Raw genomic sequence first — 222,646 nt, forward strand, 5'->3', positions numbered from 1 at the left:
AGACTCCCTGGGCGGTGCAGTGGGCGGCTGGCTGTATCACCAACTTGACAGCTCCCACACGGTGCTCATCGCCACAGGGCTCACCCTGGCCAACGCAGTGCTCGTACCGACCTTCTACGGCCGTCTGCGCAGATTCGCCGAGGCCGATCCGGAAAGGCAGAGTGCGCATGCGGCTTCCTGACGCCACCCCACAGCGCCACGTATCCGAGGCCTTCTTCACCGAGCGCGGCCGGTTCCTCCTCTCGTGGGACACCGGCCCAGTCCTGGGGTCTGTCCAGGACGACGGTGCCCTGCACATCGGCGTACCCGTTGAAGCGGCGGGCGCCCCGACCGATGCACGCGTCACTCTCGACGGTGACGCCGTCCTGTTCGTCGAATCACGTGAAGTGTTCGTCGCCTTGCACATGAACGACACAGGTGTCGTCGTTGTGGAGACCGGCCTGAGCGGGGTAAGCGAGCGGTGGCACGCCTCGTTGCCGCCAGCGGAGCACGGCCACTGGACCCTGACGGATGTGGTGCATGGCTGGGACGAAGCAGGAGCCCACTGTCTGGTGCTCACGGTCGAGGACGCCGCGGGATCCGTCGAGTTCCACCAGATCGGTGTCGGCAAACGGGTGCAGACCCACCGGCCCGTTGCATCCGGACAGTTGGTCTACTGGGACCTCCGGTACGACGCGGCCGTCGTCCGCGAGGACCGTGGGCCCTGGGATCCCATGCTGCACCTGGAACGTCCGCTGTCGCAGGCCGCCCCGCAGTCGGTCGCTGCCCGGTGGGCGGACGGCTGGGAGGGGCGCAGCCTGCTCGTCGAGACGCCTCCGGGTGCCGAAAGCCGCCTCGCGGTATGGGACCTCACCGGTTCCTCTCCGGTCCCGGTCACCTGCCTGGCCGGACATGTCGATGATGCACGCCTCGTGCGTGACGGCAGCGGACATGTCCTCGTGGTCGCCACCGTCGAGGGCTCGGACACCTTGCACGTGTGGGACCCGAAGAACGACGAGAACACACCGCTTCCCCTGAACGGCACCGGCCGGATACGCATCCGGGCCACCGGGCCGCGCGGGATCGGGATGTACCAGGTCTCAACGCTGGAAGGCTCCTCCTGGATCTGGCTGGACCACGACGGAGGCCTGCACCAGTCCAGGGGCGAAGTGCCCCCCTACGCTGGACAGGCGACGCTGTCCCACGTCTGGTACGGCCGGACACCAGTGCTCTTGTACCTACCGGAGCAGCCTCCGGTGGCAGCTGTGGTCTCGCTCCACGGCGGACCCGAGTCCCTGGAACGCGACGAACTCCGTTGGGACGGTCTGTATCGCGAACTCCTCGACGCCGGTGTGGCTGTCATGGGGCTCAACTACTGCGGCTCCACCGGCTACGGTCCGGCCCACACACAGCGAGCGTGGAAGACCTGGACCACCGCGTTCCGGGAGGACGTGGAGTCATGCATCGCGGCCGCCGCGGAATGGGGAGTCCTCCCGGCTGGCATGGCTCTTCTCGGCGGAAGTTTCGGCGGCGCGCTCGCCCTGCTGGGCTGTGTCCTCCGAAACGACCTCGCCGGCGCGGTTGCCAGTGCCCCGCTCATCGACGTCCGACGCCATGCAGAGCAGGCGGCAGCGGCAGACCCCTCCTACCAGGACTGGTTCGGAACCCGGTTCGAACTCGCCGCGTCGGCGGCACCGGCAGAACGGGTCTTCGATCCTCAGCACCTGTCCACCACGGCTCCCGGGCAGCGTGTCTTCCTCATCCACGGCAGCGAAGACGAGGTGACGCAATGGCAGCACAGCAAGCTCGTGGCCGATGAGGCAACCCGCCTAGAGCTGCCCTGGATGCTGATCACCGAAGCAGGAACAGGTCACGTTCCCACCGACCTCAACGAGGCCGAGAACCGATACCGGAACATCCACTCGGCACTCCTGGAGGTTCTCGGGATTGCTCCAGGTACCAAGACGACATCGTGAGGAGCACGTGTTGATGAGCGCAGCAGCGAAACTGCTGACGGGGGTTCTCATAGCCGCGGGCATGTCAGCCACGACCGGCATGGCGCCTGTCGGGGCTGACGTATCGGAGAACTGCCAGCAGAGCGGCTACTGCCTGTTCGCCGGGACAGCCTTCACAGGCGACAAAGCCGTGCTGCCGAATGTCACCGGCTGCCGCGCCGTGAGTAGTCTGGGTATCTCCGCCGCCCGCTCGGCATCCCGGGGTTTCGGAGACGGCAAGACTCTGGTGTTGTACTCGGACACCCAGTGCTCGCATCGGATCACGGACGTCATGCAGGACCGGGCCAGCCTGGACCCCGCAGCGCTCAGCTATGCCCTGGTGAACCTACCTGGCTGAGCTGCGCACGGCAGACCCGGCCACCGCCGGCGAGGGCTTCGCCGTCGCCGGCTTCCACCAACCAAGGCAGCCAGCAAGTCACCTGGCCATGCGGTGAGAAAAGCATCAAGTGACTCAGGCGCGCGCGGGAAGATCCAGTCCGCCAGCGGCCTCGCCAGCGTCATTGTCGGGCCTGCGCGGTTGATCTCCCAGATTTCTTCCAACTCGTAATGGATCATTCCGAGATGCAGAAACAGCCCCCTCTCGTAGACGTGGAGGGGCTGCTTCCGGGGGTACGATCCATGCGCGTCCTGCTGCCATTTCGCCCTAGCGGATCGGCATCCCCGACAGCGTGCGCGCGATCACCAGGCGCTGGATCTCGCTGGTGCCTTCGAAGATCGTGTAGATCGCGCTGTCCCGGTGCATGCGCTCCACCGGGTACTCGCGGGTGAAGCCGTTGCCGCCGAGGATCTGGACCGCCTGGGCGGTGACCTTCTTGGCGACCTCGCTGGCGAAGAGCTTGGACATCGACCCCTCGGCGGCCGTGAACGGCTTGCCGCTCACCGCCATCCAGGAGGCGCGCCAGACCAGCAGCCGGGCGGCGTCGATCTGGGTGCGCATGTCGGCGAGCTGGAAGGCGACGCCCTGGTTGTCGATGATCGGGCGGCCGAACTGCTCGCGGCTCTTGGCGTAGTCGAGTGCGTAGTCGTAGGCGGCCCGGGCCGTGCCGACCGCCATGGCGCCGACGGCGGGGCGGGAGGCCTCGAAGGTGGCCATGGCGGCGTTCTTCACCCGCTCGCCGCCCCCTGCCCTGGCCCGCTCATGGGCGCGGGCCAGACGCTCGTCGAGCTTCTCCTTGCCCCCGAGCAGGCAGTGACCGGGGACCCGGACGTCGTCGAGGACGACCTCGGCGGTGTGGGAGGCGCGGATGCCGTGCTTCTTGAACTTCTGGCCCTGGGCAAGACCGGGGGTGTCCGGGGGGACGATGAAGGAGGCGTGGCCCTTGCTGCCGAGCTCCGGGTCGACCACGGCGACGACGACGTGGACGTTGGCGATGCCGCCGTTCGTCGCCCAGGTCTTGGTGCCGTTGAGGACCCACTCGTCCTTGGCCTCGTCGTAGACGGCGCGCGTGCGCATCGAGCCGACGTCGGATCCCGCGTCGGGCTCGGACGAGCAGAAGGCGGCGACCTTGACGTCGTCGACGTCGCCGTACATCTGCGGGATCCAGGTGCCGATCTGCTCCTCGGTGCCGTTGGCGAGCACGCCGACCGCGGCGAGTCCGGTGCCGACGATGGACAGGGCGATGCCCGCGTCTCCCCAGAAGAGCTCCTCCATCGCCACCGGAACGCCGAGACCGGTGGGGTCGAAGTACTGCTGGGCGTAGAAGTCCAGGGAGTAGATCCCCACCTTGGCGGCCTCCTGGATGACCGGCCAGGGGGTCTCCTCGCGCTCGTCCCACTCCGCGGCGGCCGGGCGGATCACGTCCCTGGCGAAGCCGTGCAGCCAGTCACGGACCTGCTTCTGGTCGTCGTTGAGATCGAGCGCGAACTCGGTCATGTCCCCTCCTGATGTACACCCATCCGCATGTTACTAGCGGTAACCACAGTCTGTTACTGCCAAGTAAGCGCTGTCAACCGCAACCAGCGGGTTCGGCGCCGATCCCCTGCGGAGTGTTACGTTGCGCAGGCCTCAAGGAACACGTACGGGCGGGGAGAACGCTATGGACACCACCACTCAGCAGACCGATCAGCAGCGGTCGGCGGACCAGCGGCGGCGCGAGCTGCTCGAAGCCGCGGACCGTGTGGTGCTCCGGGACGGGCCGAAGGCCTCGATGAACGCCATCGCGGCGGAGGCCGGGATCACCAAGCCGATCCTCTACCGGCACTTCGGCGACAAGGGCGGGCTCTACCGCGCCCTTGCCAAGCGCCACACCGACGCTCTGCTGGACGCCCTGCGCGCCGCGGTGGACGCCCCCGCGGACCGGCGCGGACGCGTGGAGAACACCATCGACACGTATCTCGCGGCGATCGAGGCCAGACCGCAGGTCTACCGCTTCCTCATGCACCCGGCCGACGACATCAGCGTGGCCGAGCACACCGAGCGCGGCTTCGACGTCGGCCGCCACTCGGCGCCGCTGCTGCGCCGTCTCGGCGAGGAGCTGGCCAAGGTCATCGAGGACCGCGTGGATCTCGGCCCCGGCGGCGGTGAGCTGGCCAGGGTGTGGGGGCACGGGATCGTCGGCATGATGCACGCCGCCGGCGACTGGTGGCTCGGCGAGCGCCCCTGCTCCCGCGCCCAGTTGGTGACGAGCCTGGTCGACCTCCTGTGGGGGCGGCTCGCCGAGGTGGAGGACCGCGACGGCGGTCCGGGGTTCTAGAACCCCCGTGGAAGCTGTGACGGGCCGTCCCGTCACAGCCCCTCCCGAGGCTCCTACAGCGCCTCGGGAAGCGTGCGGCCGCGCGCCCACGGCGCCCGCCGCACCGCCCTCAGGGCGCGCCTGCGGCGCAGGCCGGCCACATGGTCGAGATAGATCCCGCCCTCCAGGTGGTCGCACTCGTGCTGCAGACAGCGGGCGAAGAAGCCAGTGCCGTCCACCCGCACGGGCCGGCCGTCCAGCGTGACGCCCTCGACGACGGCATGGTCGAAGCGGGGCGTGCCCGCCTCGACACCGGGCAGCGAGAGACAGCCCTCCGGTCCGCGCACCGTGACCCCGTCGGCCGTGACGAGCCGGGGGTTGACGATGTGCCCGAGATGGCGGACGTCCTCGTCGTCGGGGCAGTCGTAGACGAAGACCCGCAGCGGGACGCCGATCTGGTTCGCCGCGAGGCCGACGCCCTGGGCCGCGTACATGGTGGCGAACAAGTCCTCGACGAGCGCCGCGAGGGACGGGCCGAAATCCGTCACGGGCTCGCACGGAGCGTGCAGCACCGGATCTCCGAGCAGGCTCATGGCGCGTACGAGTCCGGAACTGCCGGGGATCGAACGGTTTCGCATGGCGGCAAGCCTACGTTCCGCCCGTCTCCGCGATGACCTCCGGCTTTCGCCGTGGAGCCGGGGTACGGGGCGTTGGCCGAAGGTCGATAGGCTGAACCCCGACCGACGCAAGGAGGATCAAGGACGATGGCAGGACACCCTGGCAACGCAGAGCCGCTGACGCCGCGGGCCAAGCTGGCCGTGCAGGCGGGCAAGGCCGCAGCGGCGGTGTCGCGCGCGGCGGGACGTGGCAGCGGATCGGTGATCGGCGGCCGGGTGGCGCTCAAACTCGACCCGGATCTGCTGAGCCGCCTGGCCCAGCACCTCGATGTCGTCCTGGTCTCGGCGACCAACGGCAAGACCACCACCACCCGGCTGATCGCCGAGGCTCTGCGGGCCAGCGGCCCGGTCGTCTCGAACGCACTGGGCGCGAACATGCCCGCGGGCATCACCTCGGCGCTCGCCGGCGGCTCCGACGCCCGCTACGGCGTGATCGAGGTCGACGAGAAGTACCTCGCCGGTGTCGCCCGCGACACCACCCCCAAGGCCATCGCCCTGCTCAACCTCTCCCGCGACCAGCTGGACCGCGCGGCCGAGACCCGGATGCTGGCCGAGAAGTGGCGTGAGGGCCTGTCCGGCACCAAAGCCGTGGTCATCGCCAACGCCGACGACCCACTGATCGTGTGGGCCGCGTCCTCGTCCCAGACCGTGGTGTGGGTGGCCGCCGGGCAGGAGTGGAAGGACGACGCCTGGTCCTGCCCCTCCTGCGGCGGTGTGCTGCAGCGCCCGGGAGACGACTGGTTCTGCGGTGAGTGCGGCTTCCGCCGCCCCGCCGTGAGCTGGGCGCTGAACGGCGACTACGTCCTCGATCCGCACGGTTCGGCGTGGCCGATCCATCTGCAGCTCCCCGGCCGCGCCAACAAGGCGAACGCCGCGACCTCCGCCGCCGTCGCCGCCGTCTTCGGAGTGCCGCCGCAGGTCGCCCTGGAGCGGATGTACCAGGTGCAGGCGGTCGCTGGACGCTACGACGTCGTCTCCTTCCTCGGCCGTGACGTGCGGCTGCTGCTGGCGAAGAACCCGGCGGGCTGGCTCGAGACCTTCTCGCTGATCGACCCGCCGCCGACGCCGGTGATCCTCTCCGTCAACGCCCGGGGCGCCGACGGCACCGACACCTCCTGGCTGTGGGACGTCGACTACACCCGGCTCGCCGGGCACCCGATCTTCGTGATCGGCGACCGCAGGCTGGACCTGGCCGTGCGGCTCGAGGTCGCGGGCCTCGACTTCCGGGTCTGCGACACCCTCGACGCGGCCGTGCAGGCCGCTCCGCCCGGACGGATCGAGCTCATCGCCAACTACACCGCCTTCCAGGACGTACGCCGCCGCGTCGGCAACTGATCGCAGAGGATTCGAGCATGAGCGACAGCAGTCTGCGTCTCGTCTGGGTCTACCCGGACCTGCTCAGCACGTACGGGGACCAGGGCAACGCCCTGGTCGTGGAGCGCCGCGCCCGGCAGCGCGGACTCGGCGTCACCCGCGTCGACGTCCGCAGCGACCAGCCGGTGCCGACCTCCGGCGACATCTACCTCATCGGCGGCGGCGAGGACCGGCCGCAGCGCCTCGCGGCCGAGCGGCTGCGCCGTGACGGCGGCCTCAGCCGTGCCGCCTCCAACGGCGCGATCATCTTCTCGGTCTGCGCCGGGTACCAGATCCTCGGCCACGAGTTCGTCAACGACCTCGGCCGGCCGGAGCCCGGGCTCGGGCTGCTCGACGTCGTCTCCACCCGCGGCGAGGGCGAGCGGTGCGTCGGCGATGTGCTGGCCGACATCGACCCGCGCCTCGGCCTGCCCCAGCTGACGGGCTTCGAGAACCACCAGGGCATCACCCATCTCGGCCCAGCGGCCCGCCCGTTCGCCCGCACCGTGCTCGGCAAGGGCAACGGCACCGGCGACGGCACCGAGGGGGCGTACAACGACACCGTGTTCGGCACGTACATGCACGGTCCGGTGATGGCCCGCAATCCGCAGATCGCGGATCTGCTGCTGAAGCTGGCCCTGGACGTGAACGCGCTTCCGCCCACCGACGACCGCTGGTACGAGGCGCTGCGGGGCGAGCGCATCATGGCCGCCACACAGCCCGCCTGAGCGGTGTCCACTGCGAACGGCCCGGCGCTCATCCGCCGGGCCTTTCGCACATCTGCGCCGGTGTCCACTGGGCGGACGTCCGGTTCGGCTCAGGGCCCCTCACGCCGGTAGGGTGGCGGGAATCCCACCGGACAACGTGGTCCGGGAGTCAGCCCACGTTGCAAAGGTATTCGGGCTCATGCGCATTGGTGTCCTCACCTCCGGAGGCGACTGCCCCGGTCTGAACGCGGTCATCCGTTCCGTCGTGCACCGCGCTGTCGTCGACCACGGCGACGAGGTCATCGGCTTCCACGACGGCTGGAAGGGCCTTCTGGAAGCCGACTACCGCAAGCTCGACCTGGACGCGGTCGCCGGCATCCTGGCGCGCGGCGGCACGATCCTCGGCTCCTCGCGCGTGCAGCCCGCGCATCTGGTCGACGGCGTCGAGCGCGCCAAGGGGCATGTCGCCGAGCTCGGCCTCGACGCGATCATCCCGATCGGCGGCGAGGGCACGCTCAAGGCCGCCAATCTCCTTTCCGAGGCCGGTCTGCCGATCGTCGGCGTGCCGAAGACCATCGACAACGACATCGCGTCGACCGATGTGACGTTCGGCTTCGACACCGCGGTCGGTGTCGCGACCGACGCCCTGGACCGGCTGAAGACCACCGCCGAGTCGCACCAGCGCGTCCTGATCGTCGAGGTCATGGGCCGGCACACCGGCTGGATCGCGCTGCACTCCGGTATGGCTGCGGGCGCGCACGCCATCGTGGTGCCCGAGCGGCCCTTCGACATCGACGAGCTGACGAAGCGGGTGGGCGCGCGCTTCGAGGCGGGCAAGCGGTTCGCGATCGTCGTGGTCGCCGAAGGCGCCAAGCCGCGCGAGGGAAGTATGGACTTCGACGAGGGCGGCAAGGACGTCTACGGCCACGAGCGTTTCGCCGGAGTCGCCCGGCAGCTCTCCGTCGAGCTCGAGGACCGGCTCGGCAAGGAGGCCCGGCCGGTGATCCTCGGGCATGTGCAGCGCGGTGGCACGCCGACCGCGTACGACCGTGTCCTCGCGACCCGCTTCGGCTGGCACGCGGTGGAGGCCGCGCACCGCGGCGAGTTCGGGATGATGACGGCGCTGCGCGGGACGGACATCACGATGGTGCCGCTGGCGCAGGCCGTCGAGACGCTCAAGACGGTCCCGGACGAGCGCTACGCCGAGGCCGAGTGCGTGCTGTGACCGGCGCGCGGGTCCGCTGATCGCTCGTACGTCCGCGAATCCGCCCTCCTACGTCCGTGAATCCGCCCCCGGCCGCAGCTGCGCCCGGGGGCGGTTCTAGTCTGGTGCGGACATCAAGCGCGAATCGGGACGCTCCAGGAGTACACAGATGGACCACAGCGGGCACGGCGGCGGCCATGGCGAGCACGGTATGCCGATGGACCTGCCCCCGTTCACGCTGGGGCGCGGGCTGGAGCTGTCCCCGGATTCGTTCTTCCTGGCCGGCTGTCTCCTCGCCCTCGGGCTGTACGGCTGGGGCGTCGTCCGGCTCCGTCGCCGCGGTGACGCCTGGTCCGCGGGCCGCACGGTCTCCTTCGCGGTGGGTGTGCTGAGCATCGCCCTGGTGATGTGCACCAAGCTGAACGACTACGGCATGGTCATGTTCAGCGTGCACATGGTGCAGCACATGGTGATCAGCATGCTCTCGCCGATCTTGCTGCTGCTGGGCGCCCCGGTGACTCTCGCCCTGCGTGCGCTGCCGGTGGCCGGGCGGGGCGCCAAGGGACCGCGCGAACTGCTGCTGGCGCTGCTGCACAGCCGGTACATGCGGATCGTCACGCATCCCGCGTTCACGATCCCGATGTTCATCGCGAGCCTGTACGGGCTCTACTTCACCTCGCTGTTCGACTTCCTGATGGGGTCCAGGCCAGGGCACATCGCGATGATGGTGCACTTCCTCGCCGTCGGACTGATCTTCTTCTGGCCGATCATGGGCGTCGACCCGGGTCCGCACCGCCCCGGCTATGTGATGCGGATGCTGGAGCTCTTCGCGGGCATGCCGTTCCACGCGTTCTTCGGTATCGCCCTGATGATGGCGAGCGAGCCGATGGTGCGGACGTACGCCGATCCTCCGGCGTCCCTCGGGATCACCGCCCTGTCCGACCAGACCGCGGCCGGCGGCATCGCCTGGGCCTTCAGCGAGATCCCTTCGGTGCTGGTGCTGATCGCGCTGGTCTACCAGTGGTACCGCTCCGAGCAGCGTCAGGCGGTGCGCGAGGACCGGGCTGCGGACCGGGACGGCGACAAGGAGCTGGAGGCGTACAACGCCTACCTGGCCTCTCTGCAGGCCCGGGGGCGCTGAGCTCCGCGGTCCTGACGCGGATCCCGTGCCGGAGAGTGGCGCGGGGCCCGTCCCCGGGCGCACGATGGCTGCACGGCCATGGCCAGGGCCCCAGCCACGGCGCCGGCCGGAGGAGGACGCGTATGTCCGGATCCGCGAAGACGATGGGTGTGCTGACCGTCGCGAGCCTGGTGGTCATCACGGCCTACACGGTCGCCCTCGGCAGCAACGGCTGGCTGTGGTTCGCCTGGATCGTGCTCGGCCTGGTGACCATCGGGATGGTGGCCTCCAAGCCCACCTGAGGGCTGTCCCCCACCGCCCGCTCGTCGTCCTGCCCGGCGTCGTGCGCCGTGCGTCGTCAGCCGCGTGTGTCGCGTGTGTCGCGCACCAGACTCCTGCGCAGCCGGGACGGGCGGGTCGGGGCCGCGCCGCCGGGAAGGCCGAGTTCGGTCAGCCGGCCCTGGGGGAAGTAGCGGACCGCGGTGTCGCGAGGGGCGCCGGCGGCCAGCAGCGCGGCGGTCTCGTCCCGCAGCAGGGGGTGGATCCCGGGTTGCATGCAGTAGCCCACCGCACGGACCAGTGGCTCCAGGGAGCCGGGGGCGGCGCCGGGCACGGCGGGGGCGGCGGCGGACTCCAGGTCGGGCACGAGATGGTCCACGACGACCAGCGGCATCCGGTTGCTGTTCTCGTACGGCGTGAGCCGCTCCAGGACCGTCGAGGTGCCGACGCGTGCGATGGGAATGCCGTAGTACACGGAGGCCGTGAACATCGCGGTGGAGAAGCAGCCGACGACGAGCTCGGGACGACAGCGTTCGTAGAAGGTCTCGGCGAGCAGCGGACCGTTCAGAACGGTCACCTTCACCCCGGCCGCCACGGCCGCCTCGTCGAGCGCCCGCGAGTAGCGGGCCGGTGCGGTCGGGTGGGGTTTGAAGATCACCGACCGGTGTCCGGCCTCCGCGGCACCGCGCAGCATCCGGACGTGCAGATCCTCTTCCTCGTCCGGGGTGAGGATGCCGAGTGCGGCCAGGTACTGACCGAGCATCAGGGCGGTGGGGGCGGCCTCGACCGCCTTCGTCACCTCGCGGTCCCCTGCGGCGGACGCCGCGATCTCGTCGAGTACGGCCCGGAAGGCATCGTCCGGTACGAGCTCGGTCGGGACGCCGTACTCGGACAGCAGCAGCGGGCGCAGTCCGGGGACGAGATCGAGGTGCAGCAGACGCCGGACGCGGCAGGCGATGGACTGCGGAAGCTCGGCGCGGGTCGGGCCGTAGCTCATCAGCCCGTCGGCATACACCTCCAGCGGGCTTCCGGCGAAGATCGCGGCGAGCGCCCTCGCGGGGTTGACCTGGATGGATTCGACGATCACCTCGACCGGTCCGCTGCCGAGCCCCCATGCGGTGCGCAGCGCCCGCTGCCACAACGGGGTCTCCTCGGGGCGCGGCCCCCAGGTGCCGGGGTGGTTGGGACGGATGGTGTCGTTCCAGTCGATCACCGTGTCGAACCGGGCGGCGATCCGTTCGTAGCCCGTCATCGTGTCGAGCCGCACGGCGGTCTCGGGGATCTCGGCGTTGTTCGAGACCAGGAGGATCCGCCGGACGTCCGCGTGCGCGCCGAACTGTCCGGCGTCGAGTGCCGCGGCCAGGGTGGCCGCGCCGTAGAGCGTCGACACCTGGAAGATCTGTGTGTGGCCCTGCGTGCCCATGGGTCAGGCGGTCCTTCCCGTGTCGCGCAGACGCCGCAGCAGCGTGCTCCGCTTGGTGTCCATCGTCGCCAGGGTCTCGTCCAGGACCTGCCGGGGCATCCGCCGCAGCGCGTCGGTCACGTCGTGCCGCAGACGCCTGGCCACGGCCGGCTCGTACTGGTCCGACTTGGCCATATGGAAGGCGATCATGGCGCAGTAGGTCCGCACCGCCTTCGGGATGAAGCGATCGGCCTCGGCGTCCCGGGACACCTCCTCGAGCAGGAGGTCGTAGGAGGGGATGAAGTCCAGCTGGCGGTTGTCCGAGATCTGGGTGAGCGAGGTGGTGACACCGCGCCGGTAGAAAACGCCGTGCAGATCCAGCGCCGCATAGGACTTCGCGGTGAGATGCAGCCGCCAGATCCACAACCGGTCCTCGGCGGTGCGGAGTTTCGTCTCGAACCGCGACCGGCCGTTCTCGAAAAGATGTCCGCTGTAGATTCCGAACGGGACGAACGGATAATCCACCATCGTGACCATGCCGGCGGGTGCGATTCCGTCCCGGGGGTCCATCACCACGTTGTGCTGTTTGGCGGGGGCGTAGCGGATCTGGCGTGTTCTACCGGTCGCCAGTACGTGGTCGGTGCGGGCGAAGTCGCAGCCAAGCGTCTTGATCGCGGACACCATCGCGCGCAGATGGCCGGGGGCGTACCAGTCGTCCCCGTCGAGGAAGGTGACGTAGTCGCCGGTGGCCGCGTCCAGGCCGGTGTTGCGGGCCTGGGCCACACCCAGATTGGTCTCGTGGCGGATCACCCTGGCGTGGGGAATCCGTCCGCTCCAGTGATCGAGCACGTCCGGGGTGGCGTCCGTGGAGCAGTCGTCGACGAGCAGGAATTCGAAGTCCGGGTCCGCGTTGCGCGCGAGGCTGCGCATGGTGTCGGGAGCATAGGGCCCGACATTGTGGAGCGGCACGACGACGGACAATTTCGGCACACGGTTTCCAAACACTCGAGCGCAGGCTTCGCTGCACCGTATCCACCCCGATATCCGGTCAGATGATGCGGATTTGCACTCCAGGTGAACTCTTGGGGCCCTGGGGAGAAACCCGTGCGGGATTCCCCGGTGCTTCCTGGCTTTCCTGGCGCTGCCTGGCGCTTCCCGGCTTTTCTGGTGGACTGAAAGCCCGCGTTCTCCGGCGCATCACACCAAGGGCTGTCCCGTAATCAGGCCTCGAGCGCCTTGTTGCGCAGCACGGAGGACAGGAAGGAGGCGGCGATCAGCACCACACCGATGAGTCCGGTGATGATCTCGCTGATCTGGTGCTCGATGGTGACGAGCAGGATGACGGCGAGCGCGCCGATGGCGTAGTGCGCGCCGTGCTCCAGGTAGACGTAGTCGTCCAGGGTGCCCTGGCGGACCAGGTAGACCGTGAGGGACCGGACGTACATGGCGCCGATACCGAGGCCGAGGGCCATCCAGAAGATCTGGTTGGTGATCGCGAAGGCACCGATGACGCCGTCGAAGGAGAACGACGCGTCGAGCACCTCCAGGTAGAGGAACAGGAAGAAGGCGGCCTTGCCCGCCAGGCCGACGGCCGAGATCTGCTTGCCCTCGGCCTTGGCCTTCTCCTCCTCCTCGTGCTCGCGCTCCTCCTCTTCCTCGAGCTTGTCCTCGAAGTAGCCGGAGAGGCCGCCGACGATCAGATAGGTGATCAGTCCGGCGACGCCGGCGAGCAGCACGGTGGCGGACTTGTCCGCGTAGCCGGAGCTGGTGTGGGCGTGGGTCGCGAAGGTCATCGCGGTGACCAGCAGGGCGATCAGGGCGATGCAGACCGACAGCATGTCGACCTTGCCGAGCTTGGCGAGCGGGCGCTCCAGCCAGGCGAGCCACTTGATGTCCCGCTCCTCGAAGATGAAGTCGAGGAAGATCATCAGCAGGAACATGCCACCGAAGGCGGCGATCGCCGGGTGGGCGTCGGTGACCAGCGCCTCGTACTGCTCGGGGTTGTCCATCGCCAGATTGACGGCCTCGATGGGCCCGACCTTGGCGCTGATGGCGACGATGGCGACGGGGAAGACCAGCCGCATGCCGAAGACGGCGATGAGGATGCCGACGGTGAGGAAGATCTTCTGCCAGAAGGCGTTCATCTTCTTCAGGATTCCGGCATTGACGACCGCGTTGTCGAAGGACAGCGAGATCTCGAGGATCGACAGGATCAGGACGACCCCGAACGCCTCCCACCCCCACTGCCAGGCGGCGAATGCGAGGCCGAGCGCCGTAATGGCGAACGACCAGCCGAATGTCCTCAGAATCATCGTTGTCCCATGCAGTCGGAGAAGGTTTCGCGAGGGCTGATGGCTCCCGGTGCAGCCCGTGTCACTGAACACCGGCGCCCGAGAGTGCTTGTGGGCATGTGGGGGCCACCTCGAACCAGACGGTCTTTCCCGTGGCGGTGGGGGTGCTGCCCCAGTCGGCCGCCAGGGCCGCGACCAGCACCAGACCGCGGCCGCTCTCGGTGTACGTCCCGATGCCACGCGGGGCCGGGAACCGGCGATCCGTGTCGGTCACTTCCACCCGCAGCCGTGCCCTGTCCCAGCTCACGACGACGGTGTACGGGCCGGTGGCGTGCTCCAGTGCGTTGGCGATCACCTCGCCGGACAGCAGTGCTACGTCGTCCAGCGTCTCGTCCGGCAGTGGAAGACCCCAGTCGCAGATCATCGACAGCACCAACCGGCGCGCTGCGGGAACGGACTGTTCCCCCGCGGTGAGTGTGAATACGCGGTGCAGCGGTTCTCTGTGGGCGTCCATCTTGATCATTCCTTGACGGGTGCGGTCCCGGTGCGGACCGGGATGCAACGCCTGGCGCGGTCGGCGCGGGCGTGTGGGTAGTGGCGTGTGGCAGAGGGGCCGGCAGGGGGTTCTCGGTACGGGCAGGGACGGTTGTCGTTCGCGCGAGGCGGTGGGGCCTGCGCCGGGTCGGGGTGCCGGCCCTGCCGGCGACGTGTGGCCGGTCCGGCTCGGAAGTACCGGGCCGGCCACCTCTCCTGTGCCCGGCTCAGGACTTCTCGGCCATGGCCGTCAGCGCGGTCTGCGCACCCGGATTCAGCGGTACGGGGGACACGGCCTGTGCCTGGGCGAGTGCGATCTCCGCCGCGGCCGCGTTCACCTTCTCCAAGTCGCTCTTGTTCTCGTGGACGAGTCTGACGATCTCGGCGGCGAGCTCCGGGTCGAAGCCCTTCTTCACCAGCAGCACGTTGGGTACCGCGATCGTGGGCACGTCCTTGGACTGGTGGTACACGGACTTGGGGATGGAGCCCTTCTGGTAGACGTCGCCGTACTTCTCGTTGAGAGCGGGCAGTTGCGGTGTCACGTCCAGGAAGCGGACCTCTTTCTTGAGGCTGGTGGTGAGGTCCGTGATGCCGCCGCTCGGCAGCCCGCCGGACCAGAACAGCGCGTCGATCGTCCCGTCCTTCATGGCGTCCACGGTCTCCGGAAGGCCCAGACGGTCGGCGGAGACGTCCTTGGCAGGGTCCAGACCCGCGGCCTTCAGCAGCCGGTTGGCAATCACTTCCGTGCCGGAACCGGGGGCCCCGGTGGAGACCCGCTTGCCCTTCATGTCCTCCAGGGAGTCGATGCCTGCGTCGGACCGGACCAGCACCTGGGTGTAGTTCGGGTACAGCCGGGTCAGTGCCTCGACGTCCTGGGGGGAGGAGAACGACTCCTTGCCCTCCACTGCGTCGCCGGCGGTGTCCAGCAGGGAGAAGGCAACGTCGTAGGTGCCGGCCCCGAGGCCCTGGATGTTCTGCACGGACGCGCCGGTGGTGGTGGCGGTGGCCCGGTAGCCGTCGAGGTTGCCGGAGATCAACTCCGCGATGCGGCCGCCGAGCTGGTAGTAGACGCCGGTGGTGGGCCCGGTCGCGATGGTGAGCCGGCCTCCCTTTCCACCGTCGGCGGCCGACTTGTCGGTCTGCTTGCCGCCGCCGCAGGCGGTGACGAGGAGACCCAGGGTGAGAACGGAGGTGATCAGGGACAGGGCACGCATCCGGTGCTTCATGAGGAAAGCTCTCCTTCCGTGACGGTTCCCGCTTCGCGGTTCACACGGGCAGTGGGAACCAAGAGGGCGGGCTGCCTGCGGCGCACCAGATGTACGCCGAGGGCGAGTGCGAGGGTTGCGAAACCCGCGGCGATCGCTACGGGTTCGAGGTACAGGAGGCACAGGGCGGCAGCGGCGCACAGTGCCCGCTCGCCCCGGCCCGCCGGACCGAGCAGTCGGCCACCGGTCGCCGCGGCCAGTGCAGCCACGGCGACAGCGGCGACCGCGGTGGTCCACAGGACGCTCCACAGGCCGCCCGTGCCGAGCAGATGAGCGCCGTTGTCGGTGAGCACGAAGGTGAAGGGCACCAGAAACGCGGGAAGCGAGTACTTCCAGGTGGCCACCATTGTGCGCATCGGGTTACCCCCGGTGATGGCAGCCGAGGCAGCCGCCGCCATGGCCGTCGGCGGGCTCACCTCGGAGAGCACGGCGTAGTAGAAGATGAACATGTACGCCTCGTGGGTGGCGACTCCCAGCGACAGCAGGGCGGGGGCGATGATCACCGCGGCGATGATGAACGAGGCGGTGACCGGGACCGCGAGTCCGAGGACGGACACCGCCACCGCGGCGAAGACCACGGTCAGGACCAGCTTCACCGTCGCGTTGTCACCGAAGACTTCGGCCGCGTCGACGATGACCGAAGCCAGGTTCAGGCCGAGGCCGGTCTGGGTGACGACGGCGACGATCATGCCGGCAGCGGCGCAGGTGGCGACGACGGGGAGGACGCACTTGGTGCCCTCCGCGAGGGCCGAGTACAGCCTTCGCGGGGTCATCCTGTGCCGCGGGTCGAGGAAGGACAGCAGGAACTGAAGGACCGTCGCGTAGACCACGGCCTTGAACGGGGGCAGCCCCATCGCCATGAAGCCGACGATCATGAAGAGGGAGAGGAAGTGGTAGCCGAACCGGCCGAGCAGCCGTAGTGCCGATGTGGGCTCGTCGTCCATCACTGGCTGCGTGTGGTGCTTACGGGCGTCGATCTCCACCGCGAGGAGGATGCCCAGGTAGTACAGGAGCGTGGGCACCAACGCGTACAGCAGGACGGTGAGGTAACTCGCCCTCAGGTACTCGGCGATGATGAACGCTGCGGCGCCCAGCGTCGGCGGGGAGAGGATCGCGCCGATCCCGGCGGCCGCGAGCACTCCGCCACCCTGCTCCTTGCCGTAGCCGGCTCGGCGGAGCACGGGCCAGGCGACCGAGCCCAGGCTGACGGCGGTCGCGGTGCCGGAACCGGAGACCGTACCGAGCAGGAAGCCCGCGGCGGTCACCGTACGCCCGGGCGCGCTGCGGGAGCCGCGGAAGGCCGCGAACGACAGGTCGATGAAGAACTTGCCCGCGCCGGAGATGTCGAGGACGGCGCCGAAGATGGTGAACAGGACGATGTAGGTGGCGGCCACGTTCAGCGGCACCCCGTAGACGCCGTCGGTACCCATGAAGAAGTGGGCCGCGATCGCATCGATGTCAAAGCCGCCGTGCGCCAGCGACCAGTCGTACGGCAGGAGTCCGCCGTAATACGCATACGCCAGGAAGCTCGCGCAGAAGGCCGGCAGGACCCAGCCGGTCGTGCGCCGGCACGCCTCCAGGACCAGCACGATCATGGCGATGCCCACAGCCGTGTCCAGCGAGGTCGGCAGCTGCCGCCGCTCGATGAACGCGTCGAACCCCACCAGCGGATACAGGCATACGGCGAGCGCCGCCGCGGCGAGCAGCCAGTCGAACCACGCTGGGTTGTCGTGGCGGACGGCCGTCACGTCCGGCGCCCCGCCGGTTGCCGCGGTGCGGCGACCCCGCCGCCAGGGCATCAGCAACGCCGGTACCCGCACTGTTCCGCGGTGGGTGAGGAAGATCAGCGGCAGCGTCCCCGCGAGGAAGAGCGTCAGGTAGTACTGGGTGCCCTTGGCCACCGGGAAGAAGATCGCATACAGCGCGAAAAGGGACAGGGTGGCACACACCGCGGACACGGCCGCGGAAACACCCGGGGACAGTTTGCGGGCCGGCCGCTCCTGCTCGAACTCGGCCACCAGCTCCTCGGCTGACAGCTGCCTCGGCTCGGACGGCACTGTTGCCATGCTCATCGCGGCATCTCCTGGGACTGGGAGTTCCTGTTGCCCCAGACCGTGGCACCCGGTTACCTCTACGCAACACAGAACGCACGAGGACTTAACGTAGGTTTAGGGTTCAGTGACGGCGGTCACTCCTACGCTCATCGCAACGGCTGTGACCTGCGTGCTCCCTCGGCATCCCCGCCGCCGGGCCCGGGTTCGCCGGATTCCACCAACCGGGAGGCCGCGTGCGGATACTTCTCGTCGAGGACGACAACCGCGTCGCCGACGCCCTCACCGGCGCCCTCCGGCGGCACGGATACGAGGTGCGGCGTGCCGCCAACGCGGCCGACGCCCTGGCGGCACCCGCCGTCGATCTCGTGCTGCTCGATCTGGGCCTGCCCGACCGGGACGGCATCGACGTGTGCCGGGAACTGCGTGCCCGCGACGGGGTCCCGGTGATCGCGGTCACCGCGAGGGGAGCCGAGCCAGACCGGGTGCGAGGTTTGCGCAGCGGCGCCGACGACTACGTGGTGAAACCGTTCGGCATCGCAGAGCTGCTGGCCCGTATCGAGGCGGTGCTCCGGCGCAGCATGAGCCAGCGCGCCCATGAGGACCGGCTCGTCGACGTCGGCAGCCTGCAGGTCGATCTCGGGCGGCGTACGGTCACCGTGGATGGGCGGAGCATCTCCCTGACCCGCAAGGAGTTCGAGATTCTCGCCCTGCTGGCTCGCGCGAGCGGCGCCGCGGTCCCCCGCGATCGGATCGTGGTGGAGGTGTGGCAGACGACGTACGACGGGGCGTCACGCACGCTCGATGTCCATGTGGCCACCTTGCGCAACAAGCTGGGGCGGGCAGGGAGCCTGGTGCAGACCGTGCGCGGGTTCGGGTATCGGCTCCGCGCCGCTCCGGCGGCGGATGGTCCGGGGGTGGCCGATGGTCCTGGGCCGGTAGGCGGTGGGGCGGAGGCCGGCGGTCCGACGGCCATCGGCGGGTGAGGATGCCGAATGCGCCGCCGACTTCTCGTCATCGTCTTCACGCTGGTGGCAGGTCTGATCGTCGCGCTCAGCCTGCCCCTGGTGCGAGCCACCGCTGAGCGAACCGTCCAGAGCTCGTTCATCGGCCGGGTCGAGGACGGCGCGTGGTTCGCGGACATGGCAGCCACCGCCCTGGAGTCGGGGCGGACCGGCCGGCTGAAGGCTGCCGCCGACCGCTACGCGAACCTCTACGACTCGCGCGTCGTGGTGGTCGACGCCGAAAGCGAGACCGTGGTCGCCTCGCATCCCGTAGACCTGGCGGAACAGCAGGTGCGGTCGGCGCTGCTGCTTGCCCTGGCCGACCGGCCTCCCGAGCCGCCCAGGGTCTGGTGGCCGTGGGACGACCGGCCGTTCGTGCTGGCCGAGCCGGTCCGGCGCGACGGCCGCGTCCTGGGAGCCGTGCTGATCGTTTCCCCCACCGACGGGGCGCGTTCCCAGGTGGCCGACCATCTGACGCTGGTGGTACTGGGCAGCCTCGCGGCACTCGTCCTGGTGGTGATCGCGGTCGCGGCGCCGGTGGTCCGCTGGGTGCTCCGCCCTGTCCACGACCTGGATCGCGCCACCCATGAAGTCGCCCTCGGGCGCCTGAAGACCCGTGTGTCGGAGCGAGTGGGTGCCCCCGAACTGCGTCGCCTCGCCAACAGCTTCAACGTGATGGCGGACAGCATGAACGCATCCCAGGAGCAACAGCGGGCGTTCGTGGCACAGGCGTCCCACCAACTCCGCAATCCACTGACCGCGCTCCGGCTACGGGTGGAGAACCTCGAGGAGTTCGTGAACGACCCGCACGGTCTGAACGAGCTGCACTGCGCTGTTGAGGAGGCCGACCGGTTCGGCGAGATGCTGGACGGGCTGCTGCGGCTGGCCAGGGCGGAGGCGTCCGAGGCGGAACGCGCCCCGGTCGACGTCTCTGCGGTGGTGAGGCACCGGGTCGGCGCCTGGCGGACGGCCTTCGCCAGCTCGGGCGTTCCGCTCACCACGCAGATCCCCGACGGGGTGAGGGCCCTGTCCCTGCCCGACTGCCTCGACAACGCGCTCGACACCCTGCTCGACAACGCGCTCAAGTTCGGCGGCGGCGCACCGGTGGACGTGTCGGTTCACCGCACCCCTGCCGACAACGGCACCGACCCGGACCGGAAGGCCGTCGACGAGGGCGGGAACACAGCCCTTGCGGGGCACGCGTCCGACCCTGCCGGGGAAGCAGTGGACATGGTCGACGTGAGGGTGCGGGATGCCGGCCCGGGCCTGACCGAGGAGGAACTGTCCCAGGCGGGAGGGCGATTGTGGCGCAGTGCCCGCCATCAGAACATCCACGGCACGGGGCTCGGCCTCGCACTCACCCGCATGCTGGTGGAGGCGGGTGGCGGCGAGCTGCTCCTGGCAGCAGCGCAACCACACGGACTCTCCGCCACCGTACGGCTACCCGCCGCTCCGGCAGTCCCCCGCGACCCTGTGTGAGGGGAGGCCGCGACGGGTCCTGTAAGCGCGTCAGGGATGTGACTCGCGATACCACCGGGCGGCGCCGGGGTGCAGCTCCAGCGGGTGCGTGGCGATCGCCGTACGCCGGTCGAGGCGGCGGGCCTCCGGGTGGGCACGGATGAGGCGGGACTGCCCCTCGAAGAGCAGCCGGGTCAGCCAGTACGCCTCCGATTCCGGCATGTCCCGCCGTACCACCAGGAAGTTCGGCACACTCACCGTGATGACCGCGCTCTGCGCCCCGTATACGACGGCCGGCACGGTCGTCTCCGTGTACAGCTCGCCGTACGACCGGGTGAGGGACCCGACGACGTCACCGAGGTCGACGAGGCGGATGGTGGTGCTGCGCCGCAGTTCGGTGATCGCTCCGGTCGGCAGACCGCCGCTCCAGAAGAAGGCGTCGATACGCCCCGCGGCCAGAGCGGCGGCCGATTCACGCACGTCCAGTCGCAGTGAGGTCACGTCGTCGACAGGGGAGAGCCCTGCGACCTTCAAAATGCGTTCGGCGATCAGTGCGGTGCCGGAGCCTTCGGCACCCACGGAGACCCGCAGCCCGCGCAGCGCCTTCGCGCTGCGGACCGGGCTGTCCGCGCGGACCACCAGCTGGACGTAGTTGTCGTAGAGCGAGGCCAGCGCCACCACGGGCAGCTTCCGGGAGAAGGGCCGTCGCCCGGCGACGGCGTCCGCGGCGGAGTCGGCGAGGGTGAAGCCGATCTGCGCCTCGCCGGCATCCACCCGGCGCAGATTGTCCACACTGCCCCCGGTATGCAGGACCCGCGCCGAGGCGCCCGGCAGCCGGCTCCCGATCAGCTCTGCGTAGCCGGCCCCGTAGTCCGCGTACACACCGCCGGCGTTGCCGGTGGCGACCTTGATCTCCTCCGACGGGCGGGGTGGCGCGTCAGACCCGCCGCATCCCGCGAGCAGCAGTGCCGCGGCGAGAGCGGTGGCAAGCACGCGTGCCAGCCGCATGGGACCTCCCTCGTCCTGCGGAGCCGTGCACGGGAGTCCGGCCGGGTCGTGGGGCCCATCCGGCGATCCGCCCTCATCAGCCTAACCGCCCGGCCACCAGCGCCGCTGCGTATGGATCACCGCGATGCCGTACGGCAATGGTCCGGCTGCTTCCACACGAGCAGATCCGCCCAGGCGCAGGCGTTACACCACTGATAACTCTCGCAGCCGAACTTCACGGCTCGTAGAACGGATCAACCTGACCGCAGCAGCGCCACCCATGGGGCAGGCGGATGCTCCTGACAGCCGGGAGCGGCGTGGAGAGCGGCGCACGTGGCCGCGTGCCCGGCAAGATCCGGCAGACACCCCCTACGGCATGGGGGTCGGGCGTCCCCGGTGCGAGCGGCGGTGCAGCAGGCCGATGGCCACCAGAGCGGCCAGAGCCGTCGCGCCGACGGCGCCGCCCAGCCGCAGGCCAGGGGGCCGGAAGGCGCAGCTGATCGATGTCGCCTTGCCGTCGAGCGGTACGGCCAGCAGTCCCCCGTACTGCCGGGCGGGTCCGGGGGCGGCGTCGCCCGCGGCGCAGGTCCAGCCGGAGATCCGCGGGACGGCGATGACGGCGGTTCCGGTGCTGCCCGGCGGCAGTTCGGCGGAGAGGGAGTGTCCGGTGACGTGTACGGCGGTGGCCCCGGTCTCCGTCAGGTGCCGCACGGCCGCGTCCAGCCGCTCCCGTACCAGGCATCCGACCGGCTGCGACGGCAGCACCGGTGCTCCCTTCCCGGGGCGGAGCTCGATCCGCAGCGCTCCGTCCGCCGCGACGGTGCCGAGTGACTGCAAGGGAGCGCGCACGGACGGCGGTTTGCCGGAGAACTCCACGGGCTTGTGGTCGCCGAGCGCCGCCGTGCCCCGGTACTCGGGTGCCCAGAGGTAGGCCTGCGAGCCCGCGGGGCAGGTGGTGCTCAACGTGACCACGGCCGGGCTCCGGTCGGTGTCGCTCGTCCGGACGGTCCGGCGCAGGTCACGTGGCACGTCGTAGACAGCGGCGCCGAGCAGCGCTTCCTGGTTGGCGAAGGCGGAGGCCCCGAAGCGGCCGCCGCCGTCGGGGAGCCGGAGCCCGGGTCGTACGGTCACCAGCGGAGGCACGGCGCTCTCGGTGGAGGTGACGGTGGCGGTGGCGGTGGCGGTGGCGGTGGGGAGGTCGTCGACCCGCACGGGCCCCGTGGGCGCCGAGCGCACCCGTGCGCCGACGGAAAAGATCGCGTCGGTCACCGGGTTGTCCAGGCCGACCGGGTGCCGCCCCTTCGCGAAGTAGCCGAAGCCCAGGGACGACAGAGTGCGGGAGTAGATGTCGGCGGTCAGGCTGCTGTAGTAGTCGGCGCCCTGCCCGCCCACCAGCAGGACGTCGTTGCCGCCCGGGACTTCGCCGGGTTCGGTGCGGTGCCGGGGCCAGGCGCTTCTGCGCCCGGTCTCGCGCGCGACGTCCTCGTGCCAGGGCCCGATCCGGGGGGCCCACGAGACCTCCCGCAACTGCTGCTTCTCGATGCGGGCGCCCGTGACGGCGGCTTCGCCCGCGTGGGCCGCCGCGAAGAGCACCACGGCGACGACCGGCAGCACCCGGACCCCGGCGGCGTACCGCCCGGCGAGCAGGACGGCTGCGGCGGCCCCCATGGCGAGCAATGCCGCGGCGGCGAGGGCGGGGTAGGTCCACCGGTCGATGTCCGCACTCCCCCGGGTCGCGTAGACCATCAGCGCCAGCAGGGCGCCGGAGGCCGGCAGCGCGGGCAGCCGCGGCAGCCCCTGGGCGGTGGACAGCCAGGCCGCGATCAGCAGCAGACCGCAGAGCACGAAGGTCTGCCGGTAGGGGATGCCGTTGGGCGAGGCTCCGGCGTGCCAGAGCAGATGGGTGGGCTCCCATTGGAGGGACAGCGCCACAAGGCAGATCGCGGCCGCCCAGACCAGGCGGACCCGTGGCGCGACCGCACGGTTGAACGGCAGTGTCAGGGCCAGGGCCAGCGCCGGGGTGCCGATGTAGAGGGCGGGCGTCGCCACGCTCGCCGTGGCCGGGAGGAAGCGGGCGAGCGCCTCCGTCCACGCGGCGGCCTCGAAGGTCACCTCGGGAGTCGGATCGGCCACCTGTGTGGCCCGGTAGACGACCATGACCACGGGTGCGGCGAGGCCGGCGCCGACGGCCACGGTCCGGGCGGCGCGCAGCAGTCCGGCCCGACGCGTCCGGGCGGTGCCGTCGGCCGTGAGGAGCCGGACGGCCAGCACGATCGCCGCCCCGGCGGTGGCCATGTAGGCGGTGTAGAAATTGGCGAGCCAGGCCAGGGCGACGACCAGGGGGCCCAGTACCGGACGCCGCCCGCAGCGCGCCCATTCGCCTGCCAGGCACAGCAGCGGGAAGGCCACCAGTCCGTCCAGCCACATCGGCACGGTGGCGCCGTAGTTGAGGGTCCAGCCGGACAGCGCGTACGCGGCGCCGAGCACGGCGGCGACGGGCCACGGCCCGTTGCGGAGCTTCGGCAGCAGTACGGCCATCACGCCGCCGGCGGTGGCGACCTTGGCCACGGTGATGACGTACAGGGCCAGTTCGATGCGGTCGGCCGGGAACAGTACGACCATCAGCGCGAACGGGCTGCTCAGGTAGGTGCCGAAGTCGCCGAGGAAGTTGGAGCCGAAGCCCGAGCTCCAGTTGAGGAACATATCGCCGTCGGCCTCGCCGAGCAGCAGTTTCCGCCAGTAGGCGTGATACGGCAGGTACTGCTGGCCGAGGTCCACGGTGTTGCGGGTCGTGGGCCCGAAGGGATGGCTTCCCGCCATCAGTCCGCCGAGGCAGAAGACCAGCGCGGACAGCAGCGCGCCGCCGGCCCCGGCCCGCAGGCTCACACTTTGCCGGGCGCGTCGCATCAGCGGTACCGGCTCCGCGCCGAGCCGCTCCGTCCATCGCCGTGCAACGCGGAGCGGGGCCCGCTCGGTGCCGTCCGCCGTGTCCCGCTGCTCGTGCGGGCTCCCCGCGCGTGCACCCCGGGCAGGCACGGCATCGGTTGCAGGCGGCACTCGTCCTCCGGGTGGTGCGGTGTGGGCTACGGGGACACCCGGTGTCAGGGCGCCGGGTGTCGGGCCATTACGCCCGAGCAGGACGACCCGTATCCGATCGACGGAGGGATCCGGGACATCCCTCAGGTGAATTCCGGGTGTGTGGCGGACTCCCGCTTCCGATCCGGCCTGATCCAAATGAAGGGCCCACGCGCTCGTCGGGTGTAGCCTGTGGCCCGAGCGCATGATCGGCGGAAGTCCGCCCGCACACACGGCGGTTACCGGCACGAGTGATCACGTTCGAAGTACCGTTCGGGGCCCGAGGCCGACGACCGCGTCAACGACGGGGACGCCGGCCTCCCGAGCCCCGAGCACCGGGGGCTCGACGATGTCGCCGGCCCCGGGGCCGGAACACGAGTGACCAGCCCGGCCGCAGCGGCACCTCCTCGTTCCGGGTCTGCAAGCTCGCGGCCCCCAACCGCACCGTGATCGACGGCAGTCACCGAAAGCTCCCGCGCACCACCGGACCCACGACACCGGCATGTCCACGGCGCCGGTCCCGCGGGCCTCTCCGTCCTTGTCCCGACACCACGAAGGGGCTGAAACCCCGTGCCATCGAGCAACCACAACCGTCCACCAGGACTTCGCAGAGCCGCCGGACCCGGACTTCCCACCGCCTTACCAGGCCGGTCCCGGACCGCGGCCCACCTCATCGCCGCCTGCACCACCGCTCTGCTCGCAAGTCTGCTCCCCGGCACCGCACTGGCCGCCGGTGTCACACCGGCGCAGGCACTCGGGAAGCCTTCCGGCCCGCAGGCGCCCGACCGGGTTCCCGCGCCCGACCGGGTTCCCACGCAGGACCGGGCGAAGGTCCTCGGGCCTGGCTACCAGTCCTCGAAGGACCGTGCGTGGACCACGTCCGGCGACGCCGACGGCTTCCACCTCATGGTCGCCGAGGCCAAGGACGGCTATGCCTGGAAGACGGCGGCCACCCTGTCCGAGCCCGGCTTCGAGACGGACGCATGGATCGGCAACGCGTGCGTGACCCGCTCCGGGAAGAGGGCGGCGGTGGCGTACGCGCCCCGTACCTTCACCAACAAGCCCGAGTTGATGGTCCGGGGCGCGTTCGCCGCGGTCGTCGACCTGACCACGGGCAAGGTCACCAAGCTCGCGAACACCGCGTCGCTGGCCTACTTCTCGCCCGGCTGCGGCGCGGGTGAGCGCGCGGTCTTCACCCAGCTCACCCATGACGGGGACAAGCCGACCGGGACCCGTCTGATCAGCGTCGACGCCGCCAGCGGCAAGAGCGCTGCGCCGCTGCGGCTGAACGGTCAGATCACCTCCGCGGTCCCCACCGACCAGGGCATCGTCGCCGCACACGGCGCCCGTCTCGTCCGCATCGGCCCCGACGGCGCCGAGCGGGAGATCGCCCGTACCCGTACGGTTCCGTTCCAGCTGCGTCCCGACCGGTCCGGCGGCGTCACCTTCATCGAACGGCTTCCGGCGGCGGCCAAGGGAAGCCGGAACGCCGGCGTCGAGGAGAGCCTGGCCCGCCGGGTCGGCGCCGGGCAGATCCGCGAGGGCAAGGCGACCCCGAAGACACTGGCGCGGGGTCCGCTCACCGGCTGGGACCTGTCCGCCGCCGCCGACGGCACCGTCTACGTCACCGGCAAGGCCGACACTCAGGGCACCCTGCCGGACGGCGTGCGCAATCCCGGCACCCTGGGCAAGGACGACCGCATCTCGACCTCGGGCGACGCCGCCGTGGCCACCTTGCCGGCGCCCCGGGCGGAGACCGTGTCGCGTACCCGGACCGCGGTCGACGAGGACCGGTCCGTGCGGACCCGGCTGCATCTGCTGGACACGGGCGCGCAGGTCACCCTCGAGGCCGAGCCGGGCGCCGTACCCCTGGCGCAGCGGCAGATCGGGGCCGGCGGCGCGACCTCACCCGCCCTGCCGGCTCCCCCGGGCGGTGCGACGGCGAAGACGGCAGCGGCCGCGTCTCCCACCAACCCGGTGGAGTCCGAGCGGACCTGCGCCGTGCCCCGGGGCGACCCGCGCAAGCAGGCGCTGCAGCCGACTCCACGACAGGTGGAATGGGCCGTGGACCAGGCCGTGATCGACGGCCTGTACAAGTGGGTGAGCCGCCCCGCCGACTGGAACAACACCGGCATGTCCGCGTACACCCCGCAGACCCTCTTCCCGCTGCCCGTACTGGAGGGCGACCCCAACCATGTGGTCGACCGCGCCGACGAGTGGCACATCCCTGCCCAGATCCTGCTCGGTGTGACCGCGCAGGAATCCAACATGTGGCAGGCGACCCGAACGGTGGTCCCGGGAGTCACAGGCAACCCGCTCATCGGCAACTACTACGGGATCGCCTACTCCGCGGGCGGCACCCAGGCCGACCCGTGGGCCGTCAACTGGGCGAAGGCCGACTGCGGTTACGGCATCACCCAGGCCACCGACGGAATGCGGCTGTCCGACACGCAACTGTCGGTCGCACAGAAGGAGGCCGCAGCCCTCGACTACACGGCGAACATCGCCTACGGGGCGAGCATCCTCTCGTCGAAGTGGAACGAGACCCGCAAGGCGGGGATGACGGTCAACGGCGGCAAGCCGAAGTACATCGAGAACTGGTTCTTCGCACTGTGGGCCTACAACTCCGGCTTCCACCCGCAGTCCGCGGCCGGCAGCAACGGCGGCAAGTGGGGTGTGGGCTGGACCAACAACCCCGCCAACCCCTTGTGGAAGGAGAACCGGCTTCCCTTCCTGGAGAGTTCCAGCGGCGGTGACGACTACTCCCACGCGGCGCACCCGCAGGACTGGCCGTACCAGGAGAAGGTGATCGGCTGGGCCGCCCGCCCCATCTCGGCGATGTTCAAGCCGGGTGACATGCAGGCCGGCTACCGGGCGGCGTGGTGGAACAACTCGGCCGTCCGCACCAGGGCCAAGCCACCGAACATGATCTTCTGCACGGCGTCGAACGACTGCGACGACGACAAGATCAATGACGGTTCGTCCAACCAGACCGGCAAGGGGCCGTGTCTGCTGCCCGGCGATCCCGAGGAGACCAACCCGCTCTATCTGAAGTGCTGGTGGCACGAGTCGGTGCGGTGGAAGGACTGCGAGGCGGCCGCCGAGTGCGGCAACGCGGTGCACCGCTTCAACAACGCCGACTACCCCGAGCAGCCCAACGAGAACTCCTCCTACCCGCCCCGTTGCACCTCGGGCCTGCCGTCCGGCTCCCTGATCGTGGACGACGTCCCGAACGGTGTCACTCCCACCGGGCAGCAGGGCCATACCTGCGGACCGGTCTCGTCCGCGGGGACGTTCACGTTCAACTTCGCCGCCTCCAACGGCACCTATCCGGGCAAGATCGATCTGCACCAGATCGGCGCCGGGTACGGGGACCACTTCTGGTTCACCCACACCCGCAAGGCATCCGACCCGGACGGCTCCCGGCTGCTGACCACGGGCACATGGGCTCTGGGCCGCTCCCTGAACCAGTGGGTCCGCATCATGGTCCACGTCCCGGACCACGGCGCCCACACCCAGCAGGCGAAGTACGAGATCGACACCGGCACCGGTTCGTTCACCCGCAGCCGGACCCTGGGCCAGAAACGCAAGGCCAACACCTGGGTCTCGCTCGGCGTCCACAAGGTCACCGGCACCCCGCGGGTGAGGCTGGCCAGCACCACCCTGGACGGCACCGGCGACGATGACGTGGCCTGGGACGCCGTGGCCTTCCAGCCGCTGCCGGCCAAGCCCCGGCATATCGTCGCCGTGCTCGGCGACTCCTTCACCTCCGGTGAAGGCGCGGGCTCCTACGCCCCCGAGACCGACAAGGACCACGGCACCTCCCAGTGGAACGCCTGCCGGCGCAGTGCCAACGCCTGGGCGCGCAAGCTGGTGCTTCCCGGTACCACCGAATCACTCGGCGGTATCGCCGACACCTGGGGAACCGCCGCCGAGCTGGGATTCGTCGCCTGCTCGGGTGCGATGACGAAGAACGTCGCCCTCGTGCCGAGCGGAAACGCTCCGCAGAGCCACGGGGAGGGCCAGTTCGGGGAGGTCCGCCAGGTCGACTCCGGTGTTCTGACCGGCGACACAACGCTGGTCATGCTGACCCTCGGCGGCAACGACGAGGCCGGCTTCGCCACGGCCATGCAGGAATGCGGCGGGCTGGGCGACTGCTCATCCGACTCCGGTTTCCTGCCGAAGTACAAGGCCGTTGTGGACCGGATGGTCCCGGACCTGAAGACCGTCCTCGAGGACGTCGCCGCCAGGGCGCCCAACGCGCAGATCGTGCTGATGGGCTACCCGGAGCTGCTCAGCCGCACGGTGAAGTGCTCGGGCTCGCTCTACTACGACATGTCCGAGGTCAAGGCGCTCGCGGAGCTCGTCAACTACGCCGACGCCCGGCAGAAGGCGATGGTGGACGCGCTCCGTACGGGAGCGTCGAAGATCAAGGCCGAGTACGCCGACCCGGTGAGCGCGTTCGCCGGGCACAGCGGGTGCGACTCCCCCGAGTGGATCAACAAGTTCGTCCTCGGCCCCAACGGCGACGGCGACTTCCACCTGGGCGACCCCGCCGCCGTCCCGTCGGCCTGCCTGTGGGGGGCGCTGGGTGGCAAGTGTCTCAGCCGTGAGTCCTTCCACCCCAAGGACGCAGGCACCACCGGATACGCTGAGGTGATGCGGCAACGCCTGAACGCCATCGGCTACAACGGGGCGCCCTGACGTGCCACGGGACACCGATGGACGCACCCGCCTGCTCGCGGGCGGGTGCGTCTGGGCCTTCATCGGCGCCCTCGCCCTGTGCGCGGTCGCTCTCCTGCTCGTGTCCGCCATGGTGACGGGGTTCTTCGACCGGCCCGACGAGCCACCGAAGAAGGACTTCGGCGCGGCGCGCAGGGCCGAGGTGACGAGGATTCGCCTCGAAGAGCTCGCCCGTGACGGCACGCTGACCTCCCAGGAGCTCACCGAGGCCGCCGGGCTCGGCCGGTGGCACCAGGACAGCGACGCCGCCGCTCTCCGGATCACGGTCACCTACCCGCCCGACGCGGACCTGCCGGGCGGCTGCTACCGGTTCGTCGTGCAGCGCCCGCTGAACCAGAACACCCGTGTGGCTCTTCCGAAGGCGGGCGAGGGGTGCACGGGGGCGGGCACGGGGTGAGCCGAAAGGGATGACAGAGCACAGCACCTGACGATAGGTCAGCTACTACAGACACGGACAACTGAAGCGTTGTCACAGGTGGCGTCTAGCGTTGGGAAAATGACGCAGTCCTCACAGACGTACGCCTATCTCCGCCCCTCCGCGGTGCACAGCACCGCGGAGGGCGGCACACTCAGTCTTCAGACCTCCGGCGGCGCCACACCGGCGGGGCAGCAAGCCCATCCACGATTCTTCCAAGGCTTCCTGACTCATCCTCAGGTCGCCGCAGCCGGCCTGCTGAGCGTCGCGGACGTCGCCGCCGCCCGCTACTACCAGCTGCCGCGTCCCCTATCGCTCGACCCCGTGGTCACCGGGAACGGGGACCGGTTGCGGTTCGAATCGTTCTCCGGCTGCTGCGGGGTGTACGCGCGGCTCGACATGCTGTCCGATGCCCTCGACGGCAACGACGTCGGACACGGCACGACCAACGTCGATGTGAACATCCCGCTCCGGGAAGCGCTGACCCGCGTGGGCCCGGCCGATCCGCTGCTTCTGGAGGTCGGACCCGACGAACTGGCCGTCACCACCTTCGACGGGCCGCTGATCGAGAAGAAGGTGCCACTGCCCGATCGCTGGCTGCGCGGCTTCGCCGAAACGCAGGTCATCGCCCCGGGGTTCGACCTGCGCGCCGAGCTCTCCGCGACCGAGGCCGTGCGCTTCCTCAGGTCGCTGCCGCGTCCCGGAGCCGTTCGCGGCGCGTCGCGGGGAGCGCGCTGGGTCGTCCCGGCGGGCCGCTCACTGCGCGCCACCGCCCGGCCGGTCCCCGGAGCGGTTTGCCTGCCCGGTCCGGAACGGCTCGCCGCACTGGCCCGCGTGCTGCGTCATGCGACAGGCCTGCGGATCCACGGGCCGACCGTCACGACGGGCAGCAGCCCCGTGGCGAGCGCGTGGGAGGTGCGGCTCCCCGGCATGCGCCTCACACTCACACTGTCCCCGGACACGTCGCGGGGCTTCTCCGGTGAGGGCGGCGTCCTGGACGCCCTGGCGGAGCAGGAGTCGACCGAGGACGCCGAGTTGGTGTCGGTGCTGCTCGCCTGGGATCCCGCCGTCGACATCACCGACCTGGCCGCCCAGTCCGGGCTCACCCCGCAGCGTGTACGGGCCGCGCTCACCCGCCTCGGCACGGCCGGGCGCATCGGCTACGACGTGGCGGAGGCGGCGTACTTCCACCGGGAGCTGCCCTACGACCCCGGGCGGGCCGAGCGCCACAACCCCCGGCTGCGGGCCGCCCAGGCCCTGGTCGAGGCGGGCGCGGTGCGCCTCGACGGTGAACTGGCCACGGTGACCGTCGACGACCACGTCCACCGGGTCAGGTCCGCCGAAGGGCGTCTGACCTGTACCTGCCGCTGGTGGGCCGAATACCGCGGCGGCCGCGGACCGTGCAAGCACGCCCTCGCCGTCCGCATCGTCCGCCGGGCGGCGCCCACCAGCCCGGCCACCGCCCGGAACACGACCGTCACTTCCACCGGAGCAGACCGATGAGCGAGACCATCACGTACGACATCGCCGACGGGGCCACCGAGGGCATGCGCGAGCTGTTGCACGCCGTGCGCGAGGGCCGCCACAAGGCCGTCCCCGAGCTGCTCGGCAGGCTCACCGACGCCGAGCGGCGCACGTGCCTGCCGGTGCTCACGTCGTGGCGCACGACCACGCGGAACAACCACGACCTCGGACACTGGGACATACGCGCGGCGCTGCTACTCGCCGGGGTGGGGTGCTGCACCGGCGCTGCGGCCGCGGCACAGTGGCTCGCCAACGGCGAGCTGCGGTGGGCCGTCTCCGATCCCTCTCAGGTCCTCGAAGCGCTGGGTGACCGTGCCCCCGAATGGCTGGGCCAGGTGGCGCACCGGCTCGCGGTGCGCCGCACCTTCGCGGCGGAGGAGTACTCGCTGATCGCACAGCTGGTGCACGCCGCGGGCTGCGAGCCTCCCACGACGGACGGCTTCGTCATCGGCTGGGAGGGCAGCATCCAGGTCCGTGGCATGACGGTCAAGGACAGACTGCGCGACGACCCGTTCCTGGCGGTGATGGTCCCCCGGCTCTTCGAGGTGCCGGAGGCCGGCTCGGACTTTCAGTACAGCCGGGCGGACGATCCCGGATGGGCCGACGCGCTCGCCGGGCTCGCCGATGAGGGACGGCTCAGCCGCGAGCTGCTGATCGACGGCTGTCTTTCGCGGCTGCTGCGCGAAGGCCGGCTCGGCCGGGTGAAGGGCCTCCTCGCCGTGCTGACTGCCCTGGACCTGACCGAGGACGAGCGGGCGGCGCACACGCTCACCTGGGTGCGGATGCTGCCCGACGCCCACGCGCTTACGGCAGCGCGTGCCCAGGAGGTGCTGGCCGGGCTCGACGAGGCGGGCCACCTGGAGAGCGAGCACCTGGTGGAGGCATCACAGGCCGCCCTGTTCCGGCCCGAGAAGAAGATCGTGCGAGCCCAGCTGAGCATGCTCGACAAGGCGATGAAGCGCGAGCGGTCACGCACGGACGAGCTGCTTCCCGTGGCCGCCGAAGTCTTCGGCCACGAGGAGCACACCCTCCAGGAGCGGGCTCTCGCCCTGGTCGTCCGCCACCGCAGGCACGCGAACGCCGCCGTCCTGGCCGAGATCGCGGCGAGCGCCACGCAGCTCAGCCCGGACCTGCGCAAGCGAGCGGCTGAGGCATTCGGCGACGCCATCGCCGGCGAGAACGCCGACGCTCCGGCCGCCGACACTCCCGCCGACGAGGCTGACGCGTTGCCGCCCGTGCCGAGCGCCGAGCGCATCGAGGCGGCACCGCCCACCGCTGCCGAACTCGCCGAGGAGACCGGCGCGCTGCTGCGCAGAGACGGGACCCCGGCTCAGTGGGAACGCGTACTGAACGGTCTCGTGGTGCACGCCCACGCCGATACGGCAGGCCTGCGCGCTGCCCTGGAACCGATCGTCGCCCAGCGGACCCTGGACTGGCAGGTCGACTACCTGAAACAGGGGCTCGCGATCGTCGTCATGTCCATCATGGGCCTGCCCTTGGGGAACCTGGGCGTCGCCCGCGATACGTTCGGGCCCCAGTGTCCGGACCTGGCCCTGCGGTCCGTCCCCCTCGTCCGCGCAGCCGAAATCGGAGCGCGGCTGGGCGCTGACCCGATGCCGTTCCTGCTGGCCACACCCACCTGGTCGACGGGGATCATCGAAGCGTCGGAGCTGGTCGCGCGGCTCGCCGCATACGAGCGCTGCGGCGTCGTCCCCGGCCAGGCCGACCTCGAACAGTCCCTGCTACGACTCGGCGGGGAGGTGCCGCCCGAGGCACGGGCCGCCGCCACAAAGCTCATGTCCCCGGCGGGGCGGCGGCTCGCCGCCCGGCTCGCCTCGGAGGGACTGCCCGATCCCGCCGCCTCCCGCGTCACCGAGCCACTGAGTTGGAGGACCCCGCGCCCCGGAGTGCAGGTCCTCACCGAGGCCGTTCCCGGACACGAAGACCTTCCCGAGCCGTTCCGCTCTCTGTTCGCTGCCCACGACCCCGTGGGGAACCCGTGCAGGTGCAGGGGCGGCTGGGAGTGTTCCCCGCACACGTTGGCCGTCCTGCCCCAGAACCGGGAAGTCGTCGCGACGCGGATGCTGGTGCACTTCGGGCGCCTGGCCGAGTACGACGAGGTCGGCTATGGCGCGCCCGTGCTGCCCGCACTCGCCGAGTCGGGCGGACCGGCCGGGCCTGCGACCCATCTCCTCCTGGCATACGGTCTCGGGGCACGGGGCGTGGAGGAGCAGCTGTTCGCCGTGGACGGGATGCTCGTCCTGGCCGCTCGCGGACAGCTCGACGCGGCTCGGCTCGGCCAGGACATCGCCGAGCTGACGCACCTGCGCCTGCTCAAGCTCCAGCGCGTCGTGGTGGCCCTGCGGGAAGCGGTGCGCAGCGGCGCGTACGCCACGGTGTGGGCGGTGCTCTCGGCCGCCCTCCCCCTGCTGCTGACGGACGAAGCGCCGCACGGCCTCTCCGGTGTGCTCACGATCGCGGCCGACTGCGCGGAGCGGTCCGGAGCCCGTGGCGCGATACCGGAGATCAACGAGCTGGCAGCACGCTCTGGCTCGTCACAGCTGGTCAAGCAGGCGCGGCGCATCAGGAACGCGACCGGGATGCCGGTCGCACCGTAGAGCCGTCGAGCAAGGGACCCCGGTGGTGGTGAGCTCGGGGGCGGGGCGCTGTCAGCCAACCGGGCCGCAAGGCCGCCCGGAGGCAAGCCCGTCGTCGGTGCTCACCACGTCCGGCTCGGGCCGGAGGTCGGCGAGCACCGCCGGGCGCCGGCCGCGATGTTCCGTTCGGATGTGGTTACGGACGGCGACGCACGCACATAGACTGATCAGCTCCGAAACACCGGCTGACCTTGAAGAACGCGACTCCGGAGCCGGACCGGCAACAGTTGGGAGCGCCCGTGTTCTACTACGTGCTCAAATACGTCGTCCTGGGCCCGCTGCTGCGGTTACTGTTCCGGCCCAGGATCGAGGGACTCGAGCACATTCCCGACGACGGAGCCGCGATCGTCGCGGGCAACCATCTGTCGTTCTCCGATCACTTCCTGATGCCGGCCATCATCAGACGCCGCATCACCTTCCTCGCCAAGGCGGAGTACTTCACCGGCCCTGGCGTCAAGGGCAGGCTGACCGCGGCGTTCTTCCGCAGCGCCGGGCAGATCCCGGTGGACCGCTCGGGCAAGGACGCCGGGCAGGCGGCGATCCGCGAAGGGCTCGGGGTGCTGGGGCGCGGGGAGTTGCTGGGCATCTATCCCGAAGGCACCCGCTCGCACGACGGGAGGCTGTACAAGGGCAAGGTCGGTGTCGCGGTCATGGCCCTCAAGGCGGGGGTACCGGTGGTGCCGTGCGCGATGGTCGGCACGTTCGAGATCCAGCCGCCGGGGCAGACGCTTCCGAAGATCAAGCGGGTGACCATCCGCTTCGGGAAGCCGCTCGACTTCTCGCGCTACGCGGGCATGGAGAGCGAGAAGGCGGTGCTGCGCGCCGTGACCGACGAGATCATGTACGAGATCCTCGCTCTGTCCGGGCAGGAGTACGTGGACGAGTACGCGGCTGTCGTGAAGGCGCAGCAGGCCGCCGCGCAGCAGCAGGGCAGACGGTTTCCCCGGTTGCGGCGCTGAGCCGGCGCTCATGCGCAGCGGCTGCAGGAAGGCGCCCCGGCCGCGGTTCAGCCGCGCAGAGCGGCGTCGAGCACACGACGCAGAGCGAGCGCGTCCGGGGCAACGGCGGTGACCAGGACGGCAGGTCCCACGAGCGGGGTGAGCACCGCGGTCTCCCCGAGTTGCCGGGGCGCTGCGGGACGCTTCTCGAACTCCGGGTCCACGAGGACGAGTTGGCCGATGGCGCGGTGTCCGTTCAGCACGGCCCCGCCGTCCCAGCCGTCAGGCGCCCCAGGTCCGTAGGACAGTTCCTGGTCGAGCAGAACCCGGCCGGCACGGTGGACCGTGAGCCGGGTGGTGAGACTTCCGGTGTCCTCTCCGTGCCGCCCGAGGATCTGCTCCTCCCGTAGCAGCAGCCGTGCGGTCGCGGCGAGCCGGACCCGTGTGTGCGTCCGCAGTTCGCCGCCCCGGGCGCTGATGAGCGGCTCGGGCAGCCAGCGCAGCTCCGCCTCCTCCCCCACGGTCAGTGTGATGTCGTAGTGCGCGGGTGCCGGCGCGGGTCCGGGCAGGGCCACGGTCGCGGCGGCGGAGCCGACGTGCACCCGGGCACCCTCGCGGACGTCCGCCTCGATGGCCAGCCGGTCGCCGCCGAGCGGGGCGCTCATGGCGCCCACGACGGTGACCCCCGTGTACGGGCCGTCGGCCCGCGTCCGGCGCAGGGCGAGCGGCCCTGCGCTTTCCAGGACGGGCAGTCCGCCGTCGCGGGTCGCGACGATACGCGCGGTGGCCTGGACGCTCACGCGGCGGCGGTCCAGGCGGAGAGCTGCGCGCGCACCCAGTCGGCGACCGGGCCGACGCCGTCCTTGCCGGTGAGGGAGGTGAAGGCGACGGGGAGTTCGCCCCGCTGCTCCTTGGCGTCGCGGGCCATGCGCTCGAGGTCGGAGCCGACGTAGGGGGCGAGGTCGGTCTTGTTCACGACCAGGAGGTCCGCGGTGGTGACACCGGGGCCGCCCTTGCGGGGGATGTCGTCGCCGCCCGCGACGTCGATGACGAAGATCTGTGCGTCGACGAGGCCCTTGGAGAAGGTGGCGGTGAGGTTGTCGCCGCCTGACTCGACGAGGATCAGGTCCAGGGGGCCGACCGTTTCCTCCAGGTCCTCCACCGCTTCGAGATTGGCGGAGATGTCGTCGCGGATCGCGGTGTGCGGGCAGGCCCCCGTCTCGACGGCCTGGATGCGCTCGGGCGGCAGCACCGCGTTGCGTCGCAGGAATTCCGCGTCCTCCCGGGTGTAGATGTCGTTGGTGACGACCGCGAGGGAGAGCTGGTCGCGCAGGACGCGGCAGAGGGCGGCGACGGTCGCGGTCTTTCCGGATCCGACGGGCCCGCCGAGACCGATGCGCAGGGCGCGCCGGGTGCCGTCGGGACGCAACGCGTCGGCGCTCATGGCGCCGTGGCCGTCGTGGTCATGGGTGAGGTGCATGGGGCGGCTCCTGTGGCGGTTACGAGGCGAAGAGGCGCACGGGCCAGTTCGCGTGCTGCTCGGCGGTGATGTCGAGCAGGGGGGCCGATGCGGCGGGCAGGGCGTCGATCCCCTGCCGGGCGGCGGCCACCGCGCGATCGGCGACCTGGTCCATGGCGGGGGCGAGTCGGGCGAGGACGGCGGTGGCCTCGAAGGGGTCCATGCCGAGCAGGCGTACGGCGGCGGTGACGGGTCCACCGACCGATTCGTACACGGCGCAGTACGCGGCGTCGCGGGGGGTCAGCCCGGCCGCCCTGGCGGTGATCCCGAGGACCACCGGCTGGTGCGCGCCCTTGGGCAGTGCGGCGGCCAGGGCGTCGAGTTCGGGCGAGGGCCAGACGGCACGGGCGGCCCGCATCAGCTGACGGCCGAGCTTGCGGGCGGTGGTGCGCAGTGCGGGCGAGGGGGTGCGGGCATCGGCTGCCTCGTCAAGGGCGAGAGGATCGAGGCCGTGTGCCGCGGCCGCGGCGAGGGCGGCAGCGGTCAGCCCCGCGGTGTGCAGTCTCCCCCGGCAGAATGCGGCGAGTCCCGCCGCGTCCCTGATCCGGCCCGCTTTCACGGCCGCTTCCGCCCCACCGGAGTGCGCGTGCCCTCCGGCGGGAAAGCGGCCGTCGGCGAGCACGAGCAGTGCGGCACGGGCGGACCCGGACGGCACCGTGTCTGCGTCCGGGCCCCCGGCACGGGCGTCCGGGTGCCCGGTACGGTCCGGCGTCTCGACGGCGTCCATGTCAGAAGAGGAAGTACCGCTGGGCCATGGGCAGTTCCTCCGCCGGTGCCGGTTCGACGGCTTCGCCGTCGATCGTGACCGTGAAGGTGTCGGCGTCGACCTCGACATGCGGCAGGGCGTCGTTCTCCCGCATGTCCGCCTTGGTCACCCGGCGGGTGCTGCGGATCGGGGTGAAGCGCTTGCCGAGGCCGAGGCGTTCCGGCAGGTCGTCCTCGATCGCCTGAACACTGGTGAAGTTGACGGAGTTGGCGGCCGGGGCGCGGCCGACGGCGCCGAACATGGGCCGGGGCAGTACCGGCTGGGGCGTGGGGATGGAGGCGTTGGCGTCGCCCATCTGCGCGTAGGCGATCTGGCCGCCCTTGATCACCAGTTGGGGTTTGACGCCGAAGAAGGCGGGCTCCCACAGCACCAGATCGGCGAGCTTTCCCGTCTCGACGGAGCCGATCTCGTGGTCCATGCCCTGGGCCACGGCCGGGTTGATGGTGTATTTGGCGACATAGCGACGGGCCCGCAGATTGTCGGCCCGGCCGTCTCCGGGCAGCGCACCCCGGCGCACCTTCATCACATGCGCGGTCTGCCAGGTCCGCAGGATCACCTCGCCGATGCGGCCCATGGCCTGCGAGTCCGAGGAGATGACGGAGATCGCACCGAGATCGTGGAGCACGTCCTCGGCCGCGATGGTGGAGGGTCGGATCCTCGATTCGGCGAAGGCGAGGTCCTCGGGAACGGCCGGGTTGAGGTGGTGGCAGACCATCAGCATGTCGAGGTGTTCCTCGACGGTGTTGACGGTGTGCGGCCGGGTCGGGTTGGTGGAGCTCGGCAGCACGTGCGGCTGTGAGACGACGGTGATGATGTCCGGGGCGTGGCCGCCTCCGGCGCCCTCGGTGTGGTACGCGTGGATGGTGCGGCCGGCGATGGCCGCCAGGGTGTCCCCCACGAACCCGGCCTCGTTCAGGGTGTCCGTGTGGACGGCGAGCTGAGCGCCGGTCCGGTCGCAGACGGTGAGACAGGCGTCGATGGCGGCGGGCGTCGCCCCCCAGTCCTCATGGATCTTGAAGCCGATCGCACCGCCGCGCAGCTGGGCGTACATCGCCTCGTGCGAGACGGTGTTGCCCTTGCCGAGCAGTCCGATGTTGACGGGGCTGTGCTCGAGAGCCTCGAACATCCGGGCGAGGTGCCAGGAACCGGGTGTGATCGTGGTGGCCTTGGTGCCCTCGGCGGGGCCCGTTCCGCCGCCCACGAGCGTGGTGATGCCGCAGGACAGCGCCTGGTCGACGAGGGTCGGCGAGATGAAGTGCACATGGGCGTCGATCGCCCCGGCCGTGACGATCTTCCCGTTGCCCGCGACGATCTCGGTCTCGGGCCCGATGACGAGGTCCGGGTGGACTGCGTCCATCGTGTCCGGGTTGCCCGCCTTGCCGATGCCGGTGATACGGCCGTCGCGGATGCCGATGTCGGCCTTGACGATCCCCCAGTGGTCGATGATCACGGCCCCGGTGATGACGGTGTCCGGGGCGCCATCGGCCCGTGTCGCGCGGGACTGGCCCATCGACTCGCGGATGACCTTGCCGCCGCCGAAGACGGCTTCGTCACCGGCCCGGCCGGGTCCGCCCGAGCGGTCCTCCTCGATCTCCACGAGCAGCGCGGTGTCGGCGAGCCTGATGCGGTCCCCGGTGGTCGGCCCGAAGAGGTCCGCGTAACGGGCGCGGGTGAGCTCAGGCATCGAGGGCACCTCCGGTCTCCGACCGCAGCCCCGGCACCACGCGCAGGCCGGCCAGCGGTACGAGCTCGACCTCGGCGGGGATGCCGGGCTCGAAGCGCACGGCGGTGCCCGCCGCGATGTGGAGCCGGCGCCCCCGGGCCGCGGCCCGGTCGAAGCGCAGGCCGGGATTGGCTTCGGCGAAGTGGTAGTGGGAGCCGACCTGGACGGGCCGGTCGGCGGTGTTGAGCACGGTCAGACGCGTGACCTCACGGCCCTCGTTCAGGACGACCGGCTCGTCGGCGTGGAGGATCTCCCCGGGGATCATCGGCGGCCCTCCCGTCAGACGATCGGGTCGTGGACGGTGACGAGCTTGGTGCCGTCGGGGAAGGTCGCTTCCACCTGGACGTCGTGGATCATCTCGGGGATACCCGGCATGACGTCGTCCCGGGTGAGCACCTTGCGCCCGGAGGCCATCAGTTCGGCGACCGTACGTCCGTCCCGCGCTCCCTCCAGGAGGTGCGAGGTGATCAGGGCCACCGCTTCCGGGTGGTTGAGCTTCACCCCGCGGGCCCGGCGCTTGTCGGCCACGTCCGCGGCGACATGGATGAGCAGGCGCTCCTGTTCATGCGGCGTCAGTTGCACGCTTCCACCTCACAACTCGTTCCGGCCGGGGCTCGTTCGGTCGACGCGACCGCGGCCCCCACATCAACAGCCATCGACCGTGACGGGGTGCCGCATGACCGGGGATTTGAACGTTAGGGCGGAAGTTTTTCCGGCGCGTTAACTGGTCTTTGGCAGTTGCATGGACATCAGCCCGCGCAGCCCGTCGCCCAGGACTTCGGCGTCCGCGTCCCCGAACAGGGCCTGCTGGGTGGGGAATCCCCGGGCGGTCGCCATCAGGGTGCGGGCGACGTCCTCGGAGGGCACGTCGGCGTGCAGGCTGCCACGGTTGCCGAGAAGCCCGATCAGGCGCCGGTACCGGGCCCCCGGTGCTCCGCGGCGATACCGAACCTGCGCCGCTCGCCCGGAGCGGACGGGGAGGGTGCGTGCAGCGTGGACACCGAGGCGATCACCGACTCGTCACCGGCACGCTCCGCGTCTTCGACCCCTTCGAGTCGCTCGAGTCGTTCCAGGTCAGCGGCGGAGACCAGGGCGACGAGCGGCTTGCCGTGACGGGTCACGACCACACGCTCACCGCCGTACACGACGCGGTTGATCAACTCGGCGAGCTCTGCCCGCGCTTGCGTCACCGGAATCTCGTAGGCCATGCCCCCCAGTTTACGGGTCGGCCATTGCGTCCAGGTGACCCATGGGGGACTGAGAAATCGCAGGTCAGGAGCGGTATGACCCGGCTCGTCTGCTGTGGCGGCGACCGAGGCCGACCGGCCATGACCACACCCCGGCCGCGGGAGCTCCGACGTGAGAATCGCGAGGCCCACTCTCACGCCGAGAGCGAACTGCCATCCGACTTGTTGCTTCCCCCTTCGTCCATGGGCCATGCTCGCCATCACGACAGTCTGTACGTCCTGTACATTTTTCACCCATGAATGCAGCGCCGCATTCCGACGAAGGGGTACGCCTTGGACCGCCCTTACGCCCGTTACGTCCTGCCGGAGTTCAGCGAACGGACCACCAACGGCGTCCGCACCCTCGACCCCTACGCGAAGCTCCTCGGCGAACGGATCGTCTTCCTCGGCACGGCCGTCGACGACACATCGGCGGGTGATGTCGTCGCCCAACTCCTCTACCTCGAATACGCCGCACCCGAGCAGGACATCCACCTCTACATCAACTCCCCCGGCGGTCCCGTCAGTGCGATGACCTCCGTCTACGACACCATGCAGGTGGTCGGGTGCGACGTGGCCACGACCTGTCTCGGACAAGCGGCTTCGACCGCTGCCGTACTGCTGGCCGCCGGTACGCCCGGCAAGCGCATGGCGCTGCCCGGCGCCAGGATCGTCGTCCGGCAGCCCGCGCTGGACGAGCCCGTTCAGGGGCAGCCGTCCGACCTGGACGTCCACGCACGGGAACTGCTGAGGCTGCACGAGCAGATGGGGGCCATGCTCGTACGGCATACCGGGCAGAGCGACGAGCGCGTACGCACCGTGCTGGACCGCGACACGGTCTTCGACGCCGCCGGGGCGAAGGACTTCGGCCTGGTCGATCACATCATCACAAACCGCAAGGCGTCCGCGGCTTCGCCCGGAACGCGGTGAGCGGGCGGTGCTGCCGCCCGAGCTTCCTCCGCTGCCCGCCCTGACCCGCGCCGAAGGCGAGTTCATCGACCGCTATCTCGAAGTCGTCGACCAGCTGGGAAGGATCAACCCGGCCCGTGGCACCCATACCTACGGAGCGCTGCGCGCCGCACAGGCGCTGGCAGCGCAGGCCGTCGCCCTGCGGGACGCGCTCGCGCTGATGCACGCGCGCGGGGAAAGGGAATTGCACGCTGCCACGCTGGCCCGCGCCTTGCGCGTACTGGACGGCGAGCGGCGGACCGCGCGGATCACCGTCCCGCCGGAGTCCCCCCGTTGAGCCCGCGGCCGGGCCGTGGCCGTGCACCGGGACGCGGCCACGGCCCGGCCATCGCCGAAGGACGGCGTCCACCGCGCCGACGGCGGGACACACGCGTACGACTGGGTGTCGGCCAGGTGGCGTAGCCGGGGCCGGCGCACGGGGTCTGAGCAAGTTGCGTTCCCTCGTCGGCCATCTGGCCGAACGATCCGTTCCGCCGCAGGTACGACGCTCGTTACGCGGCCACTCCGACTGGGCCGAACGGGATCGTCCACCTGAATGGGCCAGCGGTGAGGAGCCTCACAAATCGTCGTTTCGACTCGGAATTCCGGCAGTTCGTGCGTCAAGATCCCTGGGACGACAAGCCCCCGCCACCACGGCGGGGCGGTCCGGGCGGACGCCGAGTCCTGCCGCCGCGCCGGATGTCTGGTCGACATGAGTGCTTCGGCAGGAGTGGAGGACCCAGCAGTACGGTCCGCGCCCAGTGGCCGGACCTTGGGGTGAAGCCGCTTCGTGCGGCCGGGCACCTTCGCCAGCCCGAACCCGACAGGTCATCCTTCTCAGGCGGCTGACGAAGGGTTGCGCATGACTGCGCAGACACACTGCCCGTCCCTGCTCTCCCGGACGGGTGCCGTCTCGGCGCTCACACTCGCCACCATGGGCGGCTCACTGCTCGTTCCAGGCGGCACCCCCGAGGCCCACGCCGCCTCCGTGTACGCGGCCAAGGCTCTCAAAGTCGCCGAGTCCAAGAAGGGTGCGCCCTACCGGTACGGCGCCACGGGCCCCAACCGGTTCGACTGTTCGGGTCTGGTCCTCTACTCGTTCCAGAAGGCGGGCAAGAGCCTGCCGCGCACCGCACAGGCGCAGTACAACCGCACACGCCATGTCCCGGCGTCCAGCCGCCAGCAAGGTGACCTGGTGTTCTTCCACTCCGGCGGGCAGGTCTACCACGTCGGCATCTATGCGGGCCGGGGACGGATCTGGCACTCGCCCAAGAGCGGCTCCGTGGTGAAGCTGAGCAAGATCTGGTCCAAGAGCGTCCGGTACGGGCGCGTGCGGTGACCTTCCGGGACATCCGGTAGGAGCGGTGTGCGGCCCCGTGGGAGCCTCCGGATACGCGCGCGGACACGGCGCATTGCGTCGCCGGTCCGGGCATCCACGGGGCACGGCCGGCGCCTCGTCCGACCGGCCCGTGCACATGACAGGATCCGCAGGATGTGCGTTACTCGTACCAAATGGGCGATGACGACACCCGCGCCTCGCGGGACGAAACGGAGCTGGAGCAGGCGGACCGCAATTTCGCCGAGCTTCTGCAGGAGCTTCGTGTCATCCAGACCGGCGTCCAGATCCTGTTCGCCTTCCTGCTGACCTTGGCCTTCACCGCCCGCTTCCCGTCCCTCGACTCCTTCCAGCGCGGTACGTACGTGACGACGCTGATGCTGGCCGTGCTGGCAGCGGCGCTGTTCACCGCACCCGCCGCGGTGCACCGGGGCCTCTTCCGCAAGGGCGCCAAGAAGGAGATCGTCTCCGTCTCCTCCCGCCTGGCCGGGATCGGTATGGCCGTGCTCGCCCTGGCGCTGACCTCGGCGGTACTGCTGGTCGTCGATGTCGTGCACGGCACGCCCGAGGGGATCGTCGCCGCCGCGGCGACCCTGTTCGTGTGCACGCTGCTGTGGGGCGCTCTGCCCTTGGCGCTTGCACTCAGGCTGGGCCGGCGGGAGCGCCCGGACGGCCAACGGCAACGGCCCGACCGCTGACGTCCGTACGGCACCGGCGTTCATGTCCGTATCGGTGACACCGGCCCTCAGTCCGGGTCCCCGAGTGGAGCGGGTGCCCAGGGCAGGGCGATCCAGACGGTCTTGCCGCCCTCCGGAGTGGGGGCCACCGACAGCTGCCCGCCGTGCTCGGCGGTGAGGGTGCGGATGATCACCATTCCGCGGCCGTTGTCCTGCTGGACCGCCGCGGGCAGCCGCTGCGGCCAGCGCGGATGGCTGTCGGTGACGCCGATGCGCAGCTGCTCGTCCCGCTCCAGCCGCAGGCCGACGGTGAACGTCGGCGACTGCCCGAAGGTGTGCTGGACGGCGTTGGTGGCCAGCTCGGAGACGATCAGGCGTACCGTGTCCGCCATCTGGTCCTCCCCCGGAAGACCCCATTCGGTGAGGACGCCGGAGACGTATCTCCTGGCCGTGGAGACCGAGGCGGGATCGCTCGGCAGAGTGACGGATGCTTCTTGGTGGTCTGCCATGGCGAGCTGTCCCTTTCCCACGGGGGCCGCAGGACGACACGGGACGGCACGGAGCGGACGGTGTGCCGGCGCGTGGCCTCGTTTGCGCTGAACGCCAGAGTGCCACCGTCTGTGCCGCCTCCGGCGGCGATCCGCCCGGATGTGCAGACAACTGTCGCCCGAAGCAGTGAACTCTGCTACGCGAGACCGTATTTGGCCGCGCACCGGGGCAACCGCTGTCTACGGCCCGGCTCTCAAGCGCGGCGGCCGGGCGGTGGTTCGGCGCCCCGGCCCGGCCATCGGCTCGAACGGCGCCACCGGGGCGGCCCGTTGGCCGACCGCCGGGGCCCCCGCGGGCCGTCCGGCGTCCGTACGGGCTCAGCGGGACGGCGCGTTGCGCAGGATGACGCCGACCGCCTCCTCGATCCGGCGGTCCGTGAGATCGGCCCGCGCGGTGAGTCTGATCCGCGAGATGCCGTCGGGCACGGACGGCGGCCGGAAGCAGCCGACGGCCAGACCCCCGGCCCGGCAGTCCGCGGCCCAGCGCACGGCCGCATCCGGCGACGGCGCCTGGACGGAAACGACCGCGGCGTCCGGGCGGGCGGCCGTCAGCCCGGCGTCCGTGAGGCGCGCGTGCAGCGTCGTCGCCACCTCCCGGGCGCGCTCGGCCAGCCCCGGTTCGCGCTGCAGCAGCCGCAGACCCGCCAGCGCAGCGCCCGCCGCGGCCGGCGCGAGCCCGGTGTCGAAGATGAACGTCCGTGCGGCATTGACCAGATGGCTGATGACCCGTGCGGGACCGAGCACCGCTCCGCCCTGGCTGCCGAGGGACTTGGAGAGGGTCATGGTGGCGACGACATCGGCGGAGCCCGCGAGTCCCGCCGCGTGCAGGGCACCCCGGCCGCCGTCTCCCAGCACCCCGAGGCCATGCGCGTCGTCGACCACCAGCGCGGCTCCGTGCGCACGGCAGGCGCCCGCGAGCGCGGCGAGCGGGGCCGCGTCCCCGTCCACCGAGAAGACCGAGTCGGTGACGACGAGGGCATGCCGGCCGGGGTGCGCCTCGAGGGTCTTGCCCACGGACTCCGGGTCGGCGTGCGGGACCACGGCCGTCTCGGCACGGGAGAGGCGGCAGCCGTCGACGATGGAGGCGTGGTTGCCCGCGTCCGAGACGATGAGGGAGCCGTGCGCGCTCAGCGCGGTGAGGGCCGCGAGGTTCGCCGTGTACCCGGAGGAGAACACCAGCGCGGCCTCGAAGCCGCAGAACCGGGCCAGCTCCTGCTCGAGTTCGGTGTGCAGTGCCGTGCTGCCCGTGACCAGGCGGGATCCGGTGGCGCCGGCGCCCCAGAGACGGGCGGCGTCCGCCGCGGCGCCGGTGATCTCGGGCCTGCGGGTGAGTCCGAGGTAGTCGTTGCTCGCGAGGTCGAGCAGCGTGTCGTCGGCGGGCCGGGGACGCAGCGTACGGACGAGACCGGCGTCCGCGCGCAGGCGCGCCGCCTCGTCGGTCCACTCGAACGGATCCTGGGGCAGGGCCTGAGGCATGACGGTCCGGTCCTTTTGTAGGCAGCGCACAGACCCTAGCCGGGTGAGGCAAAGGTCAGGGTGTGGCCATACACACACCCCATTCCGCGTGTGTTGTCGAGTTCCTCCTTGGCCGACGGGTGTCCGGTAGGCGAGGATCTCCGCCATGGACCTCCTGAACACGCTGGTGGACAAGGGCCTGCGGCGTGAGCTGCCGACCCGCGAAGAAGCGCTCGCCGTTCTGGCGACTTCCGACGACGAACTGCTCGACGTGGTGGCCGCGGCCGGAAAGGTGCGCCGTCAGTGGTTCGGGCGGCGGGTGAAGCTGAACTACCTGGTCAACCTGAAGTCGGGGCTGTGTCCCGAGGACTGCTCCTACTGCTCGCAGCGCCTCGGGTCCAAGGCCGAGATCCTCAAGTACACCTGGCTGAAGCCCGACGAGGCGTCGAAGGCCGCGGCCGCCGGTGTCGCGGGCGGCGCGAAGCGGGTGTGCCTGGTGGCGAGCGGCCGGGGGCCGACCGACCGGGACGTCGACCGTGTCTCGCAGACCATCGAGGCCATCAAGGAGGAGAACGAGGACGTCGAGGTGTGCGCCTGCCTCGGTCTGCTCTCCGAGGGTCAGGCCGAGCGGCTGCGGGCGGCGGGTGCGGATGCGTACAACCACAACCTCAACACCTCCGAGGGCACGTACGGGGACATCACGACCACCCACACGTACGCGGACCGCGTCGACACGGTCCAGAAGGCGCACGCAGCCGGTCTCTCGGCCTGTTCCGGGCTCATCGCCGGTATGGGCGAGAGCGACGAGGACCTCGTCGACGTCGTGTTCGCGCTGCGCGAGCTGGACCCGGACTCGGTGCCGGTGAACTTCCTGATCCCGTTCGAGGGCACTCCGCTCGCCAAGGAGTGGAATCTGACGCCCCAGCGGGCGCTGCGCATCCTCGCCATGGTGCGGTTCGTCTGCCCGGACGTGGAGGTACGGCTCGCGGGTGGCCGTGAGGTGCATCTGCGCACCCTCCAACCGCTGGCGTTGCACCTCGCCAACTCCATCTTCCTCGGCGACTACCTGACCAGCGAGGGCCAGGCCGGCAAGGCCGACCTGGAGATGATCGCGGACGCGGGCTTCGAGGTGGAGGGCACGGACACCACCACGCTGCCCGAGCACCGGGCGGACGCGGTCGCCGCGGCAGGCGGCGGCTGCGGTTCCCACGGCGGCGGCTGCGAGCCGTGCGGTGGCGGCGAGTCCGCCGCCGCGCCCGAGGTCTCCTCCGCCCGTACGGATCTGGTGGCGGTGCGGCGCCGCGGCGCCGGGACGGACCTCGCGCCGAATGCGTGACGAGAAGGTCCGCGAGCTCGTCGCGCTGGACCGGGCGCACGTCTGGCACCCGTACGGCCCGATGCCGGGCCGTACGGACCCGCTGGTCGTGGAATCCGCGTCCGGGATCCGGCTCCGGCTCGCCGAACCGGCCCACGGCCGCGAGGAATTGGTCGACGGTATGTCGTCCTGGTGGTCGGCGATCCACGGCTACAACCACCCCGTGCTCAACGAGGCGGCGCACGGGCAGCTGGAGCGGATGAGCCATGTGATGTTCGGCGGGCTGACGCATGAGCCCGCCGTCCGGCTCGCCACCCGGCTGGTCGAGATCACTCCCGAGCCGCTGCGGCATGTCTTCCTGTGCGACTCCGGCTCGGTCTCGGTCGAGGTCGCGGTGAAGATGTGCCTGCAGTACTGGCGTTCGGTGGGGCGGCCGGAGAAGCAGCGGATGCTGACCTGGCGGGGCGGGTACCACGGGGACACCTGGCAGCCGATGGCGGTGTGCGACCCGGACGGCGGGATGCACCAGCTCTGGACCGGTGTGCTGCCCCGTCAGGTGTTCGCGGACGCCCCGCCGGCCGGCTACGAGGAGGCCTACGCGGACCATCTGCGCGAGCTCGTCGGGCGTCATGCCCACGAGCTCGCGGCGGTGATCGTCGAGCCGGTGGTCCAGGGCGCGGGCGGGATGCGCTTCCACTCCCCCGAGTATCTCCGGGTCCTCCGGGAAGCCTGCGACGCCCATGACGTGCTGCTCGTGTTCGACGAGATCGCCACCGGCTTCGGCCGCACGGGCACGCTCTTCGCGTCGGAGCACGCAGCGGTCTCTCCCGATGTCATGTGCCTCGGCAAGGCGCTGACCGGGGGCTATCTGTCGATGGCGGCGACACTGTGCACTCCCCGGGTGGCCGACGGGATCTCCCGGGGAGAGGTCCCGGTCCTGGCGCACGGCCCGACGTTCATGGGCAACCCGCTGGCGTCGGCGGTCGCCTGCGCGTCGATCGACCTGCTGCTCGGACAGGACTGGGCCCAGGAGGTCAAGCGTCTCGAAACGGGGCTGCGCGAAGGGCTCGCCGATGCGCGGTCGCTCCCGGGCGTGCGGGACGTACGGGTGCTCGGGGCCATCGGCGTCGTGCAGCTCGACCATCCCGTCGACATGGCGGCTGCGACGGAGGCGGCGGTCCGCGAGGGGGTGTGGATCCGCCCGTTCCGCGATCTGCTGTACACGATGCCGCCGTTCGTGACCGGCGACGAGGATCTGGCGCTCATCGCACGGGCGGTGTGCGCAGCGGCGGCCGCGGGCTGAGACCGGGGGCCGGTGGCCCGTGCCGGGGTCCGGAATGCGGCACGACTGCGGGACGAGAAGGAGCGAGGAGCAGTATGGGTGTCATCGTCGTCAGCGGCACCGGGACCGAGATCGGGAAGACCGTGGTCACGGCCGCCGTGGCCGCCGTGGCCGCGGCCCAGGGCCGGAAGGTGGCCGTCCTCAAGCCCGCTCAGACCGGGCTCGCGCCGGGTGAGCCCGGAGACGCCCATGTCGCGGCCACGCTCGCGGGCCCTGGAGTGACCGCGGTGGAACTCGCCCGGTTCCCCGAGCCGTTGGCTCCGAACACCTCGGCGCGGCGGGCGGGCCTGACGCCCGTGGGACCCCGGGAGGTCGCGGAGGCCGCGGAGAAGCTGGCCACCGAGCACGATCTGGTGCTCGTCGAGGGTGCCGGCGGCCTCCTCGTGCGCTTCGACGACGAGGGCGGAACGCTCGCCGACGCCGCCCGGCTGCTGCGTGCGCCGGTGCTCGTGGTCGCGACCGCCGGGCTCGGGACGCTCAACGCGACCGCGCTGACCACCGAAGCGCTCCGGTCCCGAACGCTCGAACCGCTGGGCGTCGTCGTGGGCAGCTGGCCCGCCGTGCCTGATCTCGCCATGCGCTGCAATGCCGACGACTTCCCCGTGTCGGCGGGTGTTCCGCTGATCGGGGCGGTGCCCGAGGGTTCGGGCGGGCTGGTACCCGAGGCGTTCCGCAGGGCGGCGCCGTCCTGGCTCGCCCCCGTGCTCGGCGGGTTGTGGAACGCGGATGACTTCGCCGCGTCCGCGGCGTCCGCCGGCTGACGCCATGGGCGGCACCGTGCGCGCACAGGTCAACGAGATCGTCTTCGACTGCGCGGAGCCCGCGGCGCTGGCCCGGTTCTGGGCGGCGCTGCTCGGCGGAGAGGCCGTGGAGCGGGAGCCCGGCTGGGCCTAGGGAGCTTCTGACGGATCTCCGCGGCGTCGCGACGCCCGGCCCGCCCCCACGGCCTTACGGCGTGGGAGGTACCCCCACTCGCCGCACCGGCCGAAAGCCCAAGTACGTCCAGTACGAGGGCTTCCAACCGGCACCCCGAGAGCACGCACCGGACGCCGCTCCTTCCTCCACGGAGATCCATCAGAAACCCCCTATGTCGATCCGCCCGGGTTCGTCCGTGTGGCGTTCCAGCGTGTGCCGGAGGGCAAGTCGCTCAAGAACCGGCTGCATCTGGATCTGGACGCGGGCGACATCGTGGCCGCGTCCGCCCATGCGGTACGGCTCGGGGCCACGCGCGTCGGCGGAATCGTCACCGATGAGCAGGGCCGCTTCCAGGTGCTGAGAGACCCCGAGGGCAACGAATTCTGCTTTGTGAGTGACGGACCCGGCTGATCCGGGCCGTACGGGGGGAGAATCACCGTACCGGTCGTCGGAGGAGGCCACGATGCCGTTGTGCGCGCCGAAAGTCCCCCGGGATGCCGTCCATCACCCCGTGTTCGCCCGCTTCTACACGAGGATCAGCGTCGCCGCCGACGCGAGAGCCGGCATCGCGGCCTACCGCAGGGAGCTGCTGGCGGGCCTCTCCGGCCGGATCATCGAGATCGGCGCGGGCAACGGGTTGAACTTCCCCCACTACCCGGCTGCGGTCTCCGAGGTCGTGGCGATCGAACCGGAGCGTGTCCTGCGGCAGTCGGCGGTGACCGCGGCGCTCCACGCCGATGTGCCCGTGGACGTGGTGCCGGCTGCCGCCGAGGCTCTGCCGGTGAAGAGCGAGGCGTTCGACGGGGCGGTGGTCTCGCTCGTGCTGTGCTCGGTGCGTGATGTGCCGAGGGCGCTCTCCGAGATCCGGCGGGTGCTGCGTCCGGGCGGCGAACTGCGCTTCTTCGAGCACGGCCGGGCGCCCGGCCGGGCCATGGCGGGGGCGCAGCGTGCGCTCGACCGCACGGTGTGGCCGCTGCTGTTCGGCGGCTGCCACACCGCCCGGGAACCGATCGCCGGGATGGAGCGCGCGGGCTTCGAGATCGGCGCCTACCGGACGCTGCGCATCCCGGAGAAGGGGCTCCTGCTGCCGTCGTCGTTCACCGTGCTGGGGGTGGCGCGCAGGCCGTTCGCTGCCGACGGGCCCGAGGACGAACTGCCCTGACGCGAGCGGCCCTGAGACGGACCGCTCGCCACCGGCGTGGAACGAACCAGTGGCTCAGTGGCTCCATTGCCGTAGTTCGGCGGCGATCGCACGGACGTCCGCCTTGCCCTGCTTGACCAGCCGTGCCAGGTCCCTGACCTGCTCGGGCGACGTGACCACCTTCAGTCCGCAGGCGACGAGGTAGCCGTACGCGACGGCGGAGGCGAACATCGCGTTGGAGTGTTCCAGCGCGGGCACATGGAGCAGTAACTGGAGCAGGGACGCGGCGCGCATCTGCGGATCGCTGTAGACGGGGATGCCGAATATCTCCGCTTCATGGCGGCTGACGGCCGCGACGAGCGCACCCCAGTCGGTGACCTGCGGGTCCCCCGGGGTCTTGTGCTCGGCGACCATAAGGAGCCAGGCGAGGTCGATCGACAGAGTCAACGCCGGTCCTTGCCCGGCTGCGGCGCCCCCGGTGCGTCCGGCTGTCCGGACGCGCCGAACTCCTCCGCGAACACCGACTCGTACTGCTTCATGAAGTCCGCCGCGGCCTCGACGAACGTGCGCCCCACCTCGCCCGCGTCCTGCTGGACGAGCTCCTCGATGTACCGGTTCACGCTCACCCCCCGCTGCTGGGCCCGTCGGCGTGCGGCCTCTGCGGTGCTCTCGTCCACACGTACGTTCAGCTGAGTCTTCGCCACGCACTCACGCTAGCGCGGCGGCGCTAGCACCGACAAGGGCGGGAAGGGCGCTTACGCTCGGGGTACGCAGTACGACGGACCATGCCGGAGCACGCACGTCGCAGGCGCCCACGACCGGGAGGCGGCCTTGTCCACACCTGCCACCGCACCCACCCACGAACAGGCCGACGACACGCCCCTCGCCGCGCGGGCCCGCGGCCTCACCAAGACCTACGGCTCGGGGGAAACGGCCGTGCGTGCCCTCGACGCGGTGGACGTGGACATCGCCCGGGGGCGCTTCACGGCCGTGATGGGCCCCTCGGGGTCGGGCAAGTCGACCCTGATGCACTGCCTCGCCGGACTCGACTCCGTCTCCGGCGGTCAGGTCTGGCTCGGCGACACCGAGATCACCGGGCTGAGGGAGCGGGAGCTGACCCGGCTGCGCCGTGACCGGGTCGGCTTCGTCTTCCAGGCCTTCAATCTGCTGCCGACGCTCACCGCCGCCGAGAACATCACTCTCCCGATGGACATCGCGGGGCGGGCCCCCGACCGTGAGTGGGTGGATCGCGTGATCGACACCCTCCGGCTGCGCGACCGCCTGGAGCACCGCCCCGCCCAGCTCTCGGGCGGGCAGCAGCAGCGCGTTGCCTGCGCCAGGGCGCTGGCCTCCCGGCCGGAGCTCATCTTCGCCGACGAGCCGACCGGCAATCTGGACTCGCGCTCCGGCGCCGAGGTGCTCGGCTTCCTCCGGGACGCCGTCGACCGCCTGGACCAGACGGTGGTGATGGTGACGCACGATCCCGGCGCCGCCGCCCACTCCGACCTGGTGCTCTTCCTCGCCGACGGCCGGATCGTGGATGTGATGGACGAGCCGACCGCGCCGCGGGTGCTGGAGCGGCTCAAGCGTTTCGACACCCGGTCGGGGGACTGAGGCCTCCATGCTGAAGGCGACCCTGCGGAGTTTCCTCGCCCACAAGGGCCGGCTGCTGCTGTCGGCGCTCGCGGTCGTCCTGTCCGTCGCGTTCGTCTGCGGCTCGCTGATCTTCTCGGACACGGTGGCCCGCACCTTCGACCGCCTCTTCGCCTCGACGTCCGCGGATGTGACGGTCTCTCCGAAGACGGGCCTCGACGAGTACGTGCCGTCCGGGGTGGTCCGCACCCTCCCCGCGTCACTCGCCGGACGGATCCGCGCGGTCGACGGGGTGGCCGCCACCCATGTCGACGCGTCCGTCCAGAACCTCACGGTCGTCGACGAGCACAACGAACCCGTCGGTCCGACCACCGGCGCCCCCACCATCGCCGCCAACTGGTACGCGACCGAGCGCAGTCCGGTGCGGATCGGCAGCGGGCACCCGCCCCGCGGCCCCGGCGAGGCACTCATCGACCGGGACACCGCCGACAAGAAGGGCGTCCGCGTCGGGGACAGGCTCACCGTCCTGGCCCAGCCCGGCTCGTTCCCCGTCCGGGTCGTCGGCATCGCCACCTTCACGACCACCAATCCGGGCGCGGCGCTGCTCTTCCTGGACACCCCGACCGCGCAGCGGAAGCTGCTCGGCAGAGCGGACGCCGCCACGTCGGTCTCGGTGGACGCCGCCCCCGGTGTGCGCGACCCCGTGCTCAAACAGCGGATCGCGGCTGCGCTGGGCGGCGCCTACGAGGTGCGGACCTCCGACGAGCAGGCCAGGACCGCCGCCGAGCAACTCGGCGGCTTCCTCGATGTGGTCAAGTACGTGATGCTGGGTTTCGCCGGTGTGGCTGTGCTGGTGGGAATCTTCCTGATCGTCAACACCTTCTCGATGCTGATCGCCCAGCGCACGCGTGAGCTGGGGCTGCTGCGGGCTCTTGGCGCCGACCGGCGGCAGGTGCGGCGATCGGTGCTCACCGAGGCCCTGCTGCTGGGCGTGACAGGGGCGACCATCGGGCTGGCCGCCGGGATCGGCCTGGCGGCGGGGCTGATCGAGCTGATGGGCCTGTTCGGGATGAACCTGCGCGCGGCGGAGATGGCGATCGGGCCGGCGACGCCGGTCGCCGCGTACGTCGTCGGGCTCGGTGTCACCTTCGTCGCCGCGTATCTTCCCGCCCGCCGCGCGGCCCGGGTCTCCCCCATGGCGGCGCTCGTGGACGCCGAAGTCGCGGGGGTGGGCCGCCCGCTGAGGATCAGGGCGATCGCGGGCGCCGTGGTGGGCGCGGGGGGCCTCGCCGCACTCGCCGGATGCGCGGCGAGCGACCGTACGGCGACGGCCGCGCCACTGCTCGGCGCCGGCATCGTGCTGACGCTCGTCGCGGCGGTGGTGGCCGGACCGCTGCTGGTGCGCCCGGTGATCCGGGTACTGGGCGGGGCGTTCCCCCGGCTGTTCGGCCCCGTGGGCCGGATGAGCCAGCGCAACGCACTGCGCAATCCGAGGCGTACGGGTGCGACGGCGGCCGCGCTGATGATCGGTCTGACCCTGGTGACCGGCCTCTCGGTGGCGAGCGCTTCGATGACCCGGTCCTTCGACCGGCAGATCGACCGCACCCTCGGCGCCGACTTCGTCGTGCAGAACACCAACTTCCAGCCCTTCCCCGAGGAGGTCACGGAGAAGGTGCGGGACGTCGAGGGAGCGGGCACGCTGGTGCGTCAGCGTTTCGCACCGCTCGCCCTGACCCTCCCGGACGGCGAACGGGTCGAGTCGACCGCCGCGGGGTACGACCCGGGGCTCGACGAGGCCGCACACGTCACGTACACGAGCGGGGACACCCGCACCGCGCTCGCGGCGGGCGCCATCGCCATGGACCGGGATTTCGCGGCGGAGCACGGGGTGCGGGCCGGGACGGTGCTGCCGGTGGAGTTCCCCGGAGGGCGGCACGCGCGGCTGAGGGTGGGAGCGCTGACCGACATGGACCAGCCGACGGGCCCCGGGATGACCGGCGGACTGTTCATGGGACTGGCCACGCTGGACCGCCATGTGCCCGGGGCCCAGGAGAGCGCCGTGTACGTCAACGCCGCTCCGGGCACCGATCCCGGCGCGCTGCGCACCGGGCTGGAGCGGGCGCTGGAACCGTATCCGCAGGTGCAGGTGCGGGACCAAGCCGACTACAAGGAACTGGTGCGCACCCAGATCGCCGTGCTGCTGTATCTGGTCTACGCACTGCTGGGACTGGCGATCGTGATCGCGGTGCTGGGCGTCGTGAACACCCTGGCGCTTTCGGTGGTCGAACGGACGCGGGAGATCGGACTGCTGCGGGCGATCGGGCTGTCCCGGGTCCAGCTGCGCCGCATGATCCGGCTGGAGTCCGTGGTGATCGCGGTGTTCGGTGCGGTGCTCGGGCTCGCACTGGGCATGGTGTGGGGCGTCGCGGCGCAGCAGGTGCTGGCGCTCGAGGGCATGACGGCGTTCGCGGTGCCCTGGGGAACGGTGGTCGCGGTCGTCGTCGGATCCGTGGTCGTGGGTCTGGCGGCGGCGGTGTTCCCGGCACTGCGGGCGTCGCGGCTGAACGTGCTGGCCGCGATCGCGCACGAGTGACCGCCGTCCGCGGGGCTGGGTGAGCGGTTCACGGCCGGCCGTACGGCCGCCGATCCCCCGCATGACCACGCCTTTTGCCGATCCTTTACCATGGGTGCAACATCAGCCTCGAACGAAAGGTGTGAGCGTCCGCCCATGGGCGAGCCTCCCAGTAGCAGACACCGAGCGATCCTCCCCCCTCTGGCCGATCATGGGACGGAGGTGAACCGATGACGGAAGTGCTCCTGCTCTTTGTGGCGGTGCTGCTCTGCCTCGCGTGCGGGGCGTTCGTCGCGGCGGAGTTCTCGCTCACGACGGTCGAGCGCGCCGATCTCGAGCGGGCCGTGGAGCGCGGCGAGCGCGGAGCCGCGAGCGCCCTCAAGGCCGTCCGCGGACTGACCTTCCAGCTGTCCGGGGCCCAGCTCGGCATCACGGTGACCAATCTGATCGTCGGCATGCTCGCCGAGCCCTCCATCGCCAAGCTGATCCGGGGGCCTCTGGAGGCCGTGGGTGTCTCCGCGTCCGTCGCCTCGTCGCTCGCCCTGGTCATCGGCATGGGTCTGTCGACGATCGTGCTGATGGTCGTCGGTGAGCTCGTTCCCAAGAACTGGGCGATCTCGTCGCCGCTCGCGGTCGCCAAGGTCGTCGCCACGCCCCAACGGGTGTTCTCGGCGGCTTTCCGCCCGCTGATCGGCCATCTGAACACCATGGCGAACCGTACGGTGCGGCGGTTCGGGTTCGAGCCGACGGAGGAACTCGCCTCGGCACGCACCCCCGAGGAGCTCGTCGCCCTGGCCCGCCACTCCGCCAAGGAGGGGGCCCTCGAACCGGACACCGCCGAGCTCTTCGTACGCACCCTCAACCTCGCCGAGCTGACGGCGGAGAACGTGATGACGCCGCGGGTCCAGGTCACCGCCCTCGAGGTGCAGGCGACCGCGGAGGATGTCGCCAACGCCACGCGCGCGACCGGGCTGTCTCGCTTCCCCGTCTACCGGGACAGTCTCGACACCGTCATCGGCATCGCCCACATCAAGGACGTCCTCGCCCTGCCGGCGGACCAGCGGCCCCGCCACCCGGTGGCCGCACTGGTGCGCGAGCCGCTGCTGGTGCCCGAGACCCTGACCGTGGACCGGCTCCTCGACCGGCTGTCGGGCAAGCGGACGATGGCCGTGGTCATCGACGAGTACGGCGGTACGGCCGGCGTCGTCACCCTGGAGGACATCGTCGAGGAGGTCGTCGGCGAGGTGCGCGACGAACACGATCCGCACGAGACCCCCGACCTGGCACGGGCGGGTGAGGACGCGGACGGCCGGGCCCTGTGGTCGGCCGACGGCGCCGCTCGCACGGATCAGCTCAGGACGATCGGGCTGCGGGTGCCGGACGGTCCGTACGAGACCCTGGCCGGTCTGATCGCCAGCGTGCTCGGCCGCATACCGGCCGTCGGCGACGACGTCGAGCTCTCGGGCTGGCGGCTGGACGTGGTGGACGCGTCCGGACGGCGGGCGGCGCGCGTACTGCTGCATGCGCCCCTGCCCTCGGCCGGCGACGACGAACCCGGGAGGCGCGCGCGATGATCGCGATTCAGCTCTTCGTCGCCTTCCTGACCCTGGTCGTCAACGCGTTCTTCGTCGGCGCCGAGTTCGCTCTGGTCTCGGTGCGGCGCAGTCAGATCGAGCCGAAGGCGGAGGCCGGCGACCGGCGGGCCCGCAGCGTCATCTGGGGCCTGGAGCATGTCTCGGCCCTGCTGGCCGCGGCGCAGCTCGGCATCACCCTGTGCACGCTGGTGCTCGGTGTGGTCGCCGAGCCGGCGATCGCGCATCTGCTGGAGCCGCTGTTCGACGCCGTCGGGGTGCCGCACGGACTGGTCCATCCCGTCTCGTTCGTGATCGCACTGGCAGTGGCCACGTATCTGCACATGCTGCTGGGCGAGATGGTGCCCAAGAACATCGCGCTCGCGGAACCGACCCGTACGGCGCTGGCACTCGGTCCGCCGCTGGTCGCCCTCGCCCGGGCGCTGCGGCCGGTGATCTTCGCGATCAACGCCTTCGCCAACGCTCTGCTGAAGCTGATGCGGGTGGAGGTCAGGGGCGAGGTGTCCGCGACCTTCTCGGACGACGAACTGGCACGGATGGTGCGCGACTCCGGGGACGCGGGGCTGCTGGACGACCGTGCCGCCGAGCGGCTGCACGACGCCCTGGAGCTGGGCCGCCGACCGGTCGGGGAGGTCGTGATGCCGGTGGAGCGGGTGGTGTACGCACAGGTCGGGACCACACCCGAGGACCTGGAGCGGCTGTCCGCGGAGTCGGGCTTCTCCCGCTTCCCCGTACTGGACGGCACGCACCAGATCCTCGGCTATCTGCATGTGAAGGACGCCCTGGACGAGGCTCCGCGCGACATGCCGTTCCCGGTCACGGCGATGCGGCCGATCGCCCGGGTGCGTGCCGCGACCCCGCTGGACGACGTGCTGACGGCGATGCGCCGCAGCCGCACCCACCTCGCGGCGGTGCTCGACGAGGAGGGCGGGCTGACCGGGCTGGTCACGATGGAGGACGTCCTGCGGGAACTGGTGGGTACTCCCGGTCAGGGCCGCTGAGCCGAGGGGGCGCGGTCCGTCGTCTCGGTGATGCCGGGGCCGCGCCCGCCCACCTTCGAGGTGCCTATCGCCGTGAGTACGGAGAGCAGGGTGGCGAGGCCCGCCGTCGCGAGCGCGGCGGGCCAGTCGACGTCGAACAGGCTCGTCGCCCCCGCGAGGAGCACGGCGGCGAGGGACTGGGCGAAGGTGCGGACGGCGCGTTCGGCGGTGGCGGTCCAGAAGGCCGCACTCAACAGGTTGGTCATGTACGGGACACTATCGAGCAGGCCGCGGCGCCCCGGCGCCCGCCCCGGGCACCACGGTGAAGACGGGCTTCGGGCACCACCGCGAAGACGGTCAGGAACCCGGACCCCGCCCCGGCAGCCGCGACATACCGCACGGTATGATCGGCCCGCCATGGACATGAACGCCACATACACCAGCTTTGTCGCGGTCGGGGACTCCTTCACCGAGGGCATGTCCGACCTCCAGCCCGACGGTTCGTACCGGGGCTGGGCCGATCTCCTCGCCGCGCGGCTCGCGGCCCGCACACCCGGATTCCGCTACGCGAACCTCGCCGTGCGCGGCAAGCTCATCGGACAGATCGCCGAGGAGCAGGTGGAGCCGGCGGCCGCGATGAACGCTGATGTGGTCACACTCGTCGGCGGACTCAACGACACCCTCCGCCCGAAGTGCGACATGGGCCGGGTGCGCGGGCTGCTCGAGGAGGCGGTGGAGCGGCTGGCGCCCTCGTGCCGGCAGCTGGTCCTGATGCGCAGCCCCGGCCGCAACGGGCCGGTCCTGGAGCGCTTCCGGTCGCGCATGGAAGAACTCTTCGCCCATGTCGACCTGCTCGCTGAGCGCCATGGCGCGCTGGTCGTGGACCTCTACGGCGCTCCGGTCCTCTCGGACCCGCGGCTGTGGGACGTGGACCGGCTGCATCTCACCGCGGAAGGCCACCGACGGGTCGCGGAAGCGGTGTGGCAGACACTGGGGCTGGCCGCGGAGGACGACTGGCGCGCACCCCTGCCCGCGGCGATACGCCCCGGCTGGGCCGCCCGCCGCACGGCCGACGTGCGCTTCGCCCGGGAGCATCTGGCGCCCTGGATAGGCCGGCGGCTCACGGGACGCTCGTCGGGTGACGGCCTGCCGCCCAAGCGGCCCGAGCTGCTGCCGTACGACCTCGCAGGCACGGACCCTGCTGGCACGGATCCCGCAGGCACGGACCTCGCTTCCACAGACGGAGACACCGTGCTCTCGTAGCAGCCATAAATCAGGGCGGGGCGCCGGCCTGCGCAAACCCCCGTGCTCGGCCTGACAGTCCGGTACGGCAGGCCCTCTGTGCCCACGCCGGTGCGCATCACCTGTCTGGTGCCAACTCTCGTTCGGCGACCGTCCGGAAGCTGTGCGGTGCGCGGCCGGTGAGGCGCTGGACGGTGTCGGTCGTACGATCCTCGCCTCCCTCGGCGATGGCGCGGTCCATGCCGGCCAGCATCGCGGCGAACTCCGGCGGTATCTCCGCGGCGAGGCGGTCCCGCATCTGTTCGTATGTCAGGTGGTGGTGGACCACGGGGCGGCCGCTGACCTGGGTGAGGATTCCGGCGATGTCGTCGTGGCTGAGGGCTTCCGGGCCGGTCAGGACCAGGCCGGCGTTGGGTGCCTCGCCGTCGGTCAGAGCACGGGCGGCGACGGCGGCGATGTCGTCGGCGTCGACGAACCCGACCCGTCCGTCGCCGGCCGCGGTCCGGATGACGCCGTGCGTGCGGATGCTGTCGGCGTGGGCATGCGTGCCGGTGAAGTTCTGCATGAACCAGGACGGCCGCAGCACCGCCCACTGGTCGAACAGACCGGGCAGGGCCTGGTGCACGATCCCGACGGCCGGGCCGCCCTCGGGGATCGCCGAGGAGCTGAGGAGTACCGCGCGTTGTATGCCGGCAGCGCGGGCCTGGTGGAGGAAGGGCAGCATGACCGCGGCCGGTTCCGGGTCGCCCGGGGGCGGGACGAGGTAGACGCGGTCGGCTCCGCTGAGGGCGTCGGCGAAGGTGGTGGGGTCGAACCAGTCGAAGCGGACCGGCTCCGCGCCCGGGAGCGGGGTGCCGCGGCGGCCGCCGGCTTTGACACGGTGACCGGCCGCGACCAACTGCGCGGTGGTGCGGCTTCCGGTCGTGCCGGTGGCGCCGATGACCAGGATGGCGCCGGTGATGGTCATCGGGTGCTCACCTGGGTGAAGTCCATGCCGGGTTCCTGGACGGCAAGGGGGTTCCAGTAGTCGCGGTAGGAGGTGAAGCGCCCGTCCTGGACGGTCACGACCGCGATGTAGGTCATGTCGAAGGGGCTTGCTGTCTTGACCAGGAGACCCACACCGCGCATCTCGGCCACGACGGTTGCGGGATCGGCGGTCTGATGGATCTTCAGGTCCGGGAAGTCGTGCAGGTCGATGTGGTCGGGATAGTCGCGCATGTAGCCGCCGATGGCATCCCGGCCCTCCAGCCTCCCGGGCCACCCCGGGGGAGCGAAGGGGAACTCCATGACTCCATCCTCCGCCCACAGGCCTACCCAGGCGGGAATGTCCTTGTCCAGCAGGAGGCGCAGGCTGTGGAGGTACAGATCCGCAGCTGAGGTGTTTTCGGGCATGAGGGTCTCCGTCCCATACGATACGGACCAGCGGTCCGCTTCGACTTCGACGAAGATACGGACCGCCGGTCCGGATCGCAAACGGAGGTAACCCCATGCCCGAGCGAAAGCCACGCAAGGACGCGGCCCGTAACCGGGCAGCCGCCCTTGCGGCCGCCGACACCCTCTTCGCTCAGTGCCGCAGCCCCGAGGACGTGACCATGGCCGACATCGCGGCCGCGGCCGGCGTCGGCAAGGGAACGCTCTTCCGGGCCTTCGGGGACCGCACCGGGCTGATCCGCGCGCTGTACGAAGCACGGCTCGAACCAGTCAGGAGCGCCGTCGAAGGCGGCGCGCCACCGCTTGGGCCCGCCACCCCGCCGCTTCAGCGCGTACCCGCCCTGCTCGACGCCGTCCTGTGCTTCAAGCTCGACAACCGCCACCTCGCCCTGGCCCTGGAGGGCACCGGCGCGGACAGCCCCTATCGGACCGATCACTACGAGCGATGGCACACCCTGCTCCGCGACCTGCTGGAGCAGATCCCCGGCCCGGCCGACAGCGACTTCGCCGCGCATGCACTGCTCGCCGCCACGCGGGCCGATCTCGTCGAGTATCTGGCCGGCGAGAAGGGCATGCCCCGCCGCGAGTTGCGCAGACAGCTGGCGGGCTTCACCGCCACGGTTCTCGGCAGTCCCGTACGGGGACCGGCGACCGAGGACTGACCACGGGACGAGCGAGACGAAGGAACCGGCTCATCCCGAACGGGCCAAGTGCGGTGGTGTGCACGGCGGTTGCCGTGCTGATTCCGCGCTTCGCGTTGCGGGAGGCCACGGTGGTGCCGCGGCTACGGCGGGACGGCGGGACGGTATCCCCACCGAGGGGACCGCCGCCGACCGGCACACCTGGCACGGTGGGTGGCGTCACTCCGACTTCGATGTGGAGGGCGCCTGTTCAGTCGAGGACCGCGGTCGCTTCGATCTCGACCAGGTGCTCGGGTACGTCCAGGGCCGCGACGCCCAGGAGGGTGGCCGGCGGTGCGGCGGTGGTCCCCAGCCTGGTGGCGGCCCGGGTCAGGCCTTCCATGAGCAGGGGCATCTTCTCGGTGGTCCAGTCGACGACGTGCACGTTCAGTTTCGCCACGTCGTCGAAGGAGGCGCCGACCCCGGCCAGGGCGGTGGCGACGTTGAGGTAGCACTGTTCGACCTGAGCGGCGAGGTCACCTTCACCGACGGTGGCGCCTTCGGCGTCCCAGGCGACCTGCCCGGCGATGAAGACCAGCCGCGAACCGGTCGCGACCGAGACCTGCCGGTAGGCGTCGATCTCGGGCAATCCGCGGGGGTTCACCAGGGTGATGGCCATGCCGTCCGTCTCCTCTTCTGATGAGAGGCCATGGGCTCGCTTTCATCGGCGAAAGAAGCCGTGGTCTCTTCTGGTTACTTGGAAACCGTAGGAGACTGGGCGCTGACGTGGAAGAACGCACTTTTCAGTGACTGGGGTACCTCATGGTGACCAAGCAGTTCAGCGCCTCGGACAAGGACGCCGACCTCACACGCGCGGACTCGCTGGCGCGGGAGATCTTCTCGGACGTCGCCAACAAATGGGCGCTGCTGATCATCGAAGCCCTTGGTGAACGCACACTGCGTTTCAGCGAGGTCCGCAACGGCATCGAGGGCATCAGCCACAAGATGCTCACCCAGAACCTGCGCATGCTGGAACGCAACGGACTGGTCGAGCGGAACGTGCACCCCACGGTGCCGCCGCGGGTCGAGTACACCCTGACCGAACCGGGCCGGGCGCTGCGCGTGACGATCGCCGGACTGTGTGACTGGACCCACCAGTTCCTCGGCCAGATCGAGGCTTCACGCCGCCGCTTCGACACGGGCCGATGAAGCCACGGGCATGAAGAGGTGAAGACCTGCGTACCCGTGGTGCGGTGCCGCCCGCCCGGTACAACGGGGCGGCCAGCCCAACCGCCTCCCTGGGCGGCCGGGCCGGGCGGCCAGGCCCGCGAACCCGGAGCGTCCGTGATCAAAGCGCGGGCGGCCGCGTAAGGCTCAGGCCGTACGGTCCAGTGACGCCTCCAGGTCGAGTTCGCCGTCGCGGGTCTGGGCGCCGGCTGCCACGGCAGCTCGTATGCGCTCGACCACGGCGTCCGGTGCCGGGTAGACCCCGCTCAGGGCCTTGCTCTCCTCGCCGAGACCCTCCAGCAGGCTCCCGCCGGCGGTCGCGGCACCGACCGCCGTCTTCGCCGCGGTGATCTGTTCCGGGCGCAGAGACGCGATGCGCCGGGCGAGGGTGTCGACGAAGTCGTCGAGTTCCCCGGCCGGGAAAGCGCGGTTGATCCAGCCGTAGCGCTCGGCCGTCTCGGCGTCGAAGAGGTTGCCTCCGAGGATCACCTCCAGCGCCCGGGCGCGGCCCACGAGCGGGGGCAGCAGCTGGGTGCCGCCGCCTCCGGGGATGATGCCCATCCGGGTCTCGGGCTGAGCGAGCCAGGTCCGCCCCCTGGCGGCGAAACGCATGTCGAGCGCCATCGCCAGTTCGTTGCCGCCGCCCCGAAGACGCCCGGCGAGCTTGGCGATCGTCACCTGCGGCAGCGCGCGCAGGCGCAGCATCAGCTTCTGCATCGGGTTGATCAGAGACTCGTCGCCGCCGGTCCCCGCGTCCGGGTTGGCCAGCTCCGCGAAGGTCTCCGGCTTGAGCATGAAGCCCAGGTCGACGTGGGCGACGAAGAAGTCCGGGTCGGCGCTCTGCACCACGATCACCCGCACCCGCTCGTCCTCGCGGACGGCTCCCACGAAGTCGTGCAGTTCGTTGATGAGCGTCGTGTCGAGCATGTTGACCGGCGGGTTGTCGAGCGTCACGTAAGCCACGCCGGCGTCGATCGCCACCCGCAGTCCCGTGTAACCGTCGTACGGCATCTCGTCCTTCTCTCCATGGAATCTCTGGCCACAGGCCCGTACATCGGTCACGCTAAAAGCTGACGTTGACGTCAGAGGCAAGGAGAAAGTGATGCGCATCGGTGAACTCGCCGCCAGCACGGGTGTGAGCGTGCGAGCGCTGCGCTACTACGAGGAACAGCACCTGCTCGCCTCCGAACGCAGTCCCAGCGGCCAGCGGCACTACGCGGACGATGCGGTCGACCGCGTCCTGCTGATCCAGCAGCTGTACGCGGCAGGGCTGCCGAGCCGCTCGATCGTGGAACTGCTGCCGTGCGTCGTGACCGGCGAGGTGACGCCGGAACTGCTCATGCGACTCTCGGCGGAGCGGGATCGTATCGACGCCCAGATCGGCACCCTGGTGGGCACCCGGGACAGGCTGGACACCGTCATCGCCGCAGCCACCACCACTTTCCGGACGGGCCGCCCTTGCCCCTGACGAGCGCCCGGTCACGCTCCGCCGGGATGCCGGGCGTCTCCGGGTGAGTGCCTCCCAGGCAGGGCAACATGTCCCCTCATCCCGGCCGGCCGTTCGGGCCCGCCTCGAGGTTTGTGCGAAGCATGGCCAGGGTTGAGGCGATGCGGGCCAGGTCGTCGGGGGGAACCGCCGCGGTCAGCGAGATGAGCTCGCTTTCGACAACGGGGCGGGAAGCGGACAACCGCTTCTCACCCTCGGACGTGAGGCGAAGGACGGACGAGCGGCGGTCCTGGGGATGCGCGATCCGCAGGCACCAACCCGCAGCCACCAGCCGGTCGACCGCCTTGCTGACGGCCCCGACGGTGATCGCCAGTTCACCGACGATGTCGAGCACCCGGCACCCCGGCACCCGGTCGATGATCTCCAAAAACTCGAACTGCCCCAGCCCCAGCCCTTGTTCGGCGCGCAACCGGGCGCTCACCGCGTTGTAGAGCCGCGTCTCGACGCGGACCAGATCGGAGAAGATCGGGGTGATGTGGCTCACATTAGCTCCAGTAGATTCCCAGGAATCATCTTCCCTGGAATCCGGTTGGGGTCAGGCAGATGGATTCCCAGGAATCCATTTTCGCACCCCGACCCATGGAGGCCCCACATGTCCCGACAGCAGCGCGACGCCCTGGACGCCCTACTCCGCTCCGCCCCTCGCAGCAAGATACGACCCACTCCCGAGGAGCAGCGCAGCGGCTTCGCCGCGGCCGTCACCCGCCCCGCGCCGGAGGGCGTGGTCACCCGCAGGACCGTCCTGGGCGGGCGGCCGACACTGGAGCTGGACCCAACCGAAGCCTCCGGCCGCAGCCGACTGCTCTACATGCACGGCGGCGGCTACGTCATCGGCTCACCGGACACCCACGCAGGGCTGGTCGGCGAACTGGCCCGCCGCGCCCGGCTGCGCGCGACATCAGTGGATTACCGACTGGCCCCCGAACACCCTTTCCCCGCAGCTGTCGACGACGGGCTCGCGGCCTACCGCGAGCTGCTGGCATCGGGCACCGACCCACGGGACCTCGTCATCGCCGGTGACTCCGCAGGTGGCGCATTGAGCATCGCCACGCTGCTCGCCGCCCGGGAAGCCGGACTGCCGCAACCAGCCGCCGTGGTCGTCTTCTCCCCCTGGGCCGACCTCACCCTCGCTGGAGGAAGCATCCGTTCCAAGGCGAGCGCCGACCCCATTTTCACAGAGGCCGACCTGCGCGCCTACGCCGATCTCTACGTCGGCGCAGGCGACAGGGCGCACCCCCTGGCCAGTCCGTTGTTCGCCGACCTCACCGGACTGCCCCCACTCCTCGTGCAGGTCGGGGCGAACGAGGTGCTCCTCGACGACGCGGTCCGGCTGGCCGGCCGCGCGGGCGCCCGACGGCGTCGAGGTCACGCTCGAAGTCGGCCCCGGCCTCCCCCACGTCTTCCAACACCACTACGGCCGCCTCGACGAGGCGGACGCCGCACTCGACCGCGCCGCCCGCTTCCTCACCGCTCACCTGAGCGCCGGGCACCCGGGCGCCGACCATCTCGAACCGGTCCACTGACACCGACCCCGACGGCACCACATGATGTCGGCGACGGCCGCAGGAGCATCGTCGCCGACATCACGGGTTCAGCTTCAGTAAGTTCAACGTCTCCGTACGTGCGCATGTCCCACACCCGGCTCGCCGACCGGGTTGTGAGTGAGAGCCTGCTCTGAGGTGTAGTCAAACCTCCGACTTATTTCGGGAGTTCATTGTCGTCCGGTGTCCGATCGCCGTTCATACGGCGTTCGACTGGTGCTTCGAGACTCACTCGTCGCCCCCCGCACCAGTCGAACGAGAGGCTGCCCAGTGAAGGACAAGAGCTTCGAGGACCCCGGGAACTCGGCTATATCGCGGCGTCGTCTGGTCAAGTTCGCCGGTGTCGGGGCGACGTTGGCAGCCGCGACCCCGCTGGTCGGGGTCGGCACGGCAGCGGCTCACAGCGAGGACGGTGCCGGGCAGGGGAAGCCCCGTGAGGCCCACAGGCGTACGTGGCGGGCCGGTGATCACCATGTGCACTCGGAGTACAGCGGTGACTTCGACACGTCGACGAACCCGCCGACGTTCCACAAGGGTGCCGACGCCGTGTACCCCATCGTCACCAACGCGATCATGGGCAAGCACTTCGGTCTCAGCTGGATGATGTGCACCGACCATGGCGGTCCGACGCACTCGAAGGTGAACCTCGAACTGGCCTATCCGGAGCTCCTGCGTTCACGTGTGCTCGTACCGGAGGTCCTCCAGTTCTGGGGCATGGAGTTCGATGCCCCCGCACTGGACCACCACACGCTGATGATTCCCCATCACAGCGACGAGGCGCAGCAGCTCTACGAGCTGGAGAGCCGCTTCGCGAAGAACGACGCCTTCCCCGCCGATCCCGGCCGCGACACCGAGGCCAAGATGGTCGAGTTCCTCAAGGCCGCGAAGGACATGAGACGCAAGCCGCTGGTGATCGCCCACCACACCTCCCGGTCGGCGACCGGTCTCGGCGTCTGGGGACAGGACACACCCCGGGAGTTCCGCAACGGCAACAACGCCGCCCCGGACATCTACGTGGGCTTCGAGGGCGCTCCGGGCCACCAGGCCGGCCCGCTCATCGGAAAGGCGCGCGGAGGTTACAACAGGTACCCGACCCACGGCGGCTTCGACCAGATGACCGCTCGCGTCGGCGGGCTCTGGGACGCGCTGCTCGGCGAAGGTCGGCGCTGGTGGATCACCGCGACCTCGGACTCGCATGTGCACTGGACGCGCGGTGGCTCCGACTTCTGGCCCGGTGAGTACAGCAAGACCCATGTGCTGGCCAGGCAGGACTACGCCGACATCATGGACGGGCTCCGCAACGGGCGCGTCTGGGTCGGCACCGGGGACCTCATCACCGGTCTCGACCTCACGGCGAGCAACCGTGGCCGCAACGCCGAGATGGGCCAGACGCTCACCGTAAGCCGCCGGCACCGCACCGACGTCGAGATCGAGATCAGGTTCCGGCCGCTGGAAGGCACGAACGGCAATGGTGACCGCCCCCAGGTCCGCCGCGTCGACCTGATCGTGGGCCAGGTCACCGGTCCGAGCACCAACCTCGACACCGACACCAACCCGACCACCAAGGTGGTGGCGCGGTTCGGCCCCGGCGACTGGCGCAGGCAGGGCGGCGAGTACGTCATCCGGCACACTCTGCGCGGTGTGGAGAGCGACCTCTACGCGCGGGTGCGCGGCACGAGCACCGATGAGATGGAGCCGCTCGCCGACGGGCTGGAGAGCCCTTGGGACGATCTGTGGTTCTACTCGAACCCGGTCTTCGTCGAAATACGCTGAACACTCCGCCGGAAATCCGGTGACACACCGGGCCTCTCCCAGACACGTCCGCGGACAGGCCCGTCGCGGCAAGTCCTTGCCGATGCACCGGTGTATGGGCGGAGGACGATATGCCGAGTGCCTGAGTGAGGGTGGAGATGACGAATCCGAACACCGTCGTGACGTGGGTGGACGCACGCGAGAGGCTGCCTTGGAGCGGTGCACCGGTGGCCGCGGCGATCACGGGCCGGTACCCGGCTGACGGCGCCGATGGGTCCGATGGGCCTGATGGCGCGTTGGGCGAGGAGTTCTGGCTGGTGAGGCCGATGTACTTCACAACTCTGCACTGGAGCGAGGACGGGGCGGAACACCGGGACTGCTTCGTCGACTCCGATGGAGTCGTGCGTCTGCCCTACGGATGTGCCAGCGAGGAAACGGTGACTCACTGGGCCGAGCTGCCCACCCTGCCGGGCGCGACCACGCACGTCGTGCTTGGGGAAGACGTGCCGTCAGCCCTCCAGAACGCATGGGGCGCTCGCCCCGGCAGCTGACCGACAGACCCACGCCGGCGGACGACTCGGCCGGATCGGTCGGCAGGCCGGCCTGCCGACCGATCCGAGGGCTTTCCCACCCACCGTCATGCTCCCTGGGCGGTGAGTCGGCCGATGGCCCGGATGACCTGCCGTCGGGTGGCCAGCCGACGGGCGAGGAAGGCCATCACCCGGTTCATCCGTCCGGAGATGACGCTGGGCGGCGGGTTCCTGCGGTCCAGGGCGGCCAGCGCGGTGTGGACGACGTCGACGGGCGAGGCGAGCCGGGTCCCCCCGGCGGCCTGCATGGTTCCCACGACCTCGAAGAACTCGGTCCGGGTGGCACCCGGGGAGAGGGCCAGCACGCGCAGACCGGTGCCGCGCGACTCCTCCCACAGCGCCTCGGTGAGGCTCAGCACGAACGCCTTGGTCGCCCCGTAGAGAGCCATGCGCGGGTTGGGCTGGTAAGCGGCCATGCTCGCCACATTGACCAGCACCCCGCGCCCCGATGTCCGCAGCTGCTCGATGAAGGCGCGGCTGATGTCGGCCACCGCGGTCACGTCGACGGCGATCTCCCGGCGCAGCCGTCCCGGGTCCGTCTGGTGGAAGGGGCCGAAGCTCGCGAACCCAGCGTTGTTGATCACGCTGGTGACCTCCAGGCCGAGCTGCTCCACCAGTGCGGCCAGCGTCTGCCCGGGGTTGTCCGTGGCCAGGTCCATCTCCACCACGTGGACCTGGATCGGATGCTGTGCGCGTAGTTCCGCGGCCAGTTCTTCCAGGCGTTCCCTGCGGCGTGCGACGAGCACGAGGTCGGAGCCGCGGCCTGCGAGCTGGCGGGCGAACTCGGCGCCGAGTCCGGCGCTGGCGCCGGTGATCAGTGTGGTCTGTCCGTGGTAATTGACCGCTTCCATGGCCACCCTTCTTTCAGTTGCTGCCTACCTGGCAGTTAATGCCAATTAGGCGGTCGCTGTCCAGAGGGGTAGCCTGACGTCCATGACGACCTTGTGGGACCGTTCACGGCAAGTCGCCGTCGAGGCGATCCTGGATACGGCGGTTCGCCTGTTCACCGAGCAGGGCTACGAGCAGACGACCATCGCGCAGATCGCGCGGGAGGCGGAGATCTCGCAACGCTCGCTGTTCCGCTACTTCGGCACCAAGGAGGACCTGGTCTGCGGAGACCAGGAGGCACTGGGCGAACTGCTGAGGAGAACCGTCGAGCAGCAGCCGGCCGAGCTCTCCCCTTGGGACGCCCTACGCGCCGGATTCGAGGTCATCCTGACCGCCAACCACACACCGGAGCGGGTGCTGGAGCTGTCCCGCCTCATCTTCGACACCCCCTCGCTGCACGCCCGCTACATCGAGAAGCGACTGCGCTGGCAGTCCGAACTCGTCCCGGTCATCCAGGCGAGGCTGGGCTCCGGCCCGGCCTCCGACCCGCGGGCCAAAGCGATCGTCGCGACGGTCTTCGCCTGCGTCGACACGGCAACCGAACTCTGGGCCGAACACGACGGACGACTTGACCTGGCCGACCTCTACGACCAGTGCCTCGCAGCGGTGAGGGGCGACGGCTGAGGCACGCACTCCCCCCGAGGCCGAGTCGGGTCAGTTCATCGGCCCGGCCGGAGGCGACCAGACCTCCGGCACCCCCGAGCCCACCAGGATCCCCAGGGGACCAACGATCTTGATGAGGAAAGGAAGCCGTGGGCAGCCGGCGAACGGCTCACCGGTCGTGGCGGCCAGTCCGACCATCAGAAACCTAGCGCGCACACCCGCCGAGCTAAGGGCTGACTCTGTCGGGGATCTTGGTCTCGTCCGCTCAGTCTCTGGCGGACCGCCAAGACCTCGGCCGGGGGATCCCGTGCTGGTCCAGGAAGTTCTGGAAGGCGGTCGGCGGCCGGGACGAAGGTGCTTGTCCGGTCGGCGGCCGTCGGCTGAGGCGTTCGATGTTTGCGGCGATGGCTGTGAACACGTGCTGTAGGTGGGCTTTCTGCTGTCCCCGGTAGCGGCAGCGGCGCATGCCGTGTCCGTGAACGAGCTCGTTGATGGTGCCTTCCACTCCAGAGCGGACCGCGTAGCGGGCCTGCCATTCGGGTGTCTGTTGTTCGGCGCGGACTCGGAGTTGCAGGTCACGGAGTTCTCGCGGGGGAAAGCCCACGGTTCGGGCGCTGTCGGTGGTGGTCGTGCAGCGGGTGCGGACCGGGCAGGGGCGGCACTGGCTCTTGGTGAACCGTGCCACGATCAGAGGTGCCGCGGTGGGTGAGGAGGTCGGATAGGGGCCGTGCCATCCGGCGCTGGTCTCGCCCTGCGGGCAGGTGACCTGCTGGCGGTCGAAGTCAATGTGGAAGTCGTCGCGGCCGAAGCCGTCGTTCTTGCGGTGCTGGCGGGTGGAGTTGACCGGCAGTGGCCCGGTGACCGTGACCTCGTGTTCGCGGGCTGCCTGCTCCAGATGGACCAGGGAGGTGTAGCCGCCGTCGACCAGGTGCTCGGCGGGCAGCAGCCCGCGGCGCTTGAGCCGGGTATGGATGCCGGGCAGAGCCTTCGCGTCGTAGCCGGTGGCGTCGGTGGTGGCCACATCTGTGATCACGTTGACGCCGTCAGGATCACAGGTCTCGGTGAGATGTGCGACGAACCCCTTCCAACGGGTGACATGTCCGCGGCGCGCGTAGCGGGCCGTCGGGTCGTAGGGCGAGACGACGGTGACGGCCGAGGGCGGCAGCCCGCCGTCCTCGGCGGTGCGCCAGCGCAGGCGGCCGGTCCCGTCGCGGTAGTAGTTCTGCACCATGATCTGCCGCAGGGCCTGGACCTGGGGACCGGACAGACGATCCGCCCCATGCTCCCCGACGTGCTCCAGCAGCCGGACGGCGTCGCCGCCGGTGGCAAGGATCCTGGTCTTGGGGCGGGTGGGGTTCTTGCCGAGACGGACCGGACGGCCGTAGCGGCGCCCCCACTCCTCGTCGACCAGGCCTGCCAGCAGGTGCGGAGCTGTGCCGGCCAGCTCTTCCAGCGCGGCGCGGACGGACTCGGTGACCAGCTCCAGCCGGGTCAGGTCGCGCACCGCGGCCAGGACGTGGGTGGAGTCCGTGCGCTGGGTGGTGCGCTCGCGGACGAGACCGGCCTCCTTCAGGCGCGCGAGCGCGAGGTCGAGGAGACGGTCGGCTCGGCCGCCCTCGGTGAGACGCTCGCGGAAGTCGGCCAGCACGCTGTGGTGAAAGCCTGGATCGTCCAGTTCCATGGCCAGCGCGTACTTGAAATCGATGCGGCAGCGAACCGCCTCGGCCGCCTGCCGGTCGGACAGACGAGCAGGAACTGCAGCACACAGACGGTGGCCAGCTGGGCAGGCGAGAGCCCGGGGCGGCCGTCGCGCGGGTAGCCAGTCGGCGAAGTCTTCGTCACGCCACAGCCCGCCCAGGTGGTCTCTCACCCACATCGCCGTTGTACCGCCCGGGTTGCTCGCTCGCGCCATCTGTACGGTCAGAGAAGGGACTTGCTCACCAGAGCGGGCATGGAGCGACAACGGGCACCTCGACAACTGCATCGGTCCTTGAACAGAGCCGAGCATGCCCGTTGATCATGCTGCCCCGCCGGGGATCCTCAAGATCCCCGACAGAGTCAGCCCTTAGGCTCGCCGAATGAACCGCCCGGACCCGGATGAGCAGTCCCAGCAGGGGTTCTCGCTGCTCCTTGACGACCAGATGCGCTTCGCGCTCTACGCCGCTTCGCGGGCAGTCACCGGGCTCTACCGGCCGATGCTCGACAGGCTGGGTCTGACGTACCCGCAGTACCTGGCCATGCTGGCGCTCTGGGAGCGAGGCGAGTCCTCGGTCAAAGAGCTCGGTGCGGCGCTCCACTTGGACTACGGCACTCTGACGCCACTGCTCAAGCGGCTGGAGGCGAACGGCTTGCTGTGCGTCGCGAGCGCCGCCCCGACAACGAGCGCGCGGTCCCGATCACCCTCACCGAGGAGGGCGCCGCGCTGTGGGAGCGAGCCCGCGCCATCCCCGCAGCGATCGGTGACGCCATGGGGCTCGGTCCCGAGGAGTTCGAACACACCCGCGCCACCCTGCGCCGACTGACCGGCAACGTCGCCGCCCGCACTCTCCGTACGTGAAGACACAGGAGGCGGTGGGCCGCCCACTCCGGTAACCACCTCCCCGGCCCTGCCCTGCTCCCCACACCGGATACCGGACTTCGAGCAGCACGCGCCCCGGCGGCCGGAGCCGTAGCCCAGCTGGAAGGCTACATAAGCCAGTTGGGTCCGGTTGGCAGACCCGGTCTTGCCGTGCAACCGACGGACGTAGGTGTCGACCGTGTGAGGACCGAGGCCCATCCGGCGGGCTCGCCAACCTCGCCTACGCCCTTGAGCTGGCCGAGCGGCTCAACGGCGCCGGCGTCTCGGTCTTCGCGGCAGACCCCGGCGGCGCCGCGACCGACATGACCAACGGCACTATGACCGATCCGAGCATCGTCTCCCCGGGACTGAGACTGCTCTGGCCACTGGTCCGGCGTAAGTTCGAACGCTCGACGTCAGGTCCGGCCTCCCTGGCGGCCAAGCCCTCGATCTTCGCCGCGACCGACCGCTCGATGGCCGACCGGACCGGCGTCGTCATCGGACCCCAGGTGCATCCCGTGGCTCCGTTCCGTGCGGCAGGGCTGGGGTATCGGGGTGCTGGTCACTGACCGGGCGGCGCCGTACCCGGGCGGGTAAGCAGCTGCCGCAGGTCTACGCCGAAGAGTCCGGTGCCCGCAACTGGCCGGAATCCGTGCGCATTGAAGAACGCGAACCGTCCACCCGAGTTTTCGCGGTGATCGGGCCAGAGCACCAAGAAACGACGCCCGGCGCCGTGCTCATCCTGCGCGAAGTGGCGCAGGAGATCGCCTGCGATGCCCCGCCTGCGCATGTCCGGGTCGGTGAGGACGTAGTTGACCTGCGCCCACGGGGTCGGGAAGCCGGACACCTCGGTGTCGGTCTCGTAGCGCACTGTGCCCTCAAGCCATCCCACGACACGTCCCTTGGCCAGTGCCACGTACTGTGTGAACACCTGCAGGCCATTCTGCTGAAGTTCCTTGGCCAGCTGGGTCCAATTCTCGGCGAGCAGGAGTTCGTAAAGCTCCGCATGATGTGCGTCCGCCAGGCGGACCACCTTGATCGACATGGCGGCAGGGTAGGACGTTCTCACCCGCGACACGCGCTCACAGCGTCGCCTTCGTGCTCGTGGTGACGAGAATCGACTGTTCCCTGAGCGCCCGACGACCGTCTGGACTTGGCGACCGCCCGATCACCTCAGGGGTACACCGAGGCGGCGCGGCATAGCATGGCAAACCCGAATGAAAGGGTAACTGTCGTGCCCTGAGCGATCTGGAAACGGCACCATCAGCTTCGGCCTGGTCGCCACCCCCGTTTCAGGTCGTCCCCGTCGCCGAATCTCAGGACACCACGCTGAACGGCGGCCACGACAAGGACCGGCTACGCAATGGCAGGAGGACGAGATGACCGCCTCGTACGAAACCATCCTCACCAGGCTGGACGGCGACGTCCTGTCCGCCACGTTCAACGCGCCGCCGATGAACCTCATCGGACCCGACGTCGTGCGGGACCTGGTCGCACTGCTTGAGGACGTGTCACACCCGACCGCCCCACGCGTGGTGGTCTTCGACAGCGCGGACGCCGACTTCTTCTTCCCGCACGTCGACATGACGAAGGTCCCCGAGTACACCGCTGAGGCCGCGAAGGCCGGAGGCCCAGGCGATGCCTCCCTGGGAATGCTTTTCCGTAAGCTGAGCCAGCTCCCGGCTGTCACCATCGCCAAACTGCGCGGCCGCGCCCGGGGAGCGGGCAGCGAGTTCCTCCTCGCCTGCGACATGCGCTTCGCCTCCCGGGAAAAGGCCATCCTGGGCCAGCCCGAAGTCGGAATCGGAACACCCCCCGGCGCGGGCGCGATCCAGCACCTCACCCGACTCCTCGGCCGTGGCCGTGCACTCGAAGCCGTGCTGACGTCATCCGACTTCGACGCCGAACTCGCCGAACGCTACGGATGGGTCAACCGTGCGGTTCCTGAAGCCGAACTGGACGCATTCGTCGCAGGTATCGCCGCGCGCATCAGCGGCTTCCCCCGCGATGCGCTGATCGCATCCAAGTCGGCCATCAACGCCATCAGCTTGCCGACTCCCGCCGAAGTACGCGCAGACGCCGCGCTGTTCCAGCAACTCGTCCGAGGCGATGGAGTACGGCAACGCACGGCGCAGCTGTTCAAGCAGGGCTTCCAGACTCGTGGTGCCACCGAACTCAATCTCGGAGACGCCCTCGGGGGCCTTGAGGCCGCCGACGGGTGACGAGAACACGGCGACCACTGCCGGGGCGCAGGAGTCCTGGAGGCCCTCACCCGGGGCACGCGCTCACGGCGTCACCCTGCCGCTCGCGGCCGGTCTGCTCGACGTACCGGCCGGTCCCGCTGCTGCTCGGGACTGGTCACGGCGCCGTGATCAACCGTGGGCAGGGTGACGGTACGGAAGGTCGTCACTGCGACACCCCCTCGGCAACCAGGCGCAGCAGCGCGGCGTACTCGCCGCGGGTCCACCCAGGGCGCACGGCGGCGCGGCGGCGAGCAGTGCCCGCTCCGCGTCGCAGGCGGTCCCTGTGGGCCCCGTGCATCCGCTCGGCGAAGGCGAAGGGCCTGAGCGAGCCGGGTGGCCTCCAGCATCACGGCGTGGGGCCGGCAGTCGGAGAGCTGGGTGAGAAGGGTGCGCGTGTCCGCGCTGAGTACGGGCGGACTGGCCGCAGCGTGCGTTGTACGGTCCTGCGTGGGCATGGACTCCTTGATCGGAAGGAATTCGGATCAGGGCCGCGGCCGGTGCGTGCATCCGGTCAGGGGCCGCCGCCGTCTCGCGGATTTCTTGCGGAACGCATGTGTGCCGACGGGCTAAGCGGGCCAAGCGCCTCTGACCTGGACTTTCATCGACTGCGTGGACGTTCGCGGACCGCCGTGGACGGCAGGTAAACTTCCTCCACGTGACTGCCAAGCCCCGCATCCCCAATGTCCTGGCCGGCCGCTACGCCTCCGCGGAGCTTGCCGTCCTGTGGTCCCCCGAGCACAAGGTGAAGCTGGAGCGCCGGCTCTGGCTGGCCGTCCTGCGGGCCCAGAAGGATCTCGGGATCGAGGTGCCCGACGCCGCCCTGGCGGATTACGAGCGTGTGCTCGACCAGGTCGACCTCGCCTCGATCGCCGAGCGCGAGAAGGTGACCCGGCACGATGTGAAGGCTCGTATCGAGGAGTTCAACGCCCTCGCCGGCCACGAGCACGTACACAAGGGCATGACCTCCCGCGATCTGACCGAGAACGTGGAGCAGCTGCAGATCCGCCTCTCGCTGGAGCTTGTGCGGGACCGCACGGTCGCGGTGCTCGCCCGCCTCGGCAAGCTGTCGGGCGAGTACGCGGAGCTGGTGATGGCGGGCCGCTCGCACAATGTCGCGGCGCAGGCCACGACGCTCGGCAAGCGGTTCGCCACGGCCGCCGACGAGCTGCTCGTCGGCTACGCGCGGCTGGAGGAGCTGCTCGGCCGCTATCCGCTGCGCGGTATCAAGGGCCCCGTCGGCACCGCCCAGGACATGCTCGATCTGCTCGGCGGGGACGCCGCCAAGCTCTCCGAGCTGGAGCAGCGCATCGCGGCGCACCTGGGCTTCGCGCACGCCTTCACCTCGGTCGGCCAGGTGTACCCCCGCTCCCTGGACTACGACGTCGTCACGTCGCTGGTGCAGCTCGCCGCCGCACCGTCCTCCCTGGCGAAGACGATCCGGCTGATGGCCGGGCACGAGCTGGTCACCGAGGGCTTCAAGCCCGGCCAGGTCGGCTCGTCCGCGATGCCGCACAAGATGAACACCCGTTCCTGCGAGCGCGTCAACGGGCTGATGGTCATCCTGCGTGGGTACGCGTCGATGACCGGCGAGCTGGCGGGCGACCAGTGGAACGAGGGCGACGTCTCGTGCTCGGTGGTGCGCCGGGTCGCGCTTCCGGACGCATTCTTCGCTTTCGACGGTCTGCTGGAGACCTTCCTGACGGTGCTGGACGAGTTCGGGGCGTTCCCCGCGGTCGTCGCGCGTGAGCTCGACCGCTATCTCCCCTTCCTGGCCACGACCAAGGTGCTCATGGGCGCGGTGCGCGCGGGAGTCGGCCGGGAGGTCGCGCACGAGGCCATCAAGGAGCACGCCGTCTCCTCGGCGCTCGCGATGCGCGAGCAGGGTGCCGAGCGCAACGAGCTCCTGGACAAGCTCGCCGCCGACGAGCGCATCCCGCTGGACCGCTCGCAGCTCGACGCCCTCATGGCGGACAAGCTGTCCTTCACGGGCGCGGCGGCCGACCAGGTCGCCACGGTCGTCTCGCGTATCGAGGAGATCGTCAAGCAGCACCCCGAGGCCGCCGGATACGCCCCGGGGTCGATCCTCTGAGCCGGACCGACCGGATGACCCAGATGCCCCGGACGGCCCGGATCACCCGTGCCGAGCTGGAGGCCGCCCGCGATCGCATCGTCCCCGATGTGATCGCGGACGGCCTGGGCGTGCTCTTCTGCGGCATCAACCCCGGGCTGATGACGGCCGCGACGGGACATCACTTCGCCCGCCCGGGAAACCGCTTCTGGCCGGTGCTGCATCGGTCGGGTTTCACCCCGCGCCGGTTGCGGCCGGACGAACAGGGCGAACTGCCGGCGTACGGACTCGGCATCACCAATGTGGCCGCCCGGGCCACCGCTCGTGCCGACGAGCTGAGCGCCGACGAGTTCCGCGAGGGAGGCCGCATCCTCGCCGAGAAGGTGGAGCGGTACCGGCCCCGGTGGCTCGCGGTCGCCGGAGTCACGGCGTACCGCACGGCGTTCGGCGACCGCGGTGCCGAAATCGGCTCTCAGGAACGGACGATCGGCTATACGCGGATCTGGGTGCTGCCCAATCCCAGCGGCTTGAACGCCCATTGGACGCCGCTGACCATGGCACAGGAGTACGGCAGGCTGCGGGTGGCGGCCTTCGGTCCGGACGACGAGCCGGGGACCGGTGCCGCCCTCCCCTGACGAGGCACCACGCCCGGCCGGGAGGGGCCACGCCCCACCGCCCCGATCCTGATAGTGATCCTGCGGTGCACACCGCCCGGGCCACGGAGTCGCCACGGCCGTACCGGCCGGTGCCCGGCCACCGCGGCGGATCAGTGTGCGGCGCCGGATGCGCCGCGGTCGCGGGACCGCCCCTGCACCACGGCTCCCTGCGCCTTCTCGTCGGCATCCGCCAGCCAGAAGTACACCGGCGGCAGCACCAGCTCGATCACCGTCAGCACCACCTGGAATCCGTGCGGCATGCCGTGTACGGCGAGTGAAAGCAGCCGGCCGACCGCACCGAGCAGGAACACTCCGGCGAGCACCCGCACCGGCGTGGCGGGGATCGGAGACAGCCGCGCCACCCAGAGCCAGGCGACGCCGTACCCGCTGAAGATCGCGCCGAGGAAACGGCCCAGACTGTCGATGGTCGGACCGGCCGAGCCCTCGCCCGGGACGGCGGCGTTGCCGAGCACCACATGGGCGAGTCCGATCACCACGCAGGCGTACCCCATGGCGAGTGCGAGACCCCGAAGTGCCCTGCTTCTGGTCGTCATTGCTGTCATCTCCCTCTTAGTAGACACGCGTATACCAGGGTAGGACCCACTAGTAGACGCGTGTCAAGTAATATGCGTCCCGTGCCTCCCCGTCAGCGGCTGAGTCCTGCCGAACGCCGCAGCCGGCTCCTCGCCGTCGCCGCGCAGCTCTTCGCCGCGCATCCGTACGACGACGTACTGATGGAGGACGTCGCCGAACGGGCCGGGGTCTCCCGCGCGCTGCTCTACCGGCACTTCCCGAGCAAGCGCGACCTCTTCGCCGCCCTCTACAGCCAGGTGGCCGAGCAGCTGCTCGCCAAGACCCGGCTCGACCCCGCCGACACCCTGGTCGACCAGCTCATCGAGGGTCTGGACGCCCATATCGACTACTTCGCGGAGAACCGCAACACCGTTCTCGCGGCGAACCGCGTGCTGGCCGGCGACCGCCTGATCCAGACGATCATCGCCGACGAACTCGACGCCCTGCGCGAGGGCCTGCTCGCCGCGCTCCCGCTCGCCGACGACGGTGCCCGCCGGGAAGCCGTCTCCGGGGTGCTGAAGAGCTGGCTGGTGTTCGTCCAGGTGCTCTGCGTGGACTGGCTCACCCAGCAGACCTGCAGCCGCACGGAACTGCGCGATGTGTGCATCGGCGCCGTACTGGGCGCGATCCGGCCCCTCCTCGACGAGGATCCCGCCCCGGACTGGCCGCGCTGACGGCAGCACGGCGGCAGACCGGACCGTAGCGACAGACGGCAGGGTGGCGACAGACGGCGCCATGGCAGGTGAAACCCGCAAGAGAATGCCGGGGCGCACGGTCCAGGCGAAGCCCTACGGCGGATCGGTCGCCGTGACGACGGCCAGAAGCTGGTACGGCAACTCCGTGTCCCACTTCGAGACGCCGAGCGCCACCCACAGACCGTCGACACGCCACACATGCACATCGGGCACGGAGTTGCAGAGCACGTGCCAGGGCTCGGGTATCGCCTCATCGCCCTCGAGGGACCGGATGAGGACCGACTGCAGACTGAACACCTGCGGCGCGCCCCAGCGTTCACCGAGCAGTAGCGCCAGGGCCTCGCGCTCTGCCTCGAACTCCTCACCGACGGCCTCCATCCGCCATCGGTCGTCCCAGAATTCCTCGCTCGTGCTCAGCTCGGCCATGTGGAAGCCGGGGCCGCTGTCGCCCAGGTCCGACCGGCCGGGCTCCGCGGGGAAGGGGCGGGAGCGCAGCAGGTCGATGGCCGCCAGATGCCGAGCGAGGGTCATGCGTTCCAGTAAACCCGCCCCCACTGACATATGGCATGCCGTCAGTCAGGGGCCCGGCACCCCCTTCCACCGTCCGCCGGGTGAGGCCGCCACCCCACCAGCCCGATGGGCCGCCACGACCCTCGCCCCCGTGCCACGGCATTGAGTACGATCCGCCAGACACCCTCACGACCAGGAAGGACACACCGTGGCGCGGCTGACCGGCGGAGACCCGTCGCTGCTGCGGCGCATCAACTCCGCGGTGGTACTCCATGTACTGAGGGGCGCCGGGTCCCCGACGCTCACCGATCTGACTCGTCTCACAGGCCTCTCGCGCCCCACTGTCGAGGGCGTACTCGAAGGGCTGATCGTGGACGGGCTCGTCACCGAGGCCGAGCCCGAGGAAGGGGGCGTCCGCCGGCAGGGCCGACCGGCGCGGCGGTTCCGGTTCCGGTCGGAGGCCGGGCATCTCCTGGGGGTGGAGATCGGTCCGCACCGGGTGGCCGCCCTGCTGTGCGGGCTCGACGGCCGGATCAGGGGCTCCGGTTCGCGGGAGGTGGCGGAGACCGCCTCGGCCGATGAGCGCATCGAGCGGGTGCGCACGGTGGTCGCCGACGTACTGCGCCGCTCCGGTGTCGCCCGCGGCTCACTGCGCGCCGTGGGGGTCGGGACGCCGGGAATCGTGGAGGCCGGCGGTACCGTGCGGCTGTGCACGGCGCTTCCGGGCTGGACGGGGCTCGCCCTCGGCGAGCGGCTGCGCCGTTCGTTCCGCTGCCCGGTACTGGTGGAGAACGACGCCAACTGCGCCGCGGTCGCCGAGCACTGGAAGGGCGCCGCAACGGACTCCGACGACCTTGTGTTCGTACTCGCGGGGCTGAGTCCCGGCGCGGGATCCCTCATCGGCGGACGGCTCCACCGGGGCTACGGCGGCGCCGCCGGGGAGATCGGCGCGCTGCATCTGCTGGGGCGCGAGGCCACACCGGAGGCGCTGCTGTCGACGACGGGCGAACCGCTGCATCCGCTGGACGAGCAGGCCGTCGCGGAGGTCTTCGCCCGGGCCCGTCAGGGCGACGAGCGGGCACGCGCGGCAGTGGACCGGTTCATCCAGCGGCTGGTGCACGACGTCGCGGCGCTGGTGCTGGCGCTGGACCCGGAGCTGGTCGTCGTCGGGGGCTGGGCGGCCGGACTCGACGGCGTACTCGGTCCGTTGCGCGACGAGCTGTCGCGCTACTGCCTGCGCCCGCCGCGTGTCGAGCTGTCCGTGCTCGGCGAGGCCGCGGTCGCGACGGGGGCGCTGCGGCTGGCCCTGGACCGAATCGAGGAGCAGTTGTTCGCCGTGGAGGGCACGGTGACGGCACGCCGCTGAGCGCGGCTCCCCCAGGTCCCGTCCGGGCGGTCCTCGAGGACCACCCGCGGCGTCAGGCGCCTGAGGTCTCCCCAAGCCCGAGGGGAAGCATCGCAAGGCGGTGGGGTACCCCAGTTCCTCCATCCGCCGGGCGGTCTCGCCGCATCCGGCCGGATCCGGTTCACAGCCGGGACTCGAACACGATGGTGCAGTAGGGCGGTTCGTGACTTTCGCAACGTCATCACCCTTGTGGGTGACAAGAATTCCCCTTTTCTCGCACTCATATCCATTCATTCGCACCTACATGCGTTTTATCCCGGTAATACATGAGCAAGGCACTTCATCCGCATGCCACACTTCCCCACCGGAACTTCACTCTTTGGGCGTTCGCCCCCCGTGAGCACCAACGAGGGTCTATGCGCAAGCACATCGGAGGAACCATGACGACGTCGCCGTCCCCCAATGACGCCACGATCAAGGCCGCGAAGATCGGCGGGGCCGCCGTACTCGTCGCCGCGATCATCGGTGGCGGCTTCATGCTGTTCAAGGACGACGGAGGGACCAAGACCGTCAGCGACACCAAGGCCGACCGCGCGTGCGGCACCACCGTCGGCGGCCAGGGCGACTCCCACGACACCACCATCGTGTGCGAAGGGTCCCCCAAGGAGCCGGACCACGAGGCCTCCGGCTCCAAGGCACCGGAGGGGGAGGGCCCTTGGCCGTACCTCGTCTACAAGACGGTCGTGGGCAACAACGACGAAGGACTGTTCGTCCGCAGTTGCCCGGAGGAGAGCGGCTGCCACCGGACCGGCCACGTCTTCAAGAGCACGGTCCTGTATGCGGTCTGCCAGAAGAAGAACGTCGGCTACAAGGCCGGCTGGCCGGAGGCGGACGACACCTGGCTCAAGATCAAGTGGCCGACGGACAAGGAGTGGAAGGAAGGCGACCCGAGGCTGTCGAGCTCCACGTCCGACACGGAGAGCGGCTGGGTCCTCTCCTACTTCACCACTCCCAGGGAGCACAACGGCGACATCCCCGAGTGCCGGGCCTGAGCTAATCGCCGAAGGTCAGCCGGCAGGTGTCCGCGCGGTACGTCGCGACGGAAACCGCCGCGGTGCGCTCGGCGCTGAAGTAGCGCGTGGTGACGACCAGAACGGGCGCACCCGGCAGCCGGTCCAGCTCCTTGGCGTCGTCGGCACGGGCCGAGCCCAGCTCCACGGCACGGTCCTGGCCGTCCAGAGCCAGGGACTGGAGCGCGCCCAGCACGTCCCTGGCCCGGGTGGCGCCCGCGGACGCGTCGGCCGTGAGGGCGTGCCCGGCAGCTGGTCCGGGGCCGAAGCCGCTGGGAATGTAGATCAGTTCGGCGCCGACCGGCTGACCGTGCCGGAACAGCATCCGACGCACGGTGTGGACGTCCTCCTGGCCCTCGGTGCCGAGCGCGAAGGCCACCATGGCAGGGGGCCGTGCCAAGGCGCAGCCGAGTGGCTCCCACGCGTCCCCCGGCGCACCGGGCCAGCCCTGAGGGGACGTCGAGACGTCGACGCCCATGCGAGGCGGTGCCACGGTGGTACCCACGCCGCGGCGGCGCTGCAACCGCCCCTCCAGCTCCAGCTGTTCGAGCGCCTGGCGCAGGGTGGCACGGGCAACACCGAAGCGGGCGGCCAGCTCACGCTCGTTGGGAAGGATCTCGCCGACCGTGAACTCGGAGTCGAGTGCCTCGCCGATCACGGTCTTGAGGTGCCAGTACTTCGGCTCCGGCACCGCGTCCAACTGCGTGGTCCCCACCATGCCCTCCGCGCTTGCCCGTACCGGTGGTTTTCCGTGCCCTTGTTTATTAAAGGTTCCTGCACTATCTCTGCGACCATAGGGCGGCCCCCTCGGTTGGTCAAGACCAATCCTCGCGGCCGCACCGCCCCGTGTCACCGTGCGTCGAGAAGCGTTTACAGGACGTTGGTGTGAGCGGGAAGCGCAAACGGCCCCATGCCCCGCACAGTGGCCGGAACCGGTCGCAGGGGGTGCCCTAGGCGCGCAGGGCGGTGAGCTTGTCGGGATTGCGCACCAGATAGATGCACTGGATCCGCTCGTCCCTGACCTCGATCTGGAGGACGGTGTCGGGCTGCCCGCCGGAGAGCACCAGCAGCCCGGGGGCGCCGTTGACCTCCGTGAGGCGGAAGTCGGCTCGTACCGGCGGTTCCTTTGCCACGGCGAAGAGGAAGCGGCCCACCTTGTCCGCCGTCTCGATGACACGCCGCGGCGCCTTCGACTTTCCACCGCTGTCACTGACGAGCCGGACGTCGGGCGCGAGCAGGGAGAGCAGGGCGTCGAGGTCGCCTCCGCCCGCCGCGGCCAGGAACCGCTCGGTGAGATCGCGGCGTTGGTCCGCGTCGACGTCGTAGCGCGGCCTGCGCTCCTCGACATGGCGCCGGGCCCTTCCGGCGAGCTGCCGCACGGCCGCCTCACTGCGTCCGAGGGTCACCGCGATCTCGGTGTACGGGAATCCGAACGCCTCGCGCAGCACGAACACCGCGCGCTCCAGCGGAGAGAGCGATTCGAGGACGATCAGCACGGCGAACGACACGGACTCCTCGAGTACGGCGCGCTCGGCGGTGTCGGGTGCGCTTTGGCCGAATTCGGTCGCGATGGGCTCGGGCAGCCAGGGTCCGACGTACGTCTCGCGCCGGGACTGCGCTTGCCGCAGCCGGTCGATGGCCAGCCGGGTGGTGATCCTGACGAGATATCCGCGGGGCTCCCGGACGTCCGCGCGCTCCTCGGCGGACCAGCGCAGCCAGGCCTCCTGCACCACGTCCTCGGCATCGGCGAACCGGCCCAGCATCCGGTAGGCCACACCGGTCAGCACCGGGCGGTGTGTTTCGAAGACGTCGGTCGCGGTGTCGGCTGCCACTGCTCCATACCAGCCGAGACCGGCGGCGATGTCCAGGCGGTTCCGGTGCGGCGCCGAGCACACACCCACTGCCCGGCCGCGCGGAACGTACGCCGTGACCGCGCGGTGGTGAGCCGGGCGCATGGCACACCCCCTTGTACTGGGAGCTACTGAGCGGTAATTGTTTGCTGACAAGCCGTCTCAGCAGACGCGGCCGACAAGCACAGGGAGCAGCGGCATGGCCTCGAAGGTCTCGTTCAGCGTGGAATCGGCCGGCGTGCGTCACACGCTGGCCGTGACGTACGAGCGAAGGGGCTCGGGCGAACCGCTGCTGCTGCTCCACGGCATCGGGCACCACTGGCAGGCCTGGGAGCCGGTCATCCCGCTGCTGGCCCCGGAGCGCGATGTCGTCGCCGTCGACCTGCCGGGCTTCGGCGACTCCCCCGCGCTGCCCGACGGCATGTCGTACGACCTGTCCACCGTGGTGCCCGCGCTCGGGGCGCTCTGCGAAGCGCTCGGGATCGACCGGCCGCATGTCGCGGGCAACTCGCTCGGCGGCCTGCTCGCCCTGGGACTGGGCCGCGAGAAGCTCGTGCGGTCCGTGACCGCGCTCTCCCCCGCGGGCTTCTGGACGGAGGGTGAACGCCGGTACGCCTTCGGTGCGTTGCTCGCCATGCGGCGCGGCGCCCGGGTGCTGCCCCGGCCGGTGCTCGACGGGCTGTCGCGCAGTGCCGCCGGGCGTGCGGCGCTGACCGGCACCATCTACGCGCGCCCGGGCCGCCGTTCGCCCGAGGCCGTGGTCGCCGAGACCCTCGCGCTGCGCGGGGCCACCGGGTTCCACGAGACACTGGGCGCTGGTCGCGGGGTCCTGTTCACCGACGACGTGCCCGAGATTCCGGTCACCGTGGCCTGGGGCACGCGTGACCGTCTGCTGCTGCGCCGCCAGGGTGTCCGGGCCAAGCACGCCATCCCGGGCGCCCGGCTGGTGCGTCTGCCCGGCTGCGGCCATGTGCCGATGAACGACGATCCCGCGCTCGTCGCCCGGGTGATCCTCGACGGCAGCCGCTGAGCCGGCCGTCCCACCCGGGACGCACGACGCACCGCCCTGCGACACTCCGGACGTACTTCCCCAATGGGGGGGACCTGGACCGGCGGTTGTTCACGTGAGGTTCGTGTGCCGGCTGTCGCGAGGCACTAGACATGAGCACGGCAACCTCCCCCGTCCACGATTCACGACCTGGAGGCAGTGCGATGTCCTACAACCGTCGTGCGGTGCTTCGCGGTTCGCTCGCCGCGTCGGCCGCGCTCACCCTGGGGGCTGCGGCCCCCGCCCAGGCCCTGCGCGGCAGACCGAACGCCGTCTGGGGCATCCAGACGGGAGATGTCACCGCGTCGTCGGGGCTGGTGTGGGCGCGGTCGGACCGGCCCGCCCGGATGCTCGTCGAGACATCGGCGACCGAGTCCTTCCGGCACACGCACCGTTGGTTCGGACCGCTGCTCGGGCCGGGAACGGACTTCACCGGCACGACCGCGCTGCGCGGTCTCCCCGCGGGCGAACAGATCCACTACCGGGTCACGTTGACCGATCCCGACGACCCGCGCCGCTCCGGGGAGCCGCTGTACGGGACGTTCCGCACCGCTCCGGCACGACGGGGCTCGGGTGTGCGCTTCCTGTGGTCGGGAGACATCGCCGGGCAGGGCTGGGGCATCAACCCCGACATCGGCGGCTTCCGCGCGTACGAGGAGATGCGCCGCCTCGACCCGGACTTCTTCCTCTGCAGCGGTGACACCATTTACGCGGACGGACCGCTGAGCCCGTCCGTGACGCTCCCCGACGGACGGGTGTGGCGCAATCTCATGACCGAGGAGAAGTCCAGGGTCGCCCAGACGCTCGACGAGTACCGCGGGAACTTCCGCTACAACCTGCTGGACGAGAACGTCCGGCGGTTCAACGCGCAGGTCCCGACGGTGGTCCAGTGGGACGACCACGAGGTGCGCAACAACTGGTACCCGGGCCAGATCCTGGACGACCCGCGCTACACGGAGAAGGACGTCGACGTACTGGCCGCCCGGGCACTGCAGGCGTTCGGCGAGTACTTCCCGGTCTCGACGCTGCACAGGAGCGGGGACGAGGGCCGGATACACCGGGTCGTGCGCCGGGGCCCCCTGCTCGACGTGTTCGTGCTCGACATGCGCTCGTACCGGAACGCGAACTCCCCCGGCCGGCAGGCCGACGACACCACCGGCATCCTGGGGGCCGACCAGCTCGCGTGGCTCAAGCGGGAACTGTCGCGATCGCGTGCGGTGTGGAAGGTCATCGCCTCGGACATGCCGCTCGGGCTCGTCGTCGCGGACGGTGCCGCCAACTTCGAGGCGGTCGCCCAGGGCGATCCGGGTGCTCCCCTCGGGCGTGAGCTGCAGATCGCCGACCTGCTGCGGTTCATCAAGCACCGGAGGATCACTGGCACGCTGTGGCTGACCGCGGACGTCCACTACACGTCCGCGCACCACTACGCGCCGGAGCGGGCGGCGTTCAAGGACTTCGCCCCCTTCTGGGAGTTCGTTTCCGGGCCGCTGGCCGCCGGCGGCTTCCCGGCGAACGCGCTGGACGGCACCTTCGGTCCGGAGCGGGTCTTCGTACGGGCCCCGAAGCGGGGCAATGTGTCGCCGATGGAATCGCCGCAGTACTTCGGCGAGGTGGACATCGACGGCGGCAGCGGTGAGCTGACGGTGCGTCTGCGAGCGGAGGGCGGAACCGTGCTCTTCAGCAAGGTGCTTCAGCCGGGTCGGGTCGGTCAGTAGCGACGACACCCGAGCCTCCCTGTTGTCTCGACGGCATCAACTTGCCATACTGGAAAGTAGATGCCGTCGAGACAACGGGGGAAACATGTCCGAACACATCGATGCCGCCGAGGCGTTGGGCCGATCCGCACGCATGGAGAGGGCCTCGAGGGGACGAAGCACGTGGTACTCGCTCTATCTCCTGCTGTTCGCCGCCACCCAACTGGCGCTGATACCCGTCGTGTTGCTGCTGCACGGGACACCGGCCACGCCGGTCTCGATAGGCCTCTACGCCGTGGTGCTGTCCGGGCTGACCGTCTACGCGGGACGGCAACGGGCGATGCGGCGCGGCTTCGGCGTCCGGCACACCGCCACCATGGCGACGTGGGGGGTCCTCTACGGCCTCGCGATCGGGCTCGGCTCCACGTTCTTCCGTGACAACGCGCTGTTCGCGACCCTCGCGGCGGCGGTGTGCACGGTGCCACTGGCGGTGACCGCCCATCTGGAGCGGCGGCCGGACGCATGACCGACACAACGCCGGGCATTCATCCCCGTCACGCGCTGGAACCCCTGCTGACCTCTCCGGTGCGTCTCTCGGTCGTCGCCGCCCTGGCCCCTCTGGACAAAGCGGAGTTCGCCTTCGTCCGCGATCTGGTCGAGGTCACCGACTCCGCACTGTCGAAGCAGGTGGCAGCGCTCGAGGAAGCGGGCCTGGTCGCGGTGAGCAAGGGCAGGGTGGGACGCAGGGCCCGTACCTGGCTGGTGCTGACGGACCACGGAAGAGCCGTCTACCGGCGCCACCTCGAGGCACTGCGAGCGATCGCCGGGGGCTGAGAAGAGTCCCGCGTCCAGGCGCTGTCCCGCGTACGCACCGCGTCGTGCCGTGTCGTGTTGCGTTGTGTCGTAGTCTTGCCGAACTCCCGGGCGGGGGCGGCTCCTCCGGCGGCGGTTCAGACGGGACGACCGCGGGACGCGATACGTCAGCTCCGCGCACACGCCGGAGCAGAAGCGAGCCAAAACAACCGAAGACAAGACAAAAACAGGCTTAACCAGGCAGTCACAAAGCGTTCGCGATCAGGCAACAAGGCTCCGTCACAGTGAGGGCATGACTGATGTGACGTCCGCGAAGCGTACCCATCGCCGCCACCACTGGCGGCGGGATCTCGTCGAACTGGCCGCCCTGTTCACCGCCGTGGCGGTTGCCGACGCCGTGGCGAACACCGTCGCCCATGGCCCCGACGGCCCGTATCTGCTCGTGGTGTCGGCCATCGCCCTCGTCGCCACGGCCACGTTCCACACATGGTGGGCACGCCGCCACGGCCATGCACCTCCCGCCACCGATACCGGCGGTCCCGGAGCGACGGCTTCCGGGACCGTACGCACCGACCCGGCCGCCGGAACCGCAGCCGCCGGTGAGCCGGGACGTCCGCATGAGACGGCACTGTGGCGCATGCGCACGACGGTGAAGGACCAGCCCGGCAGTCTCGCCGCCCTGTGCACGGCGCTCGCCCGCCACCGCGTGGACATCCTGACCTTGCAGACCCATCCGCTGACCGAAGGAACGGTCGACGAGTTCCTGCTGCGCGCCCCCGCGGCACTCCCGGCACAGCAGATCACCCGCGAGGTGTCGGCCGCGGGCGGCAGCGGGACCTGGATCGAGCGCGCGGACGCCCACGACCTGGTGGACACACCGACCCGGCTGCTGGGCCTCGCCACCCGCACCGCCCTCGATGCCGCCGAACTCCCGCTCGCCCTGCGCCAGCTGCTCGGCCGGTGCACCATCCGCTCGCTGCCCGCGCTCACCCTCGGCGGCCGGCCCGCGGGCGAGCCCGCCCCCGTCGAAGGGGTGCTCGACGAGACCATGATGCGGCTGCGCGACCCGAACGGCGGGACGATCACGGTGGAACGGCCGTATCTGCCGTTCACTCCCACCGAGTTCGCCCGTGCCCGGGCGCTCGTCGAACTCGACGCCCGGCTCGGCCCGCGCGTCCCCCGCAGCCAGGACGTGCTGACACTGCCCGAGGGGGGCGAGATCACGGTGCGCAGAGCCGACCGGGACGACGTCCCGGCCGCCCGGGCGATGCACGACCGCTGCTCCGCACGGACCCTGAGCCTGCGCTACCACGGCCCGGTCGGCGACGCCGACCGCTATCTCAACCATCTGCTCAGCCCGCGCTACGGCCGTACCCTGGCCGTCGAGAGCGCGTCCGGCCGGCTCGTCGCCCTCGGCCATCTGCTCTGGGACGGCGACGAGACCGAGGTGGCCCTCCTCGTCGAGGACGACTGGCAGCGCCGCGGCATCGGCTCCGAACTGCTGGGCCGCCTGGTCACGATGGCCGTCGAGGCGGGATGCGAGAGCGTGTACGCCGTGACCCAGGCGTCCAACACCGGCATGGTCGCGGCCATGCGCGGTCTCGGCCTCCCGCTCGACTACCAGATCGAGGAGGGCACCCTGGTGATCACTGCCCGGCTGAGCGCGCCCCCGGCACCGTCCCGGCCTCCGTACGAGGCGCAGGAAGACCCGCCGCGTGATCTGTCTCTGCGTCCGCACGGCCGGACCGAGCGGAGGTAGAGCTCAGCGCCTCGCACAGGTCCGCCCAGAGGTCCTCGACGTCCTCGAGGCCGACCGACATACGCAGCAGCCGGTCGCTGACCCCGGCGGCACGCCGGTCTCCCTCGGCCACGATGCGGTGGCTGATGGAGGCCGGGTGCTGGATCAGGGTGTCGACGCTGCCGAGGCTCACCGCGGGCGTGATCAGCCGGACGCCGGCGATCACCTCGCGCGGGTCGCCGTACACCTCGAAGGCGACCATCGCGCCACCCACCCGGGGATAGTGGACCCGGGCGACCCGCGGATCGGCGGCGAGTCGCCTGGCCAGGTCGGCCGCGGTCACCGAGGCCGCCCGCACCCGTACCGGCAGCGTGGACAGGCCCCGCAGCAGCAGATAGCCGGCCATCGGATGCAGCACCCCGCCGGTGGCGAACCGCACCTGGCGCAAGGCGGCGGCGAACTCCTCGTCGCAGGCGACGACTCCGCCCATCACATCGCCGTGCCCGCCCAGGTACTTGGTCGCACTGTGCAGCACGAGCCGCGCGCCCTGCCCCACGGGACGCTGCAGCACCGGGGTGGCGAAGGTGTTGTCGACCAGCAGCGGCACCGAACCGCAGGCGTGGGCGAGACCCCTGATGTCGGTCTCGGTGAGGGTCGGGTTCGCCGGGGTCTCGACCATGACCAGTCCGGTGTCCGGCCGGATCGCGGCGGCGGCACCGGCGGGATCGGTCCAGGTCACCTCGGTGCCCAGCAGTCCGCCGTCCAGCAGATGGTCGCTGCAGCCGTACAGCGGCCGGACCGCGACCACATGGCGCAGCCCCATCGAGGCCCTGACCAGCAGTACGGCGGTCAGAGCCGCCATTCCGCTGGCGAAGGCCACCGCGTCGGCCGCTCCCTCGAGCCGGGCGAGCGCGGTCTCGAAACGGGCAGTGGTGGGGTTGTCGAGCCGGGCGTAGACGGGCGGCCCGTCCAGCCGGGCGCCGGTAGACGCGAAAGCGTCGATCCGTGCGGCTTCCTCCGCAACATCGTGCGAGGGGTAGGTGGTGGACAGATCGATCGGTGCGGCGTGCAGGCCCAGCGACACGAGGTCTTCGCGGCCGGCGTGCACGGCTTCGGTGGCGAGCGCCCGGGTGGGGACGGGGACGTTCGAGGAGGCGGGGTCCATGGCCGCACTGTGAACAACTACCGGCCGGTAGGGTCATAGCTCCGTGTTACGTTCGGGCCATGGCCGAATCCGTCGCCCTCGACCCGGTGGATCTCCACATACTGCGTGTTCTGCAGAACGACGCCCGGACCACCTACCGGGAGGTGGCCGCGGAGGTGGGCGTCGCACCGTCGACCTGCCTGGACCGGGTCGCCCGGCTGCGCCGCAGCGGCGTGATCCTCGGCCATCAGCTCCGTATCGATCCGGCCAAACTCGGGCGGGGGCTTGAAGCCCTGCTGTCCGTTCAGGTACGTCCGCACCGACGTGAGCTGATCGGTCCCTTCGTCGACCGCATCCGGGCGCTGCCCGAGTCACGTGCGCTCTTCCACCTGACCGGTCCCGACGACTATCTGGTGCACGTCGCCGTCGCCGACACCGCCGATCTCCAGAGGCTGGTGCTCGACGAGTTCACCTCGCGGCCGGAGGTCGCCCGCGTGGAGACACGGCTGATCTTCCAGCAGTGGGACTGCGGGCCGCTCCTTCCGCCCGCTCCGGAGGCCTGAGAGCAGACGTTTGTCGGCCACCGGCATCGGACGGTGGTGACGCCGGCCCCTGCTTCGCATCAGGATGCCCCTATGCCAGAGACACCGAGCAGCGTACTGCCCCGCCGGATCGCAGACGCCTACGTCGACGCCCTCATCGAGCTGGACCCGATCACCGGAACCTACCTGGGAGTCCCGGAGAGCGCCGGACGCCTCCCCGACTTCTCCCCGGCCGGCCGGGAGGCCGTGGCCGCACTCGCCCGTACGACGCTGGCCCGGCTCGGTGCGGCGGAGGATGTGCCCGGCGCCGATGCGGACGCGGAGCGGCGCTGCGCCCGTCTGCTGAGGGAGCGGCTCACGGCCGAACTGGCGGTGCACGATGCCTGCGAGGGGCTGCGCGAGGTCAGCAACCTTCACTCCCCCGCACACGCGGTGCGCATGGTCTTCACCGTGATGGCGACCGAGTCGAAGGCCGACTGGGCCATGGTCGCCGAACGGCTGCGGGCCGTACCGGACGCGCTCGGGGGATACCGGGCCTCCCTCACCCTGGGCCTCGAGCGCGGGCTGCCCGCCGGGCCGCGGGCCACCGCGGCCTTCATCGGACAGCTCGCGGAGTGGTCGGGGGCGGCGGACCGGGGCGGCCGAAGCTGGTTCCAGGAGTTCGTCGCGGCGGGCCCGGCCGAACTGAGCGCCGAGCTCGACAGTGCGGCCGAGACGGCCACGGCGGCGTTCCTCGGGCTCCACGACTGGATGCGCGATGTCTACGCCCCCGCGATCGCCGGTGCTTCCGACACGGTGGGCCGTGAGCGATACGCCCGCTGGACCCGCTACTTCCTGGGCACCGACCTCGATCTCGACGAAGCCTACGCATACGGCTGGTCCGAATACCACCGGCTGCTCGACGAGATGAAGGCCGAGGCCGACAAGATCCTCCCGGGCGCGGGCCCCTGGGAGGCCCTCGCCCACCTCGATGAGCACGGCAGCCACATCGAGGGGGTCGAAGAGGTCCGGGTCTGGCTGCAGCAGCTGATGGACGAGGCGATCGAGGCCCTCGACGGCACGCACTTCGAGCTGGCCGAGCGGGTACGGACAGTGGAATCGCACATCGCTCCCGCGGGCAGCGCGGCGGCCCCGTACTACACCGGGCCTTCCGAGGACTTCTCACGACCGGGCCGGACCTGGCTGCCGACCATGGGCGAGACGCGTTTTCCCGTGTACGACCTGGTGTCGACCTGGTATCACGAGGGCGTACCCGGCCACCATCTGCAGATCGCGCAGTGGGCGCACGTCGCCGACCGGCTCTCCCGCTACCAGGCCACCGTGGGCTCGGTCAGCGCCAACTGCGAGGGCTGGGCGCTGTACGCGGAGCGTCTGATGGACGAACTCGGCTTCCTGCCCGACGCGGAGCGCCGCCTCGGGTATCTGGACGCGCAGATGATGCGGGCCTGCCGGGTGATCGTCGACATCGGCATGCATCTGGAGCTCACGATCCCGGCGGACTCACCCTTCCATCCGGGCGAGCGCTGGACCCCTGCGCTGGCCCAGGAGTTCTTCGGACGTCACAGCGGGCGGCCGGCGGAGTTCGTGGAGAGCGAACTGACCCGCTATCTCTCCCTGCCGGCCCAGGCCATCGGCTACAAGATCGGTGAGCGCGCCTGGCTCCAGGGCCGTGAGAAGGCCCGCGCCGCCCATGCCGCGCGCGGTGACGACTTCGACGCCAAGGCCTGGCACATGGCCGCCCTGTCCCAGGGCCCACTGGGCCTCGACGACCTGGTCGAAGAGCTGTCCGGGCTCTGACACCGCTGTCCGGATTCCGACACCGGGGGCGCGCCGCGGCATGACGGAAGCCCCGCCGCACGCAGGCAGCGCGGCGGGGCCGCGTCCGCGTCGCTACGTCCCGGACGGGGGGTCCGCTCACGGCTTCGCCGGCGCACCACCCGTGGGGACTCAGCAGCCGCAGGCCTCGGCCTGCGCCGGTGCGGTCAGCGTGTCCGGGGCGCGGCGGGCCGGCCCCGACCCGGACTCGTAGCCGAGGCCCTCCCGTACCCAGTACTCGAAGCCACCGAGCATCTCCTTGACCTGGTAGCGGAGTTCGGCGAGTGCGAGAGCGGCGCGGGAGGCGCCGTTGCAGCCCGGGCCCCAGCAATAGGTCACGACGGGCACGGCCCTGTCGAGCAGCTGCTCGGCACGCTCGGTGATGAGCGCGGTCGGAAGGTGCACGGCGCCGGGCACATGGCCCTGGTTCCAGGCCTCCGCCGAGCGGGAGTCGAGCAGGACGAATCCGGGGTCCGCGTCGGCCGCCAGCGCGGCGGCCACGTCGGAGACATCGGTGTGGAAGGCCAGACCGGCGCGGAAGTGGGCGGCGGCCGCGGTCGGGGAGGCCGGAGGGACGCGCAGGACGGGGTTCGCCGTCGGCAGGATCATCGTCATGGCCAGGAATCTATGGCCCCTCCCTGCCACGATGAAGGGGGATTCCCCGGCACTCGCCTTGATCGGACGGGGAATCCCCTGCAATCTCTCACCCATGACGGGATATTCACCGGACACCACCGACTGGCGCATTCTGCGTGCCCTCCAGAGCCGGGGCAGGGCCAGTTTCGCCGAGCTGGCCAGGGCGGTGTCGATGTCACCGAGCGCCGTCACGGAGCGGGTCCGCAGGCTGGAGGAGGCCGGAGTGATCTCCGGGTACACGGCCGTGGTGAACCACGAGAGTGTGGGGCTGCCGATCCTGGCCTTCGTGCGCCTGCGCTACCCGAACGGGAACTACAAGCCGTTCCACGATCTGCTGGCGGCGACGCCGGAGGTCCTGGAGGCCCACCATGTGACCGGGGACGACTGCTTCGTGCTCAAGGTCGCCGCCCGGTCGATGCGGCATCTGGAGGAGATCACCGGGAAGATCGGCACGCTCGGATCGGTGACGACGAACGTCGTCTACTCCTCGCCCCTGCCGCGGCGGCCCGTCAGCCCCTCAGCGGAGCCGTCCGCAGCCGAACCCCGGAGCCGTGCCGTTCCTTGACGACCTCGAGCCGGATGGGGACGCGGCGGCGCAGATCGGCGACATGGCTGACGATCCCGACGCTGCGGTCGCGTTCGCGCAGCGAGTCGAGGACGTCGAGGACCTCGTCGAGCGTCTGGTCGTCGAGACTGCCGAAGCCCTCGTCGATGAAGAGGGTGTCCAGGCGCACTCCGCCGGCCTCGTCGGTCACCACATCGGCGAGTCCGAGGGCGAGGGCGAGTGAGGCGAAGAACGTCTCACCACCGGAGAGCGTGGCGGTGTCCCGCTCCCGGCCGGTCCACGCGTCGACCACGTGGAGGCCCAGACCGGCGCGTTTGCCTCCGGTACGGGCGTCGGAATGGACCAGGGTGTAGCGGCCGGAGGACATCCGCTGCAGCCGGGCGCTGGCCGCCGCCGCGACCTGTTCGAGACGCGCGGCGAGCACGTACGACTCCAGCCGCATCCTTCGCTCGTTGTCGGCGGAGGTGCCCGCGGCGAGCCCTGCGAGGCGGGCGATGCGGTCGTACTCGTCGCGCAGCGGTCCCAGGCGGCGCACCTCGGCGGCGGCCTGGCGGGACAGCCGGACGAGCTCGGTGCAGCGTTCACCGGCGGCGGCGAGCACCGAAGCGGCGGCACGCAGGGCGCGTTCGGCGGCGGCGTGGGCCGTCTGGGCCGCGTCCGGGTCCGCGGGCGGGTGTTCCGCGGCAGCCCGGGTTTCCGCTTCGGCGAGCCGGTCGGCGACCGCGGCCGCCTCGCGCTGCCAGGCGTCGAGCCGGTGCTGGAGCTCGCGGTATCCGTCGTCGCTCAGCAGCGCGGCGGCGGCTTCGGCCGGTGTGCGGTACCCGGCCCGGAACGCGGCGTCCGCAAGCCGGTCGTCGGCTTCCTTCAGCCGCTGGGCCGTGTCCTCGGCGGTCCGTACGGCCTCGGCCGCGGCGGCGATCAGTGTGATGCGCCGTTCGAGCAGCGCCGCCTGTTCGGCGACACTCCCCGCCCCGCCGGTGGCACGGGCCACCTCGGCGTCCAGCACGGTCTGTTCGCGGTCGAGCGCCTCGCGCCGGGATGTGCGGGAATCGGCGCGGCGCTCCGCATCGCGGCGTGCGCCGAGCCGGTCCGTATGCTCCCGTTCGGCCCGGTCCAGTGCCTCCCGTGCGTCGTGCATCCCGGCAGCGAGCAGATGCGCTTCGCGGTGATCATGCTCGAGCTGTGCGACGGCGGCTGCGAGTTCATGGACGCCGGGGTCCGGTGCGGCCGGGTCGTCCACCACGTCGCCCGCGGCCCCGGCCGGCCCCCGCCCGGAGACGTCCGGCCCGGCGACCGGGCCCGGACGTCCGGTCGCGTCGTCCTTCCCCGGTGTCCCGGGCGGCGGCAGCAGCTCACGGGCCGCCCGGCGCGCGGCCGCCAGCGACTCCCTGGCGACGGCGAGTTCGCGTTCCGTGTCGGCGCGCTTCGCGTCGGCGCTGCTGTAGGTGTCGTACGCGGCTTCCTCGCGCGCGCGGTCCACGGCCTCGCCGGTGGTGTCGGCCGGTGCCGGGTGGTCCGGCGAGCCGCAGACCGTGCAGGGGGCACCCGGGACGAGCCCGGACGCCAGTTCCGCCGCGATGCCGCGCAGCCGTCGTTCCTTGAGGTCCAGCCAGGACTCCCGCGCGCCGTTCGCCCGATCCCGGACGCTACGCAGGGCGTCCTCGAGCCCGGCGGCCCGCTCGGTGAGGCGGTCACGTTCGCGGGCCGCTGCCACACGGCGGCGTGCCGGGTGGAGCCGGCCCGCGAGGTGTTCGGCGCGGGTCGCCGCGTCCTGTGCGGCGTCGATGCGGTCCCGCAGGTCGCGGTGCAGGGCGTCCCAGCCGTCCAGCCAGGTGTTCGCGTCCTGGAGGAGCTCCTCGTCCGCGCGGGCCTGCCGGTCGAGTCCGGCGCGTTCACGACCGAGTTCGGCACTGCGGAGTTCGGCGCGGCGCGCCGCGTCGAGACCGCCGAGCTCCTGCCGCAGCTCCCGCTCGCGCGCGGCGAGCTGCTCGCCACCCGCCTGGGCGAGCGGGCCGGGCAGGGAGCCCTTCAACCGCTCCCAGGCCTGGTGCGCCGCCCGGTGTTCCCGCTCCGCCTCGTCGCGCAACCGCAGTGCGGGTGCGACGCGTTCGGCCTTGCGAGCTCCCTCGAGGAGGGCCTCGACCCGGTCCCGTTCGGGCCTGTCGGCCTCCAGGTCGGCGAGGCGCCGTCGCGCCTGCGCGTACCGGTCCTGCAGCCGTGCGAGCTCACGCGCCTCGTCCAGGGCGCGTCGTGCCGCGCTCTGGCGGCCCTCCGCCGCGGACAGCGCGCACTCGGCGATGACGAGGGACTCGCGTGCACCGGACCGGGCCACGGCCGCCCACTCGAGTACGGAGACGGCGAGTCCGGGGTCTCCGGGACGGCCGTCGGGTGCGGGCCACTCGCGGCCCGTGGCGCCGGCTGCCTGCGCCATCCGGTGGGCGATGGCCAGCAGCCGTTCGTCGCCCTCGCGTACCTGCTGCTCCGCGCCGCGCCGCAGTTCCGCGAGCCGCTCTTCGACGGCGGCGAAGCGCCGGGTGTCGAAGAGGCGTCCGAGCAGTCTTCCGCGCGCCTCCGCGTCGGCCCGCAGGAACCGTGCGAAGTCGCCCTGCGGCAGCAGCACCACCTGGCAGAACTGTTCCCGGCTCATTCCGACGAGCTGGGTGATCTCCTCGCCGATCTCCTGGTGGGAACGGCTGAGCGCCTTCCACTCACCGCGCTCGTGGTCGTACTCCCGCAACCAGCTCTGCGCCTTCTCGGTGGTGAGACCGGTGCCCTTCTTCTTGGGCCGGGACTGCGCGGGGCGCCGGGTGACCTCCAGCCGCCGTCCGGCCACGGTGAGTTCGAGGCACACCTCGGTGTACGTCCCGGCCGGGGCGTGATCGCTGCGCAGTGACGCGCCGGGGCTCTGCCGGGCGCCGGGCACGGCTCCGTAGAGCGCGTAGCAGACGGCGTCGAGTATGGAGGTCTTGCCCGCGCCGGTGGGCCCGTGCAGCAGGAACAGCCCTCCGGCGCAGAGCGTGTCGAAGTCGATGTCCTGGCGGGTGGCGAAGGGTCCGAAGGCGGTGACGGCCAGCCGGTGAAGCCTCACGGGCTCACCTCGCGCTCCGCGGCCCGCACGCGTACGTCCTCGAAGGCTCCGCGCAGGACGGCGCGTTCCCGTTCGTCGGGCCCCGCTCCGCCCCGTACATGGGCCACGAAGTCCTCCGCGATCTGCTGGTCGTCGCGGTCGCGCAGCCGCTGGGCGTAGCTGCCGGGCGTGCCGTCGCCGGTGCGTTCGGGGGCGAACACCAGGCTGAGTGTGTGCGGGAAGCGCTCGACGAGCCGTGCCATGGGGTCGACGGGCCGTGCGGAGTCGGTGAGGGTCGCCTCGACCCAGGACTGCTCGTGACGGGCCAGCGCGGGATCTTCCAGGAGCTGTTCGAGCGGTCCGCGGATCCGTGCAAGCGGGCGCGGTACGGGACAGCCGATCCGCTCCGCGGTGATCTCCCCTGCCGGTCCGAGGTCGACGAGCCACATCGTCTTGCGGTGGTCGCTCTCGGAGAAGGAGTAGGCGAGCGGCGAACCGGAGTACCGCACGCGCTCGTTGATGGTCTGACAGCCGTGCAGATGGCCGAGGGCCACGTAGTCGACACCCTCGAAGACTCCGGCGGGGACGGCGGCCACCCCGCCGACCGTGATGTCCCGCTCGCTGTCGCTCGGCAGTCCGCCGGCCACGAAGGCGTGCGCGAGCACCACGGAGCGGGTGCCGGGGGCGCGCTGCGCGAGGTCCGCGCGCACCTGCCGCATCGCGGCGGCGAGCACGGCCTCGTGTCCGGCAACCGGCGCGCGCAGTTCGTCGCGCACCAGGGCGGGCTCCAGATAGGGCAGACCGTAGAAGGCGACGTCGCCGTGGGCGTCGGCGAGCAGGGCGGGGGTGCCGCAGTCGGCGGGGGTGGTGCGCAGATGGATTCCGGCGCGTTCCATCAGCCTCGCGCCGACGCCGAGCCGCCGTGCCGAGTCATGGTTGCCGGAGATCATGAGGGTCGGCACACCGGCGTCCGCCAGCCGGTGCAGCACGCCGTCGAAGAGTTCCACGGCGGCCAGCGGCGGCACCGCCCGGTCGTACACGTCCCCTGCCACCAGGACCACGTCGACGTCCTGCTCGCGGACCGTCCCGATCAGGTGGTCGAGGAAGGCGGCCTGTGCGTCGAGCAGGCCCACACGGTGGAAAGACCGTCCCAGATGCCAGTCCGATGTGTGCAGAATCCTCAACAGACGGCTCCGACCTGCATGTTTCCCCTCTGTCCCCGTTGCTACACGCCCGGCGCCGGCGTCCGGCCGGTAACGGGATCCCACGATCAGCACCGACCACGCTAGCGCTGTTCGGCACCCGGGCCCGCACGGACCTCGGATTTCACCGGGTGGCGCGGACCGCGCGGAGGAGCCGTGGACGCATGGTGGACGCCCCTGTCCGACGCCCTTGTGCCGGGGGCCCGGTCACAGAAGATCCGCGGTCACAGAAGATCCCGCGGTCAGAGAAAAGACGACGAAGCCGGAACCGACGGGGTCGGTTCCGGCTTCGGTTTGCGCTACGGCTGCGGCAGGGAATTCATGGGCGCGGGTCCCAGTGGCGCATCACACCGGTGAATTCCGTGCGTGACTTACGGCTTTCCACCGATCTCACAGGCCTGGCAGGGCGGCCGGCCGCAGATGCACTGCATGATGGCGTTCAATACTCCGCCATCATGGTAAAGACATTCGTCCCTGCAGGTATGGCGTGGAATGAACCCGGCGGCGATCTCTCCGGGCCATGGCTCATGGCCGTCCCGGCAGCGGGCGAACCGCTCGGGGTCCTCGGCGTGCAGCTCGTGCATGTTCGAGCGTGCCTCGTCCTCGAGCTCCCGGACCCGCTGGACCAGTGCCTTGAGCTCGGTCGCGATGTTCGAGTACCGATCGGCCCCGGTCCGTACATGGGCGGCGCGCAGCGCCATGGCGGCGTTGCCGAGGAACCTGCCAGCGTCCTGCAGGTCGGTCACGTGGTGCATCTGAATGCCGTTCACGCCCCGGACCCACACTGCGTCCGTGCTCACTGATCCACCTTCCCGGCGTTCACCTTGATTGTGCTGCGGAGCCCTCTTCAGGCCCCGCAAATGCGCGGCGCCGGTGACGCACATTTGTGAAATCAATACAAATACGGACGCTAAGGCCATTTACTTCATTAGTCCAGGAAATTCTTGGTGAATCACCTCACAGCCTGACAGGGCGCGCTCAATTGCCCTGATTCCACCGCCCGTTGCTCCGGCACGTGCCCCGGCGTCGGCCGGCCCGCCCGAAACCCGGACACCCGCCGCCCGGTCGTCCTCGGCGACCGGGCGGCGGGTGGGCCGGTTGTCCGGCGGTACGCGTACGCCCCGCTACCCGGCCACCGTGTAGGAGCGGGCCCCGGTCCCGGCGAGACCGCCGCCGTCGACGATCAGATACTCGGGCCGGATGGGACGCCTGTCGAACCAGGACTCGAGGATCTCCCGGGCGCCGGCCGCGTAGCGCGCCTGTGCGGAGAGCGACGATCCCGACACATGAGGTGTCATCGCCTCGTGCGGCATCGTGCGCCAGGGATGGTCGGGCGGCGGGGGCTGCGGATACCAGACGTCCCCGGCGTAGCCCGCCAGCTGGCCGCTTCTGAGGGCCCGCACCACGGCGTCCCGGTTCACGATGAGGGCACGTGCGGTGTTCACGATGTACGAGCCGCGTTTCATCACCCCTATGAGCTCTTCGTCGAAGAGGTTCTTCGTCTGCGGGTGCAGCGGTGCGTGGATCGAGAGCACGTCGACCGCGGCGGCCAGCGACCGGGCATCGGGGTGGTAGGTCACCCCGAGCTCCTCCTCGACCTCCTTGGGCAGCCGGTGCGGGTCGCTGTAGTGCAGGGTGACGTCGAAGGGCTTCAGACGGCGCAGCACCGCCTGACCGATGCGGCCGGAGCCGAGGACGCCGACGTGCATCCCCTCCAGGTCGTAGGAGCGGGAGACGGCGTCGGCGATGTTCCAGCCGTGCTTGGTGGTGACCCACTCGTGGTCCGGCACGAAGTCGCGCACGAGGATGAGGATCTGCATGACGGCGTGCTCCGACACGCTGATGCTGTTGCTGAAGGTCACCTCGGCCACCGTCACGCCGTGGGCGATGGCGCTCGGCAGGTCGACGTGGTCCGAGCCGATTCCCGCGGTGATCGCCAGTTTCAGCTGGGGAGCGCGCTCGAACCGCTCGGCGGTCAGATAGGCGGGCCAGAACGGCTGCGAGATCACCACGTCGGTGTCGGGAAGTTCGCGGTCCAGCGTGGAGTCCGGTCCCTCCTTGTCACTGGTGACCACATAGGTATGCCCCCGGTCCTCGAGGAACCGGCGGAGTCCCAGCTCTCCCGAGACACAGCCGAGGAGCTGCCCCGGGGTGAAGTCGACGGCCTCCGGCGTGGGTGTGGTCTGACCCCCCGGATAGCTGCTGATGGTGGGAATGTCATCACGGGCGTAGGTCGGCGGATAGCCGCCACCGGGGTCCGGATAGAGCACCGAGAGAATCTTCGCCATGGCGATCCTCCAACGATGGGTCAAGCGTCTTGTGGAGGTGCAGTCCCCAAGAATATCGGGAGTGACACACACAGTATAGATGCCTAGACCAATCGCACTTGACAGGACAATCTTCGAGACGTCTCCTGGAAATGAGGAAAAGTGATCCGACCTACACTCATCGTGACGCGTCGGCATCGTTTTGGTTGACCAGCGTGCGCCGGCACCCCGGAGGCGAATGATGGCAACCTATGAATATCTTTGCAGCCGTTGTGGGCCCTTCGACGTCAAGCTGGCGATCGGCACGGCGCCCACCGCATACGGTTGCCCTGAATGCGCCGGCACCGCGAGACGTGTCTACTCCCCGCCGGGCTTCACCAGGACCCCGCACGAGATCGCCATGCTGCACGCCCGTGAGGAGCAGTCCCGTGAGGCCCCCGCGGTGGTTTCCGAAGTACCACCGCGCGCCGGAGCCGTGTCCAGGCCCCCGCATCCCGCACTCTCGCGCCTGCCGCGCTCCTGAGGGCGGTGGTCGACAGGGCGATAAGTCTGGGACGGGCAACGGCGCCGGAGAGCCCGCGTCGCGCCCGCTGCGGTGGACGGAACAGCACAGGCCCGGCCGTCCGGCCGTAATTACACGACTCACCGGAAATCCGGGCACGACGGGATTCCGCCCCGCGCGGACTGAGGAGGTGCGTCCCCGTGGGAAACGTGGGACTGCTCTTCGTCGGTGCAGTGCTCTTCTTGAACGGGCTGCTGCTTCTCGGGAAGGTCGATGCCCGGGCAGCCGCGATATTCAACCTGTTCGTCGGTGCGCTTCAGGTGCTGACGCCGACCTATCTCATCTTCACGGCCGATGGCGACCCCAACAAGATTCTTGCCGCTTCCGGCATCTATCTGTTCGGCTTCACCTACCTCTATGTGGGTATCGGTCTGCTCGCCGATCTCGACTCGACCGGCGTTGGCTATTATTCGCTCTTTGTGGCGATAGCGGCCCTGGGATATTCGTTCGTCAATTTCCATCTCTTCAAGGACTACCCCTTCGGAGTCATCTGGCTCTACTGGGCGTACTTGTGGTTCCTGTTCTTCCTGCTGCTAGGCCTCAAGATGGCGAGCCTGACGATCTACGTGGGCTGGGTCACCGCGATCGAGGGCTGGGTGACCGGCGTGATTCCCGCGGGACTGCTGCTCTCCGGCTACTGGAAGCACACCACGGAGATCGCCATAGCGCTGGCCGTCTTCGCCGTGGTCTTCGTCGTGCTGTGGCCACTCACGCGAGCGTCGCGGCAGGCAGTGCAACCCGCCCCTTCGGCCGAGAGCACGGCCACGTCATCCTGACCGGCAGCAACGGTAGTAACCGGCAGAAACGAGATCTGTCATGCCCGAAATACTCTTCCACGTAGATCACAGCAAATCGATGCGCGATCAGGATGTACCCGGACACAACAGGTGGCACCCGGACGTCCCCACCGTGGCCATGGTGCGGCCCGGGGCGGAGTTTCGGATGGAGTGCCGTGACTGGACTGACTGCCAGGTCGGCAACAACGACTCCGCCAACGACGTGCGCGACATCGACCTGACCATCCCCCACATGCTCAGCGGCCCGGTAGGCGTGGAAGGCGCCGAACCCGGCGATCTCCTCGTCGTCGACATCCTGGACCTCGGTCCCGTTCCCCAGCAGAGCGGGGACGCGGCAGGCCAGGGCTGGGGCTATACCGGCATCTTCGCCAAGGCCAACGGCGGCGGCTTCCTGACCGACTACTTCCCGGACGCCTACAAGGCGATATGGGACTTCCACGGCCAGCAGGCGGTCTCCCGCCACCTTCCCGGCATCCGCTTCACCGGCATCACCCACCCGGGACTGTTCGGCACCGCTCCGTCCGCCGAGCTGCTCGCCCGGTGGAACGCCCGTGAGAAGGCGCTGATCGACACCGACCCGAACCGGGTCCCGCCGCTCGCGGTACCGCCCGACGCGACCAACGCCCTGGCCGGCACGGCCACGGGCGATGTGGCCCAGCGTATAGCCGCGGAGGGGGCGCGTACGGTTCCCGCCCGTGAGAACGGAGGCAACCACGACATCAAGAACTTCACCCGCGGATCGAGGGTCTACTATCCCGTACACGTCAAGGACGCCAAGCTCTCCGGCGGCGACCTGCACTTCAGCCAGGGCGACGGAGAGATCACCTTCTGCGGCGCGATCGAGATGGGCGGATTCATCGACTTCCACGTCGACCTGATCAAGGGCGGCATGGAGAAGTACGGGATCAGCACCAACCCCGTGTTCATCCCGGGCAATGTCGAGCCGAGGTACACGGAGTTCATGACCTTCATCGGCATCTCCGTGGACCACGACACCGACACGAACTTCTACCTGGACGCGACGCTGGCATACCGCCGTGCCTGCCTCAACGCCGTCGAGTACTTCAAGAAGTTCGGTTACAGCGGAGAGCAGGCGTATCTGCTGCTCGGCTCCTCGCCCATCGAGGGACGTATCAGCGGCATCGTCGACATCCCCAACGCATGCTGCTCGCTGTACGTGCCCACGGCCATGTTCGACTTCGACGTCCGACCCACTGCCGAAGGGCCCATGAAGGCCGAGCGCGGCAAGTGCGCGGTGTCCACCGCCTGACGGTCCCCACCGCGTCCCGGTCCGTCGGACGGGCCCCGCAGGCTGCGGTCCGTGCGGCGGGCTCACCGGGCCCCGGTACCGGTGCGGCCGGTACCGGGGCCGCTTCATGCCTCCGCGTAGGTCTCCCCGCCAAGGACCAGCCCGGCCGTCCCCGCCGTCGTGTCCGCGACCCACGCCCGGAAGGTGTCGACGTCGGCGTCAGGCACTCCGACCTCGATCGTCACCAGTTCGCCGTAACGCACGTCCCGCACCGGGCGACCGGTCGCCCGCAGGTCGTTCTCCAGCCTGCCCGCACGCTGGTGGTCGACCGTGACGGTGACCAGTCTGAAACGCCGCCGGGTGAGGGTGCCGATGGCGTCGAGCGCCTCTCCGACCGCGCCGCCGTAGGCGCGGATGAGCCCGCCCGCACCGAGTTTCACCCCGCCGTAGTACCGCGTGACGACGGCGACGGCGTAGCGCACCTCGCGGCGCATCAGCATCTGGAGCATCGGCACCCCTGCCGTCCCGCCGGGCTCGCCGTCGTCGCTCGCCTTCTGGACGCCGGCTTCGGCGCCGATGACGTAGGCGAAGCAGTTGTGGGTCGCGGTCGGGTGCTCCTTGCGCACACGTGCGATGAAGTCCTGGGCCTCCTGCTCGGTCGCGGCGGGCGCGAGGGCGCAGATGAAACGGGATCGGTTGATCTCGGTCTCGTGCACGCCCTCTCGGGCGACGGTCCGGTACTGCTCCTGCATCAGGCCAGCCTATGCGCCGCCGGGGGATGATCCGCGCGAGCCGTCGGTTGAGCGGGTCAGCCAGCAGTGCGCTGACCGATGCCTGGACGAGTGGAAGGTCACCCGCCTCGCCGACGGCCTCGCGTACGTGATCCAGGAGCGCACACACCACAGCGTGTGTGCCTGTTGCCGCCGCAAAGGGCTCCGGTGTCAATCTCACGCTTCCGTAAGGCGGACCGCCGCCGCGCGGCGTCACGCGCCCTCGTGTGAATTCCCGCAGACCGTTCGATGAAGTTCCCTCGGTCCCGTTCGGTAAGTTGTCTAGCCAAGTTAGCGTCCGTGCCCATGAGATATCTCCGCAGAGCAGCGGGTCTAGGCCTTGCGTTGCTCTACTTCATCCTGTGTTTTGGTGCACAGCCTGCTGCGGCACATGTGTCACCGCAGCACGCCGAACTCGTCATCGAGACCAAGGACGACGTCACCAGTGGGCGGCTGATAGTCCATCGTGACGTGGTGTCACCTCAGAAGGCCGGTGCCTGGGCATCACAACTGCTGAGCGCGGGCTGCCCCGCCACCGGGGCCGGCGTCGCCGGGGACGCCGGCGGCGCCCCCGGCGGTGTCGTGATCGAGCTCGCATGGGGCTGCCACGTCGACAAGCTCGACCTGAGCACAATGCTGCAGCAGAACGAGCTGACCCAGGTTGTCGTTGAGTTCGACGGCACAACGGTCAATGCCAACGGGCAGACCCCAGTTGTCGACGCAGCCGGTGCCCACGCTCTTCCCACCTTCCCCTGGGCAGTGGTCGCGCTCGGCATCGTGCCGGCCGCCGCGCTGCTCATCGCGACATGGCAGCTCCGTACCGGGCGGCTCCAGCTCGCCCGGCTGGCCGCCAGGGTGCGTGCCGGCCGCGGGCGGCTCAAGCTGGCCATCGCCGGCGCAATAACGTTGTCATTCCTGGCTCCTCAGACGGCCGCCGCGGCACCGCTCGCCGAGCCGTCGAACACGGTCACCGTCACGGGCACGGTCTTCAAGGACCGCAACGGCAACGGACGGCGCGACCCGGGCGAGGGTCCGATGCGGGGGGTCGACGTCACGGACGGCGCAGCGTGGACGACGACCGGCCGCGACGGTTCGTACACTCTGCAGATCGACCCGAACCGCCGGGAGACCGACCTGGTCAGTGTCGTCTCGCCGAACGGCTACACCCCCGCGCTACGCGCGGACTTCGTTCCGCAGTACTTCCACAAGGTGTCCGAGGGGGGTCCGAGCACAGGCATCGACTTCGCCCTCGTGCCAAACCGCAACGCGGCGAACCCCACCGAAAAGTGGATCATGGATTCCGACGGCGAAGTGTCCAACACCTCGGACGACGCCGCGCTCAAGACTCCTCCGGAGTGGACCGCCAACGTCGCGGCGATGTCCCAGGTGGACGGCGCGTCCATGGCGATAGCGACCGGCGACCTGACGGTCACCGACTACGCCCCGGAACCCCGCCGACAGGGCGGCTTCGACTTCCTGCGCAAGGGCCTGACCGACGGCAAGCTGGGCATGCCCTTCTATCCCGTGATGGGCAACCACGACTTCGGCGGCGCCGCCGGCTCCCAGGGCTATGCGGGCAGTATGGAGTACTACCGCCGAAACATGGGCCCGGAGTGGTACAGCTTCGACCGCAACGGCCGTCACATCGTCGTCCTTGAGGACAACTACGACTCCAGCGGCCTGAAGCCGCAGCTGGAGTGGCTGCGCGAGGACCTCAAGCGTCACGCAGTGGGCAAGCAGGTACTCGTCTTCGCGCACCGTTCTCTGTTCACCCGATGGGGACCGGGGGCCGGCATGCAGCCGACCATCGACGAACTCTCCAAGTACGACGTGCGCATGTTCGCCGCCGGCCACAACCAGCAGGCCGAGTACCGGCGTGGTGCCTTCGACCGCTCGGTGGAGATGAACAACCAGGGCAAGTACGGCATCGACGGCTCCCACCCGGACTTCAAGGTCCTCGACTTCACGGGTATCTACGACGAGCCGGATACGAGGCGCAACGAGGACACCGGCTACGTCATGGGCACCCACCGCCAGTTCGACGTCCATGACGCCGTCGCCCTGGTCAGCCCCGCCAAGGGGAGTGCGCACGGCAGCAGCGCGCGGATACCGATCGAGCTGTACGCCGAGGACGCCGGGCGTACTCCGGCGAGCGCCTCGCTGATCATCCGCGACTCCCGCGGCCACGTCGCATGGAGTGAGAGGCGGATGAAGTTCGGTACCGGAGTCCGCAAGAGCGGTATCAAGAACTGCTATACCCCTCCCGGCGGCTCCCCGGAGCCCTGCCCGAAGACCCGGACCTCCTGGACGCGGGTCAGCGACCGCCTCCCCCACCTCCCACCGGGCACCTACACGGCCAGGATGACCGCCGTCGATACCCGCGGCGACGCCTGGCCCGCCATCACCAACGCCTTCACGGTGGTGCCCAAACGCGATCTGGCCACCCCCAGGACCGGCCAGGACTGGCTGCGCCAGGGCGGTGACGAGGCAGGTCGCTCCGCCGGCCGCGACAACCCGGGAACCACGCTCGACCTGCAGTGGGCCGCCAACACGGGCGAGCAGTTCAACCTCAACGGCTCGGTCGTGGCGGACGGCAAGGTGATCGTCTCCTCCAGGGCCTTCGACTCGCCGAACCACTTGATGCTCGCCTACGACATCAAGTCCGGCCGTGAGATCTGGCGTACCTATCTGGACGGTGACGCCGAGTCCGCGCCGAGCTACCACGACGGCAAGGTGTATCTGACCACCGCCGTGGGCCGGATCTACGCTCTCGACACCGAGGACGGCCATGTCGTCTGGCAGACGATCGAGAACGAGGAGAAGCACGGCGACACCGTGCGCCGGTACGGCCGGGCCGGCGGTCCGGTCAGTGTCTTCGACCTGAAGGGTGCTCACCGCGCGGTCGCCGTCTACCAGAACTGGAACAAGATCCAGTGCCGCGACGCCACCAGCGGAGCCCTGCTCGGCGGCTTCAACGGCGCCACGAACTGGGGCCAGTTCCACAGCACGGCTGTCCGCCAGCCCGGTTCCGACATCGCCTACCTGCACACGGACTCCAGCAGCACGGTGGTCGCCATGAATCTCGCGACCTGCAGTCAGGTGTGGGTGAAGGGCACCGACGGAGGCATCGACAGCCACTCGTCCCCGGTCATCACCGATCCGGCCGGGGGGACCCCGCAGCTGGTGACGGCGACCCAGAGCGGCGTACGCGGACACGACCTCAAGACCGGTGATGTGCTGTGGGAGTCGGCGGCGAACGACCCCTGGACCTGCGAGTCCGGGAAGCCTCCGCTGACGAGTGCGGCCGTCTGGGGCAGCATCGCGTATGTCGCGGGCCGCGACGGTGTCATCCGCGCCTACGACACCAGCGCGGCCGACCCGTCCAAGCCGCTCTGGGAGACCAGGATGGGCTACCTCCCAGGCAGGAGCCCCATGGACATCAAATGGAAGGTCGACCAGAAATGCACCGAGGGCCCCGGATCGCCCGCGATGCATGCCCTGGTCACCAAGGATCTGGTGTATGCGGGCACCCGGGACGGCCGCCTGGTCGTCCTGGAACGGGCCACCGGCCGGCGTCTGACCGAGTACAACCTCGGCGCCGGCGTGACCTCGGCGCTCTCCGTCAGCGGTGACTGGGTCTTCGCCCTCACCGACGACGGAACGCTCCACGCACTGGCCGCCCGCCACCTGCGCGGCAAGGAGCACTGATTCAACCGTCCGCGAGTTGCCTCCCCTGCCAGGGGGAGGCAACTCGCGGCGCTCACCCCCGACGGGACCATCACTGTGCATACCCTCCGCACCTCCCGCTGCCACGCCGCCCGTCTCCTGCTGATCAGCCTGGCCGCCTCACTGGCACTGCTCGGCGCCGCGGGCACGGCCGCGGCACACCCCTTCGGCACACCACCGGTCGCCCAGGTCAAGGCCGATGGCCGCACCGTCGCGATCACCTGGTCCGCACAGCGCGACGACCTCGACGTCCTGCACCAGGCGGCCAGAGGAGACGACGCGGCCTACCTCGGCTCGCACATCACCGTGCGCCAGGACACGCGCGAGTGCCGGCTGGGCACAGTGGACACCCGGCAGCTCGCAAGCAAGGGCGCGGTGATCCACTACAGCTGCCCCGAACCCGTGGACTCGGTCGCCCTGACCATCACCGCACTGACCGACGTCAACCAGGCCTATCGCACCGTCTCCGTAACGGACGAGGGCGGTGGCCTGCATACGGCGAGCGAACCCACCACCACGCTCACCCTCGGCAGACCCGGCGGCCCCGCCACCAGCACAGCCACGAGGCCGGGCACCATATGGACCACGGACCTTGCGGCACTGCTGGACCATGGAGCCGTACTGCCACTGACCCTTCTCGTCTCCGCAGCGGTAGGCGCCTTCCACGCCTGCGCCCCCGGCCACGGCAAGTCACTCGCCGCCGGTTACCTCGTAGGCGGCCAGGGCAAGGCACGGGACGCGGTATGGCTCGGCGCCATCGTTGCCGTCATGCACACAGCGTCAGTCGCCGTACTCGCCGTAGGCTGGTGGCTGGCCGCCCGGCACGCACCGGACATCGCAGCGGTCACGAACTGGCTCCAGCTGATCGCAGCGCTGGTCGTCGTCGCCGTGGGCATCGGCCTGCTCCGGCGCCACCTCACAAACCGGAGGCATGGGCACAGCCATGGCCACCACCACGGGCATGACCACGATCACCATCACGACCACAGCCACCACATCCCGACATCCACATCCCTGCTCACCTGGCACGGCATCCTGCTGCTCGGCACATCCGGAGGACTGCTCCCCTCCCCGTCGGCATTCCTCGTTCTCCTCGGCGGACTGCTGACGGGCCGGGTCGGCGTCGCGATCGCGATGGTCGCGGCGTTCGGCGCGGGCATGGCACTGACCCTGACCGGCGTCGGCCTCGCGGTGCTGCGCGGTCGCGACGCACTACTCGCCCAGGCGACGACCTCGCCCGCCCTGCGTATCTGGAGCGCCCGCATCCCGGTCATCGCCGCCTGCGCCGTCGTCATCGGAGGCACCGTGGCATCAGCCTTCGCCACCGGCCGCGTCCTCACACCATGATCCACGGTTAGGGGAAAGTCCCGGCCCACCACCGCCTTGCCCCGCATCCGATTCGGGGCATTGGCGGTGGTCACGGGCGGCGCGGATCCGGTCCAAGGTCCCGATCGTGCCGAGCGGTCCCGGAGGGGGGAAGGTCCTCGGCGGCCACCCGCCGCCAGTACTGCTGAGTGCCGACGGCACCTCCCAACTGCCGGACCAGGCCACCGACCCGCCGCCCGGCCGACACACCATCGGAAGGAGGGGATGATCGGCCTGAGGAACCACCGGGAATGGCACGCAGCCGATGCTCGTTCCCTCCTACGGCGAGCATCCGACCATGGGAGGCACAGCGTGCACAGCGAGACAGACACCGTCGGCAAGATCCTCAACGATCTCGGGGACACATGGGCGATCGTCGGCCTCTCGTCCAACGAGCAGCGCGCCGCCTATGGGGTTGCGAAGGTCCTGCAGCGCCATGGCAAGCGGATCGTCCCCGTGCACCCCAAGGCCGAGACGGTGCACGGGGAACCGGGTTATGAGTCCCTCGATGCCATTCCCTTCGACGTTGACGTTGTGGACGTTTTCCTGAACAGCGAGCTTGCCGGCGCGGTCGCCGATGAAGCCGTAGCCAAGGGTGCCAGGGCGGTCTGGTTCCAGCTCGGCGTGATCGACGAGGAGGCATACGAGCGGACCCGCGCTGCGGGCCTTGAGATGGTCATGGACCGCTGCCCTGCCATCGAGATCCCGCGGCTCGCCTGACGACACCCGCTCTCACGTTTCCGGCTCCATACAGAAGCTCCATACAGAACGGAATCACGCCCGAGAGAACTGTCCCCCTGGTGGCAATGCCATGGCGGTCCAACGCGAGCAGGTCGACGGGCTACCCTCCGCTACGGGCATCCGCACGAGTGGTGCGCCTGCCGTGCCGGGCCGTTCACCCGTACTCCACGGCCGCGTCCAGGAGCCAGTCCGTCAGGTAGCCCGCGAAGGAGGAGCGCACCAGCACCCAGAAACCGGCCTTGGGCTCGTCGCGCGCCACCAGGACGACCTGGGTGCGGGCCAGCGTCGTTTGGGCGCAACGGCCGGGGCCGAAGGCGCGCGGGTGCAAATCCAACGGGCAGCCGTGGGACAGCAGGGCGCGGGCGCTCGGTCCGGAGACCAGGACGGTGGTGCGCTGGGCGGAGACGTCGGTGACGGAGACGGGGTCGTCCCCGGCCGCCGAGCGGATCCGGCTCTCCAGGTCCAGCTGGGCGCCGGACCGGCCCACCACCAGCCATTCGTCGGGGCCGAGCCACACCGCGGTCAGATCCCCTGCGCGCACGACGGTGTTGGGTTCCAGGGGCAGTTGAAATCCCAGGGCCAGTCCGACCGCTTCCGCCGCCGGGCTCTTGGCGTCGAGGCGGACGTTCACCTGGGCAAGGAAGGGGACTTCGGCCAGGCGGACCGCGCCCCCGGAGGAGCGCGTCGCGGAGGCCAGGCGCTCGGCGGCATGCGCCAGGGGGCTGCGCTGTCGTGCGATCAGGGCTGTGTCAACCATCGCGACGGGCTCCCTCGGGGTCGTAGAGGACGGGGCTTGCGACGGTCACCGGGAGCAACCGACCGCCGACTGGTGCGTAGAGGCGGTCGCCGATGCGGTCCCGGCCGCCCTTGATCAGGGCGAGTGCGAAGGTCCGGCCGAGCGCCGCGCTGCGGTAGCTGGAGGTGACGTGGCCGAGCATCGGAACGGGCGGGGCGGGCAATTCGCTGTCGGCGACCAGGTGGGTGCCCTCGGGGAGGAAGGCGGCCGGGTCCTCGGGGAGGAGGCCGACGAGGTGCTTGCGGTCGGGGCGGACGGTGTCGGCGCGGGCGTAGGAGCGCTTGCCGATGAAGTCGGGCTTCTTCTTCGACACCGCCCAGCTCATGCCGAGGTCGTGCGGGGTCACCGTGCCGTCGGTGTCCTGGCCGATGATCGGGTAGCCCTTCTCGGCACGCAGGACGTGCATGGTCTCGGTGCCGTACGGGGTGATGCCGAGTGGGCCTCCGGCCTCGTACAGCGCCTCCCACAGGGCGAGGGCGTCCCACGGCGACACGTTGATCTCGTAGGCGAGTTCGCCGGAGAAGCTGATCCGGCACACGCGCGCCTCGATACCGGCGACGGCCGTCTCGCGCCAGGCCATGAACGGGAAGTCGTCGTTGGCCACGGACAGTTGGGGTGCAATCGAGCCGAGGACCTCCCGGGAACGCGGGCCGACCAGGGCCACGGTGGCCCACTGCTCGGTGACCGAGGTGCAGTGGACCTGGAGTTCGGGCCACTCGGTCTGCAGCCACTCCTCCATCCAGTCCAGGACCGTTGCCGCGTTGCCGGTCGTTGTGGTGACCAGGAAGCGGTCCTGCGCGAGCCGGATGACCGTGCCGTCGTCGAAGACCATGCCGTCCAGGCGGCACATGACGCCGTAGCGGATCATGCCGACCTTCAGGGTGCTCATCATGTTGGTGTAGAGCCGGTCGAGGAAGAGCGCGGCATCCGGGCCCTGCACATCGATCTTGCCGAGGGTGGAGGCGTCCATGAAGGCCACACCCTCGCGGGCGGCGGCGCACTCGCGCAGTACGGCCGCCTCCATGTCCTCGCCGTTCTGCGGGTAGTACCAGGGCCGCTTCCACTGGCCGACGTTCTCGAACAGGGCACCGTGCCCGGCATGCCAGGCATGCAGGGCGGTCACGCGGACAGGATCGTGCAGCGATCCGCGGTCCCGGCCAGCGAGCGCCGCGAACGAGACCGGCATGTACGGCGGCCGGAACGTGGTCGTACCCAGCGCCGAGATGTCCACGCCGAGCAGCTCGGCGACCACGCCACTGGCCAGGACGCCGGAGGTCTTGCCCTGGTCGTTGGCGGTGCCGGCCGTCGTGTAGCGCTTGGTGTGCTCGACCGAGCGCATGCCGGCGCCGGTGGCACGGGCCAGATCGTCGACCGTCACGTCTCGCTGGAGGTCGACGAAACGGGGTGCGCCCAGGGCACCGGGGACGGCGTACACCTGCATGGGCGGCGTCTGAGGCCGCGCGGCCACGTCCGGGAGGCGGGGCGCCACGGGGGTGTAGCCCTCGGCCTCGATCGCACGGGCGCCCGCTGCCGCGCCCTGTGCCAGCACCGCGGCGAGGTCCAGGGTGCCGTTCGCGCCGCCCGCGACCTCGACCGCCTGGCGGCAGGTGTCGGGGACGAACGAGCCGAGCGCCTCGTCGTACCGCAGCTTGCCGCCCGCCTGGCTGAACAGGTGGGCGACGGGGTTCCAGCCGGCGGACACCAGCAGCAGGTCGGCGGCGAACTCCCGCCGCCCCCCGGACTCTCCGCACGGGGCGACGCTGACGACTGTCAGACGCGTGTCGCCCTCCGTGCCGGTGACGGCATGCCCGGTCAGCACCTCGATCCCGGCCCGCCGGGCGCGGTCCGCCCACTCCCCCGCGTCGGCGCGGGTGTCGACGATCGCCGTGATGTCCACGCCCGCCGCCGCGAGATCCAGGGCTGCCGGGTAGGCACTGTCGTTGGTGGTGAAGACGACGGCGTGACGCCCGGGCAGGACACCATGGCGGTTGACGTAAGAGCGGGCTGAGGCGGCCAGCATCACACCGGGGCGGTCGTTGTCCGCAAAGGCGAGCGAGCGCTCGTGGGCACCGGTGGCGAGGACGACACGGCGGGCGCGGATGCGCCAGACGCGCTCGCGGGAGACGTTCTCCGGTGCGTCGGCGCCCAGGTGGTTCGTGCGGCGTTCGACGGCGAGGAGGTGGTTGTCGTCGTAGTACCCGAAGACGGTGGTGCGGTGCAGGACGCGGACGTCGGGGGCGGCGTCGAGCTGCTCGCCGGTCGCCTCCACCCAGTCGAGGTGTTCGCCGGTGCCGAGCAGGCTGCCGCCCGGCTCCGACTGGTCGTCGGCGAGGATGACGCGAGCGCCGCTCTTCGCCACCGCGGCCGCAGCGGCGAGGCCGGCCGGCCCGGCGCCGACCACGAGCAGGTCGCAGTGGGCATGTACGGCGTCGTAGCGGGCTGGGTCCGGTTCGGTGGCGAGGCGTCCCTGGCCGGGGAGGCTGCTTGCGACAAGGCCGTCGTAGAGCTCGACGGTCGTGGCGGGGAGCATGGGCTCGGGGAAGGGGGCCTCGATCTGGACGACCGCGTTGGGTTCCTCCACGCCCGCCGAGAAGATGCCTCTCGGGCGGCCGAGCCTGATGCTCGTCGCTGCCGCGATGACACCGTTGGCAAGGAGCGCCGAGGCGAGGGTGTCGCCTCGGTAGCCCTGGTAGTCGGTGCCGTCGAAAGCGAAGGTCAGGGGGGTGTCGCGGTGGATTCGACCGCCAGTGGGAAGCCGGAAGGGCTGGCTGTCCTGGACCTCTGCTGAGGGCTTCGCCCCCAGACCCCCGTCGCCCTGAACGGGCTCGTCCTCAAACGCCCCCGGAGGGGGGACCCCCAGACGGGCTGATGATGCCGGACGTGGCGCAGAAGTGGCCGGATAGGCTGAAACAGTCGGCCTTGGCTCAAGAATTGCCGGACGTGACTCCCCCGCCTTGTAAGCGGCGATGATCTCGTTCGTCGCCGTGTCGCGCACCGCGTTGAACCACCTGCGGCAGCCCGCCGCATGGCTCCACCGCTCGGCGAACGGGCCCTTGGGGTTGTCGCGGAAGAACAGGTACCGCGCCCACTCCTCGTCGGTGAGGGCGGCCGGGTCCTCGGGGTAGGGCACATGCGCCTGGCCGCCGTAGTGGAACTCGGCCTCGTCGCGGGGCCCGCACCACGGGCAGGGGATGAGCAACATGGTTCGGCTCCCTAGTGGGCCACCGCGGCCGCGCCGTGCTCGTCGACGAGCGCGCCGGTGGTGAAACGGTCGAGCGAAAAGGGGGCGTTCAGGGGGTGAGGGGTGTCGTGCGCGATGGTGTGGGCGTAGACCCAGCCGACGCCCGGGGTGGCCTTGAAACCACCCGTGCCCCACCCGCAGTTGAGGTAGAGGTTGTCGACCGGGCTGAGGCCGATGATCGGCGAGGCGTCCGGGCTGACGTCGACGATGCCGCCCCAGGTGCGCAGCACGTGGGCGCGGGCGAAGACCGGGAAGAGTTCCAGGGCGGCGGACATCTGCTCTTCGATGATGTGGAACGCACCGCGCTGGGTGTAGGAGTTGTACGCGTCGATGCCGGCGCCCATCACCAGCTCGCCCTTGTGCGCCTGGCTGACGTACACGTGGACCGCGTTGGACATGACGACCGTCGGGTGCACGGGTTCGAGGAGCTCGGAGACCAGCGCTTGCAAGGGGTGGCTCTGGAGCGGGAGTTCGATGCCGGCCATGGCGGCGAGCACCGAGGTGTGGCCTGCCGAGCACAGAGCCACCTTGCCCGCGGCGATCGGGCCCAGCGAGGTCTGGATTCCTACGACCCGGCCGCCGACGATGTCGAGCCCGGTGACCTCGCAGTTCTGGATGATGTCGATCCCGGCGGCATCGGCGGACCGGGCCAGGCCCCAGGCGACGTGGTCGTGCTTGGCGATGCCGGCCCGCGGCTGGTAGGTGGCGCCCAGGACCGGATAGCGCACGTCCGGCGAGATGTTGACGATCGGGCAGACTTCCTTGACCCGCTCGGCGTCGAGCCATTCGGCGTCCACGCCGTTGAGGCGGTTCGCCTCGACCCGGCGCACGCTGTCGCGGACGTCCTGGAGACTGTGGGCCAGGTTGAGCACGCCGCGCTGGGAGAAGAGGATGGGGTAGTCGAGTTCCTCAGCCAGTCCCTCCCACAGCTTGAGCGCGTGCTCATAGATGCCGGCGCTCTCGTCCCACAGGTAGTTGGAGCGGATGATGGTGGTGTTGCGGGCCATGTTGCCGCCCGCCAGCCAGCCCTTCTCCAGCACGGCGACGTTGGTGATGCCGTGGTTCTTCGCCAGGTAGTGGGCGGTGGCCAGGCCGTGTCCGCCGCCGCCCACGACGATCACGTCGTACGAGGGCTTCGGCTCGGGCGTGCGCCACAGCCAGTCGGGGTGTTCGGGGAGCTCGGCGCCGGGGGTGCGGGGGCTCATCGGGCGTCTCCGTTTGCGGACAAGTGGGCGTAGAGCGGGTGCTTGGCCGCCAGCGCCTCCGTGCGGGCGCGCAGGGAGGCGATGTCGGGCTCGGGCCGGAGGGCCAGCGCGATCACATCGGCGACCTCCGTGAAGTCCTCCTCGGTGAAGCCGCGGGTGGCCAGTGCCGGGGTGCCGATGCGCAGGCCGGAGGTGACCATGGGCGGGCGCGGGTCGAAGGGGACCGCGTTGCGGTTGACGGTGATGCCGATCTCGTGGAGCAGGTCCTCGGCCTGCCGGCCGTCCAGCTCCGAGTCGCGCAGGTCGACCAGGACGAGATGGACGTCCGTACCGCCGGTCAGGACCTTCACCCCGGCTGCCGCCGCGTCCGACCGGGTGAGGCGTTCGGCCAGGATGCGGGCGCCGGCCAGCGTACGGGCCTGGCGCTCGGCGAACTCGGGTGACGCGGCCACCTTGAACGACACCGCCTTCGCGGCGATCACGTGCTCCAGGGGGCCGCCCTGCATACCGGGGAACACCGCCGAGTTGATCTTCTTGGCGAGATCGGCCTCGTTGGTGAGAATGACTCCGCCGCGCGGGCCGCCGAGCGTCTTGTGGGTCGTCGTGGTGGTGACATGGGCGTGCGGTACGGGGTTGGGGTGCAGTCCGGCGGCGACCAGGCCCGCGAAATGCGCCATGTCGACCATCAGCAGGGCGCCCACGTCGTCGGCGATACGGCGGAAGGCCGCGAAGTCCAGCTGCCTGGGGTAAGCCGACCAGCCCGCGATGATCATCTTGGGGCGGTGTTCCTTGGCGAGCCGTTCGACCTCGTCCATGTCGACGAGGTTGTCGGTCTCGGCGACGTGGTACGGCACGACGTTCAGCATCTTGCCGCTGTAGTTGATGCGCATGCCGTGGGTGAGGTGCCCGCCGTGCGCGAGGTCGAGGCCGAGGATGGTGTCGCCGGGCTGGAGGAGGGCGAAGAAGACGGCGGTGTTGGCCTGGGCGCCGGAGTGCGGCTGGACGTTGGCGAAGTCCGCGCCGAAGAGGGACTTGATCCGCTCGATGGCGAGCCGCTCGGTGACGTCGACGTGCTCGCAGCCGCCGTAGTAGCGGCGGCCGGGGTAACCCTCGGCGTACTTGTTGGTCGCGACGGACCCCTGGGCCTCCATCACGGCGGTGGGCGCGAAGTTCTCGGAGGCGATCATCTCGAGGGTGGACTGCTGGCGGTGCAGCTCTGCGCGGAGGGCGGCGTGGACCTCGGGGTCCAGCTCCGCCAGGGGGGTGTTCAGCGCGTTCATACGGCGTTCGCGTTCCTCTCGGCGGCCTCGATGACATTCGCGAGCAGCATCGCCCGCGTCATGGGTCCTACGCCCCCGGGCATCGGGGCGAGCCAACCGGCGACCGTGGCGGCCTCCGGGTGGACATCGCCGACCAGCCCGTGGTCGGTGCGGGTGATTCCGACGTCCAGGACCGCCGCACCGGGGCGCAGCATGTCCTTGGTGATCAACCCGGGCGAGCCGGCGGCCGCGACGACGACGTCCGCCTCGCGGACGTGCCAGGCCAGGCCCTTGGTGCCGGTGTGGCACAGGGTCACGGTGGCGTTCTCGGACCTGCGGGTGAGCAGCAGTCCGATGGGCCTCCCGACCGTGATGCCCCGGCCGATCACGCACACCCGCGCTCCGGCGAGCGGCACCTCGTGGCGGCGGAGCAGTGCGACGATGCCGCGCGGGGTGCACGGCAGCGGGGCCTCGACGCCGAGGACGAGCCGGCCGAGGTTGACAGGGTGCAGGCCGTCGGCGTCCTTTGCGGGGTCCATGCGCTCCAGTACGGCGTTGGCGTCCAGATGGCCCGGGAGCGGCAGTTGGACGATGTAGCCGGTGCAGGCCGGGTCGGCGTTGAGCTCGTCGATGACGTCTTCGACCTGCTGCTGGGTGGCGTCGGCGGGCAGTTCGCGGCGCAGCGAGGCGATGCCCACCTGCGCGCAGTCGCGGTGTTTGCCGGCGACGTAGGCCCGGCTGCCGGGGTCGTCGCCGACGAGGACGGTGCCGAGGCCCGGCGGGAGACCGCTGGTCGCGGTCAACTTGGCCACGCGCTCCGCGAGTTCACGGCGGATCTCGGCGGCGGTCACCTTGCCGTCGAGCAGCTGTGCGGTCACCGGAGGTGCTCCTTCCGTCGAAGCCGAGGTCGGTGACTAGCCACGGAGACGGGACATGGTCGGGTCGAACAGCGGCTCCTCGGCGACGACCGCCTCGATACGCTGGTCGAAGTAGCCGATGTGCAGGGCGGTGCCGGGGGTCGCGAGTTCCACCGGGAGCCAGGCGTAGGCGATGCCCTTGCCGATCGTGTAGCCGTACGCGGCGCTCGTGACGTAGCCGACGGCACGGTCGCCGTCGTAGACCGGCTCCTTGCCCATGACGACCGATTGCGGGTCGTCGATCGTGAGGCAGGTCAGCTTCCGCCGCACGTCGGCCTTACGGCGCTCCAGCGCCGCCTTGCCGATGAAGTCGCCCTTGTCGAGCTTGACGGCGAAGCCGACTCCGGCCTCGTAGGGATCGTGCTCGTAGGTCATGTCGGTACCGAAGGAGCGGTAGCCCTTCTCCAGGCGGAGGCTGTTGAAGGCGCCACGGCCGGCGATGATGCCCCCCAGTGGCTTGGCCGCCTGCCACAGGGTGTCCCACAGCTTCTGGCCGAGGTCGGCGGTGGTGTACAGCTCCCAGCCGAGTTCACCGACGTACGACAGGCGCATCGCGGTGACGGGGACGGAGCCGATGTGGGCGCGCTTGGCGCGGAAGTACTTCAGGCCGTCGTTGGAGAAGTCCTCGTCTGTCAGCGGCTGCAGGACCTTGCGGGCCAACGGGCCCCACAGGCCGATGCAGCAAGTGCCGGGGGTGATGTCGCGTGCCTGGACCGAGCCGTCGGCGGGCAGATGGCGGGTAAACCAGTCGAGGTCCAGGTTGCCGTTGGCGCCGACCTGGAAGCGGTCTCGGGCGAGGCGGGCGACGGTGATGTCGCTGCGGATGCCGCCGTCATGGTCGAGCAGCAGGGTGTACGTGACCGAGCCGACGGACTTGGCGACCTTGCCGGTGACCAGGCGCTCCAGGAAGTCGCCGGCGCCGGGGCCGCTGACCTCGAGGCGCTTGAGGGCCGTCATGTCGTACATCGCGACGGTTTCGCGGGTGCCCAGTGCCTCGGCCCCGACGATGGGCGACCAGTACTGCGCGGCCCAGTCGTTGGGGGTGGGGATGATACGGCCTTCGACCAGGCCCGCGTTGGCCTCGTACCACTGCGGGCGCTCCCAGCCGTTCGCCTCCAGGAAGAACGCGCCGTGCTCCTGCTGGCGCTGGTGGAAGGGGCTCGTGCGCATCGGGCGCGGGTGCCCCGACGGCTGGAGCGGGTGGAGGATGTCGTAGACCTCGACGAAGTTCTGGCAGTCGCGGGCCAGGACGTACTCCGGGGACAGCTGGTGTGGCTCGAAGCGGTTGACGTCGCACTCGTGCAGGTCGAAGGACGAGCAGTGGCCGTCGATCAGCCATTCGGCCATGGCCCGGCCCACGCCCGCGGAGTGGGTGACCCAGACGGCCTCGGCGACCCAGAAGCCCTTGACGTCCGGGGACTCGCCGAGCAGCGGGAAGTTGTCGGTGGTGAAGGAGAACAGGCCGTTGATGCCCTCCTCGACCTTGGCCTCCTTCGTCGCGGGGAGCAGGGACTGAGTCTCGGTCCAGGCGCCCTCGAAATCCTCCTCGGTGAACGTCAGGACCGACGGCATCGCCTCGGCCTCGTCCACGGAGAGGATGTCGTCGGCCGAGATGGGCATCGGGCGATGGCCGTAGTAGCCGATGCCGAGGCCGTCGAAGTGGTCGCGGTAGTAGAGGTCGGCGTCCTGGTGGCGCAGGATCGGGCGGACCGCTTCCTCGGTCTGGCCGGCGAGGGCCGGTGTCGGGCCGGTCCAGGCGAGCTGGTGGGCGAGCGGGGTGAGCGGGAGGTTCATGCCGACCATGCGGGCGATCTTCGGGCCCCAGATGCCGGCACAGCACACCACGATGTCGGCGGGGATCCCGCCCTGGTCGGTGAGAACGCCGGTCACCCGGCCCTCGCTCTGCTGGACGTCGAGGACTTCATGGCGGGCCAGGAAGCGCACGCCACGCTCGGTGGCCCGACGGATCTGCGCCTCGACGGCGAGGACGGCCTTGGCGAGGCCGTCCGTCGGTACCAGAAGGCCGCCGAGAACCTTGTCGCGGTTCACGAGCGGGTGCTGCTCGACGCACTCGTCGGCGCTCAGCAGCCGGGCCTCGATGCCCCAGGCGGTGATCCAGCCGTGGCGGCGGTGCAGTTCCGCGAGGCGCTCGGGGGTGGTCGCCACTTCGAGGCCGCCGACCTGCAGGAAGCAGGGCTTGCCGTCGACATCGAGGGAGCAGAACTTCTCGACGGTGTAGCGGGCCAGCTCGGTCATGGTCTTGGAGGAGTTCGTCTGGAAGACCAGGCCCGGGGCATGCGACGAGGAGCCCCCCGTGGCGGGGAGCGGGCCCTGGTCGACCACAGTCACTTCGGTCCAGCCGCGCGCGGAGATCTCGTCCGCGAGTGCCGCTCCCACGACACCCGCCCCGATGATCACCACTCGGGGTCCCGCCATCGCCGCACCTCCGATTGAGAACAAGTCCAGCCGGTCAGTTGCTTTCTGCGCAACTTGATTCAGGTTGCGCAACTCAATGTGCCTGCCACTGGGAGGGGGTGTCAAGGGTCCGTGACGTCGTAAAACAGCCCGAAACACGGCGATGCCCGGTGGGCGGTGCGCACGTGTGCGCACCGCCCACCGGGCATGTTCGACCGCCTTCTCGACCGCCCTACTTGATCCAGGCGTCGACCTTGTCACGGTTGGCCTCGACCCACTTCTTGGCGGCTGCCTCGGGCTTCATCTTGTCCATCGCGATGTACTTGGCCACGGTGTTCTGGTCCTCGTTCGTCCAGTTGAAGTTCTTCACCAGGCCATAGGCCGGGCTGCCCGACTTGGCGAACTTCGCGCTGACGATCTTGTCGAGGTCGTAGACGGGATAGTCGCAGGCGACCTTCTCCGGATCGGCGTCACAGCCCGTCTTGTACTCCGGCAGCTTGACCTTGACCAGCGGCACCTCGGATATGAACCACTGCGGCTCGTAGAAGTAGCCGATCACCCATTCCTTGTTCTTCTCCGCCTTCCGGAAGGCCTGGATGAGCGCGGTCTCGCTGCCCGCGTACACCACTTTGAAGTCCAGCTTCAGGTTCTTCACCAGGGCCTCGTCGTTGGTGACGAACGACGGGTCGCCGTCGAGGAGCTGGCCCTTGCCGCCCGACTCGGAGGTCTTGAACTTCGCTGCGTACTTGTTGAGGTTGTTCCAGTCGGTGATGTCCGGGTGTTCCTTCGCCAGCCACGGCGGCACATACCAGCCGATCAGGCCTTTGTTGCCGGTCCGACCGACCTCTACGGCGGTCTTCTGGTCGGTGATGTACTTCTTCTTCAGGTCGTCGTGACCCCAGTTCTCGATGACGGCGTCGACCTCGCCCGTCCCGAAGCCCTGCCAGGCGATCTCTTCCTTCAGGTCCTTCTTGGTGACCGTACAGCCGAGATCGTGCTCCGCGACGTACGCGACGACCGCCGCGTTCGCCTCGTAGCCCACCCACGGGTTGACCGCGAGGTTGAAAGTGCCGCACTTGCCGGAGCTGCCCGCGGCGTCCGAGCCCGAGGAACTGTCACCGACCTTCGCACCGCCGCAGGCGGTGAGGGTGAGACCGAGAACGGCCATGCCGGCCGCGCCGACTCTCCACTGTCTTACTTGTGTTGCCATGCTCAGTGCTCCTTATGTGCTCACGCGTCGCGCCGCTGCCTGAGTGATCCGGTCGAACATGACTCCGAGAAGGACGATGGCGAGCCCCGCCGCAAGCCCCTTCCCGTACAGCTGCCCCTGCGAGAATCCGGCCACGACGTCGTAGCCGAGGGCGCCCGCTCCTACCAGGCCGCCCACAACAACCATCGACAGCACATAGATCAGACCCTGGTTGGTCGCGAGCGTCAGGGCACTGCGTGACATCGGCAGTTGAACCTTGGTGATGATCTGCCAGGTGTTGCACCCAGCGGAATCGGCCGCCTCGACGGTGGTCTCGGGCACGGCCCGGACCCCGTCCGCGATGATCTTGATAGCGACCGGCGCCGCGTAGACGATCGCAGCGACGATGGCCGTGAAGCGGGTCGCGCCGAACAGCGCGAGGAACGGCACGAGATAGACGAACGGCGGCATGACCTGCGCCGCGTCCAGGGTGGGCCGCAGCACCCGGTCCACGAGCAGGCTCCGCCCCATCCACACCCCGAAGGCGATGCCGAGCACCATGACCAGCATCGTCGCCGCGACGGTCGACGCCAGCGTCGTCATGGCGTCCGACCACACACCCGTGCCGACCAGCAGGGCCACGCACACGGTCGCGGTGACCCCGGCGCGCCAACCACCGAGCATCGCACCGAGCGCGATCAGTACGGCGCCGACGAGCCACCACGGGGAGTCGGTGAGCAGCGACTGGAACGGGTTGAGCAGGCCGTTGGTGATGCCGTCACGGAAGGCGTTGGTGATACCCGAGAGGTTGTCCTGCGCCCATGTGGTCGCGGTGTCCGCCGCGCTCGCGATGGAGCTGCCGATGCCGCCCTCGCCTGGGAACTCCGCTGCCCATACGTAGGTGTGCGACATATAGACGAGTACCGCCGTGACGACTCCGCCAGCGGCCAGCAGCGGTCGCCGCCAGGTGAGGAAGCGGCTGCCCGAGCGCCGGGCTGCCTCCTCGCGGGCGCTGGCGGCTGTGGTGACCCGGTCGAGGACGATCGCCATGACGACGATGGCGAGGCCCGCGTTGAAGGCCGTTCCCACATCGAGCGACTGCAGGGCCTGCACGACGGTCTTGCCGAGGCCGGGCGCGTCGATCAGGGCCGCGATGGTCACCATGGCCAGGGCGGCCATGATCGACTGGTTGACGCCCATCACCACGGTCCGCTTGGACATGGGCAGCAGGACCTTCAGCAGCGCCTGCCGCCGGGTCGCGCCCAGCGAGTCGGCCGCTTCGACGGTCGTCTTCGGTACGGAGTTGATGGCGTGCGCGGTGATGCGGATCGCGGGCGGCGCCGCGTAGATCACGGTGGCGATCGTGGCGGAGGCTCCACCGATGAGGAAGAACAGGGTCAGCGGGGCCAGGTAGACGAAGGTCGGCATCGTCTGCATGAAGTCCAGGAAAGGCGTCACGATCCGGTTGACCCGGTCGGACAGCCCCGCCCACACGCCCAGCGGGATCGCGAACAACAGCGCCACGAAAACCGCGGAAACGGTGAGTGCCAGGGTGTCCATGCTCTCCTGCCACAGACCCTGCAGCCCCAGGAAGGTGAATCCCGCCACGGCCAGGAGGGCGACCCGCCAGTTGCCCACGGCCCAGGAAACGTAGCCCGCGATGCCCACGACGCCGAGCCATCCGATCTGCGGGACGGGGCGGCCGGCGGAGGGCTGTGAGATCAGTTCCTGGATGAAGGTCACCAGAGTGTCGATGACCAGACGGATCTCGTTGAAGAAGTAGAGGAAGAGCGGGTTGGAATTGCGGTTCGCGCCGATCGAGTCGTTGGCGTCGTTGAACCACCGATGCAGCCCGGTGAGATCCGCCGCTGCCAGGGTCAAGGTCTGCTTTCCACGGAAGACCACGAACAGCACCAGCCAGACCGCCAGGATCGCGGCCACCACCGTGCGCCGGCTGACCTTGCGTACGTCGGCCGGGGACGCGGACTTCTCCAGGGCGACGGTCACCACATGCCGCCTTCCTGCCCGGCGACCACCGCGAGGATCTCCTCGTCGCCGACGATGCCGATCAGCTCACCGTCCTCCACGACCTTGACCGGCTTGTCGGCCGCCAGTACCGCCCGGGTGGCCTCCTTCACCACGACGTCCGGGCCCAGCTCGGGACCGTCCAGGGCGTCGCCGTCCTCCGGCGGGCGCATGATCCACCGCAGGGTGAGGACGTCGCCGCGCGGCACGTCCTTGACGAATTCGCGCACGTAATCGTCTGCCGGGGCGCCCACCAGCTCGTCGCCGGTGCCGCACTGGACCATCTTGCCGTCGCGCATGATCAAGATGCGGTCGCCCAACTTGAGGGCCTCGGAGAGGTCGTGGGTGATGAACACCATCGTCTTGCCAACCTCGTGGTGCAGCCGGATGACCTCGTTCTGCATGTCACGGCGGATCAGCGGGTCGAGCGCCGAGAAGGGCTCGTCGAAGAAGAGCACGTCCGGATCGCCGGCCAGCGCCCGGGCGAGACCGACGCGCTGCTGCATACCGCCCGACAGCTGGTCGGGGTAGGAGTTCTCGTAGCCGGCGAGGCCGACCAGCTCGACGACCTCCAGCGCCCGCTTGGTGCGTTCGCCCCTGCCCATGCCCCGGATCTCCAGGCCGAAGGCCACGTTGTCGACTACGCGGCGGTGGGGCAGGAGCCCGAAGTGCTGGAAGACCATGGAGAACTTGCGGCGGCGTAGGTCGCGCATGCGTTTGCCGTCCGCTTCGCGGATGTTCTCGCCCTCGAAGACGACCTCACCGGCGGTGGGTTCGATCAGCCGGGTGAGACATCGCACCAGCGTGGACTTGCCGGAGCCGGACAGACCCATGACGACGAAGACCTCGCCCTTGCGGACGTCGAAGTTCACGTCGCGTACGGCGGCGGTGCATCCGGTACGGTCCATGAGCTCACGGCGGGTGAGGCCGCACAGCTCCTCGGACCCGGGCACTCGGTCGGCCTTCGGCCCGAACACCTTCCACAGCCGGCGCACGGATATGACTGGGGTACCGTCCGAATCCTGGGGCGTACCGCGCCGCTTCGGCACCTCGGTCTGTGTTGGGGTCACGATCGACCTCTCTTCGGCGTTCAGCCGCGGAACCAGTGCAGCGGCCGGGGTTGGATGTTCTGCCAGATGTGCTTGGGCTCTCGATACTCGTCCAGGCCGGTCGGTCCCAGCTCCCGGCCCACCCCCGAGTGCCCGAAGCCACCCCATTCCGCTTGCGGCACATAGGGGTGGTAGTCGTTGATCCACACCGTGCCGTGGCGCAGCCGCCGGGCGACCCGCTGGGCCTTGCCGGCGTCCTGCGTCCAGACGGCTCCGGCGAGTCCGTACTCGGTGTCGTTGGCGATGCGTACGGCGTCCCCCTCGTCGATGAAGCGCTCGATGGTGAGCACGGGCCCGAAGGACTCCTCGTGCACCACGCGCATGTCCTGCCGGCACTCGTCGAGAACGGTCGGCGGGTAGTAGTAGCCGTCCGCGAGAGCCGGGTCGTCGGGCCGTTCACCGCCGCAGCGCAGTACGGCGCCCTCGGCGAGGCCTGCGGCGACGTACGCCTCGACCTTCTCCCGGTGCTGGGCGGAGATCAGCGCTCCGGTCTCGGCATCGGGGTCGAAGGGACCACCGAGGCGGATCTGCCGGGCGCGACGGACGACCTCGTCGACGAGGCGGTCGTGCAGCGAGTCCTCGACGATCAGCCGGGCGCCGGCAGAGCAGACCTGCCCGGAATGCAGGAAGACGGCCGTGAGGGCGAAGTCCACGGCCGTCTCGAAGTCGGCGTCGGCGAAGACGACGTTGGGGTTCTTGCCGCCGAGCTCCAGCGCGACCTTCTTCACGGTCGCGGCGGCGGTGGCCATGATGCGCCTGCCGGTCTCGAGGCCTCCGGTGAAGGAGACCATGTCGACAGCGGGGTCTTCGGAGAGCGGTGCGCCCGCCTCGGGCCCGGCGCCCAGGACGAGGTTGGCGGCGCCGGCCGCGAGCCCGGCCTCCTCCAGCGCTTTCATCAGCAGGATCGAGGTGGAGGGGGTGAGCTCACTGGGCTTGAGGACGATCGTGTTGCCCGCGAGGAGAGCCGGAGCGACCTTCCAACTGGCCTGCAACAGAGGGTAGTTCCAGGGAGTGATCAGTCCGCACACGCCGATCGGCTCGTAGACGACGCGGCTGACGGCATCGTCCCGGCCGGTGTCGATCACACGGCCGGCGTCGGTGCCGCCGAGCCCGCCGTAGTAACGGAAGCAGGAGACGACATCGGCGATGTCGTACTCGCTCTCCACCAGCCGCTTGCCGGTGTCCAGCGATTCGGCGCGGGCGAACTCCTTCGCGTCGCGCTCGATGAGATCGGCGGTGCGCAGCAGCAGCGCACCACGCTCCCGCTCGGGGGTGCGCGGCCAGCTGCCCTCGTCAAAGGCGCGGCGGGCCGCGGCGATCGCCGCCTCCGTATCGGGACGCGTCCCTTCCGAGACAGTCGCGGTGAGCGTGCCGTCAGCGGGACAGCGGATCTCCCGGCGCCCACCGGCCACCGGATCCCGCCATTCCCCAGCCACATACAGGTCTGCCACGCGACAAGCCCTTCAGCCGAAATGCGTTGCGCATCGTGCATTCAATTGCTTGTGGTGGAACACCATGGCGAATGCGCAGACCTACGTCAAGAGGGTTGGCGGATGACGATTCCGCAAGGGGCCACCTGCCCTTCTCTCTTGACCGAGACCCCCATCAAGTCCAACTATGTTGCGCATCGCTCACCATGTTGTGCAATACGCACCAACGGAGGTCGTCATGTCCCCTCGACCGCAACCTGGCCGTGAATACGTCCTCACCCTCTCGTGCCCTGACAGCGCCGGACTGGTCCACGCCGTGAGCGGCTTCCTCGTCAGGAACTCGGGCAACATCCTGGAGAGCCAGCAGTTCGATGATCGACTCCAGGGCCGCTTCTTCATGAGGGTCCACTTCGACGTCTCCGATCCGGACGCGAGTTTGAAGACTCTGCGTTACCGATTCGGTCCCGTCGCCGAGGCGTACCGCATCGACTGGACCCTGAGCGAGGCCGCGACCCGGACCCGGACGCTCATCATGGTGTCCAAGTTCGGCCACTGCCTCAACGATCTGCTCTTCCGCAGGCGCACTGGCGCCCTCAACATCGACATCCTCGCGATCGTCTCCAACCACCGGGACTTCGAGGGACTGGCGGAGACCTACGGCATCCCCTTCCACCACATCCCCGTCGCCGAGGACACCAAGCCCCAGGCCGAGGCGCGCCTCATGGAGCTGGTACGCGAACTGGACATCGACCTGGTGGTGCTGGCCCGCTACATGCAGATCCTCTCCGACGACCTGTGCAAGCAGCTCGAGGGCCGCGCCATCAACATCCATCACTCCTTCCTCCCCAGCTTCAAGGGCGCACGCCCGTACGAGCAGGCTTACGACCGCGGAGTGAAGCTCGTCGGCGCGACGGCGCACTATGCGACACCGGACCTGGACGAGGGGCAGATCATCGAGCAGGACGTGGTCAGGGTCGACCATTCACTCGGCCCCAGGGACCTGGTCACGGTCGGGCGGGACGTGGAGGCACAGGTGCTCGCACACGCGGTGAAGTGGCACAGCGAGAGCCGCGTCATGGTGGACGGCAACCGCACGGTGGTCTTCCGCTGAGCGACATGGAATCGGCGGGCGGGCCGGATCTCCAGAGTGCCCGCCGTCGCATACGGCCTGCGGGTGACCTTCAGCCGCCCAGCCGGTCCAGCAGCGCGCAACGCCACCGTTCCGTCTCGGCGATCTGGTTGAACGTGAACAGGTGCAGGCCGGCCACCCCCGCCGACGGCGCGGTGAACGCCTCCTCGGTGCGCGCCAGCAGCCTGTCGGGCGAGTACCCGCCGGGCGCCGCGAACCGCAGGAACCAGGACGTGTGCTTCGTCAGGAAGCGCGTCGACTCCCCCACGCCGATCTTCGTCGCCATCGCCAGCAGCTTCGCGCGCTGCACGGGTCCTGCGACGCCCAGGTGGACGGGCAGGGTGACGTCCCGGCGCCGTATCCGGGCGATCCACTCCCCCAGCACGCGCGGGTCGAAGCAGAGGTTGCTCACGATGTACGTGGCGTGCTCACGCTTGTCCCACATCGCCTGGATGGTGACGTCGTCGTGGATGAGGGGATGGCTCTCGGGATAACCGGTGACGCCGACATGGGAGAAGGGCCTGCCCAGCTCGCTCAGCCTGCGCAGCATTGGCAGCGCCCCCTCGTAGGCCCCGGCCGGCGGGTCGGCGTCGCCCGCCGGAACGAAGACGTCGTCCACGCCCGCCTCACGGAGCCGGTCGACGACCTCCTTCAGGTGCGCGTCGTCCCGCAGCAGCCGTGCGGGCACGTGCGGGACCACACGGAAGCCGTGCACCGCGAGCCGGGTGGCGAGGTCAAGGGTCGGTTCCATGCCCTTGACCGGCGACGCCGTCACGGTGACGACGACGTCACGCGGCACATGGGCGAGGACTTTGTCCTCGGTCGCCTCCGCGGGCAGCACCTCGTAGCGGACGCTGTCCAGCAGCGTCCTCAACCCTACGGCGCCCAAGGTCTACCCGGCCTGCTTCCGCGCGTCACCCTGGCGGTAGTACACGGCCTTCGACGGCGCCGGCGGCTCCTTGCCGAGGATCAGGTCGGCGGCCTTCTCGGCGATCATCATCACCGGTGCGTAGATATTGCCGTTGGTGACGTACGGCATCACCGACGCGTCCACGACGCGCAGGCCCTCCACGCCGTGCACCCGCATGCTGGTCGGGTCGACGACGGACATCTCGTCGGTGCCCATTTTGCAGGTGCAGGACGGGTGCAGGGCGGTCTCGCCCTCCTTCGCAACCCAGGCGAGGATCTCCTCGTCCGTCTCCACCTTCGGCCCGGGTGAGATCTCCCCGTCGTTGTACGGGGCGAGGGCGGGCTGGTTGAGCAGCTTGCGGGCCACCCGGATGGCCTCGACCCATTCACGGCGGTCCTGCTCGGTGGAGAGGTAGTTGAAGCGCAGCGCGGGGTGCTCGCGCGGGTCCTTGCTCTTGATCTTCACCGAGCCGATGGCGTCGGAGTACATGGGGCCGACGTGCACCTGGTAGCCGTGGCCGCCGGACGGCGAGGAGCCGTCGTAGCGGACCGCGATCGGGAGGAAGTGGAACATCAGGTTGGGGTAGTCCACGTCCTCGTTGCTTCGGGCGAAGCCGCCCGCCTCGAAGTGGTTGGTGGCCGCCGGGCCCTTGCGAAGGAGCCACTGCAGTCCGATGAAGGGGGCGCGCCATTTCGCCATGTACGGCTGCATGGAGACGGGCTGCTTGCAGCCGTACTGGACGTAGACCTCGAGGTGGTCCTGCATGTTCTCGCCGACGCCCGGGAGGTCGTGGACGACGTCGACGCCGAGGGCGCTCAGTTCCTCGGCGTTTCCGACACCGGAGACCTGCAGCAGTTGCGGGGAGTTGATCGCGCCGCCGCACAGGATGACTTCGTCGGCGAGGACCTGCTGGAGCGCGCCCCGGCCGCGCTGGTACTCCACTCCCACGGCGCGCTTGCCCTCGAAGAGGACGCGGGTGACCAGGGCGCGGGTGGTGACGGTGAGATTGGGCCGCTTCATGGCGGGCTTGAGGTACGCCTTCGAGGCCGAGAGACGGCGTCCGCGATGCACATTCCGGTCGAACTTGGCGAAGCCTTCCTGCCGATAGCCGTTGACGTCGTCGGTCGGGGCGTAGCCCGCCTCCTCGGTTGCCTTGAGGAAAGCGGTGAACAGCGGGTTGGTGGCCGGACCGCGTTCGAGCACAAGAGGCCCGCCATGGCCGCGGAACTCATCGTCCGGATCGGCGGCGAGACAGTTCTCCATGCGCCGGAAGTACGGCAGGCAGTGCGCGTAGTCCCAACTCTCCATGCCGGGGTCGGCCGCCCAGCGTTCGTAGTCCATGGGGTTGCCGCGCTGGAAGATCATGCCGTTGATGCTGCTGGATCCGCCCAGCACCTTGCCGCGCGCGTGGTAGATGCGCCTGTCGCCCATATGGGGCTCGGGCTCGGACTCGTACTTCCAGTCGTAGAAGCGGCTGCCGATCGGATAGGTCAGCGCCGCGGGCATGTGGATGAAGACATCCCACGGGTAGTCGGACCGGCCGGCCTCCAGCACCAGCACCCGCTTCGCCGGGTCCGCGGAGAGTCTGTTCGCCAGTGCGCTGCCGGCCGATCCGCCGCCGACGATGACGAAGTCGTATTGCAGGGGAGCCATGGTGCCTCGTCTCGCTCGCGCCGTAGATACGCGAGGCATGCTAGTACCGGTAGCGCTATGTGCACCAGGTTGCGAAGAACGCAACTTGCAAGGCTGTTGTTTACTACGCGTATAGTTTCGTTATGAGCAACCTCAGCCACGACACCGAAACGTCACATTCGCAGGCCGGCGGAGTGCAGTCGGTCGACCGCGCCATCAGCGTCATGGAGATCCTGGCCCAACGCGGCGAGGCGGGCGTCAGTGAAGTGGCCGCCGAGATCGATGTTCACAAGTCCACCGCGTTCCGCCTGCTCGGCGCCCTGGAGTCGCGCGGTCTGGTGGAGCAGGCGGGCGAGCGCGGCAAGTACCGCCTCGGCTTCGGCATCGTACGACTGGCCGGTGCGGTGACGGGACGTATCGACATCACACAGCAGGGCCGCCCGGTCTGCGAGCGTCTCGCCGAGGAGATCGGCGAGACGGTCAACATCGCGGTGCTGCAGGAGCACTACGCGATCAACCTCTACCAGGTGCGCGGCCCGGGAGCGGTCACCGCGCACAACTGGGTCGGCCAGCTGACCCCGGTGCACGCGACGTCGAGCGGCAAGGTCCTGCTGGCGCACCTGCCCGCCAAGGAGCGCGCCGCACTGCTGGCCGAGGCCGGCCTTGAGAAGGTCACGCCGCACACCATCACCTCGAAGGCGAAGCTCGAGAAGAACCTCTCCGAGGTGCGGGAGGCCGGCTACGCCTGGACCAGGGAAGAGCTGGAAATCGGCCTGCACGCCATGGCCGCGCCGGTCCTCGACCGGGAGGGCGAGGTCATCGCGGCGGTCACCGCCTCCGGGCCCGCGTACCGGTTCACCGAGGAGCGGATGCGCGAACTCGCCCCGGTACTGATCAAGGGCGCCGAGGAGATCAGCCACCGGATGGGCTATCTGGGCTGAGCCCGGGCCGACAGGCCGGCTACTGCGCGCCGCTGCCCAGGCGCTCGTTCACCCAGTCGTGGAAGGCACCGATGTGGTGCTCGCTGGGCACCAGCACGCCACCCTTGGCGTACATCCGGGAACTCATTCCCGGCTGCGTGCGCTCGCATGCCTCGAAGTCCTGCAGGTTGACCCGGTCGAAGAGTTCCACCGACCGGCTGACGTCCTTGCCGCTCTCGACGACGTGCGGGAGATAGAGCCAGTCGCACTCGACGATCGTGCGGTCGACGGCCACCGGGTACATCCGGTGGAAGATCACATGGTCGGGGACGAGGTTGATGAACACCTGCGGCTTGACGGTGATCGCGTAGTAGCGGCGGTCCTGGTCCTTGGCCACCCCGGGGATGCGGTCCAGACCCTCGGAGCCGTCAACGGTGAAGCCCTGGACCTCCTGGCCGAACTCGGCGCCGTGCCCGACGAAGTACTGGGCGGCGTAGCCGTCGGCGAACTCGGGGAGCACATCGGTGAGTTCGGGGTGGATCGTGGCGCAGTGGTAGCACTCCATGAAGTTCTCGATGATCAGCTTCCAGTTCGCCTTGACGTCGTAGACGATCCGCTTGCCGACCGCGAGGTTGTCGATGTCGTAGCGCTCGATCGACTCCACGTCGCCGAGGCGCGCGACGACATCACCGATGACGTCCTCCTCGAAGGAGGGCGGGTTCTCCGCCAGACAGACCCAGACGTAGCCGAGCCATTCCCGGACGGCTACGCCCACCAGGCCGTACTCGGTGCGGCCCACGTCGGGCATCTTGGTGAGGTTGGGCGCCGCGACCAGCTTCCCGTTCAGGTCGTACGTCCAGGCGTGGTACGGGCATTGGAAGGCCCGCTTGACCTCGCCGCTCTCCTCGGTCCGGAGCTTGGCTCCGCGGTGCCGGCACACGTTGAAGTACGCGCGGATCGCGTTGTCCCGGGCGCGGGTGAGGAGGATGCTCTCGCGGCCCACGTCGACGGTGCGGAAGGCTCCGGGCTTCGCGAGGTCGGACGAGCGCGCGGCGCAGAACCACATGGTCTCGAATATGCGCTCCTGCTCCTGGGTGAAGATCTCCGGATCGGTGTAGGAGGAGCCGGGGAGAGTGGCGATCAGGCTGTCCGGCAGGCTGGTCGAGGTCACGGTGCACTCCTCGGGAAACGTCGTGGAGGGGTCATTCACGCGCCGGGAAGAGCGACTCCGGACGGCGTTGTGTATCGAGCAACGCTGCGCGTCATATGCAACCGCAGCATGGGATGCGGCAGAGGCCGTGTCAAGACATCGCGGCGGCGAGCTGCTTGCGCCAGCGGGTGAACAGCCGCGGCTGGTTCATCCCGAGCACGGCGACCGGGTGACCGGCACGCCGGTAGACGGCCAGGACGTTGCGGTCGTCCGGGGCGCCTTCCTCGACCGTCACGCTGTCGGCGCCGGCCGCGTGACCGGCGAACTGAATCTTCACGCCGTACTGGTCCGACCAGAAGTACGGCGGCCGGGGCACACCCGGTTCCACCGCGCCCCCCGCCAGCAGTGTGGCAACGGCGGCGTCCGGGCGCTCCCGTGCACCGGTCCAGTGTTCGACGCGGCGATGGGCACCCGCGCGGGGGTCGTACCAGTTGGCGCAGTCGCCTACGGCGACCACGCCGACCAGGCTGGTGCGCCCGTCCGCGCCGCACTTCACGCCGTTGTCGAGCGCAATGCCGGAACCTTCCAGCCACTCGACGCACGGGCTCGCCCCCACACCGACGACGACGATGTCGGCGGGAATGCCGCGGCCGTCCTCGAGCAGGACGGCGTCCACCCGGGTCTCCCCGCTCAGCCCCTTGACCCCCACGCCGCACAACAGCCGTACGCCGTGGTCCGCGTGAAGGGCGGAGACGATGCCGCCCATCGTCTCGCCCAGCGGTCCGGCGAGCGGCGTCGGAGCCACCTCGACGACCGTCACGTCGAGTCCGAGGGTGCAGGCGGTGGAGGCCACCTCGGCGCCGATGAATCCGCCGCCGATCACGACCAGCCGCCCGCCCAGGGCAAGTTCGTCGCGCAGGGCGCGGGCGTCGTCCAGGGTGCGCAGGGCGTGCACTCCGGCGAGGCCCTCGATGCCCGGCAGGGTGCGCGCGGCGGCGCCGGTCGCGATGACGATGCCGTCGGCGCGGACCTCTCGTCCGCCGGAGAGCCGGACGACGCGGTCCGTACGGTCGAGTCCGGTGGCGCGGGTACCGAGCAGCCACTCCGCCTGCAGGTCCTCTTCGTCCGTCTCCAGCGCCAGGTCCGCTTCGCCGACGGTTCCGGCCAGGAACTCCTTGGACAGCGGCGGCCTGTCGTACGGGCGGTGGAGCTCGTCACCGATGACGACCAGCCGCCCGTCGTAACCCTGTTTCCGCAATGAGCGCGCCGCCGACAGACCGGCCAGCGAAGCGCCCACCACGGCCACGGTCCTCACGCGGGACCCCCGGCGAGCCGCGCTGCGATGCAGGCCGGCAGGTTGGGCGCCTCCGTGGACACCCCCACGTAGATCATGCCGTCCTCGATGAGGACCTCATGGGTCCGGACCGGGAGCTTGGCCGGCGGGGCGTCGACGGCGCCGGTCCTCAGGTCGAACTTCGAGGCATGCAGCGGGCATTCCACCTCGCAGCCCTCCAGCCAGCCGTCGGCGAGCGAGGCATCCTGATGGGTGCAGGTGTCGTCGATGGCGAAGACCTCGCCATCGTCGGTGTGGAACACCGAGATCGGCGGATCGATGTCGAGCCGGAAGGCCTCGCCTCGCGAGAGATCCGCGAGACGGCACGCGGGAATCATCATGACACCTCGGTGCGTATAGCGAAACGGATTGCGGTAAGCGCAACATTAGTCTGGGGTTGCCCCCAACCCTTGTCAAGGCATTCACGAGCCAGGGCAACTCGGTACGCGATGCACCCCCTGACGCAACGCCGTGCGCGATAAAGAACGACACGAGAGCGTGGCTCTCCCCCTGCATGCGCATGCGCGCACCCGCCTCCTCGCCCCGTGAGGGACGAAGAGACGGGCACGTACTGTCCTGTGTGCAGACCGGGTGGTCAGAAACCCCGGTCGAGCCAGTCCTGAAGGTGCGGAGCCTCGGCGCCGAGGGTGGTCGTCTCCCCGTGCCCGGTGTGTACGACGGTGTCGCCCGGCAGGGTCAGCAGCCGGTTCCGGATCGAGTCGACGATGGTGGGGAAGTCGCTGTACGACCTTCCCGTCGCCCCCGGCCCGCCAGCGAAGAGCGTGTCGCCGCTGAAGAGCGCTGTCAGGGCCGGCGCATACAGACAGACCGCGCCAGGGGCATGCCCCGGGGTGTGCAGCACGGTCAGCTCGACACCCGCCACCGCGAGCACCTGACCGTCGGCCAGTTCGCCGTCGGGTGTCCGATCCGGGTGGGTCTGCTTCCACAGCGGCAGGTCGTCGCCGTGGAGCAGGATCGGCGCACCGGTGGCCGCCGCGAGTTCAGGCGCGGCGTCGATGTGGTCGTTGTGGGCGTGGGTGCACACGATGGCCCGTAGGGTGCGCCCGCCGAGAGCATCGGCGATGGCCTCGGCGTCGTGCGCGGCGTCGACAACGATCACTTCTTGGTCGTCACCGATGAGCCACACGTTGTTGTCGACGTCCCAGGTGCCGCCGTCCAGTGAGAACGTCCCCGAGGTGACGAGGTGTTCGATGCGGGCGCCGGCCATCAGAGGACCACCACCGAGCGCAGGACGTCCCCGCCGTGCATCCGCTCGAAGGCCTTCTCGACCTCGTCCAGCGCGATGGTCTCCGTGACGAAGGCGTCCAGGTCCAGCCGACCCTGCAGAAAGAGGTCGATGAGCATCGGGAAGTCGCGGGAGGGCAGGCAGTCTCCGTACCACGACGACTTCAGCGCGCCGCCGCGTCCGAAGACGTCCAGCAGCGGCAGCTCGAGCTTCATCTCCGGGGTCGGCACGCCGACCAGGACGACCGTGCCGGCGAGATCGCGGGCGTAGAAGGCCTGCTCGTACGTCTCCGGGCGACCCACCGCCTCGATGACGACGTCGGCACCGAAGCCGCCGGTGAGCCGGCGGATCGCCTCGACCGGATCGGACTCCTTGGAGTTGACGGTGTGGGTCGCGCCCAGCTTCTTGGCCGTGGCCAGCTTCCGGTCGTCGATGTCCACTGCGATGATCTTGGCGGCGCCCGCCAGGTTCGACCCGACGACCGCCGCATCCCCGACGCCGCCGCAGCCGATGACAGCCACGCTGTCACCGCGTCCGACGTTGCCGGTGTTGATGGCGGCGCCGATGCCCGCCATCACCCCGCACCCCAGCAGACCGGCGGCGGCCGCCGACGCGGCCCGGTCGACCTTCGTGCACTGCCCGGCCGCAACCAGCGTCTTCTCCGCGAACGCACCGATCCCCAGCGCCGGAGAGAGTTCGGTGCCGTCGGCCAGGGTCATCTTCTGCTTCGCGTTGTGCGTGTCGAAGCAGTACCACGGCCTTCCGCGCAGGCAGGCCCGGCACTGCCCGCACACCGCACGCCAGTTGAGGATGACGAAGTCACCGGGGGAGACATCGGTGACCCCCTCCCCCACCGACTCCACGACACCTGCGGCCTCGTGACCCAGCAGGAAGGGGAAGTCGTTGCTGATGCCGCCCTCTCGATAGTGCAGATCGGTGTGACAGACCCCGCACGCTTCGACCTTCACCAGCGCCTCACCCGGACCGGGATCGGGCACGATGATCGTTTCCAGGCCGACGGGGGCACCCTTCCCCCGCGCGACGACACCACGGACCTGGTGAGTCATGACCACTCCTCGGCTGGTACGAGACCTGAGTCGATGTTTCTCATTACGGCACGCATCTCACGTGTCGCAACACAGCATCATGGAGCACCGACCGGGGGTCAAGGATTCGACACGCCCCACCCTGCGCGGGGCGCGGCTCCGACAGGCACGCAGGATGGGGCGTCATTCCAGATGGCCGATGGCGGACATGCAGGCGCGAGACACGAGTTGCGCCGAGCCGAAGGCGGGCGTTAGTCGGGGGGTCCTGGATACCGAAGCCGCGTGCGAGCGCAGCCGCGCCGCCGGCGTCGACGTGGTCATGGACCGCTGTCCCGCCATCGAGATCCCCCCGACTCGGCCGACCGGCCCGATTCAGGGGGGCACGTGCATACGAAACGGAATCGCACCTGCCGACACCGGGCTCAGCCGACGCCGAGGCCGTCCAGGACCACCGCGTCCGGCAGGGCGGCGAAGAACTTGCCGGGCAGGATGAGTTTGCCCCTGCGGCGGCCGCTGCCGACGAGGACCCACTCCTCGCCCGCGACCGCCGAGTCGACCAGCAGCGGCCAGCCGGCCGGCAGCCCGATCGGCGTGATGCCTCCGTATTCCATGCCGGTCTCGCCGGTGGCCGTGTCCATGGAGGCGAACGAGGCCTTGCGGGCGCCGAGTTGTCTGCGCACGAGGCCGTTGACGTCGACCCGGGTCCGGGACAGAACGAGGCAGGCGGCGAGGGACGACTCGCCGCCCCGCTTGGCGGTCACGACGACGCAGTTCGCCGAGGTGTCGAGGAGTTCGCTCCCGTAGTGCTCGACGAAGACAGCGGTGTCGGCGATCGCCGGATCCGTGTCGACGTAGAGCAGCTGCTCGACCGGCAGCTCCCCGCCCCAGGCACGGAGCGCGTCGGCGACCGGCCGGGTGAGCTCGTCGAGACAGTCGACGGCGGGGCGGGCGTTGTCGAAGCTGCCGATCGGTGCACGCATGTGCGCCACGCTAACAGCACAGGGCTGGACGGCGGTTCGCCGTCTCAGCGGGCCGGGGGCACGGCAACGGTCATGATCATCTCGACCGTCTCGGTGCCCTCGTTGCGGTAGGTGTGCGGCACATTGGCCTCGAAGGTCGCCGAGGCGCCGGCCGGCACGGCGTAGGGCTTACCGTCGATGACGAGCGTGAGTTCTCCGGCAGTGACGTGCAGCAGCTCGATGGTGCCGTCGGGGTGCGGGTCGGAGGGGCTCTCGTCGCCGGGCACGAGCGTCCAGCCCCACATCTCCAGGGGGCCGGGGGCGTCGGCACCGACCAGCAGGTTGGTGGAGCTGCCGGCCGGGGTGGCCCACATGCGAACGGCCTGCTCCGGTGGGACGAGACGGACCTGCGGGCCCTGCTCGTAGTCGAGCAGGGTGGTGATGCTGACCCCGAGGGCGTCGGCGAGCTTCACCGTCGTACCGACGCTCGGATTGGTACGCGCCTGCTCGATCTGGATGATCATGCCGCGACTGACACCCGAGCGGGCGGCGAGAGCGTCGAGTGTGAAGCCCCGTTCGCCGCGCCAGCGTTTGAGGTTGCGGGCGAGCGACTGCGTGAGCTGGTCGAGGTCCGACACGTTCCGTCCAATATTTTGATTGATTGAGTTCAACAGAGTGAACTACGCTGGGCTGCACCCCATCGTTCATCAAACTGTACTGCGAGGCCCTTCGATGACCGTGCTGTTCGCCTTGGCCACCAGCCTCCTGTGGGGACTGGCCGACTTCGGCGGGGGCCTGCTGACCAGGCGCATCCCGGCTCTCACGGTGGTCGTGGTCTCCCAGGCCGCCGCGACCGTCGTGCTCGGCGCGATGGTGATCGGGACCGGCGGCTTCCGGGAAGCGGGGCCCCAGCTCTGGTACGCGGTCGCGGCCGGTGTCGTCGGCCCGGTCGCGATGCTCAGCTTCTACCGGGCCCTGGCACTCGGCCCGATGGGCGTGGTGTCGCCGCTCGGTTCACTCGGCGTCGTCGTCCCCGTGTCGGTGGGGCTGCTGCTGGGCGACCGGCCGGGACTGCTGCAGTTCGCGGGCATCGGTGTGGCCGTGCTGGGCGTCCTGCTCGCCGGGGGCCCCGAGCTGCGCGGCGCGCCGGTGCAGCGGCAGGCGCTCCTGCTGACGCTGCTCGCGGCCTTCGGCTTCGGTTCCGTCATGGCACTGATCGCCGAGGCGTCGACGACGATCACCGGACTGTTCCTGGCACTGTTCGTGCAGCGGATCACCAATGTCACGGTCGGTGGTGCGGCCCTGTACGTGTCGGTGAAGCGGGGCGGCAGGGCCCTGCCGGAGGAGGGCGGGACGAAGGTCGTCCTCGGTGCGCTGCCCGCCCTCGTCCTCGTCGGCCTCGCGGACGTCGCCGCCAACGGCACCTACTCGGTCGCCGCACAGCACGGGCCCCTGACCGTGGCGGCGGTGCTCGCCTCGCTCTACCCGGTGGTGACGGCACTGGCGGCCCGGGGCGTCCTCAAGGAACGGCTGCGAGCCGTGCAGGCGGCCGGGGCGGGACTGGCCCTGATCGGGACGCTGCTGCTCGCGAGCGGCTGATCAGCCTTCGTCGGGCTCCAGCTCGGCAAGCGCCCTGAGGTCGTCGGGAGTGACGCCGTCCGGGATCGGTACCGGCGCGGGGGTACGCAGTGGCGGCTGCCAGCCGCGCTCGGCGTCCCAGCGCCGCACCACCTTGGCGGGCGCCCCGGCCACGACCGCGTGGTCGGGCACGTCACCGCGGACGACAGCACCCGCGGCGACGACCACGTTGCGGCCGATGCGCGCTCCCGGAAGGATCACCGCTCCCGTGCCCAGCCAGCAGCCGGGGCCGATACGGACGGGTTCGGTCCGGGGCCACTGCCTGCCCACCGGCTGGTGCGGATCGTCGTAGCTGTGGTTGGTCGACGTGATGTACACGTACGGCCCGCAGTAGGTGTCCGAGCCGATGGACACCGTGGTGTCGGCGATGACATGGCTGCCGCGGCCGAGGACCACGCCGTTGCCCAGGGTCAGGATCGGGTCGGGTCCGAGGTCGAGATCCGGCATCATGCCCGCCGTCAGCGTCACCTGCTCGCCGATGATGCAGTGGTCACCGAGTTCGATCCACTGCTCGCCGAAAACGGTGCCCTGCGGGAACGCGAGCCGGGTGCCGGGGCCGATCCTGCGGAAACGCAGCCGCCCCGGGGACTCGGCGGTCACCGCACCCGTCCGCTGCACCCAGCGCCAGCCGCGGTGCACGGCGTTCGCCAGGACACGCCGTCGCCAGACGGCGAGCGACGAGAACGTGTTTCTGTTCTTGGGCACCCGGACACGGTAGTCGGCCTCAGCCTGACCAGTGAGAACGACGAGCTGTGATCTTCGCCCCACGCCCCGCCCGGTGACGCGCCGCACCGGGCACCCCGCGCGGGCGGACGCCGTGCACGGCAGTCTGGAGTGCGGAAGGGAGCGTGACGCCGGCGACGCGGAGCCTGTGCTCCGACGGGGAAGGACGGAAGGAAGAGGGTGTCCGAAACCACCGAGCCGCTGCGCCAGTTCGTACGACGTCATCGTGAGCCTGCCGTCGTCCAGACGGTGCGTTCGACCGCCGCGGCGGTCGTCTCGTACGTCGTCGCCCTCCGGCTCAGCGACGAACCCCTGCCGCTCACCGCGCCGCTGACCGCCCTGCTGGTCGTACAGGTGACCCTGTACTCGACCCTCACCACCGGCATCCGGCGGGTGAACTCGGTCGTCGCGGGCGTGCTCATCGCCACCGGATTCAGCGCGCTGGTGGGGCTGAGCTGGTGGAGCCTCGGGCTGGTGATCCTGGCGTCCCTGGTGATCGGGCGTTTCGTCAAGGTCGGCGAGTTCGTGCCCGAGGTGGCGATCAGCGCCATGCTCGTCCTGGGCGTGACACAGGTGACGGCGACGGCGTGGGACCGGGTGCTGGAGACCCTCATCGGCGCGGTCGTGGGACTGCTGTTCAACGTGCTGTTCGTACCGCCCGTCTGGGTGAGCGACGCCAGCGAGGCTATCGACGGCCTCGCCTCACGGATGCGCGAGCTGCTGTCCCATATGTCCGCCCAGCTGGGTGAACACACCCCGGTGGCACGCGCCGCGGAACGGCTCCACGAAGCCCGCCGGCTCGACCACGACATCGTGCAGGTGGACGCGGCCCTGAGACAGGCCGAGGACAGTCTGCGGCTCAATCCCCGGGTGAAGGAGCCGGTGCTCTCCCGGCTGGTGCTGCGCACCGGGCTGGACGCACTGGAGATCTGTGCCGTGATCCTGCGGGTGTCGTGCCGTACGCTCACCGACCTCGCGAAGACACAGTCCTCCGGCACGCTCTTCCCACCGCCCGTGACGGCCGCGCTCCAGGAGCTCTACGGGCATCTCGCCACCGCGATCGGAAGCTTCGTCGCACTGATCACGACGCAGGTGGCGGAGAACGCCGAGGAGGCGGAAGAACGGCTGGCCACCGAGCTGGCCGCCGGCCGGGAGTGCCGGGAACGGGTGGCCGCCCTGCTGCTCGGCATCCGGGAGGAGACGCAGCACTGGCAGCTGCACGGCGCTCTGCTCGCGGAAGCGGACCGGATCCTGGACGAACTGGACGTCGAGAAGCGCAGCGAACGGTTGATCGAGGAGCTCGACCGCCATTCGCGGGCCCGGTCGGCGAGGCACCAATGGCTGGACGATCTGAAGCGCCGTGTGCGGGGCAGTGTGCGGCGGGGCGGGAGCGGGGCGGCGGGCCGATGACGGCGGATGCCCGGGACGCCGGCCGCTGCCCTGTTCTCCTGACTGCTGACTGCTGACGGTCGACAGCGCGAGCACAGCGTCGGCTGTCAGCGGATACGCAAGGGGCGGCCGCACCCAGCACGTGGATGCAGCCGCCCCTGTCATACGGGCCGTGGCCCGGCGGGCTTACCGCCCCGTCCGTTTGATCCGCTCGCTCGCGTTCTCCGCGGTCTCCTGGGCCTTGCCCATGGCCTGCTCGCCACGGCCCTCGGCCTCCATGGAGCGGTCGCCCACGGCCTTGCCCGCGGTCTCCTTCATCTTGCCCTTGGCCTGCTTCGCCTTTGCCTTTGCCTTAGCCATGACGGCGGTCCCTTCACTGTGGGGGGTGGACTGGCATATCCACCTTGCGCCGATCACTCAATGTCCGCAATCGGTGACGCAGAGCGCATGGTCAGTCGGGTGGCTCGGGCACCGGGCGGGTCCCCGGCTCCGGGTCGGTGGAAGGCTCGCGGCCAGGCTCCGGGTCGGGCTCCGGTGGATGCGGATCGCGCGGTACGGGCTCAGGGCCGCTGGGCACGGGGCCGGGCCCGTCCGGGTTCGGTTCCGTCGCGGTGGTCATGACCGCACCTTCCTCGAGGCTGTACGCCTTTGCTGCGGCTACCCCGCAGACCGCGGGCAAACCGGCGCCGCGTCAGCCTTCGAGAGCGTCCTGGTGCTCCTTGACCAGCTCCAGGTACATCAGCGCGTTGACCTTCAGGCCCTCGCGCTCCTCGTCCGTGAGCTCACGCCTGACCTTGGCCGGCACCCCGGCCACCAGCGATCCCGGAGGCACCCGCATGCCCTGCGGGACGAGTGCCTGGGCCGCGACGAGCGATCCGGCACCGATGTGGGCCCCGTTGAGGACGGTCGCTCCCATGCCGATGAGGACGTCGTCCTCGACGGTGCACCCGTGCAGGACGGCGTTGTGCCCGACGGTGACCCGCTCCCCGACCGTCACCGGGAAGCCCGGGTCGACATGGACGGTGCAGTTGTCCTGGACGTTGCTGTCCGCACCGATCACGATCGGGCCGCAGTCGCCGCGCAGCACCGCGTGGTACCAGACGTTCGCGCCTGCCGCGAGGCTGACGTCGCCGATCACGACGGAGGTGGGCGCGGTGAACGCGTCGGGCGCGATCCGCGGTTCCTTGCCGCCGACGCCCGAGATCAGTGCCCGCTGCCCCTGTGCCATCGCCGTCTCCTCGTTCCGGGGGATCACGCCTGGGATGATCGCATCATCCCTTGCGCGTCGCCTCGGCGGGTACCGAGGGGGATGCGGAGGGCACTCCCTCCGGCTCGGCTCCACCGCCGTCGGCCGTGTCCGCGGTGCGCGCGGCGGCCTTCTTGGCGCGGTTCTTGAGCACCAGCATGGAGGTGAGGCCGAACAGTACGGCGACCACCAGACCGAGCCACGAGAAGCGCTTGAGCCAGGCCTCGGCGACGACGCCGACCGAGTAGATGACGGCCGTGGTGCCGCCCGCCCAGAGGATGCCGCCGAAGACGTTGGCGACGAGGAACTTCCAGTACGGCATGCGCAGCACACCGGCGAGCGGACCGGCGAAGATCCGCAGTAGCGCCACGAAACGGCCGAAGAAGACGGCCCACATGCCCCACTTCTCGAAGGAGCGCTCGGCCATGGCGATATTGGCTTCGCTGAAGTGCTTGGGGAACTTCGTGCCGCACCAGGCGAGCAGGGGGCGGCCACCCTTGCGCCCGATGGCGTAGCCGATCGAGTCGCCCACGATGGCGCCCGTGGTGGCGCAGGCACCGAGCACCCAGGGGTTGATGTCGCCGTGCTGGGAGGCGAGGAGCGCGGAACTGACGAGAACGATTTCGCCCGGCAGCGGGATACCGAGGCTCTCGAGCCCGATGACCACCCCCACCAGGATGTAGACGCTCACCGCCGGAACGGTCTCGAGCCACTCCTGGACGTGCACCGCCGGTTCCTCCCGTGGTCGTCGGCCCGGCCCGTGGTCGAGGGGCGCGGCCGGTTTCGTCGGGCTCGTGCTGCCCGGCGTGCGCCCCCGTGGCGCACCCGGGCAGCCTACCTGGTCGGACTTGGCGGGTTTTCGCGTCGTCCTCGCCGGGGAACGCGGCCGCCCCGGCGTCCGGGTGCGGATGCCGGGGCAGCCGGTTCTGCTTTCGCGTAGTTCGGTCAGCCGTTCGGGCGCAGGGTCCAGACGACGGTCATCTCGCCCGTGACCGCACCGTCCTCGCGTGTGATCGCGATATTTACGGGGAATTCGGGGCGAGTGCCCGCGTCCAGTTCGGCGGTGACGTCGGCGACGGGACGGCCGAGCGTGGCGGTGGCGGTGACGACGCCCATCGCCAGCTTCTTGTAGCCGATTTCGGCCTTGACGGCGAGCGGCACGGCGCGGCTCAGCTGGTCACCGAAGGCGGCGATGACGATGGCGCCGCTCGCGGACTCGGCGAGCGTGAACATCGCTCCGGCGTGCGGGCCGCCCACGTGATTGTGGTAGTCGGGCTGGTCGGGCATGCGGACCACGGCACGCTCGGCGGTGGTCTCCAGGAATTCCAGGTTGAGGGTCCTGGCCATGGGGACAGTGGCGGCGAGCAGCTCGCCGACGGACATCTGGTCTGCGCTCATGAGACCGGATGTTACCGATGAGTAGCCGTCTTGGCCATACTCCCCTGTGGGACGGGCGTGGCAGCATGAACGCGACAACCTCTATGGTTACTCGCCATGTGGCAAGGACAGCAGCCGCCCGGGGGCGAGCAGAACCCGCAGGACCAGAATCCCTACGCGCAGCCGGGGTACCAGCAGCCGAACCCGTACACACAGCCCGGGTACCAGCAGCCCAACCCCTATGCCCAGCAGCCGGGACAGCAGCAGCCCGGGTACGCACAGCCGAATCAGCCGAACCCCTATCAGCAGCCGACCGTGCCGCAGTACTCCATGCCCGGTCCGCCGCAGCCCGGGACTCCGGCCCCCTCGTCGGACCGGAAGAAGACGGCCGTCGTCGCCGTCGTCGCGGCAACGGCCGTGATCGCCACCGCCGTCGTCACCGGCGTCGTGGTCTTCGGCAAGGACGACGACAAGGGCGGGAACAAGGCCGACGGGAAGCCGGGGGCTTCGGCCTCGGCGGCCGGCCCCGCGTCCTCCCCCGCGGTCAACCCCCGTGACGGCTCCAACGCGGCTCAGCCCACCATCCCGGGCTGGAAGGTCGTCACCAACCCCAAGCACGGCACCCAGTTCGACGTTCCGCCGGAGTGGGAAGTGGACGGCCCCGGCGTCGGCATCGGGTTCGAGGACGAGAAGAAGGGCGACGGCTCGCCGCTCATCATGATGTCGGCGCCCGCGCACTTCAAAAGCAAGTGGTGCAGCATCGACGCCAACAAGGACGGCAGGACCGAGGACTCCAGTCTCGCCGCGACCGGCACCAAGGGCGGCCAGGGCGCCACGAGCACCGCGCAGGCCTCACGCAGCGAGGCGGGGACATGGGTGTGGGGCGGATACGGTCAGTCGGAGCCGATGAACAAGGTCAAGATCACCACACCCAAGCCGTACACGACCAAGTCCGGGCTGAGCGGTCACTTCGCGATCGCCACGATCAGCGGCGTCAAGAAGCAGGACAAGTGCGACACCGACGGCAAGTCGATCGCCTTCACCTTCAAGAACGCCAAGGGCGACTTCGCGAGCTGGGTGCTCTACGCGAACAAGGGCGTCCCGGACGAGCTCCCGGACGCGACGATCCAGCAGATCCTCAGCACCGTGCGGCTCCAGGGGACTCCGAAGTCCTGACCGCGGGCCGCGGGCCGCGCCCCGGCACCATCGTCGACCGGCGGCGGGTTTGGCACGGGCGGGCCGCGGAGGCGATAGTCCACGGGTGAATCGTCCCGCCCCGGCTCCACGGAGCCGTACGCCCCGCACCCGCCGCCCCCGCCGCCCGGAATGGGCGGGGCGCAACTACACCCTGCTGACCGCCGCCGCCGTCGTCACCAATCTCGGCACCCACGGTGCGCTGATCGCGGCGGCGTTCGCGGTGCTGGAGTCCGGCGGGGACGCCGGCGACGTGGGCCTCGTCGCCGCGGCGCGCACCCTGCCTCTCGTGCTCTTCCTGCTGATAGGCGGGGCGATCGCGGACCGGATGCCCCGTCATCGGGTGATGGCCGCGGCCAACGCCCTCAACTGCGTCTCCCAGGCGGCCTTCGCCGCGCTGGTGCTCGCCGGGGAGCCGCAGTTGTGGCAGATGATGCTGCTGACCGCTCTGTGCGGCACGGGGACGGCCTTCTTCAACCCGGCCGCCGAAGGCATGCTGATCTCGAGTGTGAGCGGGGAGCAGGCGGGCCGGGCCTTCGCGGTGTTCCGGCTCGCGATGCACGGGGCGGGGATCGGCGGCGCGGCGCTGGGCGGGGTGCTGATCGCCGCGTTCGGGCCGGGCTGGGTGCTGGCGGTCGACGCCGCGGCGTTCGCGGCGGCGGGTGCGCTCCGGGCGTTCCTGGCGGTCGACCGCATGGCGCCCCGCCGGTCGGGCGGCGGTCTGCTGGCCGATCTGCGCGACGGCTGGCGGGAGTTCATCGGACGCCCATGGCTGTGGTCGATCACCGCCCAGTTCGCCGTCGTGGTCGCGGTGGTGGGCGCGGCCGACGCCGTGTACGGCCCGCTGGTCGCCGAGGAGTCGCTGGGCGGTGCCCGGCCGTGGGGCCTGGCTCTGGCGGCGTTCGGCGCGGGCACCATCGGCGGAGCGTTGCTGATGACGCGGTGGAAGCCTCGGCGGATGCTGCTGGTGGGCACGGTGTGCGTGTTCCCGCTGGCGCTGCCGTCCGCCGCGCTCGCCGTACCGCTGCCGCTCGGACCGCTGTCGGTGGTGATGTTCGTCAGCGGTGTGGCCATCGAGGTGTTCGGTGTCGTGTGGATGACCGCGCTGCACCAGGAGATACCCGAGGAGAAGCTGTCCCGGGTGTCCGCGTACGACTGGTTCGGCTCGACGGCGATGCTGCCGATGTCGACGGCGCTTGCGGGGCCCGTGGAGAAGGTGTTCGGCCGGGAGCCGGCCCTGTGGGGGTGTGCGGCGCTGATCGTGCTGGTGACGGCGCTCGTGCTGCTGGTGCCGGACGTACGGAATCTGACGAGGCGTACCCGGCCGGTTGCCGGGGGCCAGGTCGCGACCGCCGCGTCAGCCGATGCCGAAAGCCCCGTCGGGCGGCTCGGGTGAGTCCACCGCGTCCCCGTCACATACCGTCCGCGCGTCCCCGATGAGGCGCCGCAGGTCCTCGCCGTGCTCGACGCGGGCGGGGAAGGCGTCGGCGGCGGTACGGCGGGCGAGCGCGGCGACACCGAGCGGGCGGTGTGAGGCGAGCAGCACGGCATTGCCGAATCTGCGGCCGCGCAGCACCGCGGGCTCGGCGATGAGCGCCAGCTCCTCGAACTGCGCCGCGAACGTGGCCAGTTGGGTCCGCAGAAAAGCGAAGGGCGCACCGTCGGCGAGGTTGGCGGCGTAGATCCCGCCGGGGCGCAGCGCTCGGTCCGCGAGCTGTGCGTACTCCCGTGAGGTGAGGTGCGCGGGCACCCTCGACCCGCCGAACACATCGGCGATCAGCACATCGGCGCTGTCCGCGGGTGCCTGCTCCAGCCAGCCACGGGCGTCCGCGCCGTGCACCGTGATACCCGCGTCACCGGGGAGCGGCAGATGTTCGGTCACCAGCGCGAGTAGCCGGCGGTCCGCCTCCACGACGTCCTGCCGGGAGCCCGGCCTGGTCGCGGCGACGTAGCGGGGCAGCGTCATGGCCCCGCCGCCGAGGTGCACGACATCGAGGGGCGCGCCCTCGTCCGCCGCGCAGTCCACGACATGGGCGAGCCGGCGGGCGTACTCGAATTCGATGTGCGTGGGGTCGTCGAGGTCGACGTAGGACTGGGGCGCCCCGTCCACGGTCAGCAGCCAGGCCCGCTTCCGGTCCACATCGGGCAGGAGGCGGGCGGTGCCGTGGTCGACGGGACGGATGACGGGTATGGCCTCGTTCACCCGCCCATTGTGCGCCCGGACTACTGCGTTCGGGCGACCGTCGTCCGCAGGGGGCCTGTCCGGCGGACGGGACGACGCCGCGTGAACAGTCGTGCCCGCCCGCACGGGTGGTGGCCGGATCAGTCGAGCCAGATCTTCCGGACCGCCTCCGCATGGGCCGCCGCCTGCACCAGGCCCGCCCGGGCCGAGGGGGCCCGGCTGGCGGGGTCCAGGACGTTGCGGCCGAACGCGCTGCGGGAGGCACGGTCCGGGGTGATGAGGGCCACGCGCGTGCCCGCCGCGACCAGTCGGGAGGCCAGCGTACGGGCGGAGAGTACGGGGCCGCCGCCGACGGCGATGGGTGCGACGATGACAGCGCTTCCGTAGCCGAGCGCGAGGTCCGCGTTGGTGGAGGAACGGACTCCGCCGTCGATGAAACGCCGCCCGCCGATCGTGACGGGCGGCCAGACGCCGGGCACGGCGCAGCTCGCGCCGACCGCGTCGATCAGCTCCACCCCGCTGTCCCGGTCGAAGGCGCGGAACTCACCGCTCAGCGCGTCCACGGCCGTGACGACCAGACGGCTCGCACGTGGCCAGTCGTGGGTGAGGAGCCGCTCGGCGAAGACCGCCCGGCGGACCTCCTCGGGGTCGGTGCGGGCCGTCAGCGCGAGCCGTCCCATGCGCGCTCCGTAGGCCTCTGGGTCGCGGGACCACAGCACGCCCCAGAGGTAGCGGGCGAGCACCGCCGGGCCCATGCCCGCGGGCACCTCGCCGTCCGGGTCGGCGAGCTGACGGTCGTAGAGCTCGGGCAGGGTGAGCCGGCCCGAGGTGAGCTGAGTGCCAACGACCGACCCCGCCGACGTACCGACGATCAGATCGGCACCGGTCGTATCGGCACCCGCCCGGGCGAGTCCGCTCAGGATGCCGATCTCCCAGCCGATGCCGGCGAGACCGCCGCCGCCCAGGACGAGGGCCGTGCGGTGTTTGTTCGATTCCTGCTCCACCGAGTCGTCCTTGTCCGCCATGGCAGCAGTGTGGCGCCTGGCGGGCGGGCCCGCCCCCTGCGTGTGGCGGGAGGCGGACCCCAAAGGCGCCGGACGGTGCGGGACCGGTCGCCGTGACACCCCCTCGTGCCGGGTCGGTCACGGTGCCGACTCCTCGGACCGGACCGGTCGCCGTGACACCCACTCTTGCCCGGCCGGTCACGGTGCCGGCCGCTCGGACCGGACCGGTCACCGTGCCGGCCGTCCCCGCTCAGACCAGAGCGGTCACCGTGCCGGCTCCGACCGTGCGACCGCCTTCGCGGATCGCGAAGCCGAGGCCGGGCTCCAACGGCATGTCCCGGCCGAGTTCCACAATCATCGTGACCGTCTCCCCGGGGCGCGCGACCGCCGTCTCGCCGAGGTCGACGTCCCCGACCACGTCCGCGGTCCGGATGTAGAACTGCGGCCGGTAGCCGGTGCCGATCGGAGTCGTGCGCCCGCCCTCACGCCCCGACAGCACATACACCTGTGCGGTGAAACGGCGGCGCGGGGTGACACTCCCCGGTTCGGCGACCACATGCCCGCGGCGCACGGCGTCGCGCGGCACACCGCGCAGCAGCAGCGCCACGTTGTCGCCCGCCTGCGCGGACTCCATCGGCTTGCCGAAGGTCTCGAGGCCGGTGACGACGGTCGTGACGTCCGCTCCGAGTACCTGCACCTGGTCGCCGACGCGCACGGTGCCGCGCTCGACGGCTCCCGTGACGACGGTGCCGCGCCCGGTGATGGTGAGCACGTTCTCCACCGGCAGCAGGAACGGCGCGTCCGTGTAGCGGACGGGCATCGGCACATAGGTGTCGACCGCGTCGAGCAGGGCCTCGATGGCCGACGCCCAGCGCGGGTCGCCTTCGAGGGCCTTGAGTCCGGAAACCCGGACGACCGGTACCGAGTCGCCTCCGTACCCGTGCGCCGTGAGCAGCTCGCGGACCTCGAGCTCGACCAGGTCGGTCAGCTCGGGGTCACCCGCGTCCGCCTTGTTGAGGGCGACGACGATGTGGTCGACGCCGACCTGACGGGCCAGCAGGACGTGCTCGGCGGTCTGCGGCATGATGCCGTCGAGAGCGGAGACCACCAGGATGGCCCCGTCGAGTTGCGCGGCGCCGGTGACCATGTTCTTGACGTAGTCGGCGTGACCCGGCATGTCGACATGGGCGTAGTGGCGGGTGTCGGTCTCGTACTCGACGTGCGCGATGTTGATGGTGATGCCGCGGGCGGCCTCCTCCGGAGCGCGGTCGATCCGGTCGAACGGGACATACGCGGTGGTGCCGGCACTGCCGTCGCCGTTCCTGGCGCCGTTGTCGCCGCGCTCGCTGAGGACCTTGGTGATGGCGGCGGTGAGGGTGGTCTTGCCATGGTCGACGTGGCCCATGGTGCCGATGTTGAGGTGCGGCTTGGTACGCACATATGCCGTCTTGGGCATGGCTGTTGCGGTTCCTTCCGGAACTCGAAGCGCGAACTCCCTGTGGAGAGGGACCCCTTGGCCGGACCGACCCTCCCCCTGCGGGGTCCGCCGGGCGATCCGGGGAGGGTCAGCTTCGGGCGCCGTCGACGGGCGCTGCAGATACGGCGGCGAGCGCCGCGACCGCTGCCACAGCGGCGGCCGTTGCGGCCGCGTCGACCGCGGCGGCGGCCAGGAGGGCGGCAGCCTTCGGCGCGTCCGCGACTGCGGACGGCGCTGCGATGAAGGCGTACCGGAACATGAGTCGATGATCGGGGGCACGCATCGTCCGCGTCGAATGGTTTTCCCCGACGGGGTGACGTCGAGGCGGCGCCGGCCCGTCAGGACCGGCGCCGCCTGGATGTTCTGGGTTCGCGCGGGCGCGCGGGCAGCTCCGTCATCGTGCGGGACGGCTGCCCGACGCCGGCGTCACGCCTTGTCGTCCTTGACGAAGACGAAGCTCTCCGAGTTGTAGTAGTTGGGGAGTTGGCCGAGGTACGAGCCCTGCCTCGGCGGGTTCTCGGTCCACCAGTCCTCGGGTCCGAACAGATGCGAGGAGTAGTCGGTGGCGGGGACGGGCGGCACGAACTCCAGCCGGAAGGCGGTGGTGTCCCCCTCCGGTGTGAACCGCCACAGCTGTAGGGGGCGCTGGGGCGACCCGGCGTCGTGGCAGTCGTACTGGACGACGCGGACGACGTTGCCGCCGTTGGAGGTGCCGTCGAGGCACTTGTGCGTGCCGGTGTTGCGCAGTTGGTGGGTGCCGTCGCCGGCGTCGATGGTCTCCCATCGCTGCCAGGCGTGTGCGGTGCAGCTCTCGAGCCGCAGCATCGCCCCGTTCCCTTCGCCTTCCACGCCGACGCACAGGCCGGTGCTCCGGTTGACCAGCCGGAAGCCGGTGAGGGGAGGCTCGGCCGAGGGCTTGGCCGGGGCGGCGGACACGGTCGGCCTGGCGGTCGCGGGCCGGCTGGGCACACGGCGCGTCGGTGGCGCGGCGCTGGTCGTGGCGGACGCGGACGTCGGCGCCGGCTCGGCGGGGAGCGCGAGTCGCGGTGGTGTGACGGAGGCACGCGACGGGGGCGTGCGGGTGTCCTTGACGGAGTCGCCCGCGGAAGCCACGAGGACTGCCGCGGCGAACGCGGTGACCGCCACGCCCGCCACGGCCGCGGCACCGACCGGGGAGGCCGCGACGACTCCGCGGAGCCTGCGCCGGGGGCCGGGGGGTGGGAAGGCCGCGCCATGGAAAGCCGAGGAAGCCGACAACGCTGTCACCTCGGACGCGGACACCGGCTCTGCGTCCTCGCCCTCCGTCGGGGCTGCGGCCGGCTCCTGTTCGGCGGCGAGCCGCAGCAGCGCGGTCAGTTCGGAGGGCGTTCCGCTGTGGACGACGGTGAGTTCGGCGCGTACGCGGGCGCAGCTGGGGCAGCCGGCGATGTGCTGGTCGAGTTCGCCCGAGCGTTTGGAGACACCGCCGCGAACGGTGTCGTCCATCACCGCGGTCAGATGGCGGCACGCGCGGCTCGGGGCTTCGCCTGCGTAAGCGCGCAGATAGGCCTCGCACAGCTGTCGGCGGGCGAGCTCGGCCGACGGATCCGGCAGCGGATCCCGCGCGACGGACGGCTCGGATATGGAGGCGGTGGCTTCGGGCGGGTCGGGACGGAGGGCCGCTTGCCATGACGGATGCAGGGTGCGGAACGCACGCAGGATCAGCGGGGCGTCGTCGGGGGCGGTCGGGGTCACGTGCTGCTCCTCGTACATGTGCTCACGGGGGCTTGCCTGTTCGGGAGAGCACGTCACCGGCCCGGCCCGCGGAGGGGACCGCCGGCGACGCCGTCCTGACGAGGAGATGACCTGGCTGACGTGGACCACTCGGCGGGGAGCGCTGACGGTGGTCTCTTCCGAGCCCCGCGCGGACTGAATACTGGGGGCGAGTGGACCGCGGAGTCAAGTATTCCGGCACGTCAGGGCCGTTGCACGACAAGGGGTTCAGGCTCTTGTCGTCCGTCGTTCGGCCGTCTTGCGCAGCGGCCGGGACCGGTACGTAGTGAACTGTCCATGAAATGCCCGGCGTTGGGCGGTGCGGGCCGGTCGATGGCCGGTCGATGGGCGGTCTGACCAGCCGGATGGCTCCCGGCTCGACCGTTGTCGATTCTTCAGCCGCCCGTCGTCACAGGTTCTTGAGCGCTTCCCGTACGGACAGGGGCGCGAGCCGGTCGCGGGCGCCGTCGACGAAGTCCCGCACCGCGTCCGGATCGGTCTTGGCGTACTCGCGCAGGCTCCAGCCGATCGCCTTGCGGATGAAGAAGTCGGTATGGCCGGCCTGGGTCAGGCAGTACCGGAAGAGACGTTCCGCGTCGGTGGCGTCCTTGTAGCGCAGCTGGTGCAGCAGCGCGGTGCGGGCGATCCAGAGGTCGTCGTCCTCGATCCACTCGTCCATCACGGCGACCAGCGCCGGGTCGGCGGCGACGAGCCCTCCGACGACGTGCGCGGCGAGCGCGTCCACGGTGTCCCACCAGGGGACGGTGACGAGGAGGTGCCGCACCACCGGCAGGAATCCGGAGGAGCACCGTGTGACCCAGCGCCTGAGGTAGTCCACGGCGAAGTAGTGGTACTCGCGCTCGGGCAGCTGCCAGCAGCGCAGGGCGATCGCGGTGCAGTCGGCCTCGTCCGGCCGTGCCGTGCCCTGGAGGACGGTGCGGGACAGGGCACGGCGGTCGGGAGTGCGCAGGCCGAGGAACGGTGCGACGTGCTTCATGTATGCGGCGGCCTCGTGGGCCCGCACCGGGTCGGCGCCGGCCGCGTAGACGGTGGTGAGCCGGTCGATGACGGTGTCGGCGAGGGCGCTGGCCGGCGTGGCCGGGGGTGTCATGCGGCACAGGTTACGGCGCCCGGCCGGACTCGTCGGATAGTCTCCCGGGATGCTCGACCCCGTCCCCGGGCCGCGTGGCGGCCTCGCACTGCGCTGCGGCCGGGCCCTGTTGTCACCCTGGTCCCGGCTGGGCCTGCTGGCGCTGCTGCTCCTGGCCGCGGCTTCGACGGTGGTGGTGTACGAACCCCAGCGGCTGCTGGCATCGGGCTGGCCGCCGCAGCTGAGCGGCGGTACGGCGGTGGTGCTCTTCGGCATCGGGTACGGGCTGTGCACGGCCGCGCTGGTGCCCCGGCCCCTGCTGAATCTGGCCGCGGGCGCGCTCTTCGGATCCCAGGCGGGACTTGCCGCGGCGATCGCGGGAACGGTGCTCGGGGCCGGTATCTCCTTCGGCCTGGGCCGGGTACTGGGGCAGGACGCGTTGCGGCCACTGCTGCGGGGCCGCTGGCTGAAGGCCGCGGACGGCCAGCTGAGCCGTCATGGTTTCCGGTCCATGCTGGCGCTGAGGCTGTTCCCCGGCGTCCCCTTCGCCGCGGCCAACTACTGCGCCGCCGTCTCCCGCATGGGCTGGCTGCCGTTTCTCCTGGCCACGGCCATCGGCTCGGTCCCCAACACCACCGCGTACGTCGTCGCGGGCAGCAGCGCGGCCTCCCCCTCTTCCCCGGTCTTCCTCGCGTCGGCGGGCTTCATCGTGCTGTCGCTGCTGGCCGGGGCGGCCGTGGCCTGGCGCAAACGGCACCGTCTGCGCGACTCCTGACCTGCCCGGCCCGAGGGCCGGGAGGGGGAACCGAGGTGCCGGGCACGGCCTACAGGGCCTCGAGGACCGTCGCGTTCGCGAGCCCGCCGGCCTCGCACATCGTCTGCAGTGCGTAGCGCGCTCCGCGGGCGCGCATCGCATGGACGAGGGTGGTCATCAGGCGGGTGCCGCTGGCGCCCAGCGGGTGGCCGATGGCGAGGGCTCCGCCGTGGACGTTGAGCTTCGCCGGGTCCGCGCCGGTCTCCTGGAGCCAGGCGAGGACCACGCTCGCGAACGCCTCGTTGACCTCGAAGAGATCGATGTCGTCGAGGCCGAGGCCGGCCCGCTTCAGGACCTTCTCGGTGGCCGGCAGCACACCGGTCAGCATCAGCAACGGGTCCGAGCCGGTGACGGCGAAGCTGTGGAGCCGTGCGAGCGGACGGAGCCCGAGGCGCCGCGCCGTCTCGCCGGATGTGATGAGGACGGCGGAAGCCCCGTCGTTCACCGGACTGCTGTTGCCGGCCGTGACCGACCAGTCGATCTGCGGGAACCGCTCGGCGAACACCGGGTCCTGGAACGAGGGCCGCAGCCCCGAAAGGATCTCGGCCGTCGTCCCCTGTCGTACGCTCTCGTCCCGGGTGAGCCCGCCGATCGGTGCGACTTCGGCGTCGAAGAGCCCGTCCGACCAGGCCCGGGCCGCCCGCTGGTGCGACGTCACGGCGAAGTGGTCCATCGCCTCCCGTCCGATGGACCACTTCGCCGCGATGAGCTCGGCACTGATCCCCTGGGGCACCAACCCCTCCGGGTACCTGTGTGCGACGCCCGGTCCGAACGGGTCGGCGCCCGGCGGCACGTTGGACCACATCGGCACCCTGCTCATCGACTCGACTCCACAGGCGATGACGGCGTCGTACGCACCGGCCATCACGCCCTGGGCGGCGAAGTGGACGGCCTGCTGGGACGATCCGCACTGCCGGTCCACCGTGGTGGCGGGGACGGACTCGGGGAGTCCGGCGCCGAGCCAGGCGTACCGCGTGGTGTTCATGGCCTGCTCGCCCACCTGGTCGACGGTGCCGCCGATCACGTCGTCGACCGCTTCGGGATCGATTCCACTGCGCTCGACAAGCGCCCTCAGGGTGTGGGACAGCAGTGCGACGGGATGGATCCCGGCCAGTGCGCCGTTCGGCTTGCCCTTGCCGATCGGTGTGCGGACGGCTTCGACGATGACGGCGTCACGCATGGAGCGTTCCTCCTTGGCTCCGGGCACCGCAAGGGAAGGGTGACCCGAACGGGTTGGTTTGAAAACCGAACTCACTCACGGACTCTACGGTAACCCCGCGGGTTGGATTTTCCAACCCACTACTTCTTAAGCTGTCCCCATGACGTCCCCCCGTCCCTGCTCCATCGCCGCCACCCTCGCCGTCGTCGGTGAGAAGTACGCGCTGCTCGTCCTGCGTGAGGTCTTTCTCGGCGTCCACCGGTTCGACCGGATCGCGCGCAACACCGGCGCGCCCCGGGACGTCCTCACCACACGGCTGCGCCGCCTCGTCGAGGCCGGGGTGCTCGAGAAGGTCCCCTACAGCGAGCGCCCGCGGCGGTTCGAGTACGTGCCGACCGACGCGGGCCGCGAGCTGCACCAGGTGCTGCTGACCCTGATGGACTGGGGCGACCGGCATCTCTCGGAGCAGCGGCCGACGGTGCTCGAGCACGAGTGCGGCGAGGAGCTCAGGCCCGTCGTCGTCTGCGCCGCCTGCGGCGGTGAGGCCACGCGGGAGACCCTGACCGCGCGGGTCCAGGCGCCGGGCTGGACGGTGACGGGCCCGGTCGCCGACTGACGACCACGCGCCCGTGCGCCGGCGGCGGCGCGCACCCGGCCGTCCGACCCCGCCGCGGCACCATCGCCCCGCGAACGCCCTCGCTGCGGACCGCTGCGGCGATGTGCCGTGGGTCACTCGGCCGGAGCCCGCCCGTTCGGCGGATTCCGCCGGACGCTACGCTGCCAGGCGTGGACGCATGATCGCGGTCCACCCCTGTACCTTCCGACCGACCCTGACCAGTACCTGGATGGCTTAGCTTTCATGTCGTGGTTCGAATCGTTCATCCTCGGACTTGTCCAGGGGCTGACGGAGTTCCTGCCCATCTCCTCCAGCGCACATCTGCGCCTCACGGCGGCGTTCGCCGGCTGGCACGACCCTGGCGCGGCCTTCACCGCGATCACCCAGATCGGTACGGAGACCGCCGTGCTGATCTACTTCCGCAAGGACATCGCGCGGATCATCTCGGCCTGGTTCCGCTCGCTGACGAACAAGGCCATGCGCGGTGACCACGATGCGCAGATGGGCTGGCTCGTCATCATCGGCTCGATCCCGATCGGGGTACTCGGCATCACCCTCAAGGACCAGATCGAGGGCCCCTTCCGCGATCTCCGTCTGATCGCCACCACTCTGATCGTCATGGGCATCGTGCTCGGCATCGCCGACCGCCTCGCCGCCCGCGACGAGGAGGGCGGCAAGCACCGCGCCCCCCGGCACCGCAAGACCCTCCAGGAGCTGTCGGTCAAGGACGGTCTGATCTACGGCGTCTGCCAGGCGATGGCCCTGATTCCCGGTGTCTCCCGCTCGGGCGCGACGATCAGCGGCGGTCTGCTGATGGGGTACACGCGCGAGGCGGCGGCACGGTACTCGTTCCTGCTCGCCATCCCGGCCGTGCTGGCTTCCGGCGTCTTCGAACTGAAGGACGCCGGTGAGGGCCATGTGTCGTGGGGACCGACGATCTTCGCGACGATTGTCGCGTTCGTCGTCGGCTACGCCGTGATCGCGTGGTTCATGAAGTTCATCACGACCAAGAGCTTCATGCCGTTCGTCATCTACCGGATCATCCTCGGCATCCTGCTGTTCGTGCTGGTGGGAGCAGGCGTGTTGAGTCCCCACGCAGGCGAATCCGCAGGCTGAGGGCGACACTTCCCGCCAATTCCTGCCAGCGACTGGGTGGCGGGCGCTTGGAAGTTTCTTGAGCTTATTAGAGTCATTTCGAGCCTGCTCCCCTTGATCATCTCCCAGTCGTCTCCCATCTCCCATAGAGAGGCAGCCAGGGCGGGCCTGCCACCTGGAGGGGTGGTTCGACCGTCCCGCCCTGGCCGGTCTGTCCAATGAGCCACGACACGTGCATCCAGGCTCGTCACCCAGACGGGCGAGTTTGTCGAGCAGCTGGTCGTCGAGTGGGCCGCAGCCGAACAGGCCGAACGGCGGGTGCGCGCCGGCCGACTTGGTCGAGCTCGAGCAAGCGGCATGGGAGTCGGCGGCGGACCGTGGGGTCGCGCTGGTGGTCACCGCTCACAGTGGGGTTCTTGCTCGCCGACGCAGATGTCGATCCCGTTCCCACCATTCAGATAGTCCTTGCCGCCGTCACCCTGCAGTGTGTCCCTGCCGTCCTCGCCGAAGAGGTCGTCGTCCCCTACCCCGCCCCACAGCTTGTCCCATCCGTCGTCGCCTTCGACATGGTCGTTACCGGGCTCGCCGTCGAGCTGGTCCCAGCCTTCGCCACCCAGAACGATGTCGTCGTCGGTGCCGCCACGCACGAAGTCCTCGCCTGCGTCACCACGGACGACGTCTGAATCAGTGCCGCCCGTCGCCTCGTCGTCCCCGTTGCCGCCGCGCACGTAGTCCTTGCCGGTTCCGCCGTTGAGCTTGTCGTTTTGATCCTCGCCATACAGGTAGTCGCCGTCCTGCCCTCCTTCAAGAGTGTCGTGGCCGACATCTCCGTGGAGTTCGTCCTCGCCCCGGCCGCCGCGGAGGACGTCGCCACTCTGGAGCGCATAGAGATAGTCGTTGCCGCCATCCCCGACAAGCTCGTCGCTGCTGGGTCCGCCAGAGAGTTGGTCGTTTCCCGGCCCGCCGTAGACGTGGTTGTCGGAGAACCCGCCGAAGAGCTTGTCGTCGCCGGCCTCGCCCCAGAGGTAACCCGGCCAGGACCCAGCTTGCAGGACGTCGTTGCCGTCACCACCAACGAGGGAGGCGGGCCGGGAGACATCGCGAGCGACCGTGACCTCGTCGTCGCCGTCTTTCGTGTGAACGGCGATCTGCACAACCTCGGCTACAGGGCAGCGGACTTCTGTGCCCCCCGCACACCCGCTGCCCGCTGTGAGTGCGGCTCCCATATCCACGACGACCAAGTCGCTCCCCGATGTGGTGATCTTGATCCGGTTGTTCGCCCCCGGTTCCGCCAGGACGACCAGGGTTTTCCCGGCCACATACACGTTGGTGACCGCCGCGTGAGCAGTCACTGCGGAACCCAGGACCTGCGCGGACAACAGGAGCACCATCGCGGCGATGCAGACACAGAATTTCCTCATGCCACAGACTTCCGACTCGAGCGCTGTCAGTTGTCGTGCGCTCAGCCGTCAGCGTGCCGCAGATGCACGCACGGCGAGATTGAGGGGGTGGCACGGTACCGAACAGCTGCCGTTGCAATCCAGGCCCAATGATCAGGGGCGCTGTCCATGCGTCAGTGGATCAGACCCGGTGCAGATGGACGGCTGACTTGTAGAAGCGACCCGAATTGGCTTCTACCACTGCACACTTCTTCAAGGGTGCCTGGCATCGCGCCGTGGCGGCAACTCGAGGGCCCGACTCCGCTGGCACGCGGCCTGCGACCGCCGACCGAACAGCGGAGCGCTTCCTGGTTCACACGGGCCTTGTCGGGCGAACCGATGGAGGGGCTCCGGCAGCCCCACGCCTTATCCGCAGTCGTTTCGGTTGATCTTCAGGGAGCGGGTCTGGTCGTTGACGTTGTAGGAGCGCAGGTCGTGGATGGAGCCTCCGCTGCGGGTCACGCACACCCAGCGCCCGGCGTAGTTTCGCTACTGAACTTGATTGGGTGATGTCGGGTGGGCAGGCTGCACGGGGAGCCTGAGGAATGCGCTGGCCTGCCGCCGACTGGCCTGCGATCGTGAGGAAGTGCCAGAACACTTGACGATGCACTCGCCGTTGCCGGACACGAAGTGGTCGGCTGGGTCGATCCGGATCACGAGCCGGACGGTCCGCGCCGAGGAGATCTCGGTTCGCCTGGGTATCGTCCCCGACGAGCAACTCGAGCAGGGGAGTTTGATGAGTCCCCGAAACCCGAGCAGCGCCCGTCGGGAGACCAGCGTCTGGATCCGGACGAGTGGACTGGGAAGCGACAGCAAGCTTGAGGACCACGTCGCGGCGCTGGTCAGACTGGTCAACGGGTGTCGTGAGGAGCTGACGCGCCTGTCTGCCGATTGCGATCTGGAGCTGTATCTCGGTTTCGGCAGTGAGAACGGTCAGGGAGGCTGCGTCCTGTCGGCCCACCTGCTCACCGAGGTCGGCGGGCTGGGGCTCGACGTCGTTCTCGACCTCTACCCGCCCACGTCAGAGGTGGGTGTCGTTCGGGGGTGACCGTCGCCTCCGGTATTGCGGGGGTGAGGGGATCGGCAGTCAGTCGAGGATGAGGCCGGTGCCGGCAAGGCAGCCATCGACCAGCTCCGGACGGTACTGGACCCTTTTGAGCCGACGCTTTACGGCTCTGGTGATCTGGCTGAGGTCGGCGGCGGCGAGGTTGCCGAGGTCACGTTTGACCAGTGACCAGATTCCCTCTTGCGGGTTGAGGTCCGGGGCGTAGGTCGGCAGCTGGAACACGGTGAGCCACTCGGCGTTCGCGGCGATGAACTCCCCCATTCCGGCGGCCAGGTGGAGGCCAACGTTGTCCCAGACGAGCACGATCGGGCCGCCCAGCTGGGCGTGGGCGCGGACGATCAGATCACGAAAGCAGGCGAATCCGCAGGCTGAGGCGACGTCTGGTCCGAGTGCCACGCCCGGCCAGAGGCACGCATCGGGTGGCATCGGCTCGAGCCGACGACGGCGGGTGCCGGGTGAACCGACCCTTGGCTCACCTGGCACTCCTACCCCCGGGAAGCGGCCCGGGGGCAAGAGGCGGGCGGGCGGGCCATGTCGGTATGTCAGCCGAAGCAGCCGGGGAGGGCGCTCTCACTGCCTTCGCAGTTGGTCGGGACGTTGTCGATGATGCGGACCTTCCCGTGGGTGGTGACCTCGCCGCGGTTGTGGATACCACCGGCGGGCTCGTCCGAACAGGTTGTTCCTCACCGTGGAATCGGTCAGGGCGAGGGGGCTGGGGACGAAGTCGTGGGAGTCGACGAAGATGCCGCCACCGCGGGCACCGTTCCCCGGAGCCTGGTTACCCGTGATCTTCGAGCCACGGATCGCCACACCGTCGGGGGAGAGCAGATAGATGCCGCCGCCGGCGCCGTCTTCCGCGGTAACGGCGTTGTCGGCGATCGTGCTGCCCTCGACCACGAACGACGGCTGGTCGGTGGTGATGCCGCCTCCGAATTCCCCGGCAACGTTGCCCTTGACGATGCTGTCCAGCAGATACAGCGGGCCGCCGTCGGTGTCGACGGCGCCGCCCTCCACCGACGCGAAGTTATGCGTGAGGGCACTCTTGTCGACCTCCGCCACGCCGTGGTTGTGCAGAGCACCACCGTCCCCGGAGGTGTTGTGGCTGAGCAGGCTCTCGCGGATGGCCACGGAAGCCCCTTCCTCGTTCAGAACGGCAGCGAAGCCTTGGGAGGCATTGCGCGTGATCCTGGAGTCGGCGATCTCCAGTTTGGCGTGGTTGCCGATCGCGGACGCGAACGTGGCCCAGTTCCGGCTGAAGCCGCTGTCACGGACACGGGCGACGCCCTCTCTCAAGGTCTCTGTCACCACCGGCCGGTCCGGCACTCCGGGTGCTGATATCGGCGCGAGAAAATTCCTCAGATCGGGAATGAGGGCCGCACTTATAACCTTCAAGATGATAGTGATTGGTTAGATCGGCCTCCGCTGAGGAGGCTGGCCGGTCCTTGCCTCGAGGAGCCCGTCGATGTCAGAAGCCCGACCGCCCCTGCCGCCGTTCACCGCCGAGACGGCGGGCGCCAAGGTTCTCGCAGCCGAAGACGCCTGGAACAGGCGTGACCCGCAGCGAGTCTCGTTGGCCTACGCCCCTGTGTCGTGGTGGCGGAACCGCGACCGGTTTCTTGTCGGTCGCGAGCCTATCGTCGAGTTCCTGACCCGGAAGTGGGGCACCGAGCTCGGCTGCGTGCTGCCAAAGAACCTTTGGGCGTTCACGGACGGCCGGATCGCGGTGCGGTTCACGTATGAGTGGCATGACGCGGGCGGCCGGTGGTGGCGGAGCCACGGCAACGAGCTGCGGCAGTTCGATGCCCTGGGGTTGATGAGTCGGCGTGAGGCCAGCATCAACGACCTTCAGAAGTCGGAGAACGATCCGAGCATCTTCGGCCCGCGTCCCCGGGAAGAGCGATGACCGGCCGGTATGCCCAGCTGGCATTCACTCCGGCGGTCCAGCGGCATCAGCGTTCGCACGGGAGCGATCGTGCATACACCCGAATGGCGGAGGTGCCCGCTGTCGCCGACGCGATCGGTCCGGACGAGGCGTGGTTCATCAGTGAGCGGGACAGCTTCTATCTCGCGACCGTCAGCGAGACCGGGCGGCCTTACATTCAGCACCGCGGCGGGCCGGCCGGCTTCCTGCGGGTGCTCGACGCGCACACGCTCGGATTCGCGGACTTCCGGGGGAACCGGCAGTACATCAGCCGGGGCAATCTCGACGGAAACGATCAGGTCTCGCTGTTCTTGATGGACTACATGACGCGCACCCGGATGAAGATCTTCGGGCGGGCTCGGGTGGTGGAGGCCGACGACGATCCTGAGCTGGTCTCTCGACTGGGCGACACGCGGTATCCGGCCCTGGTGGAGCGCGCCATGCTGATCGACGTCGAGGCTTTCGACTGGAACTGCCGGCAGCACATACCGCAGCTGTTCCCGGCTGAGGCTGTCGCGGAGGCTGTGCGGACCCTGCAGGACAAGGTTGCGGTGTTGGAGCGGGAGAGCGCCCGGCTTCGGCAGGAGAACGAGGAGCTTCGTCGCGCTCGGAGGTGACAGCATCCGTGGGCAGGCTCGCTCAGGCGGCCTGTCCACGTGAAAAGTGCGCGCGGGCCTTCGCCCGATTTCTCCCAGACTGTCGGGGGCGTCTGTCCCGGCCGCGACCGGTACAGCGCGACCGCGTCCGCCTTGAACTCCGGCGGATAGTGCTTCATCACCACGAGGTGACTCCTGTTCTTAGCTCCTCAAGATCCACGTCTCGAGTGTCCAAGATCAGGGGTCAAGGCCCAACCTCGGCCTGATCAAGCTCGATATGCTGGGCGTACGGATGCAGTCCGCGATGGCCCACGCCGCCAACGTGACCTTCACCGTGGCCTGGTCCGATGTGGCCGGGAGCATGAAATTCTACGACGACGGCGACATCTTCCGGGTCTATGACGAACTTCGGGACGGGCGTCATCCAGGCGATGGGGGCGGCCATAGACGGAGTGCCGTGCGGGTCGCGGTGAAAGCGCGACGCCTCTTGGCCTTGGCGACCTGGTCGCGGCGGCTGCACTCCGTGGTGGTGCACTTTTCGATCTCTTCGGCGCCGACGTACCAGGCGGTCGAGGTAGGTGGTGGTGATGCATGCCATGTCGCCGGCTCCGTTACCACCGCAGACCAAGAGCGTCTCGCCGGGCTTCAGGTCCCCGTCCTTCATGAGATTGTGGCGGTAGGCGACCAGCCGCTTCTCCAGGACCTTGCGGAGCTCGGTGTCCGAGAGCGGTTTGCTAGCTTCCTGGAGTTCCTTTCTCACCTGGGCTTTGAGTTCCGCGACAAGCATGTCAGCGGCGACCTTCAAGGGTTCGGACGAGGCCTTGGCGGCTGCGGCGGCATCCTTGCCCGCGGCCTCGGCAGATATCCCGGCCTCGTACTGGGAGGCGTAGTTCCCGGCGACACCGGCGGAGTGCTGGCGTGTTCGGCGGAGCGGGCGGCTGATTGGGCGTCCTGTTGGCTGCTGCGGCGGCGTTCCTGGCTGTCTTCGCGGATTCGGCGGCGCGGTCGGCGGACTGGGCCGCGTCGGTGGCGAACCCGTCTGCCTTCTGCGCGTATGTGTTGGCCTCATTGGCGGACTTTTCGGCCTTGGCCGCCCATACGTTGACGGCTTCGCGGGCGTCCTTTCGGGCTTCCGCGGCCACCTTCTGGGCTTCGGCGGCGTCTTTGTGGGCGAGCGCTGCCGACTTGTACGCGGCCTGGAGGAGGATGTTGATCTCGGCGATGTGGGCGGCGGCGTTGGCGTCACGCTGCTGCGCCTTGTACAGACCGATGTCGAGGAAGGTACGCCGTCCGGAGGGCGGTCCTGACAGTGCGGCCCGTGCTGCGGCCTGGACCTCGGGACCGCCGTTGGACAGGGCCTTGCCGACAGCGGCCGTGTCGTCGTCCTCGCGTCATTCAGGCCGGCGCAGGTACCGGCAAGACGTCCACGCTGGCCTTCCTGGCCGAGCAGATGTCCGCCCGTCGCGGCTGCTACCTGGCCTTCAACCGTGGTCCGCCCGAATGAGCAGGAGCCGGAGGGGGCACGGCCCCGATGCCATCCTGCATGCCGTCGACCGTCTCGTACCCGAGGAACAGGCCCAGGTCACCGTCTCCACTGCCCACAAGGCAAAGGGCCGGGAATGGGGCAGCGTGCGCATTGCCCGCGACTTCACGCCTCCGCCCGACACCGACGAAGTCGATGCCGCGGCAGACCACCACCCATTTGCTGATGTCGTCCGTTCGGCTGCTGCGGTCGGCGGGGGCCGTCAGGCCGGGGTGTCCCCTTCGAGGATCTTCGCAAGGTGTTGCAGCGTCGTGTGGATGTCGCACTGGAGGCGGGTCAGATCCAGGCCGTCGTCGCCGAGGATGGTGAGCAGGGCTCGGTCGTTGATCGCCTGGACGACCACGTGCCGGTCCGCGCTGCGGGTGGTGACGTCACGCAGGCCGGAACCGCCCGCCTCGTGGGCCATACGGCGCGCGAGGCTGTGGGCGGCGGCGGAGAGGGCCGCGATGGACTCCGCGTGCACAGCGTCGACGTCGGCGGCGACCAAGAGGCCGTCGACGGTGGAGATCACTGTCTCGCTGACGCCCATCACGCCTTCGCGCAGTGCCGTGAGCACCTCGACGAGTGGTTCGGGCTGGTGGATTTCAGGCATCGGCATTCCCGGCTTGTGTGCGGTGGCGTGCTGGAGTGTGGGGCGTGGTTCAGGGCAGTGCCGCGAGACCCGCGCGGACGCAGTGGAGGAGGGCTGTATCAGGCTGGTGCTCAGTGAGGTTCGCCGGGAAGGACGGTCGGTCGGGGGCCGCGCCGGGTTGGCGCCTGGGCAACGGCGGTAGTGGTGAGTGCGCACCTGTGCGGGTGCGAGCGCGTCTCAGCTGCCTGGCGAGGGCGAGGCTTCGCCGTTTGGCTTTCTTGCGCCGACGTGGGTTCACGCCGTATCCGATCGCTGTGGATGGTGTGCGCCGGGTGAGCGTTGTGGAAGCGGTGCCGGGGCGGCCGGGCGCGGGGTTCTGGTCCGGAGGCCGGGCACGCGCGGGGCGGTGCTGGGGCGGCCGCCGAGCGGTGGTGTGTCGAGCTCGACGAGGCCGAGGGTTCGCAGGTGGGAGAGGTCAAGCATAACAGCGTACGTGCCGCGGCCCAGAGCGAAGGCGATGTCGCGAGGGATACGACGCCCGTTGGCGGCTTCCAGGACAGCTGTGTGTCTCGGGGGGAGGCGGACCGGGGATGTGTTGGTCACACGGATGCGGGTACGGGCAAACTCCGTTGCCGATCCCCATAGTTCGGTGACAGTGGCGAGGCGGCGAGTGGTCTCGGCGGTGACAAGGTGCGGGGCGAAGGCGCGAGCCGTGACGACCGGTCTGGACGGCCCGCGCACCTCCCACTCGGTGGCGGAGCCGAGGGCGAGGGCGAAGGCGCTGTCGAACAGAGCCGCTGTACAGACGACCTCGAACTCTTCCGGGGTCAACAGACCGCGTCGATGGAGTTCTTCGCACAGGGTGTTCCCGCCGGAGCTGCTTGCCGCGCAGGCCGCTGCCCAGGCGGTGTCCTCGACTTGCCCTGTTTTCAGGAGAATCGACTCCGCGCTGGGGGCGCCGGGGGTGTCCACCACGACGATCCTGCCGTGGCGCAGATGGATGGTGCCGCCCGGGGTGCCAGCGACAGTGACCGCCGCGTCACGCTCTTCCTCATGGAGAGCGGCGAGGAGGGCAGGGAGGTTGCGCGGGGCGGCGTTCGCGACCTTCACGCGATCACCTTGGCGGCGTAGAGGCCCAGGTGGTGCAGGACCAAGGCCAGGTTGGCCTGGCCACGCTCCAGCACGGCGGTCAGCAGCAGAGGATCGCCCTGCCGGGACACGGTGGCGACGATGAGCTGGCGGTTGGTTCCCGTGATGACGATGCTCTCCAACTCGCCTTGTGCGCCAGCCGTGTTCAGTCCACTGCCGACGAGGGCCGTGAGGCGGCTGCACTCGATGGGGTCCGAGCCGTTCGTGCCGGCGTCGCCGTATGTCAGTCCCGTAACCGCGTCGATGAGCGTGACACCCGTGACACCCGGCAGCTCCAACAAGCAGCCCAGGGAGGCTTCGACTGATGACAACGGGGCTCACCTTCACCGATGCTTCACACGACAACAGAAAGCACAGTACTTTAAGCCGAAAGATTCAGGACAGGGCACAGGACGCTCATCTTCTGGAACTTTCTGCCACATCGCACCAGCGCACCGAGTGAAGGGCATGACGATGAACATCGAGACCGCGCTCAAGGAAGCCATGGCCATCGACGGCGCCCTCGGCGTCGCCTTGGTCGACTACGAGAGCGGTATGTCGCTCGGCGTTCTCGGCGGTGGCCAGGGGCTGGACCTGGAGGTGGCCGCCGCGGGCAACAGCGAGGTGGTCCGCGCCAAGACCCGTACGCTCGAACTGCTCGGGATGGACGACTCGATCGAGGACATCCTCATCACGCTCGGCGCGCAGTACCACATCATCCGTCCGCTGGGCAGCAGCAGCGGGAGCCTCTTCCTTTACCTCGCGCTGGACCGTTCACGCGGCAATCTCGCGCTGGCTCGGCACGCGCTCAAGCGCATCGAGCGCGAGTTGGAGATCTGAGCGGATCTCCCCCATTCCGCTGAGCTGAGGCCTGTCGTGCCAGGCGCCCGCGTGATCAATCCACCCGTCTCCTCCAGCCACCACGACGCCTCGTTCCGGGGAATCCGCTAACCCGGCGACCGGTACGGAACGTGACGCCCGGGAAGATCACCGCGGACTGCAGCTGACGCGCTGCGGGAACTGGGCGTCGACTGGGTGCGACACCGCCGCCGTCCGGCCGTTGAGCCGGACCTGCAAGACCCCGGGGCCACGGTGATGGTCCCGGGGTCTGTGACGGTCTCAGCCAGCTCGTCAGGCAAGAGAACGGCTGCCCCCCAATGTGCGTTCATCCCTGAGGGAAAAACGCTCGCCGCAATCAGCCACGAGCTGCGGCTGGACCACTCCACCGTGCGCCGCCGTCGGCAAGGCCGATGCGAGGGGCGAGGGTGAGGGTGCCGTCGTCGTCCCACGCGAAATTGACGGGTGCGCCGTTCTCGCCTTTGGCCTTGATGAGGGCCAGGCACTTCTTTGCGGCCCGTACGACGGTTGCCCGGTCGACGCGTACGGACACGTCACGCTTCGTCGCGAACAGACTGTCGTGCTTCGGCAGGTTCCCGTCCAGGGGGCGGGTGGTGATGGTGGTGTGGTCGATCGAGAAGGTGGCACGGGGGATGGCGCCCTTGCCGTTCTCGATGACGCCGATGCCCACGGGCCCGTCGTACGCTATCGAGGCCCTGCTGGAGGGCCTGATCGCGGAAGCCGCGAAGCGGGGTGAGATCGATCTGTCCCTGGTCAGCATCGACTCCACCACCGTGCGTGCTCACCACGACGCAGCTGGGATGCACCTGGGGGAGGATGTGCTCACCGCCCTGGAGAAGGCTGCCACCGAGGCGGAGAAAGCCAGGTCAAAAGGGGCAGCCTCGAAGAACAAGACGGACAGGACGCCGAGTTCGATCCCGGGCGGGAGGAACGACGACGCATCCGGCGTCGGCGAAAACTCCGGCTGAAGGCCGCCCTCCTGGGACGCTCCAGGGGCGGGCAGACCAGCAAGGTCCACCTCGCCGCCGACCGCAAGTGCCGCCCGCGCACCAGCAGCACGGCGGACACCGGGGCTGACCACGGGCCCGGCAGCGGAACGGTGCGCCTGAGCGACCGCCTCGGGTCGGCAGCCAGCTGCCTCAACCACCACATCCCCCGACAGGCTCAGGGATTGTCGCCGAAGGCGCACTGGCATGCCCCCTCCAACAACAGGTAGAACGCGTCGCCGGCATCCCCGGCCTGCGACTTCTCGGCCACAACAACCGGCGCCTGCGCCTGGTGCACCTGCCGACCGAAGCGCGCCTTGACCTCGTCGACTCGACTGCCAGTTCCTGGTACACCAGCAGGGATACGCGCCGAGCCCTGCGCCAGGAAACCGCGTGGCACGACAGGGACGCCACCGAGCCTCTGCGGGATCTCGGCGAACTCGTCAGTGCCGAGCAGCTTCCTTCGGACCTGTGGGCTCGAAAAGCGGCGTCGAAGCGAATCCGAAGCAGCGACGGAACGGTGAGGGCCCAAAGGATCGGGAGCTCCGTAGCGGGGCGCGCGTCGGGAATCAGCATGCCCGCAGATGTCGAAGGTCGAGCTGTACGCGGCGATCCGGCGTGACCATCGCGGCGGAATGTCGATGCCGGGACGCAGGCCGCGGCGGGACCGGCCGGATGGCCGAGCCCGCCGCGGTAAGTGCGTGACGGATGGTCAGTTCAGCAGGAGGCGTCCCGGACGGTGGTGGTAAAGGTGGTGCCGTCTTTCGCCTTCAGCGAGACGGACCGGGCCTTCGCGGGGTGATTGAGCGTCAGGACGTGGCCCTTCCCGGCGCTCGGTGCCGAGTTCACTGGCGCTTTCTGCCAGGACTTCCCACCGTTGTAGGAGACCTCGGCCCGCAGGGTGTCGCAGCCGTCCTTGGCAGCCGGCCCGTGGATCTGGAGCGGCACGGTGAAGCGTCCGCGGACAGCGGTGGTGTCGTCCAGGTTCAGCTTCGGGGCAAACGCGACAGTGGACAGCGGCACACGGGTGGTGGTGTCCGCATCGGGCCGGGCGCTGTCGAAGTCCCAGACGGCGTCGACGCGGGTGCTGGTCGCCGCAACGGTAGCGGGACGACTTGCGGTGGTGCTCAGCCGGTAGCGCTTGGCATCCGCCACGAGTTCGACGTGGCCGCAGGGTCCGGTGCGCTCGTCTGCGTAGGTGTTCTGCGCGGAGGTCACTGTGGTGCGCACGGCGCTTGTTCGCGCCCACCCGGAGTTGCCTGCGCGATCGGCGAAGAGCGGCAGGCACAGGTTGAGGGTGTCGCGGGTGCGCTCGGCGTACGCGTCCGCGGTGAAACGGGGGCCGATGACTCCGGCGCCGGTCTCGGCCGTGTATGCCTTGCCCGCCTCGTAGCGCAGGGACGCGGTCTGGGAGTGCCCCATCTGTGCTTCGGCGTCCGGTGAGTCGTCGGCGTACTGACTCACTCCGAGGCTCCAGGTGAAGCCTGGCGGGGTGCTGACGTACTGCTTGGAGACGCCGGGCAGCGGGACCGGCGGGCCCGACGTCCCGAGGCTGAAGCTGTCGCGGCGGGTCCATGCCGCGTTCACTGAACCGTGCGGGCGGGGAGATCCCGCGTCGGGCCGGGTGGACGAACCGGAGCGGAGGGTGATCTGCGCGAGGTCGGCGGCGCGGACGGTATGCCGGAGGCCGTCGAAGAAGTGCCCGCGGCGGGGCACGATGAGGTTGTAGTGGTCGCCGTTCTTGGTCCACAGGCCGGTCATCACGGCCTCGAAGTCCTCGGGTGCCACGGCACCGCCGAGCCGGCCCAGCGTGAGCTGTTTCGGGTCGGGCACGAACCACGTGGTGGTCGAGGCGTCCCCTCCGCTGCCGGAGAAGAAGTTGACCGACCCCTCCCGGTAGGCGGCACCGTGCGGTAGGTCGATCTCGACGGGGTGCGCTGTGCGTGCGTCGGTTCGCAGTGTGGTGTCGCGGGTAAGGGAGAGACGGGGCTGGACGATCATCGCCGTCCCGGGCCGTCGTCCTTTCCGGCGGCGGGGTTGGTCACGTAGGAAGCCAATCCGGTAGTCGCCGCGCGGCAGGCGGATGTGTGCGGTGCCGTCGCCCGGCGTTGTGGACAGGACCGCCGCGACGTTGCCGACGGCTCCTTCGCAGGTCAGCCAGATGTCGGACTCGGCGCGTTCACGGTTGCTGTCGGTGGCCTCGATCCGCAGGTCGTAAGACTCAACCTCGCGGTCTACCGAGACGGCCGTGCGTACGTGCTGTCCTCCGCCCTCGGGGGTGGCGGTGACCCGGGCGCCGAACAGGCCGTCGGTGTTACCGATGCGGGTGTCGGCGGTGAGGCGAACCTCTGCGACGCTGCCGGCCGGGATGATCAGGCGCTTCGTGGAGACGGTGAACATTCCTTCGGGAGGCGCCGTGCTGGAGCCGGCCTTCCCGCGCGGCCCTTGGGCGTCCAGAGCCAGGCTGAGGACAGCGTCCCGGTCACCGAGGTTGCGGTAGGTGAGCGCGCGGGTGACCGGCTAGTCGTCGTCGAGCGGCCAGCTCTGGGTGCCAAGGCCGATCGACGTCTGCTCGCTGACGACCTCTTGCCCGCTCGCTCGGTCGGTCGGCGTTCACCAGGCCGGTGCCCTGCTCGACGGTGGCGGCGTCCTTGGCGGCGTCGGTCGGCGCGGCGGAGGATGCGAGCGCCTGCGGGGATAACTCCCCCAGCATGCCCCACCCGGCGGGCTTGTTGGCCGGTCGTGGCCTTGCCCTGGGCCCGGGTCGGGAGCACGATCAGAGCACACGATCGGATCAGAGGGGGCGTCATGCAGTGCGGGAACTGCGGGGCCGGGGCCATCCAGGGCCCGGGCGGCACGTGGATCTGCTCGAACCAGTGTGGCTGGTCGTCCGGCGTCGCCGTTCTGGTTGGCGGACGGTCTGCTTGCCCCCTGTCGGCGCGGGTAGCCTGCCCGTCATGAGCCACCTACCCCACCACGCGCCCACCACTCCGGTCGAGGAACTATTCCCGCAGGACGCGGTATCGGACGGACCGGAGATCACCGAAATCGACTGCCCCCGGTGCGGATCCCGTCTGGCGGGGCTGGACGGCCGGTATCAGTGCGCGGGGTGCCAGTGGGTGAACGCGTGGTCAGAGGGGCATCGGGATCTGCCGAACGCGCAGGACGACCCGGACTACCCGGGACCGGCCGGAGCCCGGCCCCGGCTGTAACAGCCGGCCCTACGGCTCTTCGGTGAACTCGTCCTCGGTGTAGCGCCCGCCCATGTGCGCCATGTGATTCACCGCGGGTGTGTCAATTTAACGGCTGATCCTGGTTGTTGAGTGCTTCAGTTGTTGCTGCTCGGCCTGGCGGATCCACTCCAGAAGCAGGAATCTGCGCCGGTGACGGACGAGATCGGCGAAGGCTCGGGCCAGGTCACAGGCACGGGTGATGTCCGGGCAGGCGAGCCGGACCTCCAGCAGCCGCTTGTCCTGGCTCTCGGTGAGGGTCTCGCGGGGCCTCATGATCCATGAGGTGATCTTCCGCGGGCTGGGGATGTCGGCCCGGACCTGCTCGGCGGTCCCCGCTCGTGGCGCGGCGAGGTGTTTCCGGACCACCTGGCGACTGCCACGGTAACCGCGCTCGTGGATCTCCAGGACCAAACGGGTGCCACTGACCTGGCCCTGGGTCTTGGTGAAGCGCGCGTTGAGATACGCCTTGAACGGCTCCAGCACTCCGTTGGGGCGGCGGTCACGGGCGGAGGCCAGCAGCTCGTCGAGGTCAGTATTGCGGAAGCGGCGTACGGTCTTGCGGTCGAGGTTCAGACGGCGGCCGATGGCGCTGATCGTCCAGCCCTTCTCCACCAGGCCGAGCAGCCCGCCGCCGGAGTCCACAGCGACGAACCGCAGCCCGTATCGCTCGGCCTGCCGCTCGGCGAGCTCGCGCACGCCGGGCCACTCCGAGGTGTCGCCCAGGTCGCAGTGGACGACCACGACCTTGTCCTTGCAGCCGACCCGGGCCGCCCAGGTCGCCAGCCGGTGGAGCATCACGAGCGAGTCCTTGCCAGCGCTGGAGTGTACAAGGATGGCGTCGGCGACGCGGATCAGCTCCAGCGGCATGGTGGCCAGTTCGTCCAGGATGCTCGCCGCCACGGCCGACCGGCGCTTGCCGCCCGTGGCGCGACCGCGGGCGTGCGGGGCGTAGAGGGCGGGGAGCTCACGGTTGGCCGTACGGGCAGCAGTGAAGGCGCGGCGCAGATTGGCCTTGGCGGCCTGGTCGCGGCGGCCGCAGTCGGCATACGTGGCCCGTGCCGCTTCCAGCACGTCGGCGGCGGCCCGCCTCTGGGCGCGGCCCCGGGTGGCGACCAGCTGCTGCTCGCAGCGGCCGATGTCGGTGAGCGCGTCCACGGCGGCCTGGCTTGCCCGGGCGCAGGCCAGCGGCGGTGTACGCGGCGTCGGCCTGGTCGGCGCGCCGGACGGCTTCCAGCATCTGCAGCAGGGTGGTGATGTCCATGGGGTCCTCTCGGCGCGGGGTGGTGTTCTCGGTGCCGGGCAGCTGCCACTGCCGCCCGACGTGCCTCGGTGAGCGGTTCCGCTCACCGAGGCACCGGCGCCTAGTAGGTTGTCGCGGCTAATGTTTGGGGTAGAGGTGGCGTAGTTTGATGCGTGCGTCGTGGGTGGTGAACTGCCAGTTCACCTGACGTTGGTCGGTGTTGGTGGCGTTCTGCCAGGTCGAGAGTTCGGCGTTGAGTGTGTCGAGGTCGCCGATCCGGTGGTCGAGACATTGCCTGGTCAGTGCGGAGAGTTCGGTCTCGGCGATGTTGAGCCATGACCCGTGTTTGGGCGTGTGGTGGATCTCGAGGCGTTGAGCCAGGGCGAAGGCCTCTTCCGGTTCGAATGCCTCGTACAGTGAGGCGATGCCGTGGGTGTTGAGGTTGTCCATCACCAGCACCACGGTCTTGGCGTCGGGGTAGTCCACGCTCAGCAGCTGCTTGACTTGGCCGGCCCAGTCGATCCGGGTTCGCTGGGGCAGTGCCTGGACTCGACGCCATCCGCGTAAGGGTTCGACCCACACGAAGATGGAGCATGTGCCGCGGCGGATGTACTCGCTGTCTTGGCGGGCGTCGTGACCGGGTCGGGCCGGAAGCGGGCCGCGGGCGTGGTCGAGGAGCTGGTAGGGCTTCTCGTCCATGCACACCACCGGACATGCCGGGTCATAGGGCCGGGCGTAGACGGCCAGGACGTCTTCCATCCGGGCCGCGAACTGCGCGTTCCCTCGTGGCGGGATGGTCCAGCACTTCTTCAGGTGAGGACGCAGTTCCGTTTTTTTAGGACCCGCCCGATGGTGGAGTGGTCCAGATCAGGGATGTCCTCGACCAGCGCAACGTGCTTCTCCAGCAGCCGCAGCGACCACCGCGCATAGCCTTGGGGTGGCTGGGAGCGCGCCATCGCGATCAGCCGGGCTTCGACCTCGCCAGTCACCGGCGAGGGCACCGGCGGCAGGTCGCGCTTCTTCCGCGCGATCGTGGCGTGAACATCACCACCGGTCTCAACGAAACGCTTGGCGACCAGCCGCAACGTCTCCCCGGAGACGCCGAGCCGGGCCGCGATCACCTCCTTGGAATCCACCTCACCCACCGAGGTATCCAGCGCAAGCAGCACCCGCGCACGCATGATCATCGAGGCTCCACGAACACCCGTGGTGGTTACCCGGACCAAATCCTCGCGATCCCGCACAGTCAACCTGACCGGCCACTTCTTCTGCGAACCCATGACAACAATCCTGCTCTGGCGAAAGGAGAAGGAATCCGCTAGACACCAACCCTCCCAACCAACACACACCACAACTAAGCAGCGACGCACCACTAGGTGCCGCATCAGGCAACGTTTGCCCTGTCGACGACAGCACCCGTGCTGCCAGCCAAATCAGCTCCCGCGGCTGCTCGTGCTCGCGGCGGCCCCTCCAGCACGTCCCACCGGGAGGCGACACCGGGGCTCCGGCGTAGCAGTGCTCTGCGCTCGCGCTCCGTCATGCCGCCCCACACGCCGAACTCAATCCTGTTGTCGAGGGCTTCGATCAGACACTCGGTGCGTACCAGGCACCGGGCACAGAGGGCCTTGGCGCGATTCTGCTCCGCAGCCGCGGCGAACAACTCGTCTGAGTCGGTCGTCCGGCAGACAGCGTCCGTGTGCCAGTGAGCGTTGGCGCTGGCCATGGCGTCCCTCCCCCATCAACGCTCAGCAACAACACTATGGCGCTGGCTGTTCCCGCAGCGGCGGAGGACTCGTCGGCGCTGGCGCTCACGACCAAGGAGCCGCTGGGCGTCCCCAACGGGCCCCGGGTGAGCAGAAGAGTCGCTCGCCTGGCCTGCCGTTTCCTTGCCCCGGCTGGACTGCTGCAAGAACCAGCCGATAGGCGGAAGGTGCCGCCCTGAGGTGCGGGATGCGACCCCGGTTGAACGGTGGTGTCATGGAGGAGAGATTTGGCGCGCCGTCACCGCCGTGCTTGGTCACCGGCGGGCTCCGTACACACTCGATCTGGCCTGTGCGGGTTTCTGTGCAGCGGGCCGGCCAGCCGCCTTCCTGGCGCTGCCAGCGTGATCGCCTTCCATTCTCCTCAGAGGCACATCATGACAACGTATAGGCAGACCGTGGACTCCCTGCGTTTCGTCGATGACGGCGAGCGGCCGCTGACTCCATATGAACTCGCCACGCTGCGGCCCAGTCTGGGGACCGGCGAACGGCCTCCGGCGATGGCTGAGCTCGCCAGCTGTCGGCCCGTGTATGTCTGCGCCGACGGAAGCCCCCCAGAGCCAGAGGTCCGCCGCATGGATGGAGCGGCGGAGAATCTGTGGCGTGTCGACGTGCCGGTCGGGCCCGAGGGCGAGATTTCCCTGCCCGGCAGGACGGCCCTGCGCATCGACCCGCGAGAGCTGCTTTCCGGGATCGATTCCAATGTGGATCTGCAAGCCTGTCGTCCCGAGTGGCTCGACGTGTTCCATGTACCGCGCGTTCTTCCCAGCCGCAGAAGACAACCGATGCGGCGAGCGAACGGCGATCTCGTTGAGCCGGGAGTTGACCCGAGATTCGTCTTCGGCGACGACAACCGGCAGGAACTGAACGAAACGAGCTGGCCCTGGGGCTGTGTGGGGAAAATCGTCAACAGCGAAGGACAACACGGTGCAGGGGCGCTCGTCGGCAACCGCCTTGTCCTCACCGCCGCCCATGCGGTGCCATGGGATGATGTCGCGGCAGGCAATTGGTGGATGCGTTTCGTGCCCACATACTGGAACGGCCAGTCCCTCCACGGTGCCGGCGTCCAATCCTACGTATCGGATGTGACGGCCTGGCCGGACAGCACGTCAACAGCCCATGACTGGGCCGTTTGCCGACTGTACGAACCGCTCGGGGATCCACTCGGTTACTTCGGTACCCGGCCCTACAACCCCGCCTGGAACGGTCAGGGAGTGTGGATCCACATGGGCTACCCGATCAACGATTGGTTCCTGGGTACCAGCTACCAGAGCGGCATCAGCATCGATGCCACCTACAGCGGCGACCACGATGGCCTCGAATGCGAGAATTACGGCGACATTACCGATGGCAACTCCGGCGGCCCGATGTTCGCCTTCTTCGGTGCGGGAAACCCTCGCATCATCGCGGTTCAGGCCTTCGGGGCAATAAACGAAGACGACACACGAGTCAACGTCGCGGCCGGCGGACCTGGCCTTGACAAACTTGTGGCATGGGCCCGCACGAACTGGCCCTAGAATCCACTGTCCGCCAGACAGCGGCTGACGGCGGTGCACCGTGTCACCGAGGCACCTGCATCAGCCACCGAACGCTGCTAGTACTCCAGCAGGATTTCGCTGTCTGACCTGGTCTTTCGCCGGGTGGCGGGAGTGTAGTGGGACTTCGATCGGGCGGGGGGGTCTCATGGAGACCGCTCCTCGATCGTGTGACAACGCCGCAGGTAGTGACAGCGGCGGGCGACTGTTTGGCGTCGGCGGCGCCAGTGAGACCAGCTCAGCGCGTGGTGTCGTCCGCGGTGTCCGCTCAGGTGCGGGGGCCGGGCACGACAAGCTGCCAGGAGTCGCCGAACCTCCGCCACTGTGAGCCCGATTGCCTCGGGTGTCTCACCGGTTCCGCCCCCTTTTCCCTCGGCTGGTGTGCCGTGGCGGCCAGGAAAGCGTGAGCGAGCATGGCCAGAGTGATGTGCCGATACCAGCCCGTGTAGCGGCGGACCTCGTACTGGTCCAGGCCGCATTCGTTCTTCGCGGCCTGGAAGCACTCTTCGATCGCCCAGCGCGTCCCGGCGACCCGTACCAGCTCCTGGACGGTGACCTGAAGGGGCGCGTAGGCGAGGTAGTAGGCGATCTCGTCGGGCTTGCTGATGCTGCGCCGGGTCAGTGCCCACCGCATCCGGTGGGGGACCTCGCCCTGATAGTCGGACTCGGCGACGGCCGGCAGCCGCACCGCTGCCCAGTGGTAGACGCGGGGCCCGTTCGCGCCGTCGCCGCAGGAGATCTTCTCCCACGCTTCGTGCGGGGCCTGCGTGAACAGGTCCTCGATCGGTGAACAGCCCACGCTGAAGTGGGACTTGGGGACGGCCGGTACGTAGCCGACACCCGACTGCTCCAGCAGCCGGCGGAATCGGTTGTCCTGACCGTAGGCGGAATCCGCGGTGACCCAGGTAATGGGCAGTGGCGAGGCGAGGGCCCGCAGCACCATGTGACGGGCGAGTTCGCCTTTGGTGGCGAACTCTCGCTCGTCGGGGACCTTTGCGGTGCGGCAGCGTTCCCGGTCTTCAGTGCAGGACTTCGGGAGGTAGAGCTCGCGGTCGACCAGAGCGGCCGAGGGCGGAGGCGTAGGCGGCGAAGACGCCGATCTGGCAGTTCTCGGTCCGGCCGGCAGTGCCGGAGTACTGGCGCTGGACACCGGCTGAGGTGGTGCCCGGCGACGTATTCCTGCAGGTCGTCGCGGATGTCATCGGGCTCCCACTTCGATCCGGCGAGGAGGTGCTGCAGGCCGTCGGGCGTGGGGTGGCCAGCCTGTTCGGCCAGCTGCCAGCTGTTCTTGCGGGCCACCGGAGCGAGTAGCCCGCGTACGTAGTCACGCATGCGGCGGCGGAGCTCGACCCGGCCGAACCTATGCCCGATGGTCAGGAAGAGATCGTCCAGTTCGAGGTCCCACTGCGCGGCGGCATACTCGGTGATCACCCTCAGAGGCTGCCCCGCCGTTGTCACTTCCTGCGGCGTTCCTCCGCGGGGGTGGGCCGGCAGTACACGGGCACCTCGGGGAAGATCGATAATTGCCAGATCGGGGTGTTCGCCGCCTATGCGACCGAGCATGGACGGGCCCTGGTGGACCGGGAGTTGTATCTGCCGAAGGCCTGGACGTCGGACCGGGAACGGTGTCGAGCGGCGAAGATCCCGGATGAGCGGGAGTTCGCGACCAAGGGCGATCTGGCGAAAGCGATGGTCACGCGCCTCCTCGCGGCGGGGCTTGCGGCCTCGTGGGTGACTGCGGACGAGGCTTACGGGCAGGAGTGGAAGTTCCGCCGTCTGCTCGAGGAACTCGGTGTCGGCTACGTTGTCGCGGTCCCGAAATCGCAGCAGGTCAAGAGCCTGGCCGGGTTCTGGCGCATCGACGAACTCTTCGACCAGGCTCCCGAAGACGTCTGGCAGCGTGTCTCCTGTGGGCAGGGCGCCAAAGGCCCGCGCGTCTACGACTGGGCCAGTGCGAAACTGCCCTCGATCAGCTTCTTCGACGGAGACGTTCCCACCCACCACCGGTGGGTCCTGGCCCGACGTAGTCTGACCCAACCGGAAGAGATCGCCTACTACTTCGCCTACGCACCCGTCACCTGCACCATCATCGACCTGGCCAGGGTTGCCGGCATGCGCTGGGCCATCGAGGAGTGCTTCCAGGCCGCGAAACGAGTGCGGTCTCGATGAGTACGAAGTCCGCCGCTACCCGGGCTGGTACCGCCACATCACCCTGGCCATGCTCGCCCACGCCTTCCTCGCTGCCCTCGCCGCCGAGGCCATAAAGGGGGCAGCAGAAACGAATCCAGCAGCCTCGTTCCCCTCACCGTGGCAGAGATCCGCAGACTCCTGGACACTCTCCTGCCCCACTCCAGACCCCACCACAACCAACGCCAGCACACACTGAACTGGTCCCACTGGCGCCGACGCCACCAAGCCACCGCCCGACACTGCCACTACCAACGAAGAACCAGCTCAGGACACGAAATCTCACTGGAGTATTAGTACTGCAACGGTTTCTGTCGTGACGGTTGGGCAGGTTCTGGTGGTGTGTGGCCGCGTCGTTTGTAGTGGCTGATGCGGGCTTGGCGCTGGCGTCTGCGGCGCCAGGTGGACCAGTGCAGGATGTGGTCGACAGACGCCGGGCGGCGGTGGGTGAGGCGGTGGATCAGACGTCTGAGCTCGGCCAGGCTGAGGGGGACGAGCCCGGAGGATCCGTTTCTGCTTTTCCGGTGTCGAGCTCGCGGGCCCGCAGGACGGTCAGGCAGGCATGGGCGGCCATGGCCAGGGTCATGTGACGGTGCCAGCCGGGATAGCGGCGGACCTGGTAGTCGTCGAGCCCGCACTCGCCTTTGGCGGTCTGGAAGCACTCCTCAACGGCCCAGCGGGCCCCGGCGATATGGATCAGCTGGTCAAGTGTGGTGTCGGCGGGGCAGTAGGCGATGTAGTAGGAGATCTCCTCGGGCCGGCGGACACTGCGGCGGGCGATCACCCAGTGCCGGCGGTCTTCCCGGTGCCAGGGGCGGACCTCGACTCTCGCCCAGTCGAAGACCCGTGGCCCGTGGGAGCCGTTGCCGCAGGAGCGGCGTTTCCACTTCTGCCTCGGCAGATCGTGGAACAGATCGTGAACCGGGTGGTCCATGGCCCAGCGGGTCACGACAGTGTCGTGACGGGTGGTGGCCACAACATGGAAGACATCCGCCCGCTCGAGCTCGCTCCGCCAGCTCTTGGAGTAGCCGTAGCCGGCGTCCGCGGTCACCCACCCGAACGGGATCTTCTCCTCGATCGCCCGGCGGACCATCGCCCTGGCCATCGCAACCTTGGTCTCGAAGGCGACCGTGTCGTCGATGCCGGCCCGCCGGCACCGGTCACGATCGTCCGTCCAGGACGCCGGCAGATAGAGACGCCGGTCGATGAGGGTGCGGCCGCGGCCGGTGGCATACGCGAGGAAGACCCCGACCTGGCAGTTCTCCGTCCTTCCAGCGGTCCCGGAATACTGCCGCTGGACACCGGCCGACCGCACACCCTTCTTCAGGAAGCCGGTGTCGTCCACGATCAGCACCGCTTCCCGGTCGCCGAGATGCTCCACGACATACTCCCGCACGTCGTCCAGGACCTCGTCCGCGTCCCAGTCGATCCGGTTCAAAAGCCGGTGGATCCGGTCAGGACCCGCATGACCGGCCTCCTCTGCCAGGGTCCAGCCGTTCTTCCGCTCCAACGGAGCCACCAGCCCCCGCAAATACGCCAGTGCCGACTCACGCGGCTCCGACCTGGCGAAACGATGCACGAACCGCTCATGCAGAGCCTTCAACTCACCCGCCCACGAACGGGCCTCAACAACGTCCCCACCCATGAACAGCCCAACGACCTACCTGCCCAACCGTCACGGCAAAGACCGTTGCAGTACTAAGTACTGTGACCGCATAGGTTCGCCGGGTACAGGCGCAAACCGATCACCGAGTACACTCCGTGCGATTCGCTGTTCGAGTGCAGGGAGTGCCATGTCGTCCAACCGGGGCAGTCGCTCCCTCTTTGCCGCTGCCGCCAGCACCGTGCTCGCTCTTGTCGGGGGCTGTGCTTCAGGAGGAGGCCACACGGCCGCCGAGACTGGGTCGTCCTCTCCTGCCCTGTCGCCGAAACCGTCGACGACCGTGCGGCCGCTCACTGCTGCAGAGTTGGCGGCAGCACTCCCCAAAGAAGGCGCTCTGCCGGGCTACAGCGTCACTGACGCGCCCAAGACGAAAACCGGCGACGGCAATCCCGACCAAAGCGTACGGCCCGTGGCATGCCGACCGCTCCAGGACGCCACGTCTGGCGTCTTCGCTGCCTCGGTAGCCCAGGCCTCGGTCCACATATCCGCTGCGAGGCTCGCTCCGCCGACCGAGACCGTTACCTTCACCAGCTATCGCCCTGGAGGCGCAGGCGCACACCTTGCCTCCTTGAAGAAGGCACTCAACACCTGTACATCGCTGTCCACCCTGAATTACTTCGGCGACCGAGTGACATTGACGATCGAGCGAGTGGTGGACCAGGTAGCGGTGGGTGACGACTCGGTGAGTTTCTGGATGCACTCGACTTCGGATACCGGTGAACCCAAGTTGGAGATCCACGAGTTGATCACAACTGTCCGCTCAGGAGAAGCGACCATTACTGTCGACTCGGACATCATTTTCGGCAGCCACCTCTCGGCCGCGAAGAAACGTGCGCTCCTCCCGAAGATGGACCAGCAGCTACTGAACGGCCAAGCCAACGCCCTCCGTGAAGCACAGCACAACTGACCTCCGAGCGCGTGGCTGCGTAGGTGACAATGGAGAACGCTTGTCGTCGGGTACGAAGAACAGTTGCTTGGTCGAGCGGCGGGATGTTGTCGAGTTTCGGGAGCACCGGTGCGACACAGAGATGGTGACAGGCGCCAACCATGTGTCAGCCGTCATGCACCTGGCGGGCCGGTTGTCGTACCTGGGTTCTAGAGTCCGGCATATGTCCCGCCATACACCCAGCCGTCCGGTAGACGTGGAGAGCCTCTTTCCTGAGCTGCTCCCCTTCCGCCGCGAGTCCGTCCGCCTGCACCCACGTCCCGGTTCTCCGACCTACAAGGACAGTTCCGTCGGAGGTCCTTTGCTCTGGCCTGCCGCGGAGCCATGGCCGGTGTGCCGGGAAGAGCACTACGACATGGACTCCGGGAGCGGTCCGGAACCCGCTGCATCCCTGGTTCCCATCGTGCAGGTCCATCGTGTCGACGCGCCCGGCGTGCCCTTTCCCAAGGGAACGGACCTGCTCCAGGTCTTGTGGTGCCCTTACGCCCACGGCGAGTTCTGCTACCCCTTGCCCCAGGTCCACTGGCGGGACTCCGGCGCCATCAGCGACGTATTGCCAACCCCGGAACCGGCTGCCGGGCTTCCCGAGGACTGGTACCCGGCTGCCTGTGTAGTTCACCCCGAGCAAGTGACCGAGTACCCGAGCTGGGACCTTCCTGATGACGTCCGCGACGCGCTGAGAGGCCGCTTCGACACACTGCTCGCAGAAACCGGCCTGAGGTACTCCTACCACCTCGCGGAGGCCCCAGGGATCAAGCTGGGCGGCTACCCGGGCTGGACGCAGGAACCGTACTGGCCCGACTGCGAAGGGTGTGGCCGCCGGATGGCGCATCTCCTGACCGTGGCCAGCTGGGAATTCGACGGCGAGTCCTGGCGCACGTGGCTTCCCGAAGAGGACCGAGCCGACAAGAACGATTCGGATGGCCTGCGTTGGAAGGCCGACTCCGACAACCCCGCCGGACTGTGCCTCGGCGACGCCGGAGGCGTCTACATCTTCGAGTGCCGCACGTGCCCTGAGCGCCCCATCGGACACTGGTTCGACTGCTCCTGACCACTGGGTTCACCGTGCCCGCTGCATGGCATCCGCTCTGGCCAGGCTGATATGGAGCCCTTCAACCTCTCCCAGCCAGCCTTCGCGCTCGGCCTCGGCGATGCGGGCAATGATTTTGTTGCAATCTCCTCCAACCGGCCGAGACCCTGCCCGGCATGCCGGGCAGGCGGCGAGTCCGGGTGTCGGTCGACGACGCGCAGGGATGGGCCGCGCCGTTGACATCGTCATCAGTGCCAAGACGGTGTGACGGAGCCGATACCGCTTCGCTGAGCGGCACACCTCGCGCGTTCACCCGTCTACGGGGCGAATTGCCTGAGCAGCCAGGACCGCCCGAGCCGACGCGACCAGGCCGCGAGCCCTTGTCCCCACGGACCCGATACAGGCGCGCAGGGAGCATGACGACAGTGGCCCCTATCGTCGCTCAGGGCTGCCAGCGGGGGGCCTCATCATCGGGTGTGTCCGGGCTGGCGAAGTGGAACGGAACAGAGAGGTGTTCAGCAAGGGCACGACCCGCCCGCTCGGCAGCTACCGCTACGGGGTGGCGCAGGTCGCCATCCTCGTCCTCGCCGATGTACCGCTTGGCCGTTGACCAGTGGACGGTGGCCATCTGAGCCTCTCCCGCCGGGTCGGCGGTGATGGCCAGCAGCCGTATGAACCAGTCGTGGACGGTGTCACCATCCCAGATCGCCTCGATCGCCACGATGCGGCCCCCGCACCCGGCCGCCCGATAGGCCAAAGACTCCAGATCGAGGGGGCTCTCCGGCTCGCGCGCAATCCGGTCCCCGTAGTGGAGATAGCGGTCATTGGCGATCAGCTGAGCGGTACCGACACCTATGCCGTGGGGAACGAGGCCGATGGCAACGATGACACGCACCGCCCTGAGAAGGGAGTCCTGAAGGATGTATCCGTCAATCTCGTCGCGGATCCCGGCCGGCAGACTCTCCCACCACTCGGTCCTGGCCGCCTTGTTCATGCTCATCGAGAGCCCCCGTCCCCTTGCAGCCCCAACAACCGAGCCTCGGGCCACTCTACGTCGTCGTCCAGCACCGTCTACGACTGCTGTCACGCAGTGATCCGTCTGGTCGCAGCGGTTCTGATCAGGGGCGACACTGGCTGACTGACAACTCGATCCGCAACCAACCAGACAGAAAGGCAGTGGTGCAGGCAAGCCCTGCGGCCGTCGGCGGTGCCGTGGGTGTTCTTCTTCTTGGTGGCCGGGTCCTCGTAGTTCACCGGGGCGTCCTCGGAGGCACCCTTCACGCGGGCGCAGAAGTCGTTCTAAACCCGCCGACCGCGCTGGCGGCGCGGGTCCAGTCCGAGCAGGGCGGCGAAGACGGCGGGACGATGCATGCTGGGGGTCTCCTGATCTCGATGCGAGTGAGGGAGCGGGTGGCCAGCCCTCTGCCGATGCGCGGCCACCCGGCGGTCCGAACCTGCACCTCTCAGCCTGCTGCTGAACCCGGGTGAGATGCTTCAGCTCATGATTGAGCCGCCTCTGATCGGCATCACGCCGGTGATTCCGCCCGTTGCCACCTCCTGGCAGCGCATCGACACTTGGCTGGCCCAGCATGCGCCCGCTCGACTGGCGGAGCTTGGTCCTCCGGCTTCGCCACATGCCATCGCCCAACTCGAAGTCGCGTTGGGCGTACGTCTTCCCACCGACCTGCGCGCATCACTGCTGTGCCACGACGGGGATTCGTCCTATCTCGGCATATTGCCGTGCGGCCCGCTGTACTCCTCGGATGCAATCGCCGACGTGAGACAGGGGCGCATGAAGGTCTGGGAGGGCGAGGACGACCCAGACGATCAGGAGACTCCGTGGTGGGGAACGCAGTGGATCCCCTTCGCCGGCGGCGATGGCGATGAGCACTTCATCGACGCGGGCCCGGGCTTGTGGCATGACCATCTCGGTCGCGCCCCGCACGCCGACCATGCCTACTTCCTGGGGTGGCCGAGCCTTGGATCCTGGCTCCACGAGGTAGCCGAGGCCATGGAACACCACGATCGGATCGACTGGCTCGACGCCGTCGCCCATCCCTCCGTCGACGAGGACGGAGAGATCGACTGGTGAGCAGAGCGACGCGTTTGTTGAGTCGGTGGGTCGTACTCGCATCGGCACGTTTGCATCGATGTGGCATCCGGCATCGAACGACGTCTCGCACTAGGTCGCTCACCTGGGCATTCGCCGGACATGGGGGCGGCCTTCGTCTGATCATGTGCTCCGACCAAGGTGCCAATTAGCGGTCGAGTCGTCGTGGGGCTCCGGGCGGCCAAGTTCTTTGAGCCATCCAACGGCGACAAGCTCACAGCCATACCCAGAACCCCCGGGCCCGCCGATCTTACGAATGACCAGCTGAGACTCACGCTTGGAAGGTAGGACAAGCTTAGGGACGCCCGCGGAGGGTGTGGGGGGCGGTGGCCGAAGCCACCGCGAAACGGTCAGGCGGCGGGCTGCCGGTGGCAGCGGGCGGTCAGGCGTCAGGGTCGATTTCGGGGTCGTGAACCGCACGGGCTTGCCCAGCGACCGGGCGTAGGCGATTTCGGCTCGGGTGCTGTCTCCGATGTAGTCGCCGACTACGAGCACCTCATCAGCGAGCCGGATCTTCGCCCGGTGCAGATCGTCGAGTCGGACCTTCAGCGCCTCGGCCTCGGCCTCGGCGGGATCGGACCAAAGTTCGTGCGGCGACTTCATGTCAATGCCCGGTTTGACGACAATCTTTCCGGCTTTGGTCTCCCGTAGATCGGCCTCGTTCATCTCGGTCATGAAGCGGGTGGAGCCGCAGATCACGACGATATGCGGGAGGCTCAACAGCTTCTTCGCGTCGGCGAGCTTCTCCTCGGGGGTGAGCAGTTGTGGGTATGACACTGGTTCCTCCTGGTGGTGCGGTCCATGTGGTGCCTGCGGAGACGAGAACGAGGTGCCCAAGATCGGTCCTCGAAGTCTCGGGGGCTAGTCGGTGGATTGAGCAGCTTCGAGGTATACCGCCCAGCTGTTCTGGGCGTACTGGGCCCAGGCGTAGGCGGTGTGGGGGTGCATGCCGAAGAGGTCGCTGACGACGATGGGCGGGAGGTCGGTGATCGCTTCCATCATGGCCGTGTTGCGGGCGCTGATGCCCGGCAGGCGGTGGGGAAGGACCGGGATGCGCCGCACGTGCACTTCCAGGCGTACGGCTCGGGGCGGGTGTCGTCGCGGGTCGCGGTGACCGTGGCCTTGATGCCGTCGTGGCTCCCGTGGAAGGTGTCGACCCAGAACTCGGTCTCCTGGTACGGCTTCATCGGATTCCCTTCGGTGCGGTGCTGGACAGGCAGGGGTGGGGGCGCGGGTCAGCGCTGAAGCGGGTGGACGTTGTCGGGACCGAGGTCGTCGTCCGCCGGGGTGGGGGCGGGGATCGTGGCGTGCAGGTGGAGGGCGGGGTTGAACTGGTACTGCGGCGGGTGGTTGTGGACGATGGGCCGCAGGGTCAGGCCGCGCAGGGCGAAGATGCTGGCCGAGGCCCACATGAGGGCGGCGAGCCCGGTGGCGGCGGCGCGGCCTCCGGCCGGGGCGGTGGACCAGATCATGGCGAGGCTGCCGGTGCCGAACAGCAGCCAGGCGATGCGGGCTCCGGCGTTGCCGAAGAACCCGCCGACCAGGCCGATCAGCCCGGTCAGCTGCCAGAACGCGTACAGGGCGGCCGGGGTGACGGACAGGTGCGCGGCTTGGTCGGCGAGGAACACGCGGACGGGGTGGTCGACCGTGCCCCACAGGCCGCTGCCGTCCCCGGCGCCGGACGCCGGGACGGCGGACAGGCTCTTGAGGGTGGCGGAGGCGATGTCGCCGGCGGCGTCCAGCATCATGACGATGAGGCTGAGTCCGCCGAACAGGGCAGCGGCCTTGATCCAGTTGGCGGCCTCGTGCCAACCGGCGTGCCGGGCCTGGAAGACCTCGTCCCACCGCTGGTAGAGGAAGCCGCCCTCCTCCCAGGACGCCTTCCACGCGGTGCGCAGCCGGGCGAGCCGCCGGGTGCCGTGCTTGCCGTCCAGTTCGGGGGCCGGCGGCACGGGCGGCATCTGGTTGAGTACGTCGAGGAAGGACGCGTTCTCCTGGCCGTTGACCGGCTTGTCGTTGTTGGGCATGGCGTAGCTGCTCCTTCAGCGAAGGGGATCGGTGGGCGGTGCGGGCTGGCCGGAGCTGGTCAGCGGACTCGTTGCGGGTGCGGGCGAAGAACGCGCCGCGCGTGGTGCTGTTGTTGTGGATCTCGGTGTGGTGGGTGACCGGGCCCTCGTAGACGTTCTTGGTGACGGCCACGCGGGCTTTGCTGATCGCGCCGCCGATGGCGGTGGCGACCATCGCGATGCCCGCGATGGGCAGGGTGACCATCAGGACGCCGTTCAACGTGACGGAGGACAGGCCCTGGAGCACGAGCCAGGCACCGCAGCCGATGCCGGTGACCCCGGTGCCCACGCCGATGGAAGCCACTGCGATCCCGGCCGCCCAGGCCGGGACGATCCGCCTGTCCTCCTGCTTCACGGGCAGGGTGGTGCCGAAGGCCGGCGTCTCGGTGTCGTCGCGGAACGAGGTGGGGTGGTGGCGTACGGGCTTACTCGCCCACTCGTCGAGCAGGCGGCGGGCTTCGGCCGCGCCCTCGGACTCGGGCATGCCGGACTGGGTGGTGGTCAGGGGGTCCATCGGGGTTCTCCGATCACGCGGGAAGGGGCGCGCCCTCCTGGCTGTGGCGGCTGGGAGGGCGCGTGGGGGAGTGGCCGCGCGCAACGGCGAAGGGCGTGGTCGGAAGCGCCCTTCGGCGTTGTGCAGCAGGTGAGTTGGGGCTGATGGGTGGGTAGTCACCGCACCGGCGCCCCGGGCATCCTCGATCCGGCAGGCGCGGGAAGGGGATCGGGTGGAGTTTGTCTTCGAGTGCGGGTGGTGCGGCGGGGACAACTACTTCGTCGGCAGGCAGGTCGGCTTCTGGGTCGACAAGTGGGAGATCCCGTCGGAGTGGGACTGCCGCTTCTGCGACGGGCTCAACTACACGCCCGACCCGCCGTGGACCGAGGCGTAGTCAGAAGCTGGAGATCAGTCCGGCGAGCGAGACCAGGCCGCTGTTGATGGTCGGGGCCAGGCCGGTCGCGGCGAGGGTGAAGCCGAACAGCATGCAGGCCAGCGCGGAGCCGACGCGGACGTAGCCGCCCTTGATCAGGACGAAGACGATGATGCCCAGCAGCACGACGGCATAGAACCCCCAGTGCTCGTTCAGCCAGGCCCCCAGCCAGATACCGAACGCGACCACCGTGGCGAGTGCGGCCGCGCCGATCACCACGCCACCGCGCAGCCCCGCACGCGAGGCCCACCGTTCTGCCTGGGCCGGCTCGCGGCCCGGAGCCTGGGAGTCCACCAGGATATCTGCGTCCAGCCCTCCGGCCGGGACCGTCGGCCCCGGGGGTAAGCCGCCGGACTCATCGCTGTCCTTTGGCCGCTCGCCACCATGCGCCTCGTCCTCAACCATCCCTGCTCCTTCGCAAGTTGACGTGACAGGCCATGCGGCTACCCCACCACAGAGCACCGACATCCCGTGTCGGCCTCGACCCACCCGCCGGGCGACGTCGGACAAGATCACCGCCATTCACTCCTCAGGCCGGACCCTGCGCAACGCCCCCACCTCGAGGAGATCCGGGACAACCTCATCGCCCGCATTGCCGAGGCGGAACGTGAAGGCTGGCTCGGCGAGGTCGAAGGGCTCCGCGTCAGCCTCGCCGGCGCCGAGGACAAGCTCGCCCAGCTCAACGCCCGGCACGACCGCAACTCACCGACGGTGTTCCTCGGAACACCGTCTCCCGATCAGATCCGTGCTCGTGATGTTGACGCTTCCGATCCTGCCGACTGCCAGCAATGATTGCGCGGTGACCAACATCAGCGACGCCCACGTGAAGCTCTACTTCCGAATGGAGGTAGACGAGGACGGCTGGCCGCCCGCAAGCGTCGAAAGCCTGTGGGCGGTGGACCTGGGCGATGGAACCGTCCGCCTCGACAACACCCCGTGGTTCGTCCGAGGAGTCGCGAGCGACGACATCATCCGAGTGCAGGTCGACGAGGACGGCCTGTGGTGGGCCGGAGAGACGGTTCAGGCCTCGAACAACTGCACCATTCGGCTGATCGTGCTGAAGGACGGTGGGTCAGAGGCTGCACGGCAGACCGTGCTGGAGACCTTCCATCGACTCGGCACTACGGGCGAGGGAATCGAGCAGTTCAGGATGGTCGCGCTGGATGTCCCGCCGTCCGCGGATCTTCGCCGGATCCGCAAGTTGCTGGAACACGGCGAGGCCAAGGGATGGTGGCACTGGGAAGAAGGGTGCGTCACTGCCAGGTGGCATGCCACGGGCCCAGACTGAGGTCACGCCGCAAGTTCAGAGAAGCTTGCGTTCGTTGCTCGCTCCTCCTGCTGGCCCCGACCCAGCGCGGCCGGTTGGAGGAGATCCGCGACAACCTCATTGCCCGCATCGCCGAGGCCGAGCGCGAAGGCTGGCTGGGAGAGGTTGAAGGTCTCCGTGTCAGCCTGGCCGGAGCGGTAGACAGACTCGCGCAGATCACCAGACGCGCAGCCATGCGTCGGTCGCCCTCCCGCTGCCGACGCTCCGAAGGGAGCCGTGAGCATGTCCGGGATGACGGCGCCTGCGCCAACGGGCGAAGCGTTGCCGTTTCGCTATGCACTGGACGACAGCCGGCCTGCGGCCTGCTCCCATGGCTGAGGCTCGACCAGGTCGTCCCTGTCGAAGGCGTCCTCCTCGAACCAGCCCGTCCCCGCGAGCCATGTCTCCAGCCACGCGGCGAGGCTGGCGGAGTCGAGGAGCCAACACTGCTCCCACGATCCGCCGCTATACGGGTTCGGCTCGAAGAGCAGGACCTGACCGTCCTCACTGAAACAATCAACGCCTGCATACATGGCACAGCCCCACGTCAGGATCGGTACGACGCCTTCAGGCCACTCCGGGTGCTCCACTCCAACGGACGCCTCACGTCGCGTCAGGTATTCGCCAACGACGCTGGAGCCCGAACCAAGCAGTGGCAGCAGTCGGTAGTCAGGGCCGAAGCCGCCGTCAGCGACCTCGCGATACAGGCGCGCAAGTAGCGGATGCAGCGCGATGCCCAGTTGCCGCTCGGCCTCCACGATCTGGGCATCGTCGACAGGCTCGGGAAGGTCCTTGCTGTCCGTTCCGGCCCGGATGGCAACACGTTGCACGAGGTCATCAATGTCGGTCATGGCCGTGATGCTGTCAGAACCAACTGACAGTCGGCGGCAGGAGCCGCCGGGCGGACAGGTGGGCGACAGGAAGTTCAGGAAGCGTGTGTCAGATGCCCCCTGCTCCGCGTGAATCCAGCCCAGATGCCACGTCTCCAGGAGTGTCGGCGTACGGATTTTCCTGGCCCTGTGAGTACTCCACCAAGTACGGAGATGCGTGCACCAGCAGAAAGACTGTGAGTGGGTACATCACCCCGCGGGCTTGGCGGTGGCAGGGCGGTGAACCTCCAGTACGAAACCCGCGAAGGTCGAATAGTCGTCTCATCCGCAAAGTCCAGCCGCACCTGGGATCGGTGGTTTAGTTGTCCGTAGAGCTCGTAACACGATCTTGATGAGACGCTTTGGTCAGCCCGTGACCGGTGTGACGATTCGGCCGTTCGTGGTGGTGTGAGTAATCGGCTGCGCGCCACACGGATCGTGCAGTTGAGTCTCGCATATTAATCCGTTTCCCTCCGATAGCAGTCTGGAGATCTACTGGAGGAGTGGAACCTGGGCAGGTCGTCGCGAAAAAAGAAGATCTGCCGTTGCTCTGCACTGTGGATTTCGTCGGCGGCCTTCTTCGAAACGGTCAGACAGAATTTCTCGGTCAAAGGGCTGCGATTCCCTGACCGGCTCAATTGAAGCGATCCCTCGTACTGGCCGGGCTGGAAGGTCCAGTTGTCGGCCCAGAACACGAGTGTAGGCTGCTGGGGTTTGTCCTGGCTGACGATGAATGGGGCGGGATCGCTGCTCCAGGTGTAGTTGACCTGGTCTGAATCGAAATCGTATACGTATGTTCCGGTTTCATGCCAGTAGAAAATCGGCTTCTTTAAAGACGAGATCGATCCGACGGGAGTCAGTTGCAGATGTGCATCACGAATTACCTCGACATCCTGGGTCTTGAACCTGGTGGACACCGTCGGCTGAATCTGAAACGCGGTTCCGTTGTCCACCGGTCCGGTGCGCAACAGATGAGGAAGTGTCACATCAATTCTGGGCTTCTGTTGGAGTTCAGTGAAGTTGTAAATCGAGAAAGCAAGCGCAACAATGGCGGCTAGTGTGGCAGCCCACGTGTGCACACTGTCGAATCGCGTTCTTCGAGACTCTGTCGCCCTCATATCCGTGCCGTTCACGCTTCTATTCTCTGCTGAGATCAGAGTCGTCGGTCTGCTGTGTTGCTCCATTTGGCCCGCATAATTAACACCTGGACCGCCAACTCGCACTCACCGATGCCTGCAAAGATCCGATTGCGCGGCGGATCCGACCTCAAGCTCGATCTGCCCAAACTTTTCGAAACGCCACAAGCGACTCCGCCCAGGTCACAGAGAAAAGGAGGCTTCATGCCCCACGATCCCCGTTTGGATCGCCGCAACGCGACACGCGCGAAGAGCTCCCGCCTCGTGTAAAGCGACACGACCTGCGTGGGACACGGCGTCTGCTGACATAAGAGCTCATAGCGCGATCATGAATCGGGCTTGTTGAGGCGTCGCCAGCAGATGAGGCTGCAGGCGAGGGAGACGAAGGCGTCGTGGAGCTCGGTGCGGCGTTCCCAGCGGACGGCGAGTCGTTTGAACTGGTGGAGAAGGGCGAAGGTCTGCTCCACGACGTAGCGGAGCTTGCCCATGTCCTTGATGTTCGGGGCTCCTTTGCGGGAGATGACGGGAAGGATCCGGCGTTTGCGCAGTTCATCGCGGTTGGGGTTGGAGTCGTAGCCCTTGTCTCCGAGCAGGGCCTCGGGACGGTGGCGGGGCCGGCCGGGACGACCTGCCACCGGTGGGATGCCGTCGACCAGGGCGAGGGTCTGGGTGACGTCGTTGACGTTCGCCGCGGTCGTGATGACCTTGAGCGGGGTGCCGCGTCCGTCGCAGATCAGGTGGTGTTTGCTGCCTGTCTTCCGCCGGTCGACCGGCGACGGACCGGTGTCGGCGCCCCCTTTTTCGCGCGGATGTTGGAGCCGTCCACGCAGGCCCTGGACCAGTCGAGGCGCCCTGCCGCGTTCAGTTCAGCGAGCAGGATCCGGTGCAGCTGATCGAAGACCCCTGCCTGCTGCCATCGCTCCAGGCGGCGCCAACAGGTCTGCCCGGAGCCGAACCCCAGCTCAGGGGGCAGGAGTTGCCAGGCGATGTCGTTGCAGAGCACGTACAAGATGCCCTGCAGGCACAGCCGGTCAGCTACCGGTCGCGGCCCTGGCGACCTCGTCGGCCAGGGCGGCAGTAGCGGCTCGATCAGTGCCCACAAGTCGTCGTCCACGATCCACGGCCGAGTACTCACACCACCACGAACGGCCGAATCGTCACACCGGTCACGGCTGACCAGAGCGTCTCATCAAGATCGTGTTACGAGCTCGTAGGGGCGCCACCAGGAACCACGTCTTTACAATCGGGGATGTCGGTGCCATCTTCCGCCTCGGCTCGGTCCTTCCCTTTGATGTAGTAAGCGGACACCCAACCTCTCTTGCCGCCTTCATGCAATTCTGTCCACAGCCACCATGAGTTGTAGACACCATTCTCGGTGACCGTCGCCCCCTGAGTTCGGCAAAAGACGTAGTGACGGCCGGCATTGAGGGTTCCGATTCGCTCGGAGTTCCGGGAGGGACTTCTGCGGATGGGACCGTCTTTGAAAGTGTTTATCCACACCTTGGTCATCTCGGGATCGGGCGAAGCCGTTTTCATTAGGGAGGTACTCGGTCTGGTAGTCGGCGCGAAGGTCGACGGATCGCTGTCGTTCTTGGAGGTGAGAGCCCAGGCCAGCCCGGCGATTACGGCCAGCACCACCGCGAGTGCCGCTCCAGCGATCAGCAGTGACTTGTGTCGCCTCCACCTACCGTCGCCCGCGTCACCCGGACGGTCATCGTGGTCGACGGAAGGCACCCGTGCAGTCGGCGGAGTGGCACGAAGCGCGTCGTGTGCCCCCTGGGCGGGCTCGGCTCGGTCGTCCGACCGATGTGACGGCACCGGCGTGGGCGGTGTCGTCCGGGTCGGTTCCCAGGCGAGATGCTCCTTGTCGGTGCCTTCCGGCGCTGACGCGACCTGCGTGGGTGGATGCTGCGCTGACCCGGACGCCACCTCGCTCAGCATCCGCTGGGCAAGCTCAGCACTGGGCCGCTGGTTCGGATCCTTGCGAAGCAGTGCTTCGATGACAGGGGCGAGCGGGCCCGCGTGCCGAGGCTCCGGAAGCTCCTCGGCGACTACGGCCTGCAAGGTACTCATCGTCGTGGTGCGGCGGAACGGAGATTGCCCCTCTACCGCCGCGTACATCGTCACGCCGAGCGACCACAGATCGGATTCCGGGCCTGGCCGATGGCCCATGGCACGCTCCGGTGCGAGATAGTCCGGCGAACCAATAACGGGCCTTGACCCAGAATCTTGGACACGGGCTATGCGGCTTGGGCCAGGGTAGTTGATGTTGTGTCGAGTGCTCTCTCGTAGGCGATGGGACTCCGTTGTCCGAGGTGGGAATGACGGCGTCGGGTGTTGTAGCGGTTGAGCCAGCGGAACGCGTCGAGACGGGCTTCGCGTTCGCTGGACCAGTGCTTTCGGCCCTGAAGAGCCTCGCGTTTGAACGTCGCGTTGAAGGACTCGGCGAGCGCGTTGTCCGCCGAGCTGCCGATCGCGCTCATGGACTGGCGGACGCCGGCTTGGCGGCAGGCGTCGGCGAAGGCCCGGCTGGTGTACTGGGCGCCGTGATCGGTGTGCATGACCGCCCCGGAGAGGCTGCCGCGGGTGCGTTCGGCGGCGGCCAGGGCGTCGATGACGAGGCCGGTGCGCATGTGGTCCGCGATCGCCCAGCCGGCCAGGCGGCGTGAGGCGAGGTCGATGACGGTGGCCAGGTAGAGGAACTTCCCGCCTTCCAGCGGGAGATAGGTGATGTCGCCGACGTACTTCGTGTTCGGCTCGCTTGCTGTGAAGTCGCGGCCGATGAGATCCGGGGCCTTCGCCGCGGCCGGGTCCGCGACCGTGGTGCGGTGCCTGCGGCGCAAGCGCACGCCCGCCAGACCGGCGGCCCGCATCAGCCGCGCGATCCGCTTGTGGTTGACGCGCTCGCCCGCCTCGCGGAGCTCGGCCGTGATCCTGGGAACGCCATAGGTGCCATCCGACTCGCGGTACACGGCCCGTATCCGGGCGGCGAGGCGGGCGTCGGCTGCCTGCCGGGCGGCCCGATCCGCGGCGGTGCGGCGCCAGTAGTAGAAGCTGGAGCGGGCGATGCCCAGGATGGTGCACAGCCGCTTCACGCCGTAACGGCGCTGATGGTCGGCGACGAACTGGAAGCGGTTCACCAGCGCGTCTCCCCGGCGAAATACTTCGCCGCCTTCCGCAGGATCTCGCGCTCTTCCTCCAGCTCACGGACCTTCTTGCGCAGAGCGGCGTTCTCCGCCTCCAGCGGTGTGGGCGGCTCGGCGGGCGCCTCCGCCCGCCGCCCCCGGGGCCGGCTCGCACCGGCCGCTCGGACCCAGTTCCGCAGGGTCTCGGGGCTGATCCCCAAATCGGCGGCGACCTGCCTGATCGTCGCCTCGGGCCGCGACTCGTACAGCGCGACCGCGTCCGCCTTGAACTGCGGCGGATAGTTCTTCATGACCACGAGATGTCCGTTCTCAGATCCTCAGGATCCAGTGTCTCGTGTGTCCAGGATCAAGGGTCAAGGCCCGAACGCAAGGTGGCGCACGTGCTGGCCACCAAGGTCAATGACACCGTCAACACCACCGACAGTCGCGACGCCCGCGTCGACGAGTTGATCACCGCGTTGCCGAAGCAGGCATGGAAGCGGATCTCGGCCGGAGCCGGCGCCCACGGCCAGCGGATCTACCACTGGGCCCGCGTGGCGATCCGGCCGTCCTGGGCGGACGGGTACGGGCACTGGGCACTGGCCCGCCGCAGCCTGGCCGACCCGACCGAGATCTCCTACCACGTCTGCTACGGCCCCGTCACCTCCCGGCTGAAAGACCTGGTCAGGACGGCCGGCGCCCGCTGGCAGGTGGAGGAATGCTTCCAGACCGCGAAGGGCGAGTGCGGGCTCGATCACTACCAGGTGCGGCTCTACCGGGCCTGGTACCGGCACATCACCCTGGCCATGGCCGCCCTCGCCTACCTCACCGCCGTCCGCGCCCAAGAAGCCGTAAAAGGGGCAGCGGATGCGGCGAGCACGACCTGATACCCCTCAGCGTCCCGGAGATCCGCCGGATGATCGGGCACCTCACTGTCACGCCCCGCTGCCATGCCAACGAGCACCGTCTGCACTGGTCACACTTCCGGCGTCGCAGCCAAGCCCGCGCCCGCCGCTGCCACTACCAACGCCGAGGCCACGACCCCCACATGCGGTTGCAGTACTAACCGAGCGGGCACCTTGAGCGGTGCCGACGCCTCGTCCAGCCCGTCTCCCAGGGAACGCACAGCGGCACAACTGCGGTATAGCCGCGGTCCGGCTCCCGCCCTCCAATTTGGCGGGCCACGACAGCGTGTCGCCAGCGACCGCTGGGTCCGTAGGCACCGAAGTCCAGTCGTATGTCCTGCCTGCGGGCGGTCTGTCGATGAGGAGGCTCTTGTCCAGACTCCTCGTGGTGCCTCACCATCTGTGATGGGGTGGACACGGTATCTGGGGGTGGCGATGTCGTCTGGCACTGGCGGGGACTACTGGGCGGACAAGGCGTTGCCCAGCGTGCTCAAACTTGATCTCCTCAAGCGATATCTGCCGCAGTTCGGTGCGATGACGGGCACGCGTTCGCGCGACAAACGCGTGGTTCACCTCGACGGGTACGCGGGTGAAGGCCGGTACGAGAACGGGGAGCCGGCGTCCGGAGAGATCGCTCTGCGGGTCGCCTCCTACCTGCGCAGCCAGGCCGACCTCACGCTAGAGTGCTTCTTCTCGGAGGCGCAGCACAAGTCGTTCGACCGGTTACACGAGGTCGTCGAGCAGTACCGGGCTCGGGGCGTACGCGCTCACGCTCACCGCGGCGAGGTCGACGGCGTCCTCGATCAGGTCGTAGAGCGAGCCGTCCAGGAGCCGCTCTTCCTCTTCCTCGACCCCTGCGGACTTGTTCTACCGCAAGACCGTGTCGTCGAGGTCCTCGCCCACAAGCGCCCCAACAAGTGGCCCCCGACCGAGCTGCTGATGAACTTCAGCATGATGGCCGTCTGGCGCCTCGGCGGCCACGTCCGCTCGCCGAAGGGGAACGAGAAGTCGCTGAGGCGCTTCGACGACGTGTGCGGCGGGACCTGGTGGCGGGAGTACTTCGCCGACGCCGTGGCCTCCCGCAACAAGGACGGCGCAGCCGAGGACGCGATCGAGGCCGTCGCGGCCGAATACTCCCGCCGGCTAGCACGGCGTACCGGGATGTTGGTGCAGTCGGTGCCGGTGTCGCACTCGCCTCGGAAGCGGGCCGTCTACCGGCTGGTGTTCGCCACCCGCAGCCCCTACGGCCTGTGGGTGTTCGGCGACACTGTCGCCCGAGCCCGGACGACGTGGTGGGAAACGCTCGAGGAACGCGAAGACGATGACGCCTTGTTCTCCATGGCATCAGTGACACGCCCCGATCCGAAAGAGATCGAGACCAAGGCCATACCGGAGATCGCCGAGAACCTGGCCCGGCTTCTGTCGCGGGTTCAGCGGCCGGTCAAGCTGGTCGACTACCCGCTGGAAATCTTCGGATCCTTCTATGGGCAGGTCACCGAGCCGGTCGTGCGCCGTGCGGTACAGCTTCTGCACGACCAGGGCAGGACGCCCAGCAACGGGGTGGGCGTGAGGAAGACGCGGGAGATCACGGTCTACCCGGGCCATCTCGCCGCGTGACCTCACTGCAGGGCCCGCCCTGGGCCCGGCGACGGCAGTGGCCACGGGTCAGGCCGCTCTACCTTCTTGATCGGGTTGATCGAGCCATTCGTAGGGTTGGGTCGCCCAGGGGTGCTGGGTGTGGCTATCAGGCTGCTGCCTTCTCGTGGCTTCCATCGCTTCGCCGCCCGGCACCCCACGACGACTCGGCCGCCGATTAGGAAGTGCGAATCTGTCGCTGTGTAGAGCAATGCCGGCGAGGTCGTCCGTGGCACGAACTGAACGAACACGTACGTCAGGAGCGCGATGAGCCGGATATGGGCGGGGATCGACAGCGGCAAGGGCCACCATCACGGCCTGGCCCTGGACGCGGACGGCAAGACGCTGCTGTTGCGGCGAGTGGCCAACGACGAGCCCGAGCTGCTGAAGCTGATCGGCGACGTCCTGGACCTGGCCGACGGCCGCGAGGTCACCTGGGCCATCGACATGACCGGCGGAGAACCCGCGCTGCTGCTGGCCCTGCTGGTCAGCCATGGCCAGGAGGTCCTCTACCTGCCCGGCCGCCTGGTCAACCGGGCCTCCGACAGCTACCGCGGCGAAGGCAAGACCGACGCCCGCGACGCCTACGTCATCGCCGACCAGACCAGGATGCGCCGCGACCTGCGGCCCATCCGCCCCGGCGACGAAGCCGCCATCGAACTCAAACTGCTGACCGGACGCCGGGCCGATCTGGTCGAGGACCGCACCCGCTCGGTCAACCGCCTGCGCGGCACCCTGCTGAGCATGTTCCCGGCCCTGGAACGGGCTCTGGACGTGACCAACACCGGCCCGCTCAAGCTGCTGACGGGTTACCAGACCCCGGCCGCCATCCGACGGACCGGCGTCACACGGCTGACGAAGTGGCTGACCAACCGCAAGGTCCGCAACGCGAGAACCCTCGCCGAAACAGCCGTCGAGGCCGCCGAGCGCCAGCACACCGCCATCCCGGGGGAGAAGACCATCGCCAAGCTGGTCCACACCCTGGCCGAGGAGGTGATGGCCCTCAACGAGATCCGCGAGATGGACAAGCTCATCGAGGGCCGGTTTCGCGAGCACGAGCTCGCCGACATAGTCCAGAGCGTCCCGGGCATCGGCGCGACCCTCGGTGCCGAGTTTCTCGCCGCCGTCGGTGGCACCTGGACGAGTTCGACTCCCCGGACGCCCTGGCGGCCTTCGCCGGCGTCTCTCCCGCACCGCGCGACTCGGGCAAGGTCAGCGGCAACCTCCATCGGCCGGTCGTCTATCACCGAAGGCTCCAACGGGTCTTCTACACCTCCGCGCTCGTGAGCGTTCGCTCCGACCCGAACTCGCGGAAGTTCTACGACCGCAAACGCGCCGAGGGGAAGAAGCACGTCCAAGCCGTGCTCGCCCTCGCCCGCCGACGCGTCAACGTCATCTGGGCCCTGATCCGTGACCGACGGTGCTACGAGCTCGCACCCCCGGTGACTACAGCCGCTTGACAACAGCATTAGGAAGCGATGGGCAGCGGCATCTGGTCCCAGGTACGGCCTTCGAGGAGGCGACCGCCGGCCTTCGGGGTGCGGCCGCCCCACTGCTTGAAGAAGAAGGCGACGCCCTCATCCTGGCAGGTGTCGCGGATCTGGGTGACCCAGTTGGGATCGAGCGGCCGGTGTCCGGGTCCGGACTCGCCGCCGGCGATGACCCAGTGGATGCCGTCCAGGTTCAGGCCCGGAAGCGGACCCAGCAGCGGCTCGCAGGACAAGAACCGCACGGCCGCAGGGACCTCCCGCAGATCGGCGACGCGAACCACTTCCTTCTCCGTCTCCACCGAGACCCCCATCCACAGGTTCGCGGGCCAGTCGAGTTTCGGAGCGAGCTGCCGCAGGCGCCGGGCCCGCTTGGTGAGGACCTGGTAGTTGTGCTGCGGGGTGTCGGCCATGACCTGGAAGACCTGCCGGACGAAATCGATCGGTACCCGCGCATGGAACAAGTCAGACATGGAGTTCACGAAGACCGTCCGCGGACTGCGCCACCTATAGGGGACATCCAGCGTGTCGGGGTGCAGGGTGACGTCAAAGCCCGGCCCGGACGTCCGGGGGTCACCGTCGTTCTGGTACTTCGCCGCGCCCATGGCCTTCAGCCGTTTCGCCAGAATCAGGGCGTAGCAGTTGTCGCATCCCGAGGAGACACGGTCGCAGCCGGTCGTCGGATTCCAGGTCGCCTCGGTCCACTCGATCGCGCTGCGGTCGCTCACCGGTCTCCTCCTGCCCTCGCACACACAGCCACGCCACCAGGGACGGCTGTGGTGTGCTGCCTAACGATGCCCTCCGAGGCGGGACACCCGGGCGTGGACACCGCTATCCGCATGCACTCGATCGCTTCTCGTAACTTCACGTGTCGAACCTCCATTCAGAACCTAACCTCGCCGTTTCGGTTGGGATGAGTCCGGGCGTGGGGCGGAAGTACGAAAGTGCCTTCTGAGCTGGAACGATGAACCTTGTCGAGGGGTTATGTCGGTCCAAGCGGAAGGCACTTTCTGCGTGAAGGGTATCGGTTCTCGTCCCAAGCTCCATGTCTCCGCTGACGGTTCGGGTGTGGTCGGGCATGCCGGGGCACGGATGCTGGCTGATCTTGCCGATGCCACCGGGCTGACCAGTGCGTACTCCACCGCGCTCAGGCCGCTTCGGCCGCGCGGGACCGGGCATGATCCGGGCCGGATCGCCACCGATCTCGCGGTGATGCTCGCCGATGGCGGCGAGGCCATCACGGATCTGGCCGTGCTGCGGGACCAGGCCGAGATGTTCGGCCCGGTGGCCTCCACGCCCACGGCCTGGCGGCTGCTCGCCGACATGGACGAGGCCGTACTCGCTTCGATGCGAGCGGCCCGCACTTCGGCTCGGGAGGTCGCCTGGCTGCAAGCCGCCGAGACCCGTGAGGGCATACCCGCAGTGACCGCCGCAGCGCGCGAACTGCCCGGCCTGGTCCTGGACCTCGACGCCACACTGGTCGCCTGCCACTCCGAGAAAGAAGCGGCCGCACCCACCTACAAAGGCGGCTTCGGGTTCCACCCGCTGGTGTGCTTCCTGGCCAACACCGGCGAGGCCATGTCGGCGCGACTGCGGCCTGGCAACGCCGGAGCCAACACCGCCGCCGATCACATCGCGGTCCTCGACCAGGCCCTCGCGCAGATCCCCGACGCTCACCGGCACGGAACCCAGATCCTGGTCCGCGCCGACAGCGCAGGATCCGCGAAAGCCTTCCTCGCCCACATCCGTCACCTGCGCGAGCACGGGCTGGACCTGCGGTTCTCCGCCGGATACGCGGTCACTGAGCCGGTCCGCCGCGCGATCCGCTCGGTGCCCGACCGCCTCTGGCATCCCGCCCTGGACCAGAACGGAACACTGCGAGAGGGAGCCGAGGTCGCCGAGCTGACCGGCATGGTCGACCTGGCTGGCTTTCCGCCCGGCACCCGCATCATCGTGCGCCGTGAACGACCGCACCCCGGAGCCCAGCTGTCCCTGTTCGACCAGGACGAGGGCCTGCGCCATCAGGTGTTCCTCACCGACACCCCCTACTGCGGCGGTGGCTCCGCCCAGTTCCTGGAGGTCCGCCACCGCGGGCATGCCACCGTCGAAGACCACATCCGGTGCGGCAAGACCACCGGCTTCGGCCGCTTCCCCTCCCGCCACTTCGCCATCAATGCCGTCTGGCTCGAACTCAGCCTCGCCGCGATCGACCTACTGGCCTGGACCCGCATCCTGCTCCTGGACGGGGAGCTGGCCACCGCCGAGCCGAAGAAGCTCCGCTACCGGCTGCTGCACGTCGCCGCCCGCCTCACCCGCGGCGGCCGACGCCTGCGCTTGCGGATATCGGCGACCTGGCCCTGGAGACACGAACTGGCCACGGCCTTCCACCGCCTCGCCGCACTGCCCCGTCCCGCCAGCTGATCAACAACCACCCAGACCGCCCACGACCCGAAAGACCCCGGAGAACCCGACCACCGCGCCGGGACTCAGCCATCCCCAAAAGGCGGAATCGCCCTCCCCGCCCGACAGCTGACGATCAGCAACGTCTCATCACCCCAACCGAAACGGCGAGGCTAATGCTTGCGATCAGCCCCGGTCGACCTGGCGACGCCCCCCTACGCCGCGAAGTGGGCTTCGAGAGCCCGTCGGTAGCCGACTGAGGCGGTCTCCCGCTTGTGACTGGACCGGCGGGCGCAGTCGCAGACGCCGGGTGGCGTCGGCCGCAGTGTCGGCGTCAGCGACGGTCGCGGGAGGCAGGACGTGCACGGGCCACCCCGCTGGCACTCCGGGAATCGCTACGACCCCACATGCCGGACGACAACGAGCAGTACTCGGCACGTGGCGAAGTCGCGGCGCGTCGGCTGAGCTCGCGCGTCGTACGGTTCAGCAGTGAGCCCTTTCCAACATCAGGTTGAGGCGTGGTGAAGGACGACGACGGCCTTCACGATGTCGGTGATCCGGTTGGTGCTGCAGCGGAGCTTGCGCAGTAGGCGCCAGCCCTTCAGGACGGCCATGGCTTGCTCGCCGAGGCACCGGATTTTGGCGTGGGTGCTGTTATGGCGTCGCTTCCAGCGCTTGAGTCGGCGGCCCCGGAAAGGTACGCGGACGTGGCGGCCGGCCCCTTGATATGCCTTGTCCGCCCAGCACTTCAGTCCAGCCGGGCGAGGGCGTCGATAATGCGGTGCTCGCGCGCGGCGGTCAGATCGTGAGTGGAACCGGGCAGGGCCGCGGAAGCCCACAGCAGTCGGCCGAGCGGGTCCGTGAGGACTTGGACGTTCATGCCGTGCCGCTTGTGTTTTCCGGAGTAGATAGGGGGTGTCGGCGGCGATCCGGTCAATGGGCAACAGGGTGCCGTCCAGGATCACGTACGCCTTCGTCCGGGCGGTCGTCATCGCCTGGGCCAGGGACGGGGCGAGGGCGGCCAGCACCTCGATAGCCTCGCGTATGTAGCGGTAGACGGTCGCGATGCCGATCTCGAACCCGGCGGCGAGCTGGGCGTACGTGTCGCCGCATCGCAGGTGGGCCAGGGCGAGCAGGGCCTGACGGCCGACGGGCAGGCGCCGCCATCGTGTGCCGATCTCCCGCTGGTGAGCGGCCAGTTGCCTGGTCAGGTGTTGCAGCGTGCGGCTGGACAGATCGATCGACGACGGGTAGACAAGCACGCGAAGCTCCTGGCGGACACAGGTCATCTTGGTCGCGAACCCGTCTACCAGGAGCTTCGTCGTTCCGTACAGGCCATGGCCACCAACAGCCCGGCACCACAGTCAAGTTGGAAAGGGCTCCATGTAGGCACCCAGCACCGCAGCATGCTGCACCCGCTCGGTCGACTCGGCATCCCCTGGGATCGCCTCGACGGATAGCGTCCCCATCCGGACACGCCCTGCCACGCTGCACTGACCGACTGGGACCGCGGTCGAAGCACCCAGTCCAACAACCGCTCTCCAACTTCGTCCTCCGCGTATCAGCGCGGCAGGCGGAGCACGACGGCGACGCCGGTCACATTGAGGACGCCGACGGGCCGATCGAGGATCGCGTGCCCGGCTTTCGGTGTTCCGGGCCAACCCAGCTCACCCTGGCCATTGGTGGCTGTATATGACGTCAGGAGGTTGGGAACGACGCAACACGATGGCCATGACGCCGAATTCTTCCTCGCGGCGCCGTGCGACGATTGGCTCAACTTGGAGAGCGTCACGTAGGCGATCTCGCCACGTACCGACGGACCGAGTTCCCGCGCTGGATGCGCCGGTACCGCGTTCATGTCGACGAACGTGCTCGCACCCAGACTCTCGCCGACGCGGCGATGCGCCATGGCATCAGTAAGTTCGTTCACGTATCGACAGACAAGGTCTGCGGACCGCTGGAGGTGGGCTCGGCGAGCGAGGCGGACCGCTGCGTCCGACGGTGCCCTGTGCCGCGTCGAAGGCCGCCAGCGACCTGGTCCCGCTGAGCTAATTCCGCCTCGGACGCGCCTGCGGAGGACCGAGGTATCACGAGTTGGGACCTCTACGTCGAGCCCAACGCCGCGCTGCGCTTCCGCCTGTCGGCCAGATTCCAAATTCCGCAATGTTCAGCGCTTCGATGTCGCAGAGGATGCCGACCTCGACGGGGTAGTCGGAGTCGGGGGTCAGATCGTCGCTGGTGAAGACGGACCACTTGTCAACGAAGGCCCATCGCTGCTGGTGGGCGTCGGCGAAATGGACCTCGACCAGGCCAGGCTGGGGTTCGTCATCGACCCATCCGGTGCTCGCCGACGTCGGTCCGCCTTGGCCTGGCGTTCCGCCAGGATGGGCTCGATCCGCTCGTAGTGGGGGATCTTCGACCCCGGGCCGGTACCGGTTCGGGTGTTGGTGACGCAGTTCTTGCCTGCCACGACCCCGCATCGCGGGCAATTCCTCTTGATCCAGTGCCGTCGGGCCACCTGCTGGTGCTGCATCGCCTGCGGCGCTCCCAGCGCAGGGGCGGGGCGGGCGGTCTGCACCGGCGGCCTGCCAATGTCTGCCCTAGTCTTCCAGACGCCGATCTGTTCCTGCTGATCGGCGTCGACACGGTCACCAGCATCCGATGCTGCGTGCATGAGCTCTCTCACCAGCTTGCGCATCACCTTCGGGGACCCCGTGTCCCCGCGGCGCTGCAGCGTCGCCAGCAGTGTCGGTACCCGGTCGGCTGCCCGACGTGCCCGGGCGTCCTGCTGTTCGGCCAGCCTGGCGCCGTCTGGGCCTGCAGGCCGGGCGAGATGTGCTGGTGACACGGTGGGCGGGGCCCTTCGCCGCTACGCCTGACCGTTGAGTCCTTGGGCGGCCCTGGCGATGACGGCGGCAACGACGGCCGGGCGGGATACGTAGACGGCGTGGCTGCCGGGGGTCTCGGAGACGGTGGCCCTGGCCCGCTCGGACATGGCGCGCTGGGCTGGCGGCGGGATCATGCGGTCGTCCGTCGCGACCAGGTACCAGGACGGCTTGGTCTGCCAGGCCGGTTCGGAGACGGTCCCTTCGAGGGCCTCGACGCCCCAGGGGACCTGCGAGTCGGCCATGAACGCCGCCAGTTTCTCGGGCACGTCGGCGGCGAAGGAGGCTGTGAACCTGTCCCTGTCCAGGAACAGGAACCCGTTCTGGGGCGGCAGGATCGGCGGGACCGGCGCCCCGGGCGGCGGGTCAGCGATCAGGGAGCTGACCGACTCGCCCTTGTCCGGTGCGAACGCGGCGATGTAGGCGAGCGCCGCGACGTTGGGGTGGCTGCCGGCCTCGGTGATGACGACACCACCGTAGGAGTGGCCGACCAGCACGGCCGGACCGTCGAGGCCGTCGAGGACCTGGTGGGTGGTGGCGACGTCGCCGCCCAGCGACAGGGTCGGGTTCTGCACGACGGCCACCTTGTATCCGTCGGCGCTCAGGTGGTCGTAGACCCCCTGCCAGCCCGATCCGTCCACGAAGCCACCGTGCACGAGAACGATGTTCCTGATGGTTGCCATCGTCACTCCTGACCTGGAGGGACAGCATCACTGAGGTCTGTCCCGGTGCACACCAGTCAAACAGCGTCCTTGAGGTCTGTCCCGGTGCAGATCAGTCAAGTCGAAAAGACGCGGCCGGACCACGCCGAACAGCACGCAGAAGTACCCGCCCGAGCCAGGTCTGACATCGCCTCGGGCGGGCCGTTGCAGGAAACGACTCGCAACCGCCGTCCTGGCCGAATTCGGCCTCACCGCGGGTGAGGGTCAGGTCACGGAGCCTCAGGTCCCCACCGGCTCCGACCCCGAAGATTCGGAACCGGTCCGCGTTGGCCGCACGGGCGATCGTGGAGCCGTTCCCGTGGACGGTGACCGGCTGGATGATCTCAGGCAGACCATTGCCGTCCTGATTGGCCGTCAGGGTGTAGGTGCAGTCCTTGGCGAGAACGAGCGTCCCCCCACGGTTCTCGTTCAGGGCGACGAGCGCCGCGACCAGGTCGTTCGGGTCACACTCCACATACCGCCTGCCGCCGCCATGGCCTTCTTAGCGCTTCTTGTGGCCGTCGTCCCCGCCGCCGTGGTCATGACCGTGGCCGTTCTCCTTGTCCCCGCCACCCTCCCCGTCCTTGTCCCCGCCACGCTCCTTGCCCTCGTCGCCCTTGGAGCCAGTGGGCTTCTCCCTGCCTTCGTCGCCCCCGCCCTTGTTGGCCTCAGTGGTGTCGTCCCTTGCAGTGGAGGCAGGCTTCACCCCGGCCGCCTCGGCGTCCGCCATACCCGCGAAGGTCGTCGTACCGGTCATGGTGACCAGCCCTGCCGCGGCAAGAACGGCCGCCTTCCAGTGACGGCTCAGCGCCACCGACTTCGCACGACGCGGTACACCCGCGACCCCGCCCTGAGATCCAGACATCCGACGTAGCTCTCCTTCTGCGTAACAGGCCGTCACATCCCAGGCCGAACACGGGCGACGAGATTTTCCCCATCAAAACAAAGGGAGGGCGAAAATATGACAATCTTCGCACATGGGAGTGTCGGGATCTCGACGGGCGCCAACAGACCGGAGCGGCGGCCCGCCGGGCGGCCGCGCCAAGTGGACGCCCGCCCGGCGCGGCGGGGCCGGGTCACCCCGGGTGCGCCGCTTACGCTCACGCCGTGTTCAACCTGACGGCGTTTCTGAAACGGCTGGTCATCGGGCCCGCACTACGCAGCGAGGCGCTGGGCGAGACCCTGTTGCCCAAGCGGCTGGCGCTTCCGATCTTCGCCTCGGACCCGCTGTCGTCGGTCGCGTACGCCACGCAGGAGATCCTGCTGGTGCTCACCGTCGGCGGGCTCGCCTATCTGCACTTCACCCCGTGGATCGCGGCCGCCGTCGTGCTGCTCATGACCGTCGTCGTGCTCTCGTACCGGCAGGTCGTGCACGCCTATCCGACGGGCGGTGGTTCCTATGAGGTCGCCACGCGGAATCTCGGTGACTCCGCCGGTCTGGTCGTCGCGGCGGCGCTCCTGGTCGACTATGTGATGACCGTGGCCGTGTCGGTCGCGTCCGGCGTCGCCAACATCATCTCGGCCGTCCCGTCGCTGGCGGAGCACCAGGTGGCGATGGCACTCGTGTTCGTCGCTCTGCTCACCGCGATGAACCTGCGCGGGGTACGGGAATCGGGCCGTGCGTTCGCCACGCCGACCTATCTGTTCATCGCCGGTGTGCTGATCATGTGCACCACGGGACTGATCCGCTATCTGGCCGGGGACGCCCCCGTCGCGGAGACGGCGCAGTACGGCATCGCGCCCGAGCCGGGAGAGGCGAACCTCGTGGGCCTGGCGCTGGTGATGCTGGTCCTGCGCGCCTTCTCCAGTGGGTGCACCGCGTTGACGGGCGTCGAGGCGATCTCGAACGGCGTGCCTGCCTTTCGCAAGCCGAAGGCGCGGAACGCGGCCACCACCCTGGCCGCGATGGGCCTCATCGCCGTCACGATGTTCGTCGGGGTCACCACCCTCGCCATCGTGGCGAAGGTGCACATCGCCGAGAGCAGCTGCGATCTGACCGGTCTGCCCGACTGCGAGAACTACACGCAGCGCACGGTGATCGCCCAGCTGGCCGCGTCGGTCTTCGGCGGAGAGCACAGCTTCGGCTTCTACTACGTACAGGCCGTCACCGCGCTGGTGCTGATCCTCGCCGCGAACACGGCCTTCAACGGCTTTCCCCTGCTGGCCTCGATCCTGGCCCAACACCGCTATCTGCCCAGGCAGTTGCACAACCGAGGAGACCGGCTGGCCTTCTCCAACGGCATCCTGGCCCTCGCGGTCGTCGCGGGCGCCCTGCTGTGGGCGTACAAGGCGAACGTGACCAGCCTCATCCACCTCTACATCCTCGGTGTGTTCACGTCCTTCACGCTCTCCCAGACCGGAATGGTCCGCCACTGGAACCGGGAGCTGCGCACGGAGCGGGACCGCGCCCTGCGCCGGCGCCACCACACCGCCCGGCTCATCAACGCGACGGGCGCGGTCATCACCTGTCTGGTGCTGGTCATCGTGCTGCTCACCAAGTTCACCCAGGGAGCCTGGCTGGCGGTTCTCGCCGGCGTCGTGCTGTGGGTGACGATGCGGGCGATCCGCCGCCACTACGACACCACATCGGCCGAGCTGGCGGTGACGGACCCGCGCGGTGAACTCGCCCCGCCCACCCGGGTGCTGGGACTCGTGCTGGTGTCGACCCTGCACAAGCCGACACTGCGGGCCCTGGCCTACGCGCGTGCCTTCCGGCCGGACCGGCTGGAGGCGCTGACCGTCGCCGTCGACCGCGACGCGACCGCGGACCTGCAGCGCAAGTGGGACGAGTACGGCATCGACGTACCCCTCAAGGTCATCGACTCCCCCTACCGGGAGATCACCGCCGCGGTCATGGTGTACGTGCGCTCCATCGTCCGGGAGAGCCCGCGTGATGTGATCGCCGTGTTCATTCCGGAGTACGTGGTCGGCCACTGGTGGGAGAACGTGCTGCACAACCAGTCGGCGCTGTGGCTGAAGAGCCGGCTGCTGTTCACCCCCGGAGTGACCGTGACGAGCGTGCCGTGGCAGCTGACGTCATCGGCCGCCGCCGACCATCCGGCGGCCCGGGCGCCGGGGGCCGTGCGGCGCGGCGAGCCGGCCGGCCGCCGCCGACACTGACCGCGCAGGGCTCTTGGCGCCGCGCGTCCGCTGACCGACACTTGGCCGATGACGCAGCGCGTGGATCTCGCGACGGTGATGGACCGGCTGGCCATCGACGAACTGGTCACCGGGTACGCGGTGGCGGTGGACGACGCCGACTGGAACGGCTACCGGGCCCTGTTCACCCCGGACGGCCGCGCCGACTACCGCGGCGCGGGCGGTATCGAGGGGCCCGCGGCCGAGGTCGCGGGGTGGCTGGCGCAGACGCTCCGCCTGTTTCCCGTCCGCCAGCATCTGATCGTGAACCGCCGGGTACGCATCGAGGACCTCGGGGGCTATCCGGGCGACGGTGCCGAGGTGGCGGCCGACTACCTCAATCCGATGCGGCTGGAGTCGGGTGACGACTTCGTCTCCGGCGGGCGATACGAATTCCGCCTGGCGCGTACGGAGGGTGGCTGGCGGATGCGCTCGGTGATCGTCCGGGAGAAGTGGCGCCGTTCGTCGTTCCCGGCCGCCGCGTTCGATTGAACCGGTCGCCTGGTCACCGCGGCCGCGCCGTCCGCTCCCGTGGCGGTCGCATCCGTGCGGCTCAGGCCTCCCGCGGGTACGAGGCCCTGGGGCACGCCTGCGCCGGGGACACGTACGCCGATCCTCCGATCACACGTCCGCCGATCGCATGTCCACTGTCGGTGCCGGGGCCACTGATCCACACTGGAGACACACTCAGCTCTCGGGGAGGCGCGGCATGCGGATTCCGGTCGGCCGGTGGGAGCGGCCGGCGAGCCTTTCGTCGTCGCCGTGGTGGCGTGGGGCGGCCGGGCTCCTGGCGGGCGCGCTGCCCGTCCTCACCTTCCCGGTGCCGGGGCTGTGGTGGTTCGCGTACGTCGCCCTGGTGCCGTGGCTGCTGCTGATCCGGTCCGCGCCGACGGGCCGCCGCGCGGTCCTCGACGGCTGGCTCGGCGGCACCGGCTTCATGCTGGCCGTCCACCACTGGCTGCTGCCGAATCTTCATGTCTTCCTTGTCGTGGTGGCGGCGCTGCTGGGGCTGCTGTGGGCGCCCTGGGGGTGGCTGGTACGCACGATGCTCGGCGGGAGGCCGTCCGCCGCCCGGGCCGCGGCCTCGCTCGCCGTGGTGCCGTCCGGCTGGCTGATGGTGGAACTGGTCAGGTCCTGGGAGGGGTTGGGCGGCCCCTGGGGACTGCTCGGGGCGAGCCAGTGGCAGGTGCCGTTCGCGCTGCGGCTCGCCGCGCTGGGCGGGGTGTGGCTGGTGAGTCTGCTCGTGGTCGCGGTGAACACCGCGGTGGTCGTGCTGCTGGCCCTCCCCTCGGCACGGGTCCCGGCGCTGGCGGGCCTGTGTGCCTGTGCGCTGGGCACGGGGGTGGTGTGGCTGGCGTCGCCCGGGCCGGGCGGGCGGTCCGACGGGGTGTTCCGGGTCGCGGTGGTCCAGCCGGGGGTGATCCACGGCGCAGGGAGCCCCGAGCGGCGCTTCGCCCGGAGCGAGGAGCTCACCCGGGACCTCGCAGGCAAGGACGTGGACCTTGTGGTGTGGGGTGAGAGCAGCGTCGGCAGAGATCTGACGGACCGGCGGGATCTCGCGGCACGGCTGGCCGCGCTGTCGCGTGCGGTGGGTGCCGAGATCCTGGTGAACGTGGATGCGCGGCGCGCGGGAGACACTGCGGGCGACGGCGACGGGCGGATCTTCAAGAGCAGTGTGCTGGTGGGGCCGGACGGCCCGACCGGGGACCGCTACGACAAGATGCGGCTGGTGCCGTTCGGCGAGTACGTACCGGCCCGCGCGGTGCTCGGCTGGGCCACGTCGGTGGGCAGGGCTGCGGGCGAGGACCGGATGCGCGGCAGCCGTCAGGTGCTGATGGCGGTGCCCGACGAGCGTACGGGTAGGACGGTCAGGGTGGGGCCGCTGGTGTGCTTCGAGTCGGCCTTCCCCGACATGAGCCGCCGGCTGGTCAGGAACGGCGCCGACGTACTGATCGCGCAGTCCGCGACCTCGACCTTCCAGGAGAGCTGGGCTCCGGCGCAGCATGCCTCGCTGGCGGCTCTGCGGGCGGCGGAGACGGGCCGGCCGATGGTGCACGCCACGCTCACGGGTGTCAGTGCGGTGTACAAGCCGGACGGTGCGCGGGTGGGCGAACGGCTGGGCACGGACGACAGTGCCGCCGCCGTGTACGCCCTTCCCCTCGTCGAGGGCACGACTCCGTATGCGCGGCTCGGGGACTGGCCGGTGTACGGCGCGCTGGCGGTACTGGCGGCATGGTGTGCGTACGAGGGGGCACGGGCGCTCAGGAGGCCTGCTCGAGCGACTCCCGCACCACCCGCTCGCACAGATCGTGGGTCAGCAGTGCGTCCTGGGCGCTGAGGAACTTCGCCGAGCGCACGGCGTCGAGGAAGGCGAAGACCGTCTGTTCGATGCCTCGCTGCCGGGCGACGGGCACCCAGTCGCCGCGCCTGCGCACGGTCGGCTGGCCTTTGTGGTCGATGACGTCGGCGAGGTTGAGGACCTCGCGCTTGGTGTCCTGCCCGGCCACCTCGAGGATCTCCTCGCTGGAGCCGCCCCGCCGGTTCATCATGCCGATCGCGGTGAAGCCGTCGCCGGAGAGTTCCAGCACGACGTGGTGCATCAGCCCGTCGCGGACCCGGGCCCGCACCCCGGTGTGCTCCACGGGTCCGGGCAGCAGGAAGCGGAGGGTGTCGACGACGTGGATGAAGTCGTCGAGGACGAGGGTGCGCGGGTCCTCGGGCAGTCCGACGCGGTTCTTGCGCATGAGGATCAATTCCCGCGGGTGGTCCAGGCACTGGGCGTACGCGGGCGCGAAGCGGCGGTTGAAGCCGACGGCGAGTGAGGTTCCGGTCCGCTCGGACAGCTCCACCAGCCGGGCCGAGGCGGCGAGTTCGTAGGCGAGTGGCTTGTCCACGTACGTCGGCACACCGGCCTCCAGCAGCCGCGCCACGATCTCGGGGTGCACGGGCGTGGGCGCGTGGACGAAAGCGGCGTCGAGGTCCTGGGCGAGGAGGGAGTCCAGGCTGGTGTGGCACCGCGCACCCGGGATGTGGTGGGCCGCGGCGATCCGGTCGAGGGTGGTGGCCGTGCGGGTGTGCAGATGGAGTTCGACATCGGCCCGGGTGGTCAGCACCGGTAGATAGGCCTTGCGTGCGATGTCCCCGAGCCCGATGCAGCCGACCTTCACCGTGGTCTCCCTCGTCCCGAGTCAGCGCCTGCCCGTGTGCCGCCGCGCCTCTGGGGCAGCATACGGCCGCTGTGGCGGGTGCCAGTCGGCGATGCCGTCGAAGCCTCGCAGGACGAGTCCAGGGCCGAAGCGTGACACCGCCGCGATGAGGACGTCGCGAACGGCGCCCCCGTGCAGGGCGATCCGGCCGGTCCGGGTCGCCTGGCGCACGATGCCCATGGTGCGGGGCAGCCGCTCGCTGGTGTACGCGGCGAGGCCCGGGCCGACGTCCGGTCCACGGCCCATGTGGTGGGCGAGCACGATCGCGTCCTCGATGGCCTGATTGCCGCCCTGGCCGAGGGTGGGCAGCATGGCGTGGGCGGCGTCGCCGAGGAGCGCGACCCGGCCGTGGTGGTAGGCGGGCAGCGGTTCGGCCATGTGATGGACGTCGTGGCGCAGCACCTGACCGGATGCGGCGCGCGCGATGATCTCGGGGATCGGCTGGTGCCAGTCGCCGAAACGGCGCAGCAGTTCGGACCGCTCGTCGTCCGGTGCGCGCTCTCCTGCGGGCGCGAGGGCCGCCGCGTAGGCGTAGATGCGTCCGTCCTTCAGCGGCTGGGTGCCCCAGAGGCGGCCCCGGCCCCAGGTCTCGTGCGGCGCGAAGGCGCCGGGGAGCGCGGGGACCACCATGCGCCAGGTGGTGCAGCCGGAGTAGCGGGGTCCCGGATGGGCGGGGAACAGGATTCCCCGCACAGCGGAGTTGATGCCGTCCGCCGCGACGACGAGGTCGGCTTCGAGGTCACCGCCGGTGCTGGTGACCACCGCGGGCCGCCGGTCGTCACCGGCGTCGGCGAGCGTGGCGGCGGCGCCGGTGCGTACGGCTGCGTCCGGAAGTGCGGACACGAGGAGGTCCACCAGGGTCGCGCGGTGCAGCAGGACCAGGGGGCCGCCGAACCGCTCGGCGGCGGCGGTGCTGTCGGTGCGGTTCAGCCAGCGGCCGCCGGGAGTGCGCAGTCCGCCGTCGCCCTGCCAGGCCGACAGCTCTCTGACCCGGTCGCCGAGGCCGATGACGTCGAGCGCGCGCTGGGAGTTGGGAGCGAGTCCGATTCCGGCTCCCACGGGGGCGAGGGCCGCGGCGCGTTCGAGGACGGTGACGTCCCAGCCCTGGCGGTGCAGTGCGACGGCCGCGGTGAGTCCGCCTATGCCGCCACCGACCACGACGGCCCGGGGTGTGTGGGTGTGCCCCATGATTTCCTCCTCGTTACTACAAATGTAGTGACACGGTGACCGTACTACAGCAGTAGTGCCGAGCGGTAGGTTGTCCTCATGACCGCACGCACCAGCAGCTCCGCCGGCCGCTCCGAGCTGATCGCCGACACCGCACTGACCCTGCTCGCGGAGCGCGGGATGCGCGGGCTCACCCACCGGGCGGTCGACGAGGCGGCCGGGCTCCCCCAGGGGTCGACGTCCAACCACGCGCGCACCCGGCAGGCCCTGCTCGAAGCCGCCGTACGCCGGCTGGCGCAGCGGGAGGCGCAGGTGCTCGCCCCGGACGAGCTGCCCGCCGCGGCGCAGGGTGCGGACGGACTGCTCGACGCTCTGTCGCTGGCGCTGCACCGCTATCTGACCGGCCATCGAGCGCTGCTGATCTGCCGCTACGAACTGGCCCTGGAGGCCACCCGGCGGCCCGAGCTGCGGGAGTTCTACGACCGGACGGGCGCGGCGTTCCGCGAGCCGCTGGTCGCGATGATGCGCGGCGCGGGTTCGGCCGAGCCCGAACGGCACGCACTGTCGCTGGTGGCCTGGTGCGAGGGGCTGATGTTCTCCTGCGCGGCCGGCTCGTACCACGCCTCCGTACCGAGCAGGAGCCAGCTCAGGAAGGGCTTCGGAGAACTGCTGCACGGCATGCTCGGGACCTGAGCCCGCCAGGGAGTCGGGGGCCGCGCCGTGGACGGCGTGAAATGCCTTGCGGCCGGGCGTGAACATGATCAACGATGCGCCTCATGACCACCTCCGAACGCACCAAGGCATCCACGACCGCCGGCGAGCGCGACATGCTCGAAGGCTGGCTCGACTTCCACCGGGAGACGCTCACACTGAAGTGTGCGGGACTGGACGACAAGCAGCTGCGGGAAACGTCCGCCGCTCCGTCGGAGCTCACATTGCTCGGCCTCGTCCGTCATATGGCGGACGTCGAGCGGAACTGGTTCCGGCGGGTCCTCGCGGACGAGGACGCCCCGCCCCTCTACTACGGCGAGGAGGACCCGGACGGGGAGTTCCACCTCTCCCCCGACGACACCTGGGAGGAAGCGTACGAGGCCTGGCAGGCCGAGATCGCCCGCGCACGGGAGCTGGCCGCCCCGCGGGCCCTGGACGATCGGGCGGAAGGCAGGCACCGCTCCGGGCGGCCCTTCAACCTCCGCTGGATCTACGTCCACATGATCGAGGAGTACGCCCGTCACAACGGGCACGCGGATCTGCTCCGTGAGCGGATCGACGGTGCGACGGGAGCCTGACCGCCCCGGAGGTCAGTCCGCCGACAGCTGACGGTCCAGCTGTGCGATCGCGGCACGGACCCCGTCGCCGTACCGATCGTCCGCCAGCGCCACGGAGGCGGCCCTGGCCCGGTCGAGATGGACCCGGGCCGCCTCCATCCGCTGGAGCTTGAGGTAGTCGGCGGCCAGGTTGAGGTGCAGCGCCGGTTGGAACGCGCACGCTCCGGTCAGCCCCTGCGCCGCCGACAGCGCCCGCAGGTCCCAGGCCAGCTCGTCGCCGGGATCGTCCTGGGTGTCGGCCATGTAGTGAGCAAGGGTGCAGCGGTGCAGTGCCGGCCCGTACTCGCCGATCTGCTTCCACAGCTCTCCGAAGCGATTGCGCGCCTCCTCGCGGTCCCCGGCATGGAGCAGCATGACCGCCTGCCCGATCCTGGTCATGACGGCGTCCTCCGACGTCTCACCCTGCTCGCTCACTGCGGCCTCCAGCGCCTTGACACGGGTGATCCCGACGCTATCCGCCGCCGTGGGAGAACCGGCACAGGCTCGGGCCGGGGGCCCGGCCTGTCAGCCTTTGGGCCTCGGCCCGCCGCCCGGACCGGCCCCCCGGGGAGACGGGCCCGGCGGTTCACCGGAGTGCCGACAGCGCCCGCCACCGGGCTCCGGAGGCGCACCGGACCGGTGGGTGTCACCCCAGGTCGGGGATGCGCCAGTCGATCGCCTCGTGCCCCTGGGCCGCCACCGCCTCGTCGATCTGCGTGAACGGACGCGAGCCGAAGAACCTCTTCGCGGACAGCGGCGAGGGGTGGGCCCCCTTCACCACCACATGGCGTTCCTCGTCGATCAGCGGCAGCTTCTTCTGGGCGTAGTTCCCCCACAGCACGAAGACGGCCGGGTCGGGCCTCGAGGCCACGGCGCTGATCACCGCGTCCGTGAACTTCTCCCAGCCCTTGCCCTTGTGGGAATTCGCCTCGCCGGCCCGCACCGTGAGGACCGCGTTGAGCAGGAGGACGCCCTGCTCGGCCCACGGCATGAGGTAGCCGTTGTCCGGCACCGGGTGGCCGAGCTCCTCCTTCATCTCCTTGTAGATGTTCCTGAGCGAGGGCGGGGTCTTGACGCCGGGGCGCACCGAGAAGCAGAGGCCGTGGCCCTGGCCCTCCCCGTGATAGGGGTCCTGGCCGAGGATCAGCACCTTGACCCGGTCGAAGGGCGTGGCGTCCAGCGCCGCGAAGACCTCCTCACGCGGCGGGTACACCGGCCCCCTGGCGCGCTCGTCCTCGACGAAGTCGACGAGCTCCTTGAAGTACGGCTTCTGGAGCTCCTCGCCGAGGACGCCGCGCCAGGACTCGGGCAGCATGTCGGTGTCGGTCACGTCAACAACCTCCGGTGTGCGATCAGTTCTCGTTCACAGAACCTACCGGCGGCCACTGACAATCACGGCCGGCGGCCGGGATCCGGCCCCGGCCGCGACCGCTTACCAGCTGGTCTTCCGCTCCAGCGTCCACACCTGCATGATCGTCTGGGGGTCGAGGGCCCGCTCACAGCCCGCGATCTCCTCACTGGCCGCGATGTACAGCTTGCCCTGCCAGAGCGGCAGCAGCCGGACGTCCTTCACCAGCTCCTTCTGAGCCAGCTCGAACTGCGTGGACACCGCTCCGCGGTCGCTCTCCTTGCGGGACAGCGTGAGCTGCTCGGCGATCGCCGGGCTCTCGTACGGGGTGCCGAGCGCGTTCTCCTTGCCGACGAACGGCGCGATGAAGTTGTCCGGGTCCGGGAAGTCGGGGAACCAGCCTCGGCCGAAGACCGGGTACTGACCGTTCTTGTAGCCCTCCTGGAAGTCCTTCCACGGCTTGCTCTGCAGGGAGATCTTGAACAGGCCGGACTCCTCCAGCTGCCGCTTGATCTCGGCGAACTCCGGAGCGGTGGAGGAGCCGTAACGGTCGCTGGTGAACCAGAAGGTGAGGTCGACGGGGGTCTGGACACCGGAGTCGCGGAGGATCTCCTTCGCCTTCTTGACGTTCGGATCGCCGAACGTGTCGAAGAAGCTGGTGGTGTGCCCGGCGATACCCTTCGGGACCATCGAGTACAGCGGCTCCGCGGTGCCCTGGTAGACCTTGGCGACCAGCGCCTCGCGGTCGATGACCTGGGCGATCGCCTTACGCACCGGAAGCTTCGCGACAGCGGGGTCCTTGGGGTTGAAGACCAGGTAGCGGATGTCGGCGCCGACGGTCTCGACGACCTGGATCCCCTCGTTCTCCGGCTTCTTCGACTGCAGGGAGATGACCTCTTCCGCGGTGAGACCGCGGTTGGTGACGTCGACCTCCTTCTTCTCGAGCGCCGTCACCATCGCTTCGGAGTCCTTGAAGTAGCGGATGGTGACCGCTTCGTTCTTGAGGTCGGCGAAGCCCTTGTAGCCGGAGTACTTCTTGAGCTCCGCCTGGCCGCCCTCGCTGTAGGCCTCCAGGGTGTAGGGACCCGAGCCGGTGAGCTTGCCGTCCTCGCGGAGCCGGTCCGCCGGGTAGTCGGCGGGGTCGACGAGGGACATGGCGGGGGTGGCGAGGATGAACGGGAAGGTGGCGTCGGCCTTCGTCAGCCGGAACGTGATGGTCCGGTCGCCTTCGGTCTCAACGGACTTCAGCGATCCGAGCAGTCCGTTGGGGCCGCCCTTGACATTGATCTTCTTGATCCGGTCGATGGAGTGCTTGACCGCGGCCGCGTCCAGCTTGTGCCCATTGGTGAAGGTCAGATTGGGACGGAGCTTGCACTGGTAGGACGTATTGGTCGGATCTGTGAATTTGCAGTTCTCCGCGGCGTCGGGCTGCGGGCTGGTGCTCCCGGTGGGGAAGCTCAGAAGCGTCTGGAACACATTCCGGTACAGCTCCCAGGAGCCGTCCCACGCGGCGGCGGGATCAAGCGTGCTGGGCGCACTCGTCGTACCGACGACAACCGGCTTTCCCGCATCGGCGCCGTCATCCGAAAACAGGCCGCATCCCGTCACCAGGGATATGGACGCAACGGCTGCGGCCGCCCGCAGCATGGTCCGGTTGAACACGTGCACACGCTCCTCGTTCAGCCATGGGTCGGCGCACCATACCGCAGCGCCCCGCCGGAGCGACGAAGACGTCCGGCGGGGCACTTAAGGCAATCCATGGCCATTCAGACCCAAAACGACTCAGTGGACTCCGGCATTGAGGAAGATACCGCCGTCGACGACAAGTGTCTGCCCTGTGATCCAATCCGATTGATCTGAGGTGAGAAAGGCCGCTGCGCCACCGATGTCACGGGGAATGCCCAGTCTGCCCATCGGATAAGCGGCCGCCGCCTCGGCCTCCCGGCCCTCGTACAACGCTTCTGCAAACTTTGTCCTGATCACGGCCGGTGCGATCGCATTGACCCGAACCGCCGGCGCGAATTCATGCGCCAGCTGCTGGGTCAAATTGATCATCGCCGCCTTGCTCATTCCGTACGCGCCGACGAACGGGGAGGCGGACATACCCGCGATCGACGCGATGTTCACGATCGCGCCGCCGTTGTCCTTCTGCCAGGCCTTCCACGTCTGCTGGGCGAAACCCAGTGCCGAGATCACATTGGTCTCGTAGACCTTGCGCGCCACGGCGAGGTCGAGCTCCGCGATGGGCCCGAAGACCGGGTTGGTGCCCGCGTTGTTGACGAGGAAGTCCAGGCGCCCGAAGGTCTCCATCGCACGCTCGACGGCAGCCGCCTGGTGCGCTTCGTCGTGGGCCTTGCCCGCGACGCCGAGCACCCGGTCGCCGCCGAGCCGCTCGACGGCCTCCTTGAGGGCGTCCTCGTTGCGCCCGGTGATGCACACACGGTCACCGCGGGCGACCAGCGCCTCGGCGATGCCGTAGCCGATCCCGCGGCTGCCGCCCGTCACCAGGGCGGCCTTGCCGGAGAGCGGGGGGAGTTCCGAAAAGGTCATTGCCTTTGTCTCCGGTTCAGTTGAGCGGTCCGCCGGCCACGTACATGACCTGGCCGGAGATGAAGCCCGCGTCGTCGCCCGTGAAGAAGGCGATCGCGTTGGCCACGTCCTCGGGCCGGCCGACGCGCTGCACGGGGATCTGGGTGGCGGCTGCGGCCTGGAAGTCCTCGAAGCCCATGCCGACGCGCGCGGCGGTCTGCGCCGTCATCTCGGTGACGATGAAGCCGGGGGCGACCGCGTTGGCGGTGATCCCGAACTTGCCGAGTTCCTTGGCGAGGGTCTTGGTGAAGCCCTGCAGGCCCGCCTTCACGGCGGAGTAGTTGGCCTGTCCGCGGTTGCCCAGCGCAGAGCTGGAAGACAGCGAGACGATCCGGCCGAAACCGGCGTCCACCATGTGCTTCTGGCAGGCCTTGGACATCAGGAACGCGCCCTTGAGATGGACGTTCATCACGGTGTCCCAGTCCGACTCGCTCATCTTGAAGAGCAGGTTGTCGCGCAGGACGCCGGCGTTGTTGACGAGGATCGTCGGCGCGCCGAGCTCGGCGGCGACCCGCGCCACCGCAGCCTCGACCTGGGCGGAGTCCGAGACGTCGCAGCCCACGGCCACGGCCTTGCCGCCGGCCGCGGTGATCTTCTCGACGGTGTCCTTGCAGGCCGCTTCGTCGAGGTCGAGTACGGCGACGGCACGGCCCTCGGCCGCCACGCGTACTGCGGTGGCGGCGCCAATGCCGCGCGCCGCCCCCGTCACGATGGCAACGCGCTGCTCGGTGCTGGACATGGTTGGTTCTCCTCGCCCTCGGATCCCGGTGGACAGGGTCGCCCGGCCCGGCCCAGGGAAAGGGCTGAGCGACCGCTTAGTACCTTTAGCTGCACGAGACGCTAGAAGCCCTGGCACCCGGTGTCAACGGACCCCCCGCTTTCCGGGCGCTGGTTCACCTGCGCCAGGGGGTCGATCAGTGTCGATCAGCGCACCAGGACGTCGAGGAGCCGCTCGACCTCGGCTTCCGGATCGGCGGTCAGACCGGTGTGAACAGGACCCGGCTGGACGACCGTCGAGCGCGGGGCGATCAGCCAGCGAAAGCGCCGCCCCGCATCGTCACGGGCGGCCTGCCCGGCGTCGTCCCCGCCCCTGCAGACGCCCTCGACGGCGTGCAGCGCCGCGCGCACTCCGCTGACGTCCGCCTGCGGGTCCAGGGCCCTCAGCTTGGCCTCGTCCAGATGGACGCGGGCGGAGACGAAGGACCTGGCCCGGCAGTAGACCACCACGCCCGCGTTGAAGCACTCGCCGCGCTCGACCCGGGGGACGACGCGCAGCAGCGCGTACTCGAACACATCCCGCTCCGCACCGCTCGTGCTCACTTGCCGCCGTCCTTCGCGCCGTTCCGGTCCTTCTTCGTGGGGTGCGGCCAGGGTGTGAGGTGCTCCGTGAGCCAGCCCGGTGCCTGCGAGGGGCGGGGCCTGGACGGGGCGCTCAGGGTGATCCGCTCGTGAATGGTCGCGGCGCGCGCAAGCAAGGCCTCCACATAGGCGCGGCGCACCGCGTCGGTGGAGGCGAAGCCGGGCTCGTCGACCAGCCATTCGTCGGGCACGTCCGCTGCCGCCTCGGTCAGCAGTTCCTCGGTGACCCGTGGCGCGAGCTCCGCGGCCGCCGTGGCGATGTCGGGCCGGAACGGCGCGAGGGCGTGGTCGGAGGCGTCGTAGGGCTTGGCCGCCGAGCTCTGCGCGCCCGGCCAGTTGTGGTGCCAGATCATGGTGGCGCCGTGGTCGATCAGCCACAGATCGCCGTGCCAGACCAGCATGTTGGGGTTGCGCCAGGACCGGTCGACGTTGTTGATCAGCGCGTCGAACCAGACGACGCGGCCCGCCTGAGCGGAGTCGACTTCGTAGGCGAGCGGGTCGAAGCCGATGGACCCGGGCAGGAAGTCCATTCCGAGGTTGAGGCCGCCGCTGGCCTTGAGCAGCTCCTGCACCTCCTGGTCCGGCTCGGCGAGACCGATCACCGGATCGAGCTGGATCTGCACGAGCTCGGGGATCCTTAGCCCGAGCCTGCGGCCGAGCTGCCCGCAGATGACCTCGGCGACCAGTGTCTTGCGGCCCTGACCGGCTCCGGTGAACTTCATGACGTAGGTACCGAGATCGTCGGCCTCGACGATGCCCGGGAGCGAACCGCCCTCACGCAACGGCGTGACGTAGCGGGTCGCTGTGACTTCTGTCAGCATTTCCCCAGGCTATACGGCTTGGCCACCTGGCAATCCACGGACCAATTGAGCGCCGCGCAGCCTGGGGAATCGCCCCCGCTCAGCCCTGGGGAGAATCTGGGGAGTTTCGACCGGCAAGCAGTCCGTCGATGACGGCGCGCCCCTTCGTCCCGCCCAGCGACTTCGCACCCGCGGCGAGTCGCTGGAGGACGTCCTCCAGGTCGGCACCATCGGCCTGATCAAGGCGATCAACCGCTTCGACCCCACGCGCGGCATCGAGTTCCCCACCTTCGCCCTGCCCACCATCATCGGCGAGATCAAGCGATTCTTCCGGGACACCACCTGGGCCGTGCGCGTCCCACGCCGTCTCAAGGAGCTGAGCGCGACCCTGCAGAGCGCCACCGCCTCTCTGGAGCAGGACCTGGGCCGGCCCCCCCAGTCGCCGAGCTCGCCGAACACCTCGCCCTGGACACGGATGAGGTGGTCGCGGAACTGGAAGCCGCCAGAAGCTACAGCGCCGCGTCGCTGGACGCGCCGGCCGACGACGACGAGGCCGCAGACGCCCTGGCCGACCACATCGGCATCGACGACCTGGATCTGGAGAGGATCGAAGACCTGGTTGCGCTCAAGCCGCTGATCGCCGCGCTGCCGGAGCGCGACCGGAAGATCCTGGCTTTGCGGTTCCTCCGCGACCTGACCCAGCCGGAGATCGGCGCCGAACTCGGCATCTCCCAGATGCACGTCTCCCGCCTGCTCGCCCGCACGCTGGCCCGGCTGCGCAGCAGGCTGTCCTCTCAGCGATAGCGGCAGTTCAGGATGCCGGTGGCTGCGGGATGCCTTCCTCGGCGTCCCGCAGCCGTGCCAGGCCGGAGATGGGTACATCAACTCGGTACTCGGTATGCGCCCGCCGATCCACCTGAGACTGTCTGTGCCCCGGCCAGGGAGCTGGGCGTCGCCCCGGCGTAAGCCAGATCCTCTCCCCACAGACGCGTCCTATCACCGCAGGGCGCCGGCGGAGGCTTCGGGGAACCGGCGCGTCCGCCGGATGAGATCGCGCCGGGCGCTCCCCCTCACTCTCTGCGAGATCGGCGAATTTGCTGATGGTCGGCCGCAGTTCGGCCAGCATTCATGCCGGTACTGAAACCGCCTCTTGCCTGGGCAATGAGTCCTCGGCTCCGGGCATCTCCTGGTGGGCGTGAGAGGGCTGCAGGACGGTGTCGGCTACGTCGAGCAGCGACACCCCATCACGCGCACTCACCTCTTGGAGCCATGCCAGCCCCTCGGCAGCGGCGCAGTCTTCGCGGGCCGCGACATAGCCGGCGGCCTGGTGGATGCGCTCCCAGCGCGCCGCGCGCGTGTCGGTGGTCCACACCGGGCGTTGGCAGTCGGTGCTGGCGTGCACGGGCCGCCAGCGCAGCAGTGCCTCCAGCGCGAGCCCGGCCGCCTGTTGGGCGTGGGTGATGTGTGTGTCGGTCACGTGGGTGCGCTGGGTGTAGTAGAGGCTGACCACGCCGATCGGGGTGTGACGGGCGTGCAGCGGGAGTGCCAGCACGTGGTGGATGCCGGGGAGCTCCTCGGACAGGCGCGGGCCGGTGCGGCATGGGGAGTGGCGCAGGTCGGGTACGAAGACGGGCCGCATCTCGAGTGCGGCGCTGACCGAAGGGCCGTCGGCGCGGGTGAACTGTGCGGCCTCGGCCTGCAGGGCCGGCTCGTCGGTAGCATGCAGCAGCTGCCAGTGCTCCAGTCGGGGCAGCCAGGACAGGGCCGCCCGCTGCGCGCCCAGCGACTGTGTGAACGCGGTACAGAGCCGGTTCGGCAACGTGCGTCGCCCCACGGCTGCTGCGACCGAGACGTCATGCACGATCGATGGTGATTCCTCCAGCATGGTTCTCATCCCTTTCAGCCGTGCGCCTCTCGGCCCGGCAGCACCCTTCGAGCGGGAAGGGACGGCTGTGCCCGGCGCCCGAAGGGGTGGAGTTCGTCTACCACCCGAGGGGCCACCTCATGTGTCGTCGATCCGGCTTCAGACCTCTGCGGCTTCGTGCACGGTCCTCGACGCTTCCCTCCGGTGGCCGCCAGAAGCCGTCAACGCGGGCGCAATGCGACAACACGCCATCAGGACCGGACATCACGGGACCCGCGCAGGGTATACGTGCGGAATGACCAGTCATGGGAGTACGCGGCAGGGCGAGGAGTCACTGGTGGGTACCAGGGCTTACGCCGACATCGAGTTGGCGCAGAAGCGACTGAGCGCCGGGGCGGCGGAGCGGGACCCGTCTCCAGTTCTCCAGTGGCGCATCAGCGGCCTACCGGTGGGCGCTGGGACGCACGGACCGCTCGCTGGTCACGGGTGCGGGCGCCGCAGAGGGTGTCCCGGACCTTCAGGCACTGACCGCCGAGGTGGACGCGGCCGTGGTGCAGTTGGAGGACCCCACCAGCCGGCCCGGCCCGCGGGACTACGGCCGCGGAGTGCACGACGCCCTGGCCTGGGTGTGCGGACACAGCGACCACGCCCCGTGAGCAGCCGACAGTAACGCCCTGGAACCGCAGTGAGCCCCTGGTGACCACTACTGCACACGCCCTGCGCCGGCCGCACCTTCTTCTTCCGCTTCGTCCGGCAGGTGAACGTCGGTGACGGCAATGTTGACCTCGACGACTTCCAGGCCGGTCATCCGCTCCACCGCGGCGATGACGTTCTCGCGGACCTCTCCGGCAGTGTCGGTGATGGCGACGCCGTACTCCACGACGACGGAGAGGTCAATGGCGGTCTGACGCTCGCCGACCTCGACCTTGACCCCACGGGTGACGCTCGTCCGTCCGCCGGGGACCATGTCCCGTACCGCGCCCATGGTGCGGGCGAGACCGCCTCCCAAGGCGTTGATGCCCGGCACCTCCCGTGCCGCCATCCCGGCGATCTTCTCCACCACTCCCTCCGCGATGGTCGTCCTGCCCCGGGTCGCCGGGACCTCGTTCGGTCCGGTCTTTCCCTGCAACGTCGTGGCACCCGGGGAGCGGGGCTGGGTCTTGGTTGCGCTGGTCGCCTCCGTCATGGGAAGCCACCTTCCTCGATCATCAGCCAGGCATCGGGAAGAGCCCGGTGAATGTTATGGAATGCGGTACAAGCTAAGGCACGCCGCCGCTCGGTCCAGGTCGGCCACCGCCGGCCCTGGTGTCACCGCAAGGTCCGGCGCCTCTTTCCCCGCCCGCTTCCCCGGGACCAGCGCTGGGCGACGACGGCAACGGTGGCCACGAACAGCAGGATGGCGATGACCAGCAGATAGCCAAGCCCTTCCGCCACCGCGCCGATGAATCCCAGAACGACAGCCACCAGGATCAAGATCAGGAACAGTGCCATGGCCAATCGCCTCCCAGGCACAGCGTGAGGCCAAGGACTGCGTCTCCCTCCGTACCAGCCGCAGGGTCGGGCAAGGCCAGCAGATCGCGCCTCATCCTCACATCGCTCGAAGCCCAGATCGCCGCTGGAAGTGTGTTCCCATTCAGCGTGCCTCCGTTTGCACGACGGCGCCAAGGTCAATCCGTTGATCCGCAATATCAGTGGGCTCCCAGCGGCCTGCTCGCCCGTCGCTCATAATCACGGCAGTCCTCCTGGCCGACCCGAGCTTCGGTCGATCCGTCCTGTGTTCGGTGGACGAGCCCATCTCGCGCTGTTGAACGGCTGCCAGGCGTGTCGTTCCCCGTAGGACCAGTCAGGAGTGACCATGCTGGCCGATATTGCGCGTGGCCCGTCCCACCCGTAGAAGCAGCGTGGTGCGGGGACCTGCGCCCCGCTACCGCGCCACTCTGCCCCGGCCGGCAGCCTCGGGAGTCGCCCGACCACCCAGAGACTGCCGGGCACGCCGCTACCGAGCACCAGTACCTGTCCTCTGTAACGCGCGAGACGATGACCGAGATCAGCACGCGGCAAGCGATCTACGTCGCCAAACCATGTCCCGGCGCCGGTCGCAATGACCTGCTTCCCCCGAGGGTCCGTTGTCGTGCCGGTCGATACGTCTACGCAGAAGCTGCCCAAGCCTGCACAACCCGAGCTGCCCGGCCTACAGCCTCAGCAGACGGCGAGCCGGTTGTCCCGCACCCCGCCCAGTCAGGAACAGGGCCTCGAAACCTCCGAGGCCACGGCCTGTCTGCGCAGCAGTCGGCGCCGCTGCGCGGTCTTCGGGTTCGTTGAGAGCTCCACGCCGGACAGGAACGCAAGTGACATGAGTGTGGCCTCCATTGACGACGAGCTCGGCTCCGACCGCCAGATCGTCAACGCCGGCCGCCCAAGCGCCCTGCCGCTGCCCGCCCCGTACGTCATCGTCGGTGACGGCAAGATCCGCTGGGTCTTCGCCGAGACCGACTGCACAACCCGCCGAGCCGACCGGCATCCTCGCCTCACTCGGCTCCGTGGTCTGAACAAACGACACCGACGTCCCAGGCCGGCCGAACTGATCTCCCGCCAGAAGGCCGCATCCCTGCCTCACCGACGCGCCACGCCAGACCGAGAGGGGCTGCAGTCGCGTAGGCCCTCTGCCCGGCGAACCTCATTGCAGCCCTGGCGCATGGCGCCCTCGGCGGAAACGCTGTGTTCCCGGCGAAGCAATATCTGTGGCCGTGAAGTGAGAAATCGACGCAACGCGCGATGAGGGTTTCTGATGCAACAGACGGAGCCAAATTGTTTACCGTGCACAGCCGATCGCCCCGTGCTACTGTCGACTCAGTTGCAGTTGTGGTTCCCAAGAACGTCAAGTGCTCTCACCGGCTTTCCGCGCCAATGGGAGTGCTTTTGTACTACCGGTCATTTTCCGGGCGGGGCAATCAACGCGGCGACGCGGACTCCGCACAGTGCGGACTCTGCCCCGAAGGAGATTTGACATGGCAACTGGCACCGTGAAGTGGTTCAACGCGGAAAAGGGTTTCGGCTTCATCGAGCAGGACGGTGGCGGCGCTGACGTGTTCGCCCACTACTCGAACATTGCAGCCCAAGGTTTCCGCGAGCTACAGGAAGGCCAGAAGGTGAACTTCGACATCGCACAGGGCCAGAAGGGCCCGACGGCCGAGAACATCGTTCCCGCCTGACGCTGACGCGCGCAGTTCGCAGCTGGGGCCCGCACTTTGGGTGCGAGCCCCAGCTCTTTGCATTCCAGAGCGTGACCTCTCCCATTGCGGCCGTTCCATCGCCGGCATGATTCCGTGTGCCGCAGTCCCACCGGCGGATGCTCTACTCAAATCCGGATGCGAGTCCGCAGAGCTTCCCACACTCGACGCCCCGGCAATCCGCCCCGGATCGCGCCGCCCATTCAGCGCCTCGACCCGTGAGCATTTCCCGCCGGTCAGGTCCACTTTCGCATTTATTCTGGCTCGTTCTTGTGATTCCCTTTGTTGTTCGTTGCTGCAGGGATTCCTTGATGCGTGCCGCCTCAAGGAAGGTTCTGCATGAACCGCGCACGTACGAACGACCGTTTCACCCGTTCCCGTACCGGCAGTTCCCGCTCCGGAAGGGGCAGCAGCCGCTCCGACGCCCCGAGCCATTCGGGTGGCAACGGACGCCGCTCGGCTGCGCCGCAGGGAGAGTTCGCCCGGCCTGTAACGATCACCCCCGCGCTGCCCGCTGCCAAGGCGTTCGCCGATCTGGACATGCCCGGGCGGTTGCTGGCTGCACTCGTCGCCGAAGGCGTGACCGTACCGTTCCCGATCCAGGCGGCGACCCTGCCGAACTCGCTCGCGGGACGAGACGTACTCGGCCGCGGCCGCACCGGGTCCGGCAAGACCCTCGCCTTCGGCCTCGCGCTGCTGGCACGTACGGCCGGCCGGCGAGCCGAGCCGCGGCAGCCGCTGGCCCTGGTGCTGGTACCCACTCGCGAGCTGGCACAGCAGGTCACCGATGCGCTCACTCCGTACGCCCGCTCTGTGCAGCTGCGGCTGGCCACTGTGGTCGGTGGGATGTCGATCGGCAGGCAGGCCGGCGCGCTGCGTGGTGGGGTCGAGGTGGTGGTCGCGACGCCAGGTCGGCTGAAGGACCTCATCGAGCGGGGCGACTGCCGCCTCGGGCAGGTAGGCATCACCGTCCTGGACGAGGCAGACCAGATGGCCGACATGGGCTTCATGCCCCAGGTAACGGCGCTGCTGGATCAGGTGCGTCCCGAGGGGCAGCGGATGCTGTTCTCGGCCACCTTGGACCGCAACGTCGACCTGTTGGTCCGCCGCTACCTGGCCGACCCGGTGGTCCACTCCGTCGACCCGTCCGCGGCTGCGGTCTCCACGATGGAGCACCATGTGCTCCACGTGCACGCCGCGGACAAGTATCAGACGACGACCGAGATCGCGGCGCGGGACGGCCGGGTGATCATGTTCCTGGACACCAAGCACGCGGTCGACCAGCTCACCAGGCACCTGCTGAACAGCGGTGTACGGGCCGCCGCGCTGCACGGTGGAAAATCGCAGCCGCAGCGCACCCGGACCCTGGCCCGGTTCAAGTCGGGGCATGTGACGGTGCTGGTGGCAACGAATGTCGCGGCGCGCGGGATCCACGTCGACAACCTCGACCTGGTGGTCAACGTGGACCCGCCCGGTGACCACAAGGACTATCTCCACCGGGGCGGCCGCACAGCCCGCGCCGGCGAGTCCGGCCTCGTCGTCACCCTGGTCACGTCCAACCAGCGCCGCGCCATGGTCCGCCTCATGGCGGATGCCGGGATCCGCCCGCAGACCAGCCAGGTCCGCTCGGGCGAGGCCGAACTGAGCCGCATCACCGGCGCGCAAACCCCGTCGGGCATCCCGGTCTCCATCACGGCACCGGTGGTCGACCGCCCTCAGCGCAGCGCCTCCCCCTCCCGCGGTCGGCGCGGTCGTACAGCCCAGGACCGCCGCCCCCGCCAGGCGGTGCGCCGCCCGGCTCAGCGGCATTCCGACTTCGACGCGGCGGCCTAGAACTTCCTGATCAGGACGCTTGCCCATTACTCCAGGAGGCACCCTTTGACGCTGGTTCAGATGCAGGCACGCCCGATGGACTCCGCCGCCAGGACCGTGGTCGACGCCATGGACGCGCCTGGACCGCAGGTCTGGGACGACATGACCGTAGAGGTGGCCTTGTCCGTCATGGCCAGTGCCCGTGCCGCCTACTTGCTCGTCTGCGACGAGGACGGCCGGTGCACGGGCCTGATCACTCAGACCCAGCTCACCGTCGTCCGCGACAGCTCCGCTTACACGGATCGGATCCGTCTGCGGGACATCGTCGGCGACTGCGGACCGTTCACCTCGCCCGTGACCACGATGGTCGAAGCGGAGCACGCGATGCGGTGCCGGCAGCTCGCGGCCGTGCCCGTCGTCGACGAGCACGGCTGCGCCGTGGGCGTTCTCGCCCTCTCACGCTGATCCGCACCGCCCCGCCCCCGCCCCGGACACACCTCTCTCCCTTCTCCTGTGAGGCACCATGCGTTGCGTCATCGCCCGTTTCCCCTTCGACCTGTCCAAGAGTGGGGTGGTTGCGTCGATGAAGGGCGTCAAGCCCGAGCCGATCACGGGTGAGTCCGTGACCATCGGCCGACGCGTCTACCCCGTCAAGCAAGTTGGCGAAGTCATCACCCGGCAGGACCGCCGCGACTTCACTGCCCGCGAAGTCATCAGGGCCATGACCCTTCTCGGCTTCACGTGCCACAACCTCCCCGAAACCGCACCCGCGCCCGTCCTCAGTCCGCTCCAGGAGGCGTCGGCACTGCTTGGCATCCCCGCGCGCCTGTAACCGACGGGGCAGGCAAGAGCCGAGACCAGGACAGCGATGAGGGCTCGACCGGCGCGCGCCGGTCGAGCCCTCATCGTGTGTCGGCGTCCGGTCGACACGCGGCATCTCCCGGGCGCGCCAGGCGGTCGGGAGCGGTGACTCAGCGGTCGGAGTAGCTGAAGTCGCCGACGGTCCAGCCGCTGACGTCCTTGATCGCGACGCGGTACATCCCACCCGTCTCGGGGATCCCGATGCTGCCTTGCAGGATCCGGGCGACGTGGAAGTGCAGATGCGTGGGCCGCCCGCGGGATTCCGGCCTGACCTGCGTCTGGCCGGCCGCAAAGACGTCGGAGAACGGGCCGAGGCGGTCCGAGTCCCTCAGGACCTCCGACACACGCTGCTTCCACTCGCCTTCGGGCGCCAACCGGCCGGTGATGACAGCGCCCCCGACGATCACAGTCAGGGACATCTGAGTGCTCTGCTCGGACTCCACCATGGCGGCGACGTCAACAAGCAGGTCGTCAGTGCTCGGCATGAGAGCGATCCTATTCTTCGGCCCGGCCTGCTGGGTGGGCCCCCTCTGGAACGCAACGGCGGACGTCCCGGCGCTCCTGCTGAGACCCTGAGCCGACGAGGTCGGCACCACGGGCCGCCGTTGCAGGCAGCACATTACCTCTGCCTGAAGTGCTCCAAAATCTACTCTCGTCAGAGTAGACATTGGGTGGTTGCATGGTTAGAGTTTCTCTCATAGACACGGTCAAATGAGCCCGGCAGAGACGAACTGGCGGGGAGCGGTACATGAAGTTCGCAGGTCAGTACGCCTGTGGAGTTCCGAAGCCAAGGTGTACGCAGGATGGCGACGGGACTGGCAGACGCACTGGGCAGCCCGCAGGTTGAGGGGCTGCCGACAGCAACACCAGCAGTACCGGTTTGGCAAGTGGTTCACATAGCAGAAGAACGGAGGAAGCAGACGCCATCAGGATCGCCCGGGCAAGGAAGATTCGGCCCCGGGTCCGCAAGACCCCGGAATGGAAGGTGGTCCCCGGTCACGCATCCGCGATCTCCGCACTCCCGCCCTCTCCCGGGCGGGTCAGCGGAAACAGATGGTCGGCACAGCATGAGGGCCGACAGATGGTGTTGAATTTCCTTCGGGGCCCTGGTGCCGCACGGCATCAGGGCCCCTCGACGCGTTGCACAACGAGGTGAGAATGACAGCAGACACTCCGCTCAGCGGTCGCCTGGACGACGACGACTACCCCGCGTACACCATGGGACGGGCCGCCGAGATGCTCGGCACCACCCCCGGCTTCCTCCGCGCCATCGGTGAGGCCCGCCTCATCACCCCGCTCCGCTCGGAGGGAGGGCACCGCCGGTACTCCCGCTACCAACTGCGGATCGCCGCCCGCGCCCGCGAACTCGTAGACCAGGGCATGCCCGTCGAGGCCGCCTGCCGCATCGTCATCCTCGAGGACCAGCTCGAGGAAGCTCAGCGCATCAACGCAGAGTTCCGCCGCGCCGCCGCCGAACAGCACGACAACCCCCAATAAGGCCGTCCAGGCACACACGGCCGGTCGGAGCACGAAGGGTCTCGCATCCGGGACGAGCGGGCGGACCGGAAGTCCTGCAGCCGCCCATTTCCACCGCCCTGGCGGCGGGGGCCCGAACTACACGACCGCGGTCCTGACCCACTTGGACGAGGAGACCGCCCTCCTGGTCCAACAGGCCCGCCGCCGCGGCCTCGTCGTCCCGGACGACCTCGCCGTCGTGGGATACGACCGAATTCGTCGGCCTGGCCGACTCCCCTCACCGCGGTCGAACCCGCCCGCCACACCCTCGGCCAGACCGCGATGCGCCGCATCATCCAACGCCTGCGCGAGCGGGCCACGTCCCGCAGAATGTGCAGCTCGCGCCGCGGCTGAAGTTCCCGGCGTCCACGGTGGCCCGACTGCACCGAGGGGAGTGTCTTTTTCTTGGGTCTGTCCCGTAGTGACAGTCGCCGCTCAGGACGGTCAGGGCTCACCGCTAGAAGCGGGAGCTACACAGCGTGGCTGCGCTGGGGTCTCATACCCGCCGACTTCCCTCGGTTTTTGGCCCGAAGCGGAGGTCGCTCCTTGGGGAGAATCTGGGGAGAATGACGGGCCCTGGGGAGCGCGTGGGGAGAATCGATTGCATAAGACGGCACGATCCTGAAAGGGCCGGAAACAGCCAACTGCCCAGCTCAGAGGCAAGATCGGGGGCATCGCCGCAGGTCAGCGCCACCAGGTAGACGCTTCATGACGTAGGTACCGAGATCGTCGGCCTCGACGATGCCCGGGAGCGAACCGCCCTCACGCAGGGGTGTGACGTAACGGGTCGCCGTGACTTCGGAGAGCATCGGGCCAGATTACTGTGCGGTTTCCCGGCGTGGTCGTTGAACGGCGTGGGGTCCGGTCCCGTAGAACTTCACAAGTCGGTCCGGACTCGGGCCGACGGCGGAAAGGAGAGCCCGCATGAGCGGAACGCAGGGACCGGCGCACACCGTGGCACGCCGCGCCGTCGTCGCGGCGGCGGGCGGGGCAGGGCTTGCCGTGGCACTCACGGCGTGCGGCGGCTCGTCGAAGGAAACCGGCTCCGGAGGCGAGCCGGCCGCCGACAGCGGCACCAAGGGCGGTGCAACCAACGGCGGCACGTCCGGGGGCGGCACATCGGGGGGCGGCGGCAAGGTACTCGCCAAGACGTCGGAGATCCCCGAAGGCGGCGGCAAGGTGATCGGCGACGTGGTGGTGACGCAGCCGAAGGCGGGCGAGTTCAAGGCCTTCTCGTCCAAGTGCACGCATCAGGGCTGCGCCGTCAAGAACGTCTCCGACAACATGATCAACTGTCCCTGCCACAACAGCATGTTCGACGCGTCCGACGGAAGCGTGCACGAAGGCCCGGCGACCTCTCCACTGCCGCCCGCGTCGATCGTGGTCGAGGGGGACTCGATCAGGCTCGCGTGACCCGCGGGCCCTTCCAGCACGCGAGCACGTCGTCCGTGGTGGTGACGGTGGCGACGAGAGCGAGCGTGTTCGCCACCATCGCGGGGGTGTACTCGGGGGGCACCCCCGCGATGGCGTCCGCAGGGACGACCGCCGTGTAGCCGAGGTTGACGGCATCGAAGACCGCGTTCGGGATCGCCACATTGACCGAGACTCCCGTGACGACCAGGGTGCGGCAGCCCATGTTGCGCAGCAGCGCGTCCACGCCGGTTCCGGCGACGGGTGACAGCCCGTGCAGCCGGCTCACGACGATGTCCTGCTCCGCGACCTCTATCGGCTCGGCGACCCGGACCGCCGCGGTCCCCCGGTACTGCTGGACCGGAAGACTCCGCGCGGCGCGGAAGAGACGCGCGTTGTGATTCGATCCGCGT

Annotated in this window: 213 protein-coding genes, 10 pseudogenes and 1 riboswitch (2 of these 224 running past the window's edge); of the genes and pseudogenes, 101 read left to right on the forward strand and 122 right to left on the reverse strand. The window is 69.5% G+C overall.

Going from position 1 to position 222,646, the window contains the following annotated elements:
• The 3 genes in view from ACTWOL_RS04400 to ACTWOL_RS04410 are tightly spaced (at most 13 nt apart) and all read left to right on the forward strand, a layout consistent with a single transcriptional unit that may run on beyond the window.
• Window positions 1–181, forward strand: the end of a protein-coding gene (locus ACTWOL_RS04400) for an MFS transporter (RefSeq protein ID WP_474294508.1). It extends 1,001 nt beyond the left edge of the window; 181 of the gene's 1,182 nt are visible here — the last part of the coding sequence; its start codon lies off the left edge, out of view; the stop codon is at window positions 179–181.
• Window positions 168–1,955 (forward strand): alpha/beta hydrolase family protein, encoded by a 1,788-nt coding sequence (locus ACTWOL_RS04405; protein WP_474294510.1) that lies wholly within the window; start codon window positions 168–170, stop codon window positions 1,953–1,955. The genes ACTWOL_RS04400 and ACTWOL_RS04405 overlap by 14 nt, the downstream gene beginning before the upstream one ends.
• A gap of 13 nt (window positions 1,956–1,968) precedes the next feature.
• Complete coding sequence (locus ACTWOL_RS04410; protein WP_474294512.1) at window positions 1,969–2,331, forward strand: hypothetical protein; 363 nt, start codon at window positions 1,969–1,971, stop codon at window positions 2,329–2,331.
• Window positions 2,332–2,637: 306 nt separating this feature from the next.
• On the opposite strand, the gene ACTWOL_RS04415 is transcribed toward ACTWOL_RS04410, so the two are convergent.
• Window positions 2,638–3,867 carry an acyl-CoA dehydrogenase family protein gene (locus ACTWOL_RS04415; protein ID WP_474294514.1) on the reverse strand — a complete coding sequence of 410 codons (1,230 nt, stop codon included), beginning with the start codon at window positions 3,865–3,867 and terminating at the stop codon, window positions 2,638–2,640.
• Between the two features lie 163 nt (window positions 3,868–4,030).
• On the opposite strand from ACTWOL_RS04415, the gene ACTWOL_RS04420 reads away from it, so the two are divergent.
• Complete coding sequence (locus tag ACTWOL_RS04420; RefSeq protein ID WP_474294516.1) at window positions 4,031–4,687, forward strand: TetR/AcrR family transcriptional regulator; 657 nt, start codon at window positions 4,031–4,033, stop codon at window positions 4,685–4,687.
• Between the two features lie 53 nt (window positions 4,688–4,740).
• Here the strand turns inward: ACTWOL_RS04420 and def are convergent, their stop codons facing one another.
• Window positions 4,741–5,304 carry a peptide deformylase gene (def, locus tag ACTWOL_RS04425; protein WP_474294518.1) on the reverse strand — a complete coding sequence of 188 codons (564 nt, stop codon included), beginning with the start codon at window positions 5,302–5,304 and terminating at the stop codon, window positions 4,741–4,743.
• A gap of 126 nt (window positions 5,305–5,430) precedes the next feature.
• On the opposite strand from def, the gene ACTWOL_RS04430 reads away from it, so the two are divergent.
• The 5 genes from ACTWOL_RS04430 to ACTWOL_RS04450 all read left to right on the forward strand — a co-directional run bounded on the left by ACTWOL_RS04430 (window position 5,431) and on the right by ACTWOL_RS04450 (window position 10,029).
• Complete coding sequence (locus ACTWOL_RS04430) at window positions 5,431–6,678, forward strand: MurT ligase domain-containing protein (protein ID WP_474294520.1); 1,248 nt, start codon at window positions 5,431–5,433, stop codon at window positions 6,676–6,678.
• Window positions 6,679–6,695: 17 nt separating this feature from the next.
• A complete protein-coding gene (locus ACTWOL_RS04435; protein WP_474294522.1) occupies window positions 6,696–7,424 on the forward strand; it encodes a type 1 glutamine amidotransferase in 729 nt (242 codons plus the stop codon).
• Between the two features lie 178 nt (window positions 7,425–7,602).
• Window positions 7,603–8,628, forward strand: a complete 1,026-nt coding sequence (locus ACTWOL_RS04440) for a 6-phosphofructokinase (RefSeq protein WP_474294524.1) — start codon at window positions 7,603–7,605, stop codon at window positions 8,626–8,628.
• Between the two features lie 148 nt (window positions 8,629–8,776).
• Window positions 8,777–9,748, forward strand: a complete 972-nt coding sequence (locus tag ACTWOL_RS04445) for a cytochrome c oxidase assembly protein (protein ID WP_474294526.1) — start codon at window positions 8,777–8,779, stop codon at window positions 9,746–9,748.
• A 122-nt stretch (window positions 9,749–9,870) separates the two neighbouring features.
• The gene (locus ACTWOL_RS04450; protein ID WP_474294528.1) at window positions 9,871–10,029 is read left to right on the forward strand and encodes a hypothetical protein; all 159 of its coding nucleotides are present in this window, start codon (window positions 9,871–9,873) and stop codon (window positions 10,027–10,029) included.
• Between the two features lie 56 nt (window positions 10,030–10,085).
• On the opposite strand, the gene ACTWOL_RS04455 is transcribed toward ACTWOL_RS04450, so the two are convergent.
• The 6 genes from ACTWOL_RS04455 to ACTWOL_RS04480 all read right to left on the reverse strand — a co-directional run bounded on the left by ACTWOL_RS04455 (window position 10,086) and on the right by ACTWOL_RS04480 (window position 17,570).
• Entirely contained in the window at window positions 10,086–11,429 is a 1,344-nt protein-coding gene (locus ACTWOL_RS04455; protein WP_474294530.1) for a polysialyltransferase family glycosyltransferase, read from the reverse strand.
• Window positions 11,430–11,432: 3 nt separating this feature from the next.
• Window positions 11,433–12,413, reverse strand: coding sequence for a glycosyltransferase family 2 protein (locus tag ACTWOL_RS04460; protein WP_474294532.1), 981 nt, complete (start codon window positions 12,411–12,413; stop codon window positions 11,433–11,435).
• A 215-nt stretch (window positions 12,414–12,628) separates the two neighbouring features.
• On the reverse strand, window positions 12,629–13,720 hold the full coding sequence (locus ACTWOL_RS04465) for a DUF475 domain-containing protein (protein WP_474294534.1): 1,092 nt from the start codon (window positions 13,718–13,720) through the stop codon (window positions 12,629–12,631).
• Window positions 13,721–13,781: 61 nt separating this feature from the next.
• Window positions 13,782–14,213, reverse strand: a complete 432-nt coding sequence (locus ACTWOL_RS04470; RefSeq protein WP_474294536.1) for an ATP-binding protein — start codon at window positions 14,211–14,213, stop codon at window positions 13,782–13,784.
• A 247-nt stretch (window positions 14,214–14,460) separates the two neighbouring features.
• Window positions 14,461–15,459, reverse strand: coding sequence for a TAXI family TRAP transporter solute-binding subunit (locus ACTWOL_RS04475; protein WP_474294538.1), 999 nt, complete (start codon window positions 15,457–15,459; stop codon window positions 14,461–14,463).
• Window positions 15,456–17,570 (reverse strand): TRAP transporter permease, encoded by a 2,115-nt coding sequence (locus ACTWOL_RS04480; protein WP_474294540.1) that lies wholly within the window; start codon window positions 17,568–17,570, stop codon window positions 15,456–15,458. Before ACTWOL_RS04480 ends, ACTWOL_RS04475 begins: the two co-directional genes overlap by 4 nt.
• A 215-nt stretch (window positions 17,571–17,785) precedes the next feature.
• Here ACTWOL_RS04480 and ACTWOL_RS04485 point away from each other — a divergent pair, with 215 nt between their 5' ends.
• Entirely contained in the window at window positions 17,786–18,535 is a 750-nt protein-coding gene (locus tag ACTWOL_RS04485) for a response regulator transcription factor (protein WP_474294542.1), read from the forward strand.
• Between the two features lie 9 nt (window positions 18,536–18,544).
• Window positions 18,545–20,032, forward strand: coding sequence for a HAMP domain-containing sensor histidine kinase (locus tag ACTWOL_RS04490; RefSeq protein ID WP_474294544.1), 1,488 nt, complete (start codon window positions 18,545–18,547; stop codon window positions 20,030–20,032).
• 30 nt (window positions 20,033–20,062) lie between these two features.
• Here the strand turns inward: ACTWOL_RS04490 and ACTWOL_RS04495 are convergent, their stop codons facing one another.
• Both ACTWOL_RS04495 and ACTWOL_RS04500 read right to left on the reverse strand, forming a co-directional pair.
• Complete coding sequence (locus ACTWOL_RS04495; protein ID WP_474294546.1) at window positions 20,063–21,019, reverse strand: TAXI family TRAP transporter solute-binding subunit; 957 nt, start codon at window positions 21,017–21,019, stop codon at window positions 20,063–20,065.
• A 348-nt stretch (window positions 21,020–21,367) separates the two neighbouring features.
• On the reverse strand, window positions 21,368–24,055 hold the full coding sequence (locus tag ACTWOL_RS04500) for a YfhO family protein (RefSeq protein ID WP_474294549.1): 2,688 nt from the start codon (window positions 24,053–24,055) through the stop codon (window positions 21,368–21,370).
• 588 nt (window positions 24,056–24,643) lie between these two features.
• Between ACTWOL_RS04500 and ACTWOL_RS04505 the strand changes: the two genes are divergently transcribed.
• The 5 genes from ACTWOL_RS04505 to ACTWOL_RS04525 all read left to right on the forward strand — a co-directional run bounded on the left by ACTWOL_RS04505 (window position 24,644) and on the right by ACTWOL_RS04525 (window position 34,371).
• Window positions 24,644–28,777 (forward strand): SGNH/GDSL hydrolase family protein, encoded by a 4,134-nt coding sequence (locus tag ACTWOL_RS04505; RefSeq protein WP_474294551.1) that lies wholly within the window; start codon window positions 24,644–24,646, stop codon window positions 28,775–28,777.
• 1 nt (window position 28,778) lies between these two features.
• Entirely contained in the window at window positions 28,779–29,213 is a 435-nt protein-coding gene (locus tag ACTWOL_RS04510; protein ID WP_474294553.1) for a hypothetical protein, read from the forward strand.
• Window positions 29,214–29,312: 99 nt separating this feature from the next.
• Window positions 29,313–30,734, forward strand: coding sequence for an SWIM zinc finger family protein (locus tag ACTWOL_RS04515; RefSeq protein ID WP_474294554.1), 1,422 nt, complete (start codon window positions 29,313–29,315; stop codon window positions 30,732–30,734).
• Window positions 30,731–33,373: a hypothetical protein gene (locus ACTWOL_RS04520; RefSeq protein WP_474294556.1), complete on the forward strand. Its 2,643-nt coding sequence runs from the start codon at window positions 30,731–30,733 to the stop codon at window positions 33,371–33,373. The genes ACTWOL_RS04515 and ACTWOL_RS04520 overlap by 4 nt, the downstream gene beginning before the upstream one ends.
• 278 nt (window positions 33,374–33,651) lie before the next feature.
• Entirely contained in the window at window positions 33,652–34,371 is a 720-nt protein-coding gene (locus ACTWOL_RS04525; RefSeq protein ID WP_474294558.1) for a lysophospholipid acyltransferase family protein, read from the forward strand.
• 47 nt (window positions 34,372–34,418) lie between these two features.
• Here the strand turns inward: ACTWOL_RS04525 and ACTWOL_RS04530 are convergent, their stop codons facing one another.
• The 8 genes from ACTWOL_RS04530 to ACTWOL_RS04565 all read right to left on the reverse strand — a co-directional run bounded on the left by ACTWOL_RS04530 (window position 34,419) and on the right by ACTWOL_RS04565 (window position 39,566).
• Window positions 34,419–35,150 (reverse strand): urease accessory protein UreD, encoded by a 732-nt coding sequence (locus ACTWOL_RS04530; protein WP_474294560.1) that lies wholly within the window; start codon window positions 35,148–35,150, stop codon window positions 34,419–34,421.
• Window positions 35,147–35,830 (reverse strand): urease accessory protein UreG, encoded by a 684-nt coding sequence (ureG, locus tag ACTWOL_RS04535; RefSeq protein ID WP_474294562.1) that lies wholly within the window; start codon window positions 35,828–35,830, stop codon window positions 35,147–35,149. The genes ACTWOL_RS04530 and ureG overlap by 4 nt, the downstream gene beginning before the upstream one ends.
• Before the next feature lie 19 nt (window positions 35,831–35,849).
• Window positions 35,850–36,596 carry an urease accessory protein UreF gene (locus ACTWOL_RS04540; protein WP_474294564.1) on the reverse strand — a complete coding sequence of 249 codons (747 nt, stop codon included), beginning with the start codon at window positions 36,594–36,596 and terminating at the stop codon, window positions 35,850–35,852.
• Window position 36,597: 1 nt separating this feature from the next.
• Window positions 36,598–38,319 carry an urease subunit alpha gene (locus ACTWOL_RS04545; RefSeq protein ID WP_474294566.1) on the reverse strand — a complete coding sequence of 574 codons (1,722 nt, stop codon included), beginning with the start codon at window positions 38,317–38,319 and terminating at the stop codon, window positions 36,598–36,600.
• Window positions 38,312–38,623, reverse strand: a complete 312-nt coding sequence (locus ACTWOL_RS04550) for an urease subunit beta (RefSeq protein ID WP_474294568.1) — start codon at window positions 38,621–38,623, stop codon at window positions 38,312–38,314. The genes ACTWOL_RS04545 and ACTWOL_RS04550 overlap by 8 nt, the downstream gene beginning before the upstream one ends.
• 14 nt (window positions 38,624–38,637) lie before the next feature.
• Entirely contained in the window at window positions 38,638–38,940 is a 303-nt protein-coding gene (locus ACTWOL_RS04555; RefSeq protein ID WP_474294570.1) for an urease subunit gamma, read from the reverse strand.
• Between the two features lie 138 nt (window positions 38,941–39,078).
• Complete coding sequence (locus ACTWOL_RS04560) at window positions 39,079–39,225, reverse strand: hypothetical protein (protein ID WP_474294571.1); 147 nt, start codon at window positions 39,223–39,225, stop codon at window positions 39,079–39,081.
• A 38-nt stretch (window positions 39,226–39,263) separates the two neighbouring features.
• Window positions 39,264–39,566: a type II toxin-antitoxin system Phd/YefM family antitoxin gene (locus ACTWOL_RS04565; protein WP_474294573.1), complete on the reverse strand. Its 303-nt coding sequence runs from the start codon at window positions 39,564–39,566 to the stop codon at window positions 39,264–39,266.
• 279 nt (window positions 39,567–39,845) lie between these two features.
• Here ACTWOL_RS04565 and ACTWOL_RS04570 point away from each other — a divergent pair, with 279 nt between their 5' ends.
• From ACTWOL_RS04570 to ACTWOL_RS04585, 4 genes are all read left to right on the forward strand, one after another.
• Window positions 39,846–40,514, forward strand: coding sequence for an ATP-dependent Clp protease proteolytic subunit (locus tag ACTWOL_RS04570; protein WP_474294575.1), 669 nt, complete (start codon window positions 39,846–39,848; stop codon window positions 40,512–40,514).
• Window positions 40,515–40,521: 7 nt separating this feature from the next.
• Window positions 40,522–40,830, forward strand: coding sequence for a hypothetical protein (locus ACTWOL_RS04575; protein ID WP_474294577.1), 309 nt, complete (start codon window positions 40,522–40,524; stop codon window positions 40,828–40,830).
• 409 nt (window positions 40,831–41,239) lie between these two features.
• A riboswitch (cyclic di-AMP (ydaO/yuaA leader) is annotated at window positions 41,240–41,391 on the forward strand.
• 3 nt (window positions 41,392–41,394) lie between these two features.
• On the forward strand, window positions 41,395–41,871 hold the full coding sequence (locus ACTWOL_RS04580) for a C40 family peptidase (RefSeq protein ID WP_474294579.1): 477 nt from the start codon (window positions 41,395–41,397) through the stop codon (window positions 41,869–41,871).
• A 173-nt stretch (window positions 41,872–42,044) separates the two neighbouring features.
• Window positions 42,045–42,566 carry a DUF6328 family protein gene (locus ACTWOL_RS04585; RefSeq protein ID WP_474294581.1) on the forward strand — a complete coding sequence of 174 codons (522 nt, stop codon included), beginning with the start codon at window positions 42,045–42,047 and terminating at the stop codon, window positions 42,564–42,566.
• 47 nt (window positions 42,567–42,613) lie between these two features.
• On the opposite strand, the gene ACTWOL_RS04590 is transcribed toward ACTWOL_RS04585, so the two are convergent.
• Both ACTWOL_RS04590 and ACTWOL_RS04595 read right to left on the reverse strand, forming a co-directional pair.
• A complete protein-coding gene (locus ACTWOL_RS04590) occupies window positions 42,614–43,054 on the reverse strand; it encodes an ATP-binding protein (protein ID WP_474294583.1) in 441 nt (146 codons plus the stop codon).
• A gap of 357 nt (window positions 43,055–43,411) precedes the next feature.
• Entirely contained in the window at window positions 43,412–44,569 is a 1,158-nt protein-coding gene (locus tag ACTWOL_RS04595) for an 8-amino-7-oxononanoate synthase (RefSeq protein WP_474294585.1), read from the reverse strand.
• A 145-nt stretch (window positions 44,570–44,714) separates the two neighbouring features.
• Between ACTWOL_RS04595 and bioB the strand changes: the two genes are divergently transcribed.
• The 6 genes and pseudogenes from bioB to ACTWOL_RS04625 all read left to right on the forward strand — a co-directional run bounded on the left by bioB (window position 44,715) and on the right by ACTWOL_RS04625 (window position 49,282).
• A complete protein-coding gene (gene bioB, locus ACTWOL_RS04600; protein WP_474294587.1) occupies window positions 44,715–45,884 on the forward strand; it encodes a biotin synthase BioB in 1,170 nt (389 codons plus the stop codon).
• Window positions 45,877–47,166 (forward strand): adenosylmethionine--8-amino-7-oxononanoate transaminase, encoded by a 1,290-nt coding sequence (locus ACTWOL_RS04605; RefSeq protein ID WP_474294589.1) that lies wholly within the window; start codon window positions 45,877–45,879, stop codon window positions 47,164–47,166. Before bioB ends, ACTWOL_RS04605 begins: the two co-directional genes overlap by 8 nt.
• 74 nt (window positions 47,167–47,240) lie before the next feature.
• The gene (gene bioD / locus ACTWOL_RS04610) at window positions 47,241–47,966 is read left to right on the forward strand and encodes a dethiobiotin synthase (RefSeq protein ID WP_474294591.1); all 726 of its coding nucleotides are present in this window, start codon (window positions 47,241–47,243) and stop codon (window positions 47,964–47,966) included.
• Window positions 47,967–47,970: 4 nt separating this feature from the next.
• On the forward strand, window positions 47,971–48,099 hold the full coding sequence (locus ACTWOL_RS04615; RefSeq protein ID WP_474294592.1) for a VOC family protein: 129 nt from the start codon (window positions 47,971–47,973) through the stop codon (window positions 48,097–48,099).
• A 204-nt stretch (window positions 48,100–48,303) separates the two neighbouring features.
• Window positions 48,304–48,531 (forward strand): annotated as a pseudogene (locus ACTWOL_RS04620) (VOC family protein); the annotation flags it as partial.
• A 52-nt stretch (window positions 48,532–48,583) separates the two neighbouring features.
• The gene (locus ACTWOL_RS04625) at window positions 48,584–49,282 is read left to right on the forward strand and encodes a class I SAM-dependent methyltransferase (RefSeq protein ID WP_474294594.1); all 699 of its coding nucleotides are present in this window, start codon (window positions 48,584–48,586) and stop codon (window positions 49,280–49,282) included.
• Window positions 49,283–49,336: 54 nt separating this feature from the next.
• Here the strand turns inward: ACTWOL_RS04625 and ACTWOL_RS04630 are convergent, their stop codons facing one another.
• Both ACTWOL_RS04630 and ACTWOL_RS04635 read right to left on the reverse strand, forming a co-directional pair.
• Complete coding sequence (locus tag ACTWOL_RS04630; protein ID WP_474294596.1) at window positions 49,337–49,708, reverse strand: hypothetical protein; 372 nt, start codon at window positions 49,706–49,708, stop codon at window positions 49,337–49,339.
• Window positions 49,705–49,965 carry a toxin-antitoxin system HicB family antitoxin gene (locus ACTWOL_RS04635; RefSeq protein WP_474294597.1) on the reverse strand — a complete coding sequence of 87 codons (261 nt, stop codon included), beginning with the start codon at window positions 49,963–49,965 and terminating at the stop codon, window positions 49,705–49,707. Before ACTWOL_RS04635 ends, ACTWOL_RS04630 begins: the two co-directional genes overlap by 4 nt.
• A 127-nt stretch (window positions 49,966–50,092) precedes the next feature.
• On the opposite strand from ACTWOL_RS04635, the gene ACTWOL_RS04640 reads away from it, so the two are divergent.
• The 4 genes from ACTWOL_RS04640 to ACTWOL_RS04655 all read left to right on the forward strand — a co-directional run bounded on the left by ACTWOL_RS04640 (window position 50,093) and on the right by ACTWOL_RS04655 (window position 56,019).
• Window positions 50,093–50,875, forward strand: a complete 783-nt coding sequence (locus ACTWOL_RS04640; protein ID WP_474294599.1) for an ABC transporter ATP-binding protein — start codon at window positions 50,093–50,095, stop codon at window positions 50,873–50,875.
• A gap of 7 nt (window positions 50,876–50,882) precedes the next feature.
• Window positions 50,883–53,447 (forward strand): ABC transporter permease, encoded by a 2,565-nt coding sequence (locus ACTWOL_RS04645; protein WP_474294601.1) that lies wholly within the window; start codon window positions 50,883–50,885, stop codon window positions 53,445–53,447.
• Window positions 53,448–53,656: 209 nt separating this feature from the next.
• Window positions 53,657–55,000 (forward strand): hemolysin family protein, encoded by a 1,344-nt coding sequence (locus ACTWOL_RS04650; RefSeq protein WP_474294603.1) that lies wholly within the window; start codon window positions 53,657–53,659, stop codon window positions 54,998–55,000.
• Entirely contained in the window at window positions 54,997–56,019 is a 1,023-nt protein-coding gene (locus ACTWOL_RS04655) for a hemolysin family protein (RefSeq protein ID WP_474294605.1), read from the forward strand. The genes ACTWOL_RS04650 and ACTWOL_RS04655 overlap by 4 nt, the downstream gene beginning before the upstream one ends.
• Here ACTWOL_RS04655 and ACTWOL_RS04660 read toward each other — a convergent pair.
• Window positions 56,007–56,264, reverse strand: a complete 258-nt coding sequence (locus ACTWOL_RS04660; protein ID WP_474294606.1) for a holin — start codon at window positions 56,262–56,264, stop codon at window positions 56,007–56,009. The two genes, ACTWOL_RS04655 and ACTWOL_RS04660, sit on opposite strands and share 13 nt — an antisense overlap.
• A gap of 151 nt (window positions 56,265–56,415) precedes the next feature.
• Between ACTWOL_RS04660 and ACTWOL_RS04665 the strand changes: the two genes are divergently transcribed.
• Window positions 56,416–57,261, forward strand: coding sequence for an SGNH/GDSL hydrolase family protein (locus ACTWOL_RS04665; RefSeq protein WP_474294608.1), 846 nt, complete (start codon window positions 56,416–56,418; stop codon window positions 57,259–57,261).
• 97 nt (window positions 57,262–57,358) lie between these two features.
• Here the strand turns inward: ACTWOL_RS04665 and ACTWOL_RS04670 are convergent, their stop codons facing one another.
• Together ACTWOL_RS04670 and ACTWOL_RS04675 are read right to left on the reverse strand one after the other, a co-directional pair.
• A complete protein-coding gene (locus tag ACTWOL_RS04670) occupies window positions 57,359–58,207 on the reverse strand; it encodes an NmrA family NAD(P)-binding protein (RefSeq protein WP_474294610.1) in 849 nt (282 codons plus the stop codon).
• Window positions 58,204–58,632, reverse strand: a complete 429-nt coding sequence (locus ACTWOL_RS04675) for a nuclear transport factor 2 family protein (RefSeq protein WP_474294612.1) — start codon at window positions 58,630–58,632, stop codon at window positions 58,204–58,206. Before ACTWOL_RS04675 ends, ACTWOL_RS04670 begins: the two co-directional genes overlap by 4 nt.
• Before the next feature lie 95 nt (window positions 58,633–58,727).
• Between ACTWOL_RS04675 and ACTWOL_RS04680 the strand changes: the two genes are divergently transcribed.
• Entirely contained in the window at window positions 58,728–59,333 is a 606-nt protein-coding gene (locus ACTWOL_RS04680) for a TetR/AcrR family transcriptional regulator (RefSeq protein ID WP_474294614.1), read from the forward strand.
• 229 nt (window positions 59,334–59,562) lie between these two features.
• On the opposite strand, the gene ACTWOL_RS04685 is transcribed toward ACTWOL_RS04680, so the two are convergent.
• A complete protein-coding gene (locus tag ACTWOL_RS04685) occupies window positions 59,563–59,970 on the reverse strand; it encodes a RidA family protein (RefSeq protein WP_474294616.1) in 408 nt (135 codons plus the stop codon).
• 143 nt (window positions 59,971–60,113) lie between these two features.
• Here ACTWOL_RS04685 and ACTWOL_RS04690 point away from each other — a divergent pair, with 143 nt between their 5' ends.
• Entirely contained in the window at window positions 60,114–60,500 is a 387-nt protein-coding gene (locus tag ACTWOL_RS04690; RefSeq protein ID WP_474294618.1) for a winged helix-turn-helix transcriptional regulator, read from the forward strand.
• Window positions 60,501–60,665: 165 nt separating this feature from the next.
• On the opposite strand, the gene ACTWOL_RS04695 is transcribed toward ACTWOL_RS04690, so the two are convergent.
• Window positions 60,666–61,529: an enoyl-CoA hydratase/isomerase family protein gene (locus tag ACTWOL_RS04695; protein ID WP_474294620.1), complete on the reverse strand. Its 864-nt coding sequence runs from the start codon at window positions 61,527–61,529 to the stop codon at window positions 60,666–60,668.
• Window positions 61,530–61,620: 91 nt separating this feature from the next.
• On the opposite strand from ACTWOL_RS04695, the gene ACTWOL_RS04700 reads away from it, so the two are divergent.
• Complete coding sequence (locus tag ACTWOL_RS04700) at window positions 61,621–61,986, forward strand: MerR family transcriptional regulator (RefSeq protein WP_474294622.1); 366 nt, start codon at window positions 61,621–61,623, stop codon at window positions 61,984–61,986.
• A 76-nt stretch (window positions 61,987–62,062) separates the two neighbouring features.
• Here the strand turns inward: ACTWOL_RS04700 and ACTWOL_RS04705 are convergent, their stop codons facing one another.
• Window positions 62,063–62,509: a MarR family winged helix-turn-helix transcriptional regulator gene (locus tag ACTWOL_RS04705; RefSeq protein ID WP_474294624.1), complete on the reverse strand. Its 447-nt coding sequence runs from the start codon at window positions 62,507–62,509 to the stop codon at window positions 62,063–62,065.
• 108 nt (window positions 62,510–62,617) lie between these two features.
• Between ACTWOL_RS04705 and ACTWOL_RS04710 the strand changes: the two genes are divergently transcribed.
• From ACTWOL_RS04710 to ACTWOL_RS04720, 3 genes are all read left to right on the forward strand, one after another.
• Window positions 62,618–63,703, forward strand: coding sequence for an alpha/beta hydrolase (locus ACTWOL_RS04710; RefSeq protein WP_474294626.1), 1,086 nt, complete (start codon window positions 62,618–62,620; stop codon window positions 63,701–63,703).
• 133 nt (window positions 63,704–63,836) lie between these two features.
• The gene (locus ACTWOL_RS04715; protein ID WP_474294627.1) at window positions 63,837–65,339 is read left to right on the forward strand and encodes a CehA/McbA family metallohydrolase domain-containing protein; all 1,503 of its coding nucleotides are present in this window, start codon (window positions 63,837–63,839) and stop codon (window positions 65,337–65,339) included.
• Between the two features lie 137 nt (window positions 65,340–65,476).
• Complete coding sequence (locus ACTWOL_RS04720) at window positions 65,477–65,869, forward strand: AQJ64_40280 family protein (RefSeq protein ID WP_474294629.1); 393 nt, start codon at window positions 65,477–65,479, stop codon at window positions 65,867–65,869.
• A gap of 86 nt (window positions 65,870–65,955) precedes the next feature.
• On the opposite strand, the gene ACTWOL_RS04725 is transcribed toward ACTWOL_RS04720, so the two are convergent.
• A complete protein-coding gene (locus ACTWOL_RS04725; RefSeq protein WP_474294630.1) occupies window positions 65,956–66,759 on the reverse strand; it encodes an SDR family NAD(P)-dependent oxidoreductase in 804 nt (267 codons plus the stop codon).
• A gap of 82 nt (window positions 66,760–66,841) precedes the next feature.
• On the opposite strand from ACTWOL_RS04725, the gene ACTWOL_RS04730 reads away from it, so the two are divergent.
• Window positions 66,842–67,420 carry a TetR/AcrR family transcriptional regulator gene (locus ACTWOL_RS04730; RefSeq protein WP_474294632.1) on the forward strand — a complete coding sequence of 193 codons (579 nt, stop codon included), beginning with the start codon at window positions 66,842–66,844 and terminating at the stop codon, window positions 67,418–67,420.
• A 244-nt stretch (window positions 67,421–67,664) separates the two neighbouring features.
• On the opposite strand, the gene ACTWOL_RS04735 is transcribed toward ACTWOL_RS04730, so the two are convergent.
• Window positions 67,665–69,407 (reverse strand): IS1182 family transposase, encoded by a 1,743-nt coding sequence (locus ACTWOL_RS04735; protein ID WP_474294634.1) that lies wholly within the window; start codon window positions 69,405–69,407, stop codon window positions 67,665–67,667.
• Window positions 69,408–69,477: 70 nt separating this feature from the next.
• Between ACTWOL_RS04735 and ACTWOL_RS04740 the strand changes: the two are divergent.
• Window positions 69,478–69,956: pseudogene (locus ACTWOL_RS04740) on the forward strand (MarR family winged helix-turn-helix transcriptional regulator).
• A gap of 338 nt (window positions 69,957–70,294) precedes the next feature.
• Window positions 70,295–70,525: a hypothetical protein gene (locus ACTWOL_RS04745; protein ID WP_474294636.1), complete on the forward strand. Its 231-nt coding sequence runs from the start codon at window positions 70,295–70,297 to the stop codon at window positions 70,523–70,525.
• Here ACTWOL_RS04745 and ACTWOL_RS04750 read toward each other — a convergent pair.
• Window positions 70,519–71,001, reverse strand: coding sequence for a GNAT family N-acetyltransferase (locus tag ACTWOL_RS04750; RefSeq protein WP_474294638.1), 483 nt, complete (start codon window positions 70,999–71,001; stop codon window positions 70,519–70,521). The genes ACTWOL_RS04745 and ACTWOL_RS04750 overlap by 7 nt on opposite strands.
• Before the next feature lie 334 nt (window positions 71,002–71,335).
• Between ACTWOL_RS04750 and ACTWOL_RS04755 the strand changes: the two genes are divergently transcribed.
• From ACTWOL_RS04755 to mug, 3 genes are all read left to right on the forward strand, one after another.
• Complete coding sequence (locus tag ACTWOL_RS04755) at window positions 71,336–72,178, forward strand: enoyl-CoA hydratase/isomerase family protein (protein WP_474294639.1); 843 nt, start codon at window positions 71,336–71,338, stop codon at window positions 72,176–72,178.
• 676 nt (window positions 72,179–72,854) lie between these two features.
• Window positions 72,855–74,288 carry an adenylosuccinate lyase gene (gene purB / locus ACTWOL_RS04760; RefSeq protein WP_474294641.1) on the forward strand — a complete coding sequence of 478 codons (1,434 nt, stop codon included), beginning with the start codon at window positions 72,855–72,857 and terminating at the stop codon, window positions 74,286–74,288.
• Between the two features lie 14 nt (window positions 74,289–74,302).
• Window positions 74,303–74,902: a G/U mismatch-specific DNA glycosylase gene (gene mug, locus ACTWOL_RS04765; protein ID WP_474294643.1), complete on the forward strand. Its 600-nt coding sequence runs from the start codon at window positions 74,303–74,305 to the stop codon at window positions 74,900–74,902.
• Window positions 74,903–75,033: 131 nt separating this feature from the next.
• Here the strand turns inward: mug and ACTWOL_RS04770 are convergent, their stop codons facing one another.
• The gene (locus tag ACTWOL_RS04770; RefSeq protein ID WP_474294645.1) at window positions 75,034–75,477 is read right to left on the reverse strand and encodes a DUF4345 domain-containing protein; all 444 of its coding nucleotides are present in this window, start codon (window positions 75,475–75,477) and stop codon (window positions 75,034–75,036) included.
• Between the two features lie 81 nt (window positions 75,478–75,558).
• Between ACTWOL_RS04770 and ACTWOL_RS04775 the strand changes: the two genes are divergently transcribed.
• A complete protein-coding gene (locus ACTWOL_RS04775) occupies window positions 75,559–76,170 on the forward strand; it encodes a TetR/AcrR family transcriptional regulator (protein WP_474294647.1) in 612 nt (203 codons plus the stop codon).
• Between the two features lie 114 nt (window positions 76,171–76,284).
• Here ACTWOL_RS04775 and ACTWOL_RS04780 read toward each other — a convergent pair whose 3' ends face one another.
• Window positions 76,285–76,722, reverse strand: coding sequence for a hypothetical protein (locus ACTWOL_RS04780; protein WP_474294649.1), 438 nt, complete (start codon window positions 76,720–76,722; stop codon window positions 76,285–76,287).
• 187 nt (window positions 76,723–76,909) lie between these two features.
• On the opposite strand from ACTWOL_RS04780, the gene ACTWOL_RS04785 reads away from it, so the two are divergent.
• Both ACTWOL_RS04785 and ACTWOL_RS04790 read left to right on the forward strand, forming a co-directional pair.
• Entirely contained in the window at window positions 76,910–78,067 is a 1,158-nt protein-coding gene (locus ACTWOL_RS04785) for an ROK family transcriptional regulator (RefSeq protein WP_474294651.1), read from the forward strand.
• 419 nt (window positions 78,068–78,486) lie between these two features.
• The gene (locus ACTWOL_RS04790) at window positions 78,487–79,098 is read left to right on the forward strand and encodes a hypothetical protein (protein WP_474294652.1); all 612 of its coding nucleotides are present in this window, start codon (window positions 78,487–78,489) and stop codon (window positions 79,096–79,098) included.
• Window position 79,099: 1 nt separating this feature from the next.
• Here ACTWOL_RS04790 and ACTWOL_RS04795 read toward each other — a convergent pair whose 3' ends face one another.
• Window positions 79,100–79,834, reverse strand: coding sequence for a GntR family transcriptional regulator (locus tag ACTWOL_RS04795; protein ID WP_474294654.1), 735 nt, complete (start codon window positions 79,832–79,834; stop codon window positions 79,100–79,102).
• Window positions 79,835–80,066: 232 nt separating this feature from the next.
• On the reverse strand, window positions 80,067–81,071 hold the full coding sequence (gene sigJ / locus ACTWOL_RS04800; RefSeq protein WP_474294656.1) for an RNA polymerase sigma factor SigJ: 1,005 nt from the start codon (window positions 81,069–81,071) through the stop codon (window positions 80,067–80,069).
• Between the two features lie 94 nt (window positions 81,072–81,165).
• Here sigJ and ACTWOL_RS04805 point away from each other — a divergent pair, with 94 nt between their 5' ends.
• From ACTWOL_RS04805 to ACTWOL_RS04825, 5 genes are all read left to right on the forward strand, one after another.
• Entirely contained in the window at window positions 81,166–81,996 is an 831-nt protein-coding gene (locus tag ACTWOL_RS04805) for an alpha/beta fold hydrolase (RefSeq protein WP_474294657.1), read from the forward strand.
• A 182-nt stretch (window positions 81,997–82,178) separates the two neighbouring features.
• On the forward strand, window positions 82,179–83,729 hold the full coding sequence (locus ACTWOL_RS04810; protein WP_474294659.1) for an alkaline phosphatase D family protein: 1,551 nt from the start codon (window positions 82,179–82,181) through the stop codon (window positions 83,727–83,729).
• An 85-nt stretch (window positions 83,730–83,814) separates the two neighbouring features.
• Window positions 83,815–84,234 (forward strand): hypothetical protein, encoded by a 420-nt coding sequence (locus ACTWOL_RS04815; RefSeq protein ID WP_474294661.1) that lies wholly within the window; start codon window positions 83,815–83,817, stop codon window positions 84,232–84,234.
• Window positions 84,231–84,542, forward strand: coding sequence for a transcriptional regulator (locus ACTWOL_RS04820; protein ID WP_474294663.1), 312 nt, complete (start codon window positions 84,231–84,233; stop codon window positions 84,540–84,542). The genes ACTWOL_RS04815 and ACTWOL_RS04820 overlap by 4 nt, the downstream gene beginning before the upstream one ends.
• Before the next feature lie 271 nt (window positions 84,543–84,813).
• Complete coding sequence (locus ACTWOL_RS04825) at window positions 84,814–86,280, forward strand: GNAT family N-acetyltransferase (RefSeq protein ID WP_474294665.1); 1,467 nt, start codon at window positions 84,814–84,816, stop codon at window positions 86,278–86,280.
• Here ACTWOL_RS04825 and ACTWOL_RS04830 read toward each other — a convergent pair.
• Window positions 86,168–87,424 carry a trans-sulfuration enzyme family protein gene (locus ACTWOL_RS04830; protein ID WP_474294667.1) on the reverse strand — a complete coding sequence of 419 codons (1,257 nt, stop codon included), beginning with the start codon at window positions 87,422–87,424 and terminating at the stop codon, window positions 86,168–86,170. The two genes, ACTWOL_RS04825 and ACTWOL_RS04830, sit on opposite strands and share 113 nt — an antisense overlap.
• A gap of 59 nt (window positions 87,425–87,483) precedes the next feature.
• On the opposite strand from ACTWOL_RS04830, the gene ACTWOL_RS04835 reads away from it, so the two are divergent.
• Together ACTWOL_RS04835 and ACTWOL_RS04840 are read left to right on the forward strand one after the other, a co-directional pair.
• Window positions 87,484–87,966: an Lrp/AsnC family transcriptional regulator gene (locus ACTWOL_RS04835; RefSeq protein WP_474294668.1), complete on the forward strand. Its 483-nt coding sequence runs from the start codon at window positions 87,484–87,486 to the stop codon at window positions 87,964–87,966.
• Window positions 87,967–88,038: 72 nt separating this feature from the next.
• A complete protein-coding gene (locus tag ACTWOL_RS04840; protein ID WP_474294670.1) occupies window positions 88,039–89,742 on the forward strand; it encodes a DUF885 domain-containing protein in 1,704 nt (567 codons plus the stop codon).
• Window positions 89,743–89,892: 150 nt separating this feature from the next.
• On the opposite strand, the gene ACTWOL_RS04845 is transcribed toward ACTWOL_RS04840, so the two are convergent.
• Window positions 89,893–90,375 carry a rhodanese-like domain-containing protein gene (locus tag ACTWOL_RS04845; RefSeq protein WP_474294671.1) on the reverse strand — a complete coding sequence of 161 codons (483 nt, stop codon included), beginning with the start codon at window positions 90,373–90,375 and terminating at the stop codon, window positions 89,893–89,895.
• Window positions 90,376–90,469: 94 nt separating this feature from the next.
• On the opposite strand from ACTWOL_RS04845, the gene ACTWOL_RS04850 reads away from it, so the two are divergent.
• Window positions 90,470–90,961: an Lrp/AsnC family transcriptional regulator gene (locus ACTWOL_RS04850; RefSeq protein WP_474294672.1), complete on the forward strand. Its 492-nt coding sequence runs from the start codon at window positions 90,470–90,472 to the stop codon at window positions 90,959–90,961.
• Here ACTWOL_RS04850 and ACTWOL_RS04855 read toward each other — a convergent pair.
• From ACTWOL_RS04855 to ACTWOL_RS04870, 4 genes are all read right to left on the reverse strand, one after another.
• On the reverse strand, window positions 90,906–94,049 hold the full coding sequence (locus ACTWOL_RS04855) for an AAA family ATPase (protein WP_474294674.1): 3,144 nt from the start codon (window positions 94,047–94,049) through the stop codon (window positions 90,906–90,908). The two genes, ACTWOL_RS04850 and ACTWOL_RS04855, sit on opposite strands and share 56 nt — an antisense overlap.
• Entirely contained in the window at window positions 94,046–95,212 is a 1,167-nt protein-coding gene (locus tag ACTWOL_RS04860; RefSeq protein ID WP_474294676.1) for an exonuclease SbcCD subunit D, read from the reverse strand. Before ACTWOL_RS04860 ends, ACTWOL_RS04855 begins: the two co-directional genes overlap by 4 nt.
• Window positions 95,213–95,601: 389 nt before the next feature.
• Window positions 95,602–96,030, reverse strand: coding sequence for a hypothetical protein (locus ACTWOL_RS04865; protein WP_474294678.1), 429 nt, complete (start codon window positions 96,028–96,030; stop codon window positions 95,602–95,604).
• Between the two features lie 324 nt (window positions 96,031–96,354).
• Window positions 96,355–97,518: an NAD-dependent formate dehydrogenase gene (locus tag ACTWOL_RS04870; RefSeq protein ID WP_474294680.1), complete on the reverse strand. Its 1,164-nt coding sequence runs from the start codon at window positions 97,516–97,518 to the stop codon at window positions 96,355–96,357.
• Between the two features lie 220 nt (window positions 97,519–97,738).
• Here ACTWOL_RS04870 and ACTWOL_RS04875 point away from each other — a divergent pair, with 220 nt between their 5' ends.
• The 3 genes from ACTWOL_RS04875 to fmdA all read left to right on the forward strand — a co-directional run bounded on the left by ACTWOL_RS04875 (window position 97,739) and on the right by fmdA (window position 100,126).
• Window positions 97,739–98,020, forward strand: a complete 282-nt coding sequence (locus ACTWOL_RS04875; protein WP_474294681.1) for an FmdB family zinc ribbon protein — start codon at window positions 97,739–97,741, stop codon at window positions 98,018–98,020.
• A 188-nt stretch (window positions 98,021–98,208) separates the two neighbouring features.
• Complete coding sequence (locus tag ACTWOL_RS04880; protein WP_474294682.1) at window positions 98,209–98,835, forward strand: AmiS/UreI family transporter; 627 nt, start codon at window positions 98,209–98,211, stop codon at window positions 98,833–98,835.
• Window positions 98,836–98,875: 40 nt separating this feature from the next.
• Window positions 98,876–100,126 carry a formamidase gene (fmdA, locus tag ACTWOL_RS04885; protein WP_474294684.1) on the forward strand — a complete coding sequence of 417 codons (1,251 nt, stop codon included), beginning with the start codon at window positions 98,876–98,878 and terminating at the stop codon, window positions 100,124–100,126.
• Between the two features lie 104 nt (window positions 100,127–100,230).
• Here the strand turns inward: fmdA and ACTWOL_RS04890 are convergent, their stop codons facing one another.
• Window positions 100,231–100,857: a YigZ family protein gene (locus tag ACTWOL_RS04890; RefSeq protein ID WP_474294686.1), complete on the reverse strand. Its 627-nt coding sequence runs from the start codon at window positions 100,855–100,857 to the stop codon at window positions 100,231–100,233.
• Between the two features lie 411 nt (window positions 100,858–101,268).
• Between ACTWOL_RS04890 and ACTWOL_RS04895 the strand changes: the two genes are divergently transcribed.
• The 3 genes from ACTWOL_RS04895 (at window position 101,269) to ACTWOL_RS04905 (ending at window position 106,686) form a co-directional block, all read left to right on the forward strand.
• Complete coding sequence (locus tag ACTWOL_RS04895) at window positions 101,269–104,583, forward strand: outer membrane protein assembly factor BamB family protein (RefSeq protein ID WP_474294687.1); 3,315 nt, start codon at window positions 101,269–101,271, stop codon at window positions 104,581–104,583.
• Between the two features lie 75 nt (window positions 104,584–104,658).
• Window positions 104,659–105,948, forward strand: a complete 1,290-nt coding sequence (locus ACTWOL_RS04900) for a HoxN/HupN/NixA family nickel/cobalt transporter (RefSeq protein WP_474294689.1) — start codon at window positions 104,659–104,661, stop codon at window positions 105,946–105,948.
• Between the two features lie 330 nt (window positions 105,949–106,278).
• Window positions 106,279–106,686: a CoA-binding protein gene (locus ACTWOL_RS04905; protein ID WP_474294692.1), complete on the forward strand. Its 408-nt coding sequence runs from the start codon at window positions 106,279–106,281 to the stop codon at window positions 106,684–106,686.
• A gap of 175 nt (window positions 106,687–106,861) precedes the next feature.
• On the opposite strand, the gene ACTWOL_RS04910 is transcribed toward ACTWOL_RS04905, so the two are convergent.
• The 10 genes from ACTWOL_RS04910 to ACTWOL_RS04955 all read right to left on the reverse strand — a co-directional run bounded on the left by ACTWOL_RS04910 (window position 106,862) and on the right by ACTWOL_RS04955 (window position 122,314).
• The gene (locus tag ACTWOL_RS04910; protein WP_474294694.1) at window positions 106,862–107,464 is read right to left on the reverse strand and encodes a sarcosine oxidase subunit gamma; all 603 of its coding nucleotides are present in this window, start codon (window positions 107,462–107,464) and stop codon (window positions 106,862–106,864) included.
• Window positions 107,457–110,705, reverse strand: a complete 3,249-nt coding sequence (locus tag ACTWOL_RS04915) for a sarcosine oxidase subunit alpha family protein (RefSeq protein WP_474294696.1) — start codon at window positions 110,703–110,705, stop codon at window positions 107,457–107,459. The genes ACTWOL_RS04910 and ACTWOL_RS04915 overlap by 8 nt, the downstream gene beginning before the upstream one ends.
• Before the next feature lie 11 nt (window positions 110,706–110,716).
• Window positions 110,717–111,949 (reverse strand): sarcosine oxidase subunit beta family protein, encoded by a 1,233-nt coding sequence (locus ACTWOL_RS04920; protein ID WP_474294698.1) that lies wholly within the window; start codon window positions 111,947–111,949, stop codon window positions 110,717–110,719.
• Window positions 111,946–113,229, reverse strand: a complete 1,284-nt coding sequence (gene glyA / locus ACTWOL_RS04925; protein ID WP_474294700.1) for a serine hydroxymethyltransferase — start codon at window positions 113,227–113,229, stop codon at window positions 111,946–111,948. The genes ACTWOL_RS04920 and glyA overlap by 4 nt, the downstream gene beginning before the upstream one ends.
• Window positions 113,226–114,086 (reverse strand): bifunctional methylenetetrahydrofolate dehydrogenase/methenyltetrahydrofolate cyclohydrolase, encoded by an 861-nt coding sequence (locus ACTWOL_RS04930; protein WP_474294702.1) that lies wholly within the window; start codon window positions 114,084–114,086, stop codon window positions 113,226–113,228. Before ACTWOL_RS04930 ends, glyA begins: the two co-directional genes overlap by 4 nt.
• 36 nt (window positions 114,087–114,122) lie before the next feature.
• A complete protein-coding gene (locus ACTWOL_RS04935) occupies window positions 114,123–116,561 on the reverse strand; it encodes a GcvT family protein (protein ID WP_474294703.1) in 2,439 nt (812 codons plus the stop codon).
• A 211-nt stretch (window positions 116,562–116,772) separates the two neighbouring features.
• Entirely contained in the window at window positions 116,773–117,750 is a 978-nt protein-coding gene (locus ACTWOL_RS04940; protein WP_474294705.1) for an ABC transporter substrate-binding protein, read from the reverse strand.
• Between the two features lie 12 nt (window positions 117,751–117,762).
• On the reverse strand, window positions 117,763–119,739 hold the full coding sequence (locus ACTWOL_RS04945) for an ABC transporter permease (protein WP_474294707.1): 1,977 nt from the start codon (window positions 119,737–119,739) through the stop codon (window positions 117,763–117,765).
• Entirely contained in the window at window positions 119,733–120,824 is a 1,092-nt protein-coding gene (locus ACTWOL_RS04950; protein ID WP_474294709.1) for a quaternary amine ABC transporter ATP-binding protein, read from the reverse strand. Before ACTWOL_RS04950 ends, ACTWOL_RS04945 begins: the two co-directional genes overlap by 7 nt.
• 20 nt (window positions 120,825–120,844) lie before the next feature.
• Window positions 120,845–122,314: an aldehyde dehydrogenase family protein gene (locus ACTWOL_RS04955; protein ID WP_474294711.1), complete on the reverse strand. Its 1,470-nt coding sequence runs from the start codon at window positions 122,312–122,314 to the stop codon at window positions 120,845–120,847.
• Window positions 122,315–122,531: 217 nt separating this feature from the next.
• Here ACTWOL_RS04955 and purU point away from each other — a divergent pair, with 217 nt between their 5' ends.
• A complete protein-coding gene (gene purU, locus ACTWOL_RS04960) occupies window positions 122,532–123,404 on the forward strand; it encodes a formyltetrahydrofolate deformylase (protein ID WP_474294713.1) in 873 nt (290 codons plus the stop codon).
• Window positions 123,405–123,474: 70 nt separating this feature from the next.
• Here the strand turns inward: purU and ACTWOL_RS04965 are convergent, their stop codons facing one another.
• On the reverse strand, window positions 123,475–124,311 hold the full coding sequence (locus ACTWOL_RS04965) for a methylenetetrahydrofolate reductase (RefSeq protein WP_474294715.1): 837 nt from the start codon (window positions 124,309–124,311) through the stop codon (window positions 123,475–123,477).
• A 3-nt stretch (window positions 124,312–124,314) separates the two neighbouring features.
• On the reverse strand, window positions 124,315–125,985 hold the full coding sequence (gene betA / locus ACTWOL_RS04970; RefSeq protein WP_474294717.1) for a choline dehydrogenase: 1,671 nt from the start codon (window positions 125,983–125,985) through the stop codon (window positions 124,315–124,317).
• A 122-nt stretch (window positions 125,986–126,107) separates the two neighbouring features.
• Here betA and ACTWOL_RS04975 point away from each other — a divergent pair, with 122 nt between their 5' ends.
• On the forward strand, window positions 126,108–126,905 hold the full coding sequence (locus ACTWOL_RS04975; RefSeq protein ID WP_474294719.1) for an IclR family transcriptional regulator: 798 nt from the start codon (window positions 126,108–126,110) through the stop codon (window positions 126,903–126,905).
• Window positions 126,906–126,924: 19 nt separating this feature from the next.
• Here ACTWOL_RS04975 and ACTWOL_RS04980 read toward each other — a convergent pair whose 3' ends face one another.
• The 7 genes from ACTWOL_RS04980 to ACTWOL_RS05010 form a co-directional block, all read right to left on the reverse strand.
• Window positions 126,925–128,055 (reverse strand): aromatic ring-hydroxylating oxygenase subunit alpha, encoded by a 1,131-nt coding sequence (locus ACTWOL_RS04980; RefSeq protein ID WP_474294721.1) that lies wholly within the window; start codon window positions 128,053–128,055, stop codon window positions 126,925–126,927.
• A gap of 130 nt (window positions 128,056–128,185) precedes the next feature.
• Window positions 128,186–129,349, reverse strand: coding sequence for an NAD(P)/FAD-dependent oxidoreductase (locus tag ACTWOL_RS04985; RefSeq protein WP_474294722.1), 1,164 nt, complete (start codon window positions 129,347–129,349; stop codon window positions 128,186–128,188).
• The gene (locus ACTWOL_RS04990; protein WP_474294723.1) at window positions 129,346–129,708 is read right to left on the reverse strand and encodes a bifunctional 3-phenylpropionate/cinnamic acid dioxygenase ferredoxin subunit; all 363 of its coding nucleotides are present in this window, start codon (window positions 129,706–129,708) and stop codon (window positions 129,346–129,348) included. Before ACTWOL_RS04990 ends, ACTWOL_RS04985 begins: the two co-directional genes overlap by 4 nt.
• A gap of 254 nt (window positions 129,709–129,962) precedes the next feature.
• Window positions 129,963–130,595, reverse strand: coding sequence for an MBL fold metallo-hydrolase (locus tag ACTWOL_RS04995; RefSeq protein ID WP_474294725.1), 633 nt, complete (start codon window positions 130,593–130,595; stop codon window positions 129,963–129,965).
• Window positions 130,595–131,680 (reverse strand): S-(hydroxymethyl)mycothiol dehydrogenase, encoded by a 1,086-nt coding sequence (locus tag ACTWOL_RS05000; protein WP_474294728.1) that lies wholly within the window; start codon window positions 131,678–131,680, stop codon window positions 130,595–130,597. Before ACTWOL_RS05000 ends, ACTWOL_RS04995 begins: the two co-directional genes overlap by 1 nt.
• A 401-nt stretch (window positions 131,681–132,081) precedes the next feature.
• Window positions 132,082–132,639, reverse strand: a complete 558-nt coding sequence (locus tag ACTWOL_RS05005; RefSeq protein WP_474294730.1) for a YbaK/EbsC family protein — start codon at window positions 132,637–132,639, stop codon at window positions 132,082–132,084.
• A 44-nt stretch (window positions 132,640–132,683) separates the two neighbouring features.
• Window positions 132,684–133,256: a helix-turn-helix domain-containing protein gene (locus tag ACTWOL_RS05010; RefSeq protein ID WP_474294732.1), complete on the reverse strand. Its 573-nt coding sequence runs from the start codon at window positions 133,254–133,256 to the stop codon at window positions 132,684–132,686.
• Window positions 133,257–133,350: 94 nt separating this feature from the next.
• On the opposite strand from ACTWOL_RS05010, the gene ACTWOL_RS05015 reads away from it, so the two are divergent.
• Entirely contained in the window at window positions 133,351–134,217 is an 867-nt protein-coding gene (locus tag ACTWOL_RS05015; RefSeq protein ID WP_474294734.1) for an EamA family transporter, read from the forward strand.
• Here ACTWOL_RS05015 and ACTWOL_RS05020 read toward each other — a convergent pair whose 3' ends face one another.
• Complete coding sequence (locus ACTWOL_RS05020) at window positions 134,218–134,961, reverse strand: acyltransferase (RefSeq protein WP_474294736.1); 744 nt, start codon at window positions 134,959–134,961, stop codon at window positions 134,218–134,220.
• Between the two features lie 198 nt (window positions 134,962–135,159).
• On the opposite strand from ACTWOL_RS05020, the gene ACTWOL_RS05025 reads away from it, so the two are divergent.
• On the forward strand, window positions 135,160–136,389 hold the full coding sequence (locus tag ACTWOL_RS05025) for an FUSC family protein (protein ID WP_474294738.1): 1,230 nt from the start codon (window positions 135,160–135,162) through the stop codon (window positions 136,387–136,389).
• Between the two features lie 165 nt (window positions 136,390–136,554).
• On the opposite strand, the gene ACTWOL_RS05030 is transcribed toward ACTWOL_RS05025, so the two are convergent.
• The 5 genes from ACTWOL_RS05030 to ACTWOL_RS05050 all read right to left on the reverse strand — a co-directional run bounded on the left by ACTWOL_RS05030 (window position 136,555) and on the right by ACTWOL_RS05050 (window position 139,012).
• Window positions 136,555–136,728, reverse strand: coding sequence for a CsbD family protein (locus ACTWOL_RS05030; protein ID WP_474294740.1), 174 nt, complete (start codon window positions 136,726–136,728; stop codon window positions 136,555–136,557).
• A 91-nt stretch (window positions 136,729–136,819) separates the two neighbouring features.
• Entirely contained in the window at window positions 136,820–136,987 is a 168-nt protein-coding gene (locus ACTWOL_RS05035; protein WP_474294741.1) for a hypothetical protein, read from the reverse strand.
• 72 nt (window positions 136,988–137,059) lie between these two features.
• Window positions 137,060–137,623: a gamma carbonic anhydrase family protein gene (locus ACTWOL_RS05040; RefSeq protein WP_474294743.1), complete on the reverse strand. Its 564-nt coding sequence runs from the start codon at window positions 137,621–137,623 to the stop codon at window positions 137,060–137,062.
• 16 nt (window positions 137,624–137,639) lie between these two features.
• Window positions 137,640–138,341 (reverse strand): DedA family protein, encoded by a 702-nt coding sequence (locus ACTWOL_RS05045; RefSeq protein ID WP_474294745.1) that lies wholly within the window; start codon window positions 138,339–138,341, stop codon window positions 137,640–137,642.
• A gap of 218 nt (window positions 138,342–138,559) precedes the next feature.
• On the reverse strand, window positions 138,560–139,012 hold the full coding sequence (locus ACTWOL_RS05050) for a DUF4442 domain-containing protein (protein ID WP_474294747.1): 453 nt from the start codon (window positions 139,010–139,012) through the stop codon (window positions 138,560–138,562).
• A gap of 96 nt (window positions 139,013–139,108) precedes the next feature.
• On the opposite strand from ACTWOL_RS05050, the gene ACTWOL_RS05055 reads away from it, so the two are divergent.
• The gene (locus ACTWOL_RS05055) at window positions 139,109–140,167 is read left to right on the forward strand and encodes a DUF8017 domain-containing protein (RefSeq protein ID WP_474294748.1); all 1,059 of its coding nucleotides are present in this window, start codon (window positions 139,109–139,111) and stop codon (window positions 140,165–140,167) included.
• 85 nt (window positions 140,168–140,252) lie between these two features.
• Complete coding sequence (locus ACTWOL_RS05060; RefSeq protein ID WP_474294750.1) at window positions 140,253–141,581, forward strand: MFS transporter; 1,329 nt, start codon at window positions 140,253–140,255, stop codon at window positions 141,579–141,581.
• Here ACTWOL_RS05060 and ACTWOL_RS05065 read toward each other — a convergent pair.
• From ACTWOL_RS05065 to ACTWOL_RS05090, 6 genes are all read right to left on the reverse strand, one after another.
• Window positions 141,543–142,388, reverse strand: coding sequence for a spermidine synthase (locus tag ACTWOL_RS05065; protein ID WP_474294752.1), 846 nt, complete (start codon window positions 142,386–142,388; stop codon window positions 141,543–141,545). The genes ACTWOL_RS05060 and ACTWOL_RS05065 overlap by 39 nt on opposite strands.
• A 119-nt stretch (window positions 142,389–142,507) precedes the next feature.
• Window positions 142,508–143,392 carry a patatin-like phospholipase family protein gene (locus ACTWOL_RS05070; RefSeq protein ID WP_474294755.1) on the reverse strand — a complete coding sequence of 295 codons (885 nt, stop codon included), beginning with the start codon at window positions 143,390–143,392 and terminating at the stop codon, window positions 142,508–142,510.
• Between the two features lie 229 nt (window positions 143,393–143,621).
• On the reverse strand, window positions 143,622–144,827 hold the full coding sequence (gene tuf / locus ACTWOL_RS05075; protein WP_474294757.1) for an elongation factor Tu: 1,206 nt from the start codon (window positions 144,825–144,827) through the stop codon (window positions 143,622–143,624).
• A 109-nt stretch (window positions 144,828–144,936) separates the two neighbouring features.
• Entirely contained in the window at window positions 144,937–145,107 is a 171-nt protein-coding gene (locus ACTWOL_RS05080; protein ID WP_474294759.1) for a hypothetical protein, read from the reverse strand.
• A gap of 167 nt (window positions 145,108–145,274) precedes the next feature.
• Entirely contained in the window at window positions 145,275–146,582 is a 1,308-nt protein-coding gene (locus ACTWOL_RS05085; protein WP_474294761.1) for an RICIN domain-containing protein, read from the reverse strand.
• Between the two features lie 427 nt (window positions 146,583–147,009).
• Entirely contained in the window at window positions 147,010–147,711 is a 702-nt protein-coding gene (locus ACTWOL_RS05090) for a DNA alkylation repair protein (protein ID WP_474294763.1), read from the reverse strand.
• Window positions 147,712–147,760: 49 nt separating this feature from the next.
• On the opposite strand from ACTWOL_RS05090, the gene ACTWOL_RS05095 reads away from it, so the two are divergent.
• Window positions 147,761–148,465: a TVP38/TMEM64 family protein gene (locus ACTWOL_RS05095; RefSeq protein WP_474294765.1), complete on the forward strand. Its 705-nt coding sequence runs from the start codon at window positions 147,761–147,763 to the stop codon at window positions 148,463–148,465.
• Window positions 148,466–148,514: 49 nt separating this feature from the next.
• On the opposite strand, the gene ACTWOL_RS05100 is transcribed toward ACTWOL_RS05095, so the two are convergent.
• The gene (locus tag ACTWOL_RS05100; protein WP_474294767.1) at window positions 148,515–149,684 is read right to left on the reverse strand and encodes a thiolase family protein; all 1,170 of its coding nucleotides are present in this window, start codon (window positions 149,682–149,684) and stop codon (window positions 148,515–148,517) included.
• Window positions 149,685–149,823: 139 nt separating this feature from the next.
• Between ACTWOL_RS05100 and ACTWOL_RS05105 the strand changes: the two genes are divergently transcribed.
• Window positions 149,824–150,279 (forward strand): winged helix-turn-helix transcriptional regulator, encoded by a 456-nt coding sequence (locus tag ACTWOL_RS05105; RefSeq protein WP_474294769.1) that lies wholly within the window; start codon window positions 149,824–149,826, stop codon window positions 150,277–150,279.
• A 243-nt stretch (window positions 150,280–150,522) separates the two neighbouring features.
• Window positions 150,523–151,395 carry an undecaprenyl-diphosphate phosphatase gene (locus tag ACTWOL_RS05110; protein ID WP_474294770.1) on the forward strand — a complete coding sequence of 291 codons (873 nt, stop codon included), beginning with the start codon at window positions 150,523–150,525 and terminating at the stop codon, window positions 151,393–151,395.
• A gap of 374 nt (window positions 151,396–151,769) precedes the next feature.
• Here the strand turns inward: ACTWOL_RS05110 and ACTWOL_RS05115 are convergent, their stop codons facing one another.
• Window positions 151,770–152,693 carry a calcium-binding protein gene (locus ACTWOL_RS05115; RefSeq protein WP_474294772.1) on the reverse strand — a complete coding sequence of 308 codons (924 nt, stop codon included), beginning with the start codon at window positions 152,691–152,693 and terminating at the stop codon, window positions 151,770–151,772.
• A 706-nt stretch (window positions 152,694–153,399) separates the two neighbouring features.
• Between ACTWOL_RS05115 and ACTWOL_RS05120 the strand changes: the two genes are divergently transcribed.
• Complete coding sequence (locus tag ACTWOL_RS05120; protein ID WP_474294774.1) at window positions 153,400–153,861, forward strand: DUF4279 domain-containing protein; 462 nt, start codon at window positions 153,400–153,402, stop codon at window positions 153,859–153,861.
• 39 nt (window positions 153,862–153,900) lie between these two features.
• On the opposite strand, the gene ACTWOL_RS05125 is transcribed toward ACTWOL_RS05120, so the two are convergent.
• A complete protein-coding gene (locus ACTWOL_RS05125) occupies window positions 153,901–154,275 on the reverse strand; it encodes a transposase (RefSeq protein ID WP_474294776.1) in 375 nt (124 codons plus the stop codon).
• A gap of 174 nt (window positions 154,276–154,449) precedes the next feature.
• A complete protein-coding gene (locus ACTWOL_RS05130) occupies window positions 154,450–155,184 on the reverse strand; it encodes a right-handed parallel beta-helix repeat-containing protein (RefSeq protein WP_474294777.1) in 735 nt (244 codons plus the stop codon).
• A gap of 157 nt (window positions 155,185–155,341) precedes the next feature.
• Between ACTWOL_RS05130 and ACTWOL_RS05135 the strand changes: the two genes are divergently transcribed.
• Both ACTWOL_RS05135 and ACTWOL_RS05140 read left to right on the forward strand, forming a co-directional pair.
• On the forward strand, window positions 155,342–155,782 hold the full coding sequence (locus ACTWOL_RS05135) for a DUF1348 family protein (protein ID WP_474294779.1): 441 nt from the start codon (window positions 155,342–155,344) through the stop codon (window positions 155,780–155,782).
• An 83-nt stretch (window positions 155,783–155,865) separates the two neighbouring features.
• Window positions 155,866–156,417 (forward strand): pyridoxamine 5'-phosphate oxidase family protein, encoded by a 552-nt coding sequence (locus ACTWOL_RS05140; RefSeq protein ID WP_474294781.1) that lies wholly within the window; start codon window positions 155,866–155,868, stop codon window positions 156,415–156,417.
• Between the two features lie 223 nt (window positions 156,418–156,640).
• On the opposite strand, the gene ACTWOL_RS05145 is transcribed toward ACTWOL_RS05140, so the two are convergent.
• The 5 genes and pseudogenes from ACTWOL_RS05145 to ACTWOL_RS05165 all read right to left on the reverse strand — a co-directional run bounded on the left by ACTWOL_RS05145 (window position 156,641) and on the right by ACTWOL_RS05165 (window position 159,970).
• The gene (locus ACTWOL_RS05145; protein ID WP_474294783.1) at window positions 156,641–157,183 is read right to left on the reverse strand and encodes a hypothetical protein; all 543 of its coding nucleotides are present in this window, start codon (window positions 157,181–157,183) and stop codon (window positions 156,641–156,643) included.
• A 1-nt stretch (window position 157,184) separates the two neighbouring features.
• A pseudogene (locus ACTWOL_RS05150) lies at window positions 157,185–157,754 on the reverse strand (ALF repeat-containing protein); the annotation flags it as partial.
• A 387-nt stretch (window positions 157,755–158,141) separates the two neighbouring features.
• The gene (locus ACTWOL_RS05155) at window positions 158,142–158,531 is read right to left on the reverse strand and encodes a roadblock/LC7 domain-containing protein (RefSeq protein ID WP_474294786.1); all 390 of its coding nucleotides are present in this window, start codon (window positions 158,529–158,531) and stop codon (window positions 158,142–158,144) included.
• A 273-nt stretch (window positions 158,532–158,804) separates the two neighbouring features.
• Complete coding sequence (locus ACTWOL_RS05160; protein ID WP_474294787.1) at window positions 158,805–159,620, reverse strand: hypothetical protein; 816 nt, start codon at window positions 159,618–159,620, stop codon at window positions 158,805–158,807.
• Entirely contained in the window at window positions 159,617–159,970 is a 354-nt protein-coding gene (locus ACTWOL_RS05165; protein WP_474294789.1) for a hypothetical protein, read from the reverse strand. The genes ACTWOL_RS05160 and ACTWOL_RS05165 overlap by 4 nt, the downstream gene beginning before the upstream one ends.
• 142 nt (window positions 159,971–160,112) lie before the next feature.
• On the opposite strand from ACTWOL_RS05165, the gene ACTWOL_RS05170 reads away from it, so the two are divergent.
• Complete coding sequence (locus tag ACTWOL_RS05170) at window positions 160,113–160,478, forward strand: hypothetical protein (protein WP_474294791.1); 366 nt, start codon at window positions 160,113–160,115, stop codon at window positions 160,476–160,478.
• A 355-nt stretch (window positions 160,479–160,833) separates the two neighbouring features.
• On the opposite strand, the gene ACTWOL_RS05175 is transcribed toward ACTWOL_RS05170, so the two are convergent.
• Window positions 160,834–161,166, reverse strand: a complete 333-nt coding sequence (locus tag ACTWOL_RS05175; RefSeq protein ID WP_474294793.1) for a hypothetical protein — start codon at window positions 161,164–161,166, stop codon at window positions 160,834–160,836.
• Between the two features lie 22 nt (window positions 161,167–161,188).
• Between ACTWOL_RS05175 and ACTWOL_RS05180 the strand changes: the two are divergent.
• Window positions 161,189–161,541 (forward strand): annotated as a pseudogene (locus ACTWOL_RS05180) (hypothetical protein); the annotation flags it as partial.
• Window positions 161,542–162,199: 658 nt separating this feature from the next.
• Here the strand turns inward: ACTWOL_RS05180 and ACTWOL_RS05185 are convergent.
• Complete coding sequence (locus ACTWOL_RS05185; RefSeq protein ID WP_474294795.1) at window positions 162,200–163,882, reverse strand: hypothetical protein; 1,683 nt, start codon at window positions 163,880–163,882, stop codon at window positions 162,200–162,202.
• A 557-nt stretch (window positions 163,883–164,439) separates the two neighbouring features.
• Between ACTWOL_RS05185 and ACTWOL_RS05190 the strand changes: the two genes are divergently transcribed.
• Window positions 164,440–164,694, forward strand: a complete 255-nt coding sequence (locus tag ACTWOL_RS05190; protein ID WP_474294797.1) for a hypothetical protein — start codon at window positions 164,440–164,442, stop codon at window positions 164,692–164,694.
• An 87-nt stretch (window positions 164,695–164,781) separates the two neighbouring features.
• Here ACTWOL_RS05190 and ACTWOL_RS05195 read toward each other — a convergent pair whose 3' ends face one another.
• The 4 genes from ACTWOL_RS05195 to ACTWOL_RS05210 form a co-directional block, all read right to left on the reverse strand.
• A complete protein-coding gene (locus tag ACTWOL_RS05195; protein WP_474294799.1) occupies window positions 164,782–165,870 on the reverse strand; it encodes a hypothetical protein in 1,089 nt (362 codons plus the stop codon).
• A 223-nt stretch (window positions 165,871–166,093) separates the two neighbouring features.
• Window positions 166,094–166,780: an IS630 family transposase gene (locus ACTWOL_RS05200; protein ID WP_474301086.1), complete on the reverse strand. Its 687-nt coding sequence runs from the start codon at window positions 166,778–166,780 to the stop codon at window positions 166,094–166,096.
• Window positions 166,765–167,235 carry a helix-turn-helix domain-containing protein gene (locus tag ACTWOL_RS05205; RefSeq protein ID WP_474294801.1) on the reverse strand — a complete coding sequence of 157 codons (471 nt, stop codon included), beginning with the start codon at window positions 167,233–167,235 and terminating at the stop codon, window positions 166,765–166,767. The genes ACTWOL_RS05200 and ACTWOL_RS05205 overlap by 16 nt, the downstream gene beginning before the upstream one ends.
• Window positions 167,236–167,339: 104 nt before the next feature.
• The gene (locus ACTWOL_RS05210) at window positions 167,340–167,678 is read right to left on the reverse strand and encodes a WhiB family transcriptional regulator (RefSeq protein WP_474294803.1); all 339 of its coding nucleotides are present in this window, start codon (window positions 167,676–167,678) and stop codon (window positions 167,340–167,342) included.
• Between the two features lie 435 nt (window positions 167,679–168,113).
• Between ACTWOL_RS05210 and ACTWOL_RS05215 the strand changes: the two genes are divergently transcribed.
• On the forward strand, window positions 168,114–169,232 hold the full coding sequence (locus tag ACTWOL_RS05215) for a trypsin-like serine peptidase (protein WP_474294806.1): 1,119 nt from the start codon (window positions 168,114–168,116) through the stop codon (window positions 169,230–169,232).
• Window positions 169,233–169,599: 367 nt separating this feature from the next.
• Here the strand turns inward: ACTWOL_RS05215 and ACTWOL_RS05220 are convergent.
• Window positions 169,600–170,681: pseudogene (locus ACTWOL_RS05220) on the reverse strand (IS701 family transposase); the annotation flags it as partial.
• Here ACTWOL_RS05220 and ACTWOL_RS05225 point away from each other — a divergent pair.
• A complete protein-coding gene (locus ACTWOL_RS05225; protein WP_474294807.1) occupies window positions 170,613–171,419 on the forward strand; it encodes an IS701 family transposase in 807 nt (268 codons plus the stop codon). The pseudogene ACTWOL_RS05220 and the gene ACTWOL_RS05225 sit on opposite strands and share 69 nt — an antisense overlap.
• 478 nt (window positions 171,420–171,897) lie before the next feature.
• Here ACTWOL_RS05225 and ACTWOL_RS05230 read toward each other — a convergent pair whose 3' ends face one another.
• Window positions 171,898–173,082: an IS701 family transposase gene (locus ACTWOL_RS05230; RefSeq protein WP_474294809.1), complete on the reverse strand. Its 1,185-nt coding sequence runs from the start codon at window positions 173,080–173,082 to the stop codon at window positions 171,898–171,900.
• Between the two features lie 148 nt (window positions 173,083–173,230).
• On the opposite strand from ACTWOL_RS05230, the gene ACTWOL_RS05235 reads away from it, so the two are divergent.
• Together ACTWOL_RS05235 and ACTWOL_RS05240 are read left to right on the forward strand one after the other, a co-directional pair.
• A complete protein-coding gene (locus ACTWOL_RS05235) occupies window positions 173,231–174,007 on the forward strand; it encodes a hypothetical protein (protein WP_474294811.1) in 777 nt (258 codons plus the stop codon).
• Between the two features lie 442 nt (window positions 174,008–174,449).
• Complete coding sequence (locus tag ACTWOL_RS05240) at window positions 174,450–175,097, forward strand: hypothetical protein (RefSeq protein ID WP_474294813.1); 648 nt, start codon at window positions 174,450–174,452, stop codon at window positions 175,095–175,097.
• Between the two features lie 421 nt (window positions 175,098–175,518).
• On the opposite strand, the gene ACTWOL_RS05245 is transcribed toward ACTWOL_RS05240, so the two are convergent.
• Window positions 175,519–176,076 carry a hypothetical protein gene (locus ACTWOL_RS05245; RefSeq protein ID WP_474294815.1) on the reverse strand — a complete coding sequence of 186 codons (558 nt, stop codon included), beginning with the start codon at window positions 176,074–176,076 and terminating at the stop codon, window positions 175,519–175,521.
• Between the two features lie 501 nt (window positions 176,077–176,577).
• Here ACTWOL_RS05245 and ACTWOL_RS05250 point away from each other — a divergent pair.
• Window positions 176,578–177,168, forward strand: coding sequence for an SMI1/KNR4 family protein (locus ACTWOL_RS05250; RefSeq protein ID WP_474294817.1), 591 nt, complete (start codon window positions 176,578–176,580; stop codon window positions 177,166–177,168).
• Window positions 177,169–177,309: 141 nt separating this feature from the next.
• Here ACTWOL_RS05250 and ACTWOL_RS05255 read toward each other — a convergent pair whose 3' ends face one another.
• The 4 genes from ACTWOL_RS05255 to ACTWOL_RS05270 form a co-directional block, all read right to left on the reverse strand.
• Window positions 177,310–177,963, reverse strand: a complete 654-nt coding sequence (locus ACTWOL_RS05255) for a hypothetical protein (RefSeq protein ID WP_474294819.1) — start codon at window positions 177,961–177,963, stop codon at window positions 177,310–177,312.
• Between the two features lie 84 nt (window positions 177,964–178,047).
• Entirely contained in the window at window positions 178,048–178,188 is a 141-nt protein-coding gene (locus ACTWOL_RS05260; protein WP_474294821.1) for a hypothetical protein, read from the reverse strand.
• The gene (locus tag ACTWOL_RS05265; RefSeq protein ID WP_474294823.1) at window positions 178,185–178,373 is read right to left on the reverse strand and encodes a hypothetical protein; all 189 of its coding nucleotides are present in this window, start codon (window positions 178,371–178,373) and stop codon (window positions 178,185–178,187) included. The genes ACTWOL_RS05260 and ACTWOL_RS05265 overlap by 4 nt, the downstream gene beginning before the upstream one ends.
• 48 nt (window positions 178,374–178,421) lie before the next feature.
• Complete coding sequence (locus ACTWOL_RS05270) at window positions 178,422–179,213, reverse strand: hypothetical protein (RefSeq protein ID WP_474294824.1); 792 nt, start codon at window positions 179,211–179,213, stop codon at window positions 178,422–178,424.
• A gap of 764 nt (window positions 179,214–179,977) precedes the next feature.
• Between ACTWOL_RS05270 and ACTWOL_RS05275 the strand changes: the two genes are divergently transcribed.
• Window positions 179,978–180,139, forward strand: a complete 162-nt coding sequence (locus ACTWOL_RS05275; RefSeq protein ID WP_225828917.1) for a hypothetical protein — start codon at window positions 179,978–179,980, stop codon at window positions 180,137–180,139.
• Here ACTWOL_RS05275 and ACTWOL_RS05280 read toward each other — a convergent pair whose 3' ends face one another.
• A complete protein-coding gene (locus tag ACTWOL_RS05280; RefSeq protein WP_474294826.1) occupies window positions 180,140–180,583 on the reverse strand; it encodes a hypothetical protein in 444 nt (147 codons plus the stop codon).
• A 66-nt stretch (window positions 180,584–180,649) separates the two neighbouring features.
• Between ACTWOL_RS05280 and ACTWOL_RS05285 the strand changes: the two genes are divergently transcribed.
• Window positions 180,650–180,970 carry a hypothetical protein gene (locus ACTWOL_RS05285; protein WP_474294828.1) on the forward strand — a complete coding sequence of 107 codons (321 nt, stop codon included), beginning with the start codon at window positions 180,650–180,652 and terminating at the stop codon, window positions 180,968–180,970.
• Between the two features lie 7 nt (window positions 180,971–180,977).
• Window positions 180,978–181,466 carry a DUF4265 domain-containing protein gene (locus ACTWOL_RS05290; RefSeq protein WP_474294830.1) on the forward strand — a complete coding sequence of 163 codons (489 nt, stop codon included), beginning with the start codon at window positions 180,978–180,980 and terminating at the stop codon, window positions 181,464–181,466.
• Window positions 181,467–181,777: 311 nt separating this feature from the next.
• Here the strand turns inward: ACTWOL_RS05290 and ACTWOL_RS05295 are convergent, their stop codons facing one another.
• From ACTWOL_RS05295 to ACTWOL_RS05315, 5 genes are all read right to left on the reverse strand, one after another.
• Window positions 181,778–182,335, reverse strand: a complete 558-nt coding sequence (locus tag ACTWOL_RS05295; RefSeq protein ID WP_474294832.1) for an SMI1/KNR4 family protein — start codon at window positions 182,333–182,335, stop codon at window positions 181,778–181,780.
• Between the two features lie 476 nt (window positions 182,336–182,811).
• Window positions 182,812–183,486, reverse strand: a complete 675-nt coding sequence (locus ACTWOL_RS05300) for a hypothetical protein (protein WP_474294834.1) — start codon at window positions 183,484–183,486, stop codon at window positions 182,812–182,814.
• Between the two features lie 329 nt (window positions 183,487–183,815).
• Window positions 183,816–184,606, reverse strand: a protein-coding gene (locus ACTWOL_RS05305) for an IS5 family transposase (protein ID WP_474301087.1) whose coding sequence is annotated in 2 segments (ribosomal slippage) — window positions 183,816–184,291 and window positions 184,291–184,606 — 792 coding nt in all. Because the reading frame shifts where the segments join, the coding sequence is not laid out codon by codon here.
• A gap of 83 nt (window positions 184,607–184,689) precedes the next feature.
• Complete coding sequence (locus ACTWOL_RS05310) at window positions 184,690–185,844, reverse strand: protein kinase domain-containing protein (RefSeq protein ID WP_474301088.1); 1,155 nt, start codon at window positions 185,842–185,844, stop codon at window positions 184,690–184,692.
• A protein-coding gene (locus tag ACTWOL_RS05315) for an IS3 family transposase (protein WP_474294836.1) occupies window positions 185,730–186,931 on the reverse strand; the annotation gives its coding sequence in 2 pieces (ribosomal slippage) (window positions 185,730–186,640 and window positions 186,640–186,931; 1,203 coding nt in all). The genes ACTWOL_RS05310 and ACTWOL_RS05315 overlap by 115 nt, the downstream gene beginning before the upstream one ends.
• Before the next feature lie 66 nt (window positions 186,932–186,997).
• On the opposite strand from ACTWOL_RS05315, the pseudogene ACTWOL_RS05320 reads away from it, so the two are divergent.
• The 3 genes and pseudogenes from ACTWOL_RS05320 to ACTWOL_RS05330 all read left to right on the forward strand — a co-directional run.
• Window positions 186,998–187,501 (forward strand): annotated as a pseudogene (locus ACTWOL_RS05320) (IS701 family transposase); the annotation flags it as partial.
• A 453-nt stretch (window positions 187,502–187,954) separates the two neighbouring features.
• The gene (gene tcmP, locus ACTWOL_RS05325; RefSeq protein WP_474294838.1) at window positions 187,955–189,136 is read left to right on the forward strand and encodes a three-Cys-motif partner protein TcmP; all 1,182 of its coding nucleotides are present in this window, start codon (window positions 187,955–187,957) and stop codon (window positions 189,134–189,136) included.
• A gap of 285 nt (window positions 189,137–189,421) precedes the next feature.
• Window positions 189,422–190,614: pseudogene (locus ACTWOL_RS05330) on the forward strand (IS110 family RNA-guided transposase).
• An 8-nt stretch (window positions 190,615–190,622) separates the two neighbouring features.
• Here the strand turns inward: ACTWOL_RS05330 and ACTWOL_RS05335 are convergent.
• Window positions 190,623–191,369: a DUF5131 family protein gene (locus ACTWOL_RS05335; protein WP_474294840.1), complete on the reverse strand. Its 747-nt coding sequence runs from the start codon at window positions 191,367–191,369 to the stop codon at window positions 190,623–190,625.
• A gap of 256 nt (window positions 191,370–191,625) precedes the next feature.
• Here ACTWOL_RS05335 and ACTWOL_RS05340 point away from each other — a divergent pair, with 256 nt between their 5' ends.
• Entirely contained in the window at window positions 191,626–193,062 is a 1,437-nt protein-coding gene (locus ACTWOL_RS05340; RefSeq protein WP_474294504.1) for an IS1380 family transposase, read from the forward strand.
• A 485-nt stretch (window positions 193,063–193,547) separates the two neighbouring features.
• Here ACTWOL_RS05340 and ACTWOL_RS05345 read toward each other — a convergent pair.
• The 6 genes and pseudogenes from ACTWOL_RS05345 to ACTWOL_RS05370 all read right to left on the reverse strand — a co-directional run bounded on the left by ACTWOL_RS05345 (window position 193,548) and on the right by ACTWOL_RS05370 (window position 197,492).
• Window positions 193,548–194,303 (reverse strand): annotated as a pseudogene (locus ACTWOL_RS05345) (transposase family protein).
• 299 nt (window positions 194,304–194,602) lie between these two features.
• On the reverse strand, window positions 194,603–194,971 hold the full coding sequence (locus tag ACTWOL_RS05350) for a hypothetical protein (protein ID WP_474294841.1): 369 nt from the start codon (window positions 194,969–194,971) through the stop codon (window positions 194,603–194,605).
• A gap of 294 nt (window positions 194,972–195,265) precedes the next feature.
• Window positions 195,266–195,739, reverse strand: a complete 474-nt coding sequence (locus ACTWOL_RS05355) for a zinc finger domain-containing protein (RefSeq protein ID WP_474294843.1) — start codon at window positions 195,737–195,739, stop codon at window positions 195,266–195,268.
• A gap of 171 nt (window positions 195,740–195,910) precedes the next feature.
• Entirely contained in the window at window positions 195,911–196,609 is a 699-nt protein-coding gene (locus ACTWOL_RS05360) for an alpha/beta fold hydrolase (protein WP_474294845.1), read from the reverse strand.
• A gap of 91 nt (window positions 196,610–196,700) precedes the next feature.
• A complete protein-coding gene (locus ACTWOL_RS05365) occupies window positions 196,701–197,102 on the reverse strand; it encodes a hypothetical protein (RefSeq protein WP_474294846.1) in 402 nt (133 codons plus the stop codon).
• A gap of 27 nt (window positions 197,103–197,129) precedes the next feature.
• Window positions 197,130–197,492, reverse strand: a complete 363-nt coding sequence (locus tag ACTWOL_RS05370; RefSeq protein WP_474294848.1) for a hypothetical protein — start codon at window positions 197,490–197,492, stop codon at window positions 197,130–197,132.
• Window positions 197,493–197,734: 242 nt separating this feature from the next.
• Here ACTWOL_RS05370 and ACTWOL_RS05375 point away from each other — a divergent pair, with 242 nt between their 5' ends.
• The 3 genes from ACTWOL_RS05375 (at window position 197,735) to lnt (ending at window position 202,103) form a co-directional block, all read left to right on the forward strand.
• Window positions 197,735–199,747, forward strand: coding sequence for an APC family permease (locus tag ACTWOL_RS05375; RefSeq protein ID WP_474294850.1), 2,013 nt, complete (start codon window positions 197,735–197,737; stop codon window positions 199,745–199,747).
• Between the two features lie 48 nt (window positions 199,748–199,795).
• Entirely contained in the window at window positions 199,796–200,257 is a 462-nt protein-coding gene (locus ACTWOL_RS05380; RefSeq protein WP_474294852.1) for a nuclear transport factor 2 family protein, read from the forward strand.
• A gap of 217 nt (window positions 200,258–200,474) precedes the next feature.
• Window positions 200,475–202,103, forward strand: coding sequence for an apolipoprotein N-acyltransferase (lnt, locus tag ACTWOL_RS05385; protein WP_474294854.1), 1,629 nt, complete (start codon window positions 200,475–200,477; stop codon window positions 202,101–202,103).
• Here the strand turns inward: lnt and ACTWOL_RS05390 are convergent.
• Window positions 202,027–202,932 carry a Gfo/Idh/MocA family protein gene (locus tag ACTWOL_RS05390; RefSeq protein ID WP_474294856.1) on the reverse strand — a complete coding sequence of 302 codons (906 nt, stop codon included), beginning with the start codon at window positions 202,930–202,932 and terminating at the stop codon, window positions 202,027–202,029. The two genes, lnt and ACTWOL_RS05390, sit on opposite strands and share 77 nt — an antisense overlap.
• Before the next feature lie 21 nt (window positions 202,933–202,953).
• The gene (locus tag ACTWOL_RS05395) at window positions 202,954–204,159 is read right to left on the reverse strand and encodes an FAD-dependent monooxygenase (RefSeq protein ID WP_474294858.1); all 1,206 of its coding nucleotides are present in this window, start codon (window positions 204,157–204,159) and stop codon (window positions 202,954–202,956) included.
• A gap of 78 nt (window positions 204,160–204,237) precedes the next feature.
• On the opposite strand from ACTWOL_RS05395, the gene ACTWOL_RS05400 reads away from it, so the two are divergent.
• Together ACTWOL_RS05400 and ACTWOL_RS05405 are read left to right on the forward strand one after the other, a co-directional pair.
• On the forward strand, window positions 204,238–204,831 hold the full coding sequence (locus tag ACTWOL_RS05400) for a TetR/AcrR family transcriptional regulator (RefSeq protein WP_474294860.1): 594 nt from the start codon (window positions 204,238–204,240) through the stop codon (window positions 204,829–204,831).
• A gap of 83 nt (window positions 204,832–204,914) precedes the next feature.
• Window positions 204,915–205,427 (forward strand): DinB family protein, encoded by a 513-nt coding sequence (locus ACTWOL_RS05405; RefSeq protein ID WP_474294862.1) that lies wholly within the window; start codon window positions 204,915–204,917, stop codon window positions 205,425–205,427.
• Between the two features lie 12 nt (window positions 205,428–205,439).
• Here the strand turns inward: ACTWOL_RS05405 and ACTWOL_RS05410 are convergent, their stop codons facing one another.
• From ACTWOL_RS05410 to ACTWOL_RS05440, 7 genes are all read right to left on the reverse strand, one after another.
• Complete coding sequence (locus ACTWOL_RS05410; protein WP_474294864.1) at window positions 205,440–205,880, reverse strand: hypothetical protein; 441 nt, start codon at window positions 205,878–205,880, stop codon at window positions 205,440–205,442.
• A gap of 211 nt (window positions 205,881–206,091) precedes the next feature.
• Entirely contained in the window at window positions 206,092–206,775 is a 684-nt protein-coding gene (ung, locus tag ACTWOL_RS05415; RefSeq protein WP_474294866.1) for a uracil-DNA glycosylase, read from the reverse strand.
• Between the two features lie 102 nt (window positions 206,776–206,877).
• Window positions 206,878–208,455, reverse strand: a complete 1,578-nt coding sequence (locus ACTWOL_RS05420; RefSeq protein ID WP_474294868.1) for an ABC transporter substrate-binding protein — start codon at window positions 208,453–208,455, stop codon at window positions 206,878–206,880.
• 120 nt (window positions 208,456–208,575) lie between these two features.
• Complete coding sequence (locus tag ACTWOL_RS05425) at window positions 208,576–209,298, reverse strand: SDR family oxidoreductase (protein WP_474294870.1); 723 nt, start codon at window positions 209,296–209,298, stop codon at window positions 208,576–208,578.
• Window positions 209,299–209,359: 61 nt separating this feature from the next.
• Window positions 209,360–210,121 (reverse strand): 3-oxoacyl-ACP reductase FabG, encoded by a 762-nt coding sequence (fabG, locus tag ACTWOL_RS05430; protein WP_474294872.1) that lies wholly within the window; start codon window positions 210,119–210,121, stop codon window positions 209,360–209,362.
• Window positions 210,122–210,306: 185 nt separating this feature from the next.
• Complete coding sequence (locus ACTWOL_RS05435) at window positions 210,307–210,702, reverse strand: DUF3037 domain-containing protein (RefSeq protein WP_474294874.1); 396 nt, start codon at window positions 210,700–210,702, stop codon at window positions 210,307–210,309.
• The gene (locus ACTWOL_RS05440) at window positions 210,699–211,562 is read right to left on the reverse strand and encodes a HipA family kinase (protein WP_474294876.1); all 864 of its coding nucleotides are present in this window, start codon (window positions 211,560–211,562) and stop codon (window positions 210,699–210,701) included. The genes ACTWOL_RS05435 and ACTWOL_RS05440 overlap by 4 nt, the downstream gene beginning before the upstream one ends.
• A gap of 94 nt (window positions 211,563–211,656) precedes the next feature.
• Here ACTWOL_RS05440 and ACTWOL_RS05445 point away from each other — a divergent pair.
• Together ACTWOL_RS05445 and ACTWOL_RS05450 are read left to right on the forward strand one after the other, a co-directional pair.
• Window positions 211,657–211,875 (forward strand): annotated as a pseudogene (locus tag ACTWOL_RS05445) (sigma factor); the annotation flags it as partial.
• A gap of 146 nt (window positions 211,876–212,021) precedes the next feature.
• Window positions 212,022–212,345: a sigma-70 family RNA polymerase sigma factor gene (locus ACTWOL_RS05450; protein WP_474294879.1), complete on the forward strand. Its 324-nt coding sequence runs from the start codon at window positions 212,022–212,024 to the stop codon at window positions 212,343–212,345.
• Between the two features lie 322 nt (window positions 212,346–212,667).
• On the opposite strand, the gene ACTWOL_RS05455 is transcribed toward ACTWOL_RS05450, so the two are convergent.
• From ACTWOL_RS05455 to ACTWOL_RS05465, 3 genes are all read right to left on the reverse strand, one after another.
• On the reverse strand, window positions 212,668–213,426 hold the full coding sequence (locus ACTWOL_RS05455) for a GAF and ANTAR domain-containing protein (RefSeq protein WP_474294880.1): 759 nt from the start codon (window positions 213,424–213,426) through the stop codon (window positions 212,668–212,670).
• A 682-nt stretch (window positions 213,427–214,108) separates the two neighbouring features.
• On the reverse strand, window positions 214,109–214,591 hold the full coding sequence (locus ACTWOL_RS05460; protein WP_474294882.1) for an Asp23/Gls24 family envelope stress response protein: 483 nt from the start codon (window positions 214,589–214,591) through the stop codon (window positions 214,109–214,111).
• Window positions 214,592–214,713: 122 nt separating this feature from the next.
• Entirely contained in the window at window positions 214,714–214,896 is a 183-nt protein-coding gene (locus ACTWOL_RS05465; RefSeq protein WP_474294884.1) for a hypothetical protein, read from the reverse strand.
• Window positions 214,897–216,413: 1,517 nt separating this feature from the next.
• On the opposite strand from ACTWOL_RS05465, the gene ACTWOL_RS05470 reads away from it, so the two are divergent.
• From ACTWOL_RS05470 to ACTWOL_RS05485, 4 genes are all read left to right on the forward strand, one after another.
• A complete protein-coding gene (locus ACTWOL_RS05470; protein WP_119101634.1) occupies window positions 216,414–216,617 on the forward strand; it encodes a cold-shock protein in 204 nt (67 codons plus the stop codon).
• 357 nt (window positions 216,618–216,974) lie between these two features.
• A complete protein-coding gene (locus ACTWOL_RS05475; RefSeq protein WP_474294886.1) occupies window positions 216,975–218,468 on the forward strand; it encodes a DEAD/DEAH box helicase in 1,494 nt (497 codons plus the stop codon).
• A gap of 45 nt (window positions 218,469–218,513) precedes the next feature.
• A complete protein-coding gene (locus ACTWOL_RS05480; RefSeq protein ID WP_474294889.1) occupies window positions 218,514–218,912 on the forward strand; it encodes a CBS domain-containing protein in 399 nt (132 codons plus the stop codon).
• Between the two features lie 58 nt (window positions 218,913–218,970).
• Window positions 218,971–219,279: an SCO5918 family protein gene (locus ACTWOL_RS05485; RefSeq protein ID WP_474294891.1), complete on the forward strand. Its 309-nt coding sequence runs from the start codon at window positions 218,971–218,973 to the stop codon at window positions 219,277–219,279.
• A gap of 139 nt (window positions 219,280–219,418) precedes the next feature.
• Here the strand turns inward: ACTWOL_RS05485 and ACTWOL_RS05490 are convergent, their stop codons facing one another.
• Window positions 219,419–219,793 (reverse strand): hypothetical protein, encoded by a 375-nt coding sequence (locus ACTWOL_RS05490; RefSeq protein WP_474294893.1) that lies wholly within the window; start codon window positions 219,791–219,793, stop codon window positions 219,419–219,421.
• A 673-nt stretch (window positions 219,794–220,466) separates the two neighbouring features.
• Here ACTWOL_RS05490 and ACTWOL_RS05495 point away from each other — a divergent pair.
• From ACTWOL_RS05495 to ACTWOL_RS05505, 3 genes and pseudogenes are all read left to right on the forward strand, one after another.
• Window positions 220,467–220,805: a helix-turn-helix domain-containing protein gene (locus tag ACTWOL_RS05495; protein ID WP_474294895.1), complete on the forward strand. Its 339-nt coding sequence runs from the start codon at window positions 220,467–220,469 to the stop codon at window positions 220,803–220,805.
• Between the two features lie 106 nt (window positions 220,806–220,911).
• A pseudogene (locus ACTWOL_RS05500) lies at window positions 220,912–221,448 on the forward strand (substrate-binding domain-containing protein); the annotation flags it as partial.
• Window positions 221,449–221,747: 299 nt separating this feature from the next.
• Window positions 221,748–222,236, forward strand: a complete 489-nt coding sequence (locus tag ACTWOL_RS05505; RefSeq protein WP_474294898.1) for a Rieske (2Fe-2S) protein — start codon at window positions 221,748–221,750, stop codon at window positions 222,234–222,236.
• On the opposite strand, the gene ACTWOL_RS05510 is transcribed toward ACTWOL_RS05505, so the two are convergent.
• On the reverse strand, window positions 222,223–222,646 hold the 3' portion of the coding sequence (locus ACTWOL_RS05510) for a cysteine hydrolase family protein (RefSeq protein WP_474294900.1). The gene runs 224 nt beyond the window's last position; the window shows 424 of its 648 coding nt (coding positions 225–648); its start codon lies beyond the right edge, outside the window; its stop codon occupies window positions 222,223–222,225. The two genes, ACTWOL_RS05505 and ACTWOL_RS05510, sit on opposite strands and share 14 nt — an antisense overlap.

It is taken from the genome of Micromonospora sp. IBHARD003 (assembly GCF_056106285.1).

Bases quoted from the DNA above. Each gene is read 5' to 3' on its own strand.
- ACTWOL_RS04405 (WP_474294510.1), top strand. From the start codon at position 168: ATGCGGCTTCCTGACGCCACCCCACAGCGCCACGTATCCGAGGCCTTC.
- ACTWOL_RS04410 (WP_474294512.1), top strand. From the start codon at position 1,969: ATGAGCGCAGCAGCGAAACTGCTGACGGGGGTTCTCATAGCCGCGGGC.
- ACTWOL_RS04415 (WP_474294514.1), bottom strand. From the start codon at position 3,867: ATGACCGAGTTCGCGCTCGATCTCAACGACGACCAGAAGCAGGTCCGT.
- ACTWOL_RS04420 (WP_474294516.1), top strand. From the start codon at position 4,031: ATGGACACCACCACTCAGCAGACCGATCAGCAGCGGTCGGCGGACCAG.
- def (WP_474294518.1), bottom strand. From the start codon at position 5,304: ATGCGAAACCGTTCGATCCCCGGCAGTTCCGGACTCGTACGCGCCATG.
- ACTWOL_RS04430 (WP_474294520.1), top strand. From the start codon at position 5,431: ATGGCAGGACACCCTGGCAACGCAGAGCCGCTGACGCCGCGGGCCAAG.
- ACTWOL_RS04435 (WP_474294522.1), top strand. From the start codon at position 6,696: ATGAGCGACAGCAGTCTGCGTCTCGTCTGGGTCTACCCGGACCTGCTC.
- ACTWOL_RS04440 (WP_474294524.1), top strand. From the start codon at position 7,603: ATGCGCATTGGTGTCCTCACCTCCGGAGGCGACTGCCCCGGTCTGAAC.
- ACTWOL_RS04445 (WP_474294526.1), top strand. From the start codon at position 8,777: ATGGACCACAGCGGGCACGGCGGCGGCCATGGCGAGCACGGTATGCCG.
- ACTWOL_RS04450 (WP_474294528.1), top strand. From the start codon at position 9,871: ATGTCCGGATCCGCGAAGACGATGGGTGTGCTGACCGTCGCGAGCCTG.
- ACTWOL_RS04455 (WP_474294530.1), bottom strand. From the start codon at position 11,429: ATGGGCACGCAGGGCCACACACAGATCTTCCAGGTGTCGACGCTCTAC.
- ACTWOL_RS04465 (WP_474294534.1), bottom strand. From the start codon at position 13,720: ATGATTCTGAGGACATTCGGCTGGTCGTTCGCCATTACGGCGCTCGGC.
- ACTWOL_RS04470 (WP_474294536.1), bottom strand. From the start codon at position 14,213: ATGGACGCCCACAGAGAACCGCTGCACCGCGTATTCACACTCACCGCG.
- ACTWOL_RS04475 (WP_474294538.1), bottom strand. From the start codon at position 15,459: ATGAAGCACCGGATGCGTGCCCTGTCCCTGATCACCTCCGTTCTCACC.
- ACTWOL_RS04480 (WP_474294540.1), bottom strand. From the start codon at position 17,570: ATGAGCATGGCAACAGTGCCGTCCGAGCCGAGGCAGCTGTCAGCCGAG.
- ACTWOL_RS04490 (WP_474294544.1), top strand. From the start codon at position 18,545: ATGCGCCGCCGACTTCTCGTCATCGTCTTCACGCTGGTGGCAGGTCTG.
- ACTWOL_RS04495 (WP_474294546.1), bottom strand. From the start codon at position 21,019: ATGCGGCTGGCACGCGTGCTTGCCACCGCTCTCGCCGCGGCACTGCTG.
- ACTWOL_RS04515 (WP_474294554.1), top strand. From the start codon at position 29,313: ATGACGCAGTCCTCACAGACGTACGCCTATCTCCGCCCCTCCGCGGTG.
- ACTWOL_RS04520 (WP_474294556.1), top strand. From the start codon at position 30,731: ATGAGCGAGACCATCACGTACGACATCGCCGACGGGGCCACCGAGGGC.
- ureG (WP_474294562.1), bottom strand. From the start codon at position 35,830: ATGCACCTCACCCATGACCACGACGGCCACGGCGCCATGAGCGCCGAC.
- ACTWOL_RS04540 (WP_474294564.1), bottom strand. From the start codon at position 36,596: ATGGACGCCGTCGAGACGCCGGACCGTACCGGGCACCCGGACGCCCGT.
- ACTWOL_RS04545 (WP_474294566.1), bottom strand. From the start codon at position 38,319: ATGCCTGAGCTCACCCGCGCCCGTTACGCGGACCTCTTCGGGCCGACC.
- ACTWOL_RS04550 (WP_474294568.1), bottom strand. From the start codon at position 38,623: ATGATCCCCGGGGAGATCCTCCACGCCGACGAGCCGGTCGTCCTGAAC.
- ACTWOL_RS04565 (WP_474294573.1), bottom strand. From the start codon at position 39,566: ATGGCCTACGAGATTCCGGTGACGCAAGCGCGGGCAGAGCTCGCCGAG.
- ACTWOL_RS04570 (WP_474294575.1), top strand. From the start codon at position 39,846: ATGCAGCGCCGCATTCCGACGAAGGGGTACGCCTTGGACCGCCCTTAC.
- ACTWOL_RS04580 (WP_474294579.1), top strand. From the start codon at position 41,395: ATGACTGCGCAGACACACTGCCCGTCCCTGCTCTCCCGGACGGGTGCC.
- ACTWOL_RS04585 (WP_474294581.1), top strand. From the start codon at position 42,045: ATGGGCGATGACGACACCCGCGCCTCGCGGGACGAAACGGAGCTGGAG.
- ACTWOL_RS04590 (WP_474294583.1), bottom strand. From the start codon at position 43,054: ATGGCAGACCACCAAGAAGCATCCGTCACTCTGCCGAGCGATCCCGCC.
- ACTWOL_RS04595 (WP_474294585.1), bottom strand. From the start codon at position 44,569: ATGCCTCAGGCCCTGCCCCAGGATCCGTTCGAGTGGACCGACGAGGCG.
- bioB (WP_474294587.1), top strand. From the start codon at position 44,715: ATGGACCTCCTGAACACGCTGGTGGACAAGGGCCTGCGGCGTGAGCTG.
- ACTWOL_RS04605 (WP_474294589.1), top strand. From the start codon at position 45,877: ATGCGTGACGAGAAGGTCCGCGAGCTCGTCGCGCTGGACCGGGCGCAC.
- bioD (WP_474294591.1), top strand. From the start codon at position 47,241: ATGGGTGTCATCGTCGTCAGCGGCACCGGGACCGAGATCGGGAAGACC.
- ACTWOL_RS04615 (WP_474294592.1), top strand. From the start codon at position 47,971: ATGGGCGGCACCGTGCGCGCACAGGTCAACGAGATCGTCTTCGACTGC.
- ACTWOL_RS04625 (WP_474294594.1), top strand. From the start codon at position 48,584: ATGCCGTTGTGCGCGCCGAAAGTCCCCCGGGATGCCGTCCATCACCCC.
- ACTWOL_RS04645 (WP_474294601.1), top strand. From the start codon at position 50,883: ATGCTGAAGGCGACCCTGCGGAGTTTCCTCGCCCACAAGGGCCGGCTG.
- ACTWOL_RS04650 (WP_474294603.1), top strand. From the start codon at position 53,657: ATGACGGAAGTGCTCCTGCTCTTTGTGGCGGTGCTGCTCTGCCTCGCG.
- ACTWOL_RS04655 (WP_474294605.1), top strand. From the start codon at position 54,997: ATGATCGCGATTCAGCTCTTCGTCGCCTTCCTGACCCTGGTCGTCAAC.
- ACTWOL_RS04660 (WP_474294606.1), bottom strand. From the start codon at position 56,264: ATGACCAACCTGTTGAGTGCGGCCTTCTGGACCGCCACCGCCGAACGC.
- ACTWOL_RS04665 (WP_474294608.1), top strand. From the start codon at position 56,416: ATGGACATGAACGCCACATACACCAGCTTTGTCGCGGTCGGGGACTCC.
- ACTWOL_RS04670 (WP_474294610.1), bottom strand. From the start codon at position 58,207: ATGACCATCACCGGCGCCATCCTGGTCATCGGCGCCACCGGCACGACC.
- ACTWOL_RS04675 (WP_474294612.1), bottom strand. From the start codon at position 58,632: ATGCCCGAAAACACCTCAGCTGCGGATCTGTACCTCCACAGCCTGCGC.
- ACTWOL_RS04680 (WP_474294614.1), top strand. From the start codon at position 58,728: ATGCCCGAGCGAAAGCCACGCAAGGACGCGGCCCGTAACCGGGCAGCC.
- ACTWOL_RS04685 (WP_474294616.1), bottom strand. From the start codon at position 59,970: ATGGCCATCACCCTGGTGAACCCCCGCGGATTGCCCGAGATCGACGCC.
- ACTWOL_RS04690 (WP_474294618.1), top strand. From the start codon at position 60,114: ATGGTGACCAAGCAGTTCAGCGCCTCGGACAAGGACGCCGACCTCACA.
- ACTWOL_RS04695 (WP_474294620.1), bottom strand. From the start codon at position 61,529: ATGCCGTACGACGGTTACACGGGACTGCGGGTGGCGATCGACGCCGGC.
- ACTWOL_RS04700 (WP_474294622.1), top strand. From the start codon at position 61,621: ATGCGCATCGGTGAACTCGCCGCCAGCACGGGTGTGAGCGTGCGAGCG.
- ACTWOL_RS04710 (WP_474294626.1), top strand. From the start codon at position 62,618: ATGTCCCGACAGCAGCGCGACGCCCTGGACGCCCTACTCCGCTCCGCC.
- ACTWOL_RS04720 (WP_474294629.1), top strand. From the start codon at position 65,477: ATGACGAATCCGAACACCGTCGTGACGTGGGTGGACGCACGCGAGAGG.
- ACTWOL_RS04725 (WP_474294630.1), bottom strand. From the start codon at position 66,759: ATGGAAGCGGTCAATTACCACGGACAGACCACACTGATCACCGGCGCC.
- ACTWOL_RS04730 (WP_474294632.1), top strand. From the start codon at position 66,842: ATGACGACCTTGTGGGACCGTTCACGGCAAGTCGCCGTCGAGGCGATC.
- ACTWOL_RS04735 (WP_474294634.1), bottom strand. From the start codon at position 69,407: ATGCTCGGCTCTGTTCAAGGACCGATGCAGTTGTCGAGGTGCCCGTTG.
- ACTWOL_RS04745 (WP_474294636.1), top strand. From the start codon at position 70,295: ATGACCGATCCGAGCATCGTCTCCCCGGGACTGAGACTGCTCTGGCCA.
- ACTWOL_RS04750 (WP_474294638.1), bottom strand. From the start codon at position 71,001: ATGTCGATCAAGGTGGTCCGCCTGGCGGACGCACATCATGCGGAGCTT.
- ACTWOL_RS04755 (WP_474294639.1), top strand. From the start codon at position 71,336: ATGACCGCCTCGTACGAAACCATCCTCACCAGGCTGGACGGCGACGTC.
- mug (WP_474294643.1), top strand. From the start codon at position 74,303: ATGACCCAGATGCCCCGGACGGCCCGGATCACCCGTGCCGAGCTGGAG.
- ACTWOL_RS04770 (WP_474294645.1), bottom strand. From the start codon at position 75,477: ATGACGACCAGAAGCAGGGCACTTCGGGGTCTCGCACTCGCCATGGGG.
- ACTWOL_RS04780 (WP_474294649.1), bottom strand. From the start codon at position 76,722: ATGACCCTCGCTCGGCATCTGGCGGCCATCGACCTGCTGCGCTCCCGC.
- ACTWOL_RS04790 (WP_474294652.1), top strand. From the start codon at position 78,487: ATGACGACGTCGCCGTCCCCCAATGACGCCACGATCAAGGCCGCGAAG.
- ACTWOL_RS04795 (WP_474294654.1), bottom strand. From the start codon at position 79,834: ATGGTGGGGACCACGCAGTTGGACGCGGTGCCGGAGCCGAAGTACTGG.
- sigJ (WP_474294656.1), bottom strand. From the start codon at position 81,071: ATGCGCCCGGCTCACCACCGCGCGGTCACGGCGTACGTTCCGCGCGGC.
- ACTWOL_RS04805 (WP_474294657.1), top strand. From the start codon at position 81,166: ATGGCCTCGAAGGTCTCGTTCAGCGTGGAATCGGCCGGCGTGCGTCAC.
- ACTWOL_RS04810 (WP_474294659.1), top strand. From the start codon at position 82,179: ATGTCCTACAACCGTCGTGCGGTGCTTCGCGGTTCGCTCGCCGCGTCG.
- ACTWOL_RS04815 (WP_474294661.1), top strand. From the start codon at position 83,815: ATGTCCGAACACATCGATGCCGCCGAGGCGTTGGGCCGATCCGCACGC.
- ACTWOL_RS04820 (WP_474294663.1), top strand. From the start codon at position 84,231: ATGACCGACACAACGCCGGGCATTCATCCCCGTCACGCGCTGGAACCC.
- ACTWOL_RS04825 (WP_474294665.1), top strand. From the start codon at position 84,814: ATGACTGATGTGACGTCCGCGAAGCGTACCCATCGCCGCCACCACTGG.
- ACTWOL_RS04830 (WP_474294667.1), bottom strand. From the start codon at position 87,424: ATGGACCCCGCCTCCTCGAACGTCCCCGTCCCCACCCGGGCGCTCGCC.
- ACTWOL_RS04835 (WP_474294668.1), top strand. From the start codon at position 87,484: ATGGCCGAATCCGTCGCCCTCGACCCGGTGGATCTCCACATACTGCGT.
- ACTWOL_RS04840 (WP_474294670.1), top strand. From the start codon at position 88,039: ATGCCAGAGACACCGAGCAGCGTACTGCCCCGCCGGATCGCAGACGCC.
- ACTWOL_RS04845 (WP_474294671.1), bottom strand. From the start codon at position 90,375: ATGACGATGATCCTGCCGACGGCGAACCCCGTCCTGCGCGTCCCTCCG.
- ACTWOL_RS04850 (WP_474294672.1), top strand. From the start codon at position 90,470: ATGACGGGATATTCACCGGACACCACCGACTGGCGCATTCTGCGTGCC.
- ACTWOL_RS04870 (WP_474294680.1), bottom strand. From the start codon at position 97,518: ATGGCGAAGATTCTCTCGGTGCTCTATCCGGACCCCGGTGGCGGCTAT.
- ACTWOL_RS04875 (WP_474294681.1), top strand. From the start codon at position 97,739: ATGGCAACCTATGAATATCTTTGCAGCCGTTGTGGGCCCTTCGACGTC.
- fmdA (WP_474294684.1), top strand. From the start codon at position 98,876: ATGCCCGAAATACTCTTCCACGTAGATCACAGCAAATCGATGCGCGAT.
- ACTWOL_RS04890 (WP_474294686.1), bottom strand. From the start codon at position 100,857: ATGCAGGAGCAGTACCGGACCGTCGCCCGAGAGGGCGTGCACGAGACC.
- ACTWOL_RS04910 (WP_474294694.1), bottom strand. From the start codon at position 107,464: ATGGTTGACACAGCCCTGATCGCACGACAGCGCAGCCCCCTGGCGCAT.
- ACTWOL_RS04915 (WP_474294696.1), bottom strand. From the start codon at position 110,705: ATGTTGCTCATCCCCTGCCCGTGGTGCGGGCCCCGCGACGAGGCCGAG.
- ACTWOL_RS04920 (WP_474294698.1), bottom strand. From the start codon at position 111,949: ATGAGCCCCCGCACCCCCGGCGCCGAGCTCCCCGAACACCCCGACTGG.
- glyA (WP_474294700.1), bottom strand. From the start codon at position 113,229: ATGAACGCGCTGAACACCCCCCTGGCGGAGCTGGACCCCGAGGTCCAC.
- ACTWOL_RS04935 (WP_474294703.1), bottom strand. From the start codon at position 116,561: ATGGCGGGACCCCGAGTGGTGATCATCGGGGCGGGTGTCGTGGGAGCG.
- ACTWOL_RS04940 (WP_474294705.1), bottom strand. From the start codon at position 117,750: ATGGCAACACAAGTAAGACAGTGGAGAGTCGGCGCGGCCGGCATGGCC.
- purU (WP_474294713.1), top strand. From the start codon at position 122,532: ATGTCCCCTCGACCGCAACCTGGCCGTGAATACGTCCTCACCCTCTCG.
- betA (WP_474294717.1), bottom strand. From the start codon at position 125,985: ATGGCTCCCCTGCAATACGACTTCGTCATCGTCGGCGGCGGATCGGCC.
- ACTWOL_RS04975 (WP_474294719.1), top strand. From the start codon at position 126,108: ATGAGCAACCTCAGCCACGACACCGAAACGTCACATTCGCAGGCCGGC.
- ACTWOL_RS04990 (WP_474294723.1), bottom strand. From the start codon at position 129,708: ATGATGATTCCCGCGTGCCGTCTCGCGGATCTCTCGCGAGGCGAGGCC.
- ACTWOL_RS04995 (WP_474294725.1), bottom strand. From the start codon at position 130,595: ATGGCCGGCGCCCGCATCGAACACCTCGTCACCTCGGGGACGTTCTCA.
- ACTWOL_RS05000 (WP_474294728.1), bottom strand. From the start codon at position 131,680: ATGACTCACCAGGTCCGTGGTGTCGTCGCGCGGGGGAAGGGTGCCCCC.
- ACTWOL_RS05005 (WP_474294730.1), bottom strand. From the start codon at position 132,639: ATGCGTGCACCGATCGGCAGCTTCGACAACGCCCGCCCCGCCGTCGAC.
- ACTWOL_RS05015 (WP_474294734.1), top strand. From the start codon at position 133,351: ATGACCGTGCTGTTCGCCTTGGCCACCAGCCTCCTGTGGGGACTGGCC.
- ACTWOL_RS05030 (WP_474294740.1), bottom strand. From the start codon at position 136,728: ATGGCTAAGGCAAAGGCAAAGGCGAAGCAGGCCAAGGGCAAGATGAAG.
- ACTWOL_RS05035 (WP_474294741.1), bottom strand. From the start codon at position 136,987: ATGACCACCGCGACGGAACCGAACCCGGACGGGCCCGGCCCCGTGCCC.
- ACTWOL_RS05050 (WP_474294747.1), bottom strand. From the start codon at position 139,012: ATGAGCGCAGACCAGATGTCCGTCGGCGAGCTGCTCGCCGCCACTGTC.
- ACTWOL_RS05055 (WP_474294748.1), top strand. From the start codon at position 139,109: ATGTGGCAAGGACAGCAGCCGCCCGGGGGCGAGCAGAACCCGCAGGAC.
- ACTWOL_RS05070 (WP_474294755.1), bottom strand. From the start codon at position 143,392: ATGGCGGACAAGGACGACTCGGTGGAGCAGGAATCGAACAAACACCGC.
- tuf (WP_474294757.1), bottom strand. From the start codon at position 144,827: ATGCCCAAGACGGCATATGTGCGTACCAAGCCGCACCTCAACATCGGC.
- ACTWOL_RS05080 (WP_474294759.1), bottom strand. From the start codon at position 145,107: ATGTTCCGGTACGCCTTCATCGCAGCGCCGTCCGCAGTCGCGGACGCG.
- ACTWOL_RS05090 (WP_474294763.1), bottom strand. From the start codon at position 147,711: ATGACACCCCCGGCCACGCCGGCCAGCGCCCTCGCCGACACCGTCATC.
- ACTWOL_RS05095 (WP_474294765.1), top strand. From the start codon at position 147,761: ATGCTCGACCCCGTCCCCGGGCCGCGTGGCGGCCTCGCACTGCGCTGC.
- ACTWOL_RS05100 (WP_474294767.1), bottom strand. From the start codon at position 149,684: ATGCGTGACGCCGTCATCGTCGAAGCCGTCCGCACACCGATCGGCAAG.
- ACTWOL_RS05105 (WP_474294769.1), top strand. From the start codon at position 149,824: ATGACGTCCCCCCGTCCCTGCTCCATCGCCGCCACCCTCGCCGTCGTC.
- ACTWOL_RS05110 (WP_474294770.1), top strand. From the start codon at position 150,523: ATGTCGTGGTTCGAATCGTTCATCCTCGGACTTGTCCAGGGGCTGACG.
- ACTWOL_RS05135 (WP_474294779.1), top strand. From the start codon at position 155,342: ATGTCAGAAGCCCGACCGCCCCTGCCGCCGTTCACCGCCGAGACGGCG.
- ACTWOL_RS05140 (WP_474294781.1), top strand. From the start codon at position 155,866: ATGGCGGAGGTGCCCGCTGTCGCCGACGCGATCGGTCCGGACGAGGCG.
- ACTWOL_RS05145 (WP_474294783.1), bottom strand. From the start codon at position 157,183: ATGCTTGTCGCGGAACTCAAAGCCCAGGTGAGAAAGGAACTCCAGGAA.
- ACTWOL_RS05155 (WP_474294786.1), bottom strand. From the start codon at position 158,531: ATGCCTGAAATCCACCAGCCCGAACCACTCGTCGAGGTGCTCACGGCA.
- ACTWOL_RS05170 (WP_474294791.1), top strand. From the start codon at position 160,113: ATGAACATCGAGACCGCGCTCAAGGAAGCCATGGCCATCGACGGCGCC.
- ACTWOL_RS05185 (WP_474294795.1), bottom strand. From the start codon at position 163,882: ATGTTCACCGTCTCCACGAAGCGCCTGATCATCCCGGCCGGCAGCGTC.
- ACTWOL_RS05190 (WP_474294797.1), top strand. From the start codon at position 164,440: ATGAGCCACCTACCCCACCACGCGCCCACCACTCCGGTCGAGGAACTA.
- ACTWOL_RS05205 (WP_474294801.1), bottom strand. From the start codon at position 167,235: ATGGGTTCGCAGAAGAAGTGGCCGGTCAGGTTGACTGTGCGGGATCGC.
- ACTWOL_RS05210 (WP_474294803.1), bottom strand. From the start codon at position 167,678: ATGGCCAGCGCCAACGCTCACTGGCACACGGACGCTGTCTGCCGGACG.
- ACTWOL_RS05225 (WP_474294807.1), top strand. From the start codon at position 170,613: ATGCCCGATGGTCAGGAAGAGATCGTCCAGTTCGAGGTCCCACTGCGC.
- ACTWOL_RS05230 (WP_474294809.1), bottom strand. From the start codon at position 173,082: ATGGGTGGGGACGTTGTTGAGGCCCGTTCGTGGGCGGGTGAGTTGAAG.
- ACTWOL_RS05235 (WP_474294811.1), top strand. From the start codon at position 173,231: ATGTCGTCCAACCGGGGCAGTCGCTCCCTCTTTGCCGCTGCCGCCAGC.
- ACTWOL_RS05245 (WP_474294815.1), bottom strand. From the start codon at position 176,076: ATGAGCATGAACAAGGCGGCCAGGACCGAGTGGTGGGAGAGTCTGCCG.
- ACTWOL_RS05250 (WP_474294817.1), top strand. From the start codon at position 176,578: ATGATTGAGCCGCCTCTGATCGGCATCACGCCGGTGATTCCGCCCGTT.
- ACTWOL_RS05260 (WP_474294821.1), bottom strand. From the start codon at position 178,188: ATGATGGAAGCGATCACCGACCTCCCGCCCATCGTCGTCAGCGACCTC.
- ACTWOL_RS05265 (WP_474294823.1), bottom strand. From the start codon at position 178,373: ATGAAGCCGTACCAGGAGACCGAGTTCTGGGTCGACACCTTCCACGGG.
- ACTWOL_RS05270 (WP_474294824.1), bottom strand. From the start codon at position 179,213: ATGCCCAACAACGACAAGCCGGTCAACGGCCAGGAGAACGCGTCCTTC.
- ACTWOL_RS05280 (WP_474294826.1), bottom strand. From the start codon at position 180,583: ATGGTTGAGGACGAGGCGCATGGTGGCGAGCGGCCAAAGGACAGCGAT.
- ACTWOL_RS05295 (WP_474294832.1), bottom strand. From the start codon at position 182,335: ATGACCGACATTGATGACCTCGTGCAACGTGTTGCCATCCGGGCCGGA.
- tcmP (WP_474294838.1), top strand. From the start codon at position 187,955: ATGTCGTCTGGCACTGGCGGGGACTACTGGGCGGACAAGGCGTTGCCC.
- ACTWOL_RS05340 (WP_474294504.1), top strand. From the start codon at position 191,626: ATGTCGGTCCAAGCGGAAGGCACTTTCTGCGTGAAGGGTATCGGTTCT.
- ACTWOL_RS05355 (WP_474294843.1), bottom strand. From the start codon at position 195,739: ATGCGCAAGCTGGTGAGAGAGCTCATGCACGCAGCATCGGATGCTGGT.
- ACTWOL_RS05360 (WP_474294845.1), bottom strand. From the start codon at position 196,609: ATGGCAACCATCAGGAACATCGTTCTCGTGCACGGTGGCTTCGTGGAC.
- ACTWOL_RS05370 (WP_474294848.1), bottom strand. From the start codon at position 197,492: ATGTCTGGATCTCAGGGCGGGGTCGCGGGTGTACCGCGTCGTGCGAAG.
- ACTWOL_RS05380 (WP_474294852.1), top strand. From the start codon at position 199,796: ATGACGCAGCGCGTGGATCTCGCGACGGTGATGGACCGGCTGGCCATC.
- lnt (WP_474294854.1), top strand. From the start codon at position 200,475: ATGCGGATTCCGGTCGGCCGGTGGGAGCGGCCGGCGAGCCTTTCGTCG.
- ACTWOL_RS05395 (WP_474294858.1), bottom strand. From the start codon at position 204,159: ATGGGGCACACCCACACACCCCGGGCCGTCGTGGTCGGTGGCGGCATA.
- ACTWOL_RS05400 (WP_474294860.1), top strand. From the start codon at position 204,238: ATGACCGCACGCACCAGCAGCTCCGCCGGCCGCTCCGAGCTGATCGCC.
- ACTWOL_RS05405 (WP_474294862.1), top strand. From the start codon at position 204,915: ATGACCACCTCCGAACGCACCAAGGCATCCACGACCGCCGGCGAGCGC.
- fabG (WP_474294872.1), bottom strand. From the start codon at position 210,121: ATGTCCAGCACCGAGCAGCGCGTTGCCATCGTGACGGGGGCGGCGCGC.
- ACTWOL_RS05440 (WP_474294876.1), bottom strand. From the start codon at position 211,562: ATGCTGACAGAAGTCACAGCGACCCGCTACGTCACGCCGTTGCGTGAG.
- ACTWOL_RS05455 (WP_474294880.1), bottom strand. From the start codon at position 213,426: ATGCTGGAGGAATCACCATCGATCGTGCATGACGTCTCGGTCGCAGCA.
- ACTWOL_RS05460 (WP_474294882.1), bottom strand. From the start codon at position 214,591: ATGACGGAGGCGACCAGCGCAACCAAGACCCAGCCCCGCTCCCCGGGT.
- ACTWOL_RS05465 (WP_474294884.1), bottom strand. From the start codon at position 214,896: ATGGCACTGTTCCTGATCTTGATCCTGGTGGCTGTCGTTCTGGGATTC.
- ACTWOL_RS05470 (WP_119101634.1), top strand. From the start codon at position 216,414: ATGGCAACTGGCACCGTGAAGTGGTTCAACGCGGAAAAGGGTTTCGGC.
- ACTWOL_RS05475 (WP_474294886.1), top strand. From the start codon at position 216,975: ATGAACCGCGCACGTACGAACGACCGTTTCACCCGTTCCCGTACCGGC.
- ACTWOL_RS05485 (WP_474294891.1), top strand. From the start codon at position 218,971: ATGCGTTGCGTCATCGCCCGTTTCCCCTTCGACCTGTCCAAGAGTGGG.
- ACTWOL_RS05490 (WP_474294893.1), bottom strand. From the start codon at position 219,793: ATGCCGAGCACTGACGACCTGCTTGTTGACGTCGCCGCCATGGTGGAG.
- ACTWOL_RS05495 (WP_474294895.1), top strand. From the start codon at position 220,467: ATGACAGCAGACACTCCGCTCAGCGGTCGCCTGGACGACGACGACTAC.
- ACTWOL_RS05505 (WP_474294898.1), top strand. From the start codon at position 221,748: ATGAGCGGAACGCAGGGACCGGCGCACACCGTGGCACGCCGCGCCGTC.